146 protein-coding genes, 2 tRNA genes, 2 pseudogenes and 1 riboswitch (1 of these 151 only partly in view) are annotated in these 164,595 nt (G+C 72.6%); of the genes and pseudogenes, 92 read left to right on the forward strand and 58 right to left on the reverse strand.

The window, feature by feature from the left end; translation table 11 throughout:
- The 3 genes from C8K30_RS22325 to C8K30_RS22335 form a co-directional block, all read left to right on the forward strand.
- A protein-coding gene (locus C8K30_RS22325; RefSeq protein ID WP_108495093.1) for an AMP-binding protein crosses the window boundary here: on the forward strand, positions 1 to 1,380 show its 3' portion. The gene continues 216 nt to the left of window position 1, outside the view; the window shows 1,380 of its 1,596 coding nt (coding positions 217-1,596); the start codon falls outside the window, past its left edge; the stop codon is at positions 1,378 to 1,380.
- 35 nt (positions 1,381 to 1,415) lie between these two features.
- Positions 1,416 to 2,612: a D-alanine--D-alanine ligase family protein gene (locus C8K30_RS22330; RefSeq protein WP_108495094.1), complete on the forward strand. Its 1,197-nt coding sequence runs from the start codon at positions 1,416 to 1,418 to the stop codon at positions 2,610 to 2,612.
- A 90-nt stretch (positions 2,613 to 2,702) separates the two neighbouring features.
- The gene (locus C8K30_RS22335; protein WP_108495095.1) at positions 2,703 to 3,233 is read left to right on the forward strand and encodes a DUF6232 family protein; all 531 of its coding nucleotides are present in this window, start codon (positions 2,703 to 2,705) and stop codon (positions 3,231 to 3,233) included.
- A 59-nt stretch (positions 3,234 to 3,292) separates the two neighbouring features.
- Here C8K30_RS22335 and C8K30_RS22340 read toward each other — a convergent pair whose 3' ends face one another.
- Positions 3,293 to 4,084, reverse strand: coding sequence for a TetR/AcrR family transcriptional regulator (locus C8K30_RS22340; RefSeq protein ID WP_158281099.1), 792 nt, complete (start codon positions 4,082 to 4,084; stop codon positions 3,293 to 3,295).
- Complete coding sequence (locus C8K30_RS22345; RefSeq protein ID WP_199230639.1) at positions 4,081 to 4,572, reverse strand: DUF3515 family protein; 492 nt, start codon at positions 4,570 to 4,572, stop codon at positions 4,081 to 4,083. Before C8K30_RS22345 ends, C8K30_RS22340 begins: the two co-directional genes overlap by 4 nt.
- A 122-nt stretch (positions 4,573 to 4,694) precedes the next feature.
- Here C8K30_RS22345 and C8K30_RS22350 point away from each other — a divergent pair, with 122 nt between their 5' ends.
- Complete coding sequence (locus C8K30_RS22350; RefSeq protein WP_108495098.1) at positions 4,695 to 5,774, forward strand: thiamine-phosphate kinase; 1,080 nt, start codon at positions 4,695 to 4,697, stop codon at positions 5,772 to 5,774.
- A gap of 109 nt (positions 5,775 to 5,883) precedes the next feature.
- Here the strand turns inward: C8K30_RS22350 and C8K30_RS22355 are convergent, their stop codons facing one another.
- Positions 5,884 to 6,396, reverse strand: coding sequence for an N-acetyltransferase family protein (locus C8K30_RS22355; RefSeq protein ID WP_369940855.1), 513 nt, complete (start codon positions 6,394 to 6,396; stop codon positions 5,884 to 5,886).
- 151 nt (positions 6,397 to 6,547) lie between these two features.
- The gene (gene rpmB / locus C8K30_RS22360; protein ID WP_020013756.1) at positions 6,548 to 6,745 is read right to left on the reverse strand and encodes a 50S ribosomal protein L28; all 198 of its coding nucleotides are present in this window, start codon (positions 6,743 to 6,745) and stop codon (positions 6,548 to 6,550) included.
- 286 nt (positions 6,746 to 7,031) lie between these two features.
- On the opposite strand from rpmB, the gene C8K30_RS22365 reads away from it, so the two are divergent.
- The 9 genes and pseudogenes from C8K30_RS22365 to mutM all read left to right on the forward strand — a co-directional run bounded on the left by C8K30_RS22365 (position 7,032) and on the right by mutM (position 16,492).
- Positions 7,032 to 8,813: a DAK2 domain-containing protein gene (locus C8K30_RS22365; RefSeq protein ID WP_233257369.1), complete on the forward strand. Its 1,782-nt coding sequence runs from the start codon at positions 7,032 to 7,034 to the stop codon at positions 8,811 to 8,813.
- Positions 8,810 to 11,113: an ATP-dependent DNA helicase RecG gene (locus C8K30_RS22370; RefSeq protein WP_108495100.1), complete on the forward strand. Its 2,304-nt coding sequence runs from the start codon at positions 8,810 to 8,812 to the stop codon at positions 11,111 to 11,113. Before C8K30_RS22365 ends, C8K30_RS22370 begins: the two co-directional genes overlap by 4 nt.
- A gap of 130 nt (positions 11,114 to 11,243) precedes the next feature.
- Complete coding sequence (locus C8K30_RS22375) at positions 11,244 to 12,221, forward strand: endonuclease/exonuclease/phosphatase family protein (protein WP_108495101.1); 978 nt, start codon at positions 11,244 to 11,246, stop codon at positions 12,219 to 12,221.
- Positions 12,222 to 12,407: 186 nt separating this feature from the next.
- A pseudogene (locus C8K30_RS22380) lies at positions 12,408 to 13,043 on the forward strand (RsmD family RNA methyltransferase); the annotation flags it as partial.
- Between the two features lie 149 nt (positions 13,044 to 13,192).
- Positions 13,193 to 13,705, forward strand: coding sequence for a pantetheine-phosphate adenylyltransferase (gene coaD, locus C8K30_RS22385; protein WP_108495102.1), 513 nt, complete (start codon positions 13,193 to 13,195; stop codon positions 13,703 to 13,705).
- A gap of 179 nt (positions 13,706 to 13,884) precedes the next feature.
- Positions 13,885 to 14,442 (forward strand): DUF177 domain-containing protein, encoded by a 558-nt coding sequence (locus C8K30_RS22390; RefSeq protein WP_199230655.1) that lies wholly within the window; start codon positions 13,885 to 13,887, stop codon positions 14,440 to 14,442.
- 2 nt (positions 14,443 to 14,444) lie between these two features.
- Positions 14,445 to 14,639, forward strand: coding sequence for a 50S ribosomal protein L32 (gene rpmF / locus C8K30_RS22395; protein ID WP_108495103.1), 195 nt, complete (start codon positions 14,445 to 14,447; stop codon positions 14,637 to 14,639).
- A gap of 1 nt (position 14,640) precedes the next feature.
- Positions 14,641 to 15,441 (forward strand): ribonuclease III, encoded by an 801-nt coding sequence (rnc, locus tag C8K30_RS22400; RefSeq protein WP_233257370.1) that lies wholly within the window; start codon positions 14,641 to 14,643, stop codon positions 15,439 to 15,441.
- Positions 15,434 to 16,492 carry a bifunctional DNA-formamidopyrimidine glycosylase/DNA-(apurinic or apyrimidinic site) lyase gene (gene mutM, locus C8K30_RS22405; RefSeq protein WP_108495104.1) on the forward strand — a complete coding sequence of 353 codons (1,059 nt, stop codon included), beginning with the start codon at positions 15,434 to 15,436 and terminating at the stop codon, positions 16,490 to 16,492. The genes rnc and mutM overlap by 8 nt, the downstream gene beginning before the upstream one ends.
- Before the next feature lie 130 nt (positions 16,493 to 16,622).
- Here the strand turns inward: mutM and C8K30_RS22410 are convergent, their stop codons facing one another.
- A complete protein-coding gene (locus tag C8K30_RS22410) occupies positions 16,623 to 17,600 on the reverse strand; it encodes an NAD(P)-dependent oxidoreductase (RefSeq protein ID WP_108495246.1) in 978 nt (325 codons plus the stop codon).
- Between the two features lie 110 nt (positions 17,601 to 17,710).
- Complete coding sequence (locus tag C8K30_RS22415; protein ID WP_108495105.1) at positions 17,711 to 18,634, reverse strand: C40 family peptidase; 924 nt, start codon at positions 18,632 to 18,634, stop codon at positions 17,711 to 17,713.
- A 3-nt stretch (positions 18,635 to 18,637) separates the two neighbouring features.
- Positions 18,638 to 18,813, reverse strand: a riboswitch (cyclic di-AMP (ydaO/yuaA leader).
- A 119-nt stretch (positions 18,814 to 18,932) separates the two neighbouring features.
- On the opposite strand from C8K30_RS22415, the gene C8K30_RS22420 reads away from it, so the two are divergent.
- Positions 18,933 to 20,615, forward strand: coding sequence for an NAD(P)/FAD-dependent oxidoreductase (locus C8K30_RS22420; protein ID WP_108495106.1), 1,683 nt, complete (start codon positions 18,933 to 18,935; stop codon positions 20,613 to 20,615).
- Between the two features lie 120 nt (positions 20,616 to 20,735).
- Here C8K30_RS22420 and C8K30_RS22425 read toward each other — a convergent pair whose 3' ends face one another.
- The 4 genes from C8K30_RS22425 to C8K30_RS22440 are packed head-to-tail and all read right to left on the reverse strand — an operon-like array spanning position 20,736 to position 27,615.
- The gene (locus C8K30_RS22425) at positions 20,736 to 22,835 is read right to left on the reverse strand and encodes an amino acid ABC transporter ATP-binding/permease protein (RefSeq protein WP_199230642.1); all 2,100 of its coding nucleotides are present in this window, start codon (positions 22,833 to 22,835) and stop codon (positions 20,736 to 20,738) included.
- Positions 22,832 to 24,979, reverse strand: coding sequence for a thiol reductant ABC exporter subunit CydD (gene cydD / locus C8K30_RS22430; RefSeq protein WP_233257371.1), 2,148 nt, complete (start codon positions 24,977 to 24,979; stop codon positions 22,832 to 22,834). Before cydD ends, C8K30_RS22425 begins: the two co-directional genes overlap by 4 nt.
- 34 nt (positions 24,980 to 25,013) lie before the next feature.
- Positions 25,014 to 26,063, reverse strand: coding sequence for a cytochrome d ubiquinol oxidase subunit II (gene cydB, locus C8K30_RS22435; protein WP_108495107.1), 1,050 nt, complete (start codon positions 26,061 to 26,063; stop codon positions 25,014 to 25,016).
- Between the two features lie 55 nt (positions 26,064 to 26,118).
- Entirely contained in the window at positions 26,119 to 27,615 is a 1,497-nt protein-coding gene (locus tag C8K30_RS22440) for a cytochrome ubiquinol oxidase subunit I (protein WP_108495108.1), read from the reverse strand.
- Between the two features lie 437 nt (positions 27,616 to 28,052).
- Here C8K30_RS22440 and C8K30_RS22445 point away from each other — a divergent pair, with 437 nt between their 5' ends.
- From C8K30_RS22445 to C8K30_RS22455, 3 genes are all read left to right on the forward strand, one after another.
- Entirely contained in the window at positions 28,053 to 31,817 is a 3,765-nt protein-coding gene (locus C8K30_RS22445) for an Rne/Rng family ribonuclease (RefSeq protein ID WP_369940867.1), read from the forward strand.
- 197 nt (positions 31,818 to 32,014) lie between these two features.
- Positions 32,015 to 33,163 carry an acyltransferase gene (locus C8K30_RS22450; RefSeq protein WP_108495110.1) on the forward strand — a complete coding sequence of 383 codons (1,149 nt, stop codon included), beginning with the start codon at positions 32,015 to 32,017 and terminating at the stop codon, positions 33,161 to 33,163.
- A 125-nt stretch (positions 33,164 to 33,288) separates the two neighbouring features.
- Complete coding sequence (locus C8K30_RS22455; RefSeq protein ID WP_233257372.1) at positions 33,289 to 33,975, forward strand: GNAT family N-acetyltransferase; 687 nt, start codon at positions 33,289 to 33,291, stop codon at positions 33,973 to 33,975.
- Here the strand turns inward: C8K30_RS22455 and C8K30_RS22460 are convergent.
- The gene (locus C8K30_RS22460; protein ID WP_158281100.1) at positions 33,960 to 34,610 is read right to left on the reverse strand and encodes an alpha/beta fold hydrolase; all 651 of its coding nucleotides are present in this window, start codon (positions 34,608 to 34,610) and stop codon (positions 33,960 to 33,962) included. The genes C8K30_RS22455 and C8K30_RS22460 overlap by 16 nt on opposite strands.
- Before the next feature lie 52 nt (positions 34,611 to 34,662).
- Between C8K30_RS22460 and C8K30_RS22465 the strand changes: the two genes are divergently transcribed.
- Positions 34,663 to 35,319, forward strand: coding sequence for a thymidine kinase (locus tag C8K30_RS22465; RefSeq protein ID WP_108495112.1), 657 nt, complete (start codon positions 34,663 to 34,665; stop codon positions 35,317 to 35,319).
- A 66-nt stretch (positions 35,320 to 35,385) separates the two neighbouring features.
- Here C8K30_RS22465 and C8K30_RS22470 read toward each other — a convergent pair whose 3' ends face one another.
- Positions 35,386 to 36,495 (reverse strand): acyl-CoA desaturase, encoded by a 1,110-nt coding sequence (locus C8K30_RS22470; RefSeq protein ID WP_233257373.1) that lies wholly within the window; start codon positions 36,493 to 36,495, stop codon positions 35,386 to 35,388.
- 196 nt (positions 36,496 to 36,691) lie between these two features.
- On the reverse strand, positions 36,692 to 37,282 hold the full coding sequence (locus C8K30_RS22475; RefSeq protein WP_108495113.1) for a protein-L-isoaspartate O-methyltransferase: 591 nt from the start codon (positions 37,280 to 37,282) through the stop codon (positions 36,692 to 36,694).
- A 311-nt stretch (positions 37,283 to 37,593) separates the two neighbouring features.
- Between C8K30_RS22475 and rplU the strand changes: the two genes are divergently transcribed.
- From rplU to C8K30_RS22525, 11 genes are all read left to right on the forward strand, one after another.
- The gene (rplU, locus tag C8K30_RS22480) at positions 37,594 to 37,902 is read left to right on the forward strand and encodes a 50S ribosomal protein L21 (protein WP_108495114.1); all 309 of its coding nucleotides are present in this window, start codon (positions 37,594 to 37,596) and stop codon (positions 37,900 to 37,902) included.
- Between the two features lie 89 nt (positions 37,903 to 37,991).
- Positions 37,992 to 38,249, forward strand: a complete 258-nt coding sequence (gene rpmA, locus C8K30_RS22485) for a 50S ribosomal protein L27 (protein ID WP_108495115.1) — start codon at positions 37,992 to 37,994, stop codon at positions 38,247 to 38,249.
- Positions 38,250 to 38,361: 112 nt separating this feature from the next.
- Positions 38,362 to 39,879 (forward strand): GTPase ObgE, encoded by a 1,518-nt coding sequence (gene obgE / locus C8K30_RS22490; protein WP_108495116.1) that lies wholly within the window; start codon positions 38,362 to 38,364, stop codon positions 39,877 to 39,879.
- A gap of 234 nt (positions 39,880 to 40,113) precedes the next feature.
- Positions 40,114 to 41,310 carry a glutamate 5-kinase gene (gene proB, locus C8K30_RS22495; protein WP_108495250.1) on the forward strand — a complete coding sequence of 399 codons (1,197 nt, stop codon included), beginning with the start codon at positions 40,114 to 40,116 and terminating at the stop codon, positions 41,308 to 41,310.
- A gap of 179 nt (positions 41,311 to 41,489) precedes the next feature.
- Entirely contained in the window at positions 41,490 to 42,836 is a 1,347-nt protein-coding gene (locus C8K30_RS22500) for a glutamate-5-semialdehyde dehydrogenase (protein WP_233257374.1), read from the forward strand.
- A gap of 126 nt (positions 42,837 to 42,962) precedes the next feature.
- Positions 42,963 to 43,115, forward strand: coding sequence for a hypothetical protein (locus C8K30_RS31025; RefSeq protein ID WP_199230643.1), 153 nt, complete (start codon positions 42,963 to 42,965; stop codon positions 43,113 to 43,115).
- A gap of 44 nt (positions 43,116 to 43,159) precedes the next feature.
- Complete coding sequence (nadD, locus tag C8K30_RS22505; RefSeq protein ID WP_108495117.1) at positions 43,160 to 43,774, forward strand: nicotinate-nucleotide adenylyltransferase; 615 nt, start codon at positions 43,160 to 43,162, stop codon at positions 43,772 to 43,774.
- Complete coding sequence (locus C8K30_RS31700) at positions 43,767 to 44,939, forward strand: hypothetical protein (protein ID WP_146197565.1); 1,173 nt, start codon at positions 43,767 to 43,769, stop codon at positions 44,937 to 44,939. The genes nadD and C8K30_RS31700 overlap by 8 nt, the downstream gene beginning before the upstream one ends.
- Entirely contained in the window at positions 44,936 to 45,376 is a 441-nt protein-coding gene (gene rsfS, locus C8K30_RS22515) for a ribosome silencing factor (protein ID WP_108495119.1), read from the forward strand. Before C8K30_RS31700 ends, rsfS begins: the two co-directional genes overlap by 4 nt.
- Complete coding sequence (locus C8K30_RS22520; protein WP_108495120.1) at positions 45,373 to 46,038, forward strand: histidine phosphatase family protein; 666 nt, start codon at positions 45,373 to 45,375, stop codon at positions 46,036 to 46,038. Before rsfS ends, C8K30_RS22520 begins: the two co-directional genes overlap by 4 nt.
- A 139-nt stretch (positions 46,039 to 46,177) precedes the next feature.
- Positions 46,178 to 46,250 (forward strand) — tRNA-Ala (locus C8K30_RS22525).
- A 255-nt stretch (positions 46,251 to 46,505) separates the two neighbouring features.
- Here C8K30_RS22525 and C8K30_RS22530 read toward each other — a convergent pair.
- Positions 46,506 to 47,024 carry a hypothetical protein gene (locus C8K30_RS22530; RefSeq protein WP_108495121.1) on the reverse strand — a complete coding sequence of 173 codons (519 nt, stop codon included), beginning with the start codon at positions 47,022 to 47,024 and terminating at the stop codon, positions 46,506 to 46,508.
- 151 nt (positions 47,025 to 47,175) lie between these two features.
- Between C8K30_RS22530 and C8K30_RS22535 the strand changes: the two genes are divergently transcribed.
- The 4 genes from C8K30_RS22535 (at position 47,176) to C8K30_RS22550 (ending at position 49,300) form a co-directional block, all read left to right on the forward strand.
- Positions 47,176 to 47,802 carry a superoxide dismutase gene (locus tag C8K30_RS22535; protein WP_108495122.1) on the forward strand — a complete coding sequence of 209 codons (627 nt, stop codon included), beginning with the start codon at positions 47,176 to 47,178 and terminating at the stop codon, positions 47,800 to 47,802.
- A gap of 114 nt (positions 47,803 to 47,916) precedes the next feature.
- Positions 47,917 to 47,992 (forward strand) — tRNA-Ala (locus C8K30_RS22540).
- A gap of 117 nt (positions 47,993 to 48,109) precedes the next feature.
- Positions 48,110 to 48,661 carry a hypothetical protein gene (locus C8K30_RS22545; protein WP_108495123.1) on the forward strand — a complete coding sequence of 184 codons (552 nt, stop codon included), beginning with the start codon at positions 48,110 to 48,112 and terminating at the stop codon, positions 48,659 to 48,661.
- 12 nt (positions 48,662 to 48,673) lie between these two features.
- On the forward strand, positions 48,674 to 49,300 hold the full coding sequence (locus C8K30_RS22550; RefSeq protein ID WP_108495124.1) for a GyrI-like domain-containing protein: 627 nt from the start codon (positions 48,674 to 48,676) through the stop codon (positions 49,298 to 49,300).
- 19 nt (positions 49,301 to 49,319) lie between these two features.
- Here C8K30_RS22550 and C8K30_RS22555 read toward each other — a convergent pair whose 3' ends face one another.
- Positions 49,320 to 50,174: a LysR family transcriptional regulator gene (locus C8K30_RS22555; protein WP_199230644.1), complete on the reverse strand. Its 855-nt coding sequence runs from the start codon at positions 50,172 to 50,174 to the stop codon at positions 49,320 to 49,322.
- Between the two features lie 94 nt (positions 50,175 to 50,268).
- On the opposite strand from C8K30_RS22555, the gene C8K30_RS22560 reads away from it, so the two are divergent.
- Both C8K30_RS22560 and C8K30_RS22565 read left to right on the forward strand, forming a co-directional pair.
- Complete coding sequence (locus C8K30_RS22560; RefSeq protein WP_108495126.1) at positions 50,269 to 51,066, forward strand: hypothetical protein; 798 nt, start codon at positions 50,269 to 50,271, stop codon at positions 51,064 to 51,066.
- Between the two features lie 5 nt (positions 51,067 to 51,071).
- Complete coding sequence (locus C8K30_RS22565) at positions 51,072 to 51,623, forward strand: alpha/beta hydrolase (RefSeq protein ID WP_233257384.1); 552 nt, start codon at positions 51,072 to 51,074, stop codon at positions 51,621 to 51,623.
- Here C8K30_RS22565 and C8K30_RS22570 read toward each other — a convergent pair.
- On the reverse strand, positions 51,580 to 52,485 hold the full coding sequence (locus tag C8K30_RS22570) for a helix-turn-helix transcriptional regulator (protein ID WP_108495128.1): 906 nt from the start codon (positions 52,483 to 52,485) through the stop codon (positions 51,580 to 51,582). The genes C8K30_RS22565 and C8K30_RS22570 overlap by 44 nt on opposite strands.
- 120 nt (positions 52,486 to 52,605) lie before the next feature.
- Between C8K30_RS22570 and C8K30_RS22575 the strand changes: the two genes are divergently transcribed.
- A complete protein-coding gene (locus tag C8K30_RS22575; protein WP_108495129.1) occupies positions 52,606 to 54,060 on the forward strand; it encodes an MFS transporter in 1,455 nt (484 codons plus the stop codon).
- 12 nt (positions 54,061 to 54,072) lie between these two features.
- Complete coding sequence (locus C8K30_RS22580; protein WP_199230645.1) at positions 54,073 to 54,450, forward strand: DUF2255 family protein; 378 nt, start codon at positions 54,073 to 54,075, stop codon at positions 54,448 to 54,450.
- 139 nt (positions 54,451 to 54,589) lie between these two features.
- On the opposite strand, the gene C8K30_RS22585 is transcribed toward C8K30_RS22580, so the two are convergent.
- The gene (locus C8K30_RS22585) at positions 54,590 to 55,339 is read right to left on the reverse strand and encodes a carboxymuconolactone decarboxylase family protein (protein ID WP_233257375.1); all 750 of its coding nucleotides are present in this window, start codon (positions 55,337 to 55,339) and stop codon (positions 54,590 to 54,592) included.
- Positions 55,340 to 55,451: 112 nt separating this feature from the next.
- Positions 55,452 to 56,333 (reverse strand): aldo/keto reductase, encoded by an 882-nt coding sequence (locus C8K30_RS22590; protein ID WP_108495132.1) that lies wholly within the window; start codon positions 56,331 to 56,333, stop codon positions 55,452 to 55,454.
- A gap of 115 nt (positions 56,334 to 56,448) precedes the next feature.
- Between C8K30_RS22590 and C8K30_RS22595 the strand changes: the two genes are divergently transcribed.
- Positions 56,449 to 56,850 (forward strand): cupin domain-containing protein, encoded by a 402-nt coding sequence (locus tag C8K30_RS22595; RefSeq protein WP_108495133.1) that lies wholly within the window; start codon positions 56,449 to 56,451, stop codon positions 56,848 to 56,850.
- Here the strand turns inward: C8K30_RS22595 and C8K30_RS22600 are convergent.
- Both C8K30_RS22600 and C8K30_RS22605 read right to left on the reverse strand, forming a co-directional pair.
- Positions 56,847 to 57,503 carry an Atu4866 domain-containing protein gene (locus C8K30_RS22600; protein WP_108495134.1) on the reverse strand — a complete coding sequence of 219 codons (657 nt, stop codon included), beginning with the start codon at positions 57,501 to 57,503 and terminating at the stop codon, positions 56,847 to 56,849. The genes C8K30_RS22595 and C8K30_RS22600 overlap by 4 nt on opposite strands.
- Positions 57,504 to 57,624: 121 nt before the next feature.
- Positions 57,625 to 58,227: a TetR/AcrR family transcriptional regulator gene (locus C8K30_RS22605; protein WP_108495135.1), complete on the reverse strand. Its 603-nt coding sequence runs from the start codon at positions 58,225 to 58,227 to the stop codon at positions 57,625 to 57,627.
- Between the two features lie 101 nt (positions 58,228 to 58,328).
- Here C8K30_RS22605 and C8K30_RS22610 point away from each other — a divergent pair, with 101 nt between their 5' ends.
- The gene (locus tag C8K30_RS22610; protein WP_108495136.1) at positions 58,329 to 59,216 is read left to right on the forward strand and encodes an alpha/beta fold hydrolase; all 888 of its coding nucleotides are present in this window, start codon (positions 58,329 to 58,331) and stop codon (positions 59,214 to 59,216) included.
- A gap of 138 nt (positions 59,217 to 59,354) precedes the next feature.
- Here C8K30_RS22610 and C8K30_RS22615 read toward each other — a convergent pair whose 3' ends face one another.
- Positions 59,355 to 60,743, reverse strand: coding sequence for an FAD-dependent oxidoreductase (locus C8K30_RS22615; protein WP_158281101.1), 1,389 nt, complete (start codon positions 60,741 to 60,743; stop codon positions 59,355 to 59,357).
- 160 nt (positions 60,744 to 60,903) lie between these two features.
- On the opposite strand from C8K30_RS22615, the gene C8K30_RS22620 reads away from it, so the two are divergent.
- Positions 60,904 to 62,499 (forward strand): LuxR family transcriptional regulator, encoded by a 1,596-nt coding sequence (locus tag C8K30_RS22620; protein ID WP_158281102.1) that lies wholly within the window; start codon positions 60,904 to 60,906, stop codon positions 62,497 to 62,499.
- 114 nt (positions 62,500 to 62,613) lie between these two features.
- On the forward strand, positions 62,614 to 63,882 hold the full coding sequence (aztD, locus tag C8K30_RS22625) for a zinc metallochaperone AztD (RefSeq protein WP_108495139.1): 1,269 nt from the start codon (positions 62,614 to 62,616) through the stop codon (positions 63,880 to 63,882).
- 123 nt (positions 63,883 to 64,005) lie between these two features.
- Here aztD and C8K30_RS22630 read toward each other — a convergent pair whose 3' ends face one another.
- Entirely contained in the window at positions 64,006 to 65,169 is a 1,164-nt protein-coding gene (locus C8K30_RS22630) for an epoxide hydrolase family protein (RefSeq protein WP_108495140.1), read from the reverse strand.
- Between the two features lie 89 nt (positions 65,170 to 65,258).
- Here C8K30_RS22630 and C8K30_RS22635 point away from each other — a divergent pair, with 89 nt between their 5' ends.
- The 3 genes from C8K30_RS22635 (at position 65,259) to C8K30_RS22650 (ending at position 69,912) form a co-directional block, all read left to right on the forward strand.
- Positions 65,259 to 66,248 (forward strand): YafY family protein, encoded by a 990-nt coding sequence (locus C8K30_RS22635; RefSeq protein WP_108495141.1) that lies wholly within the window; start codon positions 65,259 to 65,261, stop codon positions 66,246 to 66,248.
- A gap of 98 nt (positions 66,249 to 66,346) precedes the next feature.
- The gene (locus C8K30_RS30775) at positions 66,347 to 67,927 is read left to right on the forward strand and encodes a peptidase inhibitor family I36 protein (RefSeq protein WP_199230646.1); all 1,581 of its coding nucleotides are present in this window, start codon (positions 66,347 to 66,349) and stop codon (positions 67,925 to 67,927) included.
- Between the two features lie 488 nt (positions 67,928 to 68,415).
- Positions 68,416 to 69,912: a mannitol dehydrogenase family protein gene (locus C8K30_RS22650; RefSeq protein WP_108495142.1), complete on the forward strand. Its 1,497-nt coding sequence runs from the start codon at positions 68,416 to 68,418 to the stop codon at positions 69,910 to 69,912.
- 71 nt (positions 69,913 to 69,983) lie between these two features.
- Here C8K30_RS22650 and C8K30_RS22655 read toward each other — a convergent pair whose 3' ends face one another.
- Positions 69,984 to 70,916: a sugar-binding transcriptional regulator gene (locus tag C8K30_RS22655; RefSeq protein WP_108495143.1), complete on the reverse strand. Its 933-nt coding sequence runs from the start codon at positions 70,914 to 70,916 to the stop codon at positions 69,984 to 69,986.
- Between the two features lie 162 nt (positions 70,917 to 71,078).
- On the opposite strand from C8K30_RS22655, the gene C8K30_RS22660 reads away from it, so the two are divergent.
- From C8K30_RS22660 to C8K30_RS22680, 5 genes are all read left to right on the forward strand, one after another.
- Positions 71,079 to 72,455, forward strand: a complete 1,377-nt coding sequence (locus tag C8K30_RS22660; RefSeq protein ID WP_108495144.1) for a sugar ABC transporter substrate-binding protein — start codon at positions 71,079 to 71,081, stop codon at positions 72,453 to 72,455.
- Positions 72,452 to 73,399 carry a carbohydrate ABC transporter permease gene (locus C8K30_RS22665; protein ID WP_108495145.1) on the forward strand — a complete coding sequence of 316 codons (948 nt, stop codon included), beginning with the start codon at positions 72,452 to 72,454 and terminating at the stop codon, positions 73,397 to 73,399. Before C8K30_RS22660 ends, C8K30_RS22665 begins: the two co-directional genes overlap by 4 nt.
- Positions 73,400 to 73,401: 2 nt before the next feature.
- On the forward strand, positions 73,402 to 74,238 hold the full coding sequence (locus tag C8K30_RS22670) for a carbohydrate ABC transporter permease (protein WP_108495146.1): 837 nt from the start codon (positions 73,402 to 73,404) through the stop codon (positions 74,236 to 74,238).
- 279 nt (positions 74,239 to 74,517) lie between these two features.
- Positions 74,518 to 75,342 carry an endonuclease I family protein gene (locus tag C8K30_RS22675; protein ID WP_108495147.1) on the forward strand — a complete coding sequence of 275 codons (825 nt, stop codon included), beginning with the start codon at positions 74,518 to 74,520 and terminating at the stop codon, positions 75,340 to 75,342.
- Between the two features lie 155 nt (positions 75,343 to 75,497).
- Complete coding sequence (locus tag C8K30_RS22680; protein WP_108495148.1) at positions 75,498 to 76,004, forward strand: nitroreductase/quinone reductase family protein; 507 nt, start codon at positions 75,498 to 75,500, stop codon at positions 76,002 to 76,004.
- Here C8K30_RS22680 and C8K30_RS22685 read toward each other — a convergent pair.
- The 3 genes from C8K30_RS22685 to C8K30_RS22695 are packed head-to-tail and all read right to left on the reverse strand — an operon-like array spanning position 75,999 to position 78,077.
- Complete coding sequence (locus C8K30_RS22685) at positions 75,999 to 76,838, reverse strand: zf-HC2 domain-containing protein (protein ID WP_108495149.1); 840 nt, start codon at positions 76,836 to 76,838, stop codon at positions 75,999 to 76,001. The two genes, C8K30_RS22680 and C8K30_RS22685, sit on opposite strands and share 6 nt — an antisense overlap.
- Positions 76,835 to 77,338 (reverse strand): sigma-70 family RNA polymerase sigma factor, encoded by a 504-nt coding sequence (locus tag C8K30_RS22690; protein ID WP_108495150.1) that lies wholly within the window; start codon positions 77,336 to 77,338, stop codon positions 76,835 to 76,837. The genes C8K30_RS22685 and C8K30_RS22690 overlap by 4 nt, the downstream gene beginning before the upstream one ends.
- Positions 77,339 to 77,393: 55 nt before the next feature.
- Positions 77,394 to 78,077, reverse strand: coding sequence for a YceI family protein (locus C8K30_RS22695; RefSeq protein WP_199230647.1), 684 nt, complete (start codon positions 78,075 to 78,077; stop codon positions 77,394 to 77,396).
- A 329-nt stretch (positions 78,078 to 78,406) separates the two neighbouring features.
- Here C8K30_RS22695 and C8K30_RS22700 point away from each other — a divergent pair, with 329 nt between their 5' ends.
- On the forward strand, positions 78,407 to 79,669 hold the full coding sequence (locus C8K30_RS22700) for a hypothetical protein (RefSeq protein ID WP_146197567.1): 1,263 nt from the start codon (positions 78,407 to 78,409) through the stop codon (positions 79,667 to 79,669).
- A 29-nt stretch (positions 79,670 to 79,698) separates the two neighbouring features.
- Positions 79,699 to 80,973 carry a hypothetical protein gene (locus C8K30_RS22705; protein WP_146197568.1) on the forward strand — a complete coding sequence of 425 codons (1,275 nt, stop codon included), beginning with the start codon at positions 79,699 to 79,701 and terminating at the stop codon, positions 80,971 to 80,973.
- Positions 80,974 to 81,001: 28 nt separating this feature from the next.
- On the opposite strand, the gene C8K30_RS22710 is transcribed toward C8K30_RS22705, so the two are convergent.
- On the reverse strand, positions 81,002 to 82,201 hold the full coding sequence (locus C8K30_RS22710; RefSeq protein ID WP_108495153.1) for an MFS transporter: 1,200 nt from the start codon (positions 82,199 to 82,201) through the stop codon (positions 81,002 to 81,004).
- 295 nt (positions 82,202 to 82,496) lie between these two features.
- On the reverse strand, positions 82,497 to 82,853 hold the full coding sequence (locus C8K30_RS22715) for a hypothetical protein (protein ID WP_108495154.1): 357 nt from the start codon (positions 82,851 to 82,853) through the stop codon (positions 82,497 to 82,499).
- Between the two features lie 230 nt (positions 82,854 to 83,083).
- On the opposite strand from C8K30_RS22715, the gene C8K30_RS22720 reads away from it, so the two are divergent.
- The 3 genes from C8K30_RS22720 (at position 83,084) to C8K30_RS22730 (ending at position 86,118) form a co-directional block, all read left to right on the forward strand.
- Positions 83,084 to 83,998, forward strand: coding sequence for an aminoglycoside phosphotransferase family protein (locus C8K30_RS22720; RefSeq protein ID WP_108495155.1), 915 nt, complete (start codon positions 83,084 to 83,086; stop codon positions 83,996 to 83,998).
- Positions 83,999 to 84,079: 81 nt separating this feature from the next.
- Positions 84,080 to 84,562 (forward strand): hypothetical protein, encoded by a 483-nt coding sequence (locus C8K30_RS22725; protein ID WP_108495156.1) that lies wholly within the window; start codon positions 84,080 to 84,082, stop codon positions 84,560 to 84,562.
- Positions 84,529 to 86,118 (forward strand): multicopper oxidase family protein, encoded by a 1,590-nt coding sequence (locus C8K30_RS22730; RefSeq protein ID WP_199230648.1) that lies wholly within the window; start codon positions 84,529 to 84,531, stop codon positions 86,116 to 86,118. Before C8K30_RS22725 ends, C8K30_RS22730 begins: the two co-directional genes overlap by 34 nt.
- A gap of 21 nt (positions 86,119 to 86,139) precedes the next feature.
- Here C8K30_RS22730 and C8K30_RS22735 read toward each other — a convergent pair whose 3' ends face one another.
- Positions 86,140 to 86,715 (reverse strand): shikimate kinase, encoded by a 576-nt coding sequence (locus tag C8K30_RS22735; protein ID WP_108495157.1) that lies wholly within the window; start codon positions 86,713 to 86,715, stop codon positions 86,140 to 86,142.
- A gap of 234 nt (positions 86,716 to 86,949) precedes the next feature.
- Between C8K30_RS22735 and C8K30_RS22740 the strand changes: the two genes are divergently transcribed.
- Entirely contained in the window at positions 86,950 to 87,327 is a 378-nt protein-coding gene (locus C8K30_RS22740) for a hypothetical protein (protein WP_108495158.1), read from the forward strand.
- Between the two features lie 11 nt (positions 87,328 to 87,338).
- Here C8K30_RS22740 and def read toward each other — a convergent pair whose 3' ends face one another.
- Complete coding sequence (def, locus tag C8K30_RS22745) at positions 87,339 to 87,902, reverse strand: peptide deformylase (RefSeq protein ID WP_108495159.1); 564 nt, start codon at positions 87,900 to 87,902, stop codon at positions 87,339 to 87,341.
- A gap of 30 nt (positions 87,903 to 87,932) precedes the next feature.
- On the reverse strand, positions 87,933 to 88,460 hold the full coding sequence (locus C8K30_RS22750; protein ID WP_108495160.1) for a hypothetical protein: 528 nt from the start codon (positions 88,458 to 88,460) through the stop codon (positions 87,933 to 87,935).
- 93 nt (positions 88,461 to 88,553) lie between these two features.
- Here C8K30_RS22750 and C8K30_RS22755 point away from each other — a divergent pair, with 93 nt between their 5' ends.
- Positions 88,554 to 89,453, forward strand: coding sequence for a 1-aminocyclopropane-1-carboxylate deaminase/D-cysteine desulfhydrase (locus C8K30_RS22755; protein ID WP_108495161.1), 900 nt, complete (start codon positions 88,554 to 88,556; stop codon positions 89,451 to 89,453).
- Positions 89,454 to 89,570: 117 nt separating this feature from the next.
- Here C8K30_RS22755 and C8K30_RS22760 read toward each other — a convergent pair whose 3' ends face one another.
- Together C8K30_RS22760 and C8K30_RS30470 are read right to left on the reverse strand one after the other, a co-directional pair.
- On the reverse strand, positions 89,571 to 90,299 hold the full coding sequence (locus tag C8K30_RS22760) for an ATP-binding cassette domain-containing protein (RefSeq protein ID WP_108495162.1): 729 nt from the start codon (positions 90,297 to 90,299) through the stop codon (positions 89,571 to 89,573).
- Positions 90,300 to 90,408: 109 nt separating this feature from the next.
- Entirely contained in the window at positions 90,409 to 91,038 is a 630-nt protein-coding gene (locus tag C8K30_RS30470; protein ID WP_146197569.1) for a hypothetical protein, read from the reverse strand.
- A 141-nt stretch (positions 91,039 to 91,179) separates the two neighbouring features.
- Here C8K30_RS30470 and uppS point away from each other — a divergent pair, with 141 nt between their 5' ends.
- Together uppS and C8K30_RS22775 are read left to right on the forward strand one after the other, a co-directional pair.
- Entirely contained in the window at positions 91,180 to 91,956 is a 777-nt protein-coding gene (uppS, locus tag C8K30_RS22770) for a polyprenyl diphosphate synthase (RefSeq protein ID WP_108495164.1), read from the forward strand.
- Between the two features lie 175 nt (positions 91,957 to 92,131).
- Complete coding sequence (locus C8K30_RS22775; RefSeq protein WP_146197570.1) at positions 92,132 to 92,656, forward strand: hypothetical protein; 525 nt, start codon at positions 92,132 to 92,134, stop codon at positions 92,654 to 92,656.
- Between the two features lie 22 nt (positions 92,657 to 92,678).
- On the opposite strand, the gene murG is transcribed toward C8K30_RS22775, so the two are convergent.
- The 3 genes from murG to C8K30_RS22790 form a co-directional block, all read right to left on the reverse strand.
- A complete protein-coding gene (gene murG, locus C8K30_RS22780) occupies positions 92,679 to 93,860 on the reverse strand; it encodes an undecaprenyldiphospho-muramoylpentapeptide beta-N-acetylglucosaminyltransferase (RefSeq protein ID WP_108495166.1) in 1,182 nt (393 codons plus the stop codon).
- An 85-nt stretch (positions 93,861 to 93,945) separates the two neighbouring features.
- On the reverse strand, positions 93,946 to 94,515 hold the full coding sequence (locus tag C8K30_RS22785) for an AAA family ATPase (RefSeq protein WP_108495167.1): 570 nt from the start codon (positions 94,513 to 94,515) through the stop codon (positions 93,946 to 93,948).
- A 99-nt stretch (positions 94,516 to 94,614) separates the two neighbouring features.
- The gene (locus C8K30_RS22790; protein WP_108495168.1) at positions 94,615 to 96,981 is read right to left on the reverse strand and encodes an arylsulfatase; all 2,367 of its coding nucleotides are present in this window, start codon (positions 96,979 to 96,981) and stop codon (positions 94,615 to 94,617) included.
- A gap of 204 nt (positions 96,982 to 97,185) precedes the next feature.
- Between C8K30_RS22790 and C8K30_RS22795 the strand changes: the two genes are divergently transcribed.
- Complete coding sequence (locus C8K30_RS22795; RefSeq protein WP_108495169.1) at positions 97,186 to 99,417, forward strand: LuxR C-terminal-related transcriptional regulator; 2,232 nt, start codon at positions 97,186 to 97,188, stop codon at positions 99,415 to 99,417.
- Between the two features lie 5 nt (positions 99,418 to 99,422).
- Here the strand turns inward: C8K30_RS22795 and C8K30_RS22800 are convergent, their stop codons facing one another.
- On the reverse strand, positions 99,423 to 99,737 hold the full coding sequence (locus C8K30_RS22800; protein WP_108495170.1) for a carboxymuconolactone decarboxylase family protein: 315 nt from the start codon (positions 99,735 to 99,737) through the stop codon (positions 99,423 to 99,425).
- A 205-nt stretch (positions 99,738 to 99,942) separates the two neighbouring features.
- On the opposite strand from C8K30_RS22800, the gene C8K30_RS22805 reads away from it, so the two are divergent.
- Together C8K30_RS22805 and C8K30_RS22810 are read left to right on the forward strand one after the other, a co-directional pair.
- Positions 99,943 to 100,392, forward strand: a complete 450-nt coding sequence (locus tag C8K30_RS22805) for a DUF6325 family protein (RefSeq protein ID WP_108495171.1) — start codon at positions 99,943 to 99,945, stop codon at positions 100,390 to 100,392.
- A gap of 31 nt (positions 100,393 to 100,423) precedes the next feature.
- Positions 100,424 to 100,708 carry an SHOCT domain-containing protein gene (locus tag C8K30_RS22810; RefSeq protein ID WP_108495172.1) on the forward strand — a complete coding sequence of 95 codons (285 nt, stop codon included), beginning with the start codon at positions 100,424 to 100,426 and terminating at the stop codon, positions 100,706 to 100,708.
- A gap of 36 nt (positions 100,709 to 100,744) precedes the next feature.
- Here C8K30_RS22810 and C8K30_RS22815 read toward each other — a convergent pair whose 3' ends face one another.
- Positions 100,745 to 101,512 carry an IclR family transcriptional regulator gene (locus tag C8K30_RS22815; protein ID WP_108495173.1) on the reverse strand — a complete coding sequence of 256 codons (768 nt, stop codon included), beginning with the start codon at positions 101,510 to 101,512 and terminating at the stop codon, positions 100,745 to 100,747.
- An 89-nt stretch (positions 101,513 to 101,601) separates the two neighbouring features.
- On the opposite strand from C8K30_RS22815, the gene hutH reads away from it, so the two are divergent.
- The 5 genes from hutH to C8K30_RS22840 all read left to right on the forward strand — a co-directional run bounded on the left by hutH (position 101,602) and on the right by C8K30_RS22840 (position 109,759).
- A complete protein-coding gene (hutH, locus tag C8K30_RS22820) occupies positions 101,602 to 103,215 on the forward strand; it encodes a histidine ammonia-lyase (protein ID WP_233257377.1) in 1,614 nt (537 codons plus the stop codon).
- A 38-nt stretch (positions 103,216 to 103,253) separates the two neighbouring features.
- Positions 103,254 to 104,930 (forward strand): urocanate hydratase, encoded by a 1,677-nt coding sequence (gene hutU, locus C8K30_RS22825; RefSeq protein WP_108495174.1) that lies wholly within the window; start codon positions 103,254 to 103,256, stop codon positions 104,928 to 104,930.
- A gap of 86 nt (positions 104,931 to 105,016) precedes the next feature.
- Positions 105,017 to 106,438: an allantoate amidohydrolase gene (locus tag C8K30_RS22830; protein WP_233257385.1), complete on the forward strand. Its 1,422-nt coding sequence runs from the start codon at positions 105,017 to 105,019 to the stop codon at positions 106,436 to 106,438.
- Positions 106,439 to 106,699: 261 nt separating this feature from the next.
- A complete protein-coding gene (locus tag C8K30_RS22835; RefSeq protein WP_233257378.1) occupies positions 106,700 to 108,271 on the forward strand; it encodes a formimidoylglutamate deiminase in 1,572 nt (523 codons plus the stop codon).
- Positions 108,272 to 108,316: 45 nt separating this feature from the next.
- The gene (locus tag C8K30_RS22840) at positions 108,317 to 109,759 is read left to right on the forward strand and encodes an amidohydrolase family protein (RefSeq protein ID WP_158281104.1); all 1,443 of its coding nucleotides are present in this window, start codon (positions 108,317 to 108,319) and stop codon (positions 109,757 to 109,759) included.
- A gap of 299 nt (positions 109,760 to 110,058) precedes the next feature.
- Here the strand turns inward: C8K30_RS22840 and C8K30_RS22845 are convergent, their stop codons facing one another.
- Positions 110,059 to 112,059: a beta-galactosidase family protein gene (locus C8K30_RS22845; RefSeq protein ID WP_108495177.1), complete on the reverse strand. Its 2,001-nt coding sequence runs from the start codon at positions 112,057 to 112,059 to the stop codon at positions 110,059 to 110,061.
- Positions 112,060 to 112,321: 262 nt separating this feature from the next.
- On the opposite strand from C8K30_RS22845, the gene C8K30_RS22850 reads away from it, so the two are divergent.
- The 3 genes from C8K30_RS22850 (at position 112,322) to C8K30_RS22860 (ending at position 116,772) form a co-directional block, all read left to right on the forward strand.
- Positions 112,322 to 113,386: a LacI family DNA-binding transcriptional regulator gene (locus C8K30_RS22850; protein ID WP_108495178.1), complete on the forward strand. Its 1,065-nt coding sequence runs from the start codon at positions 112,322 to 112,324 to the stop codon at positions 113,384 to 113,386.
- Positions 113,387 to 113,406: 20 nt separating this feature from the next.
- A complete protein-coding gene (locus tag C8K30_RS22855) occupies positions 113,407 to 115,920 on the forward strand; it encodes a glycoside hydrolase N-terminal domain-containing protein (protein ID WP_108495179.1) in 2,514 nt (837 codons plus the stop codon).
- 117 nt (positions 115,921 to 116,037) lie between these two features.
- The gene (locus tag C8K30_RS22860) at positions 116,038 to 116,772 is read left to right on the forward strand and encodes a phosphatase PAP2 family protein (protein ID WP_158281105.1); all 735 of its coding nucleotides are present in this window, start codon (positions 116,038 to 116,040) and stop codon (positions 116,770 to 116,772) included.
- Between the two features lies 1 nt (position 116,773).
- On the opposite strand, the gene C8K30_RS22865 is transcribed toward C8K30_RS22860, so the two are convergent.
- Together C8K30_RS22865 and C8K30_RS22870 are read right to left on the reverse strand one after the other, a co-directional pair.
- On the reverse strand, positions 116,774 to 118,366 hold the full coding sequence (locus C8K30_RS22865; protein WP_108495181.1) for a glycerol-3-phosphate dehydrogenase/oxidase: 1,593 nt from the start codon (positions 118,364 to 118,366) through the stop codon (positions 116,774 to 116,776).
- Between the two features lie 58 nt (positions 118,367 to 118,424).
- On the reverse strand, positions 118,425 to 119,045 hold the full coding sequence (locus C8K30_RS22870) for a TetR/AcrR family transcriptional regulator (RefSeq protein WP_108495182.1): 621 nt from the start codon (positions 119,043 to 119,045) through the stop codon (positions 118,425 to 118,427).
- A gap of 110 nt (positions 119,046 to 119,155) precedes the next feature.
- Here C8K30_RS22870 and C8K30_RS22875 point away from each other — a divergent pair, with 110 nt between their 5' ends.
- The 4 genes and pseudogenes from C8K30_RS22875 to C8K30_RS22890 form a co-directional block, all read left to right on the forward strand.
- Positions 119,156 to 120,775: an FAD-binding oxidoreductase gene (locus C8K30_RS22875; protein WP_233257379.1), complete on the forward strand. Its 1,620-nt coding sequence runs from the start codon at positions 119,156 to 119,158 to the stop codon at positions 120,773 to 120,775.
- Positions 120,776 to 120,829: 54 nt separating this feature from the next.
- Complete coding sequence (locus C8K30_RS22880; protein WP_108495183.1) at positions 120,830 to 121,747, forward strand: diacylglycerol kinase family protein; 918 nt, start codon at positions 120,830 to 120,832, stop codon at positions 121,745 to 121,747.
- Positions 121,744 to 122,049 (forward strand): hypothetical protein, encoded by a 306-nt coding sequence (locus C8K30_RS22885; RefSeq protein ID WP_199230649.1) that lies wholly within the window; start codon positions 121,744 to 121,746, stop codon positions 122,047 to 122,049. The genes C8K30_RS22880 and C8K30_RS22885 overlap by 4 nt, the downstream gene beginning before the upstream one ends.
- Positions 122,049 to 122,747: pseudogene (locus C8K30_RS22890) on the forward strand (sigma-70 family RNA polymerase sigma factor); the annotation flags it as partial. The gene C8K30_RS22885 and the pseudogene C8K30_RS22890, both read left to right, overlap by 1 nt.
- An 89-nt stretch (positions 122,748 to 122,836) precedes the next feature.
- Here the strand turns inward: C8K30_RS22890 and C8K30_RS22895 are convergent.
- Entirely contained in the window at positions 122,837 to 123,601 is a 765-nt protein-coding gene (locus C8K30_RS22895) for an IclR family transcriptional regulator (protein WP_108495184.1), read from the reverse strand.
- A gap of 307 nt (positions 123,602 to 123,908) precedes the next feature.
- Between C8K30_RS22895 and C8K30_RS22900 the strand changes: the two genes are divergently transcribed.
- The 3 genes from C8K30_RS22900 to pntB all read left to right on the forward strand — a co-directional run bounded on the left by C8K30_RS22900 (position 123,909) and on the right by pntB (position 128,308).
- Positions 123,909 to 125,186 (forward strand): cytochrome P450, encoded by a 1,278-nt coding sequence (locus C8K30_RS22900; protein ID WP_158281106.1) that lies wholly within the window; start codon positions 123,909 to 123,911, stop codon positions 125,184 to 125,186.
- A gap of 72 nt (positions 125,187 to 125,258) precedes the next feature.
- Positions 125,259 to 126,899: a Re/Si-specific NAD(P)(+) transhydrogenase subunit alpha gene (locus tag C8K30_RS22905; RefSeq protein WP_108495186.1), complete on the forward strand. Its 1,641-nt coding sequence runs from the start codon at positions 125,259 to 125,261 to the stop codon at positions 126,897 to 126,899.
- On the forward strand, positions 126,896 to 128,308 hold the full coding sequence (pntB, locus tag C8K30_RS22910) for a Re/Si-specific NAD(P)(+) transhydrogenase subunit beta (protein ID WP_108495187.1): 1,413 nt from the start codon (positions 126,896 to 126,898) through the stop codon (positions 128,306 to 128,308). The genes C8K30_RS22905 and pntB overlap by 4 nt, the downstream gene beginning before the upstream one ends.
- 91 nt (positions 128,309 to 128,399) lie before the next feature.
- On the opposite strand, the gene C8K30_RS22915 is transcribed toward pntB, so the two are convergent.
- Positions 128,400 to 130,205 carry a cholesterol oxidase substrate-binding domain-containing protein gene (locus C8K30_RS22915; protein WP_108495188.1) on the reverse strand — a complete coding sequence of 602 codons (1,806 nt, stop codon included), beginning with the start codon at positions 130,203 to 130,205 and terminating at the stop codon, positions 128,400 to 128,402.
- 226 nt (positions 130,206 to 130,431) lie between these two features.
- On the opposite strand from C8K30_RS22915, the gene C8K30_RS22920 reads away from it, so the two are divergent.
- Both C8K30_RS22920 and C8K30_RS22925 read left to right on the forward strand, forming a co-directional pair.
- Positions 130,432 to 130,809, forward strand: coding sequence for a hypothetical protein (locus C8K30_RS22920; protein ID WP_146197572.1), 378 nt, complete (start codon positions 130,432 to 130,434; stop codon positions 130,807 to 130,809).
- A 43-nt stretch (positions 130,810 to 130,852) separates the two neighbouring features.
- The gene (locus C8K30_RS22925) at positions 130,853 to 131,749 is read left to right on the forward strand and encodes a ketopantoate reductase family protein (RefSeq protein WP_108495190.1); all 897 of its coding nucleotides are present in this window, start codon (positions 130,853 to 130,855) and stop codon (positions 131,747 to 131,749) included.
- A 9-nt stretch (positions 131,750 to 131,758) separates the two neighbouring features.
- Here the strand turns inward: C8K30_RS22925 and C8K30_RS22930 are convergent, their stop codons facing one another.
- A complete protein-coding gene (locus C8K30_RS22930; protein WP_108495191.1) occupies positions 131,759 to 133,186 on the reverse strand; it encodes a hypothetical protein in 1,428 nt (475 codons plus the stop codon).
- 53 nt (positions 133,187 to 133,239) lie between these two features.
- On the opposite strand from C8K30_RS22930, the gene C8K30_RS22935 reads away from it, so the two are divergent.
- A complete protein-coding gene (locus C8K30_RS22935) occupies positions 133,240 to 134,565 on the forward strand; it encodes a glycosyltransferase (RefSeq protein ID WP_199230650.1) in 1,326 nt (441 codons plus the stop codon).
- Positions 134,566 to 134,579: 14 nt separating this feature from the next.
- Here C8K30_RS22935 and C8K30_RS22940 read toward each other — a convergent pair whose 3' ends face one another.
- Entirely contained in the window at positions 134,580 to 136,052 is a 1,473-nt protein-coding gene (locus tag C8K30_RS22940; protein WP_108495193.1) for a hypothetical protein, read from the reverse strand.
- Between the two features lie 188 nt (positions 136,053 to 136,240).
- Between C8K30_RS22940 and C8K30_RS22945 the strand changes: the two genes are divergently transcribed.
- From C8K30_RS22945 to C8K30_RS22975, 5 genes are all read left to right on the forward strand, one after another.
- Positions 136,241 to 137,692: an Aureobasidin A1 biosynthesis complex gene (locus C8K30_RS22945; RefSeq protein ID WP_108495194.1), complete on the forward strand. Its 1,452-nt coding sequence runs from the start codon at positions 136,241 to 136,243 to the stop codon at positions 137,690 to 137,692.
- Positions 137,689 to 139,218, forward strand: coding sequence for a condensation domain-containing protein (locus C8K30_RS22950; protein WP_108495195.1), 1,530 nt, complete (start codon positions 137,689 to 137,691; stop codon positions 139,216 to 139,218). Before C8K30_RS22945 ends, C8K30_RS22950 begins: the two co-directional genes overlap by 4 nt.
- Positions 139,199 to 140,761, forward strand: coding sequence for a non-ribosomal peptide synthetase (locus C8K30_RS22955; RefSeq protein ID WP_108495196.1), 1,563 nt, complete (start codon positions 139,199 to 139,201; stop codon positions 140,759 to 140,761). Before C8K30_RS22950 ends, C8K30_RS22955 begins: the two co-directional genes overlap by 20 nt.
- 512 nt (positions 140,762 to 141,273) lie before the next feature.
- Positions 141,274 to 141,858: a helix-turn-helix transcriptional regulator gene (locus tag C8K30_RS22970; RefSeq protein WP_108495198.1), complete on the forward strand. Its 585-nt coding sequence runs from the start codon at positions 141,274 to 141,276 to the stop codon at positions 141,856 to 141,858.
- A 49-nt stretch (positions 141,859 to 141,907) separates the two neighbouring features.
- Positions 141,908 to 143,188, forward strand: coding sequence for an MFS transporter (locus C8K30_RS22975; protein WP_108495199.1), 1,281 nt, complete (start codon positions 141,908 to 141,910; stop codon positions 143,186 to 143,188).
- Positions 143,189 to 143,292: 104 nt separating this feature from the next.
- Here the strand turns inward: C8K30_RS22975 and mqo are convergent, their stop codons facing one another.
- The 8 genes from mqo to C8K30_RS23015 all read right to left on the reverse strand — a co-directional run bounded on the left by mqo (position 143,293) and on the right by C8K30_RS23015 (position 149,834).
- Complete coding sequence (gene mqo, locus C8K30_RS22980) at positions 143,293 to 144,792, reverse strand: malate dehydrogenase (quinone) (RefSeq protein ID WP_108495200.1); 1,500 nt, start codon at positions 144,790 to 144,792, stop codon at positions 143,293 to 143,295.
- A gap of 99 nt (positions 144,793 to 144,891) precedes the next feature.
- Positions 144,892 to 145,566 carry a maleylpyruvate isomerase N-terminal domain-containing protein gene (locus C8K30_RS22985; RefSeq protein WP_108495201.1) on the reverse strand — a complete coding sequence of 225 codons (675 nt, stop codon included), beginning with the start codon at positions 145,564 to 145,566 and terminating at the stop codon, positions 144,892 to 144,894.
- Between the two features lie 106 nt (positions 145,567 to 145,672).
- Positions 145,673 to 146,326, reverse strand: a complete 654-nt coding sequence (locus tag C8K30_RS22990; RefSeq protein WP_108495202.1) for a pyridoxal 5'-phosphate synthase — start codon at positions 146,324 to 146,326, stop codon at positions 145,673 to 145,675.
- Entirely contained in the window at positions 146,323 to 146,883 is a 561-nt protein-coding gene (locus C8K30_RS22995) for a TetR/AcrR family transcriptional regulator (protein ID WP_108495203.1), read from the reverse strand. Before C8K30_RS22995 ends, C8K30_RS22990 begins: the two co-directional genes overlap by 4 nt.
- 90 nt (positions 146,884 to 146,973) lie before the next feature.
- Entirely contained in the window at positions 146,974 to 147,192 is a 219-nt protein-coding gene (locus C8K30_RS23000; RefSeq protein ID WP_108495204.1) for an SCO4848 family membrane protein, read from the reverse strand.
- Positions 147,193 to 147,274: 82 nt separating this feature from the next.
- Positions 147,275 to 148,480 (reverse strand): enhanced intracellular survival protein Eis, encoded by a 1,206-nt coding sequence (eis, locus tag C8K30_RS23005; protein WP_108495205.1) that lies wholly within the window; start codon positions 148,478 to 148,480, stop codon positions 147,275 to 147,277.
- Between the two features lie 95 nt (positions 148,481 to 148,575).
- A complete protein-coding gene (locus C8K30_RS23010) occupies positions 148,576 to 149,211 on the reverse strand; it encodes a GNAT family N-acetyltransferase (RefSeq protein ID WP_108495206.1) in 636 nt (211 codons plus the stop codon).
- A gap of 77 nt (positions 149,212 to 149,288) precedes the next feature.
- On the reverse strand, positions 149,289 to 149,834 hold the full coding sequence (locus C8K30_RS23015; RefSeq protein ID WP_108495207.1) for a GNAT family N-acetyltransferase: 546 nt from the start codon (positions 149,832 to 149,834) through the stop codon (positions 149,289 to 149,291).
- A 78-nt stretch (positions 149,835 to 149,912) separates the two neighbouring features.
- Here C8K30_RS23015 and C8K30_RS23020 point away from each other — a divergent pair, with 78 nt between their 5' ends.
- On the forward strand, positions 149,913 to 151,307 hold the full coding sequence (locus C8K30_RS23020) for a DHA2 family efflux MFS transporter permease subunit (RefSeq protein ID WP_108495257.1): 1,395 nt from the start codon (positions 149,913 to 149,915) through the stop codon (positions 151,305 to 151,307).
- A 19-nt stretch (positions 151,308 to 151,326) separates the two neighbouring features.
- Positions 151,327 to 152,175, forward strand: a complete 849-nt coding sequence (locus C8K30_RS23025) for a siderophore-interacting protein (protein ID WP_233257380.1) — start codon at positions 151,327 to 151,329, stop codon at positions 152,173 to 152,175.
- Between the two features lie 22 nt (positions 152,176 to 152,197).
- On the opposite strand, the gene C8K30_RS23030 is transcribed toward C8K30_RS23025, so the two are convergent.
- The 5 genes from C8K30_RS23030 to C8K30_RS23050 form a co-directional block, all read right to left on the reverse strand.
- Complete coding sequence (locus tag C8K30_RS23030; RefSeq protein ID WP_108495208.1) at positions 152,198 to 152,740, reverse strand: GNAT family N-acetyltransferase; 543 nt, start codon at positions 152,738 to 152,740, stop codon at positions 152,198 to 152,200.
- A complete protein-coding gene (locus C8K30_RS23035) occupies positions 152,737 to 153,162 on the reverse strand; it encodes a VOC family protein (protein ID WP_108495209.1) in 426 nt (141 codons plus the stop codon). Before C8K30_RS23035 ends, C8K30_RS23030 begins: the two co-directional genes overlap by 4 nt.
- A gap of 124 nt (positions 153,163 to 153,286) precedes the next feature.
- The gene (locus C8K30_RS23040; RefSeq protein ID WP_108495210.1) at positions 153,287 to 154,210 is read right to left on the reverse strand and encodes an NADP-dependent oxidoreductase; all 924 of its coding nucleotides are present in this window, start codon (positions 154,208 to 154,210) and stop codon (positions 153,287 to 153,289) included.
- Positions 154,211 to 154,303: 93 nt separating this feature from the next.
- The gene (locus C8K30_RS23045) at positions 154,304 to 155,329 is read right to left on the reverse strand and encodes an SMP-30/gluconolactonase/LRE family protein (RefSeq protein WP_108495211.1); all 1,026 of its coding nucleotides are present in this window, start codon (positions 155,327 to 155,329) and stop codon (positions 154,304 to 154,306) included.
- A gap of 135 nt (positions 155,330 to 155,464) precedes the next feature.
- A complete protein-coding gene (locus tag C8K30_RS23050; protein WP_108495212.1) occupies positions 155,465 to 158,017 on the reverse strand; it encodes an ATP-dependent DNA ligase in 2,553 nt (850 codons plus the stop codon).
- A 188-nt stretch (positions 158,018 to 158,205) separates the two neighbouring features.
- On the opposite strand from C8K30_RS23050, the gene C8K30_RS23055 reads away from it, so the two are divergent.
- The 6 genes from C8K30_RS23055 (at position 158,206) to C8K30_RS23080 (ending at position 164,321) form a co-directional block, all read left to right on the forward strand.
- Positions 158,206 to 158,460, forward strand: coding sequence for a glutaredoxin domain-containing protein (locus C8K30_RS23055; RefSeq protein ID WP_233257386.1), 255 nt, complete (start codon positions 158,206 to 158,208; stop codon positions 158,458 to 158,460).
- Between the two features lie 114 nt (positions 158,461 to 158,574).
- Positions 158,575 to 159,399, forward strand: coding sequence for a Ku protein (locus tag C8K30_RS23060; RefSeq protein ID WP_108495213.1), 825 nt, complete (start codon positions 158,575 to 158,577; stop codon positions 159,397 to 159,399).
- A 466-nt stretch (positions 159,400 to 159,865) separates the two neighbouring features.
- On the forward strand, positions 159,866 to 161,533 hold the full coding sequence (locus C8K30_RS23065) for a metallophosphoesterase (protein WP_108495214.1): 1,668 nt from the start codon (positions 159,866 to 159,868) through the stop codon (positions 161,531 to 161,533).
- Positions 161,534 to 161,542: 9 nt separating this feature from the next.
- The gene (locus tag C8K30_RS23070) at positions 161,543 to 162,304 is read left to right on the forward strand and encodes a metal-dependent transcriptional regulator (RefSeq protein WP_108495215.1); all 762 of its coding nucleotides are present in this window, start codon (positions 161,543 to 161,545) and stop codon (positions 162,302 to 162,304) included.
- 78 nt (positions 162,305 to 162,382) lie between these two features.
- A complete protein-coding gene (locus C8K30_RS23075; protein ID WP_108495216.1) occupies positions 162,383 to 163,615 on the forward strand; it encodes an MFS transporter in 1,233 nt (410 codons plus the stop codon).
- Between the two features lie 46 nt (positions 163,616 to 163,661).
- Entirely contained in the window at positions 163,662 to 164,321 is a 660-nt protein-coding gene (locus C8K30_RS23080) for a vitamin K epoxide reductase family protein (RefSeq protein ID WP_108495217.1), read from the forward strand.
- Positions 164,322 to 164,595 lie beyond the last annotated feature (274 nt).

Here is a 164,595-nt window from a genome sequence, read left to right on the forward strand (position 1 = left end):
CTGCACGCGCCGAACGTGCCCGCCTACGTGACGGTCTTTCACGGCCTGCTGCACGCCGGGGTGACAGTGACCACCGTCAACGCCCTGGCCAGCGCCCCGGAGATCACCAAGCAGCTGGTCGACTCCGGCGCGCGGCTGATGATCACCGTCTCGCCGCTGCTCGCGGCGAGCGAGGCCGGGGCCAAGGGCGCAGGCCTCGCCGAGGAGCAGATGGTGGTGCTCGACGGCGGCGCCGAGGTGGCCCCGGGCTACACGTCCCTGGCCGACCTGCTGGCCGAGCCGCACCCGGCCCCGGACGTCTCGTTCGACCCGGCGACGCACCTCGCGGTGCTGCCGTACTCGTCGGGCACGACGGGCCGCCCCAAGGGCGTCATGCTGACGCACACCAACCTGGTGGCGAACGTGGCGCAGTCCCTCGCGATCGGCGTCGGGCCCGACGACGTCGTGCCGTGCGTCCTGCCCTTCTTCCACATCTACGGGATGACCGTGCTGCTCAACCTGGCCCTGCGCACCCGGGCGAGGCTCGTGACGCTGCCCCGGTTCGACCTGGCGCAGTACCTCGGGGTGATCCAGGAGCACCGGGCGACGTTCCTGTTCGTCGCGCCGCCCATCGCGCTCGCGCTCGCGAAGCATCCGCTGGTCGACTCCTACGACGTCTCCAGCGTGCGGGCCGTGCTGTCCGGCGCGGCGCCGTTCGACGAGAAGCTCGCCCAGGCCGTGCGCGACCGGCTCGGCGGCGTGCGGGTGCTGCAGGGCTACGGCATGACCGAGATGTCGCCGGTCTCGCACTGCATCCCGATCGACCGCACGGACATCCCGTCCGGTTCGGTGGGGCTGCTCGTGGCCAACATGGAGGCCAGGATCGTCGACCCGGCGACCGGCGCGGAGATCGAGCAGCCGGCCGAGGGCGTCTCGGCCCCGGGCGAGCTGCTGTGCCGCGGGCCGAACGTGATGGTCGGTTACCTCCGCAACCCCGAGGCGACAGCGGACACGCTCGAACCGGACGGGTTCATGCACACCGGCGACATCGTCACGGTCGACGCCGACGGTGTGTTCCAGGTGGTGGACCGGCTCAAGGAACTCATCAAGTACAAGGGCTACCAGGTGCCGCCGGCGGAGCTGGAGGCGCTCCTGCTGTCCCACCCGAAGATCGCGGACGTCGCGGTGATCGGCCTGCCCGACGAGGAGGCGGGCGAGATCCCGAAGGCGTTCGTCGTGCCGGCGCCCGGGGAGTCGCTGACCGAGGACGAGGTCATCGCGTTCGTCGCCGAGCAGGTGTCCCCGTACAAGAAGGTGCGCGCCGTGGAGTTCATCGAGGCGGTGCCGAAGTCGGCGTCGGGGAAGATCCTGCGCAAGGACCTCAGGGCAACCCCCGCCTGATCGGCCCGGGGCTGGTTCCGGTAGTGTCGAGCGCGATGTCGCACCACACACCTGAACCAGCCTCCGCCGGGGACTCGACGAGCCTCGTGCCGGCGCCGGTCGCCGCCGACGGGACGCGCGCCGCCAGGACGCGCGTCGTGATCCTGTTCGGCGGCCGCTCCGGCGAGCACGGGATCTCCGTCGCCACCGCCGGTGGTGTGCTGGGCGCCATCGACCGCTCGAAGTACGAGGTGGTGCCCGTGGGCATCAACCCGAACGGGCGCTGGGTGGTCGCCGCCGACGAGCCCGAGCGCTGGGTCATCACCGACGGCAAGGCCCCCGAGGTCCCCGCGTCCGACGCCGAGGTGGTGCTCCCGCTGACCGTGGGCGACGCCGGCCTGCGCGTGCTGGAGCCGGGCCGCGTGCCGGCGGTCCTGAGCGACGTCGACGTCGTGTTCCCCCTGCTGCACGGGCCGTACGGCGAGGACGGGACCGTCCAGGGCCTGCTCGAGCTCGCCGACGCGCGGTACGTCGGGTCCGGCGTGCTGGCGTCCGCTGTCGGCATGGACAAGCACTTCATGAAGATGATCTTCGCCGCGCAGGGCCTGCCGATCGGCCGGTACACGGTGATCAAGCCGGGCGACTGGGACGCCCGCCGCGACGTCGTCCTGCAGGTCATCGAGCCGCTGGGGCTGCCGCTGTTCGTCAAGCCGGCGCGGGCCGGGTCGTCGCTCGGCGTCTCCCGGGTGGACTCGCTGGACGACCTGCCCGCGGCCGTCGAGGAGGCGCGCAGGCACGACCCCAAGGTGATGGTCGAGGCCGCCGTCGTCGGCAGGGAGATCGAGTGCGCGGTGCTCGGCGGTCGCGGCGGGGGGCGCCCGCGCGCGTCCCTGCCGGGCGAGATAGTGGTCACCGACGAGACCGAGAACCGCTTCTTCGACTACGAGGCCAAGTACTTCGACGAGTCGGCGGTGGAGCTCACCTGCCCGGCCGACCTGCCGGACCACGTCACCAAGGAGGTCCAGGAGATCGCCGTGCGGACGTTCGAGGCCGTGGGCGCAGAGGGGCTGGCGCGCGTGGACGTGTTCGTGACGCCCGACGGCGAGGTGGTGGTCAACGAGATCAACACGATGCCGGGCTTCACGCCGTTCTCGATGTATCCGCGCATGTGGGAGGCCTCGGGGGTGAGCTATCCGGAGCTGATCGACGAGCTCATCCAGCTCGCCCTGGAGCGGCCCACCGGTCTGCGCTGATCGCCTGTACTCTGCCTCTCACCACTGGCGGGACGACCACCAGCACCGATGCCTGGTAGCGACGTCCGGCGAGGGCTCTGAGGAGGCGGGATGTGGGGCCGGCAGCGCTATGAGTACGCCGCGCGTGAGGTGCGGGTCGCCAACGGGATGCTCACCATCGGGTTGACCACCTTTGCGCTGAGCAACATCGTGCGGGTCGAGGTGGTCGGTGTGGCGAAGCCCCAGCCGATCGGTCCATGGGCGAACCAGGTGGCCTACCCGTTCGGCATACTCGCCGTGGTGGCCCTGCTGCTGGGGCTCGTGGGCGCCGAGGTGCCGTGGGAGGCCGCCGTGGCCCTGGCCTGTGCAGGCCTCGGCTGGCCGGCGGCGCGGGCGTGGCAGCTCACGAAGTTCTGGAAGCCGGTGTGGCGGTACCCGGTCTTCGCCCTGCAGCTGGTCACCGCCACCCAGCACGTGCACCGCATCTGCGCGCACGACCCCCGGCATCTCGGGGCCCTGGCCGAGCTGCTGGGCGCGGCGATGAAGAACCCGGCCCTGTCCTACAACGGGACCATCCAGGTGATCTCGAACGCCGACGCGCTGCACAAGATGGAGACCGGCAAGGAGTCGATGGCGCGCTGAGCCGCTGGCGCTCTGATCTGACTGCGGGCTGATCTGACGGCGGGCCGCCGTGCGCCGGCTCAGTGCACGGTCGGGTGCGGATCCAGGCCGAACCGCACCAGCAGCGAGGAGACGAGGTCCTCGTGGAGCGCCACGTGGTCGCCGAACGCGAACTCCTGGTGCCCGTACACGGCCATGCACTGCAGGCCGTAGACCTGCCGCCAGCTGGTCACCATGAGGTGGGCGACGCCGAGCGGCAGGTCGTGCCCGCCCACCGCGTCGCGGTAGCGGCGCACCTGCTCGGCCAGCTCCGGGTCGAGCTCGTCGTCGGCCGCGTACTCGATGCCCGACGCCGCCAGCTCGCGGAAGAGCGGCACGTAGTGGCCGCCGACCATCTCGGCCATGCGGCGCTGGAGCGCGCGGCTGTCGGCGAGCTCCGAGCGGATGCCCGAGCCGATGACCAGGTCGAACTCCGCCGGGTTCCGGACCGCCCAGTCGAGCGAGGTCCGGGTCGAGGCCACCAGGGCCGCCGCGATGTCGCCGGGCTCCTGCCGGGCGACGGCGGCGCCGAGCTGGTCCAGCACCTCCTCGACGATCAGCACGCAGAGCTGCGCTATGACGTCCTGCCGGTTCTCGAAGTGCCGGTACAGCGCGGGCGGGGTGACGCCGACCTCCTTCGCGACGGCGGCCATCGTGAGCTTGCTCAGGCCGTGCTGCCCGGCCAGCTGGTGGCGCGCCGCGGCGAGCACCTCACGCCGCAGCTCGTCGCGCAACCGTTCGCGCCGGGACTGCACCGGCGGGGCGACTGCGCCGGCCGGCGCCGCGGCGGGTGACGCGGACGGTGCTGCAGCCGAGGTTGCGGTCGGGCTCACTGACACTCCTTCGTGGCAGGTATCTGCGTCACGGCGCCGGCGAGGTCCGCGATGAACGACGTCGAGTGGTCCTCGGTGACCGTTGGCGGCACGACCACCTCGACCGCGGGGTCGCGGCCGTAGGTGACGAACGACCAGGTGCCCTCGTCGTCGGTGGTGACTATCCAGTCGACGGTGGTCCCGTCGCCCGAGTCCACGTGCTGGCAGTCCCCGGAGGGGCCGAGCTGCTCGACGCCGCAGCGCATGGTGACGGCGCCGCCCGGCTCGCCCCAGGCCGCGGTGGCCTGGGCATTGGTCCGTACCTTCGGCAGGTCCGGTCCGAGCTCGTCCGGGACGGCGAGCAGTACTTCCGCGCACTTCGGGTCGGCGGCGTCCGGCGCGACCTCCACGCCGATCGTCCGTGCGCATCCGCCCAGCGCCCCGATCGTGAGAGCGGCGGTGGTCACTGCGGCGACGACTCGAGGGGCGTTGATCCGGGCGGGAAGCACGGAGATACGTTACCCGCCTGCGGCGAGTGCCCGTCCCCGGCGACCCGCACACCACCCGCGCGCCCGGGTCCGCATGGCGCGCCCGGTCGGGGTCGGCCGGGGCGGGCCTTTAAGGTCTACCAGTGACCCGCGTCCGTGACCTCTCCGAGGAGCAGATCCTCGAGCGCATAGTTCCCCTGCTTCCCCGGGGGAGCGCCACGGTGCTCGGACCCGGCGACGACGCCGCCGTGCTCGCGGCGCCCGACGGCAGGTTCGTGGTCTCGACCGACGTGCTCGTCGAGGACCGCCACTTCCGCGCCCGCTGGTCCACGGGGTACGACGTCGGACGGCGGGCCGCCGCGCAGAACCTCGCCGACATCGCGGCGATGGGCGCGCGGCCCACCGCGCTGGTCACGTCCCTCGTGGTGCCCGGCGACACCGACCTGGAGTGGGTGACGGGGCTGGCCAGGGGCCTGGCCGACGCCTGCGCGCCCGTCGGTGCGGGCGCCGTCGGCGGCGACCTGTCGGGTGGCCCGTGCCTGGTCGTGAGCGTCACCGTGCACGGTGACCTGGAGGGACGCCCGCCGGTGCTGCGGTCGGGCGCGCGGCCGGGCGACGTCGTCGCGCACGCCGGAGTGCGGGGCTGGTCGGCTGCCGGGCTGGCGCTCCTGGAGGCGGGGCTGGTGCGGGCGCCGCTCTCCCCGGCGCCGCTGGAGGTCACAAACGGCGTGCTGCTCGAGGACGCGTGGGAGCGGCTGGTGGCCGCGTACCTGCGGCCCGACCCGCCGCTCGCCGCGGGCATCGCAGCGGCCCGGGCGGGGGCGACCTCGATGCTGGACCTCTCCGACGGCCTCCTGCGCGACGCCGGGCGGATCGCCGCCGCGAGCGGCGTGCGGATCGACCTCGACACCGGGACGTTCGCCGCGGACCGGGAAGCGCTGCGCTCGGCGGCACGGGCGGTCGCCGCGGCCACGGGGCTGGGCGACCCGGGATGGGGGCCGGGCAACTCGGACATCGACGGGGTGGTCGACCGATGGGTCTGGGCCGGGGGAGAGGACCACGGCCTGCTCGCGACGTTCCCGGCCGCCACCGAGCTGCCGGAGGGCTGGGCCGCCGTCGGCCGAGTGCTGGATGCCGAGCACGCGGGGCCTGGGGTGCCGCCCGTCACGATCGGCGGCCAGGAGCCCGCCGTCGGCCCGGGCTGGGACCACTTCCGGGCTTGAGGCCGGCAGTTTCCCGCGAGGTCGTGACTCTGCATCGAGATCGGTCCAGGCCTGTGCCGATCTCGATGCGGTGTGCCGACCTCGCGAGGCGGCCGGGGCTGCTGGTGGGTCAGCGCTTGCGGAAGCGGAGCTGGGTGAGCGGGCGGCCGCCGATGTCGTCGATGCGCTCGGTGCCGTCGTGCTGGAACCCGTGCCGCCGGTAGAAGTGCTGCGCGCGGTCGTTGCCCTGGAGGATCCAGAGGGACACGACAACGCCCGGCTTCAGGCCGTCGAGCACGGTGCGCATCAGGTCGCGCGCCACGCCGCTGCCCCACGCGCGGGGATGCAGGTAGATGGCGTAGATCTCGAGGTCGCCGGGTTCGGCGTCCTCGTCGCGGGACGGGCCCACGCTGGTGAACCCGACGGTGCCGCTCTCGTCCTCGGCGACGAGCACTGTGGTGTCGGGCGCGGCCACGGCCGCGGTCCACTGCCGGGCCCGGTCGGTGACGTCGAGCGAGGCCAGGTAGGAGTCGGACAGGATCTCTGAGTAAGCACCACGCCAGGAGGCGATGTCGACACGAGCGATGGCTTTGGCGTCGGTCGTCGTTGCTGGGCGGATGGTCACGTCTTCCGGTGCCATCATGACCTCACCTTTTCACCGCGGGGTGCTAAGCGCAACTACTTCTTTGGTTTCAGATGAAGGTTCGGGAACGTCAAAAACGCCCGCCGGGATGACCCGGCGAGCGTCTTCGTCAAGCATTGCGGGTCGCGTCAGCGACCCGGCTGCGGCAGCGTCAGGCCGAGACCTTGCGCGTGACCTTGCCGGCCTTGAGGCAGGAGGTGCACACGTTGACGCGCTTGGGCGTTCCGGCCACGATCGCGCGGACGCGCTGGATGTTCGGGTTCCAGCGGCGCTTGGTGCGGATGTGAGAGTGCGAAACGCTGTGCCCGAAGCCCGGGCCCTTGCCGCAGACGTCGCAGTTGGCAGCCACGGTGTCTCCTGAATGTCGTGCACGTGTGCAGAACGACAGCACGACGTGATGGATGGTCTGAGGGGGACGCCCGGACGCTTCGGAGCAATCAACGCTTCTTGGCGGACCAGGCAACTTCGACAGAGTACCTGATCGCAGGCCGCGCCCTCAAACCGTAGCCGCGGGGTGGTGCGTCACACCCGGTTCGGGGCCGGGCCTGTGGATGGCCGGACGCTATCGCCTCCGCCGCTGGGTACGGTGGGATCCGTCCGAGCGGGTTGTAGCGCCAGGTGCAGGAGGGCAGAGCGTGACCGACGTCGACAGCGGCAGCCGGACGGCTGGTCCTGGTCCGGAGCCGTTCCCGTCCGGTGTCCGGCTCGAGGATCCGGGCCTGGTACGGGCCTGGACCCGTGGTGCGACGGCGGCCCTGCGGCGGGAGCGCGACGCGATCGACCGGGTCAACGTCTTCCCCGTCGCCGACGCCGACACCGGCACCAATCTCTACCTGACGCTCCGCGAGGGTGACCTGGCGGTCGCTGGTGCGCCGGCGGATGCGACGGGAGCGCAGCTGCTGGCGACGCTCGCCCGGGCCGCCCTGCTGGGCGCGCGCGGCAACTCCGGCGTGATCCTCAGCGAGTGGCTGCGCGGGCTTGCGGTCGCGGCCCGGCGCGGAGGCGGCGCGGCGGACCTGCTCACGCGGGCGGCGACGTCGGCCAGGTCCGCGGTGGCGCGGCCGGCCGAGGGCACCATCCTCACGGCCGCCGACGCCGCGGCGGCCGCCGCGCGTGCGTCCGACGGGGTGGCCGGACCGCTGCAGGCCGTGACCGCCGCCGCTGCCGCCGCGCGGACGGCCGCCCGGGCGAGCCGCGACGAGCTCGACGCGCTGCGCACGGCGGGCGTGCTCGATGCCGGAGCGCTGGGGCTGGTCCTCGTGCTCGACGCGCTCGTCGTCGCGGCGGCCGAGGCGGAGGCGGCGGGTGGCGCGGCGAGCGGGCCGGCCGGGAGTGGGCCCGCAGCGGGCGGAGTGTCAGTGGTGGGCGGCACCATGGATGCCGTGAACCTGGACCAGCTCCTCGACGCCGGTGCGCTGCCGAGCGCTCCGGGTCCTGTCGCGTCCGCGGCGCCGGTACCCGAGGCGTCCGGCATCGAGCCGCACGATGCCGACGCCGGCGCGGGTGCGCTCGAGCTCATGTTCGTGCTCACCGGGCCGCCCGGGGAGGCGTCGGAGACCGTCGCGGCCCGGTTGCGGGGCTCGCTCGCCGAGGTCGGCGACTCGGTGGTCGTGGTCGGTGGGGACGCCGGCACCGGGGCGGCCGTCTGGCAGGCCCACGTGCACACCGACCACCTCGACCAGGCGCTCGCGATCGCGGCGTCCGCGGCGCGCGCGGGATCCCTTGCCCAGGTGTACGTGCGGCACCTGGCGGCGGCCGGTCAGCACGAGTGGGGCGTCGTGGCGGCGACGTCGGCCCCCGGGCTGGCCGCGGAGCTGGCGCACGCGGGCGCCGTCGTGCTCCTCACGGGTGGGGTCGACAGCACCGTGGAGGCCCTGACCCCCGACGACGTCGGCCGCGCCGCCGCGTCGACCGGAGCCCGCCGGGTGCTGCTCCTGGGGGCGCCGGACGTGACGGCCGGGGCCGAGGAGCACCTCGACGTCGACGAGATGATCACGGTGCCGACGCCGACCGACGTGCATGCGGTAGTGGCGCTCGCCGCCCTGGGCACGCTGCTGCCGATCGGCCTGCCGGACCTGTCCGGTGGCCCGGACCCCGTCGATGCGCGCGCCATAGTGGACGAGGCGCTCGCCGGGCTGGGGGTGGTGGCCGTGCGGGGCTCCGATGCGATCGACGCGCTGCGAGCGGCGGCCGGCCCCGAGACCACCGTGGCGACGGCGCTGCTCGACGCCGACGTTCCTGACGGCCTGCCGGAGCGGCTCGCCGCGGTCCTCGCGGAGCGCGCGCCCGACGCGGAGCTCGTCGTCCTGGCGACCGGACGTCCTGGCGACGGGGTGTGGCTGGGCACGGAGTCCGGCGTCGGCCAGGGTCTGGGCGAGGACGGTCTGGAGGGGCACGGCCTGGAGGGGGACGCATGACCGAGCGAGTGGACGAGCGGCTGGAGCGGGCCTTCGACAAGCGGACGGCTACCGCGCTGGGCAAGCTCGGGCTGGCCACCGTCGGCGACCTGCTGGGCCACTACCCGCGCCGGTACGCCGACCCGGGCGCGCTCTCGGACATCGCGGCGCTGCAGGTGGGCGAGCACGTGACGATCCTGGCCCGCGTGGAGCAGGCGACCGTCCGGCCGATGCGCAACCGCAACGGCGCGCTCATGGAGGCGGTGGTGACGGACGGGAGCAGCCGGCTGTCGCTCACCTTCTTCGGCAAGCACCGCGGCTCGCTCTACAACCACGAGAAGCGCCTGGTCCCGGGGGCGAAGGGCCTGTTCACGGGCACCGTCGGCCTGTACAGAGGGACGCGGCAGCTCACGCACCCGGACTTCACGCTGATGGGGGAGGAGTCCGACCTCGACAGCGACGAGGCGCTGCTGGAGCACGCGACCAAGCCCATCCCGATCTACCCGGCCGCCGCGGGCATCCCGAGCTGGAAGGTCCAGGGCGCGCTGCGCGTAGTCCTCGACACGCTGGCCGACGACGACGTGCCGGACCCGGTGCCCTCCGATGTAAGGCAGCGCCAGGGCCTGCCCGGCCGGGCCGCCGCGCTGCGCAGCCTGCACCGGCCGGCGACGCTGCAGGAGGCGTACCAGGCCCGGCACCGGATGCGGTTCGAGGAGGCGTTCGTGCTCCAGGCCGCGCTCGCGCAGCGCCGCGCCCGCACCGCGGCCGAGGACGCCACCGCCCGGCCTCCGCTGCCCGAGGGGAAGCCGAGCATTCTCGCGGACTTCGACGCGTCCCTCCCGTTCACGCTCACCGACGGCCAGCGCCAGGTGGGCGACGAGATAGCGGCCGAGCTCGCCAGCCCCCGCCCGATGCACCGGCTGCTGCAGGGCGAGGTCGGCAGCGGCAAGACGGTGGTCGCGCTGCGGGCCATGCTCCAGGTGGTCGACGCCGGCGGCCAGGCCGCGCTGCTCGCTCCCACCGAGGTGCTCGCCGCGCAGCACGCCAGGACTCTGCGCGCCCTGCTGGGCCCGATGGCCGACGGCGGCACGCTGTTCGGGGCGGAGCGCACGGGTGCGAGCACCCGGGTGGCGCTGCTGACCGGCTCGCTCGGCGCGAAGGCCCGCAAGGAGGCCCTGCTGCAGGCCGCGAGCGGCGAGGCCGGGATCGTGGTCGGCACGCACGCGCTGCTGTCGGAGCACGTGCAGTTCGCCGACCTGGGCCTGGTCGTCGTGGACGAGCAGCACCGGTTCGGCGTCGAGCAGCGGGACGCGCTGCGCGCCAAGGGGCGCGTGTCGCCGCACCTCCTGGTCATGACCGCCACGCCCATCCCGCGCACGGTCGCGATGACGGTCTTCGGCGACCTCGAGACGTCGTCCCTCACGGAGGTGCCTGCCGGGCGCGCTGGCATCACCACCGTCGCGGTCCCCGCGGGGAACGTCCGCTGGACCGACCGCACCTGGGCCCGCGTACGCGAGGAGGTCGACGCCGGCCGCCGCGCCTACGTCGTCTGCGCGCGGATCCACCCGGACGAGGAGCCGGCCGCGGGCCCCGGCGGTCTTAAGGGCACCGGAGCAAAGGGCACGGCCACGACCAGGGACTTCGACGACGTGCCGGAGTTCCTGGACCCGTCCGGCCCGGGCGCCGAGGGCGCGGCGGACCGCCCGCCGTTGCGCGCCGTGCTCGAGGTGGTCGAGGAGCTGCGCTCGCGGCCCGAGCTGGCGGGCGTCGAGATCGGCGTCCTGCACGGGCAGATGCCGCCCGACCAGAAGGACGCGGCCATGGCCCGGTTCGCCTCGGGCGAGGCGCCCGTGCTGGTCTCCACCACGGTGGTCGAGGTGGGTGTGGACGTCCCCGAGGCCACCGCCATGGTGATCTTCGACGCCGACCGCTTCGGCATCTCCCAGCTGCACCAGCTGCGCGGGCGGGTAGGGCGTGGCACCGACCCGGGCCTGTGCCTCCTGGTGTCCGACGCCGAGCCCGGCTCACCCGCCTACGCCCGGCTGGAGGCCATGACCCAGACCACCGACGGCTTCAAGCTCGCGAACCTCGACCTCGAGCTGCGCAGCGAGGGCGACGTGCTCGGCGCCGCGCAGTCCGGCCGGGCCAGCTCGCTGCGCCTGCTCAGGGTGGTCAAGGACGCCGGCCTCATCGAGGAGGCACGCACCGCGGCAGCCGACGTCGTGAGCGCGTCCCCCGACCTGACGGAGTTCCCGGAGCTCGCCAACGCGATCCGCGCCCAGCTCGACGAGGACCAGGAGGAGTTCCTGGAGCGCGCGTGACCTGCGGGTCGATCCTCAGCAGGGTGAAATTCCACGGGTGAAAGGGATGGCCCGTTCCATGGAGGCTCCGTCGGTGGGCACCGACGGAGCCTCTTACGCCTGAAACACACAGCCGATAGAGTCCCCGCCAATGACGGTCGACGCGAGGCATGCGATCCACACCGGCAGGCCCGCGAAGACCGCCTGGCAGCGCGGGAGGCTGCTGGCACTTGGCTCCGTCGTGGCCGCCGTATTGCTCGTGGCCAACGAATTCGTGCCGAACCGCTGGGGAAACCTTGGCAGCCTCGTCCAGTCGTTCCTGCCATGGCTCGGCCTCGCGGTGCCGCTCGGGGTCCTCGCGGCGCTGCTGAGGCGGTCTGCCCTCGCGGTTCTTGCCGTCCTGCTGCCGCTGGCCGCTTGGATCTGGGTCTTCCTGCCGCAGGTGCGCCAGGTGGAGACGGATCCGGGCGACCTGACCGTGGTGCAGCACAACGTCAGCGACACCAACACCGACATCGCGGGCACCGCGGAGGTGCTGCTCGCCGCCGAGCCGGATGTCGTGACGCTCACCGAGGTGTCCGACGCGACGGCGGAGCAGTTCACGCAGGCGTTCGGCGAGACCCTGCCGCATCACGAGACGCAGGGCACCGTCGGCGTCTGGTCGAAGTACCCGCTCAAGGGGGCGCGGGCCGTGGACATCCGGCCGGAGGGCATCGACGCCTCGTGGGACCGCGGCCTGCGCGTGGTGATCCAGCGCGACGACGCTGCCGCCGCGTTGTACGTGGCACACCTGCCGTCCGTCCGGTTCGGGCCAGGCGGCTTCGAGACTGAGCTGCGCAACGCGAGCGCGCAGCAGCTGGCGGACGCGGTCAACGCCGAGAAGAACGAGACCGTCATCGTCTCGGGGGACCTGAACGCAGTCCTGGCCGACGACGCGATCGCGCCGCTGACCAACCTCGTCACCGCGCCGACCACCGGCTTCGAGTTCACCTACCCGGCGGTCTTCCCGGTGGCGCAGATCGACCACGTCCTCGCGCGCGGCGCCACGGTGACGGATGTACGGGCCCTGGGCCGGACGGCCAGCGACCACCTTCCGGTAATAGCCCACGTGGACACGCCCTGGTCGTAGCCCAAGGCTGCTCGACTGCAGACCTGGTCACGGTCGTGAGCGCCCACTGCAGACTTTGCTGCGGCTAGGGGCCCTCAAACCGCAACCAAGTCTGCAGTCGACGAATGGGCGCCGACCAGCTATGCAGTCGGCGGGGGGGGTCAGGTGGAGGGGGGCGGTGTGGCGTTGTCCGTTACGCTCGCGGGCGTGACCAGGATCGTCGCGGGCTCCCTTGGCGGCCGCACCATCGCGGTGCCACCCAAGGGCACCCGCCCCACGAGCGACCGCGTCCGCGAGGCGATCTTCTCCCGCCTGGAGCACCTCGGCGTGCTCGACGGCGCCCGCGTGCTCGACCTCTACGCCGGCTCCGGCGCGCTCGGGCTGGAGGCCGCCAGTCGTGGTGCGGCGTCGGTGACCCTCGTGGACAGCGCGCGCCCCGCGGCCGACGTCGCGCGCAAGAACGTCGCCGCGCTCGGGCTGACCGCGGTGCGCGTCGCCACGGAGACCGCAGAGCGGTTCGCGGCGGCGCTGGCGGGCGCGCGGCCGGGGGCGGCGCCAGCCTCAGGCGCCACGTCGGGTTCACGCGCGGCGTCGGACCCAGGCGCGGCGTCACGCACCGTGGGAGCGCTGGACCTCGTCTTCCTCGACCCGCCCTACGACCTCGCCGAGGACGCGCTCGCGGTCGTCCTGACGCACCTGGCCGCGCCGGGCGTGCTGGCCGACGGCGCCGTCGTGGTCGTCGAGCGCTCGACCCGCACCCCCGAGCCGGCCTGGCCGGACGGCCTGGCCGCGTTCGCGCGCAAGGACTACGGGGAGACGGCGGTCTACTACGCGGAGCCGACGGACGCGGAGTCGATCGACACAGGGCCGTCAGACACAGGGCCGTCAGACACAGGGCCGTCAGACACAGGGCCGTCGGACACAGGGCCGTCGGACACTGGCCCGTCGGACACTGGCCCGACGGACATACGACCGTCGGATAGCGTGGACGCGTGACCACCGTCGTCTGCCCCGGGTCGTTCGATCCCATCACTCTCGGCCACCTCGACGTGGTGCGCCGCGCTGCCACCATGTTCGACGACGTCATCGTCGGCGTCGCCAAGAACCCCGGCAAGTCCGGCCTGCTCGACCTGGAGACGCGCGCGGAGCTCGTCCGCGCGGCCGTGTTCGGCGCCGCGCAGACCGAGCCCACGATGGCGCGCGTGCACGTCGCCGTCGTGCCGGGACTGCTGGTGGACTTCTGCCGGGAGGCCGGCGCGGTCGCCGTCGTGAAGGGCCTGCGTGGGGGCGCGGACTTCGATGCCGAGCAGCCCATGGCGCTCATGAACCGGCACCTGTCGGGCGTCGAGACGATCTTCCTGCCGGGCGACCAGCGGTACGCGCACATAGCGTCGTCGCTGGTCAAGGACATCGCACGGCACGGCGGCCCGGTCGACGACCTGGTTCCGGCGGGGGTCACGGAGGCCCTGCGGTCCGCACTGGGGCAGCTGCCCACCGGCTCGTGAGGCCTCTCACTCGCCACGGGCGCGCGTGAGGCCCGATCCATGTCGTAGGATTGGCCTTTGGTCCGTGGCGTGAGGTTATGCGCCGGTCCACCCCCCTTCATCGTCCACTCGGGCGCTGCCCCTGTTGGATACTGCCCTCATCGGAGCCTGCTATTTCCCGCGAACCGAACTCGCCGCTCGTGCTCGACACGCACGAGCTCTCTCGGCGTGCCGGATCGATGCGTACGCACAGCATGACCGTGCAGGCGCCGTCGGACCTCGGCACCGCCGTGATCGGTATCCCGGAAGGCTCTGACCTGGAGCTGGACCTGCGGCTCGAATCCGTGATGGAGGGCGTGCTGGTCTCCGGCACGGTCCGCGGCACGGCCAAGGGCGAGTGCAGCCGCTGCCTCGACGACATCACCCGTGAGCTCACGGTCGACGTCACCGAGCTGTTCGCCTACCCCGAGAAGGCCGCTGCGTCGGCCAAGGCGGGGGACGACGACGTAGAGGACGAAGAGTCAGTCCTGAACGAGGACGACATGGCCGACCTGGAGCCTTCGCTTCGGGATTCGGTCGTGACTGCACTACCATTTCAACCGCTGTGCCGGGAGGACTGCCCGGGCCTGTGCTCCGAGTGCGGAGCCCGCCTGGCTGACGACCCCGGTCATCACCATGACGTAGTCGACCCTCGCTGGTCGGCGCTACAGAGCATGCTCGAATCTACGAGCGTGTCGGACGAGACGAAAGAGAGCTAGCCGTGGCTGTTCCGAAGCGCAAGATGTCGCGCAGCAACACCCGTGCGCGTCGCTCGCAGTGGAAGACCACCGCAGCGACCCTCACCACTTGCCCGCAGTGCCAGGGCAACAAGCTGCCGCACACGGCGTGCCCGACGTGCGGCACCTACAAGGGCCGCACGTACCGCGACGCCCTGAAGACCGTTCACGCGGGCTGACGTGGCCAAGGGCGGGACGTCGCCGGCGAGGCCGGAACCTACCGCGCTGCTCGAGAAGCTCGGGGTCCATCTGGACCCCGAGCTTCTTGTGCTGGCACTGACCCACCGGTCGTTCGCGCACGAGGCCGGGGGCATCCCCACCAACGAGCGTCTGGAGTTCCTGGGCGACACGGTGCTGGGGCTGGTGGTCACCGAGGCGCTGTACCGGCGTCACCCGGACCAGTCGGAGGGCGACCTGGCGCGCATGCGCGCCGCGACGGTGTCGCAGCGAGCGCTCGCCGCGATCGCGCGCACCCTCGGCCTGGGCAAGTACGTGCTGCTCGGCAAGGGCGAGATCCGCACGCGCGGCTTCGAGAAGGACTCGATCCTGTCCGACACGGTCGAGGCCCTGATCGGCGCGACCTACCTGTCGCACGGTCTGGAGACCTCCCGCGCGCTGGTGCACCGGCTCGTGGACTCGACGCTCGACGTCGCCGCCGGCCTGGGCGCAGGGCTGGACTGGAAGACGTCGCTTCAGGAGGCCTCCGCCGAGCGCGGCCTGGGCTCACCCGACTACGTCGCCACGTTCGAGGGTCCCGAGCACGCGCGGATCTTCCACTCGACGGTCGTGATCGACGGCGTCACCTACGGCTCCGGCTCCGGCAGCGCGAAGAAGCATGCCGAGCAGGGCGCCGCCGAGGAGACCTACCGGGCCCTGCTGGAGAAGTTCCCGCTGCCCAAGGCCGGGGACGGCGACGCGGCCGCGCCGGGGAGCGGCTCCGGGAACGCCTCCGGGAGCAAGACCCCGGCCTCCGGTGCCTGAGCTTCCCGAGGTCGAGACCGTCCGGGACGGTCTCGACCGCCTCGTCGTCGGCGCAGTGGTGCGCGACGTCGAGGTGTTCCGCGAGTACAGCGTCCGGCGGCACGACGGCGGTCCGGACTCGTTCCGTGACCAGCTCACCGGCCGACGCCTGACGGCCGCGGTGCGCCGCGGCAAGTTCCTCTGGCTGCCGCTCGCGGAGCCCTCCTCACTGCCCGAGCCTGCTCCCGCGGCCGAGTCCGCTCGGGCCGCCAGGTCCTCTACGCCGGCAGAGCCTGCGCCGGTGGCCGAGCCCTCCTCGCCAGCAGAGTCCGCTCCGACGGCCGAGCCAGTCGAGTACCGCCCTGCGGCGGCGCTCCTGGCGCACCTGGGCATGTCGGGGCAGCTGCTGGTGCGCGGTGCGGAAGCGGACCCTGGGGACAACTGGCAGCACCCGCACCTGCGTGTCCGCCTGCATCTGGACGGCGCGCCGTCCGGCGCGCGATACCTCGACTTCGTGGACCAGCGGACGTTCGGGCACCTGAGCGTCCACGACCTGGTGCCCGACGGCGGCGCACTTCCCGCCGGGCACGGCTCGGACCTGCCGGTGCTGCCGGAACCCGTGGCGCACATCGCCCGTGACCTGCTCGACCCGAGCCTCGACCTGGACGATCTCGTGCGGCGGGTGCGCCGCCGTCGGACCCAGGTGAAGCGGGCGCTCCTGGACCAGACCGTAGTGTCCGGCGTGGGCAACATCTACGCCGACGAGGCGCTGTGGCGGGCCAAGGTGCACTGGGCCCGGGCGACCGACAAGCTGAGGGCCGCGGACGTGCGCCGCGTGCTGGAGTCGGCGGCCGAGGTCATGCGCGAGGCACTCGCCCAGGGCGGCACGAGCTTCGACGAGCTGTACGTCAACGTGAACGGGCAGTCGGGATACTTCGACCGGTCGCTGGCGGTGTACGGGCGCGAGAACGAGGAGTGCCGGCGCTGCGGCGCACTGGTGCGCCGCGACGCGTTCATGAACCGTTCCTCGTTCAGCTGCCCGGTCTGCCAGCCCCGCCCGCGCGGCCTCTGACCGCCGGCTGGGCGTCGGGTCCTCTGATGGCCCCAACCGGGGGTTACGAGTCCATCGGCCCGTCGGTGGACTCGTAACCCCCGGTTGGGCAACCGTCAGCACGTGACAGGTTCGGCCGTCTCGTGCCGTCCTACCGTGCGGTGACGTTGCGGAGCTCGCCGCCGGCGCGCCAGGCCGTCAGCTGCTCGGCCAGGAACCGCGCCGCGCCGCGGGGCCGCCCGCCCGCCACGTGCGGCGTCAGGATCAGGTTCGGCACGTCCCACAGCGGCGAGTCCTCGGGCAGCGGCTCGGTCTCCATGACGTCGAGCGCGGCGCCGGCGAGTCGCCCGGTACGAAGGGCGTCGATGAGCGCCGCCTCGTCCACGGTCGCCCCCCGGCCGACGTTGACGAAGCGCGCGGCCGGCGGCAGCAGGCTCAGCAGGCGGGCATCAAGGGCGTGCCGGGTCGCGGGCACGGCCGGCAGCAGCGAGACGAGCAGGTCGGTCTCGGCCAGCAGCGCGTCGAGGCCGCCGGCGTCCACCACGGCGTACCCGGAGCGTTCGCCCGCGCGCGAGGCGACGCCCGTGACCTGCGCGCCGAGCGCGGTCAGCAGGGGCGCCAGCCGCAGGGCGATCGACCCGAAGCCCCAGATCGTCACGCGCGCGCCGTCGAGCGTGTACTCGGGGCCGGTGACCGGGTCCGCCTGGGCGAACGCGATCTCCTTGGCCCAGTGGTGCTCCCGCTGCGCGGCGAGGGAGACGTCGATCCGCCGGACCGTCGCCAGGATCAGGGCCAGGGCGTGCTCGGTGACGGTGTCGTCGTGCAGGGACTGGCCGGAGGAGATGACGACGTCGGGCCCGAACCCGGCGCGCAGCGCGACGTCGGGCCCCGCGGACAGGGTCTGCACCCAGCGCAGCTTCGTGAGCCGGCGGGCGGCGTCGGCGAGCAGCTTGGGCGGGTTGGCCCAGGTGATCAGCGCCTCGGCGTCGGTGTGCTCCTCGGGGACCGGCTCGTTCATCGTGTAGGCGACGACGGTGTCGGTGCCGCCGGGCCCGAAGGAGGCTCCGGCGTCGGGCAGCAGAGACGGGAAGTCGAGGTCGAACGGCACGTCCGGTACGAGGATCTTCACGCCGGGGACGTTACCGGACATGGCCGGTCCACCGAGCACGGGGTGCGTCGCGCTGCTGGGCGCACACCCCGTGCCCGGGGACGGGCAGGTCGGGCCGGCTGGGGGAAGCCTCAGCCCGTCACCCGGATGAACACCGGGTTCGTCTGCCACATCTCGGTGTACTGCACCGGGACACCCTCCTGCTGGGCCTCGACGACCATGCCGTCGCCCGCGTAGAGCGAGACGTGGCCGGACGTCCACACGATGTCGCCCGGCTGGGCGTTCGCGGCGGAGACCTGGTAGCCGACGGTCGCCATCTCGCTGGAGCTGCGCGGGAGGTCGACGCCGAGCTGGGCGTAGACGTAGTTGATCAGGCCGGAGCAGTCGAAGCCCTCGCTGGGGGAGGAGCCCCCGTACACGTAGGGGATGCCCACGTACTCGAGGGCGAGGTTGACTGCCTGCTGGCCGAGGTCGGCGGCCTCCGCGGAGGTCTCCGCGGCTGCGGCGGCTTCCGCCTCCGCTGCGGCCTCGGCTTCCGCTGCGGCCTCGGCCGCGGCCTCGGCGGCTGCGGCAGCCTCCGCTTCGGCCTGTGCCTTGGCCTCGGCTTCGGCCTTGGCGCGAGCCTCGGCCTCTGCCTTCGCCTTGGCCTCGGCGATGCCGGCCTCGGTCTCGGCGTACGGCGTCACGGACACTCGTCCGCGCTCGGCCCAGAAGTCGGCGTCCTGGTTGACCTTGACCTTGGTCACGAGGTTCTCGGCCAGGCCTGCACGGGTAGTGGTGTCGACCGTGTTGCTCACCGGTGTGGCGTTGGCGAGCGTGGCCTGGGTTTGCGTCTCGGCGGGCGCGGTGTGGGCGGTCTGGGTGAAGACCGACGCGAGCATGCCGGACGTGACGACCGCGATGGCGCCGGTACGGGCGGCATTCTCGGCTGCGGTCTGGGTCAGGGCGGTGAAGGGGGTGAGTGCGGGGCCTTCGGCGCGGTGCCGCCCCCGGTTGCTTGGGCGGTCTGTCTGGTCGTCCGCCCAGTCGTGGGTGCGGTCGGTGAGTACGGTCACCAGTGATCTCCTCGGACGCCTACGAAGTGAGCTGTCGGGTTCGGATGGGGAGAGCGATCACCCGGCCTCACAAGGAGGCTTCACCCCAAGGACACTCGCGTGCCCGGCTTACCTGGTTCCCCCGCCCCTGTCACGACGTAGCTGCTCAGGTCCGGTGACAGGGCTCGGCGTCCGGACCTGGACCCCGCCGTTGCTGGCGAGGTGTCACGACCGTACCGGCCTTCCGCGTAAAAGTCACGATTGGGTCACATACCGTCCTGTGATGGAACGTTCTTGGCAATCGCTGCCCCGTGCCACCATGGCGTGCATGCCTGATTCCACGCGCGCCCGGTACGACGTCGTCATCGTGGGTGCCGGTCACAACGGCCTCACCGCAGCGGCCTACGCGGCCCGCGGCGGCCGCTCCGTCCTCGTCCTGGAGCGTGCGGACCACGTCGGCGGCGCGGCCGTCTCGGCCCGGCCCTTCGCCGGCGTGGACGCGCGGCTGTCGCGCTACTCCTACCTCGTCTCGCTCCTGCCGCGCCGGGTGGTCGACGAGCTCGCGCTTCCGATCACGCTCAAGCGCCGCCGCTTCTCCTCGTACACGCCCGTGGCCGACGGCGGCCTCCTCGTCGACACCCAGGACGACGCCGCCACGCGCGCCTCGTTCCGCCGCCTCACCGGCTCCGACGCGGACTTCGAGGCCTGGGGCCGCTTCTACGCGATGACCGCGGAGGTGGCCCGCCGTCTGGCGCCCACGCTCACCGAGCCCCTGCTCCCGCGCTCCGCGGTCCGGGACCTCGTGGCCGACGGCGTGGGCGAGGATGCCTGGCGCGCGCTCTTCGAGGAGCCCCTCGGTGAGGTCCTGCGCCGCACCTTCGCCGACGACGTCGTGCGCGGCGTCGCCGCCACCGACGGCCTGATCGGCACGTTCGCCGACGTCGACGAGCCGTCCCTGCGGCAGAACCGCTGCTTCCTCTACCACGTCATCGGCAACGGGACCGGAGACTGGGACGTGCCGGTGGGCGGCATGGGCACAGTCTCGGGCGCCCTGCACGACGCCGCCGTGGCCGCCGGCGCGACCATCGTCACCTCCGCCACCGTCACCGCAGTGGACCCGGGCGTCTCCGGCGTGGAGGTCGCCTGGACCGACGCCGACGGGCGCACCCAGGGCGTGACCGCCGGGCACGTGCTCGCGGGGTGCGCGCCGACCGAGCTGGACCGGCTGCTGGCCGGCGCCGGCGGGGGCCGCGGCGTGGGCCTCGGCAGCGATGTCGGCCGAACCGCCGATCTCGGTGGCGGCCCCGGTCCGGGCACGCCGGACGGTGCGCCGAACGCCGAGGGCGAGCTCCCGGCGTCGTACCCCGAGGGCGCCCAGCTCAAGGTGAACATGCTGCTGAAGCGCCTGCCCCGGCTGCGTGACGACGTCGACCCCGTCGCCGCGTTCAGCGGGACGCTGCACGTCAACGAGTCCCTGACCCAGCTCCAGGACGCGTACGCGCAGGCCGCCGCCGGGCGCATCCCCGACCTGCCGCCGAGCGAGATCTACTGCCACACGCTGTCCGACCGGACGATCCTCGGCCCGTCGCTCGCCTCGACCGAGGCGCAGACCATCACCCTGTTCGGGCTGCACATGCCGACGCGGCTCTTCCGCGCGGACCCCGACGGCGCCCGCGAGCAGGCCCTGAGGGCCACCCTCGCGTCCCTGAACTCCGTGCTGGCCGAGCCCATCGAGGACGTGCTCGCCCTCGACGCCGACGGCGCGCCCTGCCTGGAGGTGCGCACCCCCGTCGACCTGGAGGGCGACGTCGGGCTGCCGGGCGGGCACATCTTCCACCGCGACCTGACCTGGCCGTTCGCCGAGTCCGACGCCGACGCCGGCCGCTGGGGCGTCGAGACCGACCACCCGCGGGTGCTGCTGGCAGGCGCGGGCGCGCGCCGAGGCGGGGGAGTGAGCGGCATCCCGGGCCGCGCGGCGGCCATGGCGGTGCTGGCCCGCTAACCGCGCTCACACCTCCGCGAGGTCGGCAGTTCGCACCCTGGAGTCGGCAGTTGGCATCGAGATCGGTACAGGCCTGAGCCGACCTCGATGCCAACTGCCGACCTCGCAGGGGAGCGCCGACTACCAGGAGAGCGTCGGCTCGACGCTTTCCTGGGCAGCCGACCAGGCGTAGCCCGGGTCGGTGGCGAGCAGGTGCTCGTGACTGCCGCGGGCAGTGACCCTCGCCGGAGCGCCGGGCGCCTGGTGGGCGCCGTCCGCCAGGAGGAGGACCTCGTCTGCGGCCGCCAGCGGTGTGAGGCGGTGGGTCGCCAGCAGCACGGCCCGGCCGGTCTCGCGGGCGTGGCCGGCGACCGCGCGCACCAGCGCGTCTGCCGTGTCACCGTCGAGGTGCTCGGCGGGTTCGTCCACGAGCAGCACGCGCGCCGGGGACAGGAACGCCCGGGCGATCAGGAGCCGACGGCGCTCGCCGCCCGAGACCGCCGCCGCGTCGGTGCCGACCACGGTGTCCAGGCCCTCCGGCAGGGCGGCGAGCCACGCCCCCAGCCCGACGGCGCCGAGGGCGGTCCGGGCCTCTTCGGGCGTGACGTCACCGCGCGCGACCCGCAGGTTCTCCAGCACAGTGGTGTCGAAGACATGCCCGTCCTCGGCGACGAACAGCGCATCCGGGCGCGTGGTCGGTAGCTCGTCAGAAGATCGGTGGCCGACCTTCTGCCTTTCTGCCGACCACACCGCGCCGCCCACCGGTGGGATCAGCCCGGCCGCCGTCATAAGCAGCGTCGTCTTCCCGACGCCGGACGGCCCGGCCAGCGCGACTACCGACCCCGGCCGCAGCGTGAGGGACACGCCCTCGAGGGCGGTGCGCGGCAGGCCGTCGGCGTCGGGCCAGCCGGCGGCGACGTCATCGAGCACGAGCAGCGCGCCGCCGTCGGCCCCTGCTGGCCCTGTTGCCCGTGCTGTGGCGGCTGGCCCTGCTGCCCCCGCTGTGCCTGCTGCCCCCGCTGCCCCCGCTGCCCCCGCTGCCCCCGCTGTCGGTGCTGTGCCTGCTGTGCCCGCTGTGCGTGCTGTGCCGGCTGGCTCTGCTGCGCCCGCTGCACCGGACGTCCCGGCCGTGCCCGCGCTCGCCGTTCCTGACTCGCCGGAACCCGAGGTCGGTTCGGTGACTCGTGCGTCTGACACGTGGCCCGACGAGCGCTCCGGCGCGTGTGCGGCCGGAAGATCCTCGCGCAGCAGCGCCAGCAGCCGCCGCGCCGCCTCGCGTGACCGGTGCAGCTGGACCGCCGCCGCGGGGAGTCCCGCGGTCGCCTCGAACACGGCGAGCGGCGTCAGCACGACAACGGACAGCGCCTCAACGGACAGCGAGCCCGCCACCGCCGCCGGGATACCGAGCGCCAGCGCGGCGAGCACCGCGAGTCCCTGGGCCAGCGCCCCCAGGGCGGCGGCGAGCCCGGAGGTGCGGGCGCCGTCGTCGGCGACGGCGGACAGGCGCGCGTCCGCGCCGTCCAGGTCGGCCAGCCGTGCGTCGAACCGTCCAGCGACGCGCAGCGGCGCCGACTCCTCCAGGATCTCCAGGGACAGCGCGGTCACCTCGCCGCGCGCGGCGGCCCCTCGCGCCTCGGTCCGGGCCGCCGCACGCGCTGCGAGCCACGGCGTCACGATCCCGGCGAGCGCCAGGCAGAACGCCAGCGCCACGCCCGCGGCCGGCAGGAGCACGCCCAGCAGGATCACCGAACCGAGCGACGTCACCACCGCGACACCCGCGGGCACTATCGCGCGGACCACTACGTCGCCGACGTCGTCGACGTCCTGGCCGATCCGCGCCAGGAGCTCGCCGCGTTTCACCGTGACCGGCCGGTCGTCTGCGGCGAGCCGCTCGTACAGGTTGGCGCGCAGGGCCGCCATGCCGCGCAGGGCGACGTCGTGCGACGCGAGGCGCTCGCAGTAGCGCAGCACGCCGCGTCCGATCCCGAACGCCCGCACCGAGACCACGGCCACCGAGAGCGTGAGCACCGGCGGCATCTGCGACGCCCGCGCGATGAGCCAGGCGGCGACCGCCGCGAGCCCGATCGCGCAGGCCAGCGCCAGGACGCCGAGCCCGATCGCGGCCGCGACCTTGCCCGGCCGGACCTCCAGCATCGGCAGGATGCGCCGCAGCGGATCGTGGCGCGCGTCCCGCGCCGAGAGCGTCGAGCGGGCCGAGCCCTGGGCGAGGGAGGCGTTCATCGTGCCTCCCGATCCGTCACGGGCCCGGTCACGGGTCGGGCGTCAGGCCGGGCATCAGGTCCGGTCATGGGTCGGGCGTCAGGCCGGGCATCAGGTCCGGTCATGGGTCCGGCGTCAGGCCGGGCAACAGGTCCGGCAACAGGTCCGGCAGCAGGCCGGGCAACAGTTCCGGTCATGGGTCCGGCGTCAGGCCGGGCAACAGGCCCCGTCACAGGTCCGGCAGCCGATCCGGCAGCAAGCCCGGCGTCCGGATCCTCTGTCGGACCCGCCGCAGGATCCGGCGCAGCGCGGACGTCGACCACCTGGTCCGCGAGCCCGAGCAGCGACGCCCGGTGCGCGACGACCAGCACGGTCCGGCCGGCATCACGCCAGGCCCGGACGGTGTCGAGCACCGCCTGCTCACCGCGTGCGTCGAGATGCGCCGTCGGCTCGTCGAGGATCACGAGCGGCTTGGTCGCGGCGTCGTCGAGCAGGGCGGACGTGAGCGCGACGCGCTGGCGCTGCCCCACGGACAGCCCCACGCCACCCAGCCCGACCCGCGTGTCCCAGCCCTCGGGCAGCGCCTCGACGACGGCGTCCAACCCAGTAAGCCGCGCCGCCGAGACAAGCGCCCGCTCGGAGTCCGAGTCAGAGTCCGGTTCTGAGACACCGTCCAGCACGACGTCGCGCAGCCGCCCCGGCGGGAGCGTCGGTCGCTGCGGAACCCACGTGAGCCCCGCCCACCAGCCCGCGAGCCCCGCTGCGGACACGTCGGCCAGGTCGTGCAGAGCGCCGTCGTCGAGGGAACCGCGCGGCACCAGCCCGACCCGCCCGGCGTCAGGCGTCAACAGCCCCAGAATCGCCAGCACTGCCGTCGACTTGCCCGACCCGCTGGGCCCCCGCAGCGCGACAACCCGCCCACCCCCGGCCTCACCGGTTCCGAGCGATATCCGCGCAGACAGCCCGGCCGGCGCCAGCACCCCACGCCCACCAGCTCGCACGGACACCCCCTCCAGCACGAGAGCACCGCCAGCCCCATCCATCGGAGGGTTCGCGTCCGCCAAACCCTCCGACCGGACGGAACCAAGCACCGCGAACGCTTTCGAAGCAGCCGCCACCCCATCGACGGAAGCATGAAACTCGGCCCCGACCCGCCGCAGCGGCAGATAAACCTCAGGCGCCAGCACGAGCACAGCGATCGCGGGCTGCAGCAGGATGGCGCCCTCGACGAGCCGCAGCCCCACCCCGACGGCGACGATCGCCACCGACAGTGTCGTCAGCAGCTCGAGCACCATCGAGGAGAGGAACGCGATCCGCAGCGTCCCCATCGTGGCCCTGCTGGAGGCCTCGCCCAGCGCGCGCACCCGCTCGCCCTGCCCGAACGACCGCCCGAAGGCCCGCAGCGTCGGCAGCCCGGCGACCAGGTCGAGCACCTGGGCGCCGAGCCGTTCCACCGTGGCGAGCCGCCGCTCGGAAGTCCCCGCGGTGAGCCGCCCCACGAGCACCATGAACACGGGTACGAGCGGCAGCGTCACGATCACGATCACCGCTGAGACCCAGTCCAGGCCGAGCACCACGCAGACGAGCGCGGGCGTGACCAGCGCCGTCAGCACCAGCTGCGGCACATAGCGCACGAGGTACGGCTCGAGCGCGTCGAGCCCGCGCGTCACGAGGGTCGCCACCTCGGCCTCCGGGCTCGCGCCCCGTCCATTGCCCGACGCCGGAACATCGGCCCCGCCGCCCGACGCCGAAACACTGGCCCCGCCGCCCGACGCCGGAACACCGGCCCCGCCGTCCGCCGTCGTCCCACCGGCCCCGCCGCCCCCTGTCGCCAAGCTAGCCCGCGGCCCGCGCAGCGCCCACGCCTCGACCACCGCGTGCCGCAGCTCGGCGATCGTCCGGGCGGCGGCGCGCAGCGCGTACCGCTCCTGCGCCCAGGCGACGGCGGCCCGCCCTGCGACGACGAGCGCCAGCCCCGCGAACGACCAGGCCATCGCGGGCCCCGACGTGCCGTCCCCGCTCACCACCGGTGCGAGCAGGGCCGCGATGAGCAGGGCCTGCGCGACGATCAGTCCGGCCGCCGCCACGCCGAGCCCGACCGTGAGCGCCACGTACCAGCGGGCCGCGCGGACCTGCTGCAGCAGACGGGGGTCGAGGGGCTTCATGACGCCATGGTCCCGTGCTCGCCCTGAACCTGGTTCAGAACGCCGACTCCTTGATCTTCTTCCAGGTCAGCCCTGCCGGAGCGGGGATGTGGTCCACCGTGAGCCGGCGCCGGAACACCCAGTACGTCCACCCCTGGTACAGGATCACCAGCGGTGTGAGCACCACGGCCACCCAGGTCATGACGGTCAACGTGTACGGGGTCGACGACGCCTCGGCGATGCTCAGCGAAGGGCCCCCGTCCAGGCCGGGCATGACGTCGGGGTACATGGACCCGAAGATCAGCACCACTGCCGCGATGATCGTCACGGCGGAGAGCCCGAACGCCCAGCCCTCGCGCCCCACGCGGTTCGTCAGCACGACGCCGACCAGGGCGAGCGCGGCCACCACCACGACGGCCCACGTCCAGGTGACGGAGAACGCGACCTGCGCCCAGACGGCCCACCCGCCGGCGACCAGCAGGGCCGCGACCGACAGCACGCCGGCGAACCTGCGCGCCCGGGCCCGGATCTCGCCGTCGGTCTTGAGCGCCACGAACACGGAGCCGTGCAGCAGGAACAGCACGAGCGTCGTCAGGCCGCCGAGCAGCGAGAACGGGTTGATCAGGGCCCAGAAACCGCCCACGTACTGGTGCGCCTCGTCCAGCTGGACGCCGCGGACCAGGTTGGCGAACGCCACGCCCCACAGCACGGCGGGCACCCAGGAGCCCACCTGGATCGCGAGGTCGCAGCGGCGCGCCCAGACGGCGTCGGCGATCTTGCCGCGGTACTCGAAGGCGACGCCGCGCACGATGAGCGCGACCAGGATGATCAGCAGCGGCAGGTAGAAGCCGGAGAACAGGGTGGCGTACCACTCGGGGAACGCCGCGAAGGTGGCGCCGCCCGCGGTGAGCAGCCACACCTCGTTGCCGTCCCACACCGGCCCGATGCTGTTCACCAGCACGCGCCGCTCCTTCTCCCGGTGCGCCTTGTCCCCGCGGGGGAGCAGGGACATCAGCATCCCGACGCCGAAGTCGAACCCCTCGAGCACGAGGTACCCGGTCCAGAGGACCGCGATGATAAAGAACCACACGAGTGCGAGGTCCACGGTCACGTCCTTGTCTCAGTCTGTGTCTAGGTCTGTGTCTGAGTCGTTCAGGGGGTCAGTAGGCGAACGAGAGCGGCCGGTCGGAGTCGTCGTCCGCGGCCTCGGGCGACTCGTCGCGGACCGTCGTGGGCACGCCCTCGATCGCGTACCGGTGCATGAGGCGGTACCAGATCACGGCGAGCGCGCCGTAGAGCAGGGTGAAGACGATCATCGAGGTGAGCACCATGCCGGGACTCACCACCTCTGAGACGCCGCGCATGGTGAGCAGCCGGATCTGGTCGATGCCCGTGGGGTTCGGGGCCACCACCCAGGGCTGGCGCCCCATCTCGGTGAAGATCCACCCGAACGACGAGGCGAGGAACGGCGTGGGGATCGCTGCGATCCCGATGCGGGCAAGCCACTTGTTGTCGCTGACCCGGCCGCCGCGGGTGAACCAGAGGGCGGCCAGGGCGAGCAGCACGGACCCGGCGGCGAACCCGATCATGAGCCGGAAGCTCCAGTAGGTGACGGCGAGGTTCGGCGTGTACGAGATGGGGTTACCGGCATCGTCGGTCTCGCCGAACCGCTCGGAGTACTGCTCCTGCACGTCGTTGACGCCGGGCAGGAAGCTCTCCGGCCCGGAGAAGTGGCCGGTGCCGAGGTAGCTGGCCAGGCCGGGCACCTCCAGGATGTGCCGCACGCCCTCGCACGAGTTGGACAGGTCGCCGATCGTGAGGATCGAGAAGTTCGCCGCCTCCTCGCCCTCGCACAGCGCCTCGGCCGACGCCATCTTTCCCGGCTGCTGCTCGAACATCAGCTTGCCCTGGGCATCGCCCGTCAGCGCGACGCCGACGCCCGCGACCAGCATGACGACGGTGCCCAGGATCACGGCGGGGCGGTACACGTTCCGGGCCAGCTCGATCGACTCCGCCCGCTTGGTCCGGGCCAGCCGCACCATCCACCACGCGGCGATCCCGGCCACGAAGGTCCCGGCCGTGAGGAACGCCGCCGCCACCGCGTGCGGGAAGGCCGCCCACAGCGTGTTGTTGGCGAGGATCACCCAGATGGACTCCATCTCGGCGCGGCCGGTCTCGGGGTTGTACCGGGCGCCGACCGGGTGCTGCATCCACGAGTTGGCGGCCAGGATGAAGAAGGCCGACAGGTTCACGGCGACGGCGACCGCCCAGATGCAGGCCAGGTGCAGGCGCTTGCTCAGCCGGTCCCAGCCGAAGATCCACAGGCCGAGGAACGTCGACTCCACGAAGAACGCGGCGAGGGCCTCCATGGCGAGCGGGGCGCCGAACACGTCGCCGACGAACCGGGAGTACTCGCTCCAGTTCATCCCGAACTGGAACTCCTGCACGATGCCCGTGACGACGCCGAGCGCGAAGTTGATCAGGAAGAGCTTCCCGAAGAACTTCGTCAGCTTGAGCCACCGCTCGTTCCCCGTCCGGACCCAGGCCGTCTGCATGATCGCCACCAGGGGCGCGAGCCCGATCGTGAGCGGCACGAAGATGAAGTGATAGACGGTGGTGATGCCGAACTGCCAGCGTGCCAGGTCGAGAGCTTCCACTCCGGGCTCCTGTGATGTCTCCGAACGGCTCTGTCCCTCTGGACGCTAGGCCTGATGTGGCAGGTCCGCGCGTTGTCGCGGGGCGAATCCGTCGCTTGTGAATGTCTTCACAAGGCACTGTACACGGATGTTCCCGGACGTTGGACCACGGCTCCGGCTCAGGCAGGGCAGGCCCGATCTCTTGTGCGATACTGGACGAACCCGCGCAGGCCCACATCCCTGCGCGGCCTGCAGAGTCCAACACTGCCCGCGATCCGCACGCGGTGCCGCTGTCACGACAGAACGTGGCCGCAGGCGTCCGCGAAGATCGCAGGAACAGGGCCGCAGCCGAGACTTCCGTCCAGGTGTGTCGCTTCGCCGCGATGCATCCGCCGGACGACCGACCGCTTGGCGGTCCGCGTGGTGTGGAGCGGACGCCGGCTACAGGAGCACCCAACGTGACGCCTTCCAGCACCACCGGTTCGACCATCGGGTCACAGGATGATCACGACGCACCTGAGGCGAACGCCCAGGTCACCACTGGTGGGGAGGCTCCGGCGGAATCGACGCCGACCAAGCGCCCGCGTCGTCGGGCCACCCGGTCCGTCGTCTCGACGGCGGCCGTCGAGCCCATCGTCGTCGGTTCGTCCGACACCTCCGCGGCCCCGGCCGAGGCCCAGCCCGTGACCACGGCCGGCACCGCCGCCGTGGCGACCTCCGCGGGCTCCGCCGCCGAGCCGACCGCCAAGCGCCCTCGTCGTCGGGCCACGCGTGGCGTGTCCTCGCCCACGGCTCCCGAGCCGGCTGCGGCGCCCGCCACCGAGCCGACGGCGGCCGAGCCGGTCGCCGCCGAGCCCGCCCCGGCGGAGGCGCTCGCGCCGACTGAGACGGAAATCACTGCCGACGTCGCCGTCGGCACCGAGCCCGAGGCCACCGTGCCCGAGCCGGTCGACGCGGCCGAGCCTGAGACGACCGAGCCTGAGCCGGCCGACACGACCGAGCCCGAGGTTGCGGCCGAGGAGCCCGCCCCGCTCGACATCGTGCTCCCGGAGCCCGTGGCGACCGGCGAGGCCCCGGTCCGCGAGGTCGCGAGCCTCGACGACATCGTCCTCCCCGGCGGCCCGGCGGCGGAGCCCGTCGCGCAGGCCGAGAAGGCCGCGCCGAAGCGCCGCACCCGCAAGAAGGCCGAGGCGACTGAAGCGGCCGACACCGTGGAGCCGGCCGCCGAGCCCGCCCCCAAGCGCGCCCGGTCGCGCCGCAAGCCCGCCTCGGCCGAGCCGGCCGTGGAGCCGTTCGCCGAGACGACGCCGGTCGAGGAGGCCCTGGCGGCGTCCGCAGCTGAGGTGTCGGCCGAGGAGGCCCCGGCCGAGCCCGCCTCGAGGACCCGCGCGCGCCGCGGCCGTCGTCCGGCGGACGAGCCCGCGGAGGCGCCCGCGGCCGAGGCGCCGGCGGCGCCCGCGCAGCCTGCGTCGACCGCCGCGACGACCTCGGGCACGCGCGTCCCGCGCCTCGCCACGACGGCGCTGCTCTTCCAGGCGCCGGACGAGTCGGCGGCGCGCCGTTCGCGCCGCGCACAGGCTCCCGCCGGGCCGCCGCGCCCGCAGGACCTGACGCCGCAGTTCGCCCGCCCGATCGCTCGCCCCGTCGAGCCGGTCGCTGCCGAGCCGGCACCCCGGGCCGCCGAGCCCGTCGCCGAGGCGCCCGCAGAGGCCCGCGCCGAGGCCCAGCCGGAGACCACCGCGGAGCCCCGCACGCGCAGGTCCGGGTCCCGCCGGGCCGTGCGCCGCACGGGCCCGAGCGCCGAGCCGGCCGCTCGGCCCAGCGCCGAGGACATCGCGCCGAGCCGCACGCGGACCGACGCGGACGCCGAGCCCACGGGCGACGACGCCGGCGAGACGCCCCGCGACGCGATCGTCCCGGCGACCCCGCAGTTCGTCGCCGCCGAGCTGAGCGAGGACGACGCGGCCGCCGTGGAAGAGGTCGGCGCGATCGAGGACGAGCTGGCCGCCGAGGGCATCGAGCTCGAGGAGCTCGCCCCGGCGGACTTCGAGGAGTACGACGACGAGGAGGTGCGCCCGTCGCGCCGCCGTCGTCGTCGGGGTGGACGGGGTCGCCGCGGCGGCCGCGCGAACCGGTCGGACGACATGGACGACTCCGCTGACGAGGACCAGGACGACGACTCCGAGGAGGACGCGCAGGCGTCTGCCGACGAGGAGGAGGGCGACGCCGAGGACGCGGCCCAGGACGCCGAGGGCGAGAGCGACGGTGAGGGCGGCAGCCGCCGTCGTCGCCGGCGCCGCCGGGGTACCCGGGGCGAGCGTGCCGAGGCCGCCGCCGTCCGGTCGAGCCGGAGCGACTCGGGCCGCAGCGACGAGGTCACCGCGCTCAAGGGCTCCACGCGCCTCGAGGCGAAGCGTCAGCGTCGCCGCGAGGGTCGCGACCACGGACGGCGCCGCCAGATCATCACCGAGGCCGAGTTCCTGGCCCGCCGCGAGTCGGTGCAGCGGTCGATGATCGTGCGCGAGAAGGACGGCCGCACGCAGATCGCGGTGCTGGAGGACGGCGTGCTCGTGGAGCACTACGTCTCGCAGCAGTCGCAGGCGTCGATGGCCGGCAACGTGTACCTGGGCCGCGTGCAGAACGTGCTGCCGTCCATGGAGGCCGCGTTCGTCGACGTCGGCAAGGGCCGCAACGCCGTGCTGTACGCGGGCGAGGTCAACTGGGACGCGGCCGGTCTTGAGGGCCAGCCGCGCCGGATCGAGCAGGCGCTGAAGTCGGGCGACTCGGTGCTCGTGCAGGTCACCAAGGACCCGATCGGCCACAAGGGTGCCCGGCTCACGAGCCAGGTCACCCTGGCCGGCCGCTACCTGGTGTTCGTGCCGGGCGGCGGTATGACCGGCATCAGCCGCAAGCTGCCCGACACCGAGCGGTCGCGCCTGAAGAAGATCCTCCGCGAGGTGGTCCCCGAGGGTGCGGGCGTCATCGTGCGCACCGCTGCCGAGGGGGCGAGCGAGGACGAGCTGCGCGCCGACGTCGAGCGCCTGCAGGGCCAGTGGGACGCCATCCAGGCCAAGGCCAAGAAGGCGAACGCCCCGGCCCTGCTCCAGGGCGAGCCGGACATGGCGATCCGCGTGGTCCGTGACATCTTCAACGACGACTTCTCGTCGCTCGTGGTGCAGGGCGAGGGCGCGTGGGACGAGATCGCGCACTACGTCGAGGAGCTCGCCCCGGACCTGCGCGAGCGCGTGTCCAAGTGGGCCGAGAACACCGACGTGTTCCACGTGCACCGCGTGGACGAGCAGCTCGCCAAGGGCATGGACCGCAAGGTCTGGCTGCCTTCCGGCGGCTCGCTGGTCATCGACCGCACCGAGGCCATGACGGTCGTGGACGTCAACACCGGCAAGTTCACCGGTGCGGGCGGCACGCTCGAGGAGACCGTCACGCGGAACAACCTCGAGGCGGCCGAGGAGATCGTGCGCCAGCTCCGGCTGCGCGACATCGGCGGCATCATCGTCATCGACTTCATCGACATGGTGCTCGAGTCCAACCGTGACCTGGTGCTGCGCCGCCTGGTCGAGTGCCTCGGCCGGGACCGCACCAAGCACCAGGTGGCGGAGGTGACGTCGCTCGGTCTGGTCCAGATGACGCGCAAGCGTGTGGGCCAGGGCCTCGTGGAGGCGTTCTCCGAGACGTGCGAGCACTGCAAGGGCCGCGGGTTCATCGTGCACGACGAGCCGATCGAGAAGTCGGGCAACGGTGTGGGTTCAGGCGGCGCTCCGGCGTCGGCCGAGGAGAGCCCGCGCACGGCGCGTTCGCGCCGCAAGCGCGGCAAGGACGTCAAGGAGAAGTCGGCCCCGCTGCTGGAGCCGGCGGCGCCGGTCGCCAGCCTGCCCGAGGAGCGTTCCGAGGCCCGCGAGGCCGTCAAGGCCACGCTCGCCACGATCGCGGCCGCGGCGCAGCACGCGCACGAGACGAAGGACGCTTCGGAGGACGGTCCCGCGTCCCTGGACGAGATCCAGCTGCCCGCCGGGGACTCGGCCGCGGCCGCTCCGTCCGGCTTCGCCGCTTCGTCGACGTCGGGCGGCTCGCCCGGCTCTCCGGACTCACCCGACTCCACTGACTCGGCGGCGGACGCCGCACGGTCGGCAAGCGATGCGCCGGAGGGGGGCTCCGGCACTGGGCAGCCGGAACCGCCCAAAGGAGCCGGCGACGAGGTCGCCTAAGCAGAAGGGTTTCTGGGCGCGGCTCCTGGGCCGCTGACCTGATCCCGACGAGGGTCGCCACCGAGAGGTGGCGGCCCTCGTTTTTTGCGCCCGGAGCCCTCCTCGCCAAATCTGCTTGCGGGCGGTCGACGTTCTATGGTTCATTAGTCGAGTAACGAACCAACGAAGTAGATCGCCGGCGATGACTGGAGACCGAGATGACAACGACCGCCGCGAGGCCGACAACCACCCGCCTGGGGTACGTCGACAACCTGCGGATCCTGCTGACCGTGCTGGTCCTGGCGCACCACAGCGCCGTGACCTACGGCGCGCTCCCGATCTGGTACTGGACCGAGCCGAGCGACAGCCCCTCGGGCATCGCGCTGATGCTGTTCGTGATCGTCAACCAGTTCTACTTCATGGGCTTCTTCTTCCTGCTCTCCGGCCTGTTCACCCCCGGGTCGGTGGACCGCAAGGGGCCGGGCGCCTTCGCCCGGGACCGGCTGATCCGCCTCGGGGTCCCGCTGGTGGCGTTCTGGCTGGTGGCGCGGCCGGTACTGTCGCTTCCGCAGTGGCCGGACCGCAGGGCGCAGGGGGAGTCGTTCCTGCAGTTCTGGTTCACCGTGGGCGACGTCGGACCGCTGTGGTTCGTCGAGGTGCTCCTGGTGATGTCGCTCGCGTACGCCGCCTTCCGTGCGCTTCGCGCCCGGTCCGCCGCCCGGACCGAGGTGGCCGACGCCGGGGCGCGCACCGTGGTCGATGCCGAGCCCCGCCCCGTCAGCTTCCGCACGATCGCCGGGCTCGTGGCGCTGCTGACGGTCGTGTCGTTCCTGTGGCGGCTCGTGGTGCCGACCGGAACCTACTGGACGGCCGTCGGGCTGCCCTCGCCGGCGTACCTGCCGCAGTACGTGATCCTCTTCGTGGTCGGCCTGCTGGCGACCCGGCGCGGGTGGCTCGCCGCGCTCACCGGGCGGCAGGGCCGGGTGGCGCTGGTCGTGGCGCTCGTCAGCGTGGGACTGGCGCTCGGAACGGTCGCCCTCGCGACGGCGCCCGGCGCCGGGGCCCTTGCCCTGCTGGGCGCCAGCCTTGCCGAGAACGTCTTCGCGGTGAGCGCGATCGTCGCGCTGCTGGTGCTGTTCCGGGAGAAGTTCTCCGGTCAGCCCGCGTGGGCGAGGCTCGCCGCGCAGAACTCGTTCGCGGTGTACGTGATCCACCCGTTGGTGCTGGTCGGCGTCGCGATGCTCTTCGCGCCGCTGGTCGCCCCGGCGGGCGTTAAGTTCCTGATCCTCATGGTGCTAGCGGTGCCGCTGTGCTGGGGGTTCGCCTACCTGCTGCGACGCATCCCGGGCGTGGCGCGGGTGCTGTAGCACGCGGGTCAGGCGATGTCCGCTTCCACCAAGCACTTGGGCATGCTCCCGGACCGGAAAGCATGCCCAAGTGCTTGGTGGAAAAGGACTTCCGGCGGGACCGGGGCTCGGCGAGGATCAGGCGCGTGACATCCGAGACTTACGCCCGCTCCGTGACTCCCGGCGGAATGGTCGTGACCCTCCGCGGCTGGACCGGTCCTGACCTCGACGCCTATCGCGCATGGTTGCGCCCCGAGCACGACTGGCATCGTTGGGACGGCCCCTACTACCCGGTCCCGACCGGCGAGCAAGCCGATGTCCTGGTCGCGAAGCTGGCCCGGAGCAACGATCTGACGTGGCCGACGACAGCAGCTCCGACGTCGGGGCCTGCCGCGCCGGCGTCCGCCGCACCGCCGGACGCGCCGACGTCAGATCCCGAGAGCCTGCCGCCCGGCCGGCTCGTCGTCGACGTCGGTGGCGAGCTGGTCGGGACCGTCGCCTGGTACTGGGAGTCGCGCGAGACGGAATGGGCCCGCTTGGGCGTCACCGTGTACGACCCGGCGGAACGCGGCCGGGGGATCGGGCGTGCGGCTCTGTCCCTGTGGACGTCGTTCCTGTTCCAGCGCACGCCGTGGGTGCGGCTGGACTTCGCTACATGGTCCGGCAACCGGGCGATGCTCGGTGTCGGCCGGGCACTGGGCTTCGTGGAGGAGGCGCGGTTCCGGCAGGCCAGGGTCGTCGACGGCGTCCGCCACGACTCGGTGGTCATGGGTGTGCTGCGGGACGAGTGGCGCGAGCTGCCGGGGCGTCGGCCGGGCTACAGCCCGGCGTAGAAGTCGGCGATGGTCCGGGAGAAGAGCTCCGGAAACTGTTGGTTCCACGGGTGGCCGGCGCGCGGGATCATGCGGAGCTCGGCGTTCGGGATCGTCGCGGCGAGCTCCCGGGCCGGCGCGATGTTGGCGAGGTCGCGGCTGCCGCACAGCACGAGGGTCGGCGCCTGGATGCTCGCCAGCCCGTCGCGGAAGTTCACGTCCGCGATCACCTCGAGGGCGCCGAGCCACTGCGCCTTGGTCATCGCCATGCCCGCGGCGGTGCTCTCCGGCAGCATCCGGACGATGGCGCGCTGGATCAGCATGAGGGCGGGCGGCGGGCGCACCTGGCTGCCCGAGAGCACGAGGGAGGCGACCCGCTCGGGAAAGTCGAGCGCGAGCTGGGTGGCCGTCATCGCGCCGAGCGACAGCCCGCAGACATGAGCGCGTTCGACGCCGTGCTCGTCGAGCAGGTCGCGCAGGGAGCGCGTCGCACCCGCGAACGTGAACCTGCCGGGCGTCGCCGCCTGGTCGAGCCCGGGGATGTCCGGGGCCAGGCCGGTGAGCCCGGCGGGCAGCGCGCTCAGCTGCGCCTCCCACGGATCGGCGCCGGCGCCCAGCCCGGGCAGGAACAGCACGGTATCGACGTCGGTGTCCATGCCGATCAACTTAGCGGGGCCGGTCAAGCTGACGAATGCTTGACTGGATCCTATGAAAGACGGCCTGGGCGCTGGGCGCCTCGAGGTGATCGCCGGTCCCATGTTCGCGGGCAAGTCCGAGGAGCTGCTGCGGCGGGTGCGCCGCGCCCGGATCGCGCGGCGCGGTGTGCTGCTGGTGAACCATGCCCTGGACACCCGGCGGGGGACCGGCCGCGTCACGTCGCACTCGGGGGCGGGCCTGCCGTCGCACGCGGTGTCGGACGCCGCGGAGATCCCCGCCCTGCTCGACGCCGACCCCGCAACCGACCCCGCAACCGACGCCGAGACCGTCACCGAGACCGAGCTCGTCGCCATCGACGAGGCTCAGTTCTTCGGCGTCGGCCTCGTGCCCGTGGTCTCGGAGCTCGCGGACCGCGGTCTCGTGGTGGTCGTCGCGGGGCTGTCGGTCACGTTCGACGGGCAGCCCTTCGCGCCCCTGCCCGAGCTCATGGCGCTCGCCGAGTCCGTTGAGAAGCTCACCGCGGTGTGCTCCGTCTGCGGCGCGGACGCCGCGTTCCACGCCCGGGTGCCGGGAGCGCCGTCGGCGTCGGACCCCATCCCCGCCGAGCCCACCCACCCCGGCGACGCGCTCGTGCCGGTCGCGGCGCACGTGGGTGGGTCGGAGTCGTACGAGGCGCGCTGCCGCAGGCACAACGCCCCCACTCGCTGAGTGCTGGCCATCTGTCGGGTCAGGTGCTGCCGGCCCGACAAATAGCCAGCTCTCGGCGAGGCCGGCTCAGACCTTGCGCATCAGCTTGTACTGCGGGCAGTCGAACGGGTCGCGCGCGGCGAGCCCCACCCGGTTGAGGTAGTTGACGACGATCAGGTACGACTGGGCCAGGCTCGTCTCGGTGTAGGGGATACCGAGGTTCGCGCAGTGCTCCCGGACGATCTCGGCGGTCCGGATGAGGTGGGGGCGCGGCATGCTCGGGAACAGGTGGTGCTCGATCTGGAAGTTGAGCCCGCCCATGAGGATGTTCATGAACCACCCGCCGCGGATGTTCCGCGAGGTCAGGACCTGCTTGGACAGGAAGTCGATGCGGCTGTCCGCGGGGATGATCGCCATGCCCTTGTGGTTGGGCGCGAACGACGCACCCATGTAGACGCCGAACACGGCCATCTGCACGCCGAAGAACGCGAAGGCCAGCCCGGGCGGCAGTGCCCAGAACAGGATCGCGATGTAGGCGGAGAGCCGGACCGTGATGATGACGAGCTCGCGGATGCGAGCCCGCAGGGTCTCGGGCGGCCCCTGGAACAGCGAGCGGATCGACGTGACGTGCAGGTTCAGGCCCTCGAGCGTGAGCAGGGGGAAGAACAGCCAGCCCTGGTACCGGTTGATCCACCGCTTGAGCCCGCGGTTCTGCCGGACGCCGTCCTCGGTGAACGCGATCGTGTCGTTCGCGATGTCCGGGTCCTTGTCGACCTTGTTCGGGTTGGCGTGGTGCCGGGTGTGCTTGTTCATCCACCACGAGTAGCTGATGCCGACCACCGCGTTGGCGAGGAGGCGGCCCACGCGGTCGTTGCGCGGCCCGGACTCGAAGACCTGGCGGTGCGACGCCTCGTGCGCCACGAACGCGAACTGCGTCAGCACCAGGCCGAGCGCCCCGGCCATCAGGAGCTGGAGCCAGGAGTCGCCCAGCAGTACGAACCCGGTGACGATCCCGCCGAACGCGACAGTGAGCGCGGCGAGGGTCCAGGCGTAGTAGTGGTGAGCCCGGTGGAGCAGCCCTGCGTCGCGCACGGTACGTGCCAGCGACGAGTAGGTGCTGGTCACCGGCTCGGCGTCGGGATCGCGGGGCTTGGTCGGGCGGAAGCCGTCGCGAACGATAGGGGCAGCTTGGGCCATGTGGTCCTCACATGCTCGGGTTCGACTTCCCAGCCGTGGAGTTGGACGGTTCGCCCATCATGCAGATGGCCCCGAGCCTACGGGACCGTAGGTTACGGCCGCGAGGGGCAGTTGTGGATGCCTCGCGAAGGGTTCTAGACGGGGTGTTGACCTGAACCTGCCATTAGTGGGTCAGCCTGATTGCACTGACCCGGCGTCAGTCCTCGACGAGCGGCACGAAGCGGTAGCCGCCGTGGTCGGTTGCGCGGGTGCGCCCGTCCGGGAGGCGCTCGATCAGCAGCAGCGTCGTCCGGACGGGGATGACCATGCGGCCGCCGATCCCGACCTGGTTCACCAGCGCGCGCGGCAGCGCGGCGGCCGACGCCGACACCAGGATCCGGTCCCAGCCGTTCTTCCGCGGGTAGCCGAGCACCCCGGGCGCCGCATGCACGAGCGTCGCCCAGCCCATCCCGGTGCGCTCGACGTTGCCGGCGCCCCACTCGGCGAGCCGGCTGTCGCGTTCGACGCCGAGCACCCAGCCCTGCGGCCCTGTCAGGTAGGCGAGCAGCGCCGTCGTCCAGCCGGAGCCCGCGCCGACGTCGAGCACGCGGGCGCCCAGCGGGACGCGCAGCAGGCGCAGCATGGCGGCGACGGTGGCGGGCTGCGAGGACGTCTGGCCGCGCCCGATCGGCAGCGGCTGGTCCTGGCCCGCGAAGGGACGCTGGGAGCGCGGCAGGAAGTCGCGGCGGGGTATGGCGCGCATCGCCCGGGCGATGTCGTCGTGTTCGACCGCTGGTTCGGAGACCATCAGGTATCACCTGAGCCCAGGGTAGGCACAGGCGGGTCGCGGTCGCCAAGTGCCTGACGGCGGCAGGGTGCCGGATGAGGACTGCAGAGGTGAGCGGCAGGGGCGAGCTGCGGATGGTGGCCAAGGCCACGTGGTCACCGGTTTGAACCCCTGGAGGGCATCGCGTAACCTTGTGCTTCGGTGTGCTGTCTTGCGCACCCGTCCTGCGTGCCCATGGCGCATCGCACTCGACCGCCGCGGCGGAGCGAGTCACAGCAAAGCCGGTGAATTCCGTCGTGCGCGCACGCCAAGACTAGAGAGATGAGTTGAACGTGGTGTACGCGATCGTCAAGGCTGGTGGCCGCCAGGAGAAGGTGTCCGTCGGGACCATCGTCGTCATGGACCGTGTCCAGGCGACTGCCGGTGAGACCGTTGAGCTCCCGGCCCTCCTGCTCGTGGACGGGGAGAAGGTGACCACCGACGCGAAGAAGCTGGCGAAGGTCAAGGTCACCGCTGAGGTCGTGCGGGACGAGAAGGGTCCCAAGATCACGATCCTCAAGTACAAGAACAAGACCGGTTACCGCAAGCGCCAGGGCCACCGCCAGTCGCTGACCCGCCTCAAGGTCACCGGCATCAAGTGACTTCCGCTGCGGGCCTCCTCTGACCGAGTGAGCCCGCGCGTGATCCCGATACTTCTTCTTCTACTTCGTCCCGAAAGACAGGTCCTGAGATGGCACACAAGAAGGGCGCGAGCTCCTCGCGCAACGGTCGTGACTCCAACGCCCAGCGCCTCGGCGTGAAGCGCTTCGGTGGCCAGGTCGTGAAGGCCGGCGAGATCATCGTCCGCCAGCGCGGCACCCACTTCCACCCCGGCATCAACGTGGGCCGCGGCAAGGACGACACGCTGTTCGCCCTCACCCCCGGCGCCGTTCAGTTCGGTGCGCGTCGTGGCCGCAAGGTCATCGACATCGTGACAGTCGAGGCCTGAGTACCGGCTTCCGCGTAAGGGGGCGCACCGGTGACGGTGCGCCCCCTTCGTCTTTTTCCGAGCGGCTCGCACCGAGCAGCTCTGCCTGAGCAGTACTTGAGAGGATCGAGACATGGCCAGCTTCGTAGACCGAGTGGTTCTACACGCCGCCGGCGGTAACGGCGGGAACGGCTGCGCCTCGATCCGCCGCGAGAAGTTCAAGCCCCTCGCGGGGCCGGACGGCGGCAACGGCGGCGACGGCGGCACGGTGAAGCTGGTCGTCGACGCGAACACCACCACCCTGCTGGAGTACCACCACTCGCCGCACCGGCGAGCGACGTCGGGCACCCAGGGGATGGGCGACGACCGGGACGGCGCCAAGGGCGGCGACCTGGTCCTGAAGGTGCCGGACGGCACCGTCGTGAAGGACCTCGACGGCAACGTCCTGGTCGACCTCGTGGGTGACGGCGCCGAGTACGTCGTCGCGGCGGGCGGCAAGGGCGGCCTGGGCAACCGGGCGCTGTCGTCGCCGAAGCGCAAGGCCCCGGGCTTCGCGCTGCTCGGCGAGGAGGGCGAGACCGCCGACATCGAGCTCGAGGTCAAGACGATCGCCGACGTCGCGCTCGTGGGCTTCCCGAGCGCCGGCAAGTCGTCGCTGATCGCCGCCATCTCCGCCGCGCGGCCGAAGATCGCGGACTACCCGTTCACGACCCTGGTGCCGAACCTCGGCGTCGTGCAGGCCGGCCAGTCGCGGTTCACCGTCGCGGACGTGCCGGGCCTGATCCCGGGCGCGAGCGAGGGCAAGGGCCTGGGCCTGGAGTTCCTGCGGCACATCGAGCGGACGGCGATGATCGTGCACGTGCTGGACTGCGCCACGCTGGAGCCGGGCCGCGACCCGATCAGCGACCTCGACGTGATCGAGGCCGAGCTCGCCAGCTACTCCGGGGACATCGGCATCACGGGCGGCCGCGTGCCGCTGGGCGAGCGCCCCCGGCTCGTGGTGCTCAACAAGATCGACGTGCCCGAGGCGCGCGAGCTCGCCGACTTCGTGAAGGCCGACCTGGAGGCGCGCGGGCTGCGCGTCTTCGAGATCTCCACCGCGTCCCACGAGGGCCTGCGCGAGCTGAAGTTCGCCCTGGCCGAGGTCGTCGAGAAGGCCCGCGCCGACGCGCCCCCGCCGGAGCCCGCACCGATCGTGCTGCGCCCGCGCGCCGTGAACGAGTCGAAGTTCACCGTGCGCCGGCTGGGCGGCGAGACCGACTACTGGTTCGAGGTACGCGGCACCAAGCCGGAGCGCTGGGTGCGCCAGACCGACTTCAGCAACGACGAGGCCGTCGGCTTCCTCGCGGACCGGCTCGCGAAGCTCGGCGTCGAGGACGGGCTGTTCAAGGCCGGCGCCGTCGCGGGCGACGAGGTGCGCATCGGCGACCCGAACAACGCCGTCGTCTTCGACTGGGAGCCCACGCTGCAGACCGGTCCGGAGCTGCTCGGCGGCCGCGGCACCGACCTGCGGCTCGACCAGAACGAGCGGCCCACGCGCGGCGACAAGCGCCGCGAGTTCACCGAGCGCATGGACGCCAAGACCGAGGCCCGGCGCGAGCTGTGGACCGAGCGCGAGGCCGGCCACTGGACCGACCCGGACACCGACTGACCAGTCCGCCGAAGTAGGGCGAGACAAAACCAGGGCGAGATGTCCACGATGTCGTGAGACTTCACAGAACCAGGGCGAGAAAGAACTGCAGCGAGCCACGGTTCTATCTCGCCTTGGTTCTCGCCCTGGTTCTACTTCGCCAGGTTCTACTTCGCTCTGGTTCTCGACACTGTGCGGGTCCCGGAGCGTGAAATGACCGCGCGGTTCGGGCGGCAGTACGGAGAGGATGAGGGTGTGAACTCCCTCGACCCCTCGGTGAACCCCCACGACGCCCCGGACCTCCAGGACCGCCCGGACGCCCAGGCCGTCCCGGGCCCCCGGTCCGCGATCGCCACCGCCCGGCGCGTGGTGGTCAAGATCGGCTCGTCGTCGCTCACCGGCCCGGACGGGCACCTCGACGTCGGCGCGCTGCGCGGGGTGGTCGAGGTGCTGGCCGCCCGGCAGGCCGCGGGAGCCCAGGTCGTGCTGGTCACCTCGGGCGCCGTCTCGGCGGGCATCGGCCCGCTCGGGCTGGGCACCAGGCCGCGGGACCTCGCCACGATGCAGGCAGCGGCCTCCGTGGGCCAGGGGCAGCTCGTGGGCCGGTACCAGGAGGAGTTCGCGGCGTTCGGCATCCAGATCGGGCAGATCCTGCTCACGGCCGAGGACACCGTCCGCCGCGCCCGCTACCGCAACGCGCAGCGCGCGCTGGACCGCCTGCTGGCGCTCGGGGTCGTGCCGGTCATCAACGAGAACGACGCCGTCACCACCGACGAGCTGAAGTTCGGCGACAACGACCGCCTCGCAGCGCTCGTGTCGCACCTGGTGCGCGCGGACGCCCTGCTGCTCCTGACCGACGTCGACGGCCTGCACGACGCCCCGCCGTCACGCCCCGGCGCCCGTCGCATCCCGCTGGTCGAGGACCTCGCGGAGATCTCGGGCGTCGAGGTGACCGCACGCGGCAGCGCCGTCGGGACAGGCGGCATGGTCACCAAGCTGGAGTCGGTGCGGATCGCGACCGGCGCCGGCGTCCCCGCCGTCCTCACGCTCACCGCCAACGCGGCCGCCGCGCTCGCCGGGGACGACGTCGGCACGTTCTTCACGGCGACCGGCCGCCGCACGTCGGCGCGCCGGCTGTGGATCGCGCACGCCGCCCGCACGGAGGGCCGCCTCCACCTGGACGACGGCGCCGCGCGCGCCGTCCTCGGCGGCCGAGCGTCCCTGCTGCCCGCCGGGATCACCAGGGCCGAGGGCCAGTTCGACGCGGGCGACCCGGTCGAGCTCGTCGCGCCGGACGGCGCCGTGGTCGCCCGGGGGCTCGTCGCCTTCGACGCGAGCGACCTCCCCGCGCTGATCGGACGCTCCACCTACGCGCTGCGCGAGGAGCTGGGGGAGGGGTACGACCGCGTGGTCGTGCACCGGGACGACCTGGTGCTGGAGCCCGGCCGATGAGGCTGACCGGCCTGGTTGCACTGATCTGACCCTGACTTCGGTCCTTTGCCTCGAGATCGGTCCATCGGTTGACCGATCTCGAGGCAACGGACCGATCTCGCCGAGTTCGGTCCGTCGCCGCGCGTCCGCACCCCGGAATCGCCCTCGGTTTCCACCCTCGCCCGACGTACTCTCGGAGCATGACGATCGTGAGCCAGGACAAGGCGGCACCTACCGGAGGCGAGAGCGCCGGGGCGGCCACGCCGCCGCCGTCGGGCACCGGAGACGTCACCACCGCGGTGCGCGACGTGGCCCGGCGGGCCAAGGTCGCCTCGCGCACCCTGGCCACGGCGAACCGCATGACCAAGGACGCCGCCCTCGGCGCCGTCGCGGACGCGCTGGTGGCGGCCACGGACAAGATCGTGGCCGCCAACGCCGAGGACCTGGAGCGGGGCCGCGCCAGCGGGATGTCCGACGGGCTGCTGGACCGGCTCGCCCTGACCCCCGAGCGGATCGGGCAGATCGCGGACGCGCTGCGCGACGTCTCGGGGCTGCCCGACCCGGTCGGCGAGGTGGTGCGCGGGCAGACCCTGCCGAACGGCCTGCGCCTGCGCCAGGTGCGCGTCCCGATGGGCGTGGTCGGCATGATCTACGAGGCCCGCCCCAACGTGACCGTCGACGCCGCGGGCCTGGCCCTGAAGTCCGGCAACGCGGTGATCCTGCGCGGGGGCAGCGCGGCGGCGTCGTCCAACGCGGTGATCGTCGCGGTGATGCAGGGCGCGCTGGAGACGCGGGGCCTGCCCGCCGACCTGGTCCAGTCGATCGACGCCTACGGCCGCGAAGGCGGTGTGGCGCTCATGCGCGCTCGCGGCCTGGTGGACGTGCTCATCCCGCGCGGCGGCGCCGACCTCATCCAGACCGTCGTGCGCGAGTCCCTGGTGCCCGTCATCGAGACGGGCGTGGGCAACGTGCACGTCTACGTGGACGCGACGGCCGACGTCGACATGGCCGTGGCGATCGTGATGAACGCCAAGACCCAGCGGGTCGGCGTCTGCAACGCCGCCGAGACGCTGCTCGTCCACGAGGACGCCGCCCCGGCCTTCCTCCCGGCGGCGCTCGCCGCGCTGTCCGACGCCGGCGTGGTGCTGCACGGGGACCCGGCAGCGATGTCCTTTGCCCCCGACGGCGCCGACATGGTTCCCGCCACGGACGAGGACTGGGCAACGGAGTACCTGGCGCTGGAGCTCGGGGTGCGGGTGGTGCCGTCGCTCGACGAGGCGATCGAGCACATCCGCACCTGGTCCTCCGGGCACACCGAGGCGATCGTGACGCGGGACATCGCCGCGGCGGACCGGTTCGTCGCGGAGGTGGACTCGGCGGCCGTGATGGTGAACGCGTCGACCCGGTTCACCGACGGCGGCGAGCTCGGCCTGGGTGCCGAGATCGGCATATCCACGCAAAAGCTGCATGCGCGCGGCCCCATGGGACTGACCGAGCTCACGACCACCAAGTGGGTCGTAACGGGTGACGGGCACGTCAAGCCATGAGGGCGTGTTGGCGTCCCGGAGACCTCCCCAGGATCTCCTTGCGACCCAGTGTCGCGGTGTACTCGCCGCAATTCGTCCGTGAGAGACTAAAGCCCACCTGAGCACGTCCGACTGGGAGGAACCCCCGTGCTGCACAATGCCGTTCTGGCCGCCGAGGCCGCTTCGGAGCACGTCAACGAGCCGATCGCGCCGATCGTGCTCGGCCTGATCGCCTTCGGTGCGCTCGTGGCCGCCCTGCTCGTGACGTACGCGTTCCGCAACGTCGGCAACCGGCACTGATCCACCAGACGGGAGCCTGACGACCAGATGAGCGCACCCACCGTATGAGTGCCCCCACTGGGACCAGGCCGCGCATCGGAGTGATGGGCGGCACGTTCGATCCCATCCACCACGGTCACCTCGTGGCCGCGAGCGAGGCGGTCGCGCAGCTGGAGCTGGACGAGGTCGTCTTCGTCCCCACGGGTCGGCCGGGATTCAAGCAGCAGCAGCGGGTCACCCCGGCGGAGCACCGCTATCTCATGACGGTGATCGCCACGGCGTCGAACCCGCGGTTCACGGTGAGCCGCGTCGATATCGACCGGGCGGGCCTCACCTACACGGTGGACACCCTCCGCGATCTGCGCGCTCAACGCCCGGAGGCGGACCTCTATTTCATCTCGGGAGCAGATGCCATCCAGCAGATTCTTCGGTGGAAGGATGCCGAGAAGCTCTGGGACATGGCACACTTCGTCGCTGTCACACGGCCTGGGCACATGCTCACCGTGGACGGGCTTCCTCGGGACGGTGTGACGACGCTCGAGGTTCCTGCGCTAGCTATCTCCTCGACCGACTGTCGTCGTCGGGCCGAGGAGGGTTTGCCGGTCTGGTATCTGGTGCCTGACGGCGTGGTCCAGTACATCGCCAAGCACGGACTGTATCGAGGTCTTCACGATGAGTGACAACAAGGGTCGTCCCATGACGCGCCGCGAGATCCGCGAGCGTGAGGCTGCTGCTGCGGCCGCCGCTGCCGGCGGTGGCAGCGGTGCCAGCGGTGGCGGGTACCCGCCCCAGGGCGGGCAGCCGCCGCAGCCTCCGCACCGCGGCGCGCCCGCGCCCGAGGGCGGCTGGTCGCCGAACCCTCCCGTCGCCCGCCCCCCGCAGGCGACGGGTGGCTCGCGCGGTGTGGACGCGACCGGTCGGCTCACGCCGGTGCAGCAGCCTGGTGGTAACCCGCCGCCCTACGGGCAGGGCGGGCCCGGCCAGGGCCGGCCGGGCGCTCCGTCCGGTCCGGGCGCCCCCGGCGGCCACGGTGGCGCCCCGGGTGGTCCCGGCCAGCAGGGCGGACCGCCCAGCCCGTTCGGCTCCCGTTCGTCCGCCGCGCCCGTGGCGCCCGCCCCCCAGCAGGGCCGGTCCGGGCGGTTCGCGCCGAGTGCGCCCCAGGCCCCCGGCGGTCCCGGCAGGCCCGGTGACCCCGGTCAGACGTCGCAGTGGGGTGCCGCCGCACCCGCCCCGACCCAGCCGCCGCCGTCGCCGTTCGGCACCCGCCCCGGTGCCCCGGGTCCTGGCGTTCCGGGACCCGGCGCGCCTGGCGGCCTCGGCCAGCAGCGCCCGGGTGCCCCGGGCCGCCCGGCCGGTGCCCCGCCCAGCGGTGCGGTGTCGGGCAGCGCGCCCGCCCTCCCGTGGGAGGCAAGTACCCAGGTGGCCCCGCAGTCCTTGCCGCCTGGCGGCGCGCCCGCGGCTCCCGGTTCCCCGTTCCCCGGACGCCCCGGACCTGGCGGTCCGGCCGGGCCCGGTGGTCCCGGTGGCCCCAGCAGCGGCCCGATGGGCGGCCCCGGCCAGCAGCGCCCCGGCGCTCCGGGCCAGTTCCCTGCTGGCCCGGTCGCACCGTCCCGTGCCTCCCGCCGCGAGGTGGAGGAGGAGTGGGACGAGGAGGAGGACGAGGGTCCGCAGTACACCTGGCTGCACTACATCATCCTGGTGGTCGTGGCGTTCGTGCTGGGTCTCCTGATCTGGAAGCTCGTGCTCCAGGGCGACCAGGGCTACCCCGATACGGACCAGGCCGCGGCTCTGCTGGGCACTCTGTCGGGCGGGTTGCCCGGCTTCATGGGAGGTGGTGCGGCATGACGGCGACAGAGCGCGCGACAGAGCTCGCGATCATCGCTGCGCGGGCAGCGAGCGACATCAAGGCGCAGGAGATCATCGCGCTCGACGTGAGCGAGCAGCTCGTCCTCACCGACGTCTTCCTCATCGCGTCCGGCGCGAGCGAGCGTCAGGTCTCCGCGATCGTCGACGCCGTCGAGGAGGCGCTCTTCAAGGAGGGCGTCAAGCCGATCCGGCGAGAGGGCAAGTCCGAGGCACGCTGGGTGCTGATCGACTTCGGCGACATCGTCGTGCACGTGCAGCACGCCGAGGACCGCACCTACTACGCGCTCGAGCGACTGTGGAAGGACTGCCCGGCGATCCCGCTCCCCGAGGACGCACGCGGCGGCGGCGACGCCACCGAGTACCGCGATCCCGACGACGGCGGCGCGATCCACCTCGCCGGGGACGCGCGCCGGTGACGGCGGGAACGGTCGTCCTCCTGCGCCACGCGCGCACGGCGTACAACGCGGGCCTGCGACTGCAGGGGCAGATCGACATCCCGCTCGACGAGGTCGGCCGCTGGCAGGCGGAGCAGGGCGCGACGGCCCTCGCGGCGTCGCACAAGGCATCCCTCGTGGTGGCCAGCGACCTGCAGCGCGCCCGGGACACAGCCGCCGCGTACGCGCGGCACCTGAGCCTGGACGTCGTGACCGACGCCGGGCTGCGCGAGCGGTCCTTCGGCGGCTGGGAGGGTCTGACCGACGCCGAGATCGCCGAGCGCTGGCCGGAGGAGCACGCGGTCTGGCGCAGCGGCGGAGAGCCTGCGGCGGCGGGCGTCGAGTCCAAGGGCGTCGTCGCGCGGCGCATGGCGGAGGCCGTGCTGCGGCACGCCGACACCCTGAGCCAGGGGGAGACGCTCGTGGTGGTGTCGCACGGGTCGGCGATCACGCAGGGGATCACGCGTCTGCTGGGTCTGGACCCCGTGGCGTGGCGCGGGCTGCACGGCCTGCACAACGTGCACTGGTCGCACCTGCACGCCTCCGCGCCGGGGGCGACGCCGGCGTGGCGGCTCGTGGCACACAACGTGGGTGCCGGATACCCGCTCGACACGTGGCAGTCGGGACCGGAGTCCAGGCCCTGACGATCGGCTGCCCGGCCGGGTAACTGGCCAGGTGCTGGGCGGCGTGATGGAACGCACGCCGGTTTTGATTTGGTCCCTGGCGTCGGTCTGCATAGACTAACGACGCTCGCCCGGCCTGCTGGCTGGGGGAGACCATTTCGGGGCTGTGGCGCAGCTGGTAGCGCACCTGCATGGCATGCAGGGGGTCGGGGGTTCGAGTCCCCCCAGCTCCACCGAAGTTGAGCAGGCCGAAAGTTGCCCCACCTGATGGTGGGGCTTTTTTCGTGCCCGGGTCCGGTCCGGCCGCTCACGGCACGTACAGCTTCACCAGCCCTCGAAGCGGGCGCCAGATCACGGTCGCCGTCAACCAGACCAGGGGCTCACGCAGGGCCCGGCCGCTCAGGATGCGGCCTTCGCGCTCGTCTCGCTCGAGTTCTGCGGTGACCCGGCCCCGGACGGGACGCCAGGTCGCTGATACCGGCGCGAGGTCAGGGGCTGTGGAAGAAGCTCGCGTTGATGGCCTCGTGGACGGCGTCGGGATCAACTGGCCTATCGGGTTCGTCCCAGAACCGGAGCAGGGACACGAGGATGGGCATGATGCGCCGCCACGTCCGCGCGTCCATGACGCCGTAGAGGTCGCCCAAGCCGGGACCGAGCTCGTCGAGCACCTCCATGGATCCGGTGTGGAAGGCGAGCTCGACGCACAGGTCGCTGCACGGGCCGGCCTCGTCCCCGGTGCCCCAGCGCAGGGTGCCGTCGACCATCTGCCACAGGTCGTATCGCGTGGCCCGTTCCGGGTCGAGCTCTCGATGGTCGAGGCCTACGAGATCGCGCCAGTGCGGGTCGGTCGCGAGGAAGTCATGCAGCTGGGCCATCCCGCGGAAGAGCCACACCCGGCCGTCGACAGCCGGAAACTCCATGTGTTCCACCCGCAGGTAGCGATCCAGCTGGCGGAGAGTGAAGCCGGAGCCCATGCCGGGCAGGTCGATACGCACGAGTTCGGGCACCCGCGAAGTCTGGTCGGATCAGCAGGTGCGCACAAGGCGCGCCGCGGACGGCGGCGCCCGCCCCGTGTGTCGACGATCACCGTGGCGGCTCGTTGACCTCAACCGCAGTTGAGGTTCTAGCGTCGGAAGCATTCGACGAGAGGACGAGGAAATGCCCGTCTACACCCTGCCTGACCTGCCCTACGACTACGCGGCGCTCGAGCCGCACATCAGCGGGCGGATCATGGAGCTGCACCACGACAAGCACCACGCCGCGTACGTGGCCGGCGCCAACGCCGCGCTCGACGCGCTGGCCCAGGCCCGCGAGACCGGCGACCTCGCCGCAGTGAACCTGCACGAGAAGAACCTCGCGTTCAACCTGGGCGGGCACACCAACCACACGGTGTTCTGGCACAACCTCTCGCCCGACGGCGGCGGCGAGCCGGACGGCGAGCTCGCGGCGGCGATCATCGACCAGTTCGGCAGCTTCGCGGCGTTCAAGGCGCACTTCGCGGCGGTGGCCACCGGCATCCAGGGCTCCGGGTGGGCAGTGCTCGGCTGGGACAGCATCGGCGGGCGGCTGCTGGTGTTCCAGCTGTTCGACCAGCAGGCGAACGTGCCGCTGGGCGTCACCCCGCTGCTGATGCTCGACATGTGGGAGCACGCGTTCTACCTGGACTACCTCAACGTCAAGGCCGACTACGTCAAGGCGTTCTGGAACCTGGCCAACTGGTCCGACGTCGCCGGGCGCCTCGACCGGGCACGCGCGGCCACCGGGAGTCTCATCACGGCGGCGTGACCGCTGAGGAGTCCGCCCTGGTCGGCGGCGTCGCGCGGCCGGCTGGCCGCTTTGGTCCGACGGGCCGAATTGGTCTAGGCTTGCGACGCTCGCCCACCAGGGCGAACACCTGTTGGGGCTGTGGCGCAGCTGGTAGCGCACCTGCATGGCATGCAGGGGGTCGGGGGTTCGAGTCCCCCCAGCTCCACCAATTCGATTCTCACAAATTACATACGCGCACGAACTCCTCTTTCGAGGCCCCGACCAGGTTTCCTGGGTGGGGCCTCTTTGGCGTTCAGGGCGCGGATCCACTAGAAGAAGGCGGGACATGGACGAGCTGCTGATTGAGTTCTGTCGAACCGGGACACTGGGGCCGCTGGTCCTGGGCATGTCCCCGGACGACGTCGTCGAACGGATCGGAGAGCCGCGCAGGATCAAGAGCGGGCAGGGCGACGACTGCTTCCAGTTCTACCGCTACTCTCCGCTCGAGCTCACGATGAGATGTTTCATCAGGGAGCCCAAGATCCGCCGTGGTGCTGCGCGCGACACCGCGCTGGCCTCCATCACGATCGAACTCCGTGGTGATGAACCGCTGGTCCTTCCCGAGGTCATCGCCGACCGGCCCATAGCTGCCCCACCGCTGCGGCTGGTGGACGCGCACCGCATCCTCGCCGACCGCGGCGTCGAGATGGTTCGCGATCCCGACATCGACCAGATGCTGAAGCGGCCCCTCGACGAGGCGCGCGTCCTGGTGGTCAGCGATGCTGACGGGTTCGTGGACGAGATCTCTGCCAGGTGGCGGCCCTGGCCCGGCGGCTGGTTCTACTCCGAGGAGAACGAGACGGGCTTTTGGGTGACCGGGGGGCCGCCGTCGGCGTAGTGTGAACGACCGATGTCAGAGAAGACTGATTTCAAGAAGAGCCTCGACGCCTACCAGGCGAAGGTGGGCCGGTTCCGGATCGTCGATGTCCCTGACCTGCAATACCTCATGGTCGACGGGCACGGGGACCCGAACACCTCGCCGGCCTTCACCGAAGCGGTCGAAGCGCTCTACCCGGTGGCCTACACGCTGAAGTTCGCGAGCAAGCGGGAGCTCGGCCGCGACTACGTCGTCATGCCGCTGGAGGGGCTGTGGTGGGCCGAGGACATGGCCTCCTTCACCGCCGCACGCGACAAGTCGCGCTGGGACTGGACGCTGATGATCATGCTGCCGGACTGGATCGACCGGGAGATGTTCGCCGCTGCCGTCGAGCAGGTCCGGGGGAAGAGTAACCCGGCTCGGCTCGGCGACGTCCGCCTGGAGACGCTGTCCGAGGGGCGCTGCGTGCAGACGCTGCACGTCGGCTCCTTCGACTCGGAGGCGGAAGTGCTCGCGCGGATGCACGACGAGTTCATCCCCGACAACGGGCTCAGCAGGGTCGGCAGGCACCACGAGATCTACCTCAGCGACTTCCGCAAGACTGCGCCCGAGAAGCAGCGCACGATTCTCCGGCAGCCGGTCAGCGCCTCCGCCGGGTAGCACGGCGCCCAGCAGCGGCTCACCGCGCGGTTCCGACGGCGTCGGCCACCGCCAGCACGGCCGCTCGTGTCGGTGCGTGGACCCGTACCTCGATCCTGTGCACGAGCCGCGGAGCGGCGAGCGGCACGATCGCGAGGCCGGCGGGCGCGCCGGTGGTTGCGGGTGCGGCGTGCAGCCCGTGGCCCGCGCGGACCAGGGCCGCGACGGTTTCCGCCGAGGTCCCGGTGTAGGTGGCGCCGCGCCGCAGGCGGAGCCGGGCGGCGGAGGAGAGGTCCGACGTCGAGCAGGCGGTGCCGGACGTGTCCAGCCACCGCGCGTCGGTGAGGGTCGCCAGGTCGAGCCCTTCCCGCCCCGCCAGCGGGTGGTCGGCCGGGAGGAGCGCCCCGACCGGCGCCTCAGCCACGACTCTGACGACCAGGTCCGGGCCGGATCCGGGCAACGGGTCGCCCGGCGCGGCGATCCCGTCGACGACGGCGACGTCCGCCCGCCCGGACGTGAGGGCGGCGGCCGCCGCGGCGGCGTCGTCCACGACGACGGCGGCGAGCCGGCCGGTCACCGGGACGAGGTGCTCCGTGCCGGGCGTGACCGCCACGGATACTGGCGCGTTCGCGTCCCGGCCCGTCACCCGGGCGACCGCGGCTCGCGCGGCCTGCTCGTGCGCCAGGATCTGCCGGGCGTGCCGGAGGAACTCCCGGCCGGCCGGCGTCGGGGCGACCGTCGGACGCCGGGTGAGCAGCGGGGTCCCCGCCGTCTTCTCGAGGCCGGCGATGTGCTGGGAGACGGCGGACTGGGTGAAGCCCAGGCTCCTGGCGGCGCGGGAGAACGAACCGGTCTCGACGACGGTGGCCAGGCTGAGCAGGGCGCGGGTGTCCACGGGGCCAGTATCTCCCTGGCCCATCAGAGATCCTGATCCCGGCATCGGTATTCATCGTTGGACGTGATGCGCCGCCCGGCCACAGCATGGGCGCATGAATCCCACCCGCATCGCACTGATCGGGGACCGCTCGACGGCGGTCCGTGCCCACGAACGGATCCCGCAGATCGCCTCCCGGTACGACGACGTCGACCTGCACTGGCTCCCGACCGCGGAGCTCGTGCCCGCCGAGGTGACCGCGTTCGACGGCGTCTGGGTGGTCCCCGGCTCCCCGTACGCCGACGAGGCCCGCGTCGTCGACGCGATCCACGCTGCCCGGACGGGCGGCGCGCCGCTGCTCGGTACCTGCGGCGGCTACCAGCACATGGTCCTGGAGTTCGCGCGCAACGTGGTTGGTGTCGCGGCGCGGCATGCCGAGAGCCCGGTCGCAGGCGAGGCGGGCGCTCATGAGGCGGGCGATGGCGACGCGGGTGGTGCCCCGGCGTCGACCGCGCTCATCACCGAGCTGGCGTGCTCGCTCAAGGGCCGCAGCGGGCAGGTCGACGTGGTGCCGGGGAGCAGGGCCGCGGCAGCCCTCGGCGAGCGGAGCTTCGAGCGCTTCCACTGCTCCTTCGGGCTCACCGCAGCCGACGCCGAACCCCTGGTTGCGGCCGGGCTGGTGCTGTCGGGAACGAGCCCCGAGGGTGAGCCCCGCGTGGTCGAGCTGCCCGGGGACGCGTTCTGGCTGGGCACCGCCTTCCAGCCCGAGCTCGCCGACGCGCAGCCGCACGCCGTCGTCGACGGGTTCGTCACCGCGGCCCGGGGGCGGGCGCGGCGGCGCCTGGCGGAGCGCCTCGCCGAGAGCCCCGCCGCAGGCGTTGGCGCAGGCCTTGGCGCGACGGCCGGCCGTTGAGGTACGTGACGGTGCCCGGGTACGGCGGTTCCGGGGCCGACCACTGGCAGACGCACTGGGAGCGCGAGCTGCCGGCCACCAGGTTCCGGCCCGCTTCCTGGGACGAGGCCGACGCCCAGGACTGGGCCGACGCCCTGACCCGCGCCGTGGAAGACGAGGAGGGTCCGGCGGTGCTCGTGGCGCACAGCCTCGGCTGCCTCGCGGCCGCCTCATGGCTCGCCGAGCAGGGTCCGGGCGAGGTGGTCGGCGCGCTGCTCGTTGCGGTCCCTGACCCAGCGGGTCCGGCGTTCCCGGCCTCCGCTACGGCGGGCGGCTTCCGGGTCGTCCGATGTCGGCTGCCGGTCCCGGTCACCGTCGTCGTCTCGGACGACGACCCGTACGCATCCGCGGACTGGACCCGAGGGCTGGCCGCCGCGTGGGGAGCCGAGGTGGTCGGGATCGGCGCGGCCGGTCACGTGAACGGCGCGAGCGGCCTCGGTGCCTGGCCCGCGGGGCGGAAGATCCTGCGGCGGGTCAGCCCCGCAGCTCCTCCACGGCGGCGCCCGGCTGCTCGGTGAGCTCCGCCGCGTCCTGCGTGGCGGCCCAGGAGGCGAGCAGCGCCAGGCTGTCCGCGGCCGGTGAGCCGGCGGACGCCGTGTAGACGTTGAGCACCAGGCCGGGCTCGGACGGCAGCTCCATCGACTCGAAGTTCAGGTCGAGCCGGCCGACCACGGGGTGCCGCAGGCGCTTCTGGCCGCTGCGGTGCAGCCGCACGTCGTGCGACGCCCACCGCTCGCGAAACAGCTCGCTCTGCGTCGACAGCTCGCCGATCAGCGCGATCAGGTCCGGGTCGTGCGGATTGCGCCCGGCCTCGATCCGGAGGTAGGACGCTGAGTCCTTCGCGACGGTCTCCCAGTTCACGAAGAAGTCCCGGGCGGCCGGATCCAGGTAGACGAACCGGGTGGTGTTCGCCGGGCGCCGCGGGTCGGCGAGGATCGGCGCGTACAGGGCCCGGCCGAGGCGGTTCATCGCGACGATGTCGTGCCGGCCGTTGCGCACCCACGCGGGCGCGTCGCTGATCGCGTCGAGCACCTGCTGGACGGCGGGGCGCACGGAGGTAGGGGCCCGCCGACGTCGCACGCGGCTCGATCCCGCCGTGCGGGCGAGCGTGAAGAGGTGCTCGCGCTCGGCCTCGTCCAGCTGCAGCGCCCCGACCAGGGCGTCCAGCACGCCGTCGGAGGCGCCGGACAGGTTCCCGCGCTCCATCCGCACGTAGTAGTCGACCGAGACCCCCGCCAGCATCGCGACCTCCTCGCGACGCAGGCCCTTGACCCGGCGGTTGCCGCCGTAGGCGGGCAGCCCAGCCTGTTCCGGTGTGATGCGCGCCCGCCGCGAGCTGAGGAACTCGCGGACCTCGGCGCGATGGTCGATCTGTCCCATGCACCCACGGTAAGCCGGGCCGCGCCGCCGTGGGAGGCACTGGCGTTACCCGGAACGGCCGTGACTCCCCGGCGCGCGCGAAGCCGAGTTTGCTGGAGGTACCGCACCGAGAGAGGCATCATGCACCCCACGCAGGCCACGGCAGCGCCCCACGCGAGCAGTCCCGCCAGCCCTTCCACGAGCAACCCCACCGGCACGACGGCGATCCTCGCCGTCATCCTCATCAGCTACTTCATGATCCTGCTCGACAACTCCGTGATCTTCACCGGCCTGCCGAGCATCCGCGCCGACCTCGACCTGGACCCCGCCACGCTCTCCTGGGTGCAGGACGCCTACACCCTCGTCTTCGGCGGACTCCTCCTGCTCGGCGCCCGCGCCGGCGACCTCCTGGGCCGACGCCGCCTGTTCATCGCCGGGCTGGCGGTCTTCGGAGCCGCATCGCTCCTCATCGGGCTCGCGCCCACCGGCTGGTGGATGGTCGCCGCCCGCGCCCTGCAGGGGATCGGCGCCGCCGTCGTCGCCCCGACGTCGCTGGCGCTGATCACCGCACACTTCGAAGGACCTGCCCGCGCCAAGGCCGTGGCCTGGTACAGCGCGACCGCCGGCATCGGCGCCAGCCTCGGGCTGGTGGTCGGCGGGGCGCTCGCGGACTGGGTGTCCTGGCGGGCGGCCTTCCTCGTCAACGTGCCGATCGCGGTGGCGATGATCATCGCGGCCCCGCGCGTCCTCGCCGAGACCGAGCGGCGCACCGGCCGGTTCGACGTCGGCGGCGCGGCCGGCGCGACGCTCGGCATGGGCGCTCTCGTCTTCGGGATCATCGAGTCGGGGGAGCGCGGCTGGGCGTCGCCGGTGACCGTGGGCGCGCTGGTGACAGGGGTGGTGCTGCTGGCCCTCCTCGTCGTGCACGAGTCGCGGACGGCGCACCCGATCATGCCCCTGCGCCTCTTCCGCAGCCGGGAGCGCAGTGGCGCGTACGCCGCACGCCTGCTCTACCTCGGCGCGATGATCGGGTTCTTCTACTTCACCACCCAGTACCTCCAGGACGCACTCGGCTTCAGCCCGCTGCAGGCGGGCCTCGGGTTCTTCCCGATGACGCTCGTCAACTTCGCCGTGGCGCTCGCTGTCCCGAGGCTGATGCGCCGGATCCCCGGCGCCGCGCTGCTGGCGGTGGGGATGGCGCTTACGCTCGTCGGCATGGCCTGGCTGAGCCGAGTCGACGCCGGCGACACCTACCTTGCGGCGGTCGCCCTCCCGATGCTGCTCATCGGCGCCGGCCAGGGCCTCGCCTTCGCCCCGCTGACGAACTCGGGCATCGCGGGCGTCGCACCCGAGGACGCCGGTGCGGCCTCCGGCCTCGTCAACACCGCCCACCAGCTCGGCATGGCGCTCGGCCTCGGCATCCTCGTCGCGGTCTCGGCGAACGCCGGCGCCGGGAGCTCCGACGTCGTCGCGCAGACCTCCGCGCACGTCAGCGCGGCCCTGACCGGTGCAACCGTCCTGGTGGCGCTCGCGCTCGTCGTCGTGCTGGCGGTCGTCCTGCCCGCCCGGCGCCCGGCTTCCACAACCAACCGATAGGAGAGACGCATCATGAGTACCTGGACAGAGGACGAGCTGAGCCGCGTCGGAGACGCGCGCGAGCTCCAGGTCGCCTCCGAGCGACCCGACGGAACGCTCCGCCCGTACGTGGTCATCTGGCACGTCCGGGTGGGCGACGCGATCTACGTCCGCTCCGCGCACGGCCCCGAGAACGGCTGGTTCCGGCGGGCCCAGGCGGCCGGCATCGGGCGGATCAGCTCGGGCGGCGTCGAGAAGGACGTGCGGTTCGAGGCCGCGGAGCCCGAGCGGGCGGACGACGTCGACGCGACCTACCACGCGAAGTACGACCGGTTCGGGCCGGGGCCTGTCGGCGCCGTGACCGGGCCGAACGCGCACGAGACGACGCTGCGCGTGGTGCCGCGCGACTGACCGGCCGGTCCGCTCAAGACGGCACCGGGGCCACGGAAAGGTCCGCTTCGACCAAGCAGTTGGGCCTGAAACTCACGTGAGTTTCAGGCCCAACTGCTTGGTCGAAGCGGACCTTGGGCGTGGTCGGCTCGCCAGAGGTCTACTTCGGCGGGGCGACCTCGTCGATCGCGGCCAGCGCGTTGAGCGTGCGCGGGTAGCCGATGTACGGCACGAGCTGCGTGGCGACGTCGATCAGCAGACCGCGGTCGTTGCCGACGTTGAGGTTGGCCCCGACGTGCCCCTTGACCTGCGGGTCGCAGCCGCCGAGGGACACCAGCATCGCGAACGTCAGCAGCTCCCGGGTCGGCACGTCGATGCCCGAGCGCGTCAGGTGGTCGCCGAAGCAGTTCGCCGAGAGCAGCCGCTGGATGTGGGCGGTGTCGTCGGGTGCGGACGCGTAGAGCGCCTCGACCTTCGCCGCGCCGGCGATCTCGCGCTGGACGGCCAGCCCTTTCTCCGCGCGGGTCTCGGGGGTCGTCGTCGACCGGCCCGGCAGCGGCAGGCCGACCCCGTGCTCGGTCAGCACGTCGTTGGTCGCGCGCAGGAAGGCGAGGGTCTTGGCCGCGCCCACGTAGGGGACGGCCTGGTAGACGATCTCTTTGACCTCGGTGGGCGTGACGCCGGCGGCCAGCGCCGCGCCGACGGCGGGCCGGTACTCCGCCTCGGCCTGGCACGCGATCAGCGCGGCGAGCTGGACCATGAACCGGGTCCGCTCGTCGAGGTCGGAGCCGCGCAGCACCTCGTCGGTGGCGAAGGACCCGAAGTAGTCGACGAGCTCCGGGTCCGTGGCGGCGAGCGCGGCGAGCTGCTCGGCGACAAGCGTGCGGGAATGGTCGTGCGAGGAAGTCATCATGGTTCCTTTCGGGACGGCGGCGCCGCCGTCAGCCTGAATCGACCATGCGGTTGCTGCGAGACCCGGTGTCGGGTTCGGCAGCAACCGCATGGTCGATCGGGGTATGGCCTCAGGCCTCGGGGATCTTGAACCCGGCCGTGTCGAGGGTCAGGGAGGCCGGCTCGGGGCCGCGTCGCACGGCCTTGTCGAGGCCGTCGATGGCGCTCAGCTCGGCATCGGTGAGCTCGAAGTCGAAGACGTCGAAGTTCTCCTCGATCCGATGCGGCGTCACCGACTTGGGGATGGCCGACCGGCCCTCCTGCAGGTGCCAGCGCAGCATCACCTGGGCCGCCGTCTTGCCGTGAGTCTTGGCGATGCCCGCGATAGTGGGGTCGTCGAGCGTGCTGCCGCCCTCGCCCTCGCGGTAGAAGGTGATGCCGCCGATCGGGGACCAGGCCTGCGAGAGGATGCCGTGCTCGGCGTCCGCGGCCAGCACGTCGCGCTGGGCGAAGTACGGGTGGATCTCGATCTGGTTCACCGCCGGCACCACCGACGTCGCGTCGAGGAGCTTGTCGAGGTCCTCCCGCATGAAGTTGCTGACGCCGATCGCGCGGACCTTGCCGTCGGCGAGCAGCTGCTCCAGCGCCCGGTATGCCTCGATCGTGAGGTCGAAGCGCGTGGGCAGCGGCTGGTGCAGGATCAGCAGGTCGAGCTGGTCGACGCCGAGCTTGCCCGCGGACTTCTCGAACGCGTGCAGCGTGGCGTCGTAGCCGTAGTCGCTGATCCAGACCTTGGTCTCGATGAAGATCTCGGACCGGTCGAGCCCGGAGCGGCGGATCGCCTCGCCCACCTCGCGCTCGTTGCCGTAGGCGGCGGCCGTGTCGATGTGGCGGTAGCCGGTCCGCAGCGCGGCCTCTACCGCGGTCACGGTCTCGTCGGGCGGCGTCTGGAAGACGCCGAAGCCCAGGCCGGGCAGCTCGACGCCGTTGTTCAGGGTCAGGTTCGTGTTCATGTGTCTCTCCTCCTGTGAACCATGTAAACCCCGGGCCGCCACTTGAGGGAGGGTCTGGCGTTACCGGTCACGGCAGGGCGTGCCTCCTGTGCCGACGTGTGCCTAGTGTCGAACCATGGACATCGACCCCCGCACCCCGACGACCAAGAACCCGCCCGAGCTGTTCACCGGCGACGTCTGGCTGGACCCGATCGCGGCTCCTCGCACCGAGGGCCAGCGCATGACCGTCGCCATGGTGCGGTTCGCGCCGGGCGCCCGCACGGCGTGGCACTCGCACGCGCTCGGCCAGACGCTGCGCGTGACCCAGGGCGTCGCCTGGATGCAGTCGCGTGGGGGCGACCGGGTCGAGCTGCACGCCGGCCAGACCGCCTACTGCCCGCCGGGCGTCGAGCACTGGCACGGCGCGGCACCGGACAGCTTCATGGAGCACCTGGCCATGCTCGACAACGCCGACGACCCGGCCACGACGACCACCTGGCTGGAGCACGTCACCGACGAGGAGTACCGCGCGGTCTAGCGGCGCAGCACGAACCCGGCGTGGTGCAGCACGCCGTCCACGAACTCGCCGAAGGCCCAGAAGCCCTGGTCGTCCAGGTACGTGATGCGGTCCTCGTCGAGCCAGAACCGCCCCGTGTACGCGTTCCGGCGGCCGCTGCGGGTCTCGCTGTACCGGCCGTCGGCCGTCAGGTGCTGTTCCATTGCCTTGCCCAGGTCGACCCAGGTGCCGAGCCGCGGGTCGCCCGGCGCGGTCCCGGCGCTGCCCGCCGGGCGGGTCGGCGATCCGCGCCACGCCACGACGGTGCCCCCGACGAGCACGGCGAGCAGGTCGCGCGGCGGCACCACGAGCATCCGGGTGATGCGTGACTCGTCCACCTGGCCGTGCACCGCCGCCAGCGTCGCGGCGTTGCCGGGCACGAGGTCGTAGGCGCTCCGGCCGGCCGGCGGCCGCGCCCGGAGCGCGCTCTCGACCTGCAGCGGGACGAGGGTCGTCCCCGATGCGTCGACCACCAGCGCGCCGTCGGGGTACGGCGGCCGCTGTGGCCCGACGTGGGTCAGGATCCCGTCGTCCGCCCACAGCTCGGAGACGGCGGTGCGCGACGGCGAGACCCGCACGGTCGCGTCCGTGAACACGATGGTCTGCGGCTGCCCGACGGCGGTTGAGTCGCTCATGTGCCAACTCTCCGCGTCTCGGCGTCGGCCGGGAAGGGTGCGGTTCTCCTGGGTGCGCGACGGCCACCATGATGTCCGGTCCACCTTGGGTGCGGCGTCGGTCGGTCTACGTCACCGCGGCCTAGGCCTCGACCATGCGATCCAGGAGCCGGTCGAGGAGGTTGTCGGCGCGATCCTCGGCACCGATGTCGACGAGGAGGGTCTGGGACAGCCCGGCGGCGCTCGCCACGATCAGCTCCGCGTCCAGGTCGGCCGCGCGCCGCGCGGAAGCCGTCGCGCCCGTGCGGACCCGTCGAAGCTGTTCCGCGATCGTCTTGATGAGGAATTGCGGCGCGCCCAGCGTGTCCTCCGCGCCGACGTCGGATGCCGTGAGCACGGCCGCGTGGAAGGCGTTGAGGACGATGGCGTCCTGCCGCCGCGCGGCGTCCGCCGGGAGCAGCTCCGTGAGGATCGCGCGGATCACGTCGCGCGGCGCGGGATCGGCGCCGAGCGTGCCGAGGCGGCGGGTGAACCGCGTGCCGGCGTCGGCCACCACCGCCTGGTGTGTGGCGAGCAGGAACTTCCGCTTGGTGCCGAAGTAGTACTGGACGAGGCGCACCGAGATGCCCGCCTCGGCGGCGACCGACTGGAAGGTCGCTGCCGCCAGGCCGTCGCGGGCGATGACCCGTCGTGCGGCGCCCGTGATCTGCGCTCGCCGCTGATCGTGGTCGGCCAGTCGTGGCATCCGGTCCTGCCCTCTCGTCGCGCGGCCGGTCCGGTCGCCTTAGTGGTACGTGCACACCATCATAAGTGATACGGTCATACCAACAAGGCGACGGAGGTGCCATGACCAGGATCGGACGGTTCAAGAGCGACGCCGCGCGAGAGACGTACCTGCGCGCCTACGCCGCGCTGGAGGAGCTCTGGCCGCTGCCGTCGACGCAGGTCGACGTCCCGACCAGGTTCGGTTCGACGCATGTCCGCCGGTCCGGCTCTGGCGACGGGGTGCCGCTCGTGCTGCTGCACGGGTTCGGCGGCAACGGCCTGTACTGGCACGACGTGGTCGAGGGCCTGGCCCGGGGCCGTGTCGTGTATGCCCTGGACACCGTCGGGTCGGCGGGGCGCAGCGTGCAGACCGCTCCGCTGAGCGGCGACGCCGACTACGGCGCCTGGTTCTCCGAGGTGCTGGACGGGCTCGGCCTGGACCGCGTCCATGTGCTGGGGGAGTCGCAGGGCGCCTGGCACGCGACCCTGGTGGCGCTGCACGCGGCGGACCGCGTGGCGAGCGTGTCCCTGATCGAGCCCAATGGGGTGGTCGCCAGGATCCCGGTCCGGGCCCTGCTGAAGATGCTCACGTTCGGGGCGAACCCGACGGACGAGGGCTGGCGCAAGATGGCCGAGTGGCTGACCCCGGGCGTCACCATGACCGACGTCGAGTGGGCGTGCATGAAGGCCGCGCAGGGTTACCGGACCGCGGCCGGATGGGCGCGGCCGCTCAAGGACGCCGAGCTGGAGTCGATAGCCCCGCCGCTGCTGGCGATCTACGGCGCGGAGTCCGTGCTCTCCGACCCACCGGTGGCAAGCCGACGGCTCGCCGAGCACCTCCCGGACGCCGAGATCGAGACCTTCCCGGGTGTCGGGCACGGCCTGCGGGGCCAGATCCCGGACCAGGTCACGGCACGGACCGTGAAGTTCATGGCGCGGCACGACGAGGCAGTGCGACCCGGCCGATGAGTTTTCTCCGGGTGCCGTCGACAGGGATGCTTCGCGGGCAGCGGGGCCTGACGGATCGCGCGGATCACGGAGCTCGCGGCGCGGCACGACGACGGCCCGCCCGCTGAGCGCGGCCGGGCCGTCGTCGGGCCGCCCTGGCTACATGCCCGAGGAGCGGCGGACGTCGAGCGCGAACAGGCCGTCCGGGTCGACCCGCTTGCGGATCTCGTCGACCCGCGCCTCGACGTCGTCCGCGAAGGTCCGGCGCGGCGTGCTCGGCTCCTCGACAAAGGTCGGCGCCGTGCGGTTCGTCGTGTACGGCCGGAGCGTGGCCCGGATCCGGAGCAGGTCCAGGCGTGCCTGCGCAGTGCCCTCCAGGCTCACGGCGAGGCCGACGTTGAACGCGAGCAGCTCTGCGTCGATGCCGCTGAAGGCGCCGGCTCCCGGGGGCGTCTCGGCGAACGCGCCGCCGAGCTGGCGCAGCTCCGCGGCGATCAGCCCGCTCCCGGAGCCGGGTCCGGCCGCCGCGTACCAGCGGTCGATCGTGTCGTCGTCGATCCCCGCGAGGGCGAACGCGTCGCTCGTGTAGGGGATGGGCTCCTCAGGGTCGGCGTGCGTCCGCACGGCGTCGGTGACCGGGCCGACGTGCCAGGTGTCGACGAGCGGTGTGACCAGGGAGGACAGCGGCTCGGCCAGCGCGCGGCGGATGTCCCCGGCGTTCTCCGGTGCGTCGTCGTCCAGCATGATCGAGCCGTCGATCGCGAGGATCTGCCGGCCGCGGAACGGCTCGGGCGTCTCCGGCGCGTCCGGCGCGTTGAGGAGTCGCAGCGAGGTGGTCACGGCGCGGGGCGCGGTCGCCGCCCAGGTGGCCCACGCCCGGGCGACGGGCGCGGCGTCCGTCGCGTCCCAGGCGATCATCCCGGTCAGGACCCTGTGCATCGGGATCATCCGCAGCTCGACCAGCAGCACGACGCCGAAGCCGCCGCCGCCACCGCGCAGCGCCCAGAAGAGATCGGGATCGTTGGTCTCGTCCACGGTGACGATGCCGCCGTCGGCCTGGACGAGGGTGATGGAGACCACGCTGTTCGCGGCGACGCCGACCTTGCGGCCGTAGAAGCTCATGCCGCCGCCCAGCAGGTAGCCGATCGCGCCGACGGTCGGGCTGGAGCCGTGCGGGACGGCGTAGCCGTGCTCCGCGGCGGCCCGCACGACGTCGTCCCACCGGGCGCCGGCCGGGATCTGGACGATGCCGCGGTCCGGGTTCACCCGGACCGGCTGGTCCAGGACGGTACGGAGCACGTGGACCCGGTCCGCGACCGGCCCCAGCATGCCGGTGGAGTGCCCGGTCGAGACCGGGACGACCCGTGCCCCGGCGGAGTCGGCGGCGAGGACCGCGTTCTGGACGTCGGCGACCGTCCGCGCGGTGGTCGCGCCCAGGGGCCGCAGCGGGGCGGCAAGGTTGAAGCTGATCGCGGCCTCGTCGTAGCCGGGGTCGCCGGGGCCGGCGAACGCGTCGTACGACCGGATGGTGCTGGTGCTCGAATTCATGGCGCCGACGCTAGGGAGCCCCGGCCGCCGCGTCGTCGGGGGAGCCACGTACGGCACCACGTATCCGTCCCGGACGGGGTACCTGGGGCAGTCGGCACGGGACCCTCGCGGATCGGGACCGAGACGTATCGCGGGCGGGTCCGGGCGCTCCCTTGTCGTTGTGTATGCATCGATCACCGACCGTGCAGTGCTCGACGACAACGCAGTGACCGACGACGTGATGCCCGGAGACGACGTGACGCCCGACCTGGCCCCGATCGAGGAGCGGTTCGCCAGCGGCGACCTCTCGGGCGCGCTGGCCGGGCTGACCCGGCTCGACCTGACCACCATGCCGGTGCAGCTCTTCGACCGGGCACTTCCCCTGCTCCTGATGTCGGCAATGGTGGTCAAGGGCGAGACGCGGGCGCGCCGGATCCTCGACGACGTGGCACGCGCCCGCGGCGACGCCGACCCGGTGGTGGCCGCCATCCTGAAGACCTACCGGGCCGAGGCCTGTGACGCCCCCGACGCGGCCGAGCGCCTCGCCGGCGAGGCGCTGGCCGAGCTGCGCACGCTCGACGCGGCACCCGTGACCCGGCACCGGGCCCTGACGGCGCTCATCAACGTCCGGGTCGACAAGGGCCTCGGGTTCGACGAGGATGCCTGCCAGGAGGCTGAGGCCCTTGAACCCGGCCTCGCGCTGGTGGCCTCGGTGGACAGCGCTGAGGCGCAGCGCGGCCTGCTCAGCTATCAGGTCGGCGACATCGACACCTCCCGGACCTCGCTCCGCTCGCTCTACGACGAGGCGGTCGCGGACGGCCACTTCATGATCGCCGGCCTGTACGCCACCCACCGGGCGATGACCGAGCTGTACGCGGGCCGCCCCCACGCGGCCCGCGAGTACCTGGACGAGGGCGAGCGGCTCGGCGCAATGCCGCACCCGCCGACGCCGGCGGTGGTCCGCGCCCGAGGCCTTCTCGCCGTCCAGGAACGCGATGAGGGAGCGTTGCGCGCGCTGCTCGCCGAGCCGACCTTCCACGGGTCGGAGGAGCACGGCGCGTTCGGCCGGGCAGCGCTGATCGGGGTGGCGGCCGCCCGGCGTGAGGAGTGGCTGGAGGCGAACGAGCAGCTCCGCCGGGCGGAGGCGCTCGCCGACTCGCTCGGGCTGCACGAGCCCGGCCGGCGGCTGTGGCTGGACTTCCCGCTCGCGCAGTCCTACGTGGCGCTCGGTCTCCGGGAGGAGGCGAGAGCCGTGGTCGAGCGGCTGAGCACCATGTCGGGCGGACGCCGTCCGCTGCTGGACGGCGTCGTCGCCCGGATCAACGGGCTGCTCGCAGCACCGGAGGACCCCGTGCGGGCGCTCGAGCTCCTGGAGGAGTCGGTGGCGATCCTGTCCGGTGCGGGCCTGCCCGACCAGCTCGTGCTGTCGCTGATCGAGCTGGGGCGCCAGCGGCGTGCGTGCGGCCGGTACGCCGAGGCCCGGCGCGCCCTCCAGCGGGCCGACCTGGTCGCCGCGCAGTCGTCGGACCGGTCTCTTTCGGCCGTGGCGCGGCGCGTGCTGGACGGCTCCTCGCTGGACGCGCTGCTCGAACCGCTGACCGAGCGCGAGCGGGAGGTCGCGCTCGCGGCGGCCGACGGCGACAGCAACCGGGTGATCGCGCGTGCCGCCTTCACGAGCGTCCGCACCGTCGAGACGCAGCTCTCGTCGATCTATCGCAAGCTCGCGATCTCGTCGCGCCACCAGCTCACCGCGCTGGTCGCGGCCGCGCGGCGCTGACGCGAGCTATTTGAGAATCGTTCTCATCTCTGGTTCACTCTCCCTCGGTAACGAGAATGATTGTCATTCTAAGAGGAAGGAGCGGGCGGCCCCGACGGGGCCGCCCGACCAACGATGAGAAGTCACACCACTCGCACGGCCGCAGGCCTCGGCGCTGCGCTGTCCCTCGTCCTGCTCAGCGCTTGTGCGGCCGAGGGCGGTCCCGCCTCCGGCTCGGCCTCGGAGTCCGGGACAGATGCGCAGGAGGCACCGGATGCCACCGAGGTCCAGTCGCGCACGCCGCGCGTCGCCGTCACGTACGACGGCGGCATCCTGGTCCTGGACGCGATGAGCCTCGAACCCGTCGGCGACATCAAGCTGGAGGGCTTCAACCGGCTCAACCCCGCCGGCGACGAACGGCACCTGATGGTCTCGACGGGGGGCGAGTTCCGCGCCCTCGACCTGGGCACCTGGGCCGAGGCGCACGGCGACCACGCCCACTACTGGACGGCCGAGCCCACGCTCACCGGCACCGCCTACGACGCCGTGGAGCCCGGTCACGTCGTCGTGCACGAGGGCCGCACCGCGCTGTTCGACGACGGCACCGGCCTGGTGCGCGTCATCGACTCGGAGCACGTGGCCGACGCCGACGCGGCGGCCCGCGAGCACACGACGCCGTCGGCCCATCACGGCGTGGCCGTCGAGCTGAGCGACGACACGCTGGTGGTGTCCGAGGGCACCGAGGAGGCGCGCACGGGAATCCGGGTGCTCGACGGCGACGACGAGGAGATCGCCTCCTCCGACGACTGCCCCGGGGTGCACGGGGAGGCCGTGGCCGCCGACGAGGCGGTGGTGATCGGCTGCGAGGACGGTGCGGTGGTCTATGCGGACGGCAAGATCACCAAGGTCGACGCGCCCGACGCGTACGGCCGCATCGGCAACCAGGCAGGCACCGAGGCGTCGCCGGTCGTGCTGGGCGACTACAAGACGGACGAGGACGCCGAGCTGGAGCGGCCCACGCGGGTCTCGCTGATCGACACGCGTGACGGGGGGCTCGAGCTGGTCGACCTGCCGTCGTCGTACACGTTCCGGTCGCTCGCCCGGGGCGACGACGGCGAGGCACTCGTGCTCGGCACGGACGGCCAGGTGCACGTGATCGACCCCGGGTCGGCGAAGCTGACGAAGTCGATCCCGGTGATCGACGAGTGGACCGAGCCCGTCGAGTGGCAGGACCCGCGCCCAGCGATCCTCGCCCTCGACGGCTCCGTGTACGTCACCGACCCGGCGACGGACTCGATCCACGCGATCGACGTCGAGACGGGCGAGGTGTGGAAGTCGGCCGAGCTCGGCGTCACGCCGAACGAGCTGAACGGAGTGCTGGGCACCGAGCCCCACACGCACTGACGCCGGCTTCGCTGGTCTCGCCGGAGGGTTCGATAGCGCACGTGCAGATGCCGGTCACCGACCCCGCGGGGTCGGTGACCGGCATGCTGGAGGTGGTCGAGGGGCAGCGCGGCTGACCGCCGGCTACTGCTGGGCGAAGAACGTCCGCAGGTCCTGGACCACCAGCTCCGGGACCTCCAGGGCCGCGAAGTGGCCGCCCTTCGGGAACTCGGACCAGTGCTCGATGCGGGCGTTGTCGCGTTCGGCGAGGGACCGGATGGTCTGGAAGTCGTCGGCGAAGACGGCGACGCCGATCCGGCCCGTGCTCACCACGGGCTCCGCGCCGGTGCGCAGCTCGGTGTAGTGGTAGCGCACCGAGGTGGCCGACGTGTTGGTGAGCCAGTACAGGCTGACCTGGGCGAGCACCTGGTCGAGGGCGACCAGGCTGGTGCCGTTGCCGAAGTTCTCGAACAGCTCGCTGTAGGCGAGCTGGCCCACCGGCGAGTCGCTGAGCCCCGCGGCCACGGTCTGGGGCCGGGAGCCGTTCATCGTGTTGTACCCGCCGACGCTCTGGAACCACTGCATGTGCGCCAGGGCGGCGAACTCCTTGGGGCCGAACCCGTCCATCTCGCCCTCCGCCCCCGACGGGAAGGAGAAGAGCTGGAGCAGGTGCGCGCCGAGGAAGCCCTCGGGGTCCAGCACGGCGAGCTCGCGCCCGATCAGCGTGCCGGCGTCGCTGCCGTGCGTGCCGTACGACTCGTAACCGAGCCGGCGCATCAGGGTGTCCCAGGTGCGGGCGACGCGGGCCATGGTCCAGCTGCCGCCGTCGGCGGGCTCGCTCAGCGGGGTGCTGAAGCCGAAGCCGGGGATCGACGGGACGACGACGTGGAAGGCGTCCTCCGCGCGGCCGCCGTGCGCGACCGGGTCGGTGAGCGGGCCGATCATGTCGAGGAAGTCCAGGAACGAGCCCGGATAGGTGTGGGTCAGGACCAGGGCGCGCGCGCCCGGCTCGGCCGAACGGACGTGGAGGAAGTGCACGGTCTGGCCGTCGATCTCGGTCAGGAACTGCGGGAACGTGTTGGCCCGCTCCTCGACCGCGCGCCAGTCGAAGCCGGTGCGCCAGCGGTCGACGGCGTTGCGCAGGTAGGACTCGGGGGTCCCGTAGTCCCAGGAGTCGCCGGGCGCGGCCGGGGCGAAGCGGGTGCGGGCGAGCCGCTCCTGCAGGTCGTCGAGGTCCGCCTGCGGGATCTCGACGCGGAACGGGCGGATGTCGGAGGTGGTGGCTGAGGTGTTCTTCGTGGTGTCCATGTCTCCGACACTACGAGGGATTCAGGAACGGTTCTTTCCTCTATTCTGAGCGAGTCCCAAGAACTTTCAGAGTTGCGTGAGGAGCCGCGATGAGTACGACGGCGGGGCGGCTGCTCGCCCTCCTGGGCCTGCTGCAGTCCCGCGCCGAGTGGACCGGGCCGGAGCTCGCGGCGCGGCTCGACGTCACCGACCGCACGGTGCGCAACGACGTCGCCCGCCTGCGCGAGCTGGGGTATCCGGTCGACGGCGTCCGCGGGCCGGGCGGGCGGTACCGGCTCGGCGTCGGCGGCAAGCTGCCCCCGCTGGTGCTCGACGACGAGGAGGCCGTGGCCATCGCCGTCGGGTTGCGCTCCGCCAGCGCCGTGGCGGGCATCGAGGAGAGCAGCGCCCGCGCGCTGGGCAAGCTGGAGTACGTCCTGCCCGACCGGCTGCGGCGGCAGGTCGCCGCGCTGCGCTCCGCCACGAGCGCCGGGCCGGCGAACACGAACAGCAACGTCGAGGACCCCGCCGTCGACCCGGCCCTGCTCACCGAGCTGGCCGCCGCCATCCGCGACCACCAGGGGCTGCGCTGCTGGTACCGCGAGGAGCCGCGGGAGGTGGAGCCGGTCCGGCTCGTGGCCTGGCAGCGCAGGTGGTACCTCGTGGGGCGGGACGTCGGCTCGGGTCGGTGGCAGCCGTTCCGCGTGGACTGGCTGGAGCTGCGCACACCCGGCGGACGGCGGTTCGTGCCCACCGAGCCGCCGTTCGACCTGACCGAGTTCGTGGTACGCGAGGTGGCGCGGACGGGCTGGGCGGTGCACGCCAGGATCGTCGTGCACGCGCCGGCCGAGGAGGTGCTCGCGCGCATCAACCCGGCCGTGGGGACCGTCGAGCCGCGGGACGACGCCACGAGCGTGCTCGTCACCGGCGGGGACAGCATCGAGACAGTGGCCGTGTGGATCGGGATGCTCGGGCTCGACTTCACGGTGCGGGAGCCGCAGGGCCTGGTGGACCACCTGGCGGCGCTGTCCCGGCGGTACGCGGCGGCGGTCCGTGACGACCTGACCGGCTCCGGATGGTCGAGCACCAGCAACGGATAGCCCATCTGTACCAGGGTTCACAGAGGGCCTTCATGAAGAGTGATGGCACCATTTTCCCAGGTCCCGGGTGTTCCGGTCCTGATGGAGGGGGAATGTTGATGAGAAGAGCGTCTGCGCTTCTCGCGGTGATCTCGTTGATGGCCTCGATGCTGGGGCTGGTTGTCGGGGTGGCCGCGCCTGCGTCCGCCGCGGCACGTGACGGGGTCTGCGACATCGGCGAGTTCTGTTACTACTACAACAGCGACAACGCGGGGTCGATCTCGGACTTCGCCGGTTCGGTCAGCGACTACGCCACCACGCAGCCGTCGTGCTACGACTTCAAGGGTGCGGGCGCCGGCCAGGGCGAGTGCATCAAGAACAACGCGGCTTCGGTGTGGAACCGGACCGGCGAGACGGTCCGCGTCTACTACAACACCGGCTACGGCGGCGAGTACCAGAACATCGGCCCGGGATACAAGGGCCAACTCAACGAGGAGCTGTACAACAACAACGCCTCGCACCAGTTCGTCGGGACCGAGGGCACCGACAGCGGTGCACGCAGCGGTACCTGCGAGAGCGGCGAGTTCTGCTACTACTACAACAGCGGCAACGCGGGATCCATCTCGGACTTCACCGAGTCCGCCGGCAGCTACGGCGACGCGCAGCCGACTTGCTACGACTACAAGGGTGCGGGCGCCGGCCAGGGCGAGTGCATCAAGAACAACGCGGCCTCGGTGTGGAACCGGTCCACCAAGACGGTCCGCGTCTACTACAACAGCAACTACGCGGGCACCTACCAGGACGTCGCGCCGGGCTTCAAGGGCCAGCTCAACAGCACGCTCTACAACAACAACAACGCCTCGCACCAGTTCGTGGGCGCCACCGTTCCCGGCAGCGGCTCCCGCAGCGGCACCTGCGAGAGCGGCGAGCTCTGCTACTACTACAACAGCGGCAACGCGGGGTCCATCTCGGACTTCACCGACTCGGTCGGTGACTACGGCACCTCGCAGCCGTCGTGCTACGACTTCAAGGGTGCGGGCGCAGGCCAGGGCGAGTGCATCAAGAACAACGCCGCGTCGGTGTGGAACCGGTCCAGCAAGACGGTCTGCGTCTACTTCAACAGCTACTACGGCGGTTCCTCGCAGGCCGTCGCGGCGGGTTTCAAGGGTCAGCTGAACGGCACGCTGAACAACAACAACGCCTCCCACAGGTTCATCACGGGCACCGAGTGCCCTGTCTCCGAAGGCGGTGGTGGGGACACCAGTGGTGACTACGCGCAGAAGGTCGAGCGGGTCATCCAGTTCGCCCTGTCGCAGACGGGCCAGGGTCTGACTTATTCGTGGGGCGGCGGCAACAAGTACGGCCCGACCTACGGCATCTGCTGCAGCCCCGGAGGCCTCGACGACAGTGTCCGGTTCGGCTTCGACTGCTCCGGCCTGACGCAGTACGCGTTCTGGCAGGGCGCGGGCCTCGACATCGGTACGACCAGCCGTGCCCAGGTCAGCACGGGCACGCGCGTCTCGATGAGCAACCTACAGCGCGGTGACCTGATCATGTGGGGCGGCTACCCGTACACGCACCACGTCGCGATATACCTAGGAAACGGCCAGTTGGTAGAGGCGAATGTACCCCGCACCTCGACCAGCGTGCACGTGAAAGACGTGTACGGAGGTGACTTCGGAGTCCGGGTAAGCATGTGATCCTGGTAGGCATGTGAGATCGGCACGGTCCGGCCACCGAACTCGGTGGCAGGACCGTGCCATCGCCGGTCAAGGCGTCGTCGGCCACGATTGTCGCGAGCGACGTCTTGGTGCCCACGGGTGCGGAGGAACGGCCCGATTTCGTCTTCTGCACATGACTGCGGGATCCCGGTCGCGGTCGTTTGTGGTTGGCGCGGGCAAAGTCGCTGCGCTTGCGCCGAGGAGTACTTGACTGATGGCGCCGTCCGTGGCGCGCGAACATCTGGCAACGGTGTGATCTGGCTTGCGCTCAACGAGTAGCCGATCCCGTTTCGAGCATCGTGAGGCCGTGACCAGCTGCTGGTCACGGCCTTACTGCGCTGTGCGCGCCGGTCGCCCGCGCTGCTTCCGGGCGTGGACGTGACTCTGCTCATCTGTGACCATCGTCGTGCTCATCTGTTAATCTGGCCGCCGGTTCAACGGAGTCTGAAGGGCGGCGGAGGAGCACGATGACGGCACTCGACGAGGAGACCCTGGGCAGCCTGGTGGCGTCCGCGCCGAGCGGCGCGGAGCTGACGGTGCCTACCTATGACCGCACCCGGCTGACCACCGGGATCGTCCATCTCGGCGTGGGTGGCTTCCACCGCGCGCACCAGGCGATGTACCTCGACCGGCTGATGGCCGAGGGCAAGGCCATGGACTGGGCGGTCTGCGGCGTCGGCGTGCTGCCCGGCGACGCCCGGATGCGCGACGCCCTGGACGCGCAGGACGGCCTCTACACCCTCGTGCTCAAGCACCCGGACGGGCACCTCGAGGCGCGCGTGATCGGGTCGATCAAGGAGTACCTCCTGGCGCCCGACGACCCGGAGGCCGTGCTCGAGAAGATGGCCTCGCCCAAGGTGCGCATCGTCTCGCTCACCGTCACCGAGGGCGGGTACAACATCCACCACGTGACCGGCGAGTTCGACCTGGACAGCCCGGCGGTCAGCGCGGACCTGGCCGACGGCGCCGTCCCGGCGACGACGTTCGGGCTGGTCACCGAGGCCCTGCGTCGGCGGCGGGACCGGGGCGTGCCCCCGTTCACCGTGATGAGCTGTGACAACATCCAGGGCAACGGCGAGGTCGCACGGCGGGCGTTCACCACGTTCGCCCGGGCCAAGGACGCGGAGCTCGCGGGCTGGATCGAGGAGCACGTCGCGTTCCCCGGCTCCATGGTCGACCGGATCACGCCCGTCACCACGGACGCCGACCGCACGCTGGTGGCCGAGCGCTTCGGCATCGACGACGCGTGGCCCGTGGTGGCCGAGCCGTTCGAGCAGTGGGCGCTCGAGGACAGCTTCCCGACCGGCCGGCCGCCGTTCGAGGACGCCGGCGTGCAGGTGGTGTCCGACGTCGAGCCGTACGAGCTGATGAAGCTGCGCCTGCTCAACGCCAGTCACCAGGCCCTGTGCTACGTGGGCTACCTGTCCGGGTACCGGTACGCGCACGAGGTGGCGGGGCAGGACGTGTTCGCCCGGTTCCTGCTCGGCTACATGGATACCGAGGGCACGCCCACGCTGGAGCCGGTGCCGGGCATCGACCTGGACCTGTACAAGCGCACCCTGATCGAGCGCTTTGCGAACCCGCACGTGGCCGACACGCTGGCGCGGCTGTGCGCCGAGTCGTCGGACCGCATCCCGAAGTGGCTGCTGCCCGTCGTCCGGCACCACCTCGCCAACGGCGGGCCGATCGAGCACGCGGCGCTCGTGGTGGCGTCCTGGGCCCGGTACGACGAGGGGGTGGACGAGGCCGGCGAGCCGATCAACATCGTCGACCGCTTGGCCGACCGGCTGCACCAGGCGGCGCTCGCGCAGAAGGCCGACCCGCTCGCGTTCCTGCGCGACCGCGAGGTGTTCGGCGGCCTGGTCGACGACGAGCGGTTCACCGCCGCGTACACGGCGGCGCTCGACTCCCTGCACGAGAAGGGCGCCCGCCCCACGGTCGAGGCACTGGTAACCCGCACCTGACCCTTGGTTGTGGGCGCGACCGTTGCGACGACGTGTCCGTCATAGGCGCAACGATCGCGCCCACAACCAAGCTAGGCGGGGGTGAGGGACTCCAGGGCCGTGGCCGCGGCGTCGTCCATCACCAGGGTGTCGGCGATGCCGCCGTGTACCGCGGCCGCCAGGCCGGGCGCGACGGCGGAGCCGTAGCCGATGGCGATGACCCGGGGCGTGGCGGCGAGCTGTTCGAGCGTCACGCCCACCACGCGGTCGTCGAGGCTCGTCCGGACGGGGCGGCCTTCGGCGTCGAACAGGCGGCCGGAGCACTCGGCGATGGCGCCCGCCTCGGTGGCCGCCCGCTGCTCCTCCGCGCTGATCTGCGGGTACACGGTGGACGTGCGCTCCGACCAGTGGCCGATGGCGACGATGGCGACGTCCAGGTGGTCGGCCCGGGCCAGCGCGTCGGCGATCTCCGGCTGACGGCGCATGCCCGCGGCGGTGGCGGCGTCGGCCACCAGGAGCGGGGACCAGACGGGCCACGTGCGCACGCCCGGCATCTGCGCGAACGTATTGATCAGCCCGAGCGAGTTGCCGCTGCCCTCGACGGGCAGGGCCCCGACGAGCTGGACGACGTCGCAGTGGGGGAGCGGCCCGATGTGCCGAACCGCGGCCTCGACCGTGCGCGACCACGACACGCCGACCGTCGCGCCCTCGGTGATGTGCTCGCGCGCCGCGAGGGCGAGCTCGACGGCGACCTTCTCCCGGGTGGCCGTGGGGTCCTGGCCGCTGGCGGCGATGAGGATCTCGCGCGCGCCGAGCCGGGCGGCGAGGCGGGCGCCACGCTCGCCGTCGACCCGGGGCGGGGTGATCTCGATACGGACTACGCCCTGGTCACGGGCCTGCGTGAGCAGCCGCGCGACCTGGAAGCGGGAGATGCCGCGGTCGCGGGCGATCTCCACCTTGGACTTGCCGTCGAGGTAGTAGTCGGTGCTCACCTCGACCATGAGGTTCGAGTCGTTCTGGGTCACCTGCGTCCTTACTCCCGCAGGCGGCGGCGGGAACTGTCGAGCGACTATTGAGCGGGGGGCCTTGCTCACCTGAGCATACCCAACTACTCTGCGGATGCAGATGAGCAAACAAGAATTCTCAAATGAGCGCGGCGTGGATGCTGCGCCGAGGAGAGGACGAGGATGTTCCGACCTCCGAGGGGTACTTCGGTGAGAGCGACGCTGGCTGCCGCGACGGCCGCCGTCGCGCTGGCGCTCTCCGGCTGTGCCGGGGCGGGCGCCGTTGGCGGTGGTGACGGCGAGCAGATCGTCGTGGCGATCGTGTCCAACCCGCAGATGCAGGACGCGATCTCGTTGCAGGACGAGTTCAAGGCCGCCCACCCCGGCGTGGACGTGCGGTTCGTGTCGCTGCCCGAGAACGAGGCGCGCGCCAAGATCACCGCGTCCGTGGCCACCGGCGGCGGGGAGTTCGACGTCGTCATGATCTCCAACTACGAGACGCCCATGTGGGCCGAGAACGGCTGGATCGAGGACCTGCAGCCGTACATCGACGCCACCGACGGGTACGACGCCGATGACTTCGTGCCCAGCGTCCGCGAGTCGCTCTCCTACGACGGCGACATGTACTCCGTGCCGTTCTACGGGGAGTCGTCGTTCCTGGCCTACCGCACCGACCTGTTCGAGGAGGCCGGGCTCGAGATGCCCGCCAACCCGACGTGGGACGAGGTGCGGGAGCTGGCCGCCGAGCTGAACGCCCCGGAGGAGGACTTCTCCGGCATCTGCCTGCGCGGCCTGGCCGGCTGGGGCGAGGACATGGCCCCCATCACGACAGTGATGAACACGTACGGCGGCGGCTGGTTCGACGAGGACTGGAACGCGACGCTCGACTCCCCGGAGAGCCGCGAGGCCATCGAGACGTACATCGACACCCTGCAGTCCTACGGGCAGCCGGGCGCGGCGACGTCGGGCTTCGGCGACTGCCTCACCCGCTTCGCCCAGGGCCAGTCGGCCATGTGGTACGACGCGACCTCCATGGTCTCGTCCGTCGAGGACCCCGCGTCGTCGACCGTTGCGGGCAAGGTGGGCTACGTGCCCGCACCCGTCGCGGAGACCGAGTCGGCCGGCTGGCTCTACAGCTGGTCGCTGGCCATCCCGTCCACGAGCGAGCACAAGGACGCCGCCTGGGACTTCGTGTCCTGGATGACCGACAAGGACTACATCAAGCTCGTGGGCGAGGAGATCGGCTGGGAGCGGGTGCCGCCCGGTAGCCGGCTGTCCACCTACGAGATCCCCGAGTACGCCGAGGTGTCCCAGGCCTACGCGGACGCGACCCTCGAGTCGATGAACGGGGCCACCCAGGAGTCCGCGATGACCCACGAGGTGCCCTACCCGGGCATCCAGTTCGTCGGGATACCCGAGTTCCAGGACCTCGGCACCCGCGTCGGCCAGCAGATGTCCGCCGCGATCGCCGGCCAGGTGTCCGTGGACGAGGCCATCGCACAGTCCCAGCGCTACGCCGACACCGTGGCCCAGACCTACCGGGCAGAGGAGGGGCAATGAGCACCTCGACAATCGACCGGCTCGAAGGCTCACGCCGGGCGGCCCGCAAGGCGGCGTCCGAGCGTGCGGTGAGCAAGGCCGAGGGGTGGCGCCGCCGCGGCCCGCTGCTCCCCGCCCTGATCTTCACCATCATCGTCACGCAGCTGCCGTTCCTCGTGACGATCTGGTACTCCCTGCGCTCGCAGAACCTGCTGCGGCCCGGCGAGGACATGTTCGTGGGACTGTCCAACTACGTGGACATCGCGCAGGACTCGACGTTCCGCCAGACCGCCTGGAACTCGGTGGTGATCACCCTCGGCTGCGTGCTGGTGGCGATGATCCTCGGGATCGTGCTCGCGCTGCTCCTGGACCGGCCGTTCTTCGGGCGCAGCGTGGCCCGCACCATGCTCATCACGCCGTTCCTCGTGATGCCGGTGGCGACGTCGGTGCTGTGGTCCATCGCGCTGCTGAACCCGACGTACGGCCTGTTCAACTGGGCGCTCGGCCTGTTCGGCATCGAGGCGGTCGACTGGACGTCGACCTATCCGATCATCGCGATCCTGATGGCCCTGGTGTGGCAGTGGACGCCGTTCATGATGCTGCTCGTGCTCGCCGGGCTGCAGGCCCAGCCGAAGGACGTGCTGGAGGCGGCGTCCGTCGACGGCGCGGGGCCGTGGCGCACCTTCCAGTCGATCACGCTGCCGCACCTGCGGCGGTACATCGAGCTGGGCGTGCTGCTCGGGATCATCTACGTGGTCAACACGTTCGACCAGATCTACCTCATGACGGCGGGCGGCCCCGGTACCGCCAGTGCCAACCTGCCGTTCTACATCTACCAGCGCGCCTTCCTCGGGTTCGACATCGGGCAGGCCGCCGCCATGGGCGTCGTCGTCGTGATCGCCACGATCATCGTGGCCTCCGCCGCGCTGCGCCTCATCTTCCGCAGCTTCGAGGTCAAGGAGTGAGCATGTCCGACGTGACGCGCGCGTACCGCCGTCGAACCACCGGTGGCGTGCTGACCACGCTGACCTGGTTGCTGGCGCTCGCCTTCTTCTTCCCGGTGGCCTGGATGGCGGCCACGGCGTTCAAGCAGGAGAGCCAGGCGGCGTCCGACCCGCCGACGTGGTTCTTCACGCCGACGCTCGACCAGTTCCGCGCGGTGATCGAGGGCGGGTCCGCGGCCTACGTGGGCAACTCCGCGATCGCCACCGGGGTCTCCACCGTGCTGGTGCTGCTCCTCGGGATCCCGGCGGCGTACGCGCTGTCGATCCGGCCGGTGGAGAAGGTCAGCGACGTGCTGTTCTTCTTCATCTCCACCAAGATGCTGCCGGTCGTGGCCGTCATCGTGCCGATCTACGTGGTGGCCGGGCAGCTCAAGGTGCTCGACAACATCTGGACCCTGGTGGTCCTGTACACGGCGATGAACCTGCCGATCGCGGTGTGGATGATGCGGTCGTTCTTCCTGGAGGTGCCCGGCGAGGTGCTGGAGGCGGCGTCCGTCGACGGCGCCGGGCTGATGCGGACCCTGCGCTCCGTGCTCATCCCGATGGTGGCGCCCGGCATCGCGGCGACCGCGCTGATCTGCGTGATCTTCGCGTGGAACGAGTTCTTCTTCGCGCTCAACCTCACGGCGTCGCGCGCGGCGACCGTGCCGGTGCTCATCGTGTCGACGATGACGAGCGAGGGCCTGTTCCTGGCCCGGCTGTGCGCGGCGGCGCTGCTCGCCTCGCTCCCCGTGATCATCGCGGGCTGGGTGGCGCAGAAGCAGCTGGTGCGCGGGCTGTCGATGGGCGCGATCAAGTAGGGGTCGCGCCCCGGATCTGGAAGTCCGCTTCTACCAAGCAGTTAGGCCTGCAAACCTTGAGGTTTGCAGGCCTAACTGCTTGGTAGAAGCGGACCTCGCTGGTGTCCCTGTGGCGTGACTGCTCGGATGGTTGGGGTGGGTCCAGGCAAAGTGGGTGATGTCGGTAGATTTCACCCAATGTTTACTGATGGCATGACAGGCCACGGTCGTGGCATGGAAGTGTGGACGGCGCACCGTTGCCCGCAGGGGGCTGCGGGCCGACTCACACGGAGGTCGACGATGCGCACAAGTCTCGGACGGGCTTGGGGGAGCGGACTGTCCGCACTCGTGGTTGCTGCCGGGGTGCTGGCGGCACCGGGAGCGGTCGCACAGGACGTCGCGGTGCAGGACGGCGGGGCCCTGGTCGCCGCGGACATCCCGGCCGGCTACTACGACAGCGCGGCGGGCCTGACGGGTGAGGCGCTGAAGTCCGAGCTGAACGACATCATCAGCGACAGCGACCAGCTCTCCTACAGCCAGGTGTGGACGGCGCTGATGGCCACCGACGAGGACCCCAACAACTCCAGCAACGTGATCCTCCTGTACGGCGGGCAGTCGCGCTCCAAGAGCCTCAACGGCGGCGACGTCGGCGACTGGAACCGCGAGCACGTGTGGGCCCAGTCGCACGGCGACTTCGGCACGTCGGCCGGCCCCGGCACCGACCTGCACCACCTGCGCCCCGAGGACGTGCAGGTCAACAGCATCCGCGGCAACAAGGACTTCGACAACGGCGGCAGCGCCGTCAGCGGCGCGCCGGGCAGCTTCACCGACTCGAACTCCTTCGAACCGCGTGACGCGGTCAAGGGCGACGTCGCGCGCATGATCCTCTACATGGCGGTGCGCTACGAGGGCGAGGACAGCTTCGCCGACCTGGAGCCCAACGACACCGCCGGCAACGGCTCGGTCCCGTTCCACGGCAGGCTCTCGGTGCTGCTGGCCTGGAACAACGAGGACCCGGTGTCCGCGTCCGAGGCTGACCGGAACGACATCATCTACGAGGACTACCAGCACAACCGGAACCCGTTCATCGACCACCCGGAGTGGGCGGACGCCATCTGGGGCTGAAGCTCAGCCGGTTGACGACCGGGCGTACCCGGGCTCACGAGCCTGGGTACGCCCGGTCTGCTTCACGCGAGCAGCATCAGCTCACCCGACCACCTATAGCCGCATCCGGGCGGGCTCCCTACCCTGGAGAGAGAACCGAGGGCCGGAGGGTCACCGTGTCGAACGAGCTGAAGTCAGTACCGCGGGTTCCGCCGCGCTGGTTCATCCATCTCGCGTGGCGGGTTCACCGGCGGCTGTACCGCCTCACCGGCGGGCGGTTCGGCCTCCGCCGCCCCAGGGGGCACAAGTGGGGAATGATGCGCCTGACCACCACCGGGCGTCGCACCGGGTGCGAGCACAGCGTGATCCTCGGCTACCTGGAGGACGGACCGGACCTCGTCACCCTCGCGATGAACGGCTGGGCCGACGGCGAACCCTCCTGGTGGCTCAACCTGCAGACACATCCCGAGGCCGAGGCGGACCTCGTCGACGGGCCCCGCACGGTTCGGGCGCGCGGCGCGCACGGCGACGAGCGCACACGCCTGTGGGCCAGGTGGCGTGAGCTCGACGCGCACCTGGACGCCTTCGCCACGCTCCGGTCGACCGAGACGGCGGTCGTCATCCTCGAGCCGTGGCCCGAGCCCGCGGCGTCGCCCACGGACTCGGACGCAGAGGCGTCATAGCGTCGCCGACGCCAGCGCCTCCTCGTGCCCGTCGAGCGTGATCTCGATCCGGTCCATGTCCGTCAGCAGCACCGCCGACGAGGCGTCCAGCCCCGACGTCGTACCGCCCGACCACGTCCACGTCGCCGCGACCGTACGCCCGCCGTCCCGGCCCACGACCACGAGCTCGTACTTGATCGGCTCCGGCGGCGTGTAACCGGCGTCGGATGGCTGCTGCCCGGGCATGGGCGGGTAATGGCAGCTCCACTCGAGCTTCGTCCCCCAGTCCGTGGGCGTGGCCACCACCTCCGCGCGCATGTCCGCCTCGCCCACGGGCTTCAGCTCGATCGTCCGGGCAGCGGCCACGGTGACCGACGGCGGGGGCGTGCCCGCACCGTCCGGCGCGCCGAAGAAACCGCCGCCGGCGAGTGCCGAACCACCGACCGCCCCGGCGACCACCAGGGCGCTCGCGGCCACGGCGCCCAGCGCCCGCCGTCGGAACCGGGACCTGCGCGCCGCGCGGGCGAGGCTCGCGAGCGGGATCACCTGAGCCGGTCCGGTACCGGGGTCGCCGTCGGGGCCGGCGCCGAACGGGGCCGGCGCGCCGCCGTCGGACAGGTCGGGGATGCCCGGTGCGTCCGCGACGAGCGCCTCCGCGTGCGCGGGGGTGAGCGTGCTGAGCAGGCCCGGCAGGCCGGCGAGCTCGGCCACCGCGGCGCGGCATGCGTCGCACTCGGCCAGGTGCCGCTCGTAGGCGCGACGGTCGCTCGGGCTCAGGGCGCCGAGCACGTACGCCGCGTCCCACTCGGCGAACCGGTCGCCGCTGCCGTGTCCTGGATCTGCCGCGGGGATCATGACGTGACTCCTTTCTCCTGCAGCGCCAGCCGCAGCGCACGCAGCCCGTAGTGCAGGCGCGACTTCACCGTCCCGGCCGGGACACCCAGCTCGGTCGCGAGCTCCGCCACCGAGCGGCCGCCGTAGTAGGCGCCCACGACGACCGCCCGGTGCGCCGGTGAGAGCGACACCAGCGCGTCGGCGACGAGCCACGAGTCGAGCACGGCCTGGGTGGTGTCGCGCTCCTCGCGGTCGGGGAGGTGACCGGTGGCCCGCTCGCGGGTGCGGCGGGCGCTGCGGAGATGGTCGACCGTGAGGTTCCGCGCGACCGTGAACAGCCAGGCGCGCACGGACTCCTCGGAGCGCTCGAGCACCTCGGGGTGCCGCCACGCGCGCAGCAGGGTCTCCTGCACGACGTCGCGCGCCTCCTCCTCGTCGCCCGTGCGGCGCACGACGTACCGGTACAGCGCACCGGCGTGCGTGTCGTGCACCGCCTCGAGGAGCTCATCCTCTGCGCCCACGAGCAGTTCCTCTCCTGGTCACGGTCGTCGCTTGCGTCGTCGTACTGAGTGGTTGCTACTGTCCCGGCTGCAGCTGCAGCGAGAACTCGATGCTGCCAGCATCCTCCACCGTCACGAAGCCCAGGTCCGGAGCTTCGACGCCGAAGTCGGCGAACGTGATCGGCACGCTGCCGATGACCTGCACGGGGTCGCCGCTGGTGGCGTCTCCAGCGACCTCGGCCTCGACGGTGGCGGGCTGGGTGACGCCGTGGATCGTGAGGTCGCCGGTCAGCTCGACCGCCGTCGCGCCCTCCTCGATCGTCGCCGGCTCGGTGAGCTCGAAGGTGGCCGTGGGGAACTCGCCGGCCTGCATCGCCTGGTCCCGGAAGTAGGCGTCGCGGGCGGTCTCGTCGGTCGCCACGCTGGCGACGTCCACCTCGATGTCGGCCACGGTGATCGAGCCGTCCGCGACGGTCACCGAACCGGTGACCTCCTCGGTGCGGCCGGTGACCGTCACGTCGTTGCCCTGCAGCACCTCGTCGACGCGGTACCCCGCGAACGAGCCGTCGCTCACGGTCCAGGTGCCCGCCGCGGCATCGGCGTCGGGCAGGGGTTCCGCCGACGTCGCCAGCGTGGGCTCCTCCGCCGCGGCGTCGTTCGCCCAGTCCGCGTACAGGCCCGGCCCGAAGATCGCCGCCGCCGCACCGACCACGACCACAGCCGCACCGACGCCTACCGCCACCTTGGTTCCTCTGCGCACGTTCCGCCCCTCTCGTTCGCAGGCCGACCGGATATCGACCTCTGCCCCACACGACGGGTGAAGGTGCGGGTCGGTTCAATCGAGCTCAAAAGTCGTGGACCGAGAGTTCTGGGGCGAGTATTGGCGATACGTTCGGCCGGGAGTGTCGCGAGGCCGCGGGCCTGAACCGGCCATCGTTTCGCAGGGCGAAGGCCGCGCGGGGTGAAACGGACGTCGGACGCCGCGGGGTCGTGGCACCATCGACGCAGGCCGCGTGCACCCCGGCCTCGGGCGACGACGCCTTCGGCTGCGGGTGGCAGCGGCACGTGACGCAGAGCGCTGGAGGCATCATGCGTCGATCTGCAGCCGTGATCATCGCGCTGGGCGCCCTCATGACGGGTCTGGTCGCGCCGCCGGCGTCGGCCGCGCCGGGAGACCCGGCGCCCGGCTGGGCCGGCAGCTCCACGGCGACGCCGCGGGACCTCGCGGTCTCCGGTTCGGGCCGGGCGTTCACCGTAGGCCTGCCGAGAACCGCGGCCCAGGGCCAGTCGTCCTACGGGCACGTCCTGGGCAACGACTGGTCAGAGGTGTTCGTGCCTCCCCGTTCCCAGGGCGGCGTGGTCGCCGGTCCCGGCGACTACGCGGTAGCCGTGATCGGGAACGTGTCCCGCGTGTTCGACGGGGCCACCTGGAGCGATCCCGTCACCGTCACCGCGGACATCCAGCGGTCGAAGGTCGTGGGCAACACCGACGGTGATGCCGCCATGCTGTGGAACGCCGCCGGTGGAGCGCCCTACCTGAGCCGACTGGTCCGCGGCGGCTCCTGGGAGACGAGCCGGGTGACGGGCACGGGGGCCGGGGTCCTCAGGGACGTAGCGATCAACGACGCCGGCAAGATCACCGTGGTCTGGGCCGTACCGAGCGGGACGACGTCGGAGATCCGGAGGTCGGTACTGCAGCCGGCGTCGACCACCTGGACCACCGCGCGGCGCGTCGGCACCGTCGACGACCCGAGGCCGAACCTCTCGATCGTCACCGACGGGCAGGGACGAGAGACTCTGATCGCAGGCAACAAGCTCTGGCGGCAGGCCACCAGCACGCAGATGCCGGCCTTCCAGTTCCGCACCAGTGTGCGGGCCAAGCTCGCCGCGGGCGAGACCGGCACCCGCCTGGTCTGGGCCACGAAGGCCGACGGGCAGTACGAGATCCATACCCGGCACGCCGAGGGGCAGGTCTGGAGGTCGCAGAGGCTGGTGTGGTCGTACCCCGTCCCCTCGGACCTGGACTGCGACAAAGGCATCGAGTTCGGAGTCGGCATGGTCCCCGCCGGACGCTCCTACATCGCCGTCGGCATCCAGCGTATCGAGCTTGCCGGCGACGCAGTTCTCGAGTGCGACGGGCAAGACATCGCCGACTTCCTGACCGTGAGCCCGTCCAACAACGTCCTGAATCTGAGCGACCTGGGCAGCTACGCCTTGGGCGGGCCGTTCCAGGTCTCGGCGGGGACTGCCGGGCCCGTCGCGCTGGAGTACGGGATCGGTCCCGTGCTCGGAGAAGATCCCGAAGAGATTCCCGTCGACGGTTACCGGGTCATCCGGTTCTTCACCCGCTGACTTCACCTACGCCCGCCCCAGGAGACATCATGCGTCGATCTGCAGCCGTGGCCATCGTGGTAGGTGTTCTTGTCGCCGGTCTGGCTGCGCCGTCGGCGTCGGCCGCGCCGGGTGACCCGGCGCCGACCTGGCCCGTCCGCTACGCCATGGCCCCGCGCGATGCGGCCGTCGCCGGGTCCGGCCGGGTGTTCGAGGTCGGGCTGCCCAGGACCGGCAGCCTGGACCACTCGGTGCTCTCGCACGGCATAACCAACTTTCGTACGAACGACTGGTTCAGCGTGCTCCTGCCGCCCAGCTCCGACGGCGGCGTGGTCGCCGGCTGGGGAGACTACGCCGTCGCGGTCACGGGGAGCATCTCCCGTGAGTTCGACGGGACCGACGGCGTCTTCTGGCTCGACCCCGTGACCATCGCCGAGGAGATCGAGGAGTCGGAGCTGGTCGGCAACGCCGACGGCGATGCTGCCCTGCTGTGGAGCACCGCCGACGGCACACCGTTCGTGAGCCGCATGACCCGGGGCGGTACCTGGGAGACCGGTAGCGCTCCGGACCTGCCGTTGGACGCGCCCCGGGGCGTGGTTATCAACGATGCCGGCAAGATCACGGTGGTCTGGGCCGCGCCCACGGGAACGACGTCGGAGATACGGCGATCGGTCCTGCGGGAAGGGTCGACCACGTGGACTCCCGCGCAGCGTGTCGGCACCGTCAACAACCCGCGGCCGAACCTCGCGATCGTGACCGACGGGCAGGGACGCGAGACTGTGATCGCGGGCAACAAGCTCTGGCGGCAGGAGTCCACCAACACGCTGCTCGCGTTCCAGTTCAGCACGAGCGTGCGGGCGAGGGCTACCACCGGCGACACCGCGACGCGAGTCGCATGGCCGGTGAAGTCCAACGGGCGGTACGAGATTCGCACCCGGTACATCGAGCACGACGGCGACTGGCGCGACGAAACGGTGCTCTGGTCGCGCCGCGCGCCGCTGGAACCGGGCTGCGACCAAGGCATCGAGTTCGGGGTGGGCATGATCCCCGGCGGGCGCTCCTACGTTGCGGTGGGTATCCGGCACGAGGTCGACCCGATCAACGACGTATGTGACGGGCAAGAGATCGCGGACTTCCTGACCATCAACCGGTTCGACGACATCCTGAACGTGACGGATCTGGGGTTCTACTCGATGGGCGGGCCCTTCCAGATCGAGGCGGGGGCAGCGGGTCCCGTCGCGCTGGAGTACGAGACCGGGCATACGCCCGACGACCCTGAGTTCCCTTACGACGGGTCCTGGTCCCTGCGGTTCTTCACCCGCTGACCGCCCCACGGCGTCGGCCACGACGGGCTCACCGGGCCCGTCGTGCGGCGCGGTGGAGCACGACGGCGAGGGCCAAGAGGAGGAGCCCGGCCAAGGGCGCCTGTGCGAGGGCCGCGGAGGCACCCCACGTATCGGCGGCGTGTCCGGCGAGCGACGCCGCCAGAGCCGAGCCGGCCGCGCTGGCGGAGTTGTTCCAGGTGAAGGCCTGCGTGAGGGCGGAAGGGCGGACGGCCCGCTCGGTCAGCACGGTGAGCAGCACCAGGGTCGGCGGCACGGCGGCCTCCGTGAACACCATGGCGGCGCCGAGCCAGGCCGCGGACGGCGCGAGGGGAAGCAGCAGCGCCGTCACCGTCAGGTACGCGGTGGCGACGACGAGCTGCCGGCGTGCCGGCATGGGGTGGCGACGCAGCCCGTAGAGCCAGCCCGACAGCAGCGCGCTGAGGCTCCCGGCGGCGATGATCGGCGTTGCCACGCCGGGCATCTCGTGGCCGACCGCGAACGCGGTGACCGCGACCCCCATGGTGCCGAAGTACAGCCCGATGGCCAGGTTCAGCAGCGCCAGGAGCAGGAACGCCGGCCGCAGCAACGAGGACCGTTCGCCACGTGCGCTGCCCTGGTGGGTCTCCCGGGCGGGCCCGGGCGCGGTGCGGCGCTGGGCGGCCAGTGCTGCACCGCCACCGACGATCAGGGCCGCGGCGATGGCGCTGGCCAGGGTCGTGTTGCCGGTCGCGCCGAGCGCGGTGACCAGCACGGGGCCGAGGAGGAAGCCAGTGGCGTTGGCCAGCGATTCGAGGGAGAAGGCGCTGGGCAGCTCGTCGGCCCGCTCGTCGCGCAGGAGGTGCGCCCAGCGCGCTGCGGACAGCGCGCCGAGCTGGGGGACGACGGCGCCGGCGCAGGTCGCGGCGACGATCGCCACGCCCGGCGTCGTCGACACGAGCACGACGACGACGGCGGCGCCGTGCGCGACGAGGTAGAACGGCAGGACGCGGGTCTGGCCGAACCGGTCGATCAGGCGGGCCAGCTGCGGGCCGACGAGAGCCTCGGCGAGGGCGAATCCGGCGGCGGCGAGGCCGGCCGTGGCGTAGGAGCCGGTGCGGTCGTGCAGCAGCCAGACCAGGCCGAGGCCGGTCATGGCGATGCCGACACGGCCGATGGCGGCGGTGAGGAAAAAGGCGGCGGCGCCGGGTGTGCGCAGCAAGGGACGGTAGCCGCTGGCGGCACGGGTCATGGGATGTCCTTCATCGCCGCCCGGCGGGACGGGCCACCCGGGGTCGCCGGCGCCAGTACTGCAAGAGGTGCGACCCGTGGCCCGCCTGGGGACATCCTGGACTGCGGTGGGACGGGACACGCGCCCCTACCGCCGCCCCCGACACCGGGCGGAACAGCAACGATTGGCCCGGGCCGATGTGGACCCGGACGACTACGAGGACGCTAGCAGGAAGGAGCGGGGCCGTGGCAAGAGCCTGGTGGCCGACGGCGGCACGCGGCCCGGCTCGGGGCTCCGGCGGCGAGGACGGCGGTCGTCACGGGCAGGGGACCTTCTCGAACTTGTCGGGTTCCTCGAACGGGAACTCGAACGGGAACTGGTAGCAGACCGTGTCGAACTCGCCGCTCGGCGTGCCCGTGAAGTCCGTGATCGGGCGCGAGTACTTGACGACGACGTGGTCGCGGGTCTCCTTCACGACGGTCCCGTCCTCGATCCCGGAAGAATCTCCGGACAGGTAGATCTCGTTGCTGTCGAGGTCGGCGAGGCGCCAGGCCCAGCGGTCCCGCACGTGGGTGGTGTAAAGCCAGTAGCCGACGGCGACCAGCGTGCCGACGGTCGCAATGGTCACTGTCGCCACGATCCAGCGCGTGCGGTGGCGCGGTCGTTTGTTCACGAGTCGCATCGTGCCAGGTGAGAGGGCGGGACCGGTAGGCGGGCGGTGTGTGGCGGGTGACGGGGAGACACTACCTGCGCGGGGTGTGTTGCCGACAGTAGACAACGTCTACTCGGCGCAACACCGCTCTGAGAGTACCTGTTGCTCCCGAGTGGTCAGGCCATCAGATCGGTGAACGCAGGCCGCTTCGTGGCGTGATGTTAGGGACAGCCCGGTTACCGTTGCTGCTCATGAGCCATCGCGATATCGAGGTCAGTGCGGAGCTGATCCGGGATCTGCTGCGCGAGCAGCACCCGGACCTGGCAGATCACCCGCTGCGCCTCGGTGCGCGAGGTTGGGACAACCAGCTGTGGCGGCTGGGGGACGACCTCGCCGTCAGGCTGCCGTGGGCGACACGGTCGGCTGACGCGTTGCTGCGCAAGGAGCACGCTTGGGTCCCCACCCTCGCCCCGCGCCTGCCGCTGCCGATCCCCGTCCCGCAGCGTTTCGGCGAACCGGCCGAGCGGTTCCCGCGCCCCTGGACCGTCACCACGTGGGTACCGGGCACGCCGGCCGATCTTGCTCCGGCGACACGTGCCGCTGAGGCAGGGAAGGTCCTGGGCGACTTCCTGACGGCCCTCCACCGGCCCGCGCCGGACGGGGCGCCGGTCGGCCGTGGTCATGGCGGGGCGCTGGCCGAGCTCGCCGGACGGTTCTCCGAGCATCTGGCCTCGGCTGTCGAGCTGGGACTCGTCTCCGATCCCGATGCCGTGCGCGCCCTGTGGGACGACGCCGTGGCCGCACCGCACTGGGCGGGCCCGCCGGTGTGGCTCCACGGCGACCTGCACCCGGCCAACGTCCTGACCGCTGACGGCACCTTCTGCGGCGTCATCGACTTCGGTGACCTGTGCGCCGGCGACCCGGCCTGCGACCTCGCCGCCCCGTGGGTGCTGCTCCCGGACGGCGCGGCGGGCGCCTTCTACGCCGCATACGAGCCGGACGTCGATGCCGCGACCCTCCGCCGCGCTCGCGGCTGGGCGGTCCTGACCGCGCTGAGCGGAATGCTCATCGGCGAGGCCGGTGTTCGCGGTCGCGCGGGCGGCAAGGCGTCGTGGGGTCCGCCCGCGCACGCCTCGTTGCGACGCCTCCTGGAATCCGCCGACTGAAACGAACGAACGCGTCACGTTCTGCTGCGGTGATTCGTCGAGTGGTCATGACCTCCGCCGACGAAGGGAACGTGCGAGACAGTGAGCACCCGATTCGAGCCGGGCGACGACGAGTCCGGGCTGAGCGTGATCATGAAGGCTGACCCGGAGGCAGCGGTCCTCCCGCCTCGTCAGGGGCGCACAGCGAGCAGGTGGCCTTGGGTCCTGCTGCGGATCACGGCGTCGCTCGCGCTGGCCGGGATGATCGGGCAGGCAGCTCTGGCGGGCGGTTTCCTGTCGGGGTTCTACCCGGCTCTGGAGGGACACGCACGCCTCGGCACGGCGACGTCCGTCATGATCATGCTGCAGGCCGTCGCGTGCGTGGCGGTCTGGAAGCGGGGCGGCGGCCCGTCGTGGCCGCTCCGGGCGAGCATTGCCCAGGTGGTTGTCGCCATCGCCCTGTGGCCGCTAGGGGAGTTGCGCATCCTGGCCCTGCACCTTCCGGTCGCGGTGGCGCTCGGCATCGGCGTCGCGTTCGTGGCCGTCTGGTCGTGGCGGAGCTCCGCACCCCGGGGCGCCGCGTGAGCCGCGGCGTCAGCCGCCGCGGGTTCCTCGGTCTGACCGGCGCGGCCGTGGCGCTCGGCGCGGCGGGCTTCGCCGGCCGCGAGTTCCTGCGCCCGGGACAGCCCGGCCTCGTGCTGCCGAGCCAGGCGCCGCTCCCGGGCCGGTTCGAGGTGTCGCTCCCGGTGCCGCCGGTTCTTCGGCCCACCCGCTCGGACGGGACCACCGACTACTACGACGTCGTCCAGCAGGTCGCGGACCTCGAGATCGTGCCGGGGCTCCGGACGGAGGCGTGGACCTATGGCGGCAGCTTCCCCGGGCCCACTATCGTCTCGCGCAGCGGCCGCCGCGCCGTCGTCCGGCACCGGAACGAGCTGCCGCACCCGACCGTGGTCCACCTGCACGGTGGCCACACCCCGGCCGAGAGTGACGGGTACCCGATGGACCTGGTCCTGCCCGCCGAGGCGGGCGGCGCGGCCGGTGGCCATCATGCGCACGACGCGAGTGGCGCCGCGGGGAGCGTCGTCGGCCAGCGCGACTACACCTACCCGATGGAGCAGCGTGCGGCGACGCTCTGGTACCACGACCACCGGCACGGCTTCACCGGGCCGGCGGTCTGGCGCGGCCTGGCCGGCTTCCACCTCGTGCATGACGACGTCGAGGACGGCCTGCACCTTCCCGTCGGAGACCGGGACCTCCCGCTGATGATCACCGACCGCTCCTTCGCGGCCGACGGCGGTTTCCACTACCCGCTGCTCGATCCGGCCATGGAGGAGCACGGCGTCGAGGACCGGTACATGGACGGCGTGCTGGGCGACGTCGTCCTGGTCAACGGCGCGCCGTGGCCCGCGCTCCGGGTGGACCGTGCCCGCTACCGGCTGCGATTCCTGAACGCCTCGAACGCCCGCCGCTACCGGCTGGCGCTCGATCCGCAGCCGTCGGGCGGCGGGGTGCTGATGCAGGTCGGCGGGGACGGCGGCCTGCTCGAACGGCCGATCGCCCACGACGCGATCGACATCGCGCCGGCGGAGCGGTTCGACGTCGTCGTCGACTTCTCCCGGTTCGCACCCGGCACGCGGGTGCGGCTCCTCAACCGCCTGGGCGAGGGCCGGACGACGGAGGTGATGTGCTTCGACGTCTCCTCGGCGCGGGTGGACGACGACGCGCGGGTGCCGACGCGGCTCGCGACGGTCGAGCGGCTGGATCTCAGCCGGGCCACGACCACGCGGACCTTCCGCTTCCAGCTCAGCGCGGACCACGGCTGGACGATCAACGGCGAGCCGTACCGCGCGGGGCGTCCGTCGGCCCGCCCTCGGCTGGGGGACATCGAGGTGTGGCGCTTCATCACCGACGTCCATCACCCGGTCCACGTCCACCTCGACCCGTTCCAGGTGGTGGGGCGGAACAACCGGGGGCCCGGCCCGTACGACGCGGGCTGGAAGGACACCGTCGACGTGCGCCCCGCCGGGGGAGTGGAGGTCGCGGTCCGGTTCACGGACTACGCGGGGGCGTTCATGCTGCACTGCCACAACCTGGAGCACGAGGACATGGCGATGATGGCGGACTTCGTCACGGAGTGACTGCCTCCTGGGTCAGGTCTCCTACGCCGCGAGCCCTGTGAGCAGGCGCTCCCGCAGCCGCACGACCTGGTCGGCGGACTCGTGGGGACTCATCCCGTCGGTGAAGACGGTGGCAGCGGCGACCTCGCCGGCCAGGGTGTCTGCCACCCACCTGGCGATCCAGTCGTCGCCCTCGATGATCCAGTCCTTCCCTCTGCTCCTGATCGCGCGTTCGCGCAGCACCGTGACGGAGCGCTCCGGGTCCGGGCTGGGGAGCAGGTGAATGACGTCGGGGATCGGCGCCAGCGCCAGACGCACCTGCTGTGCGTGGTCGGCACTGGTGAAGCTGGTGTAGCCGGCGCCAAGGGCGATGACTGCGTCCGGGTGGTCTGCGATTGTTCGCTGCACGGCGTGGGCGCGTGCGGGCTCCCACTCGCGTTCGGCAGCGGCCCAGCCGACCGCCTCGTCGCGCTCGAGGAGCCGGTCCAGGGTCCAACCGACCTCGGCGCAGTAGGGCCAGGCGATGTCGTCGATGTCGACGAACGGGTGCCCGAGCCGCTCGGCAACAAGCGCGCCGAGCGTGGACTTCCCGGCCGCGAGTGGGCCAACCAGGATCATCGGAGGTACTCCCGTCGCAATGGGCGAAATGTCCGTCAGTATCACCCACTATGTCGGGGTCGATCGGGAGCGACTCTCCGGGCGGGGCCACCTGGTCCGGGCTACTGGCCGCGCCGTGCGACGGGCCGTCGGTCACGATGGGTTGATGGTCCGGGTGCTGGGTGTCGACGCCGCTGGGAAGTCATGAAGCCTCGCCTGTCCTGGGCAGACGGAGGGCGGCCGTAGAGTCTGCGCATGCTCCGAACCGGGACGGTAGTCAAGGGAGTGGTCGTGCTCGCCGTGGCCGTGGCGGCGTTCCTGGCAGCGCCAGTGCTGTGGCTGGCAATCTCCGAGGATGCGATGCCGCCGTCGTCCTCCCTTCCAGCATTGCCCGACGGCGCGCGGGTGGTCGCCGAGGAGAAGGGCTGTGGCTCGGGGGGCTGCTGGCTGGAGCTGACGGTCGATGCCCCGGCTGGGATGTCCGGCGAGGACCTGGCCTCCGAGGTGCTGCCCGACGGCGAGGCGTGTGCCGTCCGAAGCGTGCTGGACCGCCGTCGGGTGTGTACCTGGGTGATGGAGGTCGAGGCGGGGTCGGCGCAGTTCAACATGCAGTACGACCGGGGGCCTCTGTAGTAGTACGGGCCCTACGCCGAGACTGGTCGGTGGTGGTCGAGGTAGTTCTGTGTGGTGGTGAGGCTGGCCATGTCGGGCATGCGGTCGAGGTACACGAAGCCGTCGAGGTGGTCGATCTCGTGCTGGATGACGCGGGCGACGTACCCCGTGAACTCCCTGGTGACGGTCTCTCCTGTCCCGTCGGTGTACCGGACGGTGGGGCTCTCTGCCCGGGGCACCACGCCCAGGTAGCCGGGCACGCTGAAGCAGCCCTCCCAGTCCAGGACCATCTCGTCGGAGCGCTCGATGACGACGGGATTGAGCACCTGGATCAGGCCGGTCTCGGGCCGGTCGGGGAAGACGTCGGTCTTGCGGACCTCGATGACCGCGGCCCTGACGGAGGCGCCGATCTGCGGTGCGGCCAGTCCGGCGCCGTTGAGGTCGCGAAGACGAGCGACGAGGGTCTCAAGCAGGTCGCCGGCGTGCGCCGCGTCGATCTCGGCGGTGAGGGCTTTCAGCCGCGGGTCGCCGATCGTGACGACGCCGTCACCGGCGATGCCCTTGACCCAGTCGTCGTCGCTACGGTGCAGGGTCATGCGTGGTCGGATCCTTCCAGGATGTGGATGTCAGCGGGTCGGACCCTGCTGGTGTTGGCGTTCAGCCTCCGCCCGTAGCGGGCTCCTGTTGTATCGCTCGAGTGTCGCCTCGTCCGTGGCGACGTCCACCAGGTCCAGCGCCCACGGCCCCGAGTCGACATGGAGCTCCTTGTCGAAGCCCACCCACTTACCCGACATGCTGCGGCCCGTGGAATCCACGATGACCTGCAACGCCCCGTGATAGACAGCGCCCTGGTAGTAGCCGTCGACGGCCGTGTGCTCCGTCCAGGTTCCAGTTCCGATCGGCCCACGCATGTTCAGGGACAGGGACACGGGAGAGTCGTTGGAACCCGGAAGGCTCTCCACGGTCAGCTGGTCACCCTCCTGGCGGATGACCACGTAGTGGTGGCGCGTGATCGGGCCCCGCCCGGTGCTCTCGTACGTGTAGTGGCTATGCCAGACGCCGCCAAGGGCGAACTCATTGCTCTCACCAAGGGCAGCGGACGATGCCGTGTCCTGCTGCTCCGGATTGCGCTGACCAGGCTGCTCAGTCCCCATCCGGGCAGTCTGGCGTAGATCTGGCTTGGCGTCAGCGGTCAGTGTGAAGTTGGCGTCGGCCGTGCGGCGCCAGCCACGTGCCAGACTGCCGATATGCCTGTCCCCCCTGCGCTGGTCCCGTCGCCGGTTGAGGTGCTCGCTGACGAGCGCCTGGACGCGGCCGGTGTGGGGCTGCTGCTCAAGCGGGACGACCTGATCCATCCGGATCTGCCGGGTAACAAGTGGCGCAAGCTGAAGTACAACCTCGAAGCCGCCCAAGCGGCGGGTGCGACGAGGCTGTTGACGTTCGGCGGTGCGTACTCCAACCACATCCGGGCGGTGGCCGCTGCGGGAGCGATCTTCGGGTTCGAGACCGTCGGTGTGATCCGGGGCGAGGCGCACGATCCGCTGAACCCGTCGCTGCAGTTCGCCGTCGACCACGGCATGCGCCTGACCTACCTGGACCGGCAGACCTACCGGCGCAAGACCGAGCCCGACGTGATCGACCGGCTCGGTGCGGACTTCGGAGACTTCTACCTGATCCCTGAGGGCGGCAGCAACGCCCTGGCCGTGCGCGGGTGCATGGAGCTTGCCGGTGAGATCACGGACGACTTCGACGTCATCTGCTGCGCCGTCGGGACCGGCGGGACCCTGGCCGGCATCGCGGCCGGGCTCGGACCGCACCAGCGGGCGATCGGGTTCTCCTCGCTGAAGGGCGGGGACTTCCTGTCCGACGACGTCGCCGTCCTTCAGCGTGATGCGCTCGGCGAGGTGACCGGGAACTGGGCAATCGAGACCGACTACCACTTCGGCGGGTACGCCAAATCCAAGCCCGAGCTGGTCGCGTTCGTCGACGACTTCGAGGCTCGTCATGGCCTGCGCCTGGACTGGGTGTACGTGGCCAGGATGATGTACGGCGTCTACGACCTCGCGGCCCAGGGTCGGTTCCCGCGCGGGACGACGATCGTCGCGGTGATCACTGGTCCTGACTTCGAGGCTCAGACGCGCTCGTGAGAACGCCGCCAGGGAAGCCGGGCTGACCTACCCACGGGGCGACGAAGGCCGTCGTCGAGCGCGCTGGCGAGCCAGCCTCAGCGGCGACGGCCCGGCCGGGTTCGAACTCCCGCTTGTCTAGGAAGCGTCGTCGAAGAACATGTCCGGCCGCCCCAGGAATCTCTTCCACAGGGCCACCGACTCGAGCTCCGCCCACTTGCGCTCGGTGATGCCCTGGTCGGTCATCTCCAGGATCTGCGCTCCTGGCAGGGCCGCGACCATCGGTGAGTGCGTCGCGTAGATCACCTGGGCGTTGTGCTCGGTCACGAGGTCCTGCAGGCGGTACAGCAGCTGGAGGGTCGACTCGAACGACAACGGCCCCTCGGCCTCGTCGAGGAGGTAGAGGCCGGGCCCGCTGAACCGCCCGGTGATCGCCTGGAGGTAGGACTCGCCGTGGCTGACCTCCGACGACAGCCGGTCGCCATAACCGGGCATGCCGGCCTCGGTCATGAACGCCAGCATCCCGAACGCGGTCTCGGCCCGCAGGTAGAAGCCCTTCGCATTGCGCCCGATCATCCTCGATCCGGCACCGGTGCGGTCCAGTGTGATCGCCTCACCCAGCGGGCTCATGTCCAGCTCGCTGGCGTACTTCCGGCCGCCGTGCCCGCCGCGCACGTCCAGCCCGTACCCCTCGGCGATCGCCTCCAGGAGGGTTGACTTGCCGGACCCGTTCGCCCCCACGAGGATCACGATGCTGCTGTTCAGGCGCACGCCATGGGCGGCCAGGTCACCGATCGCGGGTACGGTCCACGGCCACGCGCCGTCCTCGACGGCGCTGGGCTTCACGCGAACTCGCTCGATGAGCATCCGGCCAGCGTAACGAACACCTGTCCGACCGGGCTCCATGTTCAGCAGCTGGCGACGGCTGCGCATTTCCGTCGGCGCCCAGGACGCCACCGTGGCAGCTTGCGCGATCTCAGGTACCGGCATCGCCGTCGCAGAGTTCCTTGGGAGCTTGCGTGCCGCAGATGTGCATCTTCCAGGCGCTGACCACGGCGTACTTCCTGCCGTCCGGCGTGGTGTAACGAACCGTGAAGTCACCGACGTGGGCGCCGCCGTCGTCGGATTTCACGGCGACCAGCAACTCATCGGTCTCGCCCTTGTTGTCTGTGCTCTCCTTACAGGAACGTTCGACTCTGAAGCCCTCCACCCCCTCCTGGAGAGTCCCAGAAAGGTCGTTGTTGTCGTCGAGCGGTGTGCCGGTCATGCTGATGATCGGGTCAGATTCCGAGTCGTCAAACGTCCGGTGGAAGACCCGCACAGAGAGTGGGTCCAGGCCGTTGTCGCTCACCCAGTCGACGCCGTCGATCACCATGGGGCTGGGCCCCTTTGCAACGCAGGGAAAGATCGAGCCGAACGTTGTCGTCCAGGTACCGCCCGGCTTTCGTCCGTCAGCAGATGAGGCAAAGCCCCCGCCGCCCGCCCGCAGGGCCATGGGGTGCTCGTCGTCGTCGGCGTGCACCGTGACGCCAGAGCCTCCTTGACAGCCGGCGATCAGAGCCAGCGTGGCGACGGTCAGGACTGCTGCCCGGAGAGAAAACGACATGTGAGGGTCCCTTTCACGAGGCATCGGCCGGGGAGACCTGGGCAGCACGACGAACCTAACGAAGCGATCCCGCGCGGTCGCTGAAACGAGCGGGTGAATCCGGTCCCGCACGATCCGGTGTCCGCGCTAGGGTGCGGTCGCATGGCGGGCACCCGATGGCTTCGTATTCCGACCGAGCGTCTTCTTGCCGCCCGTGTGCGTCACGAGCTGGAGAGCTTGCCCGCCCCCGCCCATCTGGGTCTGATCATGGACGGCAACCGGCGTTGGGCACATAGCGTCGGCGTGGACGACGTTCGGTTCGGACACCGTGCAGGGGCCGAGCACCTCGATCGGGTGCTGACCTGGTCCGCCCAGGCCGGGGTCGACGCTGTGAGCGTCTACGTCCTCTCGGCCGACAACATCACCAAGCGGGACGACGAACAGGTGAGCTTCCTCTTCCACCTGCTTGAGACGCTGATTCCGGACCGGATCCGACGCCCCGGTGGATTCTGGGAGCTGCACATCGCCGGGAACCTCGACCTGGTGCCGGATACGACGGCGCGTGCGCTCAAGGAGGCGGTGGCCGTCACGCGGGGGCGGCCCCGTCGGCTCACTCTCGCTGTCGGCTACGACCCGTATGGCGATGTGGTCGACGCCGTCCGCCAGGTGCTGTGGGAAGCGGCTGATCGTGGCGACTCGGTGGACGACGTCGTCCGAACGCTCGAACCCGAGGCGATCGACGCATACGTGGCCGCGCCCGACAACGACATCGACCTGATCATCCGCACCAGCGGCGAACGCCGGCTGTCTGGTTACTTTCCCTGGCGCTCGGTCCGCGCCGAACTCATATTCTGCGACGTGTACTGGCCGGCCTTCCGCGAGCTGGACCTGCTGCGCGCGCTGCGCACCTACGGCCGGCGACGAGCGAACCTGCGCTGACATCAGCCCGTCCAGGGCACTCTTCGGAACGCGGCGCTTTCGGCGGCGTCCAGGCGTCCATGGCCGACGCCGCCGCGAGCCGATCCGGGATCCGGCACCTCGTGACAGCCGGTCAGCGGGTGAACTCTCCTGGTCAGACGCTTGCGCGGTGATGCGTAGTGCCAGGATGGGGGCCGTGTTTGATGCCCAAGGAGTGGCCGATCTCTTCGTCGCGGCGGCCACGGTTGCAGCGGCCGTGTTCGCAGGCTGGCAGGTTCGCGAGCTGGTCCGGCAGCAGCGCGACGTGGAGCGTCTGGAGACACGGGCTGTCTCGGTCATGTGGCAGGCGACGAGCGCGCCACACAAGCCGGACGCTTCTGACGGGTCTGCGGTGTGGACACTTGAGATCACGCTGACGAACCCCGGCCGGATGCCGATCGACAATGTTCACTGCACGATCTACTTCGACCGCCCCGTGCGCCGGCTGCGCCATGACGGGACTGCCGACAAGCCCACTACGTCTCTGAACCTTGAGCAGACAGTTCTCCTGGGCGGGGCGACCCGCTCCTGGACACGTACCATTCGGGCTCGGTTCGACGCCGATGTCTGGGTCGCCAGCGCGATGCGGGCGACGGTGTCGTTCGACGACATGCACGGAGAACCGCAAACGACGTCGTGGCCTCGCAGGACGGTACGACGGCCAGATCTCGTAGCCGACTGAGCGCGCCGCCAACGTGCGGCGGTTACTCCTGAGACTTGCCCGGCCGGGCAGCCTCCAGCAGCACGTCGACCAGTCGCTCGGCGGCGTCGGGGCGCCCGTGCTCCCGAGCGGCGTCGGACATCCGCTTGCGCCGTCCGACGTCGGAGAGCAGCGGCCTGAGCGCCGCCCGGAGGTCCGTCTCGTGGACGTCACCCTCCAGGGCGATGGCCGCCCCCAGGTCCTGGAGCCGGCGAGCGTTGTGCGCCTGCTCGTCCCCGGCCGACGAAGGCAGCGGGACCAGGACGGAGGGCTTGCCCAGCGCCGTCAGCTCCGCGATCGTGCCCGCGCCGCTCCGGGAGATGACGACGTCCGCCAGGGCGAGCACGTCCGGGAGCTCGGCACCCACGAACCCGAGCACCCGGTAGCGGGCCGCCAGGTCCGCGGGGAGCTCGGCGGTCCGCTCGAACATCTCCTGGAGGTTGTTCGGCCCGCACTGGTGGATCACGTTCGTGTGCTCCAGGAGCCACGGCAGCGACTTGGCGATCAGTGTGTTGATCTGGACCGCCCCCTGCGCACCGCCCGTGACGTACAGGACCGGCCGGTCGGGGTCGAACGAGTCCAGGCCCAGCGCGTCGACCGCCTTGAGCGCGTCCCCGGACATCACCTCGGCGCGCACCGGGTTGCCGGTCACGACGGTCCGCTCACGCACGGTCTCCGGCAGCAGCTCGAGGGTGGTGGGCGACGACACCGCGACACGGGTCGCGCGCTTGGCGAGGAGCCGGTTGGCCAGCCCGAGCCGCACCGTCTGCTCGTGCACCACGAGCGGACGGCGCAGCATGCCTGCGGCGAGCCCGATCGGGACGGCGACGTATCCGCCGGTCGACAGGATCACGTCGGGCTTGAACTCGGCCACGATCGACCTGGCCTGCGCGACGCCGAGCGGCACCCGCGCCATGTCCTTCATGTTGCTGGCCGAGAGCATACCGAGCGGGTTGCTCGATCGGCGGAGCTTGCCCGTGGCGACCGTCGTGAACCGGATCCCCTCGGAGGCCGTGACCTTGGCCTCCAGCCCGTTGGCCGTCCCGGCCCAGAGGACGCCAACCGGGGTGCCCTCCTCGGCCAGCCGCGCCTGGAGGGCACGGAGTGTTGTCAGCGCCGGGTAGGTATGTCCGCCGGTCCCCCCACCGGTGACGAGCAGACGGAACTCGCGCGGGTTTGAACTCAAGACATCTCCCAAGACGGCGTGGGCAGGGGCGCAGGCCAACTGTAGATGGTCGAGGGGGTGACAGAGGTTCGCGGCCGTGGTCTGGTCAGATGCTCGATCTGTGGGGTCTCACGAGGGCCCGGCCGCCCGCCTCGCGGAGGATGCGCTCTGCGGTCTGCTCCGGGGTGAGAGCCGAGGTGTCGAACCACCACCCGGCGTCGCCGAACTCGTCCTTCATCGTGGCGTCGAGGGCTTCATAGCCGTCGAAGTCGAACCGCTCGCGCGGATCCCTGATGGTGTTGCGGTACTTGCAGACGTCGATGCCCGGCGTCAGGACGACCAGCAGAAGATCACGAGGCGCGATGAGATCGAGGAAGAAGTCGAGCTTCTCGCGCGAGGCGACTATCGCGTCGACAACGGGCGTGAAGCCGGCATCGACGAAGTTGTTCGCCACCGCGCACAGGTTGCGGTGCAACAGTTCGACCTGCCGCGCGGCCTCGTCAGCGGGTTCGCCCAGAGCCCAGACGAAGCCGTTGACGATCATCCGGTTGAACTCGTCGCCGTCGAGCCGCGCGGAACGTGGCAGCCCCTGTGTGAGGAGGCGGGTCACCGTCGACTTCCCGGCGCCCGGCATCCCTGTCACGAGCAGACAGCGCGGTTCTCCAGCAGCGGCCATGGGCGGAATCGTGCCAACGGCCCCACCGGGCGGCAAGGGCATTTCCTCCGGGCCGCCTCCCGGTGATGGTGGATGGACGCTGCCGACTCGGCGGCACGCCTACTGCCGTGCCATGGCGACGCGGAGCTGCTCGTCCGGGCTGATGAAGTGGTCGTGATCGTCCTTGCCGACGTCGAGCTGCACCCAGCCGATGCGGCCGGTGAACCGGCTCGTGGTGGCGCTGTAGGCGCTGGACACAGTGGTCCCGGACTGGTAGCCGACGTCGGTGGTCTCGTCGGCCGAGAAGACCAGCGGCTGGGTGGCCTCCACCCGTCCGTGCCCGACGTCGGTCCCGTCGTGGAACAGCGTGACGTCACCGCCCTTGCCCAGCCCGCCGCCGTCGTACGCGAACTCGACGCGCAGCTGGTGCTTTCCCGGAGGCACCGGGACCTCGGCGACGGCGTCGTACTGGCTGATGCCGAGCACGTTGTACGTGAAGGTCAGCCGGCCACCGGTCGTATGCACGGACCAGCCCCCGAACCGTCCGCCCTGGGCGATCAGGACCCCGCTGGCACCGCCCGGCGGGACGTCGACCTCAGCGGTCACGGAGAACGACTTGTTCTTGACGCCGACGACGCTGTTCTCCGACAGGCGGCCCATGCCCGGGAAGAAGAGCTGGGAGTCGCCGTGGATGAGGGTGGGTCGTCCAGCGAGCTCGGGTGAGAGCCGCTCCGCGCCGCGGTCGTCCATGGGCAGCACGTTGTACTTCGTGGCCTCGATGAGCCACAGCCGCTGGAGCTTGGCCAGCATGTCCGGCCGTTCCGCCTTGAGGTCGTGGGCCTGGCTGAAGTCCGTCGCGCCGTCGTACAGCTCCCAGACGTCGTCGTCGAAGGCGGGCACCTGCCCGCCGGTCATGATCCACGGCGTGCGGTGCTTGGTGACCGCGCTCCAGCCGCGGTGGTAGACCCCGCGGTTGGCGAACATCTCGAAGTACTGCAGGTCGTGCCGTTCGGGCGTCTCGGCGTCGTCGAACGCGTAGACCATCGACGTGCCCTCGATGGGCGACTGCAGCACGCCGTTGACCATCGTCGGCTCGGGCAGCCCTGCCGCCTCGAGGATCGTGGGCGCGACGTCGATGACGTGGGCGAACTGCGAGCGGAGCCCGCCGCGCTCGGTGATGCCGGTGGGCCAGTGCACGATCGTGCCGTTGCGGGTCCCGCCCCAGTGCGAGGCGACCTGCTTGGTCCACTGGTAGGGGGTGTCCATGGCCCACGCCCAGCCCACCGAGTAGTGGTTGTAGGAGCTCGGCGAGCCGAACTCGTCCATCTTGCCGCGCATGAACTCGGGCGTTTCCAGAGCCGCCATGCCGTTGAAGTTCGCCATCTCGTTGAACGCGCCGTTGAGCGTCCCCTCGGCCGAGGCGCCGTTGTCGCCGATGATGTAGTAGACGATGGTGTCGTCGAGGACTCCCAGGTCCTCAAGGGCGTCGATCAGCCGGCCGACCTGCGTGTCGGTGTGCTCGAGGAAGCCCGCGTACGTCTCCATCTCGCGTGCGAGCACCGGCTTCATGTCGTCGGGCATGTCGTCCCAGGCGGGGATCTCGCCGTGCCGCGGCGTGAGGTCTGCCTCGGGCGGGACGACGCCGAGCTCCTTCTGCCGGGCGAACGTCCGCTCGCGCTGCACGTCCCAGCCGTCGTCGAACCGCCCGCGGTACTTCTCGATCCACTCCCGCGCGACATGGTGCGGGGCGTGCGTCGCGCCCGGGGCGAGGTAGACGAAGAACGGCTTGTCGGGCATCAGGGCCTTCTGCTGCCGCACCCACGAGCACGCGTGGTCGACGAGGTCCTCGGTGAGGTGGTAGCCCTCCTCCGGGGTCGCCGGCGGTTCGATCGGCGTCGTCCCGCTGTACAGGGCGGGGTCCCACTGGTTGTTCTCCCCGCCGATGAACCCGTAGAACGTCTCGAACCCGCCGCCTCCGGTGGGCCAGGCGTCGAACGGGCCCATGGGCGACGTCTGCCATACCGGCACCTCGTGGCACTTGCCGAACTGCGCGGTCGAGTACCCGTTGAGCCGCAGCGTCTCGGCCAGCGGAGCCTTCGTGTTGGGGCGCAGCGAGCTGTTCCCGGGCGCCGAGGTGGCCGTCTCGGTGATGCTGCCCATGCCGACCGAGTGGTGGTTGCGGCCCGTCAGCAGCGCCTGCCGCGTCGGGGCGCACAGCGCCGTGGTGTGGAACCGGTTGAACCGCAGGCCGCCCGCGGCGAGGCGCTCGGCCGTCGGCGTCGCGCACGGTCCGCCAAACGCGCTCGACGCCCCGTACCCGACGTCGTCGAGCAGGACGACCAGCACGTTGGGCGCGCCGGGCGGCGGCAGCAAGGGCTCGATCGGTGGGTAGGACGTCTCCGGGTCCTTCGCGTCGTACGTCGTCAGGCCTGGGGCGGGGACGTCCGGGACGGGCAGCATCGTGCGGGCGTGCGGGTCGGGACGCATGAGGGGCTCGCTTCGTCGCGGCAGGGGGTGGACGCCTCCGACGCTAGGGACGGCGTGACGTGGGCACATCACGCAGACAGGGTGAGAACCCAGGCAGCGCGGGCTCGCCAGGGGCCGTATCCCCCGATTCGGGTGATTGAACGCCCCGTGGTTGAAGCCGTTTCACGGCCTTCCTACAGTGAGGAAGTGGGCCACGAGCCGAGCATGGGACGGGCGACGGTGGAGCTCGACCGACTGCTCCTCGAAGCCAAGCTGAGCGTGCCCCGGCAACGCACGGCAACGGTGAGCCGGGCCGGTGTCATCGGTGCAGCTCGCGCGAGCGGCCGTCGCGTCGTCGGCGTCACGGCACCGGCCGGCTACGGCAAGTCGACCCTCCTGGCCGAGTGGGCCTCGCTCGAGGACCGGCCCGTGGCCTGGGTGTCGCTGGACAGGCTCGACGATCACCCGCTGGGCCTGCTCACCGTCCTCGCGTCCGCCTTCGCCACGGTGGAGAGCGGCCGAACAGACCTGATAGCGGACATGGTGGGCCCCGACGCGTCGGTGCTCGGCCGAGCGGCGCCTCGGCTGGCTGCGGCCCTCCGGGCGAGCTCCACGCCGTTCCTGCTCGTCCTCGACGACCTGCACGAGGTGCGCTCGCCCGCCTGCCACGACGCGCTGAGCGTCGTGATCAGGGGCATCCCCGCCGGGTCACAGCTCGTCGTGGCCAGCCGGGCGGAGCAGCCCCACCTCGCGCCGCTGCGCGCCGTGGGCGAGACCGTCGAGATCACCGCGGGGGACCTCGCCCTCGACACCGCGGGCACGGAACGGGTCTTCGCCGCCGCGGACGTCCCCGTGTCGCACGAGGTCGCGGCGGAGGTGACCCGCAGGACCGAGGGGTGGCCCGTCGGCATCTACCTCACGTGCCTGATCGCGCGCCACGACACTCGGCGCGCCGGCGCGGTCACCGGAGACGACCCCTACGTCGCGGACTACCTCCAGCGTGAGGTGTTCCGGCAGCTGCCGGAGCCGACGCGCCGGTTCCTGCGCCGCACCTCCGTGCTCGACGACCTGAGCGCGCCGCTGTGCGACGCCGTCCTGGGCGAGCACCTGTCGCAGCGGCAGCTGCGGCAGCTCGAGGCCTCGAGCCTGTTCGTCGTCCCGCTCGACCGCCGCCGGGAGTGGTTCCGGTACCACGCGCTGTTCCGGGAGTTCCTGCTCGCCGACCTCATGGCGGTCGAGCCCGAGCTGGCCGACGTCCTCCGCGTGCGAGCCGCCGACTGGTTCGAGGAGAACGGCTCGCCGGCCCGGGCTGTCGAGCACCTGCTCGCCACGCCGGAGCGCGGGCGGTGCGTCCTCCTCGTCACCGGGATCGTCATGTCCCTGTTCCAGACGGGCAGGATCGCGACCATCGAGAGGTGGTTGCGCGCGCTCGGCGACGGCGCCGTCGCGGGCTACCCCCCGCTCGCGGTGCTCGCGGGTTACGTGGCCGTCTACGAGGGCCGGGCCCTCGACGCCGAACGCTGGGCCGCGGTCGTGGACGACGCGTCGTTCGACGGCGAGCTCAACGACGGGTCGGCGTCGTTCGACTCCCTGCGTGCCATGTTCCACGCCATGCGCTGCCCCGACGGGCCCCGGCAGATGGTCGACGACGCCCGCCTCGCCCTGGACAGCGAACCGGAGTGGAGCTCGTGGCGCGACACCGCGCTGTCGTTGAGCGGGGCGGCGCACCTCCTCCTCGGTGACGTCGAGAGCGCGACGCGGCAGCTGGAGCGCGCCCTCGAGGCCGCCGTCGCTCACGGGAACGCCGACACCCTGGTCTTCAGCGAGGCTCAGCTCGCCCACCTGGACATGGACCGGGGCCACTGGGACCGCGCCCGGGAACGCGTCCAGCGCGCCCTGGCCGCTGTCGAGGAGCGCCGGATCGACGACTATCCGACGAGCGCCCTGGGCTTCACCGCTGCCGCGCGCCTGTCGCTGCACCTCGGCGACCGGGCGGCGATGCGCCGTCATCTCGCCCGCGGGATGCGGGCACGGACGTCCTGCACCTACGCCACGCCCACGCTCGCCGTCCGGGTACGCCTGCACCTCGCCCGGACGAGCTGGGCGACCGGCGACACCGCGGCCGTCCGGCACCTGCTGCGCGAGATCAACGACGTGCTCCTGCACCGGCCACGGCTCGGCGTGCTCCTCGACGAGGTCGCCGAGCTGCGCAAGGCCCTGGACACGAGCGCGCACGCCGTCCGCCCCGGCACCTCGATCTCCCCGCTGACGCCCGCCGAGCTGCGGCTCCTGCCGTACCTGCAGACACACCTGACGATCCGGGAGATCGGGGAGCGGCTGTACGTCTCGCGCAATACGGCCAGCTCGGAGATCGGCGCGATCTACCGCAAGCTCGGGGTCTCGTCGCGTAGCGACGCCGTCCGCCAGGCCGCCGCGATGGGCCTGCTGGGCGGGTGAGGCCGTCACGCGGTGGCGTCCGCGTCGAACGGGTCGTAGCCGAGCGCCAGGGCGAGCTTGGGTGCGGCCGCCACGACGCTGGGCAGGCCCACGATCGGGACGATCGCCGCCAGCACGTCCACGATCTCCGTCGCCGAGGCACCCGCGGTCACCGCGTCGTCCACCTCGCTGCCGTACGTCGGTTCCGCGCCGCCGACGGCGACCAGCGCGGCCAGGCGGACCAGAACCAGGGTCTTCGACTCGAGGGTCGTGGGCTCCGGGTCCTCGTCGAGGTGGGAGTCGTTGATGGCGAAGCGCCGCAATCGGTCGGTGTAGTCCACGAGCTCGCCTCTTCGATGGATGGTGGATCGCGTCCTCACCCATCGACGCACCCGGAGGGCCGGACCACATCACACCGATCACATGATCCGGGGTGCGCCAGGTTCATGCGTTCTGCGTGACGACGAGCGCCCGCCACCGTCGCAGGCTGGCTCCAGACCCTTGCTGCCGCGCGCCGCGGCCGAGGAGGAGAGAGGACGACGGACCATGACGCAGGACCTCAGCGATCTGGACGATTCCGGCCCCATCGACTACCTGGTCGTCGAGCTGCCCAACGAGGGCATGACCGGTGAGGCGTTTCCGCTCCTGGTCGATCTCGTGGAACGGGGGATCGTCCGGATCCTCGACCTGGTCGTCATCCGCAAGGAGCTTGACGGCACACTGACCGGCATCAAGATGGACGAGCTGCCGGACGGCACCTTGGATCTCGAAGTCTTCGACGGCGCGCGGTCCGGTCTGCTCGGCGACGACGACCTCGGCGAGGCCGCCAAGGCCGTCGAGCTAGGGATGACGGCCGCCGTGCTCGTCTACGAGAACGTCTGGGCCGCCCCGTTCGCGACCGCACTACGCCGCAGCGGAGCACAGCTCGTGGCCAGCGGCCGCATCCCCGTCCAAGCCGTCCTCGCCGCGCTCGACGCCGCCGAGCAGAACCGCTGAGGCAGCGGACCGACCAGAGAGGTAAACGCTCATGCCAGGACTCCTCCGCGGTGTCGCACGCACCGCCGTCGTCGCGGGAACCGCCACCGCCGTCTCCAACCGCGTCTCGCGCCGCCAGGCCGGGCGCTGGGCCGCCCAGGCGCCACCGCCCGAGGCCTACCCGCCAGCGCCCGCGCCCGCACCCGCCGCACCACCGCCCGCCTCCGACATGGACGCGCGGATCGCCCAGCTCACCCAGCTCGCCGCGCTGCGCGACCAGGGCGTGCTCAGCGCGGACGAGTTCGAGAAGCAGAAGGCGCAGATCCTCGCCGGCTGACAGAACCGGCACGACGAGAGGCGCTTGCGGCCCGCGTCACCGGGCGCCGAGCCGTCGGCTGACCTCCCGCGCCGCCCGGGTCGCCTGTTCCGCGAGCCCGACCCGCGCGTCGTCGTCGTACGCGTCGGAGCGGAACGTCACCGCCAGCCCCGCCACGGGCCGCCCCGTGTGGTCCACGACGGCGGCGGCCACCGACGCGAAGCCTGCGGTGACCTCGCCGTCCTCCACCGCGAAGCCCCGGGCCCGGGCCGAGCGCAGCACCACCCGCAGCTCCCGGAGCGTGCGCGGGCCGGAGCCGGTGAGGTCGGTGAAGGATCCCGGCGTCGGGTACAGGGCGCGCACCTGCGCCGGGGGCAGCAGCGCGAGCACGGCCCGCCCGCTGGCGGTGAGGTGGCTCGGGAGGTGGACGTCGACGTCGGTCACCAGGGGCGGGCGACCCGCCGCACGCTGCTCCACCAGGTACAGGACCTCCCGGCCGTTGAGCACCGCGAGGTGCCCGTTCTCGCCAGCGGTCTCCACCAGGCGGGCAACCACCGGGGCGGCCAGCCGGGTGAGCGGCGCCTGCCGCGTGTACGCGCTGCCCAGGCCGAGGGCGGCCAGGCCCAGGCCGTAGCGGCGCTCGTCGGGGAAGTGCCGCACGAACCCCTCGTCGCGCAGCACCGACAGCAGGTGATAGACGGTGGAACGCGGCACCCCGATGCCGTGCGCGATGGCGCCCGCCGGCACCGGCCCCGGCTGCGCCGCGATGAACGTGAGCAGCCGGGCGGTTGTGCGGGCCGCGGGAACGGCGCTGCTGCCGGCCACTGTTTCCTCCCCGTGAACTGTCTGGTATCCCAGACTCTATCGCCGCTCCCGGCCGCGCGACGGGGCCCGCGGCGAGGTTCGATGAGCGCATGAGCACCCTGCACGAAGCGGGAACGACGCCGCCCACCCCCGCGGCCGACCCTGACCTGCCCCGGCACGTCGTCCTCGACGGCACGCCGCTGACCGTCGAACAGGTGGTCGCGATCGCCCGCCACGGCGCGACGGTCGAGATCCACGAGACGGCACTGGCCCGGATGGCGACCAGCCGCGCCGTCATCGAGGCCCTCGCCCACGACACCGTGCCGCACTACGGCGTCTCCACCGGGTTCGGGGCGCTCGCCCGCCGCCACATCCCCGCCGAGATGCGGGCCCAGCTCCAGCTCAGCCTCGTGCGCTCGCACGCCGCCGGGTCCGGGCCCGAGGTCGAGACCGAGGTGGTGCGGGCTTTGCAGCTCCTGCGCCTCGCGACCCTCGTCACCGGCCACACCGGCGCCCGCCCTGTGCTGGCGCAGACCTACGCAGCGATGCTCGACGCCGGCATCACACCGGTCGTGTACGAGTACGGGTCGCTCGGCTGCTCGGGCGACCTCGCGCCGCTCGCGCACGTCGCGCTCGCCGCCATGGGTGAGGGGCAGGTGCACGACGCCGACGGCGGGCTGGTCGACGCCGCCCAGGCCCTCGCCGACGCCGGGATCGCTCCCGTCGTCCTGGCCGAGAAGGAGGGGCTCGCCCTCATCAACGGCACCGACGGCATGCTCGGCATGCTCTGCCTCGCGATCCACGACCTGCGGCGCCTGCTCACCACCGCCGACGTCGCCGCGTCGCTCAGCGTCGAGGCCCTGCTCGGTTCGGACGCGCCGTTCGCCGAGGACCTGATCGGCATGCGCCCGCACCCGGGCCAGGCGGCGTCGGCGTCGAACATGCGCCGGATCCTGGCGGGCTCGCCCATCATGGCGAGCCACCGCGAGCTGGACGACGCCGGAAACCCCGCGTGCACCCGCGTGCAGGACGCCTACTCGCTGCGCTGCGCCCCCCAGGTGCACGGCGCCGCCCGCGACACGCTGGACCACGCCGCCACCGTGGCGGGCCGGGAGCTGGCCTCCGCGATCGACAACCCGGTGGTGACCGCCGACGGGCGCGTGGAGTCCAACGGCAACTTCCACGGGGCGCCGGTCGCGTACGTGCTGGACTTCCTCGCCATCGCTGCCGCCGACCTGGCCAGCATGAGCGAGCGGCGCACCGACCGGTTCCTCGACGTCTCCCGCTCCGAGGGCCTGCCCGCGTTCCTGGCGCACGACCCCGGCGTCGACTCGGGCCACATGATCGCCCAGTACACGGCCGCCGGGATCGTCTCCGAGATGAAGCGCCTGGCCGCGCCCGCGAGCGTGGACTCGATCCCGAGCTCCGCCATGCAGGAGGACCACGTGTCCATGGGCTGGGCCGGGGCGCGCAAGCTCCGCCGGTCCGTGGACGGGCTCACGCGCGTCCTCGCCATCGAGGTGCTCACGGCCACGCGGGCCCTCGACTTCCGCGCGGAGGCCCCCGCGGCGGGCACGGGCGCTGTGTACGACGCCGTCCGCGCCGTTGTGCCCGGACCCGGACCGGACCGCTACCTCGCCCCGGAGATCGAGCACGTGGTGCAGCTCGTGGCGACCGGCCAGATCGAGACGGCCGCCTCCGCCGCCGTCGGACACCTCGACTGAACCTGACCGAACCCGTACCCCTGACTGGAGACGCAACCATGAACCAGCCGTACGACCGGGGCACCCCCGTCGCCGTCCGCGCCCCGCGCGGCACCACCCTGACCGCCCGCAGCTGGCAGACCGAGGCCCCGCTGCGCATGCTCATGAACAACCTCGACCCCGAGGTGGCCGAACGGCCCGACGACCTGGTCGTCTACGGCGGCACCGGCCGGGCCGCGCGGGACTGGCCGAGCTACCACGCGATCGTCCGCTCGCTGACGGACCTGCGCGAGGACGAGACGCTGATGGTGCAGTCGGGCCGCCCGGTGGGCGTGCTGCGGACGCACGAGTGGGCGCCGCGCGTGCTGATCGCGAACTCGAACCTCGTGGGGGACTGGGCGAACTGGCCGGAGTTCCGCCGCCTGGAGCAGCTCGGTCTGACCATGTACGGGCAGATGACTGCCGGGTCGTGGATCTACATCGGCTCGCAGGGGATCCTGCAGGGCACGTACGAGACGCTGGCGGCGGTGGCGGTCAAGCGGTTCGGCGGCACCCTCGCCGGGACGCTCACCCTGACCGGCGGCTGCGGCGGCATGGGCGGCGCGCAGCCGCTGGCCGTCACCCTGAACGGGGGCGTGTGCCTGGTGGTCGACGTCGACCCCGCCCGCCTGCACCGGCGCGTCGAGACGCGCTACCTGGACGTGGTCGCGTCGTCGCTGGACGAGGGGGTCTCGCTGGCCCTCGCGGCGAAGAAGGAGCGCCGGGCGCTGTCGGTGGGCGTGGTCGGCAACTCGGCCGACGTCGTGCCGGAGCTGCTGCGCCGCGGGGTCGAGATCGACATCGTCACGGACCAGACCTCCGCGCACGACCCGCTGTCGTACCTGCCGTCTGGCGTCGCGCTGGAGGACTGGGCCGACCTCGCGGAGAAGGATCCGGAAGGGTTCACGGACCGGGCGCGGGAGTCGATGGCCCGGCACGTCGAGGGCATGGTCGGCTACCAGGACGCGGGCGCCGAGGTGTTCGACTACGGCAACTCGATCCGCGACGAGGCCCGCCTCGGCGGGTACGGCCGGGCGTTCGACTTCCCGGGGTTTGTGCCCGCCTACATCCGCCCGCTGTTCGCGGAGGGCAAGGGGCCGTTCCGCTGGGCCGCGCTGTCCGGGGACCCGGCCGACATCGCCGTGACCGACAAGGCCGTGCTCGACCTCTTCCCCGACAACGACCACCTGGGCCGCTGGATCCGCGCCGCCCAGGACCGGGTCGCGTTCCAGGGGCTGCCCGCCCGCATCTGCTGGCTCGGGCACGGGGAGCGGGACGTCGCCGGACTGCGGTTCAACGAGCTCGTCGCGTCCGGGGAGATCTCCGCGCCGCTCGCCATCGGGCGCGACCACCTGGACTCCGGGTCCGTGGCCTCCCCGTACCGGGAGACGGAGTCGATGGCGGACGGCTCGGACGCGATCGCCGACTGGCCGCTGCTGAACGCCCTGATGAACACCGCCTCCGGCGCCACGTGGGTCTCGATCCACCACGGCGGCGGCGTCGGCATGGGGCGGTCGCTCCACTCGGGGCAGGTGTCCGTGGCGGACGGGACGCCGCTGGCCGCCGAGAAGCTCGCGCGGGTCCTCGCCAACGACCCCGCGACCGGCGTGCTCCGGCACGTCGATGCCGGGTACGACGACGCCGTCAAGGCCGCCGAGCGCGGCGGGCTGCGCGTGCCGATGCGGGAGACGCCGTGACCGGATCCGGCTCCGGGGGCGCGTTCGCCGGGCTGCCGGTGGCGGCGTCCGGCGGAGCTGCGTCGGGGCCCGACGGGACGACGGCGGTGGGGCGGCTGCTGGAGGCGATCGCCGACGTCGGGCGGGCGCCGTCGGGCGGGTACGAGCGGTTCGCCTGGACCGCGCACGACCTGACGCTGCGCGAGTGGTTCGCCGCCGAGGCGGCCGCGCGCGGCCTGTCCCTCGTGGTGGATCGCGCCGGGAACCAGTGGGCGTGGTGGGGCGACCCCGACGCCGACGGGCCCGGCGTCGTGACCGGCAGTCACCTCGACTCGGTGCCCGGCGGCGGCGCGTTCGACGGCCCGCTCGGAGTGGCGAGCGCGTTCGCGGCGCTCGACGCGCTGCGGGCGGCCGGCGTCGCGCCCGTGCGTCCGCTGGGGATCGTGAACTTCTCCGACGAGGAGGGCGCCCGGTTCGGGCTCGCCTGCCTCGGCTCGCGGGCGGTCACCGGCACCGTGGGCGCCGACCGGCTGCTCGCGCTGCGCGACGGAGCCGGGGACAGCCTCGCGGACGTGCTGGCCCGGGTCGGTCGCGGGGGCTCGGCGGCCTCGACCGGCGGTGGCTCGACCAGCGGTATCGCCGGGGGCGTGCGGCTAGAGCACTACGGCCGCGACCCCGAGGCCCTCGCGCGGGTCGGCGTCTTCGTCGAGCTGCACGTGGAACAGGGCCGCTACCTCGCCGACCTGCCGTCGGACGAGGCGGCGCCGGTCGCGGTCGGCGCCGCGATCTGGCCGCACGGCCGGTGGCGCGTCGACCTCGCGGGCGAGGCCAACCATGCGGGCACGACGCCGCTGGCCCACCGCCACGACCCGATGCTCGACCTCGCGCGGCTGATCACCGACGTCCGCGCGGCCGCCGAGCACGCAGGGGCGCTCGCGACGCTGGCCAAGGTCCAGGTAGAGCCGAACGGCGTCAACGCCATCCCGTCCCGCGTCCGCGCCTGGATCGACGCCCGAGCGGAGTCTGAGGATGCGGTCCGGACGGTCCTGGCTGACCTGGCCGGACCGCCCGATGTGTCGAACGTAGGGTTGGTCGCCGGAACAGGCCCCATAGAGCGACCGAGCCTACGTTCGGCGACTGTAGGGCGACCGAGCCTACGTTCGGCGGGATCCGGCGGCCCCGCCGGCGGCGGGCCGGCTAAGTGGCAGCCCGTAGAGGAGTCCTGGACGCCCGCCACCGTGTTCGACCCGGCGCTCGCCGCACGGCTCGCCGACGTCGTCGGGCGGCCGGGCTCCAGCCTGCCCGCGCCGGTGATCGGCACGGGCGCCGGGCACGACGCCGGGACCTTCGCCGCCGCCGGCGTGCCCACCGCGATGCTGTTCGTGCGCAACCCGACGGGGATCTCCCACTCCCCGGCGGAGCTCGCGGAGGAGGCCGACTGCGATGCCGGGGTCCGCGCCCTGACCGCCGTCCTGGCCGATCTGCTCACCGAGCCGACCGCCCCGTCCTCACCCATTCTCGAACGATGATGCCGTCTCCGTTGGTGCGCACGGGTCTCGTCGGTCGGGTGTCGAACCGCAAGCTGGTGCCGCGGTCCCTCGCCCCGAACCGCAACCTGATGTGGCATCGGCCCCACCGAACCGCAACTAACGGGTGCACGCGTTCGTCGAACCGCAACGACACGCCGGTGCGCCGACGGACACCGGCGTGTCGTTGCGGTTCGGCAACTCGATAGAACATCAGGTTGCGGTTCGGCGGGCGAACCGCAGAACAGCGGGAAGGAGAGTCGAATGAGCTTCTGGTGCGAGCGGGTATGGCTCCCCGGTGACGCCTTGGCCGGAGCGCCCGGCGGCGCAATGGCCGGAGCGCCCGGCGGCGCAATGGCCGGAGCGCCCGGCGACGTCTTGGCCGGAGCGCCGGGCGGCGCAGTGGCCGGAGCGCCGGGCGGCGCCGAGGCGGGAGCGCCGGGTGGCGTCGTCGAGTCGGTGCGGGTCGAGGTCGCCGAGGGGCGGATCGTCGGCGTCGAGCCCGGCGTGCCGGCGTCGGGCGGCGACGTGCGGCTGGGCGGGGTGGTGCTCCCCGGGTTCGCCAACGCGCACTCGCACGCGTTCCACCGCGCGCTGCGCGGGCGGACGCACGCCGACGGCGGATCGTTCTGGACCTGGCGCCAGGGCATGTACGCGCTGGCCGCGGCCCTGACCCCGGAGCGGTACGAGCGGCTCGCGCGCGCCGTCTTCGCGGAGATGGCGCTCGGCGGCACCACCGCCGTCGGCGAGTTCCACTACGTGCACCACCGCGCCGACGGGACGCCGTACCCCGCGGCCGAGGGCGGCCCGAACGCGATGGCCGAGGCCCTGCGCTCCGCCGCGCGCCACGCCGGGGTGCACCTCACGCTGCTCGACACGTGCTATCTGCACGGCGGCCTCGGCACCACGCGCGTTGACGCCGCAGGTGTCGGCCCGGAACGTCACAAGCCGCTCGCGCCCGAGCAGGCGCGCTTCGGCGACGGCACTGTCGAGGCGTGGGCGCGCCGCGTGGACGCGCTGCGCGCCGCCTGGGCCGACGACGACCGGGTGCTCGTCGGCGCCGCCGCCCACTCGGTGCGGGCCGTCGCGCCGCCGGAGCTGGCGGCGGTGGCCCGCTGGGCGCGGGAGGCCGGCGCGCCGCTGCACGTCCACCTGTCCGAGCAGCCTGGGGAGAACGAGGCGGCGCTCGCCGCGTTCGGCGTCACCCCGACGCGGCTCCTGCACGACGCCGGAGCCCTCGGCCCAGGCACCACAGCAGTACACGCGGTACACCTGACCGACGCCGACGTAGCGCTGCTCGGCGCCTCGGGCACGGGCGTCTGCCTCTGCCCGACGACAGAGCGCGACCTCGCCGACGGCATCGCCCCCGGGCTCCGGCTGCTGCGGGCGGGCAGCCCGCTGTCGGTCGGCACGGACCAGCACGTGGGCGCCGACGTGCTCGCGGAGGCGCGTGGCGTCGAGGAGCACGAGCGGCTCGCGACCGGGCGGCGCGGGGCGTTCGACCCGGCGACGCTGGTCGAGCTGGCGACGTCGGCCGGGCACGCCGCGCTCGGCAGGCCTCTGGCGGGGCGGATCGCGGTGGGCGCGCCCGCCGATCTGGTCGCGGTGCGCCTCGACACGGTGCGCACGGCCGGGATCGATCCCGCGCAGGTGGTCCTGGTGGCTGGTGCGGCGGACGTGTCCGACGTCGTGGCGGGCGGCGAGATCGTGGTGCGGGGCGGTGAGCACCGGGCCGGGGACGTGGCGCGGATGCTCGCCGAGGCGATCGAGGAAACCTGGTCGGCCGCTGAATCCTTGGCTGTGGGCGCGACCGTTGCGCCCAGAACGGACTCGTAGTCGCAACGGTCGCGCCCACAACCAATAACCATGAGGGAGCAGAGCATGAGCGTGCTGCTGACGAACATCGGCGAGCTGGTCACCAACGACCCGGTGTACGGGGGCTGGTCGGACGCTCGGGGCGCGGGCGCGGGCGCGGGCGCGGGCGCGGGCGCGGGTTCGGGTTCGGCGGTTGCGAGGTCGGACGGTTCGGGCGCTGACGGCCTCGGCGTCGTGCCGGACGCCGCCGTCGTCGTGGAGGACGGGCGGATCGCCTGGACGGGGCCGGCGTCGTCGGCGCCTGCTGCGGATACCGCCGTCGACCTCGAGGGGCGGTGCGTGCTCCCGGGGTTCGTGGATTCGCACTCGCACACCGTGTTCGCGGGCGACCGCGCCGCGGAGTTCGCGGCGCGCATGACCGGCGAGCCGTACACCGGCGGCGGCATCGCCAACACGGTGGCCGCGACGCGCGCCGCCAGCGAGGAGGCCCTGCGGGCGCGCGGCCGGGCGCTCGTGCGCGAGATGCTCGCGCAGGGCACGACCACCGTCGAGATCAAGAGCGGCTACGGCCAGGACGTCGCCACCGAGGCCCGCACGCTCCGGATCGCGCGGGAGCTCACGCCGGAGACGACGTTCCTCGGCGCCCACACCGTCCCGGCCGAGTACGCCGACGACCGGGCCGGGTACATCGGCCTCGTGACCGGGCCGATGCTCGCGGCTTGCGCGCCGCACGCCCGCTGGATCGACGTCTTCTGCGAGCCCGCGGCGCCCACCGCCTTCGACGAGGACGAGGCCCGGACGGTGCTGCTTGCCGGGCTGCGTGCGGGGCTGAGCGCCCGGGTGCACGGCAACCAGCTCTCGGCGGGCCCGGGGGTGCGGCTCGCGGTCGAGGTCGGAGCGGCCAGCGTTGACCACTGCACCCACCTGTCCGACGCCGACGTCGAGGCGCTGGCCGGGTCGTGGACCTCGGCTGCCGGGGCGGGCGGCGCGCTCGGTGGGCCGGCCTCCGGCGGGCCGGGTGGGCTGACCGGCACTGGGCCGGGTGGGCCGACCGAAGGCGGGCCGGGTGGGTTGACTGGCGGTGGGCCGGGTGGGCTGACCGGCGGTGGGCTCAGTGGGCCGACCAACAGCGGGCCCGGCACCGTGGCGACGTTGCTGCCGGCCGTCGAGTTCTCCACTCGGTCGCCCTACCCGGACGCGCGCCGGCTGCTCGCCGCGGGTGTGCCGGTCGCGCTGGCCACGGACTGCAACCCAGGCTCGGGGTACTCGTCGTCCATGTCGTTCGTCGTGGCGCTCGCGGTGCGCGAGATGCGGATGAGCCCCGCCGAGGCCCTCTGGTCGGCGACGGCGGGGGGTGCCGCGGCACTCCGCCGGGACGACGTCGGCCACCTGCGGGTCGGAGCCCGCGCCGACCTGACCGTGCTCGACGCGCCCAGCCACACCTACCTGGCCTACCGCCCGGGAGTGCCGCTGGTGTCCCAGGTCTGGAAGGACGGCGCCCGCACCTGAACCTGACCGCCGGTCACACCCGAGCCCGCTCGCAGAGTTCGGTCGGGGATGGGGGTGCTGGGCCTGAGTTCGGTCCGTTGCGGGGCTGCTCAACCTGAGTTCGGTCAGTTGCTCCGGGATCGGTCCTTCGATGGACCGATCCTGAAGCAACTGACCGAACTCAAGAGTTGGGCCCACGCAAGCGACCGAACTCATGCCCTGGGCGGCGTCGAACGTAGGCCCGGTCGCCTTATGAGCCCTTATAGAGCGACTGGGCCTACGTTCGACGGCGGGCACTGTGACCCGGGCCAGAGCCGCCCCTACTGCTCCGTGATGCCCAGGGCCGGGCCTGCCACGAACGAGGCCCGGGTGGTTGCGGCGCCGTGCAGCTCCAGGAGCACCAGCTCGTTGCCCGTGTCGCGGACCAGCGGCCCCGGCACGTACAGCGTGTGCGTGGGACCGAGGCTCCAGTAGCGGCCCAGCAGCTCGCCGTTGATCCAGGCCAGGCCCTTGGTCCAGCCGTCGAGGCGCAGGAAGTGGTCGGCCCCGGCGACCGAGTCGAACGTGCCGCGGTGCAGACCGGCCCCGGCAGCACCGTCGGTCACCGCCGCGTTCCGGGACCCGGCGGCGCCGTCGGCTACCGATGGGTTCCTGGTCCCGGCGGCGCCGTCAGCCACCGCTGTGTTCCCGGCCCCGGCAGCGCCGTCGGCCACTGCCGCAGCCGCTGAGGCGGCGTCCAGCGCCGCGCGCAGCAGCTCCGGCGCGTCCTCGACCCGGAGCGCGCCCGCCTCCCACTCGTCGAGGGTGCGCACCGCGGTCCGCACCGGCCCGATCAGGCCCTTGGGCTCGCCGATCCGCGGCCCGTAGTTGACCCGCCCCTGGTCCTCGACCAGGAGCGTCAGCTCGCCCGCTCGCGCCGGGAGCGCGACGGCGAACGTGTGCGAGCCGCGGTCGAGCACGCCCACCTGCTCGCCGTCGACCAGGACGACGGCACGGTCGCGCACCTCGCCGACGCTCAGCACGGCGTCGTCGGCCCGGATCGCGGTGCGGTACACCGCGAAGCCCGACCACAGCTCCAGGTCGTCGGTGGTGGGCACGGAGGCGAACGAACGCAGCTCGTCGCGGAGCAGCCCCGGCAGCGCGTCGGGCAGCGGGACGCGCGCGGTAAGGGCGACGTCGAAGACCGGCGCGGCGCCGGAGTCCGTGACCCCGGAGTCCGTGACCCCGGAGTCCGCGGCCCCGGAGCCCGCGACCCCCGAGCCCGTAACCCCGGAGCCCGCTACCGCCGAGCCCGCCACATCCCCGACCCACTCGACGTCCGCCACAGGCAGATGCCGCGCGATCACCTCGCGCATCGCCCAGTACTTGGCGGTCGGCGTACCGTCCTCCGCGAGCGGCGCGTCGTAGTCGTACGACGTCGTGATGGGCCGGTAGATGCCCTTGTCGTTGGCGCCGCTCGTCAGCCCGAAGTTGGTGCCGCCGTGGAACATGTAGAGGTTCACGGACCCGCCGGCCGCGAGCAGGTCGTCCAGGTCGGCGGCGTTCGCCTCGGCGGGCGCCACGTGGTGCTCCAGCCCCCACGAGTCGAACCAGCCGTTCCAGAACTCCATGCACATCAGCGGGCCGGTGGGCTGGTGCCGCCGCAGGATCTCCAGCCGCTCGGTGCTGCGCGAGCCGAACGTCGCCGTCTTGTGCAGCTCCGGCAGGCCGCCGCGGGCGAGCATCTCGTCGTCCGCCTGGTCGCAGGTGAACAGCGGCACGTCGATGCCCTGGTCGCGCGTCAGGTCCACCAGCGCGCGCAGGTACTTCTGCCGCTCCGGCAGGGGGTCGTCGCCGTAGGCGCCGTACTCGTTCTCCACCTGCACCATGAGCACCGGGCCGCCGCGCGTCACCTGACGCTCGGCCACCAGCGGCAGCAGGTTCGCGTAGTACTTGCCGATCGCGGAGAGGAAGAGCGGCTCGTGACGGCGCACGCCGACGGCGGCGTCGGCGAACAGCCAGGCGGGCAGCCCGCCGCCGTCCCACTCCGCGCAGATGTAGGGCCCCGGCCGCACGATCGCGTTCAGGCCCTCGGCCGCCACCAGGTCGAGGAACCGGCCCAGGTCGCGCCGCCCGGTGAGGTCGAACACCCCGGGCTCGGGCGCGTGGAAGTTCCACGGGACGTAGGTCTCGATGGTGTTCAAGCCCATGAGCCGGGCCTTGCGGATCCGGTCGGCCCACTGGTCGGGGTGCACACGGAAGTAGTGCAGCGCGCCGCTGACGACCTGCATTCGGCGGCCGTCGAGCAGGAAGTCCTCGGTGCCGATGTCGAAGGTGGGCATATGTGGTTCCTCGGGGTGTGCAGTCGTGCGGTAGGGATCGTGCGGCGGGGCTGGTGCAGTGGAGACGTGCGGCAGAGAGGTCCGGTCGGGGACAAGGGACGACGGCGGGGAGGCCCCGCCGTCGTCCTTCACGTACTCGGGCTACCGTGCCCACGCCGCCGGCGTAAACGTGTTGACGTGAACATGGTGGCGGGGCCTACAGTGCTCGTGAGTCTACGAGGTGTCAAGCCGCTGGTAGGGCGCGTCATTTCGCCACGAGGAGGTGGGTGCTGTGGAAGGTAGAGGACCATCACTGGCCGACGTCGCCGCGCTTGCCGGGGTGTCCACGCAGACAGTTTCCCGGGTGTCGATGGGGCTGGACAACGTGCGTCCCGCGACCCGCGACCGGGTGCTCGCTGCGATGGCGCAGCTCGGGTACGCGCCCAACAGCGCTGCGCGGGCGCTGCGCTACGGCAGCTTCCGGACCATCGGCATGATCGCCCACCGGCTCGCCCGGACCGGCGAGTCGCGCACCGTCGAGGCGGTGGTCGAGGCCGCGCGCGACCAGGGCTACACGGTGACGCTGGTCGACGTCGAGAGCCCGTCCTCCGACGTCGTCTCCGCCGCGGCCACGAGGCTCTCCCACCAGGCCATCGACGGGCTGATCATCGTGCGGGCCGAGCCCGCCACGCCGGACACGCTCGCGCTGCCGCTCCGCCTGCCCGTCGTGGTGTCCGACTCGCGGTTCGTCGGCCACCACCCCGCCGTCGCCGCCGACCAGGCCGACGGCGCCTTTCGCGCCACCCAGCACCTCCTGGACCTGGGGCACCGCACGGTGCACCACGTCGCGGGGCCGGCGGACTCGGCGCCCGCGCAGCTGCGGGCCGAGGCGTGGCGCGCCACGCTCGCCGCCGCGGGCCGCCCCGTGCCCGAGGTCGTGGAGGGGGACTGGACGGCGGGCTCCGGGTACGCCGCCGGACGCCGGCTCGTCGCGGACCCCGAGGTCACGGCCGTGTTCTGCGCCAACGACGAGATGGCCGCCGGAGTGCTCCGCGCCCTGCACGAGGCCGGCCGGGCCGTGCCGCGCGACGTCTCGGTGGTCGGGTTCGACGACATCCTCCTGGCCGAGTACCTCTGGCCCCCGCTGACGACAGTGGTGCAGGACTTCGCCGAGATCGGCCGGCGGCTCGTGGGCCGGCTGCTTGAGCAGGTCCGGGCGACGACGGCCCCTGCGGCGGCCCGCGAGGCGGGCGGTCCCGGGGCCGGGAGCGATGCGGAAGACCTGCACGAGGTGGTCCCGGTGGAGCTCAAGATCCGCGCGAGCACCGCACCCCCACGGCAGGAGTAGTACCTGGCAGGATTCTCCGCATGAGCAGCAACGACGCGCCTCGGCACCGGATCGAGCTGGGGGAGCCCTCCGCCACGTTCATCGACAGCTTCCTGGTGGGCAACGGCACTCTAGGGGCGGCGCTGCGCGGCGGCGCGGGCACCGAGGTGATGGACCTCAACCTCGACACGCTGTGGTCCGGCGGGCCGGACAGCGCCGTCGTCGATCCGCCCGACCCGGCCACCGTGGTGCGGCTGCGGCAGGCGATCGCCGCGGGCGACCACGCCGAGGCCGATCGCCTCGCCCGCGCGAACCTCTCGGACCGCTGGGTCCAGGCGTACCAGCCGCTCGCCCGCCTGACCTGGGCATACGGCCCGACGCCGGAGCACGTCACCGGCTACCGCCGCACCCTGGACCTGCGCCGCGCGACCGCTTCGGTGCGGTACCGCCTCGACGACAGGGACCACACGGGCGGCGACGGCGAGCACACGGACGACGCCGAAGCCGGCCTGGACGTCTTCGTCTCCGCCCCGGCCGCCGTCCTGGTCGCCACCACCCCCGCTGAGCGCGGGGTATCCGCTGCCGAACCGACCCCCGACCCAACAGATACCCAGCGCTCAGCGCTCGGGGTGGGGCGGTCGGCGGTCGGGTTCGAGCTGCATCATCCCGCGAGCATCACCGAGGACGAGCGGGACGGTGCGCGCTGGGTCGTCGCCACCGGGCGGGTGCCCGCACTCGTCACGCCCGGGCCGGGCGAGGTGGTGCGGTACGCCGACGACGCCCCGGACGCCGCCGGCACCGTCGCCGCCGGGATGGGGTTCGCCGCGGTCGCCTGCGTCGAGCAGACCGCCGAGGGCGCCCGCCTGCTCGTCGCCGCCGAGTGCGGGTTCCGGGGCCCGGACCAGCGCCCGAGCGCCGACGTCGGCTCCCTGACCGCCCTGGCCCGCGCCCGCGTCGAGGCCGCCCGCGGCCGCACCACTGCCGACCTGCGTGCCGAGCACGAGAGCGACCACCGGTCCTACTACGACCGGGCCGACCTGGACCTCTCGGCGTCGGACGACCCGGCCGCCGCCGCGGCCGAGCGGTACTTCCACCTGGGGCGCTACCTGATGATCGCGGGGTCCCGTCCCGGCACGCAGCCCCTGAACCTGCAGGGCATCTGGAACGCCGACCCGCTACCGCCCTGGAGCTGCGACTGGACGACCAACATCAACCTGCCGATGGCCTACTGGCCCGCCGAGCCCACCGGCCTGGCCGACCTCGCCGAGCCCCTGTTCGACCTGGTCGCAGACCTGGCCGACGCCGGACGGCGCACCGCGCGCGACTTCTACGGCACCCGCGGCTCGGCCGTGCACCACAACACCGACCTGTGGCGGTTCACCGCGCCCGTCGCCGGCGAGCCGAAGTGGTCGAGCTGGCCGTCGGCGCTGCCCTGGCTCGCCGCGCACCTGGGGGACCACCTGGACTACGGCGCCGAGCCGGGCGCCGGACCCGACGCCGCGGCGCGCGCCGCGCTCCCCGTCCACCGGGCGGCGGTCGAGCACACCCTCGGCATGCTGGTCGACTCCACGACGGGCCTCGGACAGCAGGACAGCGCGGGCCCCCTGGTCGTGAGCCCGTCGTCGTCCCCGGAGCACACGTTCGTGCGCGACGGGCACGAGTACGCCGTCGACGCCGGGTGCGCCATGGACCAAGAGCTCGCCGCCGAGGTGCTGGGCCGGTTCCTCGCGCTGCCCGCCGAGGACGGCGCCCCGGACGACACGGAGGGCGGTGCCCCGCCGTCGGACGAAGCACTCGCCGCCCGGGCGCGCGACGCCCTGGAGCGGCTGCGCCCCGTCCAGGTCGGCCCGGGCGGGGACCTGCTCGAGTACGAGACCGAGCGGACGCCGGGGGAACCGGGCCACCGCCACCTCTCGCACCTGTACGGGCTGTACCCGGGCGCGCGCATCACCGAGACCCGCACGCCCGAACACTTCGCGGCCGCGCGCGAGGCGCTGCGGCTCCGGCTCGAGCACGGGTCCGGCTACACCGGCTGGAGCCAGGCCTGGATCCTGTGCCTGGCCGCGCGCCTGCGCGACCCGGCGCTCGCGGAGCGCTCGCTGGCGATCCTGATCGAGGACCTCAGCTCGGCCTCGCTGCTGGACCTGCACCCCGCCGAGTGGCTGCCCGAGGGCTGGGTGTTCCAGATCGACGGCAACCTGGGCGCGACGGCGGGCGTCGCCGAGCTGCTGGTGCAGAGCCACGACGGCGCGGTCAGCCTGCTGCCGACGCTGCCGCCGTCGTGGTCCGCGGGCCACGCGCGAGGGCTGCGCTGCCGCGGCGGGCACGTGGTGGACGTCGCCTGGCGGGACGGCCGGCTGACGGAGGCGACGGTCACGGCGGGGGGCCCGCGGGTGGTGGTGGACGTGACGCTCAGCACGTCCGCGGTGGTCCGGGACGAGGCCGGAGAGACGGTCGCGACCATCCCGGTCCGGCCGGCGGCGTCGGGCCGTGTGCGCCTGGCCTGGGACACTGCTGTCGGTGGGCGGTATATCGTCACCTCCGGGCAGGTTTGACCGTGCCGGGATCGTCACTCGCGGCCCCTGTCAGACACATTTCTGGTACCGAATATTCACCCTGAAACCCGTAGGATCGGCTCGATGGCGCAATCAGACGGCAGAGGTGTTACACGCGTGGAGTCACATTCAACAGGGGCTCTTCTCGACCCATCGACCCGTCCGACCTGGCGCAGCTCCCTCGTCGCGGCCGTCATCGCGTCACTGGTGTTCGTCTTCCTCATCTGGCAGGTAGTCGTCCGCGGCCCGTTCATCGCCTGGGACTGGCAGTTCCACTACTACGTGGACGCGAACATGCCGGAAGGATGGAAGAAGGTCTTCCTCGACATCGTCGCGACCATCACCGGCGAACGGTTGTCCACGGTCCCGATGCTGTTCGGCACCGCCTTCTACGTGGGGCGGAAGCAGGGCGGCCCCGGCAAGTTCTGGGACGTCGCCACGCGCCGACCCATGCTGGCCGTGCTGTCGGGCCTCGTGACCATCTTCGTGATCGGCTACAGCACGAAGTTCGGCCTGGGCCGCACCGGCCCGCACCACAACATGGACGTGCTGCACGCGGGCGGCCAGGCGTTCCCGTCGGGTCACGCGTCGAACACGTTCTTCACCGGCTTCTTCATCCTGTGCATGCTGTACTCCCAGAGCGGGCTGCACCCGAACGTCTCCCGGCTGCGGAAGCTGATCCCCATGGTCGCCGTGGTCGTGGTGATCGCGGGCGCCCTCATGTCGTGGCTGGACTACCACTGGCTGAGTGACATCCCCGCCGGCTGGCTGCTCGGGTTCATCGCCTGCATGGTGGCGCTGTCGGTGCTGCGCGCCCCGCACCACAAACGGGAGAGCGAGCCCGCGAGCTAGGTCAGGGGCGCTCCAGCGCCTCAGCGACCAGCTCTGCCACGACGTCGCGCACCGCCGCCCGGTCCGCCGGGACCAGGCCGATGCGGGTGCGGCGGTCGAGCACGTCGTCCGCGTCCAGCGCGCCCTCGTGCGTCACCGCCCACTCGATCTCGGCGCGCGTGATGTCCAGGTGCTCCGTGCCCTCGATCCCCTGCCCGACGGCGGACGCCGCACCCGGCAGGGCCGCCACGGCCAGCACCTGAGCCGCCTCGGTGCCGTACCGCGCGACGAGCGAGGCCGCCCCGACCAGCAGGGTCTCGACGGGCTCGCCCGGCCAGCCGCCCTGCGCGCCCGGCGCCCCGACCAGGGGCAGGTTCGCCGTCCGGCACGGCCCCGCGGTGAGCCCGGCGTGCTTGACTGCCAGGTCCACGGCGTCCTCGGCCATCGTCCGGTACGTCGTCAGCTTGCCGCCCAGCACGTTCACCGCACCCGTCGACGGCGACACCTCCACGAGGTGCTTGCGCGAGACGTCGGACGACACCAGGCCCGCGCCGTCGCCCGACCCGACCGAGTCAACCAGGGGCCGCAGCCCCGCGAAGGCGCCTACGACGTCGTCGGGCAGCAGGGGGCGCTCCAGCGCGCGGGACACGGTCGCCAGCAGGAAGTCGATCTCGGGCTGCGTGGGCACCGGCACGTCGGGGACGGCGCCGGGCGCCTCCACGTCGGTGAGGCCGATGATCACGCGCCCGAGCTGGACCGGCAGCGCGAACACGTACCGCGAGCCGGACCCGGGCACCGGAACCATGAGGGCGCCCGCCGGGTGACCCAGCCGCTCGGCGGGCACCACCACGTGCGTGCCGCGGCTCGGCCGCAGCCGCACCGACGCGTCCACCGTCCCGGCCCATACGCCGGTCGCGTTCACGACCACGCGGGCCCGCGCGGTCAGGGTGGCGCCGGTGAGCACGTCCTGGAGGGTCGCGCCGTCCGCGCGCAGGCTGATAGCACGGACACGGGTCAGGATCTTCGCCCCGCGCCCGGCGGCGCTGCGGGCCAGCGCGACGACGAGCCGGGCGTCGTCGACGAGCTGCCCGTCGTGCCCGATCCACGCGCCGTGCAGGTGCTCGCGCGCGACCGCCGGCACCAGCCGCGCGGCCTCGCCCGGGCGGGCCAGCCGCGGCGGGGGCAGCACGTCGGACGACGTCCCGGCGTCGCGCCGCAGCAGGTCGCCCAGGCCGAACCCGATCCCCGCGGTGATGCCCTGCCGCCGCCCGACGCCCGTGGTGAGCGGCAGCACCTGCGGCAGCGCGCGGACCAGGTGCGGGGCAGTGCGCGTCATCAGCACGTGTCGTTCGCGCGCGCTCTCGCGAGCCACGCCGACGTCGCCCGTCGCCAGGTACCGCAGGCCGCCGTGCGCCAGCTTCGAGCTCCACCTGGAGGTGCCCCAGGCCAGGTCCCGCGCCTCGACGAGGGCGACCGACAGGCCGCGCGCGGCGGCGTCGAGCGCCACGCCGACGCCGGTCACGCCCCCGCCGACCACGAGCAGGTCGACCGCCTCGGAGGCGAGCTCGTCGAGCTCGCGCGCGCGGCGTCGGGCGGTGAGGGCGGTGCGCTGCATCGGTTCTGCTTCCGGGGGTTTTCGGGTGCTGGGGCGGGGCGGAGGACCGGCGTGCCGGTCAGGGGCGGAGGTACCCGTCGAGGGAGTGCGTGAGCTCGGTGCGCAGGGCGTCGTCGTCGATCACCGTGGTCACCGTCTGGTGGGAGAACACCACCGACTGGGAGATGAGCAGGACCATTACCGCCATGTCCGTGGCGGACCCGGCCCGGACCGTGCCGCCCTGCTGCGCGGCGCCGATGGCGGAGGCGAGCCACTCCAGGAGCACGCGCTGCGACCGCCCGATCCGCTGGAACGTGTACCGGGTGAAGACCTCGGGCTCGCTGGCCAGGAGGCGCCCGAACACGGGGTCGGCGTGGAACTGCTCGCCGAACCGGACCACCTTGTCGACGATCGTGGCGCGGTCGGCGGCCTGCGGGCCGATGGTGTTGAGCACGAGCTGCGCGCGGTAGCCGAAGACTGCACGCAGCACGTCGTCGGCGGACTCCCAGCGGCGGTAGACCGTGGGGCGGGAGACGCCGGCGGCCCGGGCGAGCTCGGCGATGGACAGGCCGCGCGTGCCGCGGGTGGCGACCAGCTCGGAGGCGGCCTCCAGGAGGCGCGCCTCGGTGCGGTCGGGGGCGCCGTCGGGGCCGTCCGGCGTCGGCGACAGGGCCCCGGAGGATGCGTTACGTATTGTCATCTTGTGTAACACTGTAACGCGGGTCACGGTGGGCGACCAGCGCCAGCCGCCCCGATCGCGACCCGACGCGCACGACACGCACGACACGCACGACACGACACGGAGGACGCGTGAGCACGCTGCCGGAGAACCAGCCCGTCGACATGCGGTGGGACGGCTGGGGCGACCCGGCCCGGGCCCACGGGCTCCCGGGCGGCGTGAAGCTGCTGCTCACGGCCATGCTCGGGCGGATGCCGAAGGCGCCGCCCGCACCGCGCCTCGCCGAGGTCGCGATCAGCACCCCGCCCCTGCCCGACGCCGACCTGGCGGCGCTGGCCACCGCCGTCGGCGCGGCCCACGTGGACACCGGCCACGACGTCCGCCTGCTGCACGCCGGCGGCAAGTCCACGCCGGACCTGCTGCGGCGCCGGCAGCCGGAGCAGGTGGCGCCGGGCGCCGTGGTGCTGCCGGGGACCGAGGACCAGGTGGCCGCCGTGCTGGCCGTCGCGGGCGAGCGCGGGCTCGCGGTCGTGCCGTTCGGCGGCGGGACCGCCGTGACCGGCGGCCTCGAGCCCGCCGCCGGACCGCACCGGGGCGTGGTCAGCCTCGACCTGCGCCGCCTGTCCGGTCTGGTCGCGCTGGACGACGTCGCCCACGAGGCGACCTTCCATGCCGGGACGCGGGCGCCGGACGCCGAGACGGCGCTGGCGGAGCGGGGCTTCGAGCTGGGGCACTTCCCGCAGAGCTTCGAGTTCGCGACGCTCGGCGGGTTCGCCGCCATGCGGTCCTCCGGCCAGAACTCCGCCGGGTACGGGCGGTTCGACGCCATGGTCACCGGCCTGCGGGTGGTGACCCCTACGGGCACGCTCGACCTGGGCCGGGCGCCCGGCTCGGCCGCCGGGCCGGACCTGGTGCGCTGGTTCCTCGGCTCGGAGGGCACGTTCGGCGTGATCACCCAGGTGCGCCTGCGCGTGCACCCCACCCCCGAGGCGCGGCTGTTCGACGCCTGGACCTTCGGTGACTTCGCCACCGGCGCCGACGCCCTGCGCCGCGTGGCGCAGCTCGGCACGGGCCCTACGGTGATCCGCCTGTCCGACGAGGCGGAGACGGCCGTCTCCCTGGCCCAGGTCGGCAACATCGGCAAGGCGCTGGCCAGGGGCTGCTCCGCCGTCGTGCTGCACGAGGGGCCCGCCGACCTGGCCGCGGCCCGCCGCGAGGCCACCACCCGCGTGCTGCGCGAGGCGGGCGGCACGCCCGCCGCCGCGAAGCTCGCCGCGGCCTGGGACCACGGCCGGTTCAGGGCGCCGTACCTGCGTGACGCGCTGCTCGCCGCGGGCGTGTTCTGCGAGACGCTGGAGACCGCCACCACCTGGTCGAACCTGCACGCGCTGAAGGCCGCGGCCACCGAGGCGCTGGCGGCGGGGTTCGCGGACGAGCGCGCGCGCAACCGCATCCTCTGCCACATCTCGCACGTGTACCCGACGGGCGCCTCGCTGTACTTCACGGTGATCGCTGGCCTCGGCGCCGAGCCGCTGGAGCCGTGGAGCCGGGTCAAGTCCCGGGCGAACGACGCGATCATGGGGGAGGGCGGCACAATCAGCCACCATCACGGCGTCGGCACGGACCACGCGCCCTGGCTCGAGTGGGAGATCGGCGAGGCCGGTATCCGCATGCTCCGGGCGGTGCAGGCCGAGCTGGACCCGGCGGGGATCATGAACCCGGGCGCTCTGATGCAGCGCACGGTCGGGTAGGTTTCGGCCACCACGTTTCTCGACGGTGTCCGACGGCGGGCGCATGGAGCTGACATGACAGAGCAGTCAGGCGGGGCCGGGCACGTCGCGGTGCTCGTGAACCCCGTCTCGGGGCGCGGCGTCGGCGCGGACAGCGGGCACGTCGCGATCGAGCGGCTGCGGGCCCGGGGCGCCGACGTCCGGGTCTACCAGGGCGCCAGCGAGACCGAGACCGTCGCGCTCGGCAAGCGGGCCGTCGACGAGCGACCCGACGTGCTCGTGGTGGCCGGCGGTGACGGGACCGTCTCGTCGGTGCTGCCGTCCCTCCTGGAGTCGGGCATCCCGCTGGCCGTGATCCCCGGCGGCACGGGCAACGACCTCGCCCGCGAGCACGGCATCCCCCTGGACGACGCCGCGGCTGCCGCGGACCTCGCGCTCGACGGCGTCCGCCGCCGCGTGGACACGGGCACCATCACGGCCGACGACGGCACGGTGCGCCACTTCGTCACCGTGCTGTGCGCGGGCCTGGACTCGCTGACCAACGAGCGCACCAACCGCATGACGTGGCCCACGGGCCCCGCCCGTTACAAGGTGGCCGTCTACCTCGAGTGGCTGCGGCTGCGGAAGTTCGCCTACCGGCTGCACCCGGTGGGCGCGCCGTCGCTGGAGCAGGACGGGTACATGCTCGCGATCGGCCTGACGAAGACCTACGGCGGCGGCGTGCCGATCTGCCCGGACGCCGACCCGACGGACGGGCTCCTCGACGTGACCCTGGTGCACGCCGTCGGCCGGTTCAAGGTCCTCGCGTTCGACGCGCTCATCAAGGCGGGCACGCACGTCGGGCGGCCGGACGTCACGACGCTGCGGGCCTCCGCGATCCGGCTGGAGGCCCCGGCGGGGCTCGTCACGTACGCCGACGGCGAGCACGTGGGGCCCGTCCCGGTGACGATCGAGGCGCACCGGGAGGCACTGACCCTCTGCGTCCCGGCGTGACGATTCGAGCTACTGCCGGCCGCGTGCGTCGGATGTCGAGCGAGCGGTTCACCGACCTGGAGCGGGACGTGCTGGCGTTCGCCGAGGCCGAGACGGCGACCCCGCCGACCGTCGACGACGCCCTCGCCGCGTGCCTGACCGACGCCCTCGGCGCGGAGGCCTTCACGGAGCTCGTCGCGATCGTCGCGGTGGAGAACCTGCGCAGCCGGGTCAACTCGGCCATGGGGCTCAGCACCCAGGGCTTCAGCGACCGGTGCGAGGTCCCGTTCGGTGGCGCCCTCGCCCAGGTCGGGGAGTCCTAGTGCCCGACGATCTCACGCAGCCGTTCACGGAGAACCGCCGCCTCCTGTTCACCGTCGCCTACGAGCTGCTCGGTGCGGCGGCCGACGCCGAGGACGTGGTGCAGGAGACGTGGCTGCGCTGGTCGGCGAGCGACCGGTCCGACGTCGTCGAACCGCGGGCCTACCTGGTGCGCATCACCACGCGGCTCGCGCTGAACCGGCTCCGTACGCTGCAGCGGTCGCGCGAGACGTACGTCGGCCCCTGGCTGCCCGACCCGATCCTCACCACGCCCGACGCCGCCCTCCCGGTCGAGCGCGCGGAGGAGGTCTCGCTGGCGCTGCTCGTGGTGCTGGAGACGCTGTCTCCCGTGGAGCGGGCGGTGTTCGTGCTGCGCGAGGTGTTCCACCTGCCGTACCAGGAGGTCGCCGAGGTGCTCGACCGCGACGTCGCCGCCGTGCGGCAGACCGCGCACCGGGCCCGCGAGCACGTGCGGGCGCGGCGGCCGCGCTACACGCCGGCGGGCCCCCAGCACGCCGAGGCCACCGAACGGTTCCTGACCGCGTGCCGCACCGGCGACGTGGCCGGCGTGCTGGCCGCGCTCGCCCCCGAGGTGGAGCTCGTGACCGACGGCGGCGGCGTCGTCCGGGCCGCGCGCCGGATCGTCCGGGGCGCCGACAAGGTGGCCCGCGCGCTGATCGCGTTCGCCAACGACGAGACGATGGCGCGCATGGAGGTGGTCCCAGCCGAGATCAACGGAGCGCTGGGCGCGCTGTACCTCCTCGACGGGGCGCCGGTCATGGCGGCCGGTCAGACGATCGCGAGGTCTCCCGCCACCAGGCTCAGCTCGCGGCGGGCCTGCAGGGGCACCATCTCGCCCGGGATGCAGAGCCCGAGGGCCCAGGTGGTGTCGTCGCCGGGGCGGCGGCGGGGGATGAGGTGGGCGGCGCAGGTGATGTCGTCGCGGAACTCCCCGTGCTCCTCGATAACGGTGTTGGGCCGCAGCCGGGCGAGCTGCGCCTCGAGCGTCGTGACGTCGAGGGCGGTGCGCGCGGTGAACTTGCGCATCCCGGCCTCGGCCACCAGCTCGTGGCGCTCCCGGCGGGACATGCCGAGCAGCAGGGCCTTGCCGAGCGCCGTGGCGTGCGAGGCGACGTCGAGCCCGCGCTCCAGGTCCTCGATGTACGGCGATCCAGGAGCCTCCGCGTAGTCGACCACGACCACGCGGCCCGCGCTGATGCGGCCCAGGTACGCGCTGTAACCGCTGGTCTGGGCGAGGTGGCGCAGCGCCTCGCGGGTGTCGGGGCCTCGGCCGAGGGAGCCGAGCTGCTCGTAGAACCGGTGGCTCACCTGCTCGCCGACGTCGTAGGTGCCGTCCTTGAGGCGGGTCACGTAACCCTCGTAGGCGAGCGTGCGCACCAGGTGGTAGGTGGTGGAGAGGTTGAGGCCGCTGCGGCGTGCGATCGCCTTGACGGGCAGGCCGGGAAAACGGGTGACGACCTCGAGCACGCGGAAGGCGCGACCGACACTCTGAACCAGGTCGTCCGGGCGCTCCCGCTCGGAGTCCAGTGTCACGTGCCCCCCTTGCTCGTCGGTGGTGACCGACGGTGCCTTTTATACTTCGTCTCGACCGGAAGGGTCTCGACAGGGTGGATCGAGGGTGCAACAGTGTGTGTGCCCTCGCTCACATGGTAGCCACGGGCACAGCCGAGGTCACGATGCAAGGTGGGATCCCGGCCAGTTTCACCCGGCGCGATCGATGAAGATGCACAGATAAGACGAAACAATGAAATTACCTGAACCGGGTGATGTCCGGCAAGTACCCTCGCAGTATTCGGCCCGTCCGCGCGGGCAGGGATCTCCCGCGAGAGGGCCGGCCATAGTGCTCAATGACCTGCACAACACCCCCGAGCGCCCCTGGCGTGGCACCAAGCCGCTGCGGCTCAGCGGCGTCACCGGCCTGAAGCCGCTGGTGCGAGCGTCGGCGCTGGCCGACCCGCGCGAGTTCTACGACGAGCTCGAGAGCGAGTGGGGCGAGGTGGCCCCGGTCGAGCTGGAGCCCGGGGTGCCCGCATGGCTGGTCATGGGGCAGCGGCTGGTCTACGACGTGATGCGCAACGAGCACGTCTTCGCCACCAACCCGCAGACGTGGAGCGGGCACGCGCACGGCGGCCTGCCGCGGACGTCGGGCCTGCGCCCCTTCTTCACGTCGCAGCAGCGCTTTGCAGCCAACCACGCCGACGGCGCGCTCCGGCTGCGCCTGCGCGAGCCCCTCGACGACGCGTTCGAGCAGGTCTCCGAGGGCATCACCGCGGCGAAGGCGCGGTCCTTCTGCAACCTCCTCATCGACCGCTTCGAGGACCGCGGCCGCGCGGACCTGATGCTCGAGTACGCGTCGGTGATCCCGTACCTCGTCATCGCCGACATGATCGGCTTCGACCCGGAGGACGGGCAGCGCCTGTTCGACCTGACGCGCAGGGTCGTCGGGGGCGGCGACGACGCCGCGCCCGCGGTGGCCGAGGTCGACCGGATGCTCGGCGACCTCGTGGCGGCCCGCCGGGAGCTCCCGAGGCGGGACCTCGCCAGCTCGCTGGTCGCGCACCCGAACATGCGGGCGGACATCGAGGTCGCCCACACCCTGCTGACCGTTGCCTACTCGGGCAACCTCACGCTCACGGCCTGGGTGGCGCAGACCCTGCTGTTGACCCTCACGGACGCGCGGTTCTCGGGACGGCTGCACGGCGGCCGCATCGACCTGGACAGCGCGATGGACGAGGTGCTGTGGCGTTCCACCCCGACGATCAACACCCTGCCGCGCTTCGCCCGCCAGGACATCGTGATCGACGACAAGCTCATCGCGGCGGGCGACCCGCTCATCCTGTCGATCCACGCCGCGAACACCGACCCGCGCATGGACACGGGCGACCCGTGGGACCATCTCGGCAGCCGCGCCCACGTGTCGTTCGGCACCGGCCCGCACACCTGCCCGGCGCCCCGCACGGCGCGCGTGATCGCGCGGATCGCCATCGAGACCATCCTGCGCCGGCTGGACGTCGTCCTCCGGATCCCCGCCGCCGACATCACCTGGGACCAGACGCTGTGGATCCGCCAGCCCGTGAGCATCCCGGTCACCTTCCCGGTGCCGGTGGAGTCGGCATAGCCACCGGCTGGTGCCCGGACCGGCGTCGTCAGTGGTAGGCGGTAGGTTGCGCAGGTGAGCAAGGAGGGTCACATGCGCATCGGCATACCGGACGACGGCGGGCCGCTCGTGCCCGCCACCCCCGCGACCACTGCCCGGCTGGTCGGTCTCGGCTACGAGGTCGCCGTGGCGGCGGGCGCCGGGGCCGGGGCGGGCTTCCCGGACGCGGCCTACGAGGCGGCGGGCGCCGTCGTCGTGCCCGACGCCGTCGCGTGGGCCGCCGACATCGTGGCCGTCACCCGGGCGCCCGACGAGCTGGCCGCCCCCGGGCCTGCGGGCCTGCGGCCCGGCGCCCGAGGCCCCGACGGGCTGCGGATCGGAGCGGTCCTCATCGCCCAGATCGCTCACGCGACCCGCCCGGAGCTGGTGCGCGCGCTCGCCAACCGCGGCGTCACCGCCCTCGCCCTGGACGCCGTGCCGCGCATCTCCCGGGCGCAGTCGCTCGACGTGCTGAGCGCGCTGTCGAACGTCGCGGGGTACCGGGCGGTCGTCGAGGCCGCCGCCGAGTTCGGCGGCATGTTCTCCGGCCAGGTCACCGCGGCGGGCACCACCCCGCCCGCCAACGTCTTCGTGATCGGCGCGGGGGTGGCCGGGCTCGCGGCCATCGGCGCGGCGGGGAGCCTCGGCGCGCAGGTGCGCGCCTTCGACGTCCGCCCGGAGGTCGCCGAGCAGATCGAGTCCATGGGCGCGACGGTCGTCCGGGCCGACGACGCCGCGCAGCAGGTCAGCGCCGACGGTTACGCCTCAGCGCTCACCACGGACCAGGAGGCGGCGGCGCTGCGGGCGTACGGCGTCGAGACGGCCGCCGCCGACATCGTCGTCACGACGGCGCTCGTGCGCGGGACCGCGCCCACGACGATCACCGCCGAGATGGTCGCGAACATGCGGCCGGGCAGCGTGATCGTCGACCTCGCGGCGCCGGGCGGCGGCAACTGCGAGCTGACGGTGCCGGGCAGGCGGGTGGTCAGCGACAACGGCGTGGTGATCCTCGGGTACACCGACCTGCCCGACCGCATGCCCCGGCACACCTCCGAGCTGCTCGGCACGGCCGTCGCCAACCTCGTCCAGCTCGGCACACCGGCGCGCGACGGTCGCCTCGCGCTCGACCCGGACGACGTCGTCGTGCGTGGCATGACGGTTGCCCGGGGCGGCGAGGTGCTGTGGCCGCCGCCCCCGGTGGCGGTCTCGGCGCCCGCCGAGGCCCAGTCGCTGGCGGGATCTTCTGGCGGGCCCCGGTCGCGGGCCGAGGCTGGCTCGCCGGAGTCTCGACCGGGTGGGGCCGGAGCCAGATCACCGAGGATCACGCGGGCCGTGCTGATCGGTCTCGGCGCCGTGCTGGGCGCGCTCGCCGTGGCGGCGTCGCCCGCCGACCAGGCCGCGCACTTCACCGTGCTCGCGCTGGCCGTCGTGGTCGGGTTCTACGTGATCTCGCACGTCAGCCACGCGCTGCACACCCCGCTCATGTCCCAGACCAACGCGATCTCCGGGATCATCCTGGTCGGCGGGATGCTGCAGATCGGCTCGGCGGACCCGGTGGTGACCACGCTGGCCGTGCTGGCGTCGGCCGTGGCGAGCATCAACATCTTCGGCGGGTTCCTCGTGACCCACCGCATGCTCGCGATGTTCCGCCGGGGCGGCCCCCGGGCCGGCGCCGGCGAGGGGAGCGCCCGGTGAGCGTCGAGTCGGTGGTCCAGGCGGTGTACCTGGTGGCCGCGGTGCTGTTCGTGCTGTCGCTGGCCGGGCTGTCGAAGCAGGAGACCGCACGGCGCGGCGTGCTGCTCGGCATGACCGGCATGGGGCTCGCCCTGGTGGCGACGGTGGCGCTCGCGCTGGACCGGTCCGAGCGCCCGGTCGGCGTGACGGCCGGACTGATCCTGCTGGTCCTCCTGGTGGGCGCGGCGGTGGGCACGTGGCGGGCGCGGACCGTCGAGATGACGCAGATGCCCGAGCTCATCGCCCTGCTGCACTCGTTCGTGGGCGCGGCGGCCGTGCTGGTGGGCTTCGGGTCCTACCTGACCGAGCCCGCGAGCGGGGCGGGCAGCGGCGCGACCGTGCACCTCGTCGAGGTGTTCCTGGGGGTGCTGATCGGGGCCGTGACCTTCACCGGGTCCGTGGTGGCGTTCGGGAAGCTGTCGGCCCGGCTCAGGTCGTCGCCGCTGCTGCTGCCCGGCCGCAACTGGCTCAACCTGGCCGCGCTCGTGGCGTGCGCGGGGCTGCTGTGGTGGTTCCTCACGGCCGGTGCCTCGGGCCTGGTCCCGCTGCTGCTCATGACCGTGGTGGCGCTGGCGCTGGGCTGGCACCTGGTTGCTGCGATCGGCGGTGGCGACATGCCTGTCGTCGTCTCGATGCTGAACTCCTACTCCGGCTGGGCCGCCGCGGCGGCCGGATTCATGCTGGGCAACGACCTGCTCATCATCACGGGTGCGCTCGTCGGGTCGTCGGGTGCGATCCTCAGCTACCTCATGTGCCGGGCGATGAACCGGTCGTTCGTGAGCGTGATCCTGGGCGGGTTCGGCGCCGAGGGCGGCGCGGTCGCCCCGGGCGGCGCGGCCGAGCCGGGCACCTACCGCGAGACGACGGCGCTCGAGGTGGCCGACCGGCTGACCGCCGCCCGCTCGGTGATAGTGGTGCCGGGCTACGGCATGGCCGTGGCGAAGGCCCAGTACCCCGTGGCGGACCTCGTCGCCCGGCTGACTGCGCGCGGGACCACCGTGCGGTTCGGGATCCATCCGGTGGCCGGCCGGCTGCCGGGCCACATGAACGTGCTGCTCGCCGAGGCGAAGGTGCCGTACGACCAGGTGCTCGGCATGGACGAGATCAACGACGACTTCGCTGGCACCGACGTCGTGCTGGTGATCGGCGCCAACGACACCGTGAACCCGGCCGCGCAGGACGACCCGGCCTCACCGATCGCGGGCATGCCGGTGCTCGAGGTGTGGCGGGCCCGCGAGGTCGTCGTCTTTAAGCGGTCCATGGCGACGGGGTACGCGGGCGTGCAGAACCCGCTGTTCTTCCGGGAGAACACCGCCATGCTGTTCGGGGACGCGAAGGACCAGGTGGAGCTGATAGTCCAGGCGCTCTGACGACAGGCGGCGCCCGGTCCGGACCGAGGGACGAGGCCCGGACCGGGCGGCGGCCGAGGAAGAGCGGCAGAAGGCAGGGCGCTCTGAGCGCTCAGCGCACCAGCCGGTCCGTGAAGCCGTTGCCGAAGACCCCGTGCGGATCGAGCCGGTCCAGGATGGCGACGGCCTCGGACCACTGGCCGACGCCGTACGAAGCGGGTACCGCGGACTCGATGACCTGTTCGTCGGCCCAGGCCGCCGTATCCGTATAGCCCCAGCCCTTGGACCACTCGACGCGCGTGAGCGCGTAACCGCCGTCGAAGGTGCTCATCAGGAAGTCCTCGAGCTCCTGGTAGAACTCGTGGGCCCCGGGTGAGGTCGGCTGGGTCAGCACGTCCACCCACACCGCGCAGTCGAACTCGGGGTGGTCGGGGTGCGGGCGGACGACGGAGAGCAGCGGCGGACGGGCGCCCGGCGCCGCGGAGTCGTCGGGCTGGTCGAGGCCGCTGACCCTGATCTCCACCTGCCCGTTGACCGGGAACCTGCCTGCCGCGGCCCAGGCCGTCAGCCGCTCCTGGTAGAAGGCGGCGAACTCGGAGACGACGCGCTGGACGTCGGCGCGGCTGGTGAGGATCCCGTACCCGTTGGCGGTCTCCCGAAGCGTGGTGGGGCGCAGGTAGAACTGGAGGGTGTAGGCGGGGCCCCACAGGTCCGTCGCGAAGGTGGCGGTCAGCCCGGTCGCCGCCACCGTGTACTGCGCGGCGCCGAGGACCGGCGCGAGGTGCCAGGAGCCGCCGACGAGGAGCCCCACCAGCCGCGAGACCGGGGTCGGGATGACGTCGCTGAACGGGTAGTTGTACGGCGCGTACACCTGCCGGGAGGTGAGCGGGCGCTCAGGGCTGAGGCTCCACACCTTGAGCCAGGGCCGGTCGGTGAAGGCGAACCAGATCGTCTCCACCCGCCCCGACTCGGCCATGAAGTCGGCGAAGGTGTTTCCGCGGGCGGCGAGGGCGCTGCCCGGCGCGGCGAAGAGCTCGTCGGCGGTGAGGTCGACGCGGCTCTGACAGCGCAGCGGGATCTCCTCGCCCACCTGGATCTCGGCTTCCACGACGAGGCCGCGCCCGAGGTGGGCGGCCAGCGCTTCGCACTCCTCGTCGGTTCCCCGGCGGAAGGTCCGTACGACGTAGGCGTCCTGGTCCGGGTCCCAGACGACGGCGGTGAGGGACAGGACGAGGTTGCTGAGACTGCCGTAGGTGTGGCCGGGGCGGGCGGGCTCGCCGTCCGCGGGGACACTCGTGCCGTGGGCGTCGATCGCCAGCGTGCCGCCCAGGGTCAGCTCCCCCGGTGCGGGAGTGTTGGTGACGCCCAGCCCGTTGTCGGCGAGGAAGGCCAGCAGAGTCTCGAGGGTCACTCCGGTCTGCGCACGCACCGCGCCGGGGGCGCCGTCGGGCGGGGTGGTGAGCTCCATGTGGGTCAGGTGCTTGGTGGTGTCCAGCAGGAGGACCTGCGCGTCGTGCTCGGTGTCCGAGGTGATGGTCAGGGGTGACCAGTTGTGGGACTTGCCCCGGGCGCGCAGCCGCCAGCCGTTGGCCCAGGCCCAGTTGGCGAGGTCGGCGAGGTCCTGACCGGTGCGGGGTGCGCAGGCCCACAGTCCTGCGTGGGTGATCTCGCCGGCCCAGTTGATGTAGGGGGAGAGGTAGGGCAGGAGCCCGGCCGGAAGCTCGGGTGCGGCGCCCGAGACGGCGGCTGCCGGGACGGCGGCGGACGCCGCGGTGGCCCCGGTGGTTGCGGCGCCGAGCGGGATGCCCAACGCTCCGGCAGCTGCCGCGCGCAGCACACCACGGCGGGAGAGGCCGGAGGACGAAGCGGGATCGGCGGGGGTGGCAGGGCCTGGCGATAGTTCCGATTGATCGGACATCACCCGAATGTATGGCTATCCGGTTCCCGACACCAGGTCCGTGCCCAGCGCCTTTTGCATTCGAGTAGTCATATGTGGGTGAATTGAGGGTGACGCGCTGACATCGCGCGGTAACGACTTGGTATAAAGGGTCGCGCCAGGAAAGTCCGGCGCAGTCCCTCAGTGCGGAGGCCGAGTGTTGACACGCTCTCTCGTGACCGGAACGGCCGCGATCGTAGGGTTTCTGGTGCTTGTCACGGCCACGGAGCTCTTCTACTTCGGGCCCCCGGCGGATGCCCACAACGCCGGTGAGGCCTTCGCCTCGATCGGTGGCGCGGTGCTCACGTTCCTCACCTGGGCAGCCATCGGCTGGGGCGTCGCGTGGATCGCGCGCGCCCTCCGCCTGGCCCGCCTGTCCGTGCTCATCGGGATGGTCGCGCCGGTCGCCGCGATAGTCGTCTTCACGCTGACGGTCGACCTGGACGCGTGGTCCACCGGGTTCGGGGTGCTGTCGTTCGCCGCGGCGTCCACCGGCGTCCTGGTCACGAGCCGACGCCGCAAGGCGGCCCGGCCCAGCGTCGTGCCCGAGCCGAAAGGGCATCCTCCGGTGCGGATGGCCGCGTGATCGCGGAGCGGGACCGCAGGCTCGTGCGACGGGCGGGCAGCGCGTGAGCGGCGCGCCGATCGCAGTGATCGGCCCTGGCGCGATCGGCGGCCTCATGGCCGCCCTGATGCAGCGCGCGGGGCACGACGTCACGGTGGTCGCGCGGGAGCCGACCGCCACCCACATCGCCGAGCACGGGCTCGACGTCGTGACCGACCTCTTCGGCGCCTGGCACGCGCCCCTGCCCGCCTCCACGACGGTGCCGCACGGCGCTCGCGTCCTGGTCGCGGTCAAGGCCGACGGTGTGGCCGCGGCCGCCGACCTGCTGCGGGATGCCGCGCCGACCGAGGTGATCGCCCTGCTCAACGGCGTGGAGCACATGGACCGGCTGCGTTCGGCCGCGGACGGCGCACGCGTCTTCGGCGCGACGATCGCCGGCCAGACGCGCCGCACCCCCGTGGGTGGCCCCCGCCCCGCCACGGTCACGCACTCGTTCAACCTGCTCACGATCGTGGTGCCCGACGAGGCGGAGGACCTCGGCCTCGCCGCCGCCCTGCGCGACACGGGCGCCGTCATGAACACCGGCGGCACCGAGAACGAGGTGCTCTGGAAGAAGCTGCGGTTCCTCGCCGCCCTGTCGCTGCTGACCTCGACGTGGAAGGTAGGTATCCGGGAGGCGCTGGACCGCGACCCGGGGCTCACCGCCGGGCTGCTGGACGAGATCGCCGCGGTCGCGTCCGCCGAGGGCGTCCCGTCCACGGGCGAGGACCTGCGCCTGCTGCTCGCAGACCTGCCGCCCCGGACCGTCGGCTCCCTGGAGGCCGACCTGTCGGCCGGCCGGCCGGGCGAGCTCGACGCGATCGGCGGCGCGATCCTGCGGGCCGGTCAGCGGCACGGGGTGGTGATGCCGGTGCTCACGGCGACGGTGGACCGCCTGGCGGCGTCGGTCACGCAAGCCTGACCAAGCCGTTCACCAGAAGCGGACCGGGAGGCCGTGGCGGGCGAACACGGCCTCGACCGCGGCGCGTATCTGATCAGGGGTGCCGAGCCGCTCCTCGTCCAGCCCGAGCACCGCGAGGGTCGCGACGCCGTTGTGCTCGGACCACCAGGAGTCCAGGCCGCCCCGCATCTGGCGCAGGCGCCCGCGGGTCAGCCCCTGCGTGATCCCGCGCATGAGCACGCTGGTGGCGGGCGTGCCGAGCGGGGTGGCGAACGTCGCGGGCAGCCGGCCCAGGTTCGAGGCCAGGCACAGCGGGGCGGTGCCGTCGCGCGCGGCGCGCTTGGCGACGGCGTCGGGCACCATCTGCATGAGCGGCTTCAGCGGGCCCAGGGTGTCCACCCGGGTGCCGGTCTTCAGGGCCAGGAACTCGGTCTTGGAGCGGGCCCGGATGTGCTCCATGTCGGCCACCACCCCCGCGCGCTCCGGCGCGGGCGTCACCGTGGTGTCGACGGCGATGGAGACCCCCGACGTCGCGTTCGAGCGCAGGTCGCCCTTCTTGCGCAGGCTGACGGGCAGCGAGACGCGCACCGGCATGCCTGCCGTCGCGGCGCCGGCGGCGAGCAGGATCTCCGTGCACACGGCGATCAGCAGCGTGTTCGCGGTCCCGCCGGCCGCGTGGGCCGCGCGGTGCCAGGTGGAGGCGTCCGTGTCGACCACGACGATGGGTGGGTCGGCGAGCTCGTCGTCGTCGGCGCGCGGCTCGGGCCGGGGCCGGTCCGACGACTGCTGCGCCATCAGCGGCGGCACCGGGCCCTGCCGGGCTGCCTGCCGCAGGCCGTCGGCCACGGCGCGCGCCTGGTTCGTGGCGTCGCGCAGGTCGGCCACGAGGCCGGTGCGGATGCGCTCGCCCTCCACGGGCAGACGGCGGATGTCCGACGCCGGACCGGCCACCGGCGTCGCGTCCGGGATGCTCTCGGCGGCGGCCGCGTCGACCGCGGCCCGCAGCGCGCCGATGTGCATGCCGCCGTCGGCGACGACGTGCGACGTCACGAAGCTGAGCAGGCTCCCGCCGCCCGCCGTGGGCGCGGCGGCGAGGGCCCAGGTGGGGCCGTTCTCGGGGTCCAGGCTCACCTGGGCCTGGCGGTTCGCCCAGTCGAGGACGGCGTCGTCGCGCACGGGGGCGGACCCGACCACCAGGTCGGGCAGCACCGTGGAGGCCGACCACCGGGCGCGGGCGCCCGGGAGGCGGCCGGGCCGCACCACCCGCTGCAGCGGGCCGTTCGCGAGGCCGCGGTGCAGGGCGCGCAGGGCGTCGAGGTCCAGGGGTGCGGGCAGGCGCCAGACCGTCTGGTTGACCACGGCGACGCCGAGCACGCGGCGGGTGCGCAGGAAGAGGTCGTCGTCGTAGGTGAGGCGGTTGCTGGCGGCAGGGTTGCTGGTGGTCGCTGGGCTGGTCACGGGGCCTCCGGTGCCGGGCAAGGGGTTGTGTGTCGGGCGGGTAGGGTGCGCGCGTGCGTCATGTCATGGCCCTGGTGGGCAGTCGAGGAGATGTGCAGCCGGCCCTCGCGGTCGCTCTGGAGCTGCGTCGTCGCGGGCACGATGTGGTGACCGGCGTCGCGCCGAACCTCGTGCCGCTGGCCGAGCGGCTGGGCCTGGACCCGGTGCCGCTGGGCATCGACTCGGCGGCCCTGCTGGGCTCCGACCTGGTGCGCCGCGACATGCGCTCGGCCCACCCGGTGCGCCGGGTGCGGGCGCTGCGCGCCGTCGCCGCGGCGGGCTGGGACGAGCTGCGCACCGGCCTGCTGGCGTTGCTGGACGACGTCGGCGGCGCCGACACCGTGGTGACCGGCCTGCTCGGCCAGGAGGTGGCCGCCGCCGTGGCCGAGCGGCGCGGGCTCGGCATGGCCGCGCTGCACTACTGCCCGGTGCGGGCCAATCGCGTGGTGTCGCCCGTGAGCGGCGTGCGCGGGCCGGGCGCCACGCGGGCGGTCTGGGGACTGGGGGAGCGGGTGCGCTGGGACCTGACCCGCCGGGCGGAGAACGCCCAGCGCGCCGAGCTCGGCCTGGGCGCCACCCGCGTGCACCTGCCCACCAGGCTGCGCGACGCCGGGGCGGTCGAGATCCAGGCCTACGACCCCGTGCTCGTGCCCGGCCTCGCCGACGAGTGGGGCCCGCGGCGCCCGTTCACGGGCTTCCTCGCCCTGGACGACGACGCCCGGGCGCGCCTCGGGGAGGCCGGCTCGGGCCCGGACGCCGAGCCCGGGGCTGCCCTCGACGCTGGGCTCGACGCGGGCCTCGAAGGATGGCTGGACGACGGCGACCCGCCCGTCTACGTCGGGTTCGGCTCCATGCCCGTCGCCGACCCGCCCGCACTGCTCGCCGCCGTCGACGCCGCGTGCGCCGAGCTCGGCGTGCGCGCGCTGGTGAGCGCCGGGTGGAACGACTTCTCGGCCGCCGGCGGCGCGGACGGCGTGGACGAGAAGCGGGTGCGCGTGGTCGGCGCCGTCGACCACGCCGCCGTGCTGCCCCGCTGCCGCGCCGCCGTCCACCACGGCGGGGCAGGCACCACGGGGGCGGTGCTGCGGGCGGGGCTGCCCGCCGTCGTCGGCTGGTACTCCGCCGACCAGCCCATGTGGGGCGACCTGCTGCGCGGCGCGGGGGTCGGCGTCGCGCGCCGCGCGAGCACGCTCGCACAGCCGGGCGTGCTCGCCGGGGCCCTGTCCGAGGTGCTCGACGACGCCACCGCGGCCCGCGCCGCCGCGCTCGGTTCGCGGCTGGTGCCCGCCGACCGGGCGGTCGCCGCGGCGGCCGACGCGATCGGCGACATCGGACGCTGAGCCGCCCCGCGCCGTCACCACGGGACCGCCGGCAGCTTCCAGACCTCCACCTCGGCCAGCACGAGGTCGCGCAGGGTCTCGGCGTCTGCCACCCGGTCGGGGTCGAGGGCGGCGACGCTGAGCACCGTCGCCTTGCCCACGGTGGTGCAGAAGGCGACCAGCCCGCCGCCGACGGCGCGCAGCTCTGCGGCGGTCGCGCCCTGGTAGTGCGACAGGGTGGCGACCGCGCGCACGGAGCCGCCCGGCGCGTGGGTGTACCCGGCGGGCGGCTTGCCCAGGTTGGACGCCAGGGCCGCCGCCACGGGCGGCTGCGGCAGGCGGCTCACGAGGGTGTCGGGCAGCATCTGCACCAGCTCGAGCGGCACCGGGGCCACCTCGGGCGCCGCCTGCCCGACGGCGGTGTACGCCTCCTTGGCGGCCGCCCGGACCCAGCCGAGGTCGCGGTGGGCCAGGACGTCGGCCGGGATCGTGACCCGGGCGATCTTGGTCGAGTTGGCGCGCGGGTCGTCGGCGCCGCGCGTGGACACGGGCAGCGCCACCGGGACGGGCTGCCCCGGGAACCGGCCGGTGGCGTGCACCAGGCGGGCGAGGAACGCCACGAACCAGGTGTTGGGGGTGCCGCCGTGCTCGGCGGCGGCCGCGGCCACCTGGTCGGACGGGAGCTCGACGTGCAGCACGGGCGCGCGCCAGCCGGCGTCGTCGGGAGCCTGGGTCCCGGCGGGCTCGACCGCCGAGGCGTGGGTCGGGCCGTTCGAGACCAGGGTCTCGGCAGGCTCGGCCTGCGGACGGGGTTCGGCCACCGGACCGGGCTCGGCCGCCGGAGCGGCCTCGATCGCCCGGGTGGCGGGCTCGCCCGCCGCGGCGGTGCGGGCGGCCTGCCGGGCCTTGGCCCGCGCCCACCGGCCGACGGCGGCGGCCTGCGCGGCGGCGTCGGCGGCGTCGGCCAGCAGCGCCCGGGTCCCGCGCTCGGGTGCAGGCACGGCTATCGGGTCGGCATGCGTCGAGGCGCGCACTATGGCGTCGATCAGCGCGGCGCCGTCCGCGACGGCGTGCGCGCAGGTGAGCGAGACGATCCCGCCGACCACCTCGCCCGCGCTGCCGGCGCCGGTCACCGGGCCGGCCACGAGGTCCGCGGCGGCGAGCCGCCAGGAGCGGCCCCGGGCGGGGTCGAGCGGCACGTCGGCCTGCGACTGCGCCCACGTCCCGATCTGGCCGGCGGCCACGGCCGCCGTCTGCAGGTCGACGACCGGCAGTGTGCCGGCGGGCGCCCACCGGTGCCGCGCGCCGGGTATGCGGGCGCGCACCACCCGCCGGTGCAGCGAGCCGGCGGCGATGCCTTCGGCCAGGTCACGCAGGCGATCGGCGTCGTACGGCCCGTCGAGGCGCCACAGCACCTGGTTCACCGCCGGGCTGGCGTCGCCGTCGTGCCGGCGCAGGAACATGTCGTCCGCGAACTGCAGTCGCAGTGCGGGTGGCGGGTCCGTCACGCTCGTCTCCCCGTTCGGGTCCCGGTCCCTGAAGGGACCGTCGTCTTCAAGAGCCAGACCATACCGGGCATACGGGGGGACTAACTTTCACCCGACTAATCCGGTATAAAGGGCGGCGCAAGGGGACCGCGGAACTCGTCCGACGTCGTGCTGGCCGTGCCCACATAACGATCTAGGGATCCGCCTGCATGGAATACACCGAGCTTTCGGCCTATGACCTACCCGCCGGAGCCGTGACGTCCTGGACGCCGCGAGCCGACGCCGGGCGGTGGCAGCAGGACCCGCGAGACCTGTCTCCGGGGCACGAGGCGCACCTGCGCGACTCGGAGCCGGGCTCCTGGATCGGGTCGGTGCTGCGCGTGCCCGGCCCGTACGAGCCGGAGCCGCTGCGCCGCGCGATCCACGCGTGGGTGAGCCGCCACGAGGTGCTGCGCACCACCGTCACGCGGGACGCCGGCGAGGGCTGGCGTCGGGTCACCGCCCCGGCCGAGGCCGTCACCATCCGGGACCTGGTGGTCGGCGACCTGACCGCCGTGCAGGTCGTCGCGCTGCTGCCCAGCCTGCTCGCCGACGTCTCGCCCACCGCCTGGCCCCACTGCGTGATGGCGAGCGTCGTGCCCGATCCGGCCCCCGGCTCAGCGGGCGCCGACCACTTCGTGCTCGCGTTCGGCGCCGACCACTCGGTGATGGACGCCTACTCCCAGCTCCTCTGGTTCGAGGAGATCGTCTCCCTGTACGACGCCGCCCGCCAGGGCGTGCCCGACGCCGAGCTGCGCGTGCTCGAGGTCGGCTCCCACGTGGACTTCTCCGCCGAGGACCGCAAGCTCGCCATGACGCTCGCCGCCGACGGCGAGCCGGTGCGCCGCTGGCTCGACTTCCTCGGGCCCGACGGCCTCTTCCCCCACTACGGCACCGGGATCACGCAGCCCGCCGCCGACGCCGCCGAGGCGGCCCGCCCGCAGGCCTCCCGGTCGGAGTGGCTCGCCACCGTCGAGCAGACCGACGACCTGAGCGCCCGCAGCCGGGCCCGCGGCGCATCCGCCCAGTCCGGGGTGCTGGCCGCGTTCGCGCACGCCGCGCGGCAGGTGCACGGGCTCGACCGGCTGCGGTTCGTGCTGCCGATGCACACCCGGTACGCGCCGCAGCACGCCGCCGCCGTCGGCTGGTACGTGGGCCTGTGCCCCGTGGACCTCGACCTCGACGGGATCGACCCGGTGCTGCGCGAGCTGGATCCCGGCCTGCCGGACCGGGTGGTCGACGGCAACGCCCTGACCGCCACCGTCGAACGCGTGCACGCTGCCGTCTCCGCGGGCAAGCACCTCGTGCGGTACTCGTTCGCGCGCATCGCCGAGCTGGGCGGCATCACCGACGGCCCGCACTTCGCCGTGTCGTACGTCGACACCCGGTTCGTGCCCGGGGCCGAGCGCTGGACCTCCTGGGACGCCCGGACCCTGCGCAGCCCCGCCTACGGCACCGACGAGCTCTACCTGTGGTTCCTGCGCACCCCCGACGGCCTCAACGTGTCCACCCGCTACCCGGACACCCCCGCGGCCCACGCCGCGCTGGACGCCCTGATCGAGGAGCTGCGCACCTACTTCCGGGCCTTCGGGTCCGCCGGACTGAAAGAGGCAGTCGCATGATTCTCGGCGCTATGGGTACCTGGTCCCCGCGACCCGGACGGGTGCTGCACGTACGGCCCACGGCGGAGGCGCTCGCCGCCGCGGAGTGGGCCCCCGTGGACCCGGGACCGCCGTCGTTCCTGCAGGGCGACCACCTGCGTGCCTACGCGGCGCGCCGGGCGGCCGGCGGCCGGCACCGGGCCTGGACCGGCACGGCCACCTACCTCGACGGGGCGTTCGACGGCGCCGCCCTCGCCCGGGCGCTGACCCGGCTGGTCCGCAGGCACGAGGGCCTGCGCACCTGGTTCGACGTCGACGGCTGTGCCGAGGGGGCCGACCCGGTGCGGCACCTGGTTCCCGCGGACGCCGTCGACTTCGAGGTGGTGGCGGTCCCCGCCTTCTCGCCGGTGCCCGGCCTCCCGTGGGACGAGTGGGTGACCACGCACCTCAACGAGACGTTCGACGCCGCGTGCCGCCCCGACTCGTGGGCGCCGTTCGCGCTCGGGGCGACAGTCACTGACGACGGGTTCGGCCTGTTCTGGGGGTGCGACCACGCGTTCACCGACGGCGCGTCGCAGCTGATGGTGCTCAGCGAGCTCGAGGAGCTGTACGCGGAGGAGCTCGGCGGGGGAACGGGCGAGCCCGAGGCGCGGCCCGAGACCGCGGGTTCGGTCCTCGACCACGGCCGGGCCGAGCACGCGCTCGCGGCCGCGACCCCGGCGGACGCCCCCGAGATCCGCGCGTGGTCCGACGCCGTGGCCGCGCACGACGGCCGGCTGCCGAAGTTCGCGCTCGACCTGGGCCTGGAGCCCGGCGAGACCTCGGCCGTGAAGATCCGCTCCACGACCCTGCTCGACGCCGACGGCCTGGCGCGCATGGAGGAGCTGGCCGCGGCGCACGGCGCCCGCTTCACCGGGGCGGTGTTCGCCGGGCTCGCGCTCACGGACGCCCGGCTCACCGGGGCCACCGACTGGTTCGGCGTCACCGTAGTGGGTTCGCGCGGACCCGGGTTCGAGACCACGCAGGGCTGGCTCTGCAACTTCACGCCGGTCACGTTCCCGGTGGCCGACGGCGGCGCCCCGGCGTCGTTCACCGACGTCCTGCCCGTCGCGGACGCGGCGTTCCGGCAGGCCAGGAAGGTGGCCAAGGTCCCGGTGCACGCCGCGCTCGGCGTCATGCTGGCCGACGGAGTCCTGGACCCCGCATCGCTGGGCAGCCCGCAGCTGATCAGCTACCTGGACCTGCGGCGGTTCCCGGGCGTCGGGCGGCCCGCCTACGACCGCGGCCTGCACTTCACGGGCGAGGGCCGCACCGGCAACGCGTCCCTGTGGGTCAACCGCGACCACGAGCGGCTCTACCTCGTGATGCAGACCCCGGACACGCCGACGGCGCAGGCCGCCGTCGACCGCTACGTCGCCGAGGTGACGGCCACCTTCGAGGCAGCGGTCGCCGCGCCCCCGGCGGCCGGCGCCGACGAGGCCCTGGTGGGCGCGGCCGAGGCCCGCGACGAGCGCCTGGAGGCGACCGGTGCGGGTCGTCTCGGCTGACCTCTGGGCGCCCGCGCCGGGCGAGGTCGTCACCTGGGACGTCCGGCCAGGCGCGGGGCGGGTGCCGCAACCGGCGCCGCTGACCTTCAACCAGCGCAACCACCTGCTCGGGGCCGACGCCGGCGAGCCGAGCGTCTGGATCACCGCCGCGTTCGAGGTCGACGGCCCTGTCGACCTCGACGCGCTGGAGGCAGCCTTCCGCGACCTTGTGGCCGGGCATCCTGGGCTCTGGGTCGAGGCGGTCCGCCGGTCGGAGCCAGGCCAGTCCGGGCCGGGCCGGGCCGTAGCGGGCCCGACCAAGGCGGGCGGCGCGGCCGGGCGCCCTGGCGGCGGCGTGGGTCTGGTGCGGCACGAGCCCGGCAGTCTCGTCTGGCAGCGCCACGACGGACCCGTCACCCGTACGGTCGAGGGCACCCGCGAGCACCTGGTCGCCGAGCTCGGCCGGCGGTGCGCGCCGTTCGGCTACCCGGCATTCCTGCCCGCGGCGATCAGCCGCCCCGGCCGGTCCACGATCGTGCTGGGCATGGACCACCTGCACACGGACGCGTGGTCCACCACCGTCGTCGTCGACGAGCTGGCCGGGCTCTACGCGCAGCACACCCGGCACGCGGCGCCTGTCCTCGCCATGGCCGGGGCTGTGGCTGGGGTCGAGATCGGGGCGCCAGCTGTGGCCGCGGCTCGGCCGATGGCAGCCGCGGCTCTGGCCCTGTCCTCGGCCTGCTCGGTCGACACGGCCGGCCTGTCCGACCCGGCCGGCCCCAATGGCCAGGCCCGCGCGGCTGATCTGGCCCGCCCTGCTGCCCCAGCCGCCGGTGCAGCGCCCGTGGGCGCCGACGACCCTCGGCTCGCCACCTGGCACGGCTTCCTGCGCGACCGCGGTTGGGCGCTGCCCACGTTTCCTCTCCCGCTCGGCGTGCCGGGCGGCGAGCGGGTGCCGCAGCGCACGGTCGTGCGCCCGCTGGCCGACGCCGCCGCCGCCGACTCGGTCGCCGCGCGCGCCAGGGCCGCGGGCGCGTCGACGTCGGCCGCCGTGCTGGCCACGCTCGCCGGGGCCGTCGCCGACCTCGGTGGCCCCGTCGTCCTGGAGACGCTCCTGCCGGTGCACACGCGTGCTGATGCCGCCGCCCGCCGGGCCGTCGGCTGGCACACCACCACGGTGCCGCTGCGGATCGACGTCGGCGACGGTGCGGACGGCGCGCTCGCCGCGACCGGCAAGGCCCTGCGGGCCGCGCGCGAGCTGTCCGCGGTGCCGCTCGAGCAGGTGGTGGAGACGCTGCCGCGCCCGCTGCGGTCCCCGAGGGTGGACATCTTCCAGGTGTCCTACCTGGACTACCGGCGGCTCCCCGGGCACACCGCGGCCGCCGGACGGCGGGCACACCACGTCTCGGCCGCGACCCGGGCCGACGACCTGCAGGTATGGGTGTCCCGCACCGACGACGGCATCGCGGTGCGGGCCCGCATGCCCCGCACCGACGTGGCCGTCGAGACGGTAGACGCTCTGCTCGACCACTGGACGGCCCGCTTGGCGGCACTGACAGACTGAGTACGACGCGGGGTCCGCCCTTCATACTGCAAAACACTACAAAAAGTGTACCGTTTTGCAGTGTGGAGGGCGGAGCGCAAGCCGGGACAGCTTCGACACTGGCACTCTAGTGGAGGTCGCTCGCGAGTATCCGGCAGCAGTCCTGCAACGTATCGGCTGGCTCCTCGAGCGGTTCGGAGACGTAGCTCTCGGACCGATCGAGGAAGCCGTTCGTGAACGCCGCGGGGGTCAGGCACGTCTGGACCCGACCCGAGGAAAGGCCGGCTCGCTCGACGACCGCTGGAACATCCGACTGAACACCACTGTGGAGCCCGACCTGTGATCCTTCGTTCTGCCATCACTGCATGGTCCGTATCGCACCCGTGGCCGACAGTCGATCAGGTGGAACAAGACCTGCTTTTGTCCCGCGCCATGTGCGCTGTCGCCGAGCACGAGTACCTCGGCGGCTGGACGACAAGGCCGGGACGGGTCGGCGCGCGACGTTGCCGTTGGCGCCGTCCTACCCTGCCTACATGGCTTCCGACGACGTCCGTACGCTCACCGAGGCCAGGGCTGTCACCGCCCTGGCCAACCCCGCACGTTCCCGCCTGCTCGACTCGCTGACGGCGCAGGGGCCCGCCACGGCGTCGGTGCTGGCCGAGCGCACGGGGCTGGCCGTCGGGAGCATCAGCCATCACATGCGGGTCATGGCGACCGCCGGGCTCGTCGAAGAGGCGCCGGAGCTTGCCCGTGACGGGCGGGAGCGCTGGTGGCGCCGTGCTGCGCGGTCCATCACGTGGGGCCGGTCGACACTGCCGCAGGACGCCGAGAGCCAGCGTCAGGCGGTGGCCGCCGAGGAGTTCATGCTGGCGCGCCAGGTCGAGCGGGCCCGTACCTGGCTGGAGCGCTCCGAGGCGAACGAGGAGTGGGGCCGGGCCGAGCTCTCCACGGATTCCTGGCTGCGGCTCACCCCCGACGAGCTGGGCGAGCTCACTGACGAGCTCAACGCGCTGGTGGGGCGCTGGAAGGAGCGGGGCACGGCGGGCGAGGCAGGGGACGAGGCGCAGGAGCGCGAGCACGTCTTCCTGTTCGCCAGGGCGTTCCCGTCCCAGCCCTGATTGAACAATTGGTGTTGTACAAGAAGTCTTGTACGTCTAGTCTGCGGGTATGACGACGTCGACAGCGCCTTCCCGCGGCACCGCTCCCGACGCGCGGTCCCTCACGCGCAACCGGGCCTTCGGGCTGCTCTGGCTGGGCGAGGGCGTGAGCGTCGTCGGCAACGCGACGACCTCGACGCTGCTGCCCCTGCTCGCGGTGACGCAGCTCGACGCCGGACCCGGCTGGATGGGGCTCATCGCGGCCGCGACGTGGTTGCCGTGGCTGGTGATCGGCCTGCCGGCGGGTGCCTGGGTGGATCGGCTCCCGGCCCGGCGGGTGATGATCATCGCGAACCTCGTGTCCGCCGCCGCCTTCGGGAGCCTGCCGGTGGCCTTCGCGCTCGAGGTCCTCACGCTGTCCCACATAGTGGTGGTGGGCCTGGTGGGCGGGGCTTGCACGGTGTTCTTCCGGACCGCGTACCAGGTGTTCCTGCCCGAGGTGGTGCCCGCCGACCAGCTCGAGTCCGCGAACTCGCGGCTGTTCGGCACGGAGTCCGCGGCGAACGTGGCCGGCCCCGGCCTGGGTGGCCTCCTCGCCCAGTGGCTGACGGCGGCCGCCGGGATAGCGCTCGACGCCGTGACCTTTCTCTGGTCCGCCGTGTGCCTGTGGCGCATCCGGCTGCCCCGGCCGGCGAAGGCGCCGGACGGCCCGGCCGAGCCTCTGCTGGCGCGCATCCGCGAGGGCGTGGACCTGGTGCGCCGCGACCGCTACATCCCGTGGCTCGTGGGCATCGGTGGCATGTCCAACTTCGGGCTCACCGGATACGGGGCGCTCCTGGTCCTGTTCCTTGTGCGCGACCTGCACCTGACCGAGGCCGGGGTCGGCGCGGTCCTCGCGGTGGCGGGCGGCGGTGGGGTGGTGGGCGCTGTCGTCGCCCCGTACCTGAGCCGGGGCCTCGGCAGCGGGCGGGCCTCCACGGCGCTGCTGCTGCTCTGTGGTCCTGCCGCGCTGCTCGTCGGCGCGGGCCTGCCGGGCTGGGGCGCGACGATTACCGCGGTCGGCAGCTTTCTGACCGGCATGTTCGTGGTGGCGGGCAACGTGATCCGGAACGCGTGGCGGCTCCGTTACGTGCCGGCCGGGCTGCGCGGCCGGGTGATGACGGTGATGCAGGTGGTGAACTTCGGCACCATGCCGGTGGCCGGCGTCGTCGCGGGCTGGCTCGGCGGAGTGATCGGCGTCCGCGAGACGATCCTGGTGATGGCGGCCGTGCACTGCCTCGCCTGCTGGAGCGTGCTGCTCTCGCCGCTGGCAAGGTTGCGGGAGCTCCCGCCCGGTGAGCTGGGGAGCTAGCCCCAGGGGCGGTCCGCTTCGAGAACGACCTCGGGTACCGAATCTGGCTGGATTCGGTACCCGAAGTTGTTCTCGAAGCGGACTTTTCGAGGTGAAGCCGGGGGTCAGGCCCCTGCCGTGATCCTCTGGTCGGCGGTGCCGGTGAGCTGCGCGGCGTCGTCGGCCACGCCGCCGCCGAGGCTCGGCATCATCGTGGTGAGCTGCGGCTTCCACTCGGCGTACTTGGCCGGGAAGCAGCGCTCCAGCAGGCCGGTCATGGCGGCGACGGCGGTCGAGGCGCCCGGGGAGGCGCCCAGCAGGCCGGCGATGGTGCCGTCCTGGGCCGCGACGACCTCGGTGCCGAACTCCAGCACGCCGCCCTTGCCCTTGACCCACTTGATGACCTGGACCCGCTGGCCGGCGGTGATCTTCTCCCAGTCGGCGGGCTGCGCCGTCGGCATGAACCGCTGCAGCTCGTGGAACTTGGTCTCCGGTGCAGCGGCGACCTGGCCCACCAGGTAGCTGGTGAGGTCGAGGTTCTTCACGCCGGCGCCCAGCATCGAGAACACGTTGTGCAGGCGCAGCGACGTGATCAGGCCCAGGTACTTGCCCTTCTTGAGGTACTTGGGGCTGAACCCGGCGTACGGGCCGAACATGAGGTAGCTCTTGCCGTCCACGATGCGCGTGTCCAGGTGGGGCACGGACATCGGCGGCGCGCCTACGTCGGCCTTGCCGTACACCTTGGCGTGGTGCTGGGCCACGATCTCCGGCGACGACGTGCGCAGGAACTCGCCCGAGATCGGGAAGCCGCCGTAACCGCGCGCCTCCTTGATGCCCGACGCCTGCAGCAGCGGCAGCGCGCCACCGCCCGCGCCGACGAAGACGAACTTCGCGGTGACGGTGCGGCGGCGGGTCCCGGCGTTCCACGAACGGTCGTGCAGGGTGAGGCGCCAGCGGCCGTCACGCAGCTTCTTGAGGCCGCGGACCTCGTGGTTCACGTGCAGCTCGGCGTTGTTCGTGGTGGCGAAGTCGACGAGCTTCTTGGTGAGCGAGCCGAAGTCGACGTCGGTACCCGCGGCGGCGCGGGTGGCGGCGATCGGCTCGTCGGCGTCGCGGTCCAGGGTCATCAGCGGCGCCCACTGGCCGATGACGGCGGGGTCGGAGCTGAACTCCATGTCGCTGAACAGCGGGTGGACGCTCAGCGCCTCGTAGCGGCGGCGCAGGAAGTCCACGTTCTCCGCGCCACGCACGAACGTCATGTGCGGCGTGACGTTGATGAAGTCCGTGCCCTCCATCAGGCCGGCGGTGAGCAGGTGGTTCCAGAACTCGCGGGAGGTGTGGAACTGCTCGTTGATCGTCACCGCCTTGGAGATGTCGACGGAGCCGTCCTTGCGCTCCGGCGTGTAGTTCAGCTCGCAGAGCGCGGAGTGGCCGGTGCCCGCGTTGTTCCACGGGTTCGACGACTCGAGCGCGACCTCGTCGAGGCGCTCGTAGATTCCGATACGCCAGGTCGGCTCGAGGATCGTGAGCAGCGCGCCGAGGGTGGCGCTCATGATCCCCCCGCCGATCAGCGCGACGTCGACCTCTTCGGAGGGACGCGGGGCTGTCTGGAGGTAAGAAGTCACGGCAAGAACATTAGCGGGCTTGTGAAAAGCGGAACGAGCGCTGTGGCATGAATCACGTGATGTGTTCCGTGACCTCCCTCACGCTCGTCCCGCCAGCGTTCACCGGGCCGGGACGGCCGAGGGCCAGGGCCCCAGCTCGGGCAGGTCGCCGGCCGGCGGCGTCACCGGAACACGCCCGGCCAGCCAGGCGGTGACGTCACGCGGGTCGCCCTCGACGTCGTCAGCGGTGACGCCGTCGGGCAGCCGCACGGCGAGGAACTGGCGCAGGTGGGCGCACAGTGCGTCGTCCCACGTCTCGTACCCGAATTCCTGGGACGTGCCGGCCAGCGCGTCGACGGAGTGGATCCGCAACTCGCGCCACCAGCCGAGCGCACAGCCCGACAGCGGCCCGTCGCGGTACCCGCTCGGGGCGTCCCAGAGCGGCGAGCCGAGCTCGGGCCAGGCCCGCGCGAGCCCCGCGCGCAGGCCGCCCAGGACCGCGAGATGCTCGGCGACTGTGCGGCCGGAGCCGGCTTCGATCCCGGCGTTGCGGGCCTCCTGGCTCGCGTAGACGGGCACCACCTCGCCGCGCGCGGCGGCCTGCGCCTGCCCGAGCATCGCGCCGCCCACGCCCGCGATGTGGGACAGGACGTGCCCGCGGGTCCAGCCCGCCAGGGTCGAGGGCCCGGCGAGATCCTCGTCGGTCAGCTGCCCGACGGCCGCCAGCAGCGCGTCCAGCCCGGCCGTCGAGTCGGCCAGGGCGTGGGAGAGCGGGTCGGTGCTCGTGGTGGTCACAGGGGTTGTCCGTTCGTCGGGGTGGTATCGGTCAGCGCTGGTTGCCGGACGGACTGGTCACCCGGTCGCCCAGGTCCGTCCGGCACGTGGACGGTTCGGAGTGCGCTCACGGCCACAGCAGGCCGGTGGCCCACCCGTCGGCCTCGGCCCGGTAGAGCAGGCGGGTCTGCGGGCCGTCGTCGGGCGCCTGCCAGAACTCGACCGCGGTAGGGGCCAGGACGTAGGCGGTCCAGTGCACACCGGCCAGCTCGGGGTCTGCGGTGACGATGCGCAGCGCCTCGGCGAAGGCGCGCTCGTACTCCTCCATGGAGTCGAGCGGTTCGCTCTGCCGGTCCACCAGGCTCGTGGCCCGCGACAGGTCGGACCGCGCGAGGAAGTCGGCCCGGCCCGCCTCGGGCCCCGCCGACGCCGCGGTGCCCGTCACCTTGACCTGGCGGCCCAGCTCCGGCCACAGGAAGGTCAGCGCGGCGTGCGGGTTGACCGCCAGGTCGCGGCCCTTCGGGCTGGTGGACTGCGACGCGAACCACCACCCGTCCACCGTCACGTCCTTCAGGAGCAGGGTGCGTGCGTGGACGTGCCCGGCGGCGTCCGCGGTCGACAGCGTCGCCGCGTGCGGGGCCAGCAGGCCGGCGTCGATCGCCTGGTCGATCCAGGTCACGAACAGCTCGTGCGGGGTGGGCGGGGCCGCGTCCGTGTCGAGGGCCGGGAGACCCGGCCGCGGAAAGGTGGGCAGCGCGCGCAGGCGCTCGCGGAAGGTCACGTGTTCTCCTGTGTTGGAAGCAGTCCTACGAAGCCTCGCACCGTTGCGGCCAGCGCGTCCGGGTTCTGGGTGGCGCGGGCCAGCACGTACCCGCCCTGGATGATCGCGAGGGCCGCGTGCGCGCGGTCGCGGGCGACGTCGTCGGGCAGGCCGGACTCGCGGAAGATGTCGGTGACGACGGCGAGCAGCCGCACGAAGTAGGCGGTCACGACGTCGCGCAGGCCGTCGTCGTCCATCACCGCCTGGTCGGAGGTGAGGCGCCCGATCTTGCAGCCGGCGAGGCTGTCCCGTGGCCGCTCGAGGTAGGCGACGAGGCGCTCGATGACGGGGGAGTCGCTGCCCAGCGTGCGCATCGCCCGGGTGAGCGCCTCGTCAACGGTGGCGCCGACGGCGGCCACGGCGAGGTCGTGCTTGGTGGGGAAGTGGTGGTACAGGCTCCCCTGCCCGACGCCGGACGCCGCCAGCACCGCGCGCGGGCTCGTGGCCCCGACGCCCTGGGCGGCGAAGAGGTCCTGTGCGGCGCCGACGAGGCGGTCGCGTGCGGTGTCCGTGCTCATGGCCGCACCATACCTACCTCCAGGTATGGTCGCAAGGCGAGCGGGGCGCGAACGTCCTGGTGGGGCCAGAGGACTGGAGAGCCGGAGAACTCAGAAGAGGCTGATGGCGCCCAGCGCGCCCACCGCCAGCGCGAGCGCGAGCGAGACCGCGATCAGCACGCTGTGCACGGTGAGGAACTTCGTCGCCCGGCCGTCGGCGTCGCGCGACCGGGGGTCTGCGACGATGCGCTGCCAGAACCGCGGCCAGATGACCAGGTTCCACAGGCCGGTGAAGATCAGTACGACGGACCACCCAACAGGAATATCCACGGCCCCAGTATGTGCCCGCCCGTTACCTGGATCTGCCCGCGAGGCCGGCGTCGGTGCTTGACGCCGACGGGGCCGGCAACGGTCAGAAGTAGTCGCGGACATGGAGCTGGCGGCCCGCGAACAGGGCCGTCAGGATCGGGTCGTGGCCGGACGGCCCGGTCAGGTGGCCCGCGATCCGCAGGTTCGCCGCCGACTGCACGCCCGCGTACAGCAGCGCCAGCCCGTTCGGGCTCAGCACGGGCCGCTCGTGGTGCGCGTCCTCGAGCGCGACGGCGTCCCGCTCGAGGTGCGTGACGCCGTCGGACACCGTGAGCGTCCAGGCGCCGGCGAGATCCTGCGTGCCGCGGACGGCGAACGGGACCCGCACGCCCTCGAGCGGCGACCCCAGGCCGGTCAGCGCCCCGGCCACGTCCAGGATCCGCAGCATGTAGGGGTGGGCCGAGTGCACGGTGGTGGTGAGGTCGGGCAGCACGAGCCACGCGGGATCGAGGCCCGACGTCGAGACGCGCGCCGTGCCGACCACCGTCGAGAAGCTGCCGAGGGTGCGCCACAGGGCGCGGGCTGCGTCGGGTGTCAGCGCGATGAGGTCGTCGACCTCCATGAGCGCCGTCGCCGGCGTGTAACCCTCGCCGCGGATCCAGCTCGCGAAGCCGACGACGTCGCCCGAGCCGTCGATGGCCAGCGTGACGCCCGTGTAGTCGGCGAAGAACTTCTCCGGTGGCGTCCAGAACGGCTTCTCCGCCCGCGAGACCGGCCCGTTCTGCGCGGCGGCCCACGTGCGGTGGACGGCGACCACCGCGGCGAAGTCGGCGACCGTGGCGCGGCGGGTCACGACGCCGGCGGGTGCCGCCACGCGGTTCAGGTTCTGCAGCGGGACGTCGACGTCGTCGAACGAGCCGACCACCTCGTAGCCCAGGCGCCGGTAGATGCCCGGCGCGGTCGGGTAGAGCGTGGAGATCGTGTCGCCGCGCTCGCGCGCCTCGTCGAGGGCTGCGGCGAAGAGGCGGGCGAGATGGCCGGAGCCGCGCCGCTCCGGCTCGACGGCGACCCCCGCGATGCCCGCCGTCTGGACCTGCGCGCCGTGGAACCACGACGTGAACCCGTAGACGCGCAGGCGGGCGGCCAGGCCCTCGTCGTCGAACGCGCCCCACTCGCGGAAGCCGGCCGCCGCCCACTCCTCGCGGGTCGGGACCGGGTTGCCCGTCGCGGGCGCGCCGAACGCCTCGCCGCCCAGGCGGGTGTAGTCCGGCTGGTCGGCGTACTCGACTGGGCGCACGGTGAGGCTCATGTACGCGACCCTAGGCAACGGGTGGTGGGCCTTGCGAGCCCAATTGGCGAACGGATCCGGTCCGGACCCCGGTCCCCGAAGGTCGGTCCCGAAGGTCAGTCTCCGAAGTAGGGCACCAGGTCCTCGGCGGGGTGCGGCCGGAGCAGCGGCGTCCGCGTGACCTCGAGCGGCTCGGGCGTGAGCAGGCCCTGCAGCTCGGCGTCGGCGGTGCGGGTCCCCGGGACCGTGCCGTCGTCGGGCACCAGGTCGCGCTGGAAGAGGACGGCATCGTGCCACTCGCCCAGCTTCCAGCCGATCTTCTCGAACGAGCCCGCCCGGTGGAACCCGGCCGCCTCGTGCAGCGCGATGGCGGGGTCGTTCGGCAGCACGATGCTGGCGACGACGCGGTGGTAACCGCGGCGCGCGAGCCGCGCCAGGAGCGCGTCGTACAGCTCGCGGCCACCGCCGCGCCGCTGGTGGCCCGCGGCGACGTACACGTTGGTCTCGAGCGTCCAGCGGAAGGTCGGGCGGTCCGCGAACGGCTTGGCGTAGGCGAAGCCGACGACGGCGCCCTCGGTCTCGAGCACCAGCCAGGTCTCGCGGCCGAAGAACCGCTCGATGCGGCGCGTCATCTCCCGGGCGTCGGGCGGACGGGTCTCGAAGGTCGCCGCCGAGTCGGCGACGAAGGGGGCGTAGATTGCGGCGCAGGCTGCGGCGTCGTCGGGTGTCGCGACGCGGACGATGCTGTCCATGCACGGATCTTGTCGGTTCCTGGCCGCACGTGATGATCGCAGCGGAGGATTGACGTCTGTGGGTCCGGTCGGGTAGGTCAGCCGGGCGGGTTGGTGCTGCTCGGCGGGGCGTCGCCGAGGCCGGGCGCGAGGTCCTTCTGCAGGCGCATGACGTCGCGCCACTGGCCGTGCTTCCAGCCGATCCTGCGGAACGTGCCCACCACCTCGAACCCGAGCGCGACGTGCAGGCCGAGGCTCGCGTCGTTCGGGAGCGCCAGGCCCGCCACCAGACGGCGGTAGCCGAGCTCGGCGAGGCGGTCGAAGAGCGCCTCGTACAGCGCCCGGCCCGCGCCGGTCCGGCGTCGGCCCGCCTCCAGGTAGACGCTGGTCTCGGCGGCCCAGCGGTAGGCCTCGCGCGGCGAGTAGGGCGCGGCGAAGGCGAAGCCGACGACGTCGCCCCCGCCCGCCTCCTGCGCGACGAGCCACGCGTGGCGGGCCGAGGAGCTCGCGATGCGTCGCGCCATCTCCTCGGTGCTCGGCGGGTCCGACTCGAAGCTGACGTGGGTGTGGCGCACGTAGAAGCCGTAGATGTCGGCGCAGGCCGCTGCGTCCTCGGCCGTGGCAGGGCGGATCGTCAGTCCCATGTGCCGATCCTGCCGGACATCCGGCCCGGGACGAAGGGGCCGGCGGCGCGGCGCCTGTCGGTGGCTGGGCATAGCGTGATGCCCGTGACCGCGCTCCAGAGACGGGTCCTCCTCGTCGCCATCCTCGCGTCCTTCGTGTCGTTCCTCGACGGCACGGTGGTCAGCGTCGCCCTGCCTGCGATCGCGCGGGAGCTCGGGGGCCCGGGTGTGGCGGGGCTGGCCCTGCAGCAGTGGGTGGTGGACGCGTACCTCGTGACCCTGGGCGCGCTGATGCTCGTGGCGGGCTCGATCTCGGACGTCTACGGGCGGCGCCGGGTGCTGGCCGCCGGGCTCGTGGGGTTCGCGGTCGCCTCCGTGCTGTGCGCGGTCGCGCCGACCGGTCCCGTGCTGATCATCGCCCGGGCCCTGCAGGGAGTGGCGGGCGCCATGCTGGTGCCGAGCTCCCTGGCCCTGATCGTCGCCACGTTCGGCGGTGAGGCGCAGGCCCGCGCGATCGGCCGGTGGACCTCGTGGACGACCGCCGCGATGATCGTCGGCCCCTTCGTCGGCGGCATGCTGGTCGACTTCGCGTCGTGGCGCTGGGTGTTCTGGATCAACGTGCCGGTCATCGCCGTGACCCTCTGGCTGCTGCGCGGGATCCCCGAGGCGGAGGGTGAGCCCGGCCGGCACATCGACATCCCGGGCGCGGTGCTGGCCGCGGTCGGCCTCGCGGGCATGGTGTTCGGGCTGATCGAGGGGGAGCGGCTCGGGTGGACGTCGCCGGTCATCCTGGTCTCGATCTTCGCGGGCGCGGCGATGCTGGTGGCGTTCGTGCTCTACGAACGGCGAGCGGCCGACCCGATGCTGCCGATGCGCCTGTTCGCGGCGCGCAACTTCGCCTGGGGCAACCTGGCCACCACGGCGATCTACGGGGCGCTCTCGCTGGGCGGGTTCATGCTCACGCTGTTCCTGCAGCAGGTCGCCGGGTACTCCGCCACCTGGTCCGGGGTGGCGCAGCTGCCGACGACGTTCGCGATGATCGCGCTGTCCGCGTGGTTCGGCACGCTCGCCGGCCGGTACGGGCCGCGGCTGTTCATGACGGTGGGGCCGATCGTGGCCGGGGCGGGATACCTCCTCATGCTCGCGATCGACGAGACCGCCGCCTACCTCACCCAGGTGCTGCCCGGCCAGCTCGTGTTCGGGCTCGGCCTCGCGATGACGGTGGCGCCCCTTACGGCGGCGATCCTCGGCGCCGTCCCGACCCACGACGCCGGCATCGGCTCCGCCGTGAACAACGCCGTCGCGCGCGTGGCCGGGCTGGTGACCGTGGCGTTCGCGGGGATCATCACGGGAGGTGTGCTCGACGTCGCCACGTTCCACCGGGCCCTCGTGGTGACCGCGGCCCTGCTCGTGGTCGGCGGCCTGCTGTCGTTGGTGGGTATCCGGAACGTGCGCGGGGTAGATCCGGACGTGGCCCTGGTCAAACCGACTTAGGCGTGCCTAACCTAAGCCCATGTCATATAAGGGGCGTAAGGCCGTCGACCCGCACGTGGTCATGGCCGAGGTGATCAAGACCAAGCGGATCACACCGAACATGATGCGCGTGACCCTCGGCGGCGACGAGCTCGCCAGGTTCACGGCGACCGGCTACGACCAGTGGTTCCGCCTCTTCCTGCCCCGCGCGGGCCAGGACATGCTGCGTCTGCCGACCCGCGCCTCCGGGCTCTGGTACGCCGAGTACCTCACCACCCCGAAGGCCCGGCGGCCCTGGGTGCGCAACTACACCGTCCGCGCCGCGCGCCCCGACCTGAACGAGCTCGACATCGACTTCGTGCTCCACGAGAGCGGCGACGAGGCCTCGGACGACTCCGCCCACGCCGCGGGGCCCGGGGCCGGCTTCGCCCAGGCCGCCGAACAGGGCGTGCGCGTCGGCCTGCTCGACCAGGGCGTCACCTACAACCCGCGGCACGCCCACGACTGGACACTCCTGGTCGCCGACGAGTCCGGGCTGCCCGCCGTCGCGGGCATCTGCGAGTCCCTGCCCGACGACGCCCGCGGCATCGCCGTCGTCGAGGTACCGACGGCCGGGGACCGGCAGGAGTTCCGCACGCCGTCCGGCGTCGAGCTGCGGTGGGTGGTGCGGTCCGACGCCGACCCGCACGCCGTCCCGGGGCAGGCGGCGCTCGCGGAGCTGAGCGGCCTGGACCTCGCACGGCACGACGGCGCGGTGTACGCGTTCGCGATCGGCGAGTCGTCGCTGGCCACGGGGGCGCGCCGGCACCTGGTGGGCGAGCGCGGGGTGCCCAAGGCGCACGTGGACTTCGTGGGCTACTGGCGTCACGGCAAGGCCTCCCCGAACTGACTCGGGGGCGCCTGTCCGCGGGTCAGCCGTAGACCGGCGGGTAGGTGATGTCGCCGCGCAGGCCGGGGTCCGCCGGGTCGTAGGCCGGCAGCAGGTGTACCTGGGCGGCCTCGTGCGGGACCCCGTCGGGCAGGTGCATCTCGATCCCGTGCTCACGGGCCGGGGCGAAGCCGAGCGCGCCGTAGTAGTCCGGGCTGCCCTCCAGCACGACAAACGGCTCGCCCGCCTGCTCGGCGCCGGCCAGGGCCGCCCGGACCAGGGACGCGCCGATCCCGCGCCGCTGGTGGTCGGGGCTGACGGCGAGCGGCGTGAGCATCGCTGCCGTGCGCTCACCCGCATCGCCCGTGACCGTGCAGCCGGTGACCATGACACACCCGACCACCTCACGATCGGACACTCCGGCCTCGGACACCGCGACCAGCGACGTCCCCGGCCGGTAGATCCACGACTCCCGGATCCGGTCGACGCCGTCCGCGACCCGGTCCTCGCCGAACGCCGCGACCAGAACGGTCCGGATCGCGGGGAAGTCCGCCGGCCGCTCGGGCCGGATCACCCACTCGCTCATGCGTCCGTGACCCCTGCCGGCGCGGGCTGCTCCGCGACCTCGGCCGGCGACCGGAGGATGTCGAACTCGTTGCCCTCCGGGTCGGCGAACGTCACCCAGCCGGTGCCGGGGCCGTACTGCCCGCGATGGTCGGACACGACAGTGGCGCCGTGCGCGATCACCCGCTCGATCTCCGTGTCCCGCAGGTCCGTGCGCGGGCGCAGGTCGAGGTGCACCCGGTTCTTGACGGACTTGCCCTCGGGCACCTCGATGAACAGGACGCTCACGCCCTTGCCGTCCGGGTCGACGATCATGCACTCGTCGTGGCCCGGCAGGTTCGGGTCGCCGGGCACGTCCTGATAGCCGAGCACCGGTTTCCACCACTCGGAGAGCGAGTAGGCGTCGGAGCAGTCCACGGTCATGTGCGAGATGAAGGAAGCCACCCACAGACCCTGGCACACACCGGAAACCCCGCCCAACGGATTTCTCGCTCCCGAGCAGCAGGCAAGAGGCCGGGTGATCGGCGTTCCGAGCCGCTGATCACCGACCACGCGGATCGCGTCCGCGTCAGACCCGGACGACCACCTTGCCGCGGGTGTGGCCGGACTCGTTGGCCCGGTGCGCGTCCGCGGCGTCGGCCAGGTCGAATACCTGCGCGATCTCGACGGACAGCTTTCCGGCGTCGAACAGGGCGGTGAGCGCGTCGAGGCCGGCGACCGAGGGGCGCACCCAGACGTAGTGCCCGCCGTGCTCGGTGCGTGCGGTGGGGTCGGCGATCGAGGTGATGGTGCCGCCGTCGGCCAGGTTCCCGGCGCTGGCGGCGACGGTGCCGCCGCCGACGAAGTCGAGGACGACGTCGACGCCGTCGGGCGCGAGCGCGCGGACGCGGTCGGCCAGGCCGTCGCCGTAGGTGACGGGCTCGGCCCCGAGGCCGCGCAGGAACTCCTGGTTCGCCTCGCTCGCGGTGCCGATGACGCGCGCGCCCAGGGCCTTGGCGATCTGCACGGCGAACGCGCCGACGCCGCCGGCCGCGGCGTGCACCAGCACGGTCTGGCCGTCCTTGACCCCGGCGCGCTGGATCGCCTCGTAGGCGGTGAGGCCGGCCAGGGGCACCGCCGCCGCCTCCTCGAAGCTCAGCGACGCCGGCTTGCGGGCCAGGGTGCGCACGGGCGCCGCGACGAGCTCGGCGAACGTGCCGCCCTGCACGGTGTCCTTGCGCACGTAGCCGTAGACCTCGTCACCCACCTGGAACTCAGGGGTGTCCAGGCCGACCTGCTCGACGACGCCCGCGACGTCCCAGCCCGGGATCGCGGGGAGCTGCACGTCGATCAGGCCCTCCAGGTAGCCCTGGCGGATCTTCCAGTCGACCGGGTTGACCGACGCCGCCTTGACCCGGACCACGAGGGTGTCGGGGCCGATGTGCGGGTCGGGCTGCTCGGTGAGCTCGAGGACGTCGGCGCTGCCGAACCGGGAGTAGGTGATCGCTCGCATGTCCGCGACAACCGGCCCGGCGGACGCGGGTATTCCGCGGCCGCCGGGTGGGCTGGGCCACACCGGCCGCTCGTGCGGCGCCCGGTGCGGCCCTCAGCGCAGCGGGAGCCGCGTGACCCAGTACTCCGTGTCTTCCTCGGGCGTCGTGGTGAACCTGGCGTTCGGCAGGTACAGCGCGCCCGCGAAACGGGCGATCGTGGTGGGCGTGTCGAAGTCGTCGCTGGTCAGGATCCGCACGACCCGACCGTCCGACGCCGTCCGGTCGAGCCGCACCGTCGCCACCTGGTTCTGGGTGTTCTGCGCGACGTAGAGCGTGCGGCCGACGCGGAGCAGGCCGTCGCCGTTGGTGAGCCGGTCGTCGCCGAGGTCCACGAGCTCGGCGTGCCCGTCGTCCGGGTCGACCCGGAACAGGTTGCCGGTCGTGGAGTTCACGACGAGCAGCGACCTGCCGTCGGGAGACGTCGTGATGCCGTTGGCGTTGAAGCCGTCGACCTGCTCCCAGTCGCCGTGCAGGGCCAGCTCGTCGAACGTGTCCGTGGGCGCCCCGCGCCGCCCCAGGTGCAGCCGGTAGACCACCGCCCGCTGGGAGTCGGTGAAGTAGGCGTAGTCGTCGGTGAGGACGACGTCGTTCACGAACCCGCCGCCGAAGTCGTACGTCGCGAGGACCTCGCCCGAGCGCCCGTCGACGACGCGGGCGTCGCCGCCGGCACCGCCGGCGACGCGGGCGTCGCCGCCGGCACCGCCGGCGACGAACAGGCGGCCGCGCACGTCGACGGTGAGCCCCACCGACGACGTGCCCGGGCCCTGGCTGATCACCTCGCCCTCGCCGGTCAGGAGGCTGGCGCGGTAGATGTCGCCGTCGGCCAGGGAGCCGAACCATGCGATCGGGCCGGCGGTCGTGATGCCCTCGGGCCGGAACCCGTCGGGCAGGTCGATCCGGTCCGGGAGCTCGATCTGGGGGAAGGGGTCGCGCAGCCCGTGGGTGACCTGCCGCGCGGGGGTGCTGGACGCGTTGCCGGGTGTGGTGGGTGCGGCGACGGCTGTCGCCGGGACGGCCGCGAGCGTGATCGCGGCAAGGATGGCCGTCAAGGTGGCCAGACGCTTGGGGTGGCTGAACATCTGTGTCCTCCGTCCGTCGGACAACACGGTACGACGGTTATCCGTGGGATACGGGACATTTACCCACCCAGTAAAAGTGTGCCAAGCGGTCGATTCCGACGCGGCCTCGGCCCGGACGCGAGGGCGCGTCCCGGCTCAGCCCTGGCCCGGCAGGTCCACCACGACGTCCGCCGGCGACTTGTCCGGGCGCCAGCCGCGCCACACGGAGTGCCGCATGCGGCGCTCGCCCGAGGCGCCGTCCGGGCCATCGGCCCAGTCGGCGTACGTCACCTCGCCCACCAGCCTGGGCGTGACCCAGCGGGCGTCCGACGCGTCCTCCGCGGGCACGCCGGACACACCCGGCGTCTTGCGCTCCATGCCCTGCAGCCGGGTGGTGATGTCCCGGCGCTCACGCTCGGTGAAGCCCGTCCCGACGCGTCCGACGTAGCGCAGGCCGTCGCCGTCGGGCACCTCGTCCGGGATCGCCATGAGCAGCGAGCCCATCACGGAGGGGTCCGCCCGGCCCGGCCGCCAGCCCACGACGACCACCTCCTGCATCGCCTTGTGCTTGACCTTGAGCCACTCCCGCGAGCGCCGTCCCGCGTAGGTGGAGGTGCGGCGCTTGGCGACGACGCCCTCCAGCCGCAGGGTGCGGGAGGTGCGCAGGGCGGCGTCGAGGTCGCCGTCGAACGCGGGCGGGAGGTGAATGGGGGCGCGGGGCGTGACGAGGGACTCCAGCAGCTCGCGGCGCTCGGTGTAGGGGCGGTCGGTGACGTCGTTGCCGTCGGCCTGCAGGACGTCGAACAGCATGAGGTCGACCTGGACGCGGGCCCGGGCGCGTGCGACGTCGCGCTCCTTGTGCAGGTTGGCGCGGTGCTGGAGGCGGCGGAAGTCTGGGCGGCCGTCGCGGTCGAGGGCGACGATCTCGCCGTCGAGCACCGCGGGGAGCCGGGCCGGGTCCACCTGGGCGGCGAGCGCCCCCAGCTCGGGGAAGGTGACGGTGAGGTCCTGGCCGGAGCGGCTGATCAGGCGCACCGTCTCGGGGTCCTGGAGGTGTGCGAGGGTGCGGAACCCGTCCCATTTCATCTCGAAGGCCCAGTCGTCGGGCTGAGCCAGCTCGCCGGGGTTGGCGGCGGCGGCAAGCATGGGGCGCCGCTTGTTCTCACGCTGAGCTTCTCGTGGAGTGCTGGGTTCGTGCGGGGCCGGGGCCTCCTGGCCCGGCAGCTGTCCAGCGCTCAGCGGCTGCGGGGTGCCGGGCTGGGCCTTGGTGAGGTGGATCAGCCAGTTGTTCTCGGCGTCGCCGTCGCGGCCGCCCGTGCGGATCAGGGCCAGGCGGCGGGGGCCGCGGTCGGCGGAGCGGAGGGTGACGATCACCTCGTCGTCGCGCCACTTCTCCAGGTCGTAGGTGCCAGAGTCCCAGATCGTCACCTCGCCGGCGCCGTACTCGCCGCCCGGGATCGACCCCTCGAAGGACCCGTACTCGAGCGGGTGGTCCTCGGTCTGTACGGCCAGGTGGTTCTTGCCCGGGTCCGTGGGCTCGCCGCGGGGGAGCGCCCAGCTGACGAGCACGCCGTCGTGCTCAAGGCGGAAGTCCCAGTGCAGACGGCGGGCGTGGTGCTCCTGGATGACGAAGGTGGGCTGGGCCTCGTCGGGCGACGCGGTGGTCGAGCCGGTCGCAGCCGGGGTCTCTGCGGGCTCGGCCTTCGGTGTGCCGTCGGGCCCGAACGGTTCGGGGGTCTTGGCCGGGTCGCGCTTGGCGCGGTAGGTCTCCAGCTTCTGGAAAGTGGCCAGGCGCTCCGGCGTCGGCTCCAGGGCGGAGAGGTGCCCCTCCAGGAGGGGCGCGAGGAGGTCGCCGTCGGCGGCGACGCGCGCGACGACGTCCTCGGGGGTGAGCTGGGCCAGGTCCGGGTCGTCGAGCTCCGCCCAGGTGCGGGGCGCGGCCACCCAGGGGTGGTCGAGCCCGCGCAGGGAGTAGGGCGCGATGGTGGTCTTGCTGCCGTTGTTCTGCGACCAGTCGACAAGCACCTTGCCCGGCCGCAGGGTCTTGCTCATGTCGCTGACGACGAGATCGGGGTGCTCGGCCTCGAGGTAGCGGGCGAGCTCGTGCGCGACGGCGGACACGGCGTCGGAGTCGAGCCGGGTGTCGGCCGCCTTGCCCAGGGCCGCGTACAGGTGGATGCCCTTGGACCCGGACGTGACGGGGTACGGCTCCAGGCCCATGCCCTGCAGGATCTCGCGGGCCCAGCGGGCGACCTGCGCGCACTCGGGCAGGCCGGCGCCCGGCCCGGGGTCGAGGTCCAGCACGAGGCGGTCCGGGTCGAGGCGCACCCCCGTGCGGCCGAACTGCCACTGCGGCGTGTGCAGCTCGAGGGTTGCCGTCTGGCCCAGCCAGGTAAGGGTTGCCAGGTCGTTTACCAGCACGTAGTCGTTGGCCGACTTCTTGTGCTGGATCGACCGCCGCTTGACCCAGTCGGGGGTGGAGGCGTCGAGGTTCTTCTGGAAGAACATCTGCCCGCCCGTGCCGTCGGGCCACCGCTTGCGCGTGGCGGGGCGGTTGGCGGCGTGCGGCAGCAGCACGGGCGCCACCTGCGCCAGGTAGTGCAGCACCTCGCCCTTGGTGGTGCCCGACGCCGGGTACAGCACCTTGTCGAGATTGCTCAGGCGCAGGCGGTGGCCGTCCACCGTGACCATGTGCTGGGTGCCCGCCATCACACCATCGTGCCGCCGGGGGCCGCGTCCTGCCCAGTTCTCGCGCCCGCTCCGGGGGTCGCCGAAATCACTTGACGCTGTGTCGTGACCGCGCTGACAACTCCGCTAGGCTCCGGCGAGTGATTTCGGATGACATCGCGATCGATGCGATCGCAAGGCCTCTGACGGCGGCCGGCGACGCTCCTTCGATCGGCCGGCCCGCGCGGCTCACCGTCTACGGCGCCGAGTGGTGCCGCGACTGCCGCCGCAGCAAGGCGGTGCTCGACGTGCGCCGCGTGGACTACGTCTACGTGGACCTCGCCGCAGAGCCCGCCCGTGCCGACGAGGCCGAGGCGCTGACCGGGCGCAAGACCATCCCGGTCCTGGTGTTCCCCGACGGCGAGCAGCTCGTGGAGCCCACGAACGCGGAGCTCTGCGCGAAGCTGGACCGCGCGGGCCTCTGACGCCGTCCGCGGCCCGGCCCCGGCCGGGTGACAGCCGCACCTGAGGCGGGCCCGGTGCGTCGGCGGAGACCGAAAACCTGGGCATGTAGTGCGCTTGGGGCGCACTATAGACGGATGAGGGCGATCTGGAAGGGTGCCGTGACCTTCGGTCTCGTCAACGTCCCGGTCAAGCTGTACAGCGCGACCGAGGACCACGACGTGCCGCTCCACCAGGTGCACGACGCCGACGGCGGACGTATCCGGTACAAGCGCGTGTGCGAGGTCGACGGCGAGGTGGTGCCGTACGAGCACATCGACCGTGCCTACGACGACGGCGAGCGCACCGTGGTGCTCACCAAGCAGGACCTCGCCGACCTCCCCGCCGAGCGGGACCGTGAGATCTCGGTGGTCGAGTTCGTGCCCAGCGAGCAGATCGACCCGATCATGCTCGACCGGACGTACTACCTGGAGCCCGACTCCAAGTCCACGAAGGCGTACGTGCTGCTGCGCCGCACGCTCGAGGAGACCGACCGCACCGCCGTCGTGAAGTTCGCCCTGAGGCAGCGCACCCGGCTGGCGGCGCTGCGCGTGCGGGATGAGGTCCTCGTGCTGCAGACCCTCCTGTGGGCCGACGAGATCCGCGAGGCCGCGTTCCCGTCCCTCGACGAGCCCGCGAAGGTCACCGACAAGGAGCTCACGATGTCGGCCCAGCTCGTCAGCAGCTTCGAGGCGGACTTCACGCCCGAGGACTACGAGGACGAGTACCAGGTGCAGCTGCGCAAGCTCGTCGAGGCGAAGCTCGAGGCGGGCGAGACCGTCGACACGGCGGCGACCTTCGGCGAGGCGGCCGAGGGTGAGGGTGAGGGTGCCGAGGTCGTCGACCTCATGGAGGCGCTCAAGCGCAGCGTCGCGGACGCGAAGAAGTCCCGCGGGACTAGCAAGTCCCGCAAGACGGGCTAGCCGGTGCGCTCGGTGCGCTCGGCGCGTTGGGACTCGTGGGAGCACCGACCCGCCGAACCGCAAGCTGATCGTCACGTCGGGCGCCGAGCCGCAAGTCCCACGTCCAAGCGGGTGTTCAGCCACGTGTTCGCTGCGGCTCGGCGCCGGAGAACACCTTCAAGCTGCGGTTCGACGACGGCCTGCGATCCGATCAACGCGTAACCTGCGGTTCGACGCCGGAGGGCCGCGCGGGCCAGACGTGGAACTTGCGGTTCGGCGCCGCCGTCGTGCACTGGGCCGTCCAGGGTCCTCGCCGCGGACATCGCCGCTGTGCGCTGCCGCCACCCGCCCCCCTGCTGTCCGCCCCCCCCAGCTGTCCGCCGTCCGCCGTCCGCCGGGCGCTGTCCGTTGTCCGCCGAGCGCCGGGCACCGGCGCCGGCCGGCAAGCGGCGGGTGGGTGCACCGGGGGCGTGAAAAGGTAGTGGTGATGCGCCGTTCCAATCCGCCCCGCTGGCTGCGCTGGACCCTTGTCGGTGTGGCCGCAGCCCTCGTGTGCCTGACGTTCGGCGTCACGACGGCGCGGGCCGACCTCAGCCTCGGCCCGCACGAGGCGACCTACGCGGTCACGGCCGACGACGAGCTCGTCGCCGACCTCGGCCCGCTCGGCACCGTCGTGACCGATTCCCCGCTGCCGCTCACCCTCGGCGTGCGGATCACTGTGCACGAGATCCCCGCCGACCTCTCGGCCGTGGACGCGGCCAGCTTCGACGCGCTCTCGGGCGACCTCGACGGGTACCTCCAGTTCTTCGACTCCCCGCAGCAGACGGTGCGCACGGTGGCGTCGGCGCTGGCCTGGGACGCGGTCCGCGGGACGGTCGTCGCGGCGCTGGTCGTGGTGGCGGCCGGGTTCGGCCTGCGGGCCCTGCTGGGCGCCGCCCGACGGCGGGACCTCGCCCGGGTGCTCGGCGCCCGGACCTGGGAGATCACGGCCGGGGCGCTCGTCGTCGTGCTGGTGGCCGGGACCGCCACCGCGAGCTCGGGACCCGAGGAGCGTGCGGCGCTGCCCGCCTCACCGGTGTTCGAGGGGACCGCCCTGGAGGGCGCGCGCATCACCGGCCGGCTGGCCGGCGTGATCGACACCTACAGCGGCGAGCTGGTCGAGACCTACCAGGCCAACGAGGTGTTCTACGCGGGCGCCCGCGAGAAGCTCATGAAGGCCTGGGACGTACGGGCCGCCGAGCAGGAGGCGGCGGAGAGCGAGCAGGACGCCTCGGCGTCGGGCGACCCGGAGGCCACCGACTACGTGACCTTCCTCCTGGTCTCCGACCTGCACTGCAACACCGGCATGACGCCCCTGATCCGTGACCTGGCCGACCGGCTGGCGCCCGACGTCATGCTCAACGCCGGCGACACCACCATCAACGGGACGAGCGTGGAGTCGGTCTGCGTGGACTCGTTCGCGTCGGCGGTGCCCGACGGCGTCCCCTTCGTCGTGGCGGACGGCAACCACGACTCGCGCCTGACGACGGCCACCGAGCTCGCGAACCGCCAGGTCGTGCTCGACGGGTCCGTCGTCGAGGTGGAGGGCGTGCGGATCCTCGGCGACCGGGATCCGCTGGAGACGCGGATCGGCGGCGGCACCGTGATCGCGCGCGAGGAGACGCCCGACGAGGCCGGGGAGCGGCTGCGGGACGTCGCGTGCGCGGCAGCGGGGGAGGCCGGGCTCGGTGGGTTCACCGCCGAGGACCGGGTGGACCTGCTCCTGGTGCACCAGCCCGCCGTCGGCGACGCCGCACTGGAGTCGGGCTGCGTGCCGTTCCAGGTCTCGGGACACATGCACACGCGGATCGGGCCGGACATCGTGGGATACGGCCTGCGGTACGTGAACGCGAGCACCGGCGGCGCCACGAAGGGGAATGCCTCGGTGGGTCCGCTGCGCGACTCCTCCGAGATGACCGTGCTGCGGTTCGACCCGGAGCGGCGCCAGTTCGTGGACTGGCAGCTCGTCGAGGTCACGCCCGACGGGGAGGCGTTCGTGAGCGAGCGGCAGCTGGTCCCGCCGACGGTCCCGCTGCCCGACGAGGTGCCCGACGACGCGGCCGGCGACGCGACGGGGACCGGACGAACACCGTCGCCGGCGCCGTCCGGCAACTAGGCTCGGGGCGTGGAGATCACAACCGACCCGGCCGAGCTGACGCCCGTCGCCCAGGACTACCTGAAGGCGGTGTGGTCGGCCCAGGAGTGGTCGGACGAGAAGGTGACCACCAAGCACCTGGCCGACCGGCTCGGGGTGGGCGCGTCCACGGTGTCCGAGACGGTGCGCCGGCTGAGCGGGCAAGGCCTGCTCGAGCACGAGCGGTACGGCGCGATCCGGCTCACCGACGACGGCCGCCGGCTCGCGCTCATGATGGTGCGCCGCCACCGGCTCCTGGAGACGTTCCTCGTGGACCAGCTCGGGTACGGCTGGGACGAGGTGCACGACGAGGCCGAGGTGCTGGAGCATGCGGTCTCCGACGTGTTCGTGGAGCGCATGGCCGAGCGCCTGGGAAACCCGTCGCGGGACCCGCACGGAGACCCGATCCCGGCCGCCGACGGCACGGTGGTGCGGCCCGACGCCGTACCCCTGTCGTCGATGCACGCGGGCGACGCCGGCACGGTGGTCCGCATCTCCGACGCCGACCCCGAGGCGCTGCGCTACCTCGCCGAGCTGGGCCTGGAGCTGGACATGCGCGTGGAGGTCACGACGCGGCGCGAGTTCGCGGGCACCGTCGCCGTCTCCTGGGTGTGTCCCGCCCCGCGACCGGCCCAGGACGGCGCCACCGAGGCGCCGTCGGACGCCGATACGGCAGCGGCGCCCGCCGCTGACGAGCGCGTGGCCGATCTCGGCCTGCTGGCGGCGTCCCGCGTGTGGGTGGCGCAGGAGTAGTCTCTCCCCGTTCCCCTTGCTCGTCGCCGGTGTCGTCGACGGTAACCCCGAATCGATACGACACTTCCTGGAGACGCCATGGCGACCAGCTCTACGCAGAATGCCCCGGACCAGGCGGCCGGCGCCGGCGGTTCGATGCGCCGCGCGGCGCCCGCGCTCGTCGCGCTGGCCGTGGGCGGCTTCACCATCGGCACCACCGAGTTCGCCGCGATGGGCCTGCTGCCCGACGTCGGCGCCGACCTCGGCGCGACCGACCCGCAGGTCGGAAACACCATCGCGGCGTACGCGCTCGGCGTCGTCGTCGGGGCGCCGCTGCTGACCGTGGCCGCGGCGCGCATGTCGCGCAAGCGCCTGCTGCTGGCGCTGATGGGCGCCTACACCATCGCCAACGTGCTGTCCGCGGCCGCGCCGGACATCGGCTGGCTCGTGGCCGGGCGGTTCCTCGCCGGTCTGCCGCACGGCGCGTTCTTCGGCGTCGGCGCGGCGGTCGGTGCCGCGGTCGCCGGGCCCGCCCAGCGCGGGCGGGCCGTCGCGACGATGATGACCGGCCTGACCATCGCGAACGTCGTCGGCGTGCCGCTGTCCACGTGGGTGGGGCAGACCTTCGGCTGGCGCATTTCCTACGTGCTGATCGGCGCGCTCGGGATCGTGACGCTGCTCGGGCTGTGGCGCCTCGTCCCGGCCGGCGCCGGTGGTGTCGGCCGCTCGGTGCGGACCGAGCTGGCGACGCTGCGGAACGCGCCGCTGTGGTTCGCGTTCGCTGCGGGCGCCGTCGGCTTCGGCGGGATGTTCGCCGTCTACACCTACGTGGCGCCCACCATGACCGGCGTGACCGGCCTGCCGGGCGGCGCCGTGCCCTGGGTGCTCGCCCTGTTCGGCGTCGGCATGACGGTGGGCACGCAGATCGGCGGCCGGCTCGCCGACCGCGGCGTGCTGCGCGCCGTGCTGATCGGCTTCGTGGCGACGGCGGTGTCGCTGGCGCTGTTCGCGCTCAGCGGCGCCTCGGTGGTGCCCGCGCTGGTCTCCCTGTTCCTGCTCGGCATCACCTCGCAGATCCTGGGCATCGCGTTCCAGACCCGGCTCATGGACCTGTCGCCCGGCGCGCCGTCGCTCGGCGCCGCGCTGTGCCACGCCGGGCTCAACGTGGCCAACGGCGCGGGGGCGTTCCTGGGCGGCGTGGTCATCGACGCCGGCTGGGGCTACCTGGCGCCGGCCTGGGCCGGGGCCGCGGTCACCGTGCTGGGGCTCGGCATGATCCTGGCGTTCGGGCGGCAGCGGGTCGCCCACCAGCCGGCGGAGACAACTTTGTGACCCGAGTCTCAGCAATGTCCCAGACTGCCCCGGTAGCGTTGGGCGGGTGACCGATACCGGGGCGACCACGACGTCGTCGGACAGCTCGTTGAACGACCACGACGCCGCCGCCGTGCCTGGCCCCACACCGCTGGGCGGGCGGACCATGGCGCTGCTCCTGGTGGTGCTGGGCGGGATCGGCTTCATCGCCTCGTTCGGCCTGGCCTGGGAGAAGTACCTGGCGTTCGTGGACCCGGAGCGGACGGCGTCCTGCACCATCAACCTGTTCGTCACCTGCAGCGCGGCCATGGACTCGTGGCAGGGTGCGCTGCTCGGCTTCCCGAACCCGTACCTCGGCGTGGCGGCCTTCCCCGTCGTCATCACGACGGGTGTGATGCTGCTGCTCGGCACCCGACTGCCGCGCTGGTACTGGACGTCGCTGCTGGTCGGGACCGTGCTGGGTCAGGCGCTCGTGTTCTTCCTGATGTGGACCAGCTTCTACTCGATCGTCGCGCTGTGCCCCTACTGCATGGTCGTGTGGACCATCATGTGGCCGCTGCTCTGGTACCAGGTGGTGCGGGGCGTGCAGTCGGGCGACCTGCCCGTGGGTGCTGGGCTGCGGAACGCGGTGGTGGGCAACCGGCACATCATCCTGATCATCGGCTACGTCGCGGCCGTTGCGTGGCTGATGCTCGCGGTGGGCGGGGACCTGGTCGCGTCGTTCTGACGCGCACAGCCTTTTCTGTGAGTCGCGCCATCGCGGTGGCTGCGGAAGCGAGCCTCGGGAGATCCTGCCGGACGACAGGGCCCGGGGCTCGCGTCATGTCCATGGCCGGCGTCGTCCGGGACGTGCCTGCCGTCGGCCGGGCCGGGGTGACGGCTGGTCCGCGAGGTGCGTTGCTGTGCGACGCTTCTATGTTCGTCAAGTGGTGGGTGCGAGGGTGTTGGTCCGGGTCAGGAGTCGGTAGATCTTGCGGGTGAGGTAGCGCTTGAGCTGGCGG

The organism is Promicromonospora sp. AC04, from assembly GCF_003058225.1.
Classification (GTDB): domain Bacteria; phylum Actinomycetota; class Actinomycetes; order Actinomycetales; family Cellulomonadaceae; genus Promicromonospora.

Bases quoted from the DNA above. Each gene is read 5' to 3' on its own strand.
- C8K30_RS22570 (WP_108495128.1), bottom strand. From the start codon at position 52,485: ATGGGACAGATCGACCATCGCGCCGAGGTCCGCGAGTTCCTCAGCTCG.
- C8K30_RS22630 (WP_108495140.1), bottom strand. From the start codon at position 65,169: ATGGACACCACGAAGAACACCTCAGCCACCACCTCCGACATCCGCCCG.
- C8K30_RS22420 (WP_108495106.1), top strand. From the start codon at position 18,933: ATGGCGTGCATGCCTGATTCCACGCGCGCCCGGTACGACGTCGTCATC.
- C8K30_RS22995 (WP_108495203.1), bottom strand. From the start codon at position 146,883: ATGAGCACGGACACCGCACGCGACCGCCTCGTCGGCGCCGCACAGGAC.
- C8K30_RS22845 (WP_108495177.1), bottom strand. From the start codon at position 112,059: ATGCCCACCTTCGACATCGGCACCGAGGACTTCCTGCTCGACGGCCGC.
- C8K30_RS22785 (WP_108495167.1), bottom strand. From the start codon at position 94,515: ATGGCCGCTGCTGGAGAACCGCGCTGTCTGCTCGTGACAGGGATGCCG.
- C8K30_RS22580 (WP_199230645.1), top strand. From the start codon at position 54,073: ATGAGTACCTGGACAGAGGACGAGCTGAGCCGCGTCGGAGACGCGCGC.
- C8K30_RS22905 (WP_108495186.1), top strand. From the start codon at position 125,259: ATGCGCATCGGCATACCGGACGACGGCGGGCCGCTCGTGCCCGCCACC.
- C8K30_RS22600 (WP_108495134.1), bottom strand. From the start codon at position 57,503: ATGAGCGACTCAACCGCCGTCGGGCAGCCGCAGACCATCGTGTTCACG.
- C8K30_RS22735 (WP_108495157.1), bottom strand. From the start codon at position 86,715: ATGATCCTGGTTGGCCCACTCGCGGCCGGGAAGTCCACGCTCGGCGCG.
- C8K30_RS30775 (WP_199230646.1), top strand. From the start codon at position 66,347: ATGAGAAGAGCGTCTGCGCTTCTCGCGGTGATCTCGTTGATGGCCTCG.
- C8K30_RS22500 (WP_233257374.1), top strand. From the start codon at position 41,490: ATGACGATCGTGAGCCAGGACAAGGCGGCACCTACCGGAGGCGAGAGC.
- C8K30_RS23050 (WP_108495212.1), bottom strand. From the start codon at position 158,017: ATGGCGGGCACCCAGCACATGGTCACGGTGGACGGCCACCGCCTGCGC.
- C8K30_RS22355 (WP_369940855.1), bottom strand. From the start codon at position 6,396: ATGATGGCACCGGAAGACGTGACCATCCGCCCAGCAACGACGACCGAC.
- C8K30_RS22865 (WP_108495181.1), bottom strand. From the start codon at position 118,366: ATGCAGCGCACCGCCCTCACCGCCCGACGCCGCGCGCGCGAGCTCGAC.
- C8K30_RS22880 (WP_108495183.1), top strand. From the start codon at position 120,830: ATGACAGAGCAGTCAGGCGGGGCCGGGCACGTCGCGGTGCTCGTGAAC.
- nadD (WP_108495117.1), top strand. From the start codon at position 43,160: ATGAGTGCCCCCACTGGGACCAGGCCGCGCATCGGAGTGATGGGCGGC.
- C8K30_RS22700 (WP_146197567.1), top strand. From the start codon at position 78,407: ATGCGTCGATCTGCAGCCGTGATCATCGCGCTGGGCGCCCTCATGACG.
- C8K30_RS23030 (WP_108495208.1), bottom strand. From the start codon at position 152,740: ATGAGCGAGTGGGTGATCCGGCCCGAGCGGCCGGCGGACTTCCCCGCG.
- C8K30_RS22685 (WP_108495149.1), bottom strand. From the start codon at position 76,838: ATGATCCCCGCGGCAGATCCAGGACACGGCAGCGGCGACCGGTTCGCC.
- C8K30_RS22590 (WP_108495132.1), bottom strand. From the start codon at position 56,333: ATGAACACGAACCTGACCCTGAACAACGGCGTCGAGCTGCCCGGCCTG.
- C8K30_RS22835 (WP_233257378.1), top strand. From the start codon at position 106,700: ATGAGCTTCTGGTGCGAGCGGGTATGGCTCCCCGGTGACGCCTTGGCC.
- C8K30_RS22665 (WP_108495145.1), top strand. From the start codon at position 72,452: ATGAGCACCTCGACAATCGACCGGCTCGAAGGCTCACGCCGGGCGGCC.
- C8K30_RS23065 (WP_108495214.1), top strand. From the start codon at position 159,866: ATGCGCCGTTCCAATCCGCCCCGCTGGCTGCGCTGGACCCTTGTCGGT.
- C8K30_RS22945 (WP_108495194.1), top strand. From the start codon at position 136,241: ATGGAATACACCGAGCTTTCGGCCTATGACCTACCCGCCGGAGCCGTG.
- eis (WP_108495205.1), bottom strand. From the start codon at position 148,480: ATGAGCCTCACCGTGCGCCCAGTCGAGTACGCCGACCAGCCGGACTAC.
- C8K30_RS22720 (WP_108495155.1), top strand. From the start codon at position 83,084: ATGAGCCATCGCGATATCGAGGTCAGTGCGGAGCTGATCCGGGATCTG.
- C8K30_RS22535 (WP_108495122.1), top strand. From the start codon at position 47,176: ATGCCCGTCTACACCCTGCCTGACCTGCCCTACGACTACGCGGCGCTC.
- def (WP_108495159.1), bottom strand. From the start codon at position 87,902: ATGACCCTGCACCGTAGCGACGACGACTGGGTCAAGGGCATCGCCGGT.
- C8K30_RS22425 (WP_199230642.1), bottom strand. From the start codon at position 22,835: ATGAACGCCTCCCTCGCCCAGGGCTCGGCCCGCTCGACGCTCTCGGCG.
- C8K30_RS22475 (WP_108495113.1), bottom strand. From the start codon at position 37,282: ATGGTCTCCGAACCAGCGGTCGAACACGACGACATCGCCCGGGCGATG.
- C8K30_RS31700 (WP_146197565.1), top strand. From the start codon at position 43,767: ATGAGTGACAACAAGGGTCGTCCCATGACGCGCCGCGAGATCCGCGAG.
- C8K30_RS22610 (WP_108495136.1), top strand. From the start codon at position 58,329: ATGACCAGGATCGGACGGTTCAAGAGCGACGCCGCGCGAGAGACGTAC.
- hutH (WP_233257377.1), top strand. From the start codon at position 101,602: ATGAGCACCCTGCACGAAGCGGGAACGACGCCGCCCACCCCCGCGGCC.
- C8K30_RS22670 (WP_108495146.1), top strand. From the start codon at position 73,402: ATGTCCGACGTGACGCGCGCGTACCGCCGTCGAACCACCGGTGGCGTG.
- C8K30_RS22605 (WP_108495135.1), bottom strand. From the start codon at position 58,227: ATGCCACGACTGGCCGACCACGATCAGCGGCGAGCGCAGATCACGGGC.
- C8K30_RS22575 (WP_108495129.1), top strand. From the start codon at position 52,606: ATGCACCCCACGCAGGCCACGGCAGCGCCCCACGCGAGCAGTCCCGCC.
- C8K30_RS22855 (WP_108495179.1), top strand. From the start codon at position 113,407: ATGAGCAGCAACGACGCGCCTCGGCACCGGATCGAGCTGGGGGAGCCC.
- C8K30_RS22795 (WP_108495169.1), top strand. From the start codon at position 97,186: ATGGGACGGGCGACGGTGGAGCTCGACCGACTGCTCCTCGAAGCCAAG.
- C8K30_RS22810 (WP_108495172.1), top strand. From the start codon at position 100,424: ATGCCAGGACTCCTCCGCGGTGTCGCACGCACCGCCGTCGTCGCGGGA.
- C8K30_RS22805 (WP_108495171.1), top strand. From the start codon at position 99,943: ATGACGCAGGACCTCAGCGATCTGGACGATTCCGGCCCCATCGACTAC.
- C8K30_RS22470 (WP_233257373.1), bottom strand. From the start codon at position 36,495: ATGGCCCAAGCTGCCCCTATCGTTCGCGACGGCTTCCGCCCGACCAAG.
- C8K30_RS30470 (WP_146197569.1), bottom strand. From the start codon at position 91,038: ATGTCGTTTTCTCTCCGGGCAGCAGTCCTGACCGTCGCCACGCTGGCT.
- C8K30_RS22335 (WP_108495095.1), top strand. From the start codon at position 2,703: ATGTGGGGCCGGCAGCGCTATGAGTACGCCGCGCGTGAGGTGCGGGTC.
- C8K30_RS23060 (WP_108495213.1), top strand. From the start codon at position 158,575: ATGAGGGCGATCTGGAAGGGTGCCGTGACCTTCGGTCTCGTCAACGTC.
- C8K30_RS23040 (WP_108495210.1), bottom strand. From the start codon at position 154,210: ATGCGAGCGATCACCTACTCCCGGTTCGGCAGCGCCGACGTCCTCGAG.
- rpmA (WP_108495115.1), top strand. From the start codon at position 37,992: ATGGCACACAAGAAGGGCGCGAGCTCCTCGCGCAACGGTCGTGACTCC.
- C8K30_RS22545 (WP_108495123.1), top strand. From the start codon at position 48,110: ATGGACGAGCTGCTGATTGAGTTCTGTCGAACCGGGACACTGGGGCCG.
- C8K30_RS22370 (WP_108495100.1), top strand. From the start codon at position 8,810: ATGACCGAGCGAGTGGACGAGCGGCTGGAGCGGGCCTTCGACAAGCGG.
- C8K30_RS22560 (WP_108495126.1), top strand. From the start codon at position 50,269: ATGAATCCCACCCGCATCGCACTGATCGGGGACCGCTCGACGGCGGTC.
- aztD (WP_108495139.1), top strand. From the start codon at position 62,614: ATGAGAAGTCACACCACTCGCACGGCCGCAGGCCTCGGCGCTGCGCTG.
- C8K30_RS22465 (WP_108495112.1), top strand. From the start codon at position 34,663: ATGAAAGACGGCCTGGGCGCTGGGCGCCTCGAGGTGATCGCCGGTCCC.
- C8K30_RS22740 (WP_108495158.1), top strand. From the start codon at position 86,950: ATGCTCCGAACCGGGACGGTAGTCAAGGGAGTGGTCGTGCTCGCCGTG.
- C8K30_RS22375 (WP_108495101.1), top strand. From the start codon at position 11,244: ATGACGGTCGACGCGAGGCATGCGATCCACACCGGCAGGCCCGCGAAG.
- C8K30_RS22840 (WP_158281104.1), top strand. From the start codon at position 108,317: ATGAGCGTGCTGCTGACGAACATCGGCGAGCTGGTCACCAACGACCCG.
- C8K30_RS22970 (WP_108495198.1), top strand. From the start codon at position 141,274: ATGGCTTCCGACGACGTCCGTACGCTCACCGAGGCCAGGGCTGTCACC.
- hutU (WP_108495174.1), top strand. From the start codon at position 103,254: ATGAACCAGCCGTACGACCGGGGCACCCCCGTCGCCGTCCGCGCCCCG.
- C8K30_RS22460 (WP_158281100.1), bottom strand. From the start codon at position 34,610: ATGGACACCGACGTCGATACCGTGCTGTTCCTGCCCGGGCTGGGCGCC.
- C8K30_RS22330 (WP_108495094.1), top strand. From the start codon at position 1,416: ATGTCGCACCACACACCTGAACCAGCCTCCGCCGGGGACTCGACGAGC.
- C8K30_RS22705 (WP_146197568.1), top strand. From the start codon at position 79,699: ATGCGTCGATCTGCAGCCGTGGCCATCGTGGTAGGTGTTCTTGTCGCC.
- C8K30_RS22550 (WP_108495124.1), top strand. From the start codon at position 48,674: ATGTCAGAGAAGACTGATTTCAAGAAGAGCCTCGACGCCTACCAGGCG.
- rsfS (WP_108495119.1), top strand. From the start codon at position 44,936: ATGACGGCGACAGAGCGCGCGACAGAGCTCGCGATCATCGCTGCGCGG.
- uppS (WP_108495164.1), top strand. From the start codon at position 91,180: ATGGCGGGCACCCGATGGCTTCGTATTCCGACCGAGCGTCTTCTTGCC.
- C8K30_RS23045 (WP_108495211.1), bottom strand. From the start codon at position 155,329: ATGTTCAGCCACCCCAAGCGTCTGGCCACCTTGACGGCCATCCTTGCC.
- C8K30_RS22615 (WP_158281101.1), bottom strand. From the start codon at position 60,743: ATGAATTCGAGCACCAGCACCATCCGGTCGTACGACGCGTTCGCCGGC.
- C8K30_RS22450 (WP_108495110.1), top strand. From the start codon at position 32,015: ATGACAACGACCGCCGCGAGGCCGACAACCACCCGCCTGGGGTACGTC.
- C8K30_RS22675 (WP_108495147.1), top strand. From the start codon at position 74,518: ATGCGCACAAGTCTCGGACGGGCTTGGGGGAGCGGACTGTCCGCACTC.
- C8K30_RS23075 (WP_108495216.1), top strand. From the start codon at position 162,383: ATGGCGACCAGCTCTACGCAGAATGCCCCGGACCAGGCGGCCGGCGCC.
- C8K30_RS22975 (WP_108495199.1), top strand. From the start codon at position 141,908: ATGACGACGTCGACAGCGCCTTCCCGCGGCACCGCTCCCGACGCGCGG.
- obgE (WP_108495116.1), top strand. From the start codon at position 38,362: ATGGCCAGCTTCGTAGACCGAGTGGTTCTACACGCCGCCGGCGGTAAC.
- C8K30_RS22710 (WP_108495153.1), bottom strand. From the start codon at position 82,201: ATGACCCGTGCCGCCAGCGGCTACCGTCCCTTGCTGCGCACACCCGGC.
- C8K30_RS22650 (WP_108495142.1), top strand. From the start codon at position 68,416: ATGACGGCACTCGACGAGGAGACCCTGGGCAGCCTGGTGGCGTCCGCG.
- C8K30_RS22660 (WP_108495144.1), top strand. From the start codon at position 71,079: ATGTTCCGACCTCCGAGGGGTACTTCGGTGAGAGCGACGCTGGCTGCC.
- C8K30_RS22760 (WP_108495162.1), bottom strand. From the start codon at position 90,299: ATGCTCATCGAGCGAGTTCGCGTGAAGCCCAGCGCCGTCGAGGACGGC.
- cydD (WP_233257371.1), bottom strand. From the start codon at position 24,979: ATGAAGCCCCTCGACCCCCGTCTGCTGCAGCAGGTCCGCGCGGCCCGC.
- C8K30_RS23015 (WP_108495207.1), bottom strand. From the start codon at position 149,834: ATGGGACTGACGATCCGCCCTGCCACGGCCGAGGACGCAGCGGCCTGC.
- C8K30_RS22585 (WP_233257375.1), bottom strand. From the start codon at position 55,339: ATGACTTCCTCGCACGACCATTCCCGCACGCTTGTCGCCGAGCAGCTC.
- C8K30_RS22950 (WP_108495195.1), top strand. From the start codon at position 137,689: ATGATTCTCGGCGCTATGGGTACCTGGTCCCCGCGACCCGGACGGGTG.
- C8K30_RS22915 (WP_108495188.1), bottom strand. From the start codon at position 130,205: ATGTCCGATCAATCGGAACTATCGCCAGGCCCTGCCACCCCCGCCGAT.
- C8K30_RS23025 (WP_233257380.1), top strand. From the start codon at position 151,327: ATGTCATATAAGGGGCGTAAGGCCGTCGACCCGCACGTGGTCATGGCC.
- C8K30_RS23010 (WP_108495206.1), bottom strand. From the start codon at position 149,211: ATGGACAGCATCGTCCGCGTCGCGACACCCGACGACGCCGCAGCCTGC.
- C8K30_RS22870 (WP_108495182.1), bottom strand. From the start codon at position 119,045: ATGACAATACGTAACGCATCCTCCGGGGCCCTGTCGCCGACGCCGGAC.
- C8K30_RS23020 (WP_108495257.1), top strand. From the start codon at position 149,913: ATGCCCGTGACCGCGCTCCAGAGACGGGTCCTCCTCGTCGCCATCCTC.
- C8K30_RS22595 (WP_108495133.1), top strand. From the start codon at position 56,449: ATGGACATCGACCCCCGCACCCCGACGACCAAGAACCCGCCCGAGCTG.
- C8K30_RS22750 (WP_108495160.1), bottom strand. From the start codon at position 88,460: ATGGGGACTGAGCAGCCTGGTCAGCGCAATCCGGAGCAGCAGGACACG.
- C8K30_RS22790 (WP_108495168.1), bottom strand. From the start codon at position 96,981: ATGCGTCCCGACCCGCACGCCCGCACGATGCTGCCCGTCCCGGACGTC.
- C8K30_RS22755 (WP_108495161.1), top strand. From the start codon at position 88,554: ATGCCTGTCCCCCCTGCGCTGGTCCCGTCGCCGGTTGAGGTGCTCGCT.
- C8K30_RS22635 (WP_108495141.1), top strand. From the start codon at position 65,259: ATGAGTACGACGGCGGGGCGGCTGCTCGCCCTCCTGGGCCTGCTGCAG.